This is a genomic window from Ruegeria sp. P8, from assembly GCF_056534665.1.
Window position 1 is genome coordinate 110,728 of record NZ_JBQERC010000001.1, and the last position, 222,108, is coordinate 332,835.

Below are 222,108 nucleotides of genomic sequence, written 5' to 3' on the forward strand. Positions count from 1 at the left end.
CGCCTTGAGGAACGCGCGTGGGAAGTCACGGTCCCAGCCCATCACCTCGCCTGTCGAGCGCATTTCCGGGCCAAGGATGGTGTCGACGCCGGGGAAACGGGCGAAGGGCATGACGGCCTCTTTCACCGAGAACCACGGCATATCCGGATCGGCCAGCGTCATCTGGTCCGCGATCTTGGTGTCCTTGCCTTCCTGATAGGGCGGGCGCATCGGGAAATCGGCCAACTTCTCGCCCGCCATGATGCGCGCCGCAATCGACGCAATCGCACTGTCGGTGGCCTTGGCAACAAACGGCACGGTGCGCGAGGCGCGCGGGTTCACTTCGATCAGATAGATCTCATCATCCTTGATCGCGAATTGCACATTCATCAGGCCAACAACATTCAGCGCCTTGGCCAGCTTGAACGCCTGTTCCTTGATCTGCCCGATGATCTCTTTCGACAGCGAATAGGGCGGCAGCGAACAGGCGGAATCGCCCGAGTGAACGCCCGCTTCTTCGATGTGCTGCATGATGCCCGCCACGTGAACGTCGGTGCCGTCACACAGCGCATCTACGTCCAGCTCGACCGCGCCCGCCAGATAGCTGTCCAGCAGTACGGGGCTGTCGCCCGAGACCACAACGGCCTCGTTGATATAGCGTCGCAGCTGATCCATATCGCGCACGATTTCCATCGCACGACCGCCCAGAACGTAAGAGGGGCGAATGACCAGCGGGAAACCGATCTCTTCGGCAATCTCCAGCGCCTTTTCATCGGTCGAGGCAATACCGTTTCTGGGCTGTTTCAGGCCCAGTTCATTGACCAGCGCCTGGAACCGTTCACGGTCTTCGGCCAGGTCAATTGCGTCCGGTGTGGTACCCAGAATCGGAATACCCTCGGCCTCAAGCGCGTTGGCCAGCTTCAACGGTGTTTGACCACCGAACTGAACGATCACGCCGTGCAGCGTGCCGTTTTCCTGTTCCTTCGTCAGGATTTCCATGACGTGTTCAAAGGTCAGCGGTTCAAAATACAAACGGTCCGAGGTGTCGTAGTCGGTCGAAACCGTCTCGGGATTGCAATTGACCATGATGGTCTCGTACCCGGCCTCGGTCAGCGCATAACAGGCGTGGCAGCAGCAATAATCGAACTCGATCCCCTGACCGATCCGGTTCGGGCCACCACCAAGAATAACGACCTTCTTGCGGTCGCTTGGGCGTGCCTCGCATTCGACATCTCCCATCATCGGGGCTTCGTAAGTCGAGTACATATAGGGTGTCTGCGCTTCGAACTCGGCGGCGCAGGTATCGATGCGTTTGAAGACCGCGGTGACGCCCAGATTGTGGCGGGCGCGGCGCACGTTATCTTCGCTGCGGCCTGACAGGTTGCCCAGACGCGCATCGGTAAAGCCCAGCATCTTGAGCTTGCGGATGCCTTCTTCGGTCACTGGCAGACCGTCCTTGCGCACGATGCGTTCGGCTTCGATGATCTCGCGAATGCGGGCCAGGAACCAGGGGTCAAACTTGGTGACGCCAAAGATTTCGTCGTCGCTCAGGCCATGACGCATGGCTTGGGCGATGGTGCGCAGGCGGTCAGGGGTCTGCTTGCTGATCGCTTTGATGACATGCGCTTTGTCGTCGCTGCTTTCGACCTCATCCCACAGGCCGATGCTCAGCCCCGGAATTTCGATCTCATCAAACCCGGTCAGGCCGGATTCCATCGAGGCCAGCGCCTTCTGCATGGATTCGTGGATGGTGCGGCCGATGGACATCGCCTCACCCACCGACTTCATTGCAGTGGTCAGATAGGGTTCAGAGCCGGGGAACTTCTCAAACGCGAATTTCGGGATCTTGGTGACGACATAGTCGATGGTAGGTTCGAACGACGCAGGCGTGACCTTGGTGATGTCGTTGTCCAACTCGTCCAGCGTGTAACCAACGGCCAGTTTCGCGGCAATTTTGGCAATCGGGAAACCCGTCGCTTTCGAGGCCAGCGCCGATGAACGCGACACGCGCGGGTTCATTTCGATCACAACCATGCGGCCATCATCGGGGTTGATCGCCCATTGCACGTTCGAGCCACCGGTTTCCACCCCGATCTCGCGCAGCACGGCGATCGAGCCGTTGCGCATGATCTGGTATTCCTTGTCGGTCAGCGTCAGGGCAGGGGCCACCGTGATCGAGTCACCCGTGTGCACGCCCATTGGATCGACGTTTTCGATGGAACAGACGATGATGGCGTTGTCGGCAGTGTCGCGCACCACTTCCATCTCGTATTCTTTCCAGCCCAGCAGGCTTTCATCGACGAGGATCTGGTTGACAGGCGAGGCATCCATGCCCGAGCGGCAGAAATGGATATAATCCTCGCGGTTATAGGCCACGCCGCCGCCTGTGCCGCCCAAGGTGAAGGCCGGGCGGATGATGGCGGGCAGGCCGATTTCCTCCAACTCGTCCAGAGCGATCTGCACACCTGCTTCCAGATCGGCAGAGCCGTCGGCCTTCTTGGGGGCGGTCACGATGGTGGCTTTGGGGTTTTCCAGCCCCAGCCGATCCATCGCCTCGCGGAACAATTTGCGATCCTCGGCCATCTCGATGGCGTCGCGTTTGGCACCGATCATCTCGACACCGAACTTGTCCAACACCCCCATCTCTTCCAGCGCGAGCGAGGTGTTCAGACCGGTTTGCCCGCCCATTGTGGGCAGCAGGGCGTCAGGGCGTTCCTTTTCGATGATCTTGGCGACGACCTCGGGCGTGATCGGCTCGATATAGGTGGCATCGGCAAGTCCGGGGTCAGTCATGATTGTCGCCGGGTTCGAGTTGACCAGAATAACCCGGTAACCTTCTTCGCGCAGGGCCTTGCAGGCCTGAGCGCCGGAATAGTCGAACTCGCAGGCCTGACCGATAACAATGGGACCCGCCCCGATGATCATGATCGACTTGATGTCGGTTCTCTTCGGCATGGCCTGGCCCCTTCGATTTTGCACGAGTCGCGGGCGCCGCCCAAGCGCCCAAATTGTCGTGCGTTATAGGGACCACGCAGAAAGGTTCAAGGGGTATCGGAAACAGAAGCGAAATTGCCGCTTTCCCCCCTTTCCCCTGCCAGAGTATTCTCTATACCGCCCTTCACGGCAAAAGAGGATGCAGTTGCGTATTCGTTTTGATCAGGGACCAGCCGGTCGCGGAACCCGGTTTCAGCGCCCGTCTCGGATTATCCGCGCGGATACGGCGGAGGACGTGCCCCAGGCTCTGGCGGCGCTGGATGAGGCGCGCGCGGGCGGGGCCTGGCTGGCTGGCTATGCCAGTTATGAACTGGGATATGTGCTTGAACCCCGGCTGATCAAACTTTTGCCGGAATCGCGTCAGCTGCCCTTGCTGTGCTTTGGAGTTTACGGCGCGCCGGATCGGGTTTCTTTACCGACGCCCGCAGGCGAGGTGCGCGCGTTTCAGCCGCGCTGGGACGAGGCGCGCTATGGCGAAGCCTTTCAAGTGGTGCATGATGCCATCGGTGCCGGTGACATCTATCAGGCGAACCTGACCTTTCCGATTGACCTGACCGTCTCGGGCAGCAGTGAAACCCTTTATGCGGCACTGGCAGCGGGGCAGCCCGTTGGGCATGGTGCGCTGGTGCAGCAGGTCGGGTTGCCGGATTTGCTCAGCCGCTCGCCAGAGTTGTTCTTCCGCACAGACGCGGATGGAAAGATCGAGACTCGACCGATGAAGGGCACCCAGCCGCGCAGCGAAGACCCGGACGAGGATATGCGGCGCCGGGCGTTTCTGACCACGGACGAAAAGAACCGGGCGGAAAACCTGATGATCGTCGATCTTCTGCGCAACGATATCAGCCGTGTCGCATTGCCCGGTTCCGTTCATGTCCCTGAACTGTTCAAGGTGGAAACCTATGCGACAGTGCATCAGATGGTTTCACTTGTCCGTGCCCAGTTGCTCAAATGCGCAGGGCTCAGCGATATACTGACGGCGTTGTTTCCCTGCGGCTCGATCACGGGCGCCCCCAAAATTCGCGCCAAGGAAATTCTGGCCGGGCTGGAACCCTGGCCGCGCGACATCTATTGTGGCACCATCGGCTGGGCCGCGCCTGATGGGCGGTCCGAGTTCAACGTGGCCATCCGTACGCTGATGCTGGAAGACGATCAGGCCACCCTGAACGTGGGCGGGGGCCTTGTCTGGGACAGCACCGCCCCGGCAGAATATGAGGAGGCGCTATGGAAAGCCCGCTTCGCCCGCCAGCTGAGCCTGATTTCCGCCTGATCGAAACGCTGGCGTTTCGGCCAGGTCAGGGCTTTCTCCGAAAAGACCGTCACCTTGCGCGCATGGCCCGAACCGCTGCGGCCTTTGGCCTTCCCTTCAACCCGGATTCAGCGACCGCCGCGCTGGATGGCGCGTTGGGCGACACCCCCTTGCGGTGCCGCCTTACACTGGACGCATCGGGTGCATTCGAATTGACCACCGGGGTTCTGGCCAGCAACCCTCCGGTCTGGCGCATCGCCCTGTCTGATCAGCGACTGGCTTCCAATGATCTTTGGCTGCGTCACAAGACAAGCCGCCGCGCCCTTTATGACAATACTCGCGCCGCGCTGACGGATGGCATAGACGAGGTGTTATTCCTGAATGAGCTTGATGAGCTGTGTGAGGGCACCATCAGCAACCTTTTCGTCGAAAAACAGGACGGTCGTATTCTGACACCTGCGCTCTCCAGCGGTCTGTTGCCTGGCATATTGCGCGAAGAATTACTGGATAAAGGAACGGTGTCTGAGGCCGTGCTGACCTTGAGCGACCTGAAAAATGCACAAACTGCCTACATGGGCAATTCATTGCGCGGGCTGATCCGGGTGGAGCTGATAGACACGTGACCAAAGACAGCGCGATGGTCGGACCGCCGGTTGCATTGCCGCGGTTAAGAGTTGAGTTCGGCCTGTTCTATGTTGTCCTGCCGCTGATCATCGCGGTTTTGTTTCCACCGAACTGGATGTTTCCGGCTCTGTTTGCCCTGACCGGGCTGGGGATCATGCTGCTGCATTGGACACCGGGCTTTCAATGGGCCGAGCTGCGCTATGATTGGGCCAACTGGTCGCTTCGCGAAGTTGTGCTGTTTACCGCTTTCATGTCCGTGTTTTGCGTTGGGCTGATTCAGGTGACACGCCCCGACGCCGCGTTTTTTCTGCTAGTACACCGCCCTGAGATGCTGGCGTTTATCTGGATCGGTTATCCTGTTTTGTCTGCACTGCCACAGGAACTTCTGTTCCGCCCACTGTTCTTCCGTCGCTATCACGCGATCCTGCCAGAAGGGCGCGCGGCTTATGTGCTGAATGCTGCCATCTTCTCGTTCGCGCATCTGATGTATTGGAGTTGGATTGTCGTCCTCATGACATTTGCGGGCGGGCTGCTGTTTGCATGGGCCTACAGGCAGCGCGGCTCGTTCTTCTATGCGGTGCTGCTGCACGCGATTGCGGGCAATATCATCTTTGCGGTCGGGCTGGGTGTCTATTTCTACTCAGGCAACGTGCAAAGGCCATTTTGACAGGGCGACCCGCCTTGACTTTCCGGGCCTGACAGGGTGTATCGGCGCGACGAATTCTGCGCCCGAAGGGATATGATCCATGCACGCCTATCGCAGCCACACCTGCGCCGCACTGACCGCCGCTAATGTCGGTGAAACCGTTCGCCTGTCCGGTTGGGTGCATCGGGTCCGAGATCATGGGGGCGTCCTGTTCATCGACCTGCGCGACCATTTCGGCGTAACCCAGATCCTGTGTGACGGCGACAGCGCCGCTTTTGCTGCGCTTGAAAAGGTGCGTTCCGAATGGTGCATCCGCATCGACGGAACCGTCAAGGCGCGTGCCGCCGAACTGGTGAACCCGAAACTGCCCACCGGTGAGATCGAGGTTTACGTGCGCGAACTGGAAGTTCTGGGGGCCGCCGAGGAACTGCCGCTAATGGTGTTCGGCGATCAGGAATACCCCGAGGAAACCCGCCTGCGCTATCGTTACCTCGACCTGCGACGCGAGGCGATGCAGCGCAACATGACCTTGCGCTCGGACGTGGTGGCCTCCATGCGCAAGCGTATGTGGGATCAGGGGTTCCGCGAGTACCAGACGCCGATCATCACCGCGTCCTCACCCGAAGGCGCGCGTGACTTCCTTGTGCCGTCGCGCCTGCATCCGGGTAAGTTCTACGCGTTGCCGCAAGCCCCGCAGCAGTTCAAGCAGCTGATTATGGTGTCGGGTTTCGACAAGTATTTCCAGATTGCGCCCTGCTTCCGCGACGAAGACCCGCGCGCCGACCGCTCACCCACCGATTTCTACCAGCTTGACCTCGAGATGTCCTTTGTCGAGCAGCAGGACGTGTTCGACACGATCCAGCCCGTTCTGACCGGTGTGTTCGAAGAGTTCGGTGGCGGTCGCAAGGTCGATCAGGACTGGCCGCAGATTTCCTACAAGGATTCGGCTCTGTGGTACGGCACGGACAAGCCCGACCTGCGGAACCCAATTAAGATGCAGGTGGTTTCCGACCACTTCCGCGGGTCTGGTTTTGCGATTTTTGCAAAGCTGCTCGAACAGGAAGGCACCGAAATTCGCGCTATCCCCGCGCCAACCGGTGGCAGCCGCAAGTTCTGTGACCGCATGAACGCCTTTGCCCAGAAAGAGGGTCTGCCCGGTATGGGCTACATCTTCTGGCGCGATCAGGGCGAAGGGATGGAAGCCGCAGGCCCGCTGGCCAAGAACATCGGCCCCGAGCGGACCGAGGCTATCCGTCAGCAATTGGGTCTGGGTGTCGGCGATGCGGCGTTTTTCCTGGGCGGCAAGCCGAAAGCCTTTGAAAAGGTTGCAGGCAAGGCGCGCGATGTGATCGGCGACGAGCTTGGGCTGACCGAGAAAGACCGCTTTGCCTTTGCCTGGATCGTTGATTTCCCGATCTACGAGCAAGACGAAGAAACCGGCGCGATCGACTTTGAGCACAACCCGTTCTCGATGCCGCAGGGCGGCATGGAAGCGCTACAGGGCAATCCGCTGGATGTGCGCGGGTATCAGTATGACCTCGCGTGCAATGGATATGAGCTGGTGTCGGGTGCGATCCGGAACCACAAGCCGGAAATCATGCTGAAGGCCTTTGAACTGGCAGGCTATGGCGAGGATGAAGTGAAATCCCGCTTTGGCGCTCTGTTCAACGCCTTCCACTACGGTGCGCCGCCGCACGGTGGCTGCGCCGCTGGGATCGACCGGATCGTGATGCTGTTGGCGGATGAGGCCAATATCCGCGAGGTCATGATGTTCCCTATGAACCAGCGGGCCGAAGATCTGATGATGGACGCACCTTCAGACCCGACCTCGGATCAGCTGATGGAACTGGGCTTGCGCCTCATCCCGCAGGACTGAACGAGAGCCGCCCGCATTCAGCGGGCGGTTTCATTTTGGTGCCGGTGCGTATTCGCCGGTCAGTCCAGTGGGTTGTTCAAATCGCCTCGGTTGACACGAATTGAGCGTGCAGTCTGCCGTGTTTGGCGATAGGCCCAGATGCACAGAAGCGTTGCAGTGATGAAATAAGCTGCAATCACGTCAAATCGCCTTTCTTTGTTCCAAACGGTTCTGCACCATGCCGGCGACCTGCGCTGCCTGCGCCGTGATCGGTGCGCCGTTCGCCCGTGACAGCGCCAGCTTTCGGGCGGCTTCTGCCAACGGTCTGTCATCGGCTTCCCGTGCGACCCCTTGCAGAAACTGGGCGGCGTAATCCCATGTGCGATGATCGTTGGGCCCGGTAAGGACATCGGCGATATGCGCCATGTCGTCCTGATAAGCCATCGGGTCGGGTCGGATGACTTCGTCGCGAACCGAGTGGAACCCGCTTGGGCGTCGATCTTCGGGCAGGCGCTCCAGAATGGACTTCTGAAAATAAGACAATGATTTTATCGGCTTGGACAGAAATCCATCCGCCCCGGCTGCATGCGCCAGACCTTCGGTAGCGTCATCGCCCGACAGGCCCATGATCACGCTGATCCGTGGTGAAGCTTCGGCCAGTTCGGCGATCAGGTCAGCTCCGGACCCGTCGGGCAGGCCCATATCGACCAGAATGACCGAGGGGCGATAGATCTGCAGGTGTCGCCGTGCCGATTTCAGGCAGTCAGCGCGTCGGATGCGTGCGCCGCTGTGCAGGCACATCAGGCGGATCGCGTCGCAGGCATATCGGCTGTCTTCAACAACCAGAATTGTCTGTCCCAGCAAGGGCCGCGTTGCGGTGGGCGTGGCGGCGGTGGTGGCAATGAGGCCCGAATCGTCCATGGCAGCTCTCCTATCCAGCAGATGCTTCACGCTAGGAACTTCTGGCTAACACGACGTTAACGCGCGATTTGGCGCACTTGTCCTTTTGCAGAGCAGCCCCCATAACCCACGCAACGCAGGACATCAGGAGTGAGACATGATTGGGCGTCTGAACCACGTTGCCATCGCCGTACCCGACCTTGAGACGGCATCCGAACAGTACCGCAATGCGCTGGGCGCTAAGGTTGGCGCGCCGCAGGACGAACCGGATCATGGCGTCACGGTTGTGTTCATCGAACTGCCCAACACCAAGATCGAACTTTTGTACCCGCTGGGCGACGACAGCCCTATCAACGGGTTTCTGGAAAAGAACCCGGCAGGCGGTATTCATCACGTATGCTATGAGGTCGAAGACATCATCGCCGCCCGTGATCATTTGAAAGCGACCGGTGCCCGTGTTCTGGGGTCGGGGGAGCCCAAGATCGGCGCGCATGGCAAGCCGGTGCTGTTCCTGCATCCCAAGGACTTCAACGGCTGCCTTGTCGAGCTGGAACAGGTATGATCCGCAAAATCCGGAGGGGCTGAAGTGACCATTACTGCTGCATTGGTGCTGTTTGCCGTCATCTGGTTCATGACGTTGCTAGTGGTTTTGCCCATTCGCATCAAAACTCAGGGTGACCTGAACGATATCGTTCCGGGCACCCATGCGGGTGCGCCGGAAGTCCATCATCTGAAGGCAAAGATGTGGATCACCACCGCCATTGCTGTGGTTTTGTGGGCTATCATTGCCGGCATCATCATTTCCGGTGTGATTTCAGTGCGGGACTTCGACTGGCTGAACCAACTGGAGCCGCGCTAATCTGTGTCAGACCTTTTGGCCTGACACAGCATGAAAAACATGGGTGAATGTCGCCGCGCCAAAGATCGGGATCACCAGATTCAACAGCGGTATCGACAGCGGAATGGCCATCAGGGTTCCAGCGACCCAGATCGTGGTCGAATGCCTGGCTCGCAATTGGCGTGCGCCATCCCGTCCGATCCGGCGCATTGCAGCCAGCGTGAAGTATTCCCGCCCCAACAGGAACCCGTTCATGGCCCAGAAGATGAAGGGCGCAAACGGGGTGAAGATCGCATAGAGGATCAGCGCCAGCAGGTTCGCGACAATCAGCACGCCAAGAAAGCTGAGGCCGTCCAACAGGGCTTCTGACACCGGGATGCGTCGTGCATTCGGCAAGGCTGGAAAGTGCTTGTCCTCGACCGCCTGTGCCACCTCGTCCAGAAAGATCGATGTGATGGCTGACGCCACCGGCACCATCAGGAAAACAGGCAGGATCAGGACGAGAACGATACCTGAATAGTTCAGAACGTCGTTCAGCCACGGAACAGCTCCGACAAATGGCAGCGAGATTTCACTGCCCGACAACCAGTTGATCAACCTGATCGCACCCGCACAGGCGAGACCCAGCAACAGGATGGTCAAACCTACACCGCGCAGCAGAACGGCGCGGAATTTGGGGTCTCCGATCTGGCCGAGCGCGCTGAAAAAGGCGTTCAGGATGATCATTCTGTGATCCATTCCGTCAAGGCTGCCACATCGGGCCGCGGGCGTTCGGGTGGGGCTGTTCCCTCGGTGGCGATATGTATCAGCCCGGCGACACGTTCGTTGTCGGCAAGCCCAAAGGCGTCAACGCAGAAGTCGTGGTCATGGGTTTGCCAACCCGTTAGCCAGTTTGCGCCCCAGCCTGCGGCCAGCGCGGCATTCAGCAGGGCCAGACAGACCGCGCCCGCAGAATAGGTTTGTTCGATCGCGGGTATTTTCTCGGACGGTTTTTGTACTTCGATCACGGCTACGGCCAGATGCCCCATGTCGAACTGGCTGCGCGCTTTTGAAATATCTTCCGGACTTTTGTTCAGCCGTTGCCCGCAGGCCTCGGTCAGGGTTGCCAACCGTGCCATGGCCCCCTGTTCCAGAACGATAAATCGCCAGGGTTCCAGTTTTCCGTGATCGGGGCTGCGTGCGGCTGCGGTCAGCAGGGGGCGCAATTCGTCCCGTGTCGGAGCCGGGGCAACCAGTGTCTTGGCGGGTCGGGATCGGCGCGACTGCAAAAACTCCAGAGCAGCGGGGTTTTTCATGGACATATGTTAACTTCCTTTACATCACGTCTCTGTATCTTGGTCGGCATGCCGAGGGTTTCAAGGGCGCGGCGACGGATCGCGTGGATCAATTTCATTCCACTGCCCATCATGCAAGACTATTGAGGGAAAGGGCCACAATGGTGAAATCCAAACTACGAGATCTGCCGGATCTCAGCGCGCAGGCGCACGCCGGGGCAACGTTTCATCTGAAAGTTACACCCAAGGCCGCGCGCGACCGGGTGGTCGTGAAAGACGGGGAGATCAGGGTATTTGTCACGGCACCGCCTGACAGCGGCAAAGCCAACCATGCGGTTCAGGTGATCCTTGCGAAATGTCTTGGCGTTGCCCCTTCGACACTGACACTCAAGCAGGGGCAAACCGCGCGCAACAAGGTGTTTGTCTATGTGCCCTAAGGCCCCGTTTCACGGATCTGGTAAACACCCTCGGGCAGGTCCAGCGCTGCGGCCAGATCGCGGACCTGTTCGGGCGACAAGGTGATCTTTTGCACCTGGTCGGTTCGCGGATCAAACTGTTCCAGCGTGACGCATTCGGCGAAATTGTTGATCACAACATCCTCTTGCAAAGGTTTTTCACCTTCGTCCACAAGCGTTATGACCGTTGAGTCGAATTCATGTTCAATCGAAAACATAAGGACAGAGTGCAAGCCGTCGACGCGCAATGCAAGACGTTCGTTTCAAAGCATTGTGTGGTCACTCTGAACAGCACGTACTATGTTGAAATCACGGTCAGACCGAGCCGAAGGATGTAACATGCGCAGACGCTTTGTTTTGGTGCTTCCCCTGCTTCTTGCGGCCTGTGCGGAAGGTGGATTGCGCGTGCAACCTGCTGCGGATTGGCTGGGTGAAGGGCCGGGTTCTGAGGATGTTGCCCAGACCTTTCGCGAAGTCAGTCAGAACATCGGGGCCGAGGCCCGTAGCCAGTGCTTGAAGCAATCAAGACCTCAGAGATGCGATTTCCGGATTCTCGTTGATCTGAACCCACGTGCGCCGGCCAATGCGTTTCAGACGTTGGACGACCAGCGGCAACCCACCATCATTTTTACCCTTGCGATGATCCGTTCCGCGCAAAACGCAGACGAACTGGCTTTTGTCATGGGGCATGAGGCGGCCCATCACGTGCTGGGGCACATCGCACGGCAAAGCGAAAATGCCAGCGCAAGCGCCACCGAGTTCGGAAAGGCCGAGAAGCTGCGCGGGGGCGACGCCGCCGATATAGAAGAGGCTCAGAAAGTGGGTGCGCAAGTTGGTGTTCAGGCTTATGTAAAGGCTTTTGAGCTTGAAGCTGACGAGATGGGCACGATCATTACGCATAATGCGGGCTACAACCCGCTGATCGGGGCAAAGTTCTTTGATCGGATTCCGGATCCCGGCGACAGGTTTCTTGGTACCCACCCGCCAAATGCGCAGCGCGTGCACATCGTGCTTGAAACCGCGACGCAACTGGGACTGACGCAATGACCGATCTTGTGCGCCTTGGCGTGATTTTGACGGATCGCGGGTCGAAATATGCGGTATCTGGCGCGCCTGTGGCGTCACGCGCGGACGTTGACGCGGTTTTGGACCAACTGAAGTCCGATAAATCCTATGCCAAGGCCACACATAACACCTGGGCCGCCTTTTTGCCGACCGGCGCGCTGAAGGCTGATGACGGGGAGAGCGGCGCTGGTATGGTAATCCTGCGGATGATCGAACGTGCAGGGCTGGACAATCACGTGATCATCGTCACCCGATGGTACGGAGGCAAAAAGCTGGGCGGGGACCGCTTTCGCCGCGTTCAGGATGCAACCCGGGCCTATCTGGATCACATCGGCATCCAATCTTGACCTGTGTCAAAGTCTGACGCCCCGGATGCGCTACGATTTCGCAAAGCGCGAAAGTGAAAGGATACAGTATGCCCACCCGAGAGTCCTTGCGGCTTCATGCCGGATTGGTGGACGATATGGCGAGAATGCTGGACATCGATCTTGAGGAAGCAGCCATTGGCGGCAAGCTATCTGTCGACCAGATTTCTGACGCAGTTCTGCGATGTACCGATTGTCCGAACCCGGATCATTGTCAGGATCTGCTTAAGAAAATGGCGACCGCTGGGCGGACACCTGAATATTGCCGTAACCAGGAGTTACTGCACAAATTGATGCCTTAACTGTCAGGTTCGCCATGCCACGTCTTGGTGAAATCATGGCCCATCTTCGTTTGGTGTTGCGGATGGGTGAGGTCACAGGAACCGACCTGGCCGCAGCCTATCGGGACGGTCACCTGAAACATGAGGATTGGGCCGAGATCGTGCAGCAATGCCGAGGCTGTGCCTGGGCCAGAACCTGCCCTGAGTGGCTGGAACGGCGCGAACAGATTGATCATGCCCCATGCACATGCCCGAACCGTGAGCGTTTCAAGGCCATCAAAGCTTTGCAAGCGGAGGACGCGTGATGCCTCGGGATATTCTCGGTGAGGTCGAAAAGCACTTTTGGTTGACGCGCTCTGTCTCGCGAAGCATGGGAATTTCACTGAGCGAAGCCATGGCCGAAGGGCGGCTTTCGCCCGAAGAATACGCCGAACTGGTCACCCGCTGTCGCGCATCGGGCTGTGATGCGCAATGCACCAGCTGGCTGGCTCAGCGGCAGCATCCAGCGGATACGGCCCCGGATTTCTGTGCAAATTCAGAGACACTGAACCGATTAAAAGGCTGATCAAAGGTCTTTATGCGTTCCATCGCATAGCGGCGCGTTTGCACTGTGTTTGCACCCGCAAAAGAAGACCTTTTTGCTGGTCTCGGCCGTGTATTTCACCGGTTCGAACCCACTGCCTTTATGTGAGCCATCGCAAAAGGGTTGGCGGTTCGATTTTCCACACGCGCACCAGAAATAGGTTTTCCCTTCGACAACCTCGACTGAAAAAGGGGTTTTCTGGGCAATAACGGGTGTGTCTGACATGTGGCTTCTCCGTCTTTGGCTGAAACGTCGCACAGTTTAGGACGATGCAGACAAAAAGGTAGCTGTAATGCCGCAAGGATCATCATTTGGGCTTCGAACTGGCATGGAATCGCTCTTCCTCACGAGGAAGTGACCGTTTCAGTTGCCAGATTGCCGTTCAGCCCGTACTCTGGAAACGGCCCGAAAAGCTGGGCAATATCAGAAAAGTAATAGAGGATTGACGGACATGAAACTGAAACTTGCAGCCGTTGGCGCATTTGCTCTGGTCCTGACCGCTTGTGCGCAGCAGGAAGAACCGACCCCTGTTTACGTACAACCCGACTACGACAAGTATGGCTCGGCCAGCTGCTCGGCAGGCTATGAACTGGCAACAACCGAAGCAGGTCAGACTGTCTGCAACCCGGTTTCTCAGTAAGCTTATCGCAGGCGGTCTGATTGCGGACCGCCTGCACCATTTTCAGGAATTATCGCCGCCATTCATGGCGGTTTTTTTCTACCTGCGCTGTACGGGGTAACTATTCACCCGAGGGCATTATGGGCAGGTTACTGGCGTCAAACGGGTTTCCCCCACAGATCGTATTCCCCCGCCTCGTCCACTTCGACCGTGACGATATCGCCGGGTTTGAGGCCTTCGAAGCCCTCGTCAATGAACAGGTTACCGTCGATCTCGGGCGCGTCCGATTTGGTGCGGCAGGTGGCGGCTTCGTCATCCACTTCGTCAACGATTACTTGAAGCGTTTGTCCGACTTTAGCTTGCAACTTGGCATCTGAAATGGCCTGAGCCTTTTCCATGAAGCGATCCCACCGCTCTTGCTTGATTTCGGCCGGGACATGATCAGGCAGGTCGTTTGAGCGCGCACCATCCACGTTTTCGTATTGAAAACAGCCGACACGATCCAGTTGCGCCTCGTCCATCCAGTCCAGCAGGGTTTGGAATTCGGCCTCGGTCTCACCCGGGTAACCGACGATAAAGGTCGAACGCAGGGTGATATCGGGACAGATTGCGCGCCAGGCCTGAATTTCGTCCAGAGTTTTGGCCGCTGCGGCGGGGCGGGCCATCCGTTTCAGAACATCCGGGTGGGCGTGCTGGAACGGGATATCCAGATAGGGCAGTATGTTGGACCCGGCGTCCGCCATCAGCGGGATCAACTCGCGCACATGCGGATAGGGATAGACATAGTGCAGCCGTACCCAGGCATCCATCTGACCCAGTTCTCGGGCCAGATCGGTGATGTGGCTGCGCACCTCGCGGTCTTTCCACGGGTTCACATCGTATTTCCGATCCAGCCCATAGGCCGAAGTATCCTGCGAGATCACCAACAGTTCACGCACGCCATTTTCGACCAGCTTTTCCGCCTCGCGCAGAACCGCATGGGCCGGACGGCTGGCCAGTTTTCCCCGCATATCGGGGATGATGCAGAACTTGCATTTGTGGTTACAGCCCTCGGAGATTTTCAGATAACTGTAGTGGCGGGGGGTCAGTCGAACGCTGCTGGCGGGCAGCAGATCGACGAACGGGTCAGGGTCAGGGGGAACGGCGGCGTGAACCGCATCCAGTACCTGTTCGTACTGATGCGGACCGGTGACCGCCATGATGCGGGGGTGGTGTTCGCGGATGTAATCCGGTTCGGCCCCCAGACAGCCGGTGACGATGACCTTGCCGTTTTCAACCAGTGCCTCTCCGATTGCGTCCAGCGATTCCGCCTTGGCGCTGTCGAGGAACCCGCAGGTGTTCACAATGACGGCATCGGCCCCGGCATAATCGGGCGAAATGCCGTATCCTTCAGCACGAAGCCGGGTCAGAATGCGTTCGCTGTCGACCAAAGCTTTTGGACAGCCCAGCGACACCATGCCGATCGTCGGCTGGTTTGAACGGGGTGTCTCGGTGATCCGGGCGGCCGGAGCCAGGTCAGGGCGGAGGTTTGGCGGGTTCGTCGTCATGGCGCGGCATATAGTGGGGAAAGCTTCCCCTTGCAAATGTGACGTGCGATTTGAATGATCGCGGTAAAGACAAGCCAAAAGGCGGAGAGCAGATCATGAAATGGCTGATACGCATCCTGTTTATTGTTGTGGCGGTGGTTGGGCTGGTCATTGGCGCGCTATTGCTGATGCCCGGCGACAAGCTTGGCGCGATTCTGGCCGAGCAGGTCAAAGCCCAGACAGGGCGCGAACTGACATTGAGCGGCGATGTGCGCCTGTCGTTCTGGCCGGTGCTGGGTATGGAAACCGGGCCGGTGCGTTTTGGGAACGCCAGCTGGGCCGGGCCAGAGCCGATGCTGAGCGCTGATAGCCTTGCCGTGGGCGTGGATGCTGCTGCGCTTTTGAATGGGGATCTGCGGATCAAACGCGTTTTCGCGGAAAACCCGGTGCTGCGGCTGGAGCGTTCGCAAGGGCGCGGAAACTGGGAGCTGAGCGCGCCTGTGACCACCGCGACTGCCACACCGTCTGCGGGGACGGTTCCGGCAGGCGCATCGTCGGCCGTAACTTTGGAAGAGTTGCAGCTAAATAATGCGCGACTGATCTATGTGGAAGACGGTGCCACGCAGATGGATTTTCCTGATGTCACCTTGTCGGCCAGTTGGCCTCAGGTCACTGCGCCGATGGTAATGGAAGCATCAATGCCTGTACCCGGAGGTGCTGTTCAGGTTGATTTGAAGATCCCGGACTTGCCAACTTTTGCCGCAGGGTCCGTAACCGCGCTTGAACTGGCCCTGACTGCACCGGGTGGTGAGATAGGCTTTGACGGCCACGTCAATCTGGCCGGAGAGATGGACGGGACCACAAAGATCACCACCCGAGATACGGAAAAGATGCTGGCGGCCTTCGGTCAGGCGGGTGTGGCTGTGCCGTGGGGATTGGGTAACGTTGCCGATATCTCTGCACAAATGACCTATACGCGGGACGGTCGGATTTCCCTGCGGAGCATGACAGCGCAGTTGGATGGCAACCAGTTCGTCGGAGAGGCGGATATCACCATTTCCGATCCCCCTCAGATCGTCGCACGGTTGGATGCGGGCGATCTTGACCTGTCAAAGATATCCGAAACCGGCGCCGGGTCGGGTGGCGCGTCTCAACCTGCGTCACCAGTTCAGGAAGGCTGGTCAAAAGACCCAATCGACGCATCCGCATTGGCTTTGGCGAATGGAAATATTCGCCTGACGGCCAACTCAATCGCGGTTCCCGGCATGACCTTTGGGAAAAGTGACCTGACGCTGACACTTGATCGCGCGCGGGCGGTTCTTGCCATGCATCCCGCGACGTTGTTTTCGGGTCAGTTGAATGGGCAGGTGGTTGCCAACAATCGCAATGGCCTGTCCGTGGGCGGCAAGGTGACGGCAAGTGAGATTGATCTGAAACAGGCGTTGTCGACACTGGCCGGGGTCGAACGCCTGTCGGGAAGCGCGGCAGGAACCGTTGAGTTTCTGGGTGTAGGTCAGTCTGAGGATCAGATTATGCATTCTCTCAGCGGTAAGGGAAATCTGGATGTCGGGACGGGGGTAATATCCGGTTTCGATCTGGATCGACTTATGGGGCAGGGGACCGGATCAGGCGGGACGACTGTGTTCAACAGCCTGTCGGCCAGCTTCGCCATCGATCAGGGTGTGTTGACGAATAACGATCTGCTTATGTCGCTCAAGAATTTTCGCGCCGATGGTCAGGGGATCGTGGGGCTGGGTGCGCGCAATATCGATTATCTGTTCACGCCCGTAGCTTTGCGGGCCAATTCGGGGCAGGGCATATCGGTGCCTGTGCGTATCGTTGGCCCGTGGAGCAACCCGTCAATCAAGCCGGATCTGACCAAGGTCATCGAAGCGGCGGCAGATGTGAAGGTCAAAGAGCTGGAAAACGACGCGAAACAGAAAGTTTTCGAGAAGGTTCGAAACGAGCTGGATACCACCATCACGGACAGCGATCAGATCGAAGATGCGCTCAAGAACAAGCTGGAAGAAGAGGCGAAGAAAGGGCTGCTCAAACTGTTTGGCGGAAACTGAGCAAGTATTGCGCTTGGGGCAATCAGATATGCCCCAAGCAGTTTTCTTCAGATGGTTTGATCGTAGTCTCCAACACCGGGTTCGGTTCGGATCACCGCATCAATATCGGCAAAGATCGCACGCATCTCAGCTTCGCTTTCGCTGCTTTCACACACGACCACCAGATTGGGTGTGTTGGATGAAGCCCGCACCAGCCCCCAACTGCCATTGTCCAGAATGACACGTGCGCCGTTCACCGTAACGACCTCCTTGATCGCACGACCAGCGAAAGTCTCATTAGCCTCGCTTTTGGCAACCAGCTTGTCGACCAGACGCTGCAGGATATCGTATTTTTCGGTATCTGCTGCATAAGGTGACATCGTGGGCGTCGACCAGGTCTTGGGCAGCGCCTTGCGCAGGTCGGACATGCTTTGATCGGGGTTGCGGTCCATCAGTTTGCAGATCTCGACCGCGACGCGCATTCCGCAGTCATAACCGCGCCCCACCGGTTCGGCTAAAAAGTAGTGACCTGACTTTTCGAACCCAGCCAGCGCACCGATTTCCTTGACGCGCCGTTTCATGTGGCTGTGGCCAGTTTTCCAGTAATCCGCCTTGACGCCAAGGGCCTGCAACTCGGGATCGCTGGCAAACAGGCCGGTGGATTTCACATCAGCGACAAAGGTCGATCCGGGGTGCAGCTTGGCCAGATCGCGGGCCATGATCACACCCACCTTGTCGGCAAAGATCTCTTCGCCTTCATCATCGACGACGCCACAGCGATCACCGTCACCATCAAACCCAAGTGCCAGATCGGCACCGCTGGATTTTACCGTTGCCGCCATGTCATGCAGCATTTCCATCGCTTCGGGGTTCGGGTTGTAGTTTGGGAAAGTGTAATCCAGCCGGTTATGGCTGGGGACGACCTCAACCCCCATACGTTCGAAGATCTCGGGCGCAAAGGCCGAAGCGGTGCCGTTTCCGGTTGCGCAGACAACCTTTAGCGGGCGGGACATTTTGAAATCGCCGACGAGGTCGTCAATATAGGCTTCTTTCACGCCCTCGACGAATTCCCAAGATCCACCCTCATGCGTCTGACCTTCGCCGTTCAGAACGATGTCGCGCAATTCAGACATCTCGTCGGGGCCGTGTGTCAAAGGACGGTCAAAGCCCATTTTTACACCGGTCCAGCCGTTTGGATTGTGGCTGGCCGTAACCATCGCCACGGCCGGTACATCCAGATGAAACTGTGCGAAATAGGCCATCGGGCTAAGCGCAGGGCCAATATCTTTCACGCGGATACCGGCCTGCATCAATCCCAGGATCAGGGCGTTTTTGATCGCCAATGAGTAATCACGGTAGTCATTGCCGACAGCGATCACGGGCTCGATCCCGCGCCTGCGCATTTGAGTACCCAGCCCAAGGCCCAGCGCCGTCATGCCCGGCAGGTTGATCTCTTCCGGATATTTCCAGCGGGCGTCATATTCGCGAAACCCGGTGGGTTTGATCATCGCGTCACGCAGAAAGCTCCAGGTATTTGGTGTTACCTCGGGAATTGGTTTGGTCATAACAAGTCTCAGTCGTTAAATCTGAATAGGATCAGCTTTGGCCAGCGCATCAAAGCGCATCAAAGTGTCAATGAGTTGGGGCATCTGATCCAACGGAATCATGTTGGGCCCGTCCGAAGGAGCATTGTCCGGATCCTGGTGTGTTTCAATGAACACCGCGCCAATACCCAGCGACACGGCGGCGCGCGCCATGACCGGAGCAAATTCGCGTTGCCCACCCGAGGAGCCACCTTTTCCACCCGGTTGCTGCACGGAATGGGTCGCATCCATCACCACCGGGTATCCGGTCTGGGCCATTTGCGGCAGGGACCGCATATCAGCCACCAGCGTGTTATAGCCGAACGAAGTGCCACGTTCGGTCAGCAGGATATTCGTGTTGCCTGTGCTTTCGATCTTGGACACGATATTGGGCATCTCCCACGGCGCAAGAAACTGACCCTTTTTCACATTAACCACTGCGCCCGTATTGCCCGCAGCCAGCAGCATATCCGTCTGGCGGCACAAAAACGCCGGGATTTGCAGGACATCTACCGCCTCGGCAGCTATGGCGCACTGCGCTTCGGTATGAACATCGGTCAGGACCGGTATGCCCATTGTCTTGCGGATACTGTCCAGAACCTGCAACCCCGCATCAATGCCCATGCCGCGCTTGCCGGACAGCGAGGTCCGGTTCGCCTTGTCATAAGATGCCTTGAAGACATATTGCGCGCCGGCTGCATCGCAGGCCTCTTTCATCTTGCCAGCAATCATCTGTGCGTGGTCTGCCGTTTCAAGCTGGCAAGGGCCTGCAATGATGGTCAGCGGAAGGTCGTTGCCGACTGTCAGGTCGGAGATTTTTACATGTTTCATGAGTCTTATGAGGATACCTGTTCACGAAGGACCGACGCGGTAAGCGAGATCATGAGGTAGATACCAGCAAACAACAGGAATGCCAAAATCGTATTTTCGAACTTGCGCGGATAGCTGGGTTCCTGACTTGGGATCGGGTTCACCGAGACGGTCAGGTAACGCACCTGCCGGTTAGCTTCGGATCGGGTCGATTCCATTTGCTGCATTGCCGTTTGCAGCATCATGTCCCGTGCCGCCAGATCCGCCTGAGCGATCTGGATGCGCACGCTCAACCGCGCCAGCGAATTTTCGCCATCGGAAGCATCCTGCATCTCGGCATTTAGTTGTTCCAGCACCTTTTCAAGCCGGGCAATGTCAGCCTTGACGCCGTCGACCTTGGCTTTGTTCGGACGCAGGTTGTCTTGCAGGGCGGCAAGTTCAAGCTCTTTGTCCTGCACCAATATCTCGATCTCGTTGATGCGGGCGCGCAGGCTGGCAATGACATTCTCGGGGTCCAGCACCGCCCCTTGAAGCTGAAGCTCGATCAATTCCTCCTGCGCCTGCCGCCGCGCCTCCTGCGCCGCTTCAAAGCTTTCCAATGCGTCGCGCATCTGGTCTTCGCGCTTCTTGCCGGACAGGGCATTCACCCGATCTTCGGCGTAAGAGATCAAACGCTCCGAGAACTCGGTCGAGGTCTGTGCGTCTGGTGCAACAACCTCCATCCGGATGACCCCTTCGGTTGGATCATACCCGATTGTGATCATGCGTTTGAACAGCTTGTATGCGTCTTCCAGCGTGGCGTCGGGTGATAGCCTTTGAATCGGATCAATCACTTCCTGCTTGAAGACATCAGAAAAACCGGCGTCCCGATCCAGCAGTAACAAAGCCTCTTTCGATTCCAGGAAAGATTGAACCGAGATTGAATCTTGCGTGGTGGCGAATTGCGTTCCAGCGAGCAGCCCGCCGATGGAACCCGGCCCGCCATCGGCTTGCAGGATCAGAAACTCGGAATCGCTGGCATACATCGGGGTGGCGATGCGATAGAAATAAAACCCCACAACAAAGGTCGGAAGGAACACAAAGGCGGCCAGACGCGCGAACAGGCCAAACAGTTTACGCCTGCGTCGGCGCGCGATGTCCTTCTGAATCTGACCGATTTCAAGGTTCCGCCGCTCAGCCGGGCTGAGCTCGGGTCCCGGAAGGTTTGGCGTGCTTGCGCCTATGGATTGCGGCAACTGAATGCTGATCTTGTCTTTGACCTTCGAACTGTCGCCCTGTCCCGAGGGCTTTGCCGCGGCAAGATCAAGAAGGTTCGTGCGCTGAAACGGATCAATGCCTTTCTTGCGCAGCAAGCGCACCGCATCATAGTCCGATGTTGCCGCCAGTCCGTGTTTCTGCGCGAGTTTACGCGCAATACGCAACTGGCGGCCTGTCAGGCCTTCGCGCTTGATGTCGTCAATTTGCGTGCCTGGCTGGGCCTCGGCCGCCGGTGCCTGACCTTGCGTCGCGCCCCGTATGCGCGAGATTGCATCCGCTCGCGCCTCGGCCGAATCGTCCACCTGTCGATTGCTGCGCCAGTTGTACTTTCTAACCTTGGGTTTCGTAGTCATATAGCTGCTTTGCCTCTTCCAAGGAGTCAAACATGTACAATTGCCCGTCCAGCAGAACGGCGGCCTGCTGCGCGAATTTTTCCAAAACAGTCGGGCTGTGCGACACGATCACCAATGTCGTGGTGCGCAACCTTTCCTTCAGGATCGCCCCTGCCTTCTCGTTGAATTCAACATCTGTAGACGCCGGCATCCCTTCATCGACAAGATACATGTCGAAATCCAGCGCCAGCATCAAAGAAAACGTGAATCGAGACCGCATCCCCGAAGAATAGGTGGACAGCGGCTGTTCGAAATATTCACCCAAACCGCAGAGCCATTTGCAATACGCCTCAACATAGTCCGGATCCATGCCGTAAATCTTGGCGATGTATCGCGCGTTCTCAAGCGCCGACAACTTGCCGGTTACACCCCCGGTGAAACCCATGGGGAACGAGACCCGGCATTCGCGGCGGATCACACCCTCGTCGGGTTTTTCCAGACCGGCCATCATGTTGATCAGCGTGGTTTTGCCAGTACCATTCGGGGCCAGAACGCCCAGCGACGTGCCCAGTTCGACACGGAACGAGACCCTGTCCAGGATCACCTTGCGGCGCGTCCCGGTCCAGAAGGACTTGCTGACATTGTCGAACTCTAGCATTCGGGGCCTGCTGCTCGTTTCCGTTGTGTCGCCGCGCTTTCAGGCGGTCAGAAAGGATGGTTTTTACCAATCCATGTTGGCTACATTATGTCGAATTATGAAACAAATGTTCAATGCGTTGCTGCCAAACCCGCAAACAACTGATCGGTTGTCGGCAATTCCGCTGCACTTCTGGTAATCTGCCGCACCTTTATTATGTGGTTTCACACCTGATCCTTGCAAAACAGCTTTGGGAGGTTTTGCAACAAGATGAAAGATTTAGATGGCGAAATCCGCGCGTGCCGCCTGTGCGCCGCGTCCTTTGCGCAAACCAAAACTGCCCATGAACCCCGCCCGGTGGTTTGGTTTCGGCGCGGGACACCCATCCTGATCGCAGGGCAGGCACCGGGTGCGCGCGTGCACGAGTCGGGGCAGCCCTTTACTGACCCGTCAGGCGATAGGCTGCGCCACTGGCTTGGGGTCGATGAACCTGTTTTTTATGATCGTGACCTTGTGTCGATTGTGCCCATGGCATTCTGTTTCCCCGGCTATGATGCCCGCGGCGCGGACCTTCCTCCGCCCGCGATATGCGGCAAAACCTGGCATGACAGGGTGATGCAGGAACTGGGGCAGGTGCCGTTGACGGTGTTGGTCGGTGGTCATGCGCATAAATATCATCTGGGCGCGCGAGGGTCGGTGACGGATACCGTTCGGAACTGGCAGGACCATGCGCCGCGGGTCTTTGCCTTGCCTCATCCGTCCTGGCGGAATACGGCATGGGTAAAGAAAAACCCGTGGTTCGAGGCAGAACTGCTGCCGGTTCTGCGCGCGCGGGTCCAAGAGGTGCTGAATGACTGAAACCACAGCGTTGGACACGGCGCATGCCGCGATGCTGGCAGATCCGCAGAACGATGCTGCCCGTCTGCGGTTTTTTGAACGGCTTGCAGATAGTGAGCTGTTTTTGATGCTGACCGAGGAAGCGATGGGCGAAAACATCTCGCCCGAGGTGTTCGATGTGGCCGACGGGCGCTTTGTGTTGGCGTTCGACCGCGAGGAACGATTGGCGCAGTTTGCCGGGAGGCCTGTGCCTTATGTTGCGCTGTCGGGGCGTGTGTTGTCGGGGATGCTGGCGGGGCAGGGTATCGGGCTGGGCCTGAACCTGGAAACTGCGCCATCATCCATGCTGGTGCCTGCCGAGGCCTTGGGCTGGCTGGCCGAAACGTTGCAGCATGGCCCGGAAGAGGTCGAGGAAAAGCTGGCCGAGTTCATGCCTCCCGCCGGTCTGCCGGACAGCCTGTTGACCGCCCTTGATGCAAAGCTGGCAACTGCTGGCGGGCTTGCCAGTGCAGCCTATCTGGTCGCCACGAAATCCGAGGCGGGTGCTCAGGGTCATTTGCTGGGGTTTGTCGGTGCAATCGAAGGGGCCGAGCCCGCCCTGGCCAAAGCAGCTTCGGAGGCGCTGACGTTTTCGGGGATCGAAGCAGGGGCGATAGATGTCGGGTTCTTTGCCACAGATGACGCCGCTGCCGCGCTGCTGGCGAAGACGGGGCTTCGCTTTGACCTGCCCGAACCGCAGGTTGCAGATCTGGTACGCGAGGTTCCGGGCAGCAATCCCGCGAAACCGCCAATTCTGAAGTAACGACCAAAAGGCAAACACGCGGCGCATATTGCGCCGCGTGGTACCAGGATCGGACGCTGCTATTCCGCAGCAGCTTCCAGTTTGTCCTGCGTACGTGTTTCGAAATCGCTGGCGTCGTGACGCTCGTGAAGCTGTGTGTGCGGCTCGCCAAAGGCGCGGTTGACCATACGGCCACGCTGAACCGCAGGTCGTGCGTCAATCGCTTTGGCCCAGCGCACCACGTTCTTGTAGGATTCCGCGTCAAGGAACTCTGCCGCGCTGTACAGTCGGCCCAGAACCAGTTGACCGTACCACGGCCAGATCGCCATGTCGGCAATGGTATATTCCTCGCCCGCGATATAGGTCTTGTTCGCCAGTTCCCTGTCCAGAACGTCCAGCTGGCGTTTTGCCTCCATCGCAAAGCGGTTGATCGGGTATTCCCACTTTTCGGGCGCGTAGGCGTAGAAATGGCCAAACCCGCCACCCAGATAAGGGGCGCTGCCCATTTGCCAGAATAGCCAGTTCATGACTTCGGTCCGTTCCGGCCCGGACGCGGGCAGAAACTCTCCAAACTTCTCAGCCAGATGAAACAGGATCGAGGCACTTTCAAACACCCGAACCGGCTTGTCGCCAGAGCGATCCCAAAGGGCCGGAATTTTCGAGTTTGGGTTGGCCTCGACAAACCCTGAACCGAACTGGTCGCCATCGCCGATGTTGATCAGCCAGGCGTTGTATTCAGCACCTTCGTGACCCAATGCCAGCAACTCTTCCAGCATTACCGTGACTTTGACACCGTTGGGCGTGGCAAGGGAATACAACTGCAAAGGGTGACGTCCAACCGGCAAGTCCTTGTCATGGGTTGCTCCGGCAATAGGTCGGTTAATGTTGGCGAACTGTCCGCCACTTTCACTGTCCCATGTCCAGACTGCTGGTGGGGTATACGAAGATTGGTCGCTCATTTCTTGCCTTTCATGCCTTTGTCCGGGCCGCGTTCGATGCAGTCTTACAGGTAGTGTTGCAATCCGCCGAGTCCAACCCAGCTTTTCCGGCATAATTTGTAATAATCCGCGACCAAACTCTCACGTTTGCTCGAGAGGGGTCACAGCGGCGCGAGGAGGGCTACGAACAGAATGGGAATCGCATATTGTTTTGCCAGACCTGCCATCACGGCGTCACCGATACCGCTGGAACGAAAAGGATAAACTACATGAAACGCTTTGCTTTGACCTTTGCTGCGGCCATGGCCCTGGCCGTTCCGGCATTTGCCGGGCCGCAATATATTGACGGCACAGGGTTTGCCGTCTCGGGGTATGATGTTGTCGCCTATCGCAACCTGGATCAGGTACCGGTAGGTCAGCCACAGCACGAAGGCGTGCGTGGCAATGCCAGCATTACTGCCGAATACAATGGTGCAACCTGGGCATTCTCGTCCGAGGAAAACCGCGACAAATTTCTGGAAAACCCGGCCTATTATGCGCCGCAATATGATGGGCACTGCGCCTATGGCGTGTCGCGCGGTGGCAAGGTTCCGGCAAACCCGAACTTGTGGCGGATCGTTGACGACAAGCTGTATCTCAACATCACGGATGTGGTCGTCGGGTTCTTCGAAGAAGACATTCCGGGCAACATCAACCTTGCTGAAGGCAACTGGCCGGGTATCGAGCCGTCTGACGCCTCGACCAGCGTGATCCCGAAATTTACCTCGGAAGGTCCGGTGAAAAACTGACCTGGCCGCAAATGCACAAAGCCCGGCTTAACCAGCCGGGCTTTTTCGTTCAGCCTGCAAGCCAGAATTGATCCCGTATCGCCTGATCCGCGTCAAACCGGATCCTGACGCTCTTGGCACCCGGAAACTTGCTTTCGCGGATAGTATCGGGAATGACAACTTCCCCGGCGCCCGTATCGCTGGATTGAAAGCTCAGGATTTCCGCTGTGGTGTGCCGCGCACTGGTCAGAACGGTCGTTGGCAAAGCCACACGATTTGCGCCCTGATTGACCGGTGTCGTGACAAAGTAAGTCAGGTGCCGCCCATAGCATCCGACCGCGTCGGGGACATGGTCAGCAACACCGCTGCCACATTTGGGTTGAATACCAGGCTGACTGTTCATATGCGACAGCACTTGCCCGGGATTCAGCATTGCCTCACAGGCGGCAATATCCTCTTGCGGAAGCTCGATGATACGTCTCTTCAACCGTGCCCGACGTGGTTGTGGCGGGCCAGCAGCAGCACCGCCCTTTGTCGCCAGCCCTTCTTTGCGCAGAAAATCATAGGCTGCCTTGGCGCGTGAAAACCCGGAACTGTCGCCTTCCTTGTGATCAGGATGCGTGTGAAAGGCGATGTGACGCCAGGCCTCTCGTATTTCACTGGAATTGGCAGACGGGTTCAGGCCCAGATCTGCCAGGGCATCCGTGCGTGCCCTAACCTTATCGACAGGTTCCATACTCAAAACACTCATTAAAAACTACACAGCCCTAGTGTTGCCGAGGGCATGGTTTTGTCAAATTTCATGGTTGATTGAGAGGGAAGCTGACAACAATCGCGATGCGAGGATTCCATTGTTCCGCAAAGGTGTGAATTCGCGGATACGACTGTGAAACAGGTCACGCATAAGAAAAGGAAAACGCCCGGGAAAATTCGTAACCCGGGCGAATCATTGGGTTTTTCAGTTGTCAGGCGACGTTTTGAAGATCGACTTGTGGCGTAATCCCAAGGGCAAAGCACACATCGCGCGTCAATTCCGGGCGGTTGAGGGTATAGAAATGCAGCTTGTCCACGCCACCTTCGATCAGGTCCGAGCACAACTCGGTGCAGATCGCAGTTGCCAGCAGATCCTCACGCCCGTCGCGCACGGCCTTTTCAAAGGCTTGTTCGACCCAATCGGGAATATGCGTGCCGCAACTTCTGGCGAACTTGCGCGCACCTGCCCAGTTTTCTATCGGCAGAATGCCCGGAACGATCGGTTTGTCGATACCCGCCTTTGCGCAGGCATCACGGAAACGGAAGAAGGTTTCGGCCTCGAAAAAGAATTGCGTCAGCGCTTCGTCAGCGCCCGCGTCAAGTTTGGCCTTCAGCCAATCCACGTCTGCTGACATGTCGGCGGCTTCAGGGTGCATGTCAGGATAAGCCCCGACACGGATGCTGAACATTTCGGTTTCAGCCAGCGCCTCAATCAACTCAATCGAACTGTTAAAGCCTTCGGGGTGCGGTACGAACCGATCATGCCCTTTTGGCGGGTCGCCCCGCAGGGCCACGATGTCCTGCACGCCCGCACGTGCGAATGTGTCGGCGATCTCCAGCGTTTCCTGCCGCGAAGCGTCAACACAGGTCAGATGCGCAGCGACGTTCAAACCAGAGGATTTATGCAGGGTTGCGACCGCGTCGCGCGTCAGTTCCCGAGTCGTACCGCCTGCACCGTAGGTGACGGAAACAAAACGGGGCTCCAGCGGTGCCAATGTCTGGACCGTATCCCAAAGGCGGAAAGAAGCCTCCAGAGTTTTGGGCGGAAAGAACTCGAATGAAATTTCGGGTTTGGACATGGCTGCCTCACTGGATCAACTGACTATCTTGTGCCATGACGGGCATTGTGAGACAAACTCATATTATTCAACAACAACATGAACGATACTTGAGATGCACATTGAATTCCGCCACCTGCGTACCATCAAGGCGATCCATGAATGCGGTGGGTTGGCGCGCGCTGCCGACCAGTTGAACATCACTCAATCCGCATTGAGTCATCAGATCAAAGGGTTGGAGGATCAGGCCGGGGTCGAGCTGTTTCTGCGACGTTCAAAGCCGATGAAGCTGTCAGCCGCCGGTTTGCGTCTGCTGCGGTTGGCCGAGCAGATCCTGCCGCAGGTCGAGGCGGCACAGAATGAGTTTTCATCGCTGCGGGACGGGCGTACCGGGCGGATGCATATCGCCATCGAATGCCACGCGTGTTTCGAATGGCTGTTTCCGGTTCTTGAATCCTTCAGGAAATCCTGGGGCGACGTGGATGTCGATATCCGACCCGGTCTGGCCTTCGACGCCCTGCCAGCCTTGCAGAAGGAAGAGGTTGATCTGGTGGTCTCATCCGATCCCGAAGACCTGCCGGGTGTCGAGTTTGTGGAGCTGTTTGACTACAACCCCGTCTTTGTCGCTGCATCAGCCCATCCACTGGCGGAAAAAGCCTATGTCGAGGCTGAGGATTTCCGAGGCCAGACCCTGATCACCTACCCGGTGGAACGCACACGTCTGGATGTGTTCAGCCAATTGTTGATCCCTGCACGGGTCGAACCCGCCTCGATCAGGCAGGTGGAACTGACAGCTGTCATCCTGCTTCTGGTGGCCTCAAACCGAGGCATCTCGGTTCTGCCGGATTGGGTCGTGCGCGAGGTCAAATACAACTCGGACTATGTGACCCGCCCCCTGACCAAAGAGGGGATCACGCGTCGCCTTTATGTAGCGGTCCGATCAGAAGATCTGGACAAGCCCTATGTGCAGGAACTGGTGAAACTGGCCCGCGAAGAGGCGCGCAAGCTGCAATCCCGGTAGAGGCGTTTTCTGCGGGTCTGTTATGCACATCATTCCTCTTGGCAAGGAAGCCTTGCGGCAGTATACGCGCGGTTTGACCGGACAGGAGCCTTTTTACAATGGTTGGCAGTGCAAATCTCAACATCATGATCAAGGCCGCGCGCAAGGCGGGGCGTTCTTTGGTCAAGGATTTCCGTGAAGTCGAGAATCTGCAGGTGTCGATGAAGGGCGCGGGCGATTTTGTGTCTAAGGCCAATATCGCGGCCGAAGCCATCCTGAAGGACGAGTTGCTGGGTGCGCGCCCGACCTATGGCTGGCTGGCTGAAGAGGGTGGCTCCATCGACGGAGAAGACCCGACCCGCCGCTGGATCGTAGATCCGCTGGACGGCACCACCAATTTTCTGCATGGCCTGCCGCACTGGGCGATTTCCATCGCGCTGGAGCACAAAGGCAAGATCGTAGCCGGCGTGATCTATGACGCCGCCAAGGATGAGATGTTCTTTGCCGAAAAAGGCGAGGGCGCGTGGATGAACGACACCCGAATTCGAGTGTCGGGGCGTCACCGCATGATAGAATCGATCTTTGCAACCGGCCTGCCCTTTGGGGGTCGTTCTGACCTGCCTGCAACCCTGCAGGATCTGGCGCGTCTGATGCCCGCTTGCGCCGGTGTGCGCCGTTGGGGTGCTGCGGCGCTTGACATGGCATATGTGGCTGCGGGCCGGTACGAAGGCTTCTGGGAACGCCGCCTGAACGCGTGGGATGTCGCCGCCGGTATCATCATCGTGAAAGAGGCTGGCGGCTTTGTGCAGGCCCTGAACCCCGAGGGTAACGCGCTGGAAGATGGTGAAGTGATCTGCTCGAATGAACCGATCTTTGATCAATTCGCCAAAGTGATCCGGGGCTGATCGCCCACAGGCGCTAACTTAAGCGATCCATAAATCAGTCTTGCTCTGTTTTGGAAGGCGTAAGACTGGTTTCAATCCCGAGTTAAAGGGCCGGAGCGGGCTTGTTTCCGTTCATGGTGATGTAGTTGACATTTGGGTGGCCGCACGGGAAGCCGGTGCCTGCCAACGCAGCCGGAAGGTCGCGGTCTCCCAGTCACTTTTGCGGCTTGCCAGCATCATAGGCCCTATGGCCATTCACTATCGTCCGCTTCGGCCTGCGCAGCGTCTGCCGAGATCACGGTTTGTATGACGTTGGTGTATTGAAGCGGCCCCGCGGGAGTGCAAGCTGGCTGGAAACAACATGCCAGATGCTTTTGGCGGATAAGATCAAGATCTGGTCACATGACCGTTCGGTTGCCTCATTGGTTGACGGAATAACGGTCATGGGACCCAGAAAGAATGGTCAGGCGTGGCGATTACATATCGTTGCGGGGCGACGGACATATTCCGGGCCATTGAGGTTACCGACGGGCATAGTGGCGAATGCCACAAGCACTTTCCGGTTCATACCGGGGATATTGCCGATGGTGCCCGCGCCAATGAGAGGCCGTCGCGGCTGGAGTATATTTTGGAGAGCGGTGCCGATTTCATTGTCCGCTCGGGATGGCCCGCGTATCAACAATCGTCACCAAATGGCGATGTGTTCAGCATGACATGTACAAGTTCGGCTAATACTGGCTTTGCCGCGAAAGCCAGAGACCGGCGAAGCGCGAGTGGATGGCCTCGCGGAAGGAGAACCTGCTTCCCATAGAGTACTTCCACACTTTGTCGTCACGCTGCCAGCCGATCCCGAGCACCACGTCTGGACATGACAGCCGTGCAATGGGGCCGCTGCTATCCTTCCAGGTGCTTGCTGATGCGCCAGGTCGATTCTCAGATCACCTCTCCAGTAAGTCCCGCAGACGAAAGTACCAGATCGCGGCAGTGCCGATATATGGGTGCAAGCGATGAAAGGGGAGCTGCTTCATCCGGTCCGCCGGCAACGGCAGAGGGATGGAAGAGTTCGCCAGATGGGCACCAATTGCCGCCCCCAATGCACTGCCAAGCGCCAGACCTCTGCCATTATACCCCAGTGCGGCCGTGACTCCGGCAGCCGGTTGATAGATATGAGGCAGGTGGTCCAAATTCATTGCAGCGCGTCCAGACCACATAAATTCCAACTCTTGATTTTCCAGAGAAGGGAAAAGCGCCTTCAAGTCAGCATGGATACGTTTGAAAGAGTTCGGCCCGCGTGGTTCTGCAAAATGTCCTCGCCCCCCCACCATGAGACGGTTCCCCGGGCCAATCCGAAAATAATTAGCGATACGCCGAGTGTCCGATACAACGCAGCCTTCGGGCAAGATTGATTGGCTAATGCTTTCGGGCAGAGGCTTTGTGGCCACCTGAGAACTGTTGGCGGGCACCATTGTCTGGCGCAATCCGGGCCACAGGTGGCTTGTATAGCCGTTGGTCGCCAGCACCACCTGATCTGCTTTGATCTGCCCTTGTTCGCCTACCGACAGTTTCCATCCCGCGCCATCTGATTGTATCCGGGAAACAGGGGTCTTGCCGTAAATCTTACACCCGGCATCCGCAGCCGCTTGTGCAAGCCCGGTGGCATAATTCAGCGGGTGCACACAGCCAGCCCTCCGGTCTTTCCAACCTGCAACAAACCTTCTTGAACCCGTCTGACGAGCGACCTGCGCAGCATCCAGCCATTCGACGGAGGCCCCCCGCTTTTCCCATTGCTGCATCCGGCTTTGCAAAGTGGGGATATGCGAGGTTTTTACAGTTGTCTGAATCCAGCCGTCCTGGCGGTGGTCACATTGGATGTTATGTCTATCGATAATATCAAACACATGTTGCGCAGCACCGCCGACAAATTCGGTGGTTACCTCGCCATACATGCGGTCCAGCTTGTCAGGATCGTACTTGAGGCCGGGAATGACCTGACCACCATTTCTCCCACTGGCACCAAATCCAGGTTGCTCAGCTTCAACGACGATGACGTTTGCACCCGCTTCAGCAAGAGAAAGAGCACAGGAGAGGCCAGTGTAACCTGCGCCTACGATCGCGACATCAGCCTTGCAGTTGTCGGCCAAAGCGGGGAATTTTGGGGTGCTATTTGCCGTGGCGGACCAGATAGAGTCTAGCATTGCGGTCAAACTCCGAAACTCAAAATACGGTCGTCAATTTGTATTCTCTACCAGGAAATAGAGCTTGCGGACGTGGGAGTGGATTGCCCAGGTGCCTTTCCAACCTTTGGGCAGGGCAAGAAAATCATTCGCGCCAAGGGTTACGGAATGGCCACCATCGGCATCAGTGATCGTCGCCGAACCGGACAGAATGTGACAGTATTCTGCCATGCCACTACGGTCTGCAGTGAACTCGCCCGGAGTGCATTCCCAGATACCGATCTTGGTATCGCCGGTTGGCGATGTGTAAACGTGCGCAGTAGCTTCCTGTTGCCCCGGTGTCAGGGTTGTCGGTTTGGGTCTGTAGTCGCCAACTTGGATCGCATCGAGATCTTTCAGGCCAACAAGATTGAACATTGTTGTTCTCCGTAAATGTCATTGGGGCAGCGGCTGGATTTAACCAGCATCATTTCACCCTTGTTCAGGGTGTGTGACCCGCCTTAGGAATTCCTGGGTGCGCGGATGTGTTGGATTTCGCAAAACTTCCTGCGCCTTACCCTGCTCAGCGATTTGACCCTTATCCAGGAACAGCACGCGGTCAGCGACTTCCCGGGCAAATTGAATCTCATGGGTCACCACAAACATGGTCATGTGCTCCTCAGCGAGGGCGCGCATAACCTGTAACACCTCGCCGACCATTTCCGGATCAAGTGCCGATGTTGGTTCGTCGAGCAAAATGGCTCTGGGTTGCATAGCCAAGGCCCGGGCAATAGCGACCCTTTGCTGTTGCCCTCCGGACAGCGAGGCAGGGTAGGCGTTGATTTTTTCGGCTAATCCGACCCGCTCCAGATATCCGATTGCGCGATCCCGTACCTCGGACTTGTCCTGTTTCAGAACATAAAGCGGCCCCTCCATGACATTCTCCAAAGCCGTTCGGTGGGGGAAAAGGTTGAAACGTTGGAACACCATAGCCACTTGCGCTCTAAGTTGGTGAATTGTCGGTGATGTGACATCGACACGCTTCCCATCGATCAGAATGTCACCTGCCTGGTAAGATTCCAGACCGTTTACGCACCGGAGCATCGTTGACTTACCAGAGCCCGAAGGCCCGATAAGGCAAACAACTTCGCCCACTTCGACATTGGCGTTGATACCTTGCAACACGTTCAGTGAGCCGAAGGATTTATGAACCTCCTTGAATTCGATCATTTTGCGTCGCCCATTTTGTTTTCCATTCGCCGGATCGCGATGTTCAGGGGGATGGTCAAGCTCAGGTAAAGCAGCGCAAACAAAGTGAAAATTGTCATGTTGTCGAAGGTTGAAGAAGCCAGTGTTTTTCCCCGCATGGTCAACTCGGCAACTGAAATAACAGAGACCTGTGAACTGTCTTTGAGTAGCATGATCGTATTGTTGCCATAGGGTGGCAGGACAATTCTAAACGCCTGCGGCAGTACCACTCGACGCATCATCATACCGTGCTTCATTCCGATGGCTTTTGCCGCCTCTACCTGGCCGCGGTCTACCGCCTCTATCCCCGCACGAAAGGTTTCGCCGATATAGCAGGAATAGGTCAGCGCCAACCCGATGATGCCAGCCTGAAACGCGGTAAGGTCGATGCCGATTTCGGGCATCACAAAATAGATATAGAACAAAACCACGAGGATCGGGATGCCGCGTATGAATTCTGTCAGATACCGAATACCTTGAGCAAGGACTGGGATTCCTGAAGTTCTGAGCAGAGCCCACAATAATCCCAACAAGGTTGATAAAAGCAGTGCAAGCACTGTGACGGCAATTGTAAGCTTCAATCCACTCCAAAGCAGAGGTAGATACTCGATCGAGCGTTCAAGAAAGGTTGACATTGGCGCTGTTCCTACGGTCGTAGCGCTGGCACATCACTTGGTGAGCTGCCAGCGCCCTCTTGCTGGTTAGGGAAGTTTCTCAAAGGCCGTATTTGTTGAAGATGGCCTTCAGCTCACCCGAATTCTGCAACTTTGCTAACGCCTCGTTCACCTGTTTCAGCAGCTCGGCATTTCCTTTGTCTACAGCCAACCCGACTCTGCCCGGTTTCATTGGTTCATAGCCTTCAACCAGACGAACACCCAGATTGGGATTTTGTGAAATCTGGTATCCGACAATGGGGCCGTCGCCGAAACCCGCTTTGATCCGACCAAGTTGAACGTCGCGCATGATATCTACGATCGAGTCATACAACTTGATCTCGCCGAATCCCCCAATCTCCGCCAGGGAATCCGCGTACACAGTTCCAACCTGCGCTCCAATCACCTCGCCCGCTAGATCGTCTCGCGTATAGTTTTCAGGGTTGTCCGCAGCGACGAACATGGCGTCCCCATAGCTGTAAGGGCTGTCTGAGAAGTCAACGACCTCTGCGCGTTTGTCGGTGATCAGCATGCCCGCAGAGATAAGATCAATCTTTCCTGTGGTCAGCGCGGGAATGAGTGCCGAAAACGCAGTAACTTCAAATTGCATCTCCATTCCGATTTCCGCACCAATCGCATTTGCAATGTCAACCATGGCTCCTGTCGGTTGTCCGGTTTGGATATCAACAAACGTAAACAGCACACCCGTGGTCGTTACCCCGGCATTAAGAGTTTCCGCGAAAGTGCCGTTCGCAACAGACAGCCAGGTCGCTGCAGCGAGTGTGGTAAGTACTTTCATGTTCATGAAACTTCTCCTTGTTGGTTCTTCACTGTTCTGAGGTCCTGCGGACCCGCCTGACAGGTCAACATTCCTCGAGTGTAGATGAGATTGAAAAATTTTCGACATTTTTTCATTAAAATGAAATATCATGCTTATGCGGGCTTCTTCCACGGTCAATGTGAAAAGTTGGGTGTATTTCATGGACATGAAGAGTGGTGGAAGGTATTCTTCGTATTCAAGCAACGAAGAGAGCGTGTCTTTATCATTATGCCAAACAACTCAAACCACTCAGCAACGGCTGCAACGGATGGAGTAAGCGAAGACGTGCGACTTGGTCGCGCGATACGCGATCGGCGTAAAGAACTGGGACTTACACTGACTTATATCTCTGACGAGGCAGGGATATCGGTGGGCCTTCTTAGCCAAATCGAAAGGGGGTTATCATCTCCGTCGGTTCGGGTCTTGCGCTCGATCAGTGGCGCGTTGCGGTTGTCGGTACTACAGCTGTTCAGTGTAGATGAAAACGAGGCGGCAGATGATGAGAGCTATATCGTTCGGGCCAATCACCGCAGGTCAATTGATCTCAGCAGTAAAGGGGTGCTCAAGTCCTTTTTGACAGCGCACGACGAAGGTGAATTACAGGTCATGGATCTAGATCTTGAGCCGGGAGGCGGATCAGGTGATGAACCGTATTCTCATGCCGGTGAGGAATGCGGGGTCGTGATTGAAGGATGTCTGGAAATATCGATTGATGGCAGGTCGCATATCCTGAACCAAGGGGATTCATTTCATTTTGAAAGTAGCCTCCCTCATCGGTATCGAAACCTTGGCGAGGGAAAATGCAGGGTTATCTGGGCAACGACTCCTCCAATCTGGTAGTGTTGAGGCAGGGGATTCAGCAATGAACCGCTCAACGTCAAACTTTTTTCGGAGCTTGAGCAACGCACCTGGCTGCTCGGAGCTAAATCTGACACCTCAGGTGCGAACAATTACCGTGCCGGTGAACGGCGAGCGTGCCTTGCAACCCTGAATTTGGAATCTAATTTCGCAGGGCCAAGCTTGAATGGCTGGTTTTAACCCGCGCGGCGGCGTTGAGAATGAAGCAGCCGCGGCGGTTCCCATGCTGCGAACACGCGCACCAAAACTGGCATGCTGACCCCGAGTTCTCTTGGCACCTTCGCCGCGTTCTGCACGAACGGCAACAACCGCTCACAGGATGCGTAGGCTACCCAATTTTGGTATTCGATCTGGTAAGATAGCGCCCATGGGCTGATCGCCCCTCAGTTCAGCTTTATCGACGCGGAACGCGCGGTATACGTGACTGCGACAGCTTGTACTTTGCCTCAGGGTGGGGCGGGTGCCCGTGCGTGCGGTTCCAGAATTGCACGCCACCGCGTCGCAGCCATAGCGGCACGCATAGGATCAGCCCTACTGCAAATCCGCCGGTATGGGCCCAGTAGGCGATACCGCCTTCGTCCGGGTTGCTGGTGACGCTGCCAAAGAACTGTATCGCTAACCATACGCCCAGCATGATGAAAGCGGGGATGGTAAAGACCCTGAAATAGACAACCAGGATCAGCAGAATATCCACACGCGCTTTGGGAAACAGCAGCAGGTATCCCCCCATGACACCCGCAATCGCGCCCGAGGCGCCGACGGTAGGCACCTGAGAGTCCGGCCCTGTAACCACATGGATCAGACCTGCGCCGATACCTGCGACCAGGTAGAACAGCAAAAAGGGCAGATGGCCCATTTCGTCTTCCAGATTGTCGCCGAATATCCACAAGAACAGCATGTTCCCGGCTAGATGCATCCATCCCCCATGCAGGAACATGGATGTCACAAGGGTTTCCAGACCAACCCCGTCACTGACCCGTGCCGGGATGATGGCATAGTCGAAAAACAGCCGGTTGATAAGTGGCGCATCATTCATGATCCCCACATAGCTGAGGAAGATCAGGAAGTTGGTCGCCAGTAAGGCGTAGACAACATAAGGCGTGCGCCCCGAGGGGTTATGGTCGCGGATCGGAAACATGAGGTGACGCTGGGCTTTTGCGCGCCCAGCGTCAAGGCAAGCTTACGCCGCACCTCCCAACAACGCAGCGTTTCCGCCAGCTGCGGTCGTATCGACACACACATGGCGCTCACCCAACACACGCGCGCGGTCGGGTCTGCCGGGAATCAGGGGCACAATGGGACCGTTCCGGCGGGCCAGGTGCTGTTCGATCTGCTGCGCGGTTTCAGCGTCGCCCCACCAAAGGACACCAGAGATACCGGTCAGGTTCTCTAACCGGTGAAGGTCAAGCATTCCGGTTGCCTGAATGGCGGTTCCACCCAGCGCCTGTACAGCTTCAGCCTGCGCGCGCGCCGCCGTTTCCCCCGGCCCCATGCACAGAAGAGGCGGGCGGGGATATTCGCTCAGCCGGTTCGATTCTCCGGTTGGGCCGGGCAGAGAACGGGTCCGGATTGGGGCAGGTTGGCCTTGAGGGGCAGGTAGGTGTGCCAAATGCTCCCAGGTTTCTGTCGTGATTTGCCGATCCGGTGCACAAAACCGGGCCATGTAATTCGGGCCGCCCGCCTTCGGGCCGGTGCCTGACAGCCCTTCACCGCCAAAAGGTTGGGAGCCAACGATGGCACCGATCTGATTGCGGTTTACATAGATGTTTCCGGCATGGATTGCTTCGGTGACATGCTGCACCCGGTCGTCGATCCGGGTTTGCAGGCCAAAGGTCAGCCCGTATCCGGTTGCGTTGATATCCGCGATGACCTTGTCGATTTCCTGCGCTTTGAACCGTGCCACGTGCAACACGGGGCCAAAAATCTCGCGCTCCAGCGCGGCAATGCCCGAGATTTCGATCAGCGTGGGGGCAACAAAGATGCCTTCTGGCGGCAGCGACAGCTCTTTCAGAACGCGCCCTTCGGCCCGTGCCGTGGCGACGTGATCAGCGATGACCTGCCGGGCTTGCGCGTCGATCACCGGGCCGCAATCGGTAGAGATCAGCCACGGATCACCGATGCGCAGGGCATCCATTGCCCCTTTGAGCATGGTCAGCACGTCATCTGCGATATCCTGTTGCAGGTACAGGCATCGCAGTGCGGAACACCGCTGACCCGCGGACTGAAAAGCGCTTTCAATGATCGATTGCACGGCCTGTTCGGGAAGTGCGGTGCTGTCAACGATCATGGCGTTCAGGCCGCCAGTTTCTGCGATCAACGGCGTGCCGGGGCGCATGGACCCAGCCATTGCCGACCGGATTCTGAGAGCGGTCGTTGTCGAGCCGGTGAAGGCCACGCCCGAGACGCGCGCATCCGATGTCAGCGCCGCGCCCACGGCCGGACCACCCGGCAGCAATTGCAGCGCGTCGCGCGGCACACCGGCCTCATGCAGCAATTGAACGGCGCGGTGTGCGATCAGGGGTGTTTGCGGCGCAGGCTTGGCCAAAACGGCGTTCCCGGTCGCCAAAGCTGCCGATATCTGCCCTGAGAAAATCGCCAGCGGGAAGTTCCAAGGGCTGATGCAGGTGAATACGCCAGCGGGCTCGGCATCAGGTATGTTGGCGGCGTAGTAGCGCAGGAAATCCACCGCCTCACGCAGTTCCGCCACGGCGTCAGGCAGCGATTTGCCAGCCTCGCGCGCCAGCAGGGCGAACAACTCGCCGTAATGCGATTCATAAAGATCGGCAGCAGAGTTCAGGATGCGGGCACGTTCGGCTGCCGGGGCCTGCCACGGCTTTGCCGAAGCCAGCGCCAGTTCAACATCCGCGTCACTTGCCGAGGCGACCGCACCTGGTTTGTCGGCAGGATTTGCCGGGTTGACTACCGGCTCATCCGCCCGGGGTTTTGCAGCGTCAGCCAGCAAGGGCTGTGCATACCAGTGATATGCACGGAACTGGTCCCGCGCTGCATCAACCTTGTCCAGCGTCGGAGTGTGGTGAAGATCGAATCCCATGGAATTGGGGCGATCCGGCTGGAACAGTTCGGGGCCGGTGGGCAAAGGGGGTGGGGGCGTTTGAACAGTAACAAACGGATCTGCGGCAACCACTTCCGGCGGGACGTTTTCGTCGACAATCTGGTTGACGAAGGATGAGTTTGCCCCGTTTTCCAGCAGACGCCGCACAAGGTAGGCCAGCAAGTCACGATGCGCACCAACCGGTGCGTAGATGCGACAGCGCGTTTTCTGCCTGTTCATCACAAGCTGATGCAATGTCTCGCCCATGCCATGCAGGCGCTGGAACTCAAAAGGCTGACCTTCGGCCATGTGCAGGATGGCGCTGACTGTATGGGCGTTGTGGGTGGCGAATTGCGGATAGATCCGGTTTGTCATGCCCAGCAATTTGCGCGCATTGGCGATATAGGACACGTCCGTGACCGCCTTGTGCGTGAAGACGGGAAAGCCATCCACGCCTTCGACCTGCGCGCGTTTGATCTCGGTGTCCCAATAGGCGCCTTTGACCAGACGCACCATCAGCTTGCGATCGTGGCGTTCAGCCATGTCATAGAGCGTGTCCAGAACCAGCGACGCGCGTGGCCCATAAGCCTGAACCACGATGCCGAACCCATCCCAGCCGGCCAGCGCCGGATCGGACATCACCGCCTCAATCACCTGCAGTGACAAAGACAGGCGATCCGCCTCTTCGGCGTCGACGTTTAGCCCCATACCAGCGGCCTTGGCCAAAAGGGCCAGCGCCCGCAGTCGGGGAACCAGTTCATCCATCACGCGCTTTTCCTGCGCCAATTCATAACGGGGATGCAGGGCTGACAACTTGACTGAAATTCCCGGGTTGGCGCGGATATCCTCATGGGTGCAGGCTTCGGCGATGGCCGAGATGGCGCGTGAATACGACAGGTGATATCGCGCGGCGTCCGCCTCGGTTCGCGCGGCCTCTCCCAGCATGTCGTAGGAGTAGGTATATCCCTTGTTTTCCATCCCGCGCGCACGCTCCATCGCGGCGTTGATGGATTCACCTAACACGAATTGCCGCCCCATTTCCTTCATCGCCCGCGACACGGCGGTACGGATCACGGGTTCACCCAATCGCTTGATGGCCCCGCGCAGGGCGCCAACAGGCGAGGCCTTGCCTTCGTCCAGAACCTTGCCCGTCAGCATCAGCGCCCAAGTTGAGGCGTTCACCAAGGATGAAGACGAGTGCCCAAGATGCTTGCCCCAGTCCGAAGGGGCAATTTTGTCTTCAATCAACGCGTCAATCGTGTCGGCATCCGGCACGCGCAACAGCGCTTCGGCCAGGCACATCAGGGCGACGCCTTCGTCGGTGGACAGGCCGTATTCGGCCAAAAACACCTCCATCAACCCCGGAGACGTGCTGGAGCGGATGTCGCGCACAAGCTGCGCGGCGGCGGCGCTGATGGCGGCGCGGTCTGTGGCGCTCAGGCTGGCCTGAGAGATCAGGGTTTCAAGGATCGCCGACTGGTCAGCATAGGTTGAGGTGTCGATTAATGTACGCAGGGTATGAGACATGAGTCCTCCGGTCTTTGTGCCAATATACCTGCGAAAACTCAGGACAATCGCCTGAGTTTACGATAATTGAAGGCGGAACACCTGAAATTTCGCCAGAGAGCAGCACAAATGAACTTTCCTGACCTGGACCGGTTTGACCGGTCGATTCTGAGAATTCTGGCCGAGGATGGGCGCATTTCGGTCGCCGATCTTGCGCGCGAAATTGGTCTGTCGAAATCACCGACACAGGCGCGCCTGAAACGGCTTGAAGCAAGCGGGGTGATCAAGGGATACCGGGCGATGCTGGATCCGATCAGACTGGGGCTGGACCACGTTGCCTTTGTCGAGGTGCGTCTGACCGATACCCGCGAAAAGGCACTGGCCGAGTTCAACGCGGCTGTCCGAAAAACTGCCGAGGTCGAGCAAGCCCATATGATCGCTTCGAATTTCGACTATTTGTTGAAGGTCCGCACAGCCACCATGTCAGAGTATCGTCGTGTTCTGGCCGAAAAGATTTCATCCTTGCCGCATGTCGCCAGCACCTCGACCTTTGTGGCGATGGAGGCGGTTAAGGAAACCGGCAGTTTGGGTGGGTTCGAGCATCAGGCTTGACGGATCGGGATTACGAGCCATCCTTGGTACATGATACACGCTTTCCTCGCCGCTCTTGCTGTTGTTGCCTTGTCCTGCGCGGCGCACGCCCAGTCCTGCCCTGATTCTCCGGATCATTCAGAAGGTGTGGATGCGCTAATCAATCAGGTTCAGAAGGCAGAATCGCAAAGTGATGCGCGCGCTATTTCCAACCAGATGTGGGAGCTTTGGACCGATGCGCCAGATGCGCGTGCACAAGGCTTGCTGGACCGAGGAATGGCGCGGCGGGAGGCCTGGGATTTACCGGGCGCGTTGGACGAGCTTGACCAGCTTGTCGAATACTGCCCGAACTACGCCGAAGGCTACAATCAGCGTGCGTTTGTGAACTATCTTCGACAAGACTTCGCTGCTGCCTTGCAGGATCTGAATGTCACGATCGAGTTGTCGCCGAACCATATAGGTGCGCTGAGCGGGCGCGCCTTGTCACTGTTGGGTCTGAAGCGCCTTGACGACGCGCGCGCGGCACTTGCCGAAGCGCTAGAACTTAACCCATGGCTGTCAGAGCGGGCATTGTTGGAACCCGGCGGTCTTTTGGAACCGCCCGGTCAAGATATCTGACGCCGGGTTTTCGAAAGAACCGCAATGGGAAACCGAACCTATTTGCAAGCAAACTGGTCGTGTTGGACCCACCCGAGTTGTTCACTGGCTATCCAATGGCATGACTTCTGGCTGATGGGCGCGTCTATCGAACGCTGAGCATCATTGGCGAATACACCAACGAGGGGCTGATGATCCGTGTCGATCGCAAGTTCAACTCAACCGATGCGCTGAATGCATTGGCTGACCTGTTCATCCTCCGCGGCCCGCCGGAATACATAAGATCCGACAATGGGCCGGGATTTGTCGCCCAGAAGCTGCGAGGGTGGATCACAGCTGTCGGGGCGAAGACGGCTTAGATCGAGCCGGGATCACCCTAGGAGAACGGCCATTGCATAAGCTTCAACGCCCGGTTCCGGGATGAGCTGCTCAACGGTGAAATCTTCTACAGCCTAAGGAAGGCGCAAATCCTGATTGAGCAATGTCGTGTCCACTATCACTCCGTCAGGCCGCACAGCGCGTTGGGCTACCGCCGGCCTGCGCCCGAAATAATCGTCCCAATAGACCAGAGGCCCACGGTGCAGTAACAAACAAACCGGACCACCCGATAGGGGCACGCCGCCGAAGGCGCTGAAGGCGGCTATGCTGACCCTTTTTGAATATCCTGCCGAACACAATGTGGGCCACTTGTACAAAGCCAAACCCGATTTGGCGGCGCATTACAAATCCTGTGATCCGACCAACTCTTTCAATCCGGGGGTCGGGAAGATGTCCAAGGCGTGAACCTACCGGTGACAATGTCAGATGGGACTTGGGCGCATGTGATAGGCATCCAGCAGAGCTTTGCCGTTTTCATAGAACGCAGTTTCGCCAACCAGTTCTGTTACACCGTAGCGATCCAACTCGGCTTTCACATCTGGCTCGACCAGCGTGAAAACCAGCCGTATCCCCTTGGTTCGTAGGAATCTGATTATATTGCGCAAAGTGAACCCGGCTGTGAAATCGACAACATCAATTGCCGAGGCGTCGATGCAGAACCATGTCAGTTTTCCGTCTGCGTTCTGAACGATTGTTGTGACTTCCTCGGTGAATATCTGCATGTTCGCGTAGTACATGCCGTGGGAAAACCGGTAGATTACCAGACCGGGCTCGAATTGGTTTGGTGCTTCCAATCCCTTTGAACGCCAGCCACCGGACTCGGTGCGCAATACTACCGAATTCTTTGGGTGGTATCCCCGGCGCGTGTGGTCGACCAAAGACAGGACCATGGCAAAAATGACGCCTTGCTCGACACCAACCAGAACAACCACGGTGGCGGTTGCCGTGGCAACCCAGAACTCGGACCGGGCCTGCCTGTAAATTGTTGCCATTCCGTGCAGGTCGATCAGCTTGAGACCGATCAGAAAAACGATGGCCGAAAGTGCTGCTGTGGGAAGATAGGCTAAAGGCTTGGTCAGAAACAGGATAACCAACAGGACTATTACCACTGTTGTCAGTTGCGCCACCTGGCTGCGCCCTCCGGCGCTGGCGACCATCTCGGTCTTTGTGGGGCTGCCATTGACCACGAATGTCCCCGTAAATGCGGCTCCGAAATTCGCAAGACCCAGTCCGATCAGGTCCGTGTTTTCGTTGAAAGTCTCATCATATCTCGAGGCGTATGCCCGCGATGTGGCGGCGCTTTGTGCCAGAATAACAACGAAGATGGACAAGGCCGTGGGGAGCAATTGTTTGAACAAGGTCCAGCTCCACTGCACGTCCGGGATCGAGAACGAGGGCAAACCGCCGGCAACCTCTCCCAACACCGAGATTCCGGAAGTGTTGAATGAAAAGGCCCAACTGCACAGGATCACCCCGACAATGGCAACCAACGGCCCCGGGATTTTGCGCGACAGTCTTGTGCATCCCAGGACAATGCCCAACACGGCTGATGTGACGATCACGGTTGGCCAGTTGACGTTGGATATGTTGAAGTAAACGTCCTTCAACCTTGCAAGTGTTCCGTGCCCAGCGGATTCGATGCCCAACAATCCGGGGATTTGGCCCGTTGCAACCTGAATGCCCACGCCGGTCAGAAAGCCGACCAATACCGTTCTGGACAGAAAATCAGCCAGAAACCCCAGCCCGATGACACGCGCGGCAATCAAAAGCATAGCAGCCATAAGCGCCAGCAAGGACGCCAGTGCCAGATACTCGGAAGTTCCAGACACCGCCAAGCCCGCCAGCCCCGAGGCGGTGATTGCCGCTGTTGCCGAATCGGCGCCGACAACAAGGTGTCGGGACGATCCGAACAGCGCAAACAAAGCCATGGGAATCAGGATCGTATACAGCCCGGACATGACCGGAGTGCCGGCGATTTTGGTGTAACCCATGACTTCAGGGATCGCGAGGCAGGCAAAACTCAGACCGGCCAGCATTTCCGCCGGAAGGCGCGCGCGGTCAACAGGCAGAATGCCCTGCAGGATTTGCAGACGCGCCGCTCTCTGATTTCTGTCATGTTTTTCCATGGGTTACCCTATACCCATTCAACCAGCGAACCGAATGTTCGAACCGTCGGGCTATCTTATAGGCAAATTACCACAGGTAAATTGTGTGGTCTGACGTGCCTCTTTTTCCAGTTTTTCAGTTATTTTCGCCGAACTACGGGAATCCCCCAATTTCGCAAACTGCCGATCAGGGGTAAACATGACCTACCGTACTTACCACACACAAACACGGTATTTACTTTCCCCGATGAGGGGCTGGTCACACCCCCTCGGCCGGCCCCTCTTAACTTTTAGGGGGTCGCGAAGGCCCAAGTCATTCGTTTTATGACTCGTGTCGAGTGAACTTACTTAGTTTTGGATCAATTTGGTCACGAGTGTCGGCAGTGTTTCCGACGCACTGTAAGCAACGGTGTGCGGTATGCTGGCCACCGGGGTTTTGCGGTACCCTTCCGTGAACAGCAGAAACGGTATCTTGGCGTTTACAGCTGTTTCTGCGTCGACCTCGCTGTCGCCCACATACAAGCGTGTGCCCGAGGTCCCAAGTGCATTGAAGCTTTCCAGCAGGTGGCCCGGATCCGGTTTGCGAATTGGCAATGTATCACCGCCGAAAACAACGTCGAAGAACCGGGATAGGTTGAGCGCCTCCAGCACGTGACGTGCGGGTGCTTCGGGTTTGTTGGTGCAGATACCAAGAACGCACCCCATCTGTTTCAGTGTTTCCAAGGCCTCCAGAACCCCGGGATAAGGCACTGTCGTTGCACTGACCGCCGCATTGTAGTGTTTCAGTGTCTGTTGCGTCAGTTCCGTGTGGCGGTCCATGGGCAAATCACAGTGTCGCATCAAACGCTCGACCAGTTTGGGAAGGCCATTGCCAACAAACCCTCTGATCACATCAATGGGCACAGGATCGTGACCCAGACCGTTCAGCGTTTTATTGGCCGCTGCTGCCAGGTCCCCGACGCTGTCGACCAACGTTCCATCCAGATCAAAAACAACTGCTGCGGTCACGTTTTGCTTGCCTTTCAATACCCGCCCCAAGTCTTAACCCGTCGTTTTCAGGGGCGCAATCGGCTCAATGACGCCTGATTTGAAACAGCGCTTGACATTCCTTACTAAAATAATCAGATTTAATGACAGGAACGGAAAGCCAACCCTCTCGGGTCAGCCAGATAAAACGAAACGCAACAGGTATGGCACCATGCCGACTCGCTCTGGAGATGCCCCGATGAACGTACAGAACCCGACCTCAACCCAAGGTTATGCTGTCTCGATGCTGCCTGCGCACAAGGCCGAGGATTTGACCAAAGGTGGCCACCTGGCCCATATCGAGTTGGGTGACCAATTGTATACCCTGCGCATCACCCGTGCAGGTAAACTGATCCTGACGAAATGAGCGCGCATTCATTGCGCGGCGGTGCCGCGGTCGGCCGTCTGGCGGATCTTGATCCAGTCGAAGCGGGTGCGGTGATGTATCTGCGGATGTGGAGCCAGGGTGAAAGCGGTCGCGCTGATATCGCGAGCGATTTTTGCATAGCGCTGGGATCAGATTACGGGCGTGCCGCCATGCTGACGCTGGATCGTCTGTGTTCGCTTTGCGCAACGCATTGTCGACGCCCGCTAATCAGGCACGGTCTGGGGTGTGCATGTCTGGGCGCGGATGAGAATTGTTTTGCCCAAATGGTTGCCGCCGCATCCGAAGGGGCACGCGAAGACGCGATGATGATGGCGTCACTGATCGTGCGCCCGGATTTTGCGCCTGCTCTGGCATCCCTGTCGGAGGAACTGGGCCTGACGCTCCGGCGTATGACGACGGGAAATGCGATTCCGACGACAGGCCACGATACCCGCACTGCCGTTTTGCATTGACTGTGCTTGCAGGACGGTCAAACCCCGGCAAAGCGCCGGGGTCAATCCTTCAGCAGCACCCGCATCCCGCATGGTGATGGTCGTGACCGCAAACCGGAGCAGGGGAGAAGTCACCGACCTCGGACAGCACGTCCCTTAGCACCCACAGGATCATGTCCACATCTTCGACCTCAATCGTCAGCGGTGGGCGGATTTTCAGGATGTTGTCCCTTGGTCCCTCACTGCCGATCAGAATTCGGTGATCGCGCATCCGATTTTTGACATAGCTGCAAATCTCGGTTCCTTCGGTTCCGTCGGGATTGATCAGCTCAACACCCAGAAACAGTCCCATGCCCCGTACATCGCCAACGCAACCAAAGTCGGCTTCGATCTGGCGCAGCCCCGCCATCAGGCGCTCACCCATCAGGCGGGCATTGTCCTGTAGGCCCTCGTCATCGACAATGTCCAATACCTCTTTACCGATCCGGCAAGACAGCGTCGATCCGCCAAAGGTCGAGAAGAATTCGATCCCGTTATTGAAGCTGTCGGCAATCGCCCGCGTTGTCACCAGCACACCCAGAGGGTGCCCGTTACCAATGGGTTTACCCATCACCACGATATCAGGAAGCGCGCCCTGATGTTCAAATCCAAAGTAATACTCACCCAGGCGACCCAGACCGGTCTGCACCTCATCTGCTATGCAGACACCCCCGGCGGCACGGATTTTTTCATAAACCGCTGGCAGGTAACCTTTGGGCGGAATGATTTGTCCACCGACAGACGGGAAAGTTTCGGCGATGAACCCGGCCAGACCCTGACCCCGGTCCTGCAAGGCAGCAATGGCCGGGTCCACAAGATCAGCAAATTTCTGCGCCCGATCCGCATCGCCACGCTTGAACGAACCGCGATAGTCGTCTGCAACTTCAACCAGTTCAACCCAGTCGGCTTTCCCGATGCCGCCCGGTTTGTTGAACTTGTAGGCCGATATCGCCACAGCCGCATTCGTATTGCCGTGATAGCCATGGTCTGGCGTCACGATCCCCTTGGCCCCGGTATGGGCACGGGCAAGCCGCAGGGCCAGTTCGTTGGCTTCAGTTCCGGAATTGACGAAGAAGCAGACCTCGAAGTGATCGGGCAATTTGGACAGGATCTTGTCAGCAAAAGCTGTCTGTGCCGGATGCAGGTAGCGGGTATTTGAGTTCATCCGCTTCAACTGATCCGCAGCCACTGCCTGAATACGGGGATGCGCATGACCCACATGAGGGACGTTGTTATAGGCGTCCAGATAGGGGCGGCCCCATTCGTCAAACAGGTGATGTTTCCACCCGCGTACCAGCATGACAGGGTCATCATAAGTCAGCGACAGGTTGCCACCAAAGTGATCGCGGCGGCCCTGCAGGATCGCCTGCTTGTCGGTGGGTTGGTAGAACACCTTGTCATCCGGCAGGTTCAGCAAGGCCGCCGGGTTCGGGCAAACCGCGTGCCATAGCTCCATCTCATCCGGGTCGCCGACACCGGGCCAATCCGCTTCCATGCCATTGGTTGTCAGCGCCAGCTGGAAATGCACATGCGGGGCCCATCCGCCATTCTGGCTGGCGTCGCCCAATCGGGCAAACGCTGCCCCTTGTGCCACCGGATCACCGGGTTTCAACCGGTCACAGCATTCCGGGTCCAGATGACCATAGAGTGTATAGAACGGATCGCCCTCGGGCGTTTCATGGTGCAGGATAATTACCCCTCCGTAATCGAGGTGCTGATCTCGATTCTCGACCACCTCGACCCGCCCGCTCATTGGCGCGTGCAGCACCGTCCCTGCGGGTGCAAACACATCCACCGCCAGATGCACTGTTCGCCGGTCCGAGGCTTTCCATGGCCCTTTGCGAAATCCTGGCTCGGCATAGATCAGGCGGGGTTCGTTGTAATAGCCCAGCCACAGCCCTTCGCCGTATTCTTCGCCAACACGTGCGGCCTCGGCCAATGGCATGTGGAAAGGGTTCTGGGGCCACACGCAATTCTCGACTGACAACGACCCCATCGGAGTATCGCTTAGGTCCTGACCGAACATCTGGGAAAACCGGCCGCGATGTCCTTGCAGATACGCATGGATGCGTTCTGCGCCGTCCACGACCGGCAGCCCGCACGCTGCCCGAAGACGCGCAGACATCAGCCCGCCATTGACGGATGCATTCTCAAGAAACCGCCACGCAGGTGCCTGAGAGATTGTCACATATGGGTCGTCCGGGTTTTCGACTGCCATCAGGGTCGAGTTGAGGACAGACACTGCCAATCGCATCCGCAGCAGCGGCCAGATCAGGTCGATCTCCTCGGCTTGCAGCCGGTTTGCGGCATGGTATCCCCGCACAAGGGCAGTCAATGCCCGCTCGGGTCTGGCATGATCTAGCACCACATAGGCCCCGGCGATCGCAAGATCACAGACGCGCGGTGCCGCACACATGTCACCCAGATCAATCAGGCCGGAAACCTGCCTCCGCTCACCCAATTCACCTTCAACAAGAATGTTATAGTCATTGGCATCGTTGTGAATGGCCTGTTTCGGCAGGCGCCCCAGCCTATCCGTGATCGCCGTGAATTCGTTGCAGATATCCCGAAGCAACACCCAACGCGCGGGATCGCTGATGGTGCCCAGCTTGTCACTGATCCAACCCGCTTGCGCCAAGTCCCATTTGAAATCCGGGCGGTGCAAAGCTTCATGCTGAAACCCCTCCAGAGCGCGATCCGTTGCGCCCAGAACACGACCCAATTTCAGGATCAGCTCTTCGGATTTCGGGTTCGCTTGTGCATAGCAAAGCCCGGGCAGGCGTTCCTGCAACCACACCAGCCGCGATTTCCCTTCGGAATCGGAAATTTCCGGCAACATTGCGCCGTTCAACGCCGGGAACACCTTTGGAAACGGCAACCCGGGAGCTTCCGAGGCGATATGCGCAAGTGCTTCGATCTGAAGATCTACCAGACCCGCATCGCACCCCGCGCGCATGACTTTCAGCACATAGTCCTGGCCATTTGTGGCTTGCGCCAGAAAGTTCAGATCATATTCGCCATCCAGCCGGGTCAACCGTGCGTCCAGTCCCCAGTTTTGGCGCAGCGCGTCCGCCCAGAAGTTCACCAAATCGCTCATGTCTTTCTCCGTCCCGCTCATCCGGGATCCTCTTCATCTGGCCGAAAATATCCTCGGGGGTGAATTGGCCCAAAGGGACAAAAGGGGGCAGACAGCCCCCCGACCCCTTAATCCAAGGCACGCAAACGTTTGAACAGCGATGACGTGTCCCATCGCCCGCCGCCCAGTTTCTGCACGTCCTTGTAGAACTGATCGACCAGAGCGGTCACCGGCAGAGACGCGCCGGTTTCATTGGCCGTATCCAGACAAATCCCCAGATCCTTGCGCATCCAGTCCACAGCAAAGCCATGTTCGAACTGATCATTCAGCATGGTTTCATACCGGTTTGACATCTGCCAGCTGCCAGCCGCACCCTGGCTGATCACCTCAACAACGGCCTTCCCGTCCAAGCCCGCTTTTTCGGCAAAGTGCAAGGCTTCGCTGAGACCCTGAACCAGACCGGCAATCGCGATCTGGTTGCACATCTTGGTCATCTGGCCCGCGCCGCTGGCTCCGAGTCGACGGCAGATTTTGGAATAGACATTCATCACCGGCTCAGCCGCATCATAAGCTGCCTGATCACCGCCACACATAATTGAGAGAACGCCGTTTTCAGCACCTGCCTGACCTCCCGAAACAGGGGCGTCTACAAAAGCGATACCCTGAGATTGGCCAGCAGCGTAAAGCTCGCGCGTGACCTTTGCTGAAACCGTCGTGTGGTCAACAAAAATGGCCCCGTTGGACATTCCCTGAAACGCGCCATCCTCACCGGTGCAAACCATGCGCAAGTCGTCGTCATTGCCGACGCAGGCCATGACAAACTCAGCATCCTTGACGGCGTCTTTCGGAGTGGCTGCCATCGCGCCGCCATGCTGCGCGACCCAGGCCTCGGCCTTGGTGGTCGTACGGTTGTAAACGGTGACGTCATGGCCTGCGGTTTGCAGATGTCCGGCCATGGGATAGCCCATGACACCAAGGCCAAGGAACGCGACTTTTGCCATTTTGTGATCCTCTCCGCTGTTCGGTCGGCTTCCGCGAAACAGGCCTGACCAAAATCTCTGGCGAAGACAAAGCAAAGCTGCGCCCAAAGGGCAACCCCAAGTCAGCCTTTCCCACCCAGATCCCGCAGGATTGGGCAATCGGGCCGGTCGTCCCCGGCGCAGGCGTCGATCAGGTGGCTTAGCGTATCGCGCATGGCGTTCAGGTCTGCGATCTTGGTTTCGATCTGAACAAGATGGTCGCGTGCAACTTGTTTCACGTCGGCACTGGCACGGGTTTCATCTTCGTAGAGCGCCAGCAAGGTCCGGCAATCCTCGATGGTGAACCCAAGAGCCCGGGCGCGGCCCAGAAAATTCAGCTTATGCACGTCCTGGTCGCGAAACCGGCGATAGCCATTGTCGTCGCGCATCGGTTTGATCAGGTTGATGTCCTCATAGTACCGGATCGTCTTGGCGGGCAGGCCGGTGCGGGCGGAAACATCTCCGATGTTCATGCGTGCACCTCTTTGGTGGCCGTACCTGATGTTTCCGGCACGCTGGCGCGAATACGGCGCAGGCGCAGCGCGTTTGAGACCACAAAAACGCTCGACAGTGCCATTGCGCCAGCTGCCAGTGCAGGGGACAGCAGATAGCCGCCAAACGGGTACAGCGCACCGGCAGCCACCGGTATCAGTAGGACATTGTATCCGAAGGCCCAGCCTAAATTCTGGCGAATATTCTTCATTGTCCGGCGGCTGATCTCGGTCGCATTCGCGACGCCCCGCAAATCACCGGACATGAGGACAACGTCGGCTGTTTCGATGGCCACATCCGTGCCGGTACCGATGGCGATGCCGATATCAGCCGCCGCAAGAGCGGGGGCATCGTTGATCCCGTCACCGACAAAGGCCAGCACTCCGAACCGGTCCCGCAAAGCCGTTATTGCATCTACCTTGCCATCAGGCAGTACCTCGGCAGTGACATGATCAATCCCCAGCCGGTCGGCCAGAGCCTGCGCCGTGCGCGCGTTGTCACCGGTGATCATGGCCACGGTTAGCCCCATTTGGTGCAACCGGTCCAGCGCCTCCACTGTGCCGGGCTTGATCGGGTCAGAAACGGACAAAGTGGCCGCCGCCTGCCCATCCAGAGCCACGAACAGAGGAGTTGCCCCTTGAGCGGCACGGGCTTCGGCCTCATCCGCCAGGGCTCCAAGGGAGATCCCACGCTGCTGCATCAGTCGGTGCGACCCGATCAACACGTCGCGGCCTTCGACCAACCCTTGCAGGCCAAGCCCGGTAAGCGAACGGACATCCGATGCCTCTGGCAGTGTCGCGGGCCCCGCGCGGGTGATGGCGGATGCGATCGGGTGTTCCGACCGCGCCTCAAGGGCTGCGGCCAGTCGCAGAACCTCCTCCCGGTCAAACCCCTTCGCCGTTGTCACGCTGTCCAGTTCGGGGCGTCCCAGCGTCAGGGTTCCGGTCTTGTCCAACGCGATGACGCGCGCCTGCTGAAGCTGTTGCAACGCATCACCCTTGCGGAACAACACCCCCAGTTCTGCCGCACGTCCGGTACCCACCATGATCGAAGTTGGGGTCGCCAGCCCCATGGCGCAGGGGCAGGCGATGATCAGAACTGAAACACCCGCGACAAGCGCCAGGGGAAGGGCCGGGCTGGGGCCGAAGATCAGCCAGAGCGCGACGGTGATCACTGCAACAGCGATGACCGCAGGAACAAAGCGATAAGTGATCCGATCCACCAGACCCTGAATAGGCAGCTTCGCGCCCTGCGCCTGCTGCACCATACGAATGATCTGTGCCAGAGCCGTGTCGCCGCCGACGCGGGTGGCGCTTACTCGTAAAGCGCCGGTGCCATTGACAGTACCACCGACAACAGGCGCGCCAACCGACTTGCCAACGGGTACAGGCTCGCCCGTGATCATGCTTTCATCGACGTAAGAGGTACCTTCGACCACTTCGGCATCCACCGGTACACGCTCGCCGGGGCGGATGTGCAGGATATCTCCGACAACAATTTCGGCGATTGGCCGGTCCTGTATCTGTCCATCCAGTTCGACCCGCGCGGTTTTTGGTTGCAAACCCACCAGTTTTCGGATCGCAGCACCTGTTTTGCCTTTGGCACGCGCCTCCATCAATCGGCCGAGAAGGATCAGAACCACGATCACCGCGGCCGCTTCGAAATAGACATTGGCGGTACCTTGCGGCAGCAGGCCGGGCGTGAATGTGGCCGTGACCGAATACAGATAAGCTGCGCCGGTCCCAAGCGCTACCAACGCGTTCATGTCCGGCGTGCCCTGCAACAGCGACGGGATTCCTTTGCGGTAAAACACACGGCCCGGTCCGATCAGCAAAGCCGAGGTCAGGGCAAACTGAATCAGATGGCTCGTCTGCGTTCCAATGGTCGCCTGTATCCAATGGTGGAAGACGGGGATCATGTGCCCGCCCATCTCAAGAATGAATACGGGCAGGGCTAGTGCCGCTGCCAGTATTGTGGAACGGACCAGCCGCTGAATTTCATCGTCTTCCCGGCTTTCTGGTTCCGCAACGCCTTGGATACGCGCGGGGTATCCAATTTCGGTAACAACCTGGGCCAGCGCCTCGGGTGTAGTTGCCGCTATAGCATAAGTTACCGTGGCCGTCCGAGTTGCCAGATTGACCTGTGCTTCGATCACACCAGCGGTGGATGCCAACGCGCGCTCGATCTTGCCAACGCAGGATGCGCAGTTCATGCCCTCGATACTCAGATCCGCTTCACTAGTTTCAGCCGGATAGCCAGCTGCATCCAGCGCCGCTGTCAGTGCCGAGACCGGCCCGTCAAATGCCACCTGCGCTGTTTTGGTCGCGAAATTGACCGAGGCCGCATCAACACCAGACACATCACGCAGTGCAGCCTCGACACGGCCCACACAGGATGCGCATCCCATGCCGGTGATTTTCAGTTCTGTCAGTGCTTCTTGCGCCATGCGACTCATCCCAAGTGGTTTTCTGCCCTCCAGATGGGGGTTCCAGTGACGGGAAGGTCAAGGGGGTCGCGGCGAAATTCTACGACCCGGGCCCGCGCATGTTACGCTCCATTAAGCGCTGATACAGGCTTGGGGACAGACGGTTGAGCCACCACGATAAGTGTGCAACGCGTCCGACCGGGATCATGGGCTGCGATTTGTCCAGTCCGCGCAGGATTGCCATGGCGGCACTCTCGGGGCTCATTTCATCCATTCCGTCCTTGGCCGATCCGGGACGCGCGGTTCCATCGGGTTGCTCCATTGCGTTGCCGGGGTTGGTGGCCACAAAAGACGGCGCTGCAATCTGAACCTGAACGCCATGTGGCTTTTCTTCGGATCGAAGCGATTTGAAAAAACCCTCAAGCGCGTGTTTTGAGGCTGCATAAGCCGTGCGATGGCAGAGCGGAGCGAAACCAGCCACCGACGAGATCGCCAGATGTGTTCCCTTTGACGCGCGGAGAGGCTGCAAAAATACGCGAGCCATCTCAATGGCTGCAAAATAGTTGATATCAAACAGTGCACGGTGACTGGCCGTGTCGGACTGGTCAAACCCCCGAATTTGCGTAACCCCGGCGTTGTAGATGACCAGATCAATGCTGTCGCTTGACGTGATCGCCCTTTGAGCTGCGTTGGCAAGCTGTTCGGGGTCAGTCAGATCACAGGCAATTGGCAGTTGGTTCGGTTCTGTTTGCAGAACGGACACATCAAGATCCAACAGCACCACCCGCCACCCACGGGCTTGCAGTGCACGGCTTAAAGCCTGTCCCAAACCGCCCGCACCGCCAGAGATGACCGCGGTTTTCATAACCCGGCCTGCCGTTGCCAGAGCGCAAAAACCTCGGCGCTGGATTTTTCAGGCGTATAGCCGAATTCAGATTTCAGGGCAGAATTATCCAGAACTGGCCGATATTGAAGGAACCTTACCTGTTCCGGCCCATAGCGAGATAAACCCAGTGGGCGAGCCAAGGCTAGGGCCGCTTTCAGCACCCAGGGGGGTAGGCGCAGAACCGGCTTTCCCATGGCGCGCGCCAAGTCGTTCACGCCCATCGTGCCGTCACCGGCGACGTTGTAAATCCCGGCTGGCCCGTCGGTTGCTGCGCGCTGAAGGATGCGTGCCAGGTCCCGGGTCCAGATAAAGACAAACGGGCTTTCGCTGCCGGACACCGCCAGCAACCGGGGCTTTCGAAACAGGGCGGTAATCTGGTTCTCGGTTCCAGCCCCCAGAACCGTACCCACACGCAGAACAACCTGCTCAAGATCGGGGGCGGTTCTGCGGGCTTCGGCCAAAATCTCTTCGACCTGACGCTTGTGATCTGAATAAGGAAACTCGGGGTTGCCGCGCAATGGATCGCCTTCGCGCAACGGCACAGGATTGTCTGCATGATAGCCATAAGCGGCACCGGAAGACGTAACAACCAGTCTGCGCACCCCGTTTGCGATGGCGGCATTCACCACATTTCGCGTGCCTTCGACATCGACAGCATAGGCTGTCGCGCGCCCCATCTTCGGCGGCGGCGTCACGACTGAAGCCAAATGCACAATCACATCCGGATTCACCTTGGCAATCACACGTGCAGGAGCGTCGGTTGTAACATCCATGGACAAATATGAGGCGTCTTCCGGCAGGTTAACCGGGCGTTTCAGATCGGTTGCAAAGACCTCGTGCCCAACAAATTCGGGCAACAGCGCTTGCCCGACCATCCCGGCAGCGCCGGTTATCAGGATGCGGGTCATCGCGCAGCCTCGGTTCGCGCCATGACCGACGCCAAAGCTAGGCCCGAGATAGCGTGCCATACTCCCCAGAATGCAGCGACCACGGCCATGCCGCCCAGACCGTTGAAGAATGCAAAGATCAGGACGAGCCCAAGTCCGGAGTTCTGAATTCCGGTCTCAATGGTGATGGCGCGGCGATCAAAGGGGGACAGCCGGGTCAGAGTGGCCACAACCCAACCGCCCCCCAGCGCCAGGGCGTTGTGAAGGATCACAAGCCCGGCAACAGCCCCGGCAAACCCAAGGAAAAACCCCCAGTTGGCAGCCAGAGCAAGTACGATAAACCCAGCAAAGATACCCATCGACAGAAGTTGCAGCGGTGCGCGTAAACGTGCCGTCAAGGCGGGGAGGCGTTGATTCAGCGTAATTCCCAGAACCAGCGGCAGGATCAGCATCAGACCGACCAGGATCGCGATCTGCATTGGGTCGATCTGGGTCTGTTGCAGGATTGCGCGGGTTGGTTGGTAAAGCCCGCCCCAAAGCGCAATATTGAAAGGTGTCATAAAGATCGCACAGATGGTGGCGAAGGCTGTCATCGACACCGAAAGCGCTGCATTTCCGCCCGCGCGGTGGGTAATGAAGTTCGAGATATTGCCCCCTGGGCAAGCCGCCACAAGGATCAGGCCAAGCGCAATTGATGGTTGCGGTGCTGCAATCCACACCATCACAAAGGTCAGTGCTGGCAGGACGACGAGTTGTGAAAACAATCCGACAATCACAGGTTTGGGTGCGCGCCTTAACCGGTCAAAATCCCGAGGCGTCAGGTCGATGGCAATCGAGAACATCACGATTGCCAGAATAGCATTCAACAGCGTCAGAGACGCCGGACTGAAATTCAGTGTGATCTGGTCAATATCAATCATGCGGCGGCCTTCTGCAGCCGGTCGATCCAGCCGGTGACAGCCTTTCTGTAGGTATTCTTGTCCACGTAATAGGCCATGCGGGGCAGGTCGATATAGTTCATACCTCCGGTGGCGCGCGTATAGTCTTTTTGCTTTTCTTCGTGCAGATCGGCTGCCACGGGGCAGCCGTGTCGAAGCCCCTTGATGTAGCGCGCCACCATCTCGGCCTGCTCGTGCCTGCCTTGCCAGCCCAGGCCCGTGGCCTCGACCATGCCCAGCACGAACAGATCGTCCCGTTCGGGATGTATCGTGTTCAGATACAGATGCGGGGCATCGCCGCGCCAGTTCAGCAGGTCCTTGTCGATAAACGGGTAGTGCAGTTTGTATCCGGTCGCGGCGAGGATCATGTCATAGTCGTCGCAGGAGCCGTCCTTGAAATGCACGGTGCGGCCCTCCAGCCGGTCGATATCCGGGCGGATGCTCAGATCGCCATGGCCTGCGTGATACAGAACCAGCGAATTCACCACAGGGTGACTTTCGTACAGCTTGTAATCCGGTTTGGGAAAGCCGTATCTCTGCGGGTCACCGACAAACCAGCCAAGGATCAGGCTGTCGACCTTACGCTTCAGCCACATCGGCAGACGGATCTTTCCGCCCATTGTGTCAGCGGGTTTGCCAAAGACGTATTTCGGAACGAAATAATACCCGCGCCGCATCGACAGATCGCAGCGTTTCGCGTGATGGATGGCGTCGACTGCGATGTCACAGCCGGAATTGCCTGCGCCCACGACCAGCACACGCTTGCCGTCGAATTGGCTTGGGTACCGGTATTGCGAGGCATGGATCAACTCGCCGTCAAATGTACCTGGAAAGCTGGGTACATTCGGTTCCGACAGGGTGCCGTTCGCAATGAGTACGCCGGCATATTCGGCCTGATGGTCGCCATCCTCATCCCGCCAGCTCACGCGCCAACCGTCACCCGGATTGCCCAGCGGAGTGATCTGTGTGACTTCCGCGTTGAATCTGAAACTATCACGCAACCCGAAACGATCCGCAAATGCGCGGAAATAGTCGCGCATCGCCCGGTGCGAGGGGTACTCGGCAACCGCGTCATCCATGGGGAAATCTGCAAATTCGGTCATGCGTTTGGACGAGATCAGGTGCGCTGACTCGTACATGGTTGATCTTCGGGCATCGATGTCCCACAGACCGCCCACATCCGAATGCAATTCAAACCCCTGAAATGCGATCCCTTGTTCTTTCAGCACCTTGGCCGCGGCCAAACCCATTGGCCCCGCCCCGATCAGGGCGAATGCGTCGCGCGTTTCTGTCATGAACCCTCCCAAAGTTCGTGAGGTTTAAATTGAACGATCGTCCAAAATAAGGCAAGATGAATTTCATGACGCTGAAAAACGTAGAAAAACCAAGACAAAGGGCACCGTCCAAGCGGTCTTTGGAAACCAAAGCGCGGATCATGAATGCGGCCGAATCCGTCTTTGCCGAACGCGGATTCGAAGGCGCGTCAATCCGCGATATCGCTGCGCTTGCAGGCGTTCAGGTTGGCCTTGTTCATCACCACGGCGGCAGCAAGGAGGAGCTGTTTTTTCGAGCGATCGAACGTCGTGCGGGCAAGCTGGCACAAATCAGAACCGATGCGCTGGCCAAAGCAAGAAAAGCAGGCCCGCTAACATTGCGCAGCATTCTGGACAGTTTTATCCGGCCTTATGTGGAACTGGCAGAAACAGGCGGTTCGGGATGGATGGCGTATGGGCGCCTTGTGGCGCATGTCTCGGTCGATCCCCGCTGGCGCGATATCGCGGCTGAGTGTTTCGACCCGACCGCCCGGCTTTTTATCGACGAAATCGCTGCGCTTTATCCGGATGTTGACCCTGCGCTGCTGGCCAGCGGCCAGGTCTATTCAGTTTCGGCAATGCTGGCGCATCTCAACAGTGGCTGGCGGGTCGGGGCCCTGTCGCAAGGCGGCGGAGTGTCGGAGGCGGAACGCCTGATCGATTTTTGTGCAGCCGGTATCGAAGCGATGGTTCAGGCCAGTCGCGGTTGAACGCGCGGCATTGCTATTGCTGCAAATGGTTGAACAGGATGGTGCTGAACACAGAAGGTGGTGACGTTCGGACGGCGCTGGGTGAGACAAAAAAACCGAACATCATGATCATAAGGATCAGGGCCGCTCCGGCAAGGCACGCCGCAGAAAGCTGAAAGACCGAACGAACCATTGGATTATTCCCTGTAAATACTCAACAAAGTTTGCGGTGTCTTGCGCATCACGAGAGCTTTGACAGTTCTTGTCTCAGCCTTTCATTTTCGGCCTGCAACTGGGCCAGTTGCTGGCCTAAACTGTTTAGATGCGGGCGCAGTTCGGCTTCGGTGAAACGCGGCGTGATGTGGCGTGGGCAGTTCCAGTCAAGCGCCTCAACTCGAATGATCGCGGCCCGCTCTGCGGGGGCTTCGGCCCCTTCCGGATACAAGCTGGCTGCCGCTGCTTGACCCTCCGTGAATTCGACACGCCCCAGGATCTTCAAACGGTGTTGGTTTGCATAATCCATCAGGATCATCGCGACCCGATCGTTGCCATCCAGATTTCCGCGCGAGATATACTGTTTGTTGCCCGAGAAATCGGCATATCCGATGGTTTGCGGCCCCAGTACTTTCAGAAACCCGACCGGCCCGCCGCGATACTGCACATAAGGCCAGCCTGTTTCAGACACCGAGGATTGATAAAACCCGTCACGTGCCTGAATGAACTGTTTTTCGGGCTCGCCGATCAGATGGCCCTGTTGCGGGCCACCTTCAATGAATTTGGCATAGGTTTTTGCCGATCCCATCCGCTCCTGATGGGCGCGGACGGTGGGTGTGAAGGTCAGTTCTGAAAACGCACGCGGCACAGTATGTCCTTTCAAAGACCCAGATCAGACAACTCGGGATGGTCATCGGGGCGTTCACCCAATGGCCAATGAAACAAGCGGTCGCTTTCGGCTATGGGGTGATCATTCAGCGAGGCATGCCGATGCGACATGCGTCCGTCTTCGGCAAATTCCCAATTCTCGTTGCCATATGACCGGAACCACTGACCGCTATCGTCGTGCCACTCGTAAGCGTAACGCACTGCGATGCGATTACCGGTAAAGGCCCAGAGTTCCTTGATCAGCCGATAGTCCAGTTCCTTGTGCCACTTACGGCTTAGGAAGGCGTGAATTTCGTCATGCCCTGACAGAAATTCCGCCCGGTTTCGCCACTGACTGTCATCTGTGTATGCGGGGGTGACGCGGTCGGGATCGCGGCTGTTCCAGGCATTCTCTGCCATGCGCACTTTTTGCGTGGCAGTTTCCAACGTGAACGGGGGAAGAGGGGGTCGAGACATGGTGCAGGGGGCTTTCAGGTTAGAGAAGCGGCAAGAATGGCCAGTGTCAGAAGAAATGGAACGTACTGAGGGGGGAATATGCTGGCGCGACGTTTCATCGGTCAAATCCTCTGGTGTACTGATCGGTTAACTTTCCAATAAGGTGTACCGATCTGTTAACTTTTGCAAGAGGAAAAGCAGAAAATATTTCGCGCGGTTCAGGGCGAGCCATGAATTCTAATGAAAACAATGATTTGAGTTAGGCCGGTTGTACTTCATGTTTCGGGGTAATATGTACAGAACGGTACACCATGGAGCCGAATCATGCGTCCAAACAAACGGGATGAACTTGTCAGCAAAGCCCTGAAGGTTTTTTATCGCGACGGGTTTCACGCGACCGGCATGGATAAGCTGGTGGCGGAAACGGGCGTTTCGAAAACGTCGATGTACAAACATTTCCGCACTAAAGAAGACCTGATTGTAGCCGCTCTGCGTCTGCGGGATGAGAATTTTCGCGAGTGGTTCTATCGGCGCATCGAAGAGATGGCAGAAACACCGGCCGAGCAACTCATCGTCAGTTTTGATGCCTTGAAAGAATGGTTCGAGGAAGATGGATTCCGGGGCTGCATGTTCATCAAGGCCGGGGCAGAATATCAGGAAACAGACCATCCGATCCATGTGCAGGCAGCCGAACATAAACAGCTGTTGCTGGAGCATTTCACGTCCGTCGCCGAACAGGCTGGTGCGCGTGATCCTCAGAAACTCGCGAGCCAGATCGTGTTGTTGCAGGAAGGGGCAATTGTGTCTGCGGTTTTGCTCAAGAATTGTGATCCTGCGGAAGACGCCAGAGATGCGGCACAGCATTTGCTGGCATTGGCGCTGAGTTAATTTCCTTTAAAACAAGCAGGTTCTTAAAGTTACCTAGCAAAGAAACGTTGCGTTGTTCGAAGTCGGAACGCCACGTCACGTGGATTGGCGGGAATCGGGCTGAACGCTAGGCTTTCGCGAAAGACAGATTGGAGAGCCTTTGATGTCACTTTTCACTTCGACCGCGGCATGGATCACTGACGAACACCGCATGTTTGCGGATATGGCTGGCCGATTCATGGATGATGAACTGTCACCGAATATCGAAGCCTGGGTTGAAAACGGGGCCGTTGATCGCGACTTCTGGCGCAAGGCTGGTGAAACCGGCCTGATGGCTGGTGCAATCCCCGAAGAATATGGCGGCGTCGGCGGCGGTATGGGCTTTGACGCCATCACCGCGTACGAACAGGGTGCACGGGGCGACGCTGGCTGGGGCTATGGTATTCAGTCGATCGTGACCCACTATCTTACCGCCTATGGCAGCGAAGATCAGAAACGGAAATGGCTGCCCAAACTGGCTTCGGGTGAGATGGTCGGCGCACTTGCCATGACGGAACCCAGCACCGGCTCGGATGTTCAGGCTGTGCGCACAACGGCCGAGAAGGACGGAAACTCCTACCGGCTGAATGGCTCGAAAATCTTCATCACGAATGGCCAGACGGCGGATCTGATCATCGTGGCCGCCAAGACTGACAAGTCCGAGGGCGCGCGGGGTGTGTCATTGATCGTGGTCGAAACCGAAGGGGCCGAGGGGTTTCGCAGGGGGCGCAACCTCAAGAAACTGGGGATGAAGGGCAACGACACGGCCGAGCTGTTTTTCGAAGATGTCAAAGTTCCGATGACGAACCTGCTGGGGGCTGAGGAAGGTCATGGGTTTTATCAGCTGATGAAGCAACTGCCATGGGAACGGCTGAATATCGCGATCATGGCGCTGGGTTCGATCGATTTTGCCATTGCCGAAACGGTAAAGTACGTGCAGGAGCGCAAAGCGTTCGGTCAGCGGGTAATGGATTTCCAGAACACACGTTTCAAGCTTGCAGAATGCAAGACCAAGGCCGAGGTGCTGCGCAGTTTCGTCAATGACTGTATCGGCAAGCTGGAGGCAGGCGAACTGGACGCGGCAACCGCCTCGATGGCCAAGTACTGGGGGTCAGAGGTGCAGAACGAAATCATGCACGAATGCCTGCAGCTGTTCGGCGGTTACGGTTTTATGATGGAGTATCCAATTGCCCGCCTCTACGCAGACGCGCGCGTGCAGATGATTTACGGCGGCACGAACGAGGTCATGAAAGAGGTGATTGCACGGTCGCTCGACGTCTGAAGGTATCCGGGCAGCCTCTTGCCGGATGTCATCATTCCTGACGGAATGTTCGCTTCTGTTGGACCTCGCAGGCCCGTGCTTGCGGGGTTTTTTCGTTGCTGACCCGACCGCAGTTGCCCACTTGCAAAGGACGTGCAGCGGTATGATGATCCGCCGAAAAGACTCAGAGGTCTGACGTGAACGATCCCGAACAAGCCCTGTGGCGGACTACATGTACCGAAGCAGTCATAGCTCTGCCGCTGGGTAGTGATACAACCGTTGATCTGGCTATCATAGGTGGCGGATATACCGGGTGTTCAGCTGCCTTGACGGCAGCCCGGTCCGGCGCTTCGGTCTGTTTGCTGGAAGCGCAGAAGATCGGGTTTGGCGGGTCGGGGCGCAATGTCGGTCTGGTCAATGCCGGGCTGTGGCTGCCACCGGATGACATCCGCGCGCATATCGGTGCAGAGGCTGGCGATCGCCTGATCGATCTGCTGGGCAAGGCACCGTCGGACGTATTTTCCCTGATCGAAGAACACGGCATCACATGCGAACCCATTCGCAACGGAACCCTGCATTGCGCGCATTCCGCCTCGGGGCTGAAGGACCTGCAAACGCGCCATGCCCAGCTAAGCGAGACTGGCGCGCCGGTAGCGCTGCTGTCGGTGGATCAGGCCCGTGACCGGACCGGTAGCGATGCTTTCCATGGGGCGTTGTTCGACCCTCGCGCAGGAACCATACAACCCTTGGCTTATGTCATGGGATTGGCGCGTGCCGCGTCTCAGGCCGGGGCGCAGATCCATGAACAAAGCCCGGTACAGACCCTTCGGCGCGAAGGTGGGCAATGGGTTTTGACGACACCGGGCGGGAACGTACGGGCGAGGTCCGTCATTCAGGCAACCAACGCCTATCACCTTGGCTTGCCAGACACTGCGCCCGCCTATGTTCCCGTTTATTACTTTCAATACGCAACAACCCCGCTTTCACATAATCTGCGCGCCAGCATCCTGCCGCAGGCAGAAGGGTGCTGGGATACCGGGCTGATCATGACGTCGTTCCGGCTGGATCAGGCGGGGCGGATGATCATTGGCGGCATGGGTGATCTGGGGAATGCAGGTCGCAGTGTGCATGTCAGCTGGGTCCGACGCAAACTGGCTGAGCTTTATCCTCAGCTTGCCGATCAGCCGTTTGAACAGGGTTGGCACGGTCGGATTGCCATGACCTCGGACCATATCCCGAAAATCACGCAGATGGGCCCCAATGCTCTGGCCGCGCACGGATATTCCGGCCGTGGTATCGGCCCTGGCACGGTGTTCGGTCGAATGATGGCCGAAAGTCTTCTTGCGGGTGAGCCTTCGCTTTTGCCCGTTCTTGCGGTGAATGAGCATCGCGAAAGCTGGACGCGCGTGCGCCGCGCCTTTTTTGAATCCGGCGCGGCACTGACGCATCTGATAAAAGCGCGGATCTGAAATTTAGACCGATCGGGTAATGCCACCATCAACCCGGATATTCTGTCCGGTGATGTAGCCACCGCCTTTGGATGCCAGCAGGGCCACGACCGAGGCGACCTCATCATAACTGCGCCCATAACGCCCCATGGGAATGCGCGCGCGGAATTCTTCTTTTTCGGGCAGGCTGTCAATGAAACCGGGCAGGATGTTGTTCATGCGGATGTTTTCAGCTGCGTATTTGTCCGAGAACAGTTTGGTGAAGGCGGCCAGCCCGGCGCGAAACACGCCCGAGGTCGGAAAGACCGGGTCAGGTTCGAACGCGGCGAAGGTCGAGATATTGATGATCGATCCACCGCCCTGCGCTTGCATGATCGGTGTCACAAGCCGCGTGGGGCGGACCGCATTCATAAAATAGACATCCATACCGGTGTGCCAATCCTCGTCCGTCAACTCAAGGATCGGGGCACGGGGGCCGTGACCAGCGGAATTGACCAGAACATCAATACGCCCCCAATGGGCCATGGCCGCATCAACAAGCTTTTGCAGATCCTCCGTGGACTGGTTCGAGCCGGTTACACCGACGCCTCCCAACTCATGCGCCAGCGCTTCGCCCTTGCCCGAGGATGACAGAATCCCGACCTTGAAACCGTCTGCGGCCAGCCGCCTCGCGGAATCCGCGCCCATGCCGCTGCCGCCTGCTGTGATAAGTGCTACTTTCTCCATCTGACGTCTCCGTTTTGATTTGGTTTCAGGATGGCGAATGATTTGCGGTTTGACCAATCAGTTTTGCTGAGTACTCGTAACCGTGTCCCGCAGCCGAACCTGGCTTTGGTTATGCGCAGCTGACGGCTGTCTCAGGTCTGAAGGGACGCTGCGATGGCTTCTATCCGGCCGCGTAACCAGCGGTGAGCGGGGTCATTGGCCGATCTTTGATGCCACACCATGTAGATGGACACAGGGGGACAGGCGAAGGGTAAAGGTGCGCAATCCAGCGCGGCCAACGGACCCTGTTTCATCAGTGCCGTATCTGTCGAGATCAGGTCGCTGCCCTGCACAAAGGCCGGGATCGCGTTGAAATGCGGCAGGGTTACAACCGCAGGATTGATCTGGCTTTGATCAACGCCGCGCATGACGGCGCGGGCGTTTCGGCCATCGGCAAATCGCACCTCGACATGGTCGCTGTGGCAATAGTCTTCCCAACTGTCCGGGGGCGTGCGTTGCGCTGCGTCGTAGAACACCATCAGCGGGCTTTCGATCAGTCTTTTCTGGAAAATATCCGGTCCGTCGGGCGGCAGCGGGGTTAGCATCAACTGGCATCGGTCGCTGCGCAACAATTCGGGGTCGGGCACACCCGATGGGATGAATTCCAACCGCAGGCGCGCGCCTTCGGCGCGTGTGTCACGCAGCAACCGTGGAAAGATCAGCTCTCGTGGCATGTCATTGGTGGCGATGCGGATGTTGATCTGTTCCGACAGCGGATCGAACGGTCGGCCGTCGGTCAGCGCGCGCATCCCGTCCAGTACCTTTTGCGCAGGCTCTTTCAGGGACAGGGCGCGTTCGGTTGGTGTCAGACCCTGACCTGAGCGAACAAACAGCGGGTCGCCCAGGACCTGCCGCAGTTTGGCCAGAGTATGACTGATCGCAGATTGCGTAACCCCCAGCCGATCTGCGGCTTTCGAGACCGAGTTTTCCTCGAGTATCGTCAAAAAAGTGCGTAGAACCTTGCCGTCGAGGTCAATGAAATCGAATTTGCTCATACCATTTATGATTAATCATGAATGGTTTTGCTGTCCATGGCGGGGTACGGGACGGGCATCAACAGGAGATATTCGATGGGGATCCGTTTATTCTCGGATAGAAACCGGCCCGTTCACATGGGCGGCTACCCGCTGGAGCGTTTGGCCCGGCAAGAAGACATGCCGGATCTGTCGCTTGTGCCCGCTTTGGCCGAGCTGAATTTCCACCGACCGGAACACCCTGACAGCATCGTCAATGCGATGGGTGAGTTTCAGGCGATGATGGACGCCATCCGCGACGGAATGGTGAACGCGGTTGCGTCCGAGATTCCATCTAACCCGCAGGAACGGGCCAACCACATAAAAGCGTTCGGTTACTTCAACGATGCGTCGATGATGGGGTGCGGTCCACTGCCATCTGACGCCCTTTTGCCCGAGGCTCGCCGCAATCCCGATATTGACCGGCTGGCCCACGCGTTGCGCACCCGTCAGACCAAAACGCTGGCATCCGGGATCGACGTCATCATGGCTGATCTGAAAGACAGTATGGAGGCCGCGCCCAAGCCGATCGACAGCCATCGGCACAGCATTGTCTTTCTTTACGAACACAACCGCGATCCCGACCCGTCCGAACCCGGCGCTGATTGGATAGTCGACGCGCAGGACCATCGCGCCTGTCTGCTGGCGACCGAGAATGCGGTGGTCATCGCCAATTACATCCGCCTTTTGGGCTTTGACGCACGGGCGCACAGCATGATGTCAACCGACGTTGATTTGGGCAAGCTGGCGGTCACCGCCGGGTTGGCTTCGGTCGAGGATGGAGAGGTTGTCGTGCCCTGGCTGGGCAAGCGCTTTGGTTTGGCCGCCGTGACGACTGACATGCCGATCGCCCATGACAAACCGCTCAAGCCTATGGCCGATCAGCCCTGGTTCCGGACGCAGGGGCCGGCATGGTGGTTGGGCACGGGCTTTGCCAAGAACGCCCTCAACCGTGACCCATATGCCAAACGGCGCTATGTGGACGGGGCGCATCCGTTTGAGAAACTCAAACGGGTCGAGACACCAACGACCTTTATTGACGAAGAGAATGTCGCTCGTGTGCCCAAGCGTGCAGATATGTTTGCTCGGGCGCAGTTCGGAGATATGGGCAAGTCGCTACAGGATGCGGCCAAAGGCGGGTATTACGTCCGCAAGGCAGCGCCGAGTTTTGCCCAACGCCGTGCTTTGGGTGCGTTTGTACTGTTGCAGGACGGTGAAAGCGCTGACGCGCCCAAGCCATCTGACGCACAACGCAACGCAGCAAACATCAAGGCTGCGACCTATTTTCTGGGGGTCGATGCGGTGGGTCTCAGCCGCTGCCCGGAATGGGCCTGGTATTCCCATGACGCGACGGGCGAAGAAATCGTGCCGCCCCATGATCAGGCCGTCAGCATGATCATCGATCAGGGTTATGAAACGATGGAGGGTGCCAGCGGCGACGACTGGATCAGCGTCGCCCAATCGATGCGCGCCTATCTGCGATTTTCGCTGCTGGGTGGCGTGATTGCACAGCAGATCCGCAATCTTGGCTACAAGGCCAAGGCGCATACGGTGATGGATGGCGAAGTTCTGCAACCTCCGCTTTTGTTGCTGTCCGGTCTGGGCGAAGTCAGCCGGATCGGCGAAGTGATCCTGAACCCCTATCTTGGGCCGCGACTGAAATCAGGCGTGGTGACCACGGATATGCCGATCGCGCATAACATGCCCATTGATTTCGGTCTGCAAAGCTTTTGCGAATCTTGCAACAAATGCGCGCGCGAATGCCCATCGGGCGCGATCACAGCTGGGCCAAAGCTGATGTTCAACGGCTATGAAATCTGGAAATCCGACAGCCAGAAATGCGCGACCTACCGCGTGACCACTCCGGGAGGCGCGATGTGCGGGCGGTGCATGAAGACCTGCCCCTGGAACCTTGAGGGTATCTTCAAGGAGCGCCCGTTCCGTTGGGCCGCGATGAACATCCCCTCGGCGGCGCCTGCATTGGCCAAGCTGGATGATGCGGTTGGCAATGGCGGTTTGAACGACACCAAGAAATGGTGGTGGGATATCGAGTTGCAGCCCGACGGGGCGTATCGGCCAACAACACACCCTTTGAACCGGCGCGATCTGCAAAAGGATCTGTACCTTAGATACGAAGATCAGACATTGGCGGTCTACCCGGCCTATCTGGCCCCGCACCCCTGGCCCTATCCGTTTGCAATGGATCGCGAGGCAGGAATTGCCGCCTATGAGGCCTTGGTGACAGCCGAAGAGTACAAGGCGCGTAAAGCTGCGGGGGATATGTCGATCATTCATCGTTATCAGGTCGCAGGTGACGCGCCGGTGATGCGGGTCGCGGTGACCAAGGTCGACAAGATGACCTCGGATGTCACCAAGTATGAGTTTTCCTCCCTTGACGGTGCGCCGCTTCCTGAATGGTCCGCAGGTGCGCATCTGGATGTGCTTGTCGCGCCAGAGTTCCTGCGCCAATACTCCATGTCTGGCGACCCGTCGGAACGGGGGTCTTATCAGATCGGTGTTCTGCGCGAGGATGAAGGGCGGGGTGGCTCGGCCTTGCTGCACCGAATTTTCAACGAAGGGCGCAAGGTTTTCATCTCGAAACCGATCAACCATTTCGAACTGAACGAAGGGGCGTCCAAAACCTTTTTGATGGGGGGTGGTATCGGTATAACCCCGATGATCGCATTTGCTCATCGCCTGCATTCATTGGGCATGGATTTCGAGTTGCACTACTCGGCCAGCACGCGGGGTGGGGCGGGGTATCTGGATGATCTGGCGGGGATGCCCTGGGCGAACCGCGTCCACTACCATTTCTCGGATGAAGGCTCGCGCGCTGATCTGGATGCGATCCTGTCGGGGTATCAGCAGGGATGGCACCTCTATACATGCGGGCCTGATCGGTACATGGAAGGGGTCATGCAGGCCGCGGAACATCAGGGTTTCCCCGAAGAGGCCCGACATCTTGAGTATTTCTCGGTCCCGGAAACCCCGGACTACGAAAACCACCCATTTATCCTGAAACTCGCGCGTTCAGGTAAAACGTTGCCTGTGCCCGCAGACAAGGATGCCGCTCAGGTTCTGAACGAGGCGGGTTTTCGCGTGGATGTGAAATGCGCCGATGGTATCTGTGGTGTGTGCAAATGCGGTGTCCTTTCGGGCGAGGTCGAGCATCGGGATTTCGTACTGTCCAAAAAGCAGCGCCAAGGGGCGATGATTCTGTGCCAAAGCCGCGCTGCGGAGCCGGATGGTGTGATCGAGCTCGATCTGTAAGCATGGTCAGAAAGCGACCTTTGGACGGTTAAATTTGGTCGCTCGGCCCATGGACGTCAGGTGGGTGGTGAATTAACGTCGCCCCGAACCCAGATATCCCTGACCAACAGGTGCGAGGTAGCATTATGGATTATCACAGCCCCGCCAGCTTTGCCGAGGCTTCGGCTCTGGCCGCAACTGCGACGGGCATCACGCGCTTTCTGGCGGGCGGCACCGACGTTTTGGTGCAGCTGCGCTCGGAGTTGGTGACGCCTGATACGCTGATCGACATCAAGAAAATCAACGGTGTACACGACATTACCCGCAATGCTGATGGAAGCTGGACGTTGGGAATTGCCGCAACCGGTGCCGAAATGAGCGAGCATCCCGAGTTGGGTCGTGACTGGCCCGGTGTGGTCGAGGCGATGGACCTGATCGGATCAACCCAGGTGCAGGGGCGCGCAACACCGACCGGTAACCTGTGTAACGGCTCACCTGCGGCTGATTCCGTGCCCGCCATGGTCGCAGCTGGTGTGACTGTTACCGTGACCGGCCCGGACGGCACTCGCGAAGTCGCGGTCGAGGATATTCCGACCGGCCCCGGTAAAACCTCGCTGGCCAAAGGCGAGCTGATCTCGGCGGTCAATATCCCGGCACGTGGCGAAAACGGCGGCGATGCCTATCTGCGGTTCATCCCCCGCACCGAAATGGACATCGCTGTGGTTGGCGTTGGTGTGAACCTGCGTCTTGACGGCGACACCATCACTGAGGCCCGTGTATCACTGGGCGCCGTGGCCCCGACCGTTCTGCTGGTCGAAGACTGTGCCAAGGCCATTATCGGGAGCGCGCTGGATGATGCGGCCCTGGGTGCGCTGGCCGCCGCCGCCTCTGCCGCTTGTAACCCGATTGACGACAAGCGCGGCACGATCGCGTTCCGTACCGAGGTCGCAGGCGTTCTGGCAAAGCGCGCTGCAAAAATTGCCTATGCCCGCGCGAAGGGAGAAAACGCATGAAAAAGCTCCACGTAACCACCACCGTGAATGGCGATGCGGTCGAATACCTGTGTGATCCGCGTGAAACTCTGCTGGATTGTCTGCGCGACAAGCTGAACCTGACAGGCGCGAAAGAGGGCTGTGGCACCGGCGATTGCGGCGCGTGCTCGGTCACCGTTGATGGCCGTCTGGTCTGTTCATGTCTGATGCTGGGTGTCGAGGCTGAAGGTAAGCAGATCGAAACCGTCGAAGGCATCGCCGACGGTGATATTCTGCACCCGCTGCAAAAGAAGATGATCGAATACGCCGCCCTGCAATGCGGCATCTGCACGCCGGGCATTCTGGTGGCGGCCAAGTCGTTGCTGGAGAAAAACCCGAACCCGACCGAGGAAGAGACGCGGTATTGGCTGGCAGGCAACCTCTGCCGCTGTACTGGGTATGACAAGATCATTCGCGCCGTGATGGATACGGCGGCTGAGATGCGGGAGGCGTCGTAATGGCTCTGGACGATCGTAAATCAGACTTCACTTTTGTCGGCACCCGCCCCAACCGTCCCGACGGTCTGGACAAGGTGACCGGCCGCGCCAAATTCGGAGCGGATACCTACGCCCCGGGAATGCTGCATGGCGCGATCCTGCGCTCACCTCATGCTCATGCGCGGATCGTGAAAATCGACACGTCGAAAGCCGAGGCGCACAAGGATGTCAAAGCTGTTGTGACGCGCGCCGACTTTGCTGACGTGCCGTTCAAGCCGGGTCTGGAAGGTGAATTCTACAACGTTCTGGAAAACGTTATGGCCGGTGAGAAAGCGCTATATGACGGGCACGCGGTTGCAGCGGTCGCTGCGACTTCGGCATTGGCGGCGCGTGACGCGCTCAAGCTGATCGAGGTCGAATACGAAGTTCTGCCCCACGTCACCGATGTGGATAAGGCGATGGCACCGGATGCGCCTGTGATCCGCGAAGGGGCAGCGGATTATTCCGTGCCGGAAGGAATGCACCCGAACGTTGTCCGCTATCATGAAAGTGGTCACGGCGATGTCGAGGCCGGATTTGCCGAAGCGGATCTGGTCATCGAAGACAGTTTCGTCACCGAAGCGACGCATCAGGGTTATATTGAACCACACGCCTGTCTGGCCATATTGGGTAATGACGGCAAGGGTGAGTTGTGGTGCACGACACAAGGGCATTGGATTGCGCAGAAAACCTGTGCCGCGCTTCTGGGAATTGAAACTTCGCAGTTGCGCGTCACTGCGTCCGAGATTGGCGGAGGGTTTGGCGGTAAGACAACCGTTTTCATCGAACCCGTCGCACTAGCGCTCAGCCGTAAGGCTAATCGCCCGGTCAAGCTTGTGATGACCCGGTCCGAGGTGTTCCGGGCCACTGGTCCGACTTCGTCTGCCTCGATGGACGTCAAGATCGGCATGAAGAAAGACGGCACGATCTCGGCGGCCCAGGGTGTTTTCCGCTTGCAGGGCGGGGCCTTTCCCGGTGCGCCGGGCGACATGACAGCCATGTGTGCCTTTGCGCCGTACAACCTGACCAACGTCAAGCAGATCGGCTATGACGTTATGTCCAACCGCCCAAAGCAGGCAGCGTACCGCGCGCCGGGTGCACCAATGGGCGCCTTTGCAGTCGAGTCCGTGATCGATGAGTTGTGCAACAAGCTGGGTCTCGACCCCGTTGAGGTGCGCCTGAAGAACGCCGCGCATGAGGGCACGAAAGCCAGCTATGGACCTACCTACGAGCGCATCGGTCTTGTCGAAACGCTGGAGGCAGCCAAGGCGCATCCTCATTATTCAGCTCCGCTGAAGCCGGGGCAGGGGCGCGGTATTTCCTGTGGCTTCTGGTTTAACCATGGTGGCGAGACCAGCGTTTCGCTTGCCTTGTCCGAGGATGGCTCGGCTCAGGTGATGGTCGGAACGCCTGATATCGGTGGCTCGCGCGCGTCGATGGCCCTGATGGCGGCCGAGGTTCTGGGCATCCCGTATGAAAACATCCGGGTGACCATCGCCGATACGGCCACGCTGGGCTACAATGACGTAAGCCATGGCTCTCGCGTGACCTACGCGTCAGGGCTGGCGACGATCAAAGCTGCGAGACACGCGGTTGAGAAACTGTGCGAACGGGCCGCGGCCAAATGGGGCATCCCGGTTGATGCGGTGAAATGGGAAAACGGCTGTGCGGTGCCCTCAGGCCCGAATGCAGGCGATTTCGATCCGATGCCGCTGGCCGATATCACCGCTGATATGGGCCGCACGGGTGGTCCGATCTCGGGCCATTTCGAGGCAACCCCCGAAGGTGCCGGCGTGTCTTTTGGCACCCATATCGTCGATGCCGAGGTTGACCCGGAAACCGGTAAGACCAATGTGACCCGCTACACGGTCATTCAGGACGCGGGCAAGGCGATCCACCCGACCTATGTCGAAGGCCAGTATCAGGGCGGTGCAGCGCAAGGTATCGGTTGGGCCCTGAACGAGGAATATATCTACGGCGAAGACGGTCGCTTGCAGAACTCGATCTTTCTCGACTACCGCATCCCGGTGGCCAGCGACCTGCCGATGATCGACACCGTGATCGTCGAGGTTCCGAATCCGGGCCACCCGTTTGGCGTTCGCGGTGTGGGTGAGACGGGTATCGTGCCGCCACTGGCCGCCATTGCCAACGCTGTGTCCAACGCGGCTGGCGTGCGGATGAAGCGGTTGCCGATGTCGCCGCCACGTATTCTGGCCGCTCTCAAGGACAATGGTTGAGGTTCACCTCTGGTCCGGCCTCCGGTCACTGACCGGGGGTCAGCAGGTGGTTGAGGTCGAGGCCAAAACCACTGGCGAGTTGCTGCGCGCGCTCGTGCGTGCACTTCCGCAGCTTCAGGCACCCATCGACGCTGGCGTGTCTATCGCTGTCGACGGGCGCGTGATCGCGACCGGACTGACCGAACCAATTCCAGAGGGTAGTGAAGTCTATCTGATGCAAAGGCTGAGGGGCGGTTAAGCGTCAGGCGACCAAGGCTCGCGCCCAACCATTCGGTCTGCCTCGGCCGTGATATCGTTCATATGCTGCTCAAGGCTTTGGCGCAGGGTTTCGATTTCGTCTTCACTTGCTTTGCGCGGAACTGTTTCTGTCCATTCCCGGCACAGAAACACCCCCTCGTTACCCCATGGGCGGGGCATTAGAAGATGATCCCATGTTCCCGCTTCGCGCCCATGTTTCGCCGAAAAGGTAATACCAAACACGCGTTTGCCTGATGTGCGCGCCCAAACCAGCGGAACCGTTGACAATACCCGCTCTGGCCCACGGGGTCCGTCCGCCGCTATGCCAATGGATATTCCCTGTTTCATCTTTCCAAGCACTTCGCGTGATAACGCTACGTGGCGCTGATGACTGGACATGGCAATCGTGTCCATTCCGAACAGCTTTTGCACGCGACCCACCATGCTGCCAGCCCGCGCAGACGATGTAATCGAACAGATGCGCCCCTTGTCGAGTGGGAAGAAATAGGGCGACTGCGCCAGCCGTTGATGCCAGAGAACAACGATGACCGGCTCACCCTGTTCGGCCAACTGGTCCAGCTTTTCATAGCCGATGCGCTGCCAGCGTGTGTTGCGGTGTACCAGCCGAATATAGTTTGCAATCCGACGCGCCACCCAATTTAGCACAGCTTCGCTGTTTGCAATCTTCTTTCGGAGGTTCACGCCGGGTTCCTTCTGCTAACCGGTCCTTGTCTTAGCGCACCACGCGGTTTGCGCAACTTGTTTGTCCGGGCATTTAGCGGCTCGGAATCTGAAAAAGCCTCTTGAGTCCGCCGCGCGGCTGGCATATCTGGGGCTCACTACAGGGGTATAGCTCAGTTGGTAGAGCGACGGTCTCCAAAACCGTAGGTCGCGGGTTCGAACCCTGCTGCCCCTGCCATTGAAATCGTCCGAATACTAAGTTGTGATATCCAAGGGTGAACGGGTTTCAGCCTTTGAGTTCGCTTTGCCTGTCTTCAGCCATTTCGCGCTTGGGTCATCATTACTGGTCGCAGTATTGGCTTCGGCAACACTGCTACAATGGCGCGAGGCCATCGTGCCATGTTATTATCTTTTGTTGGCACCTGTGTTTTCGTGCGGACCTACGGCATCCAGCTTTTCAGCCCACATATGCTAATATTCTTGAAACACCGCCGGCTTGTTTGAGTGGAGCGCCATCAATGCGCACGCGGCCCACATAGCGACATCGTAATCCGAGTCGCTCTTTTTCAGTAATTGCGCATTAAGTGCAGCGGCTTCTGATGTCGAAGGTTTATGCATTGCCATCGGACCCCTTGTGCCAACTGGTACTGTTACTCGCAATCGTCCTGCCCCGGACACTCACCAAAACCAACAGATTTCATTATGTGGGTAGAACAGTGAATGGGCTGGAAACAAGACGTTAACGTGTCATTAACTTTTTGCTGGGGCAGATGTCTACAAGAGTGTTCATGTGAACGGTCCAAAGGTGAACTAAGTCACAGACCAATCACTTGAATTCCGCTTTACTTACAATTGTTACGAGTTGGCGCTCACGTTCGGTACATGACGCTGTTTTGTTTTTCCCTCCTGTGGCTGGGGCGCGCTTGTGGTTGAGCGCGCCCTTCCCATGTCCGAATAACTAGGTTACCGCCGATGCCAGTTCTGAGGCGGTAATCGAGGTTTCCTTGGGTGGGCGATTGACTTATTGTCCGGCCACGACGCAATCAGCCGGATGAGGATACATGTCGCGTTTTGATGGATATTTCCTGCGGCAATTGCTGGTTTTATTCGGCTTCTTCACCCTTGTCCTGGTGGGTGTGTTCTGGATCACCCGTTCCGTCAGCCTGTTTGACAAGGTCATCAGCGGTGGCCAGTCCGCTATGGTGTTTCTTGAATTCACCGCGCTTACCCTGCCGACGCTGGTTCGTACTGTTATGCCGATGGCGGTATTTGCGGCTGCTGTCTATGCGACCAATAGATTGAGCCGCGAAAGCGAGATGACAGTGATGTTGGCAACCGGGTCAAGCCCGTGGCGACTGGCGCGTGCCGTGGTTTTGTTCGGTGTGATCACCGGTCTGATGATGGCCGCCATCAGCGTGTTCCTGCGCCCGGCCTCGGTCCAACAACTGGAATTCCGGCAAGCCGAAGTTGCAGGAGATGTGACAGCGCAGTTGTTGAATGAAGGTGAATTTCTGCACCCTGCCGAAGATGTTACGGTTTACATCGGTGGCATCGATCTGGACGGTACGTTGCACGAGGTGTTCGTATCGGATCGCCGCGACCCGGAAAACGCGGTCAGCTATTCCAGCGTGACAGCCTATCTGGTCAATAACGACGCAGGAATTCATCTGGTGATGGTCGATGGGGTGGCGCTGCGTTTGAACAAGGCGGGCAGGGTTCTGTCCTCGACCCTGTTTCAGGACGCATCATATGACATTTCGCAACTGACGAACGCAAGCCCGTTGGCAAACCGCAGCCTCGAAGCCATTCCAACCTCTGATCTGATCCTCAACCGGGATGCGATTTCTGAAACCGAGGGGTTCAGCCAGGGTAAATTGATCGAAGAACTGCATCAGCGATTTTCCTGGATAGCCATTTGCATCGCCGTATCGCTGGCGGGGTATTCAACCCTGATGTTAGGCAGCTTTTCACGGTTTGGATTGTGGCCTCAGATTTTGGGTGCCTTTACCATTCTTGTGCTGCTTGAGGGCGTACGCGGGTTCGTGTCCCCGGTTGTGATCGATGACCCGAAGCTTTGGGTGCTGCTTTACCTTCCTGCCGTTATGGGTGTATTGATCTCGTGCTGTTTTCTGCTTGTCGCAGGTCGCCCGCTATTACGGAAACGTGCGCGCGGGTCCGAGGTCATCCCAACACCCGCTTGATTTCAGGTTCGAAGTTCTTCCAGACAACAACGAATGTCGTCGAATTCTTCGCGATCACTGCGGGCGACCAGATACATTGGCAGCCGCAGGCTCACACTGTCCTCGACCGGTTCGAGTGCGCCCGAAGCCAGATGTTGCGAAGTAACGTAATCGGGGAAGTAGCCGCATCCGCCTCTTTGCAGGACATAACGTAGTGCCATCATGCAATTACCCAGAAACAAGGTCTGCCCCGAGGCGCGTCGCACAGCCGATCTGATGTGATCTTGGTAAATCTCTCCAAGTTCAAGGTTGACGAAGACCAAATCGTTTTCTGCTGTTGCTGCTTGCGGGGTTCTGACCAGGGTTAGAAGCTCCGGTTCCAGCTCGTGATAGGTGACGCGTCGGTCTGATGGCGTTTCATGCGTGATCGCCACGTCCAGCACATGGGTCGCAACAGCTTCAACCATGTTCAGATCGTGGTCGTAATTCAGTGTCAGCAGCAGTTTGTCAAAGCGCTGTTCAAACCGAACAGCCAGATCCACAAGCAAAGGGTCCCAGATGCTAAGTTGACTACCCAATCGAAGCGCTGGACGGTTCTGTGTCTGCAACGGTAAATCCCGCGACGCGAAGGCCCAAAGGGACAGAATTTGTTCTGCATATGGTTTGAATTGTCTGCCAAACTCGGTCAGCGCCGTGCCACCGGCTCCGCGGGTAAACAGTGGTCTGCCGGTTTCTTCTTCGATCAGATGAATGCGCGCGCTGACGGCCGTTTGAGTTACATTCAGCTTACGGGCAGCGGCATGAAAACCACCTGTCTCCGCCACACATAGAAAGGTTTCCAAAGCTTTGGTTCGCATACCGAGAGTATTTTTTGATCGTTGTGATAAAATCAATTCATTTTTTTGAAGTTGCGACTCGTAATATTGTCGGCTTCGGGAAACACGCCAAAGGATCAGCCATGTTGGACAAAAGCCACAAACCGACCTGGACCAGTTTTGAGAATGCCACCAAGGCCGACTGGGACGCCGTTATGGATTATGAAGAGGCGTATAATGCCGCCTTGCCGGATCGCATTCTGGACGCCATTCGGTCACTGGACGAGGAATGGACACCCTATCCGGTCAACCGGTATCAGCACAGCCTTCAGGCCGCGACCCGGGCTTACGAGGATGGCGCGGACGAGGAGTTGGTGGTCGCTGCCCTGATCCACGATACCGGCGATATTCTGTCACCCTACAACCATGGAGAGCTGTCAGCGGCGATGATGAAGCCCTATGTCAGCGAGAAAACCTATTGGATACTCAAGCACCATTGCGTGTTTCAGGGTTTCTACTACAACCACCACCTTGGAGGAGACCGCAACGCGCGCGACAAGTATCGCGACAGCCCCCATTGGGAGGACTGCCGCTATTTCTGCCATGAATACGATCAGAAGGCGTTTGACCCAGACTATCCGACGAAACCGCTGGAGTTTTTTGAACCCATGCTGCGCCGCATCCTGAGCAAGGGCGAAGGCCATATGGAACTGAACGAAACTGCCGAAGATTAACAGGCAGCCATCAGGCGATAGACAATCTGAGCTGTGGTGAAGTCCCAGGCGGCATTGCCGTCCGGGGCCAGCTCAACCACATCGAAGCCCACGCATCTGCGCCCCTTGAGCGCGTGCTCGACCAGCCGCAGTGCCTGATAATAGCCCAACCCGCCAGGCACCGGTGTTCCGGTGGCGGGCATCAGCGATGGATCCAGCCCGTCGACGTCGAAACTGACATAGACCAGCTCGGGGAAGTCTGCAGGCAGGTCGACCGAATGGATGTTACCTGTCACCAGTTCCTCGGCATCCACATGAAAGACGTGGTTTCTCAGTCGGCTTTGGGCCTCTTCAGTTGAAAAAGCGCGAACACCGAACTGGGCGAGCCGAACGCCTTCTTCGGCAAGCAGGTGCATCACTGAGGCGTGAGAGTGTTTTTCGCCCTGATAAGCGTTGCGCAGGTCGGCATGGGCGTCGATCTGGACGATGCCGATGGGTTGGTTTAGCGCACGGGCCACACCTATCACTGCGCCATAGCTGAGGGAATGCTCGCCGCCCAAAGTGACCGGCACCTTTCCGGCCCGAATTGCAGTCTCGGTGCGTTGCGCAAGGCGTTCCATTACCTCGGGCAACGGGCCGTCACAATTCAGCGGTTCTTCGGTGAAAATCCCTTCGACACAGGGCTCAGCGTGACCGGTGATGCGTTCCAGTTCATTACTGGCCTCGATAATTGCTTCGGGGCCTTTGGCCGTGCCGGACCCGTAAGAGACCGTGCGCTCCAAAGGCACCGGGATCACGCGAAAGCGGGCATCTTCGGTGCGTTCGGATGCGGTCAATTCGCTGTCGAGAAAAATGCTCATGAGAGTCTGTCCTTGAAGTCGTCATATCCGAACTGCCGGATGATCTTCAGCTCGTCTGTTTCGCTGTTCCACAGGGCGATTGTGGGCAGGGGGACGCCATTGAAGGTGTTTGTCTTGACCATCGAGTAATGTGCCTGATCGAGGAAGGCAAAACGCTGTCCGATCTCCAGCGGCTTGTCCCAAGTGTAGTCGCCAATAACGTCACCCGCCAGACAGGACGGGCCGCCAAGGCGATAGGTATGGCCTGTTTCGACCTCATCCATAAGGGCAGGGCGATAGGGGGCCTCGATCACGTCGGGCATGTGACATGTGGCCGAGATATCAGTGATCGCGAGGTTCATGCCGTTGGTCGGCAGGTCGAGGATTTCACCGATCAGAATACCTGCGTCCAGCGCCACAGCCTCACCGGGTTCAAGGTAAACATCAATGCCATAGGTTTCGCGAATGTCCTTGAGGAAGGCCACCAGCCCGTCGCGGTCATAATCATCGCGGGTGACGTGGTGGCCACCGCCGAAGTTCAGCCACTTGAGTTGATCAAGGTAGGGTTTGAGCTTCGGTTCGATGGCGGTCCACGTGCGTTGCAGCGGTTCGAACCCCTGTTCGCAAAGCGTATGCATGTGCAAGCCGTCAACGCCGCGCAACGTGTCGGCGGTCAGTTGGCTGACTGGTGTGCCAAGGCGCGAGCACGGGGCGCAGGGATCGTATTTCGGAACCTCGCCTTCGGAATGTTCCGGATTGATGCGCAGGCCAACCTGCACTTTGGCGGTTTGGGCTTTGGCGAGAAACCGGTCCTTTTGGGCAGCGGAGTTGAAGATGACGTGATCGGACAGCGACAGGATTTCGTCGATATCCGCGTCTTTGTACCCGGCGCAGAAGGTTGCGACCTCTCCGCCATATTCCTCGCGTCCCAACCGGGCTTCATAGATACCCGAGGCGCAGGTTCCCGCAAGGTGCCGGCGCACCAACGGGGCCAGCGAAAACATCGAAAACGCCTTGAGTGCGCTGAGAACATGCGCGCCGGAGCGGGTTCCGACATCAGCGAGGGTTTTCAGATTCCGTTCAACCGCCTTTTCGTCGACCACAAAGCAGGGGCTGGGTACACGGGAGAGGTCGAAATTGCGGAAGGCGCCGGCGTCACCGGCCTGTGTGGTCATCATGTCGGACATAACCGGCGTCTCCGTTTGGTGGAGAGGCCGGGGGCGCTGCCCCCGGACCCCCGGGATATTTAGGGCCAGATGAAGCTAAAGCGGATCAGAAGGTGACCGGACCGTCAAGTTCATGGACCTGCCATGGCAGGCCATGTTCGTTCAGCATGTCCATGAAGTCGTCCGGGTCGAGCTGTTCCATGTTCCATACGCCGGGATTAGACCAGTTGCCTTTCAGCACCTGCGCGGCGCCGATCATGGCGGGGACACCGGTGGTGTAGCTGACGGCCTGGCTGCCGACTTCCGCATAGCATTCCTGATGATCGCAGATGTTGTAGATGTAATAGGTTTTCTCGCCCGAGCCATCCTTGGCCTGACCTGTGGCGATGTCGCCGATGCAGGCCTTGCCCTTGGTTTCCGCGCCCAGATCACCGGGATCGGGCAAAAGGGTTTTCAGGAACTGGATCGGGATGATTTCCTTGCCGTCATGCATCACTGGGTCGATGCGGGTCATGCCCACGTTTTCCAAGACCTTGGCATGCATGATATAGGCGTCACCGAAGGTCATCCAGAAGCGGGCGCGCTCGATCTCGGGGAAGTGGGTCGAGAGCGATTCCAGTTCCTCGTGATACATCAGGTACATGTTTTTGGGGCCGATGGCGGGGAAATCGAATTCGACCTTGTGGGTCATGGCGGGGGAGTGTTTCCATTCGCCACCTTCCCAGTGGCGCACTTCGGCCAGCACTTCGCGCAGGTTGATTTCGGGGTTGAAGTTGGTGGCAAATTCCTGATCGTTCGAACCGCCGTTGGCATCAAGCACGTCGATCTGGCGGATGGTGTCCAGCTTGTGCTTTTTCAACCATTTGGCAAAGACCGATGTAACACCGGGATCGAAGCCCGAACCAAGGATGGCGGTCAGGCCGGCCGCCTTGAACCGCTCCTTATAAGCCCATTGCCAGTGGTATTCGAACTTGGCCTCATCCTCGGGCTCATAGTTTGCCGTATCCACATAATGAATACCGGCCTCAAGGCATGCGTCCATCAGCACCAGATCCTGATAGGGCAGGGCGAGGTTTACGAGGATTTCAGCACCGGTTTCCTTGATCAGCTTTACGGTGTCTTTGACCTTGTAGGCGTCCAGCTCGGCGGTCGCGATATCAACGCCCACACGGTCTTTCACCGATCTGGCGATGGCGTCGCATTTAGATTTCGTGCGGCTGGCCAGCGTGATTTCGGTGAAGATATCCGAATTCATCGCCATCTTGTGCACAGCAGCGTGGGATACGCCGCCCGCGCCGACAACCAGTGTTTTGCCACTCAAAGTTCCCATGGGGGTGATCTCCTCTCAGGGGTTATTCGTAATAGGTGTAACCGTTGATCGACTCGCGGTAAGCGCTCATCAGGGTTTTGCGGTCCTTGGCATTCAGGGTGCCGGTCGAAATCGCCTCATCCACCATTTTGCGGAAGGCGGCGACGCAATCCTGCGGGTCGAATTCGACATATGACAGAACCTGGCTGATCGTGTCGCCCTCTTGTTCGTGCAGCAGGTCAAAGCCACCGTCCCGACGCAGGTCGATGGTGACCACGTTGGTGTCACCAAAGAGATTGTGTAGATCGCCCAAAGTCTCCTGATAGGCACCGACGAAGAAGACACCCATGAAGTATTCGTCCTCTTCGGGCAGGGAATGCACCGGCAGGCTGGGGGAAAAACCGTCGGCCAGAACGAACCGGTCGATCTTGCCGTCGCTGTCGCAGGTGATGTCGGACAGCACGGCGCGACGGTCGGGGATCTGGTTCAGAGATTGCAGCGGCACGATCGGGTGCAGCTGGTCGATGGCCCAGACATCTGGCAGCGACTGGAACAGCGAGAAGTTGCAGTGATAGATGTCAGCAACCTTTTCAAGCTGGTCATTCAGGTCCGTTTCCAGATCCTCTGACGCGGCCAATGCCTTGAGCCGCGCCATCAGCGACAGGTATATCCGTTCGGCCCGGGCCATCTGACGTAGATCGACATAGCCGCGACGAAACAGGGCGCGTAGCTCGTTACGATAAAAGGTGGCGTCGTTCCAGCATTCCTGAAGACGGTCTTTGCTGAGATAGCCATGCACCGCAGCAAGGTCTGAAACCATGTGGTGATCGTCGGCTTCAACCTCGGGGCCATTGGGCGCATCGTAAAGCGTGCTTTCGAGCACGTTGAAGACCAGCATCGAGGACGTTGCCACCACCGCACGCCCACTTTCCGTGACCAGTGTCGGGTGGCCCACCTCTGCTTCGTCCATGGCGTAGGCCACGGTTTCGACGACATTGGCACAGTATTCTTCGACCGTGTAGTTGATCGAGTTTTCGGCGGCTTTCTTTTCGCCGGTGTAATCAACCCCCATGCCGCCGCCAAGATCCAGGTGGGTCAATGGCACACCTTCGCGCGTAAGCTCGGTGTAATAGCGACAGGCTTCGCCGACAGCGCGGCGCACATCGTTAACATCCTGAACCTGGCTGCCCAGATGCGAGTGCTGCAGCTTGAGGCAATGCAGCAAGCCTGCGTCTTTCAGCTTGTCTACGGTGGCGATAAGCTGATCGGTGTTCATCCCAAAGGCCGAGCGGTCTCCCGAGCTTTCTTCCCATTTGCCGCTGATCTGGTTGGTCAGCTTCACCCGAACACCGATCAGGGGCTCGATGCCCAGTTCGTTGTAAACTTCGATTACCGTGTCGGCCTCTTTCGGGCTTTCCAAAACGATGACCGTGTTGAACCCGATCTTGCGGCTTAGAATAGCCAGTTGGATGAATTCGGCATCTTTGACACCGTTACACACGATCAGCGCTTCGGGGGCCAGGCGATGCGCCAGCGCAATCACCAGTTCAGGTTTGGAGCCGGCCTCGAGCCCATAGTTGTATTTCTTTCCAAACTCGACGATCCGGTCAACAACCTGGGCCTGTTGGTTTACCTTGATCGGGAATACGCCGCGATAGCTGCCTGTGTAGCCCACGCGCGCAATCGCATCACGAAAGCTCTCGTTCAGATGGGCAATTTCGTGTTCCAGATATGACGCGACGCGCAGGACCATCGGAGCCTTGATTCCGCGGTCGTCCAGATCGCTGAGGATACCGGGCAGGCTAATCGCCGCTGCCTCGGGGGCCATGGGATTGCGCAGACCGATCTCGCCCTGTTCGGTCACCTCGATGAGGCCTTTGCCCCATTTCTCAACTCCGTAGATGGAATGCGGTGCGTCGGGCGTCTGTTTCAATCAAGTCGGTCCTTAACGTAGGGTGCCAGTTTCGCGCCCGCCAATACGGCAGCAGTTTGATTCTTCCAAGTGTAAACTATCTGATTGGGGATTCCGAATGTTACGCGGACGGGTGGATCGGGATCAGATGATTGTCCCATTGGCATTCGGCGCGGGTTCGAACAGCTGGGCGCGCGCCCGTCAATGTCCCGAAAGCGCCTGTTCCCGTGGTAAAGACCAACCCGCTCGCCCCGGCCCCAAGCCCGCAGACATCCTCAAGCGCGAAGGCGCCGGTGAGTGTGCCGCTGGTTGTGTCGAACTGGTGCAGCGCATTGCCGCGCGGACAGGTTATTGCGATCATATCGGCGTTGGCTGAAAACGCGACGCTGCCAGCGTATCCCTGCAACATGCTTTGTTCGTGATCCGGTGCCGCCAGCAGGCGTGGGGCTTCACCCTGACGTTGCAGGCCCAACAGGGGCGGGTGTTCGGACTTGCTGCCCTGCCATTGCATGGCAAAGCCAACCAGACCGTCGCGCCGCACCGCCAGATGGCGGATCGAGTTCTTGTGAAGCTCGTCAGGTAACGACACCTGCTCTTGGATCCTACCCGACAGGGTGAGATAGCTCAGGTTGGGTGCCATCGTCGGCAGGTTCAGCTTTGTGCGCCCGGTTTCGGGGTGGGTTTCGATCCCGCCATTGGCAATCACCAGCGTTTCCCCGTCGGGCATCAGGCGCATGTCATGCGGGCCTATTCCACCAGATGAAAACTCACCTAGGCGCGCAAAGCTTTCAGCGTCCCAGACACTGACGATACCAGTCCCGGCTTCGTAGTCGTTTTCGGTGGCAAGAAAGTACGCGCCATCCGCCGAGAATGTACCGTGGCCATAGAAGTGTCGGCTTTCAGGGGCCTTTAGCTGCGCAATCTGCGCGCCGGTTGCGCAATCGATGACGATGGCAAAGGTGCCCGGACGTCTGGCAAACGCGACCGCCAAGGCCTTGTGTGGATGGGCAGCGGCCGCATGTCCGCGTCCGGGTAGAGGCACGGAGAACACGATTTTCCCCAATGTGCTCAACCCGGCAAGTCGAAAGGACCCGTCGGGAAACAGCCCTGCGGCCAGAAAATCAGGTGAACCGGCCGAGGCCCACCCGCGGACCGGGGAAATCGCGGCTGCGGCAAGACCGGCAAGAAAATGGCGGCGTGACGTCATGGGTTAGTCTCCGTCCAGCGAGTTGAATCCTGCGCTGATCCCCAATGTCGGACCCAGCTCGGTCACGGCGATGGTGCGGATATCGTGGATCGACTGTTGAAGCGCCTCGATCCGGAACCGGGCCTGGGGATCTGAAACCCCGGCAAGCGAGGGATCGTCAATGGATTGAGCGTTCTGGATGGCACGTGCAAACGCAGCGTCCAGTTCCGACGCGATTTCGGGGTGATCAAAAGACATCCGTGCGGCTAAATCTCGCAAGGATATCAGCGACAGTTCTACATGGCGTAAAGACCGCCCGGACCGCCACGCTTCGGCCCGGTTCGGACGGGGGCGGTCAAATGTCCCCATGGGGCGACCCAGCCGAGTGTCAGCCGTGAACTCAAGACCGGTAGCCAAGGCCTTGAACAGCTCCTGCATTGCTTCGTCCTGCGTCCGGTAGCGTCTGTTCTCTTGGGGTTGGGTAAGGCTAGAGGCATAGCTGTGCCAGTCCTGCGCCATCGCGCGGGCATTGGCATCGATATCCGCCGTGATCGCCCTGATCAGCGCGCAGCGATATTCGGCATTGCCCTGTTCCGCGTAATTGGGATCGAACAACATCCGTTCGAGCGCGAAGAACCCGCGCCCTGCTATGGACGTTTCGGCATAGGCCTCCGGGCTTTGCACGGCGTCATCCTCGGTTGCGATATGCTGGGACAGGGCTTTGGTGGTGAACCCTTTCGTGTCCGGCCAGAACGCCATGGCGAAAGCGCGGTCATCGACCTCGGTCGGACCAAACCGCAGGTGGCTGGCGGATGTCCAGCTATCGAAAGCCGCATCGTAGGCCGCGCGCAGCGGCGGTGAGGTCGGATCGCACTCAACCAGTGATGCGTTGACTAGCGCGCCTGTCGTTTCCGGAAGGGTGTCGAACCGGGGCAGGATATGCGTTTCAGTCACATCCATCAGGATCGGCCCGCGATCCTGTGCCTGCGCGGCAAGTGGCATGATCAACGCTGCAACAAGGGTAAGAACTCGCATGGGTCAGAGGCTCTCCAGAAATTGGATCAGGGCGTCACGGTCGGCTTTGGGCATCGAGATAACGGTGTCGCGGGCAGCCTGCGCTTCACCGCCATGCCACAGGATTGCTTCAAGCAAGTCGCGCGCACGCCCGTCATGCAGAAACTCTGTGTGGCCCGAGACGCGTTCGGTCAGGCCAACGCCCCACAAAGGCGGCGTGCGCCATTCCCGGCCTGTCGCTCGGGCCTCGGGGCGATTGTCGGCCAGACCTTCGCCCAGGTCATGCAGCAATAGGTCGGTGTAGGGCCATATCAGCTGAAAACTGTGCTCTGGCCGGTCTTCCATCCGATGAGTGACATGTGACGGTGTGTGGCATGACGCGCAGCCGGTTGCATGAAACACCTCTTTCCCGCGGAGGACCCTGGGGTTGTCCATGTCGCGGCGGCCCGGCACACCCAGATTGCGGCTGTAGAAAGCGACCAGGTCCATACCCTGATGATCGATCTCGAAGCCGCGCTCATCATTGTCGCCGTGCGGGGCTTTGATGCAGTTCACCTGCACATTGGCGCAATCCCCGTGCGGAGCAGGGTAGAGTGGGTTCGATATGCCGATATCCCCGGCAAAAGCAGCAGCCGATTGTTCCATAACTGTTGGCATCCCCGCCTTGTGACCGAACCGGCCCATCATCGGGGCGTCAAACTCGACCGACCAGACGATATTCGGGCGACCTGATATGCCGTCCCCATCGAAATCGTTAGGGTCGGCCTTGGCAAGCAGGTCTTCGACCGGGATCGCTTCCAACAGGCCAAGCCCGATCATCTGCGGCGCGACCCGGGGGCTTAGCATCGCGTCGGGGTGCAGCGGGCCATAACCCAGATCGGCTGCCTGATAAGTCGGGCGGCGCAATGAGGTGGTTTCACCGTCAGAAAGCTCCACCGGGATTTCTTCGTACGAGATGTCCAGCCGGTATTCCGCTGGATGACCTGCCAGTGCGAAATCCTGCATCTGCCCACCATAGGTAGGCTCGGGCAGAGTGGCGATGTAATCTTCTATCGCTGCATAGCCATCTTCCGACGTGCCGGGGATCGAGACCCGCAGGAACATCGAAACCGCGTTGTCATCGGGCCCGTTTGGCGTGTGTCCGCGCCCATCCTTGATGTGGCAGCGCTGGCACGACCGCGCGTTATAGAGCGGCCCCAACCCGTCAGAGGCGAGCGTCGATGAGGGCGACGAAACCCAGACCTTCTTGAACAGCCCGTTTCCGACTTTGAAATTCAGTTCCTGTTCAAAGCTCAGGTTGTCTGACGATTGCGAGAACGCATCCGCGTCCGTACGGACCCGAACAGTCGCAGCCCCGGCGGGCAGTTCTTCAAACTGCTGCGGTGCGTTGAAATCCTGGGGCGCCGCCGTCACAACGGCAATTCGGGCGCGTTCATCGTCAGTGCGGGGGGTGACATTCAGATGCAGATCCTGCAGTTCGGCTGACAGGGAAGGGGTGGCCGCGAAGGCCACCGCCGACAGGGCGACAAGGCTACTCGCCTTCGTCCATTTTCGATGCGTTGAGTTGCGCATAATTGGCTTCGCCGATCCTTTCATAGAGGTCGAGCTGCGTTTCGAGAAAGTCGATATGGCCCTCTTCATCGGACATCAACTGCTCGAACAGCGACATCGAGACATAGTCGCCGGCATCCCGACAGTATTCGCGCGCTTCCTTGTACAGGGCCCGTGCATCGATCTCGGCCGCAAGGTCGCATTCCAGCGTTTCCTTTGGTGTTTGACCGATCCGAAGCGGGTCAAGCTTCTGAAGGTTGGGGTGGCCTTCCAGAAAGATGATCCGTTCGATCAGCTTGTCCGCGTGGCCCATCTCTTCGATGCTTTCCTCGCGGCTTTTCTTGGCCATGTGGCCAAGCCCCCAGTCTTCCTGCAACCGGTAATGCAGCCAGTATTGGCTGACAGCAGTCAGTTCATGCCGCAGAGATTTGTTGAGATATTCGATGACTTTTGGATCGCCCTTCATCTGCACTCTCCTGTGATACTGCCGCGCGCAGGGCGCGGAGTTGCATGGGTACTTCGAGATTATCGCTTGACCGCATCATGTCCAGAAACAGAGGCATGCATCCGCCGCAATCCGCTGATTTTCCAAGAGCACGGTAAACCTTGCCGGGGGTGATGATGGTTTGGGGATCGGCTGTCCGCATCCAGTCGATGGCGGCGCGGATGTCGTGGTCCGAGATGTTGGTGCAGTGGCAGACAATCATGAATGTTGGCTTGGGTTTGTGTGGTTCAAAGGGCTGGCGGGTCAGCGTGCTGAGTGTACCCGGGGCAAGCAAGCCCCCGGTACGCGTTCGTGTTTAGTGGAATACCGCGTCAGGGTTATCCAGACTGTCTGATCCTTCGAATTCGATCTGGTCCAGTTCCAGTGCGCTCACGATGCGCTCGATTGTCTTGGTCTGCTCGATCAGGCCGTTGACGCCGGCCATGATCAGGGTTTCACCGCCTTCGTTGCCGCGTTCCAGCATTTGGTCATAGGCAAACCCTGCTTCCGCGGTCGATTTGATTCTGCCAAGGGCTTGCATCGTGACGGCCAGTTTCGCCTTCATCTCGGCGTCCAGTGCCGGATCAGTTGCGATCACCAGATCGGCCAGCGATGCGCCTGACACAGGTGTGCCATCGATGCGGGTATAGCTGCCCAGATAGACGTTCAGAACGCCCAGTCCATCGTAGTAATGGCTGTTGTGGGTGTTGTCCGAAAAGCAATCATGTTCTTCTTCCGGGTCGTTCAGCATCAGGCCCAGACGCATCCGCTCACCCGCTTGTTCACCGTAGGACAGTGAACCCATACCGGTCAGGATCGCACTGACACCCCCAGTTTCGTTTTCCATCAGCGCCGCGCGCGCCGCGCCGCCTTGTTTCCACTGGTCCGCCATCCAGCTCAGGTCGCTGACCAGCAGGTCGGTTGCGGCGCTCAGATACTGGGCACGACGGTCGCAATTGCCACCGGTGCAGGCATCGCCGTTTGCATAATCGGTTGCCGGACGGTTGCCTGCACCTGCCCCGTGTCCATTCATGTCCTGACCCCACAGCAGGAACTCGATAGCGTGGTAGCCGGTCGCGACATTGGCTTCGATACCATCAGCTTCATGCAGGGTTTCGCTCAGCAGTTCCGGAGTAATCTCGCTGGCGTCAATGGTTTCGCCCGACAGTTCGAAGCTAGGGTTGGCGATGACATTCAGAACCGCAAATTCGTTCTCATCCGTCGCGCCACCATAGGCCGCGTCGACATAATCAATCAGACCTTCATCCAGTGGCCAACCGTTTACTTTGCCTTCCCAGTCATCAACGATTGCGTTGCCAAAACGATAAACTTCGGTCTGTTGATAAGGCACACGCGCTGCAACCCATGCTGCCCGTGCCGCATTCAGGGTCGCGTCCGAGGGTTCGGCAATCAGCACACCGACTGCGTCCCGCAAAACCTTTGCCGCAGTCAGGCTGTCGTCATACTTGGCTTCGGCAATATCGGCATAGGTTTCCAGAATATCCGCTTTTGTCGGCACATCACCGGCAAAAGCAAAAGTGGCTGTCGCAAATGTCAAAGCGCTGGCTGTTGCAAACAACTTGGTCATAGGGGTCGTTACTTTCTTGTCTGAACTGTCAAATCAGGCGGGTTTGTTCCCGCGGCGGCTTTCGTTGAAATAACTGAGTTAAAAAGTCAACATTGTCAATCTGAGTTTTTTTGTCGGATAATGAAACCGCTGACTCGGTTGCCACTATCCCCATATCTGGCGGGGGTTCGGTCCGGCGGATCACATTGTGCGGTACATGTTTCGGGCTAAAATCAGCCAAGTGATTCTTTGTAGGTGGTTTGTTGTTCATGAAGCGCGTGGTTCTGGCCTTGTTCCTGTTTCCTGCGGCACTTGCGGCGCAAGCAACGCAGGTTTCCACGCCTCATCACCATGGTTCAGCCCAGATCGACATCGTGTTTTCTGACACCGGGTTCGCCTTGGCGCTGAGGGTGCCAAGCATGGACATCGTCGGGTTTGAAACCCCGGTTGAAAACGATGACAGCCGCACACGTGTGGCCATAGCAATGTCAAAACTTTCCGACCCGCTGAACCTGTTCGTTACCCCGCCCGAAGCTGGGTGCTCTACGGTGGCCGCCCATGTGGTTCTGACATATGGCATCACACTGCAGAGTGGTGAGGCGAACGCAGTCACAGGCTCCACAACGGCGGAGAGTCACTCGGAGTTTCAGGCGGACTATGTCATTCAGTGTCACGATATGAGTGCGCTGAACATGATCGAGTTCGCCTATTTCGCGCAGTTCAGTGGGACCGACCAGCTGAACATCCAGTTGAAAACGGGCGGGGCACAGGACGCGGTCGACATCACACGCGCGGCACCATATCTCGATCTTCCGCCGGATCGATGAGCGCTGAAATCAGCTGAAATCAAAAGGAAAACCAAAAGTGGTGTTCCAGTTTGATGCTTTGGGGATATTGGTAGCGGAGGAGGGACTTGAACCCCCGACACGCGGATTATGATTCCGCTGCTCTAACCAACTGAGCTACTCCGCCGTGAGTGAGAGGCGATGTAAGCGAGGGGCCGGGAAGGGTCAAGAGGGAAATCGCCCTAACCGGGGAATTCTTTCACGGGCTCTGTCGCCGTGTCCTGGAAGGGCGTCTGACGGAATATCGTGGTATCCACCGATCTGCGGATAAACGCGGCGCATATCTCCGGTTCTGTGATCAGGATCATATGACCCAGACCGTCAAGCTCTTCATAGCTCAGACCATATTTGACCATCGGCGGTCCGTGAAGGGCAGGGGACAGAAGTGCGTCCTGACGACCATACAATATCCCACCGGGGACCGATAGCTCGGGATATCTGGCCACCAGCGCATCGCAGCTGGCATCCAAACCGATAACGTCCTGCGAGGCCGTGACAAAGGCCGAAGGGCGCAGCCCGAGCGCACCACCCGCCCGGTCCAGAAAGTCATTTGGAGGGGTTTCAGGATCAAATGCCACGCCCAGACTGTGCGGCGCTGTTTTTGAGGCCATGGGCACTGCAATCGTGTTGGCAATCAGACTGCGCAGCCATTTGGTCCGAATCTCGAGCGGTTTGAATATCACCGGTGTTTCAGGCAGCCTGTGCGTTAGTGGAGCCAACAGAGCGAGGCTGGATACCCGCTCGGGGTAATCCAAAGCCAGTGCCAGCGACACCGCACCGCCCAGAGAATGCCCCACCAGCACGGCCTGATTCACGCCTTTGGTTTCAAGAAACTCAGCTATCATCGCGGCCTGCTGCGGCAATTGTGCGAGTTCTGCAGTATCCCGGGTTGAATATCCGCAACCGGGGCGATCCAGCGCGATCACGTGGAAATCCTCGGCCAGTTGATCTGCCAACGCGTAGGTAAAATGCTGTAACTGCCCAGCCAGACCATGAATCAGGATAACCGTCTGCGCGTCCGGATTGCCCTTTTCCACATAGTGGATGCTGCCGCCCTGCACGGGCACGATCTGGCCCATCTGCGGCACGGTTTTTAGCCCCTGACGGGTTATACGCCGGGTCCACAGGGCCATGGCCAGAAGAAAGACGGCAAAGGCCGCAACCAGGCTAAGAAAAATTGTCATCTAGCTGTCTCCGGTCCTAATAGGGATGTATTGCTCCAATCCCGATTGTGACATGCGTTTCTGAAACTCGGCAACTGTTCCGGGCCAAAGCGTCGTGTTTTGCCCGTCCGCATCAATGTACCAGGATGTGCAGCCTCCGGTCTGCCAGACACTGTCCGCGTGGCGGTCCTGCATTTCCTGTGTAAAGGCCGCCTGTTTCGCCGCATCGGGGGTGATCACCGACAGTTCCTTGCGTTGCATCTCGCTCAGAACCCGGCCGATATGCCCGACCTGAGCTTCGATCATCAACACGACCGAATTATGCCCAAGCCCGGTATGAGGCCCCAGAAGGATGAAGAAGTTGGGAAAACCGGCTATCGCCGTGCCCAGATGAGCAGACATCCCGTTTGTCCAGGCCGACCGCAGCGTTAGCCCATCTGTGCCAGTAATATCCAACCTCTCTACGACATTGGTAACCTGAAACCCGGTGCCCCAGATCAGCGCGTCTGCCTCTGCCCTGGTGCCATCTGACGCGAGGATGCTGTTGCCATCGATACTGGCCACGCCGTGCGGAATGACGCTGACATTGTCGCGGGCCAGCGCCGGGTACCAGTCATTTGAACTGAGAATGCGTTTGCACCCAATTCGATAGTCCGGGGTCAGAATGCGCCGTTCTTCGGGGTCGGCAATCGCGCCTTCCAACGATTTTCGCCACATCTTCAGAGCAAAGTTCATCGCGCGTTCCTCGCCCCTGAACACGCGGTGACGAAACTCGAAGAACATGAAAATCAGTTTGCGCCGGATGCGCGGAAGCAGGGGAAGGTAGGCATATAGTTTGCGCACCCAAGGTGCGATCGGGCCGTCAGGGCGCGGCATGACGTAAGGCGCGCTGCGTTGAAAAACGGTGACGTGGCCCGCAACCTTGGCAATCTCGGGCACGAACTGAACGGCTGACGCCCCGGTGCCGACAACAGCCACATGCTTTCCGGTCAGATCGACGGTGTGATCCCATTCGGCCGAATGAAAACAGGGGCCGGGAAAACTGCCCGCGCCGGGAATGTCCGGAATGCTGGGATGATGCAGCGCGCCGATGGCCGAGACCAGAAACCGGGCCGACCAGAACTGGCCATCCATGGTTTCGACCTGCCAAAGCGTGCCATCCCATTTTGCCGATTTCAGCGCCTGCCCAAAGTGGCAAAGATCATACAACCCTTCCTGATGCGCGACATTTTGCAGATATTTCTGTATCTCTGCGCCACCGGCATAGGCGCGGCTCCACTGCGGATTAGGGTGGGTCGCCATGGAATACAGATGCGAAGGAACATCGCAGGCGACGCCAGGATAGGTGTTCTCGCGCCACGTGCCACCGATATCTTCGGCCTTTTCCAGAATGGCGATATCTTTGATGCCACGCTTGCGCGCCTCAAGCGCCATCGTCAGCCCCGAGAACCCGGCACCGATGATCAGCATCTCTGTCGTGTGGTGCATTGAAGCGCCCCTCCTGAAACAACTTTATGGATATCTGTTGCAGATGTCTGCACGTGATTGGCAGTGAAGTAGGTCACACAAGGTAAATTGACCGAACGACCTTACGTGAACAGACATGGCGAAAAACCGTCATCAGGGCGGTGTCGCTTCCTGCAAACACATATCGCAATCAGAGAGGTGAACGGCGCGTAATTCCGTCAGTCTGATTCAAAACAGGAGGATTGCCCCTTGTCGACCCGTACTCTTACACGCGCTGGTGGGCGTTCCGCGCGCCGCGCTCTTCGCACCGCGCCGAATTTTGACATGCTGCCGGGGCTGACACGCGGCATCCCGCATTGCGAAGTTATGGACGGACGTCAGGTTGAGCTTATCGACAAGGCCGCCATGGATATTCTGGAGAATGTCGGTGTCCAGTTTCGCGACCCGACCGCAGTGGAAGACTGGAAGAAAGCGGGCGCGAAGGTTGACGGAGAGCTGGTCTTTCTGGATCGCAACATGGTGCGCGAGCTGATCGCGACCGTTCCGACGCAATTCACCTATCACGCGCGCGATCCGCAAAAGAACCTCGCACTCGGCGGCAAGCACTCGATCTTCGTGCCGATGACCGGCGCGCCGTTTCTTCGTGATCTTGACGACGTGCGCCGGAACCCGACGCTGGACGATCTGGCGATGTTTCACAAACTGTCGCACATGATGCCCGCACTGCACAGTTCGGCCCATCATATCGTCGAACCTTACGATCACCCGATCAGCCAGCGGCACTTGCACATCACTTTTTCGTCGATGAAATACTCCGACAAGACCTTCATGGGTATGACCACCTCGCCCAGGAATGCCGAAGACGTGATGGACATGTGCGACATCCTGTTCGGCGAAGGTTTCATCGATGACCACCCGGTTACAACAGGCAACTGCAACGGCAACAGCCCATTGGTCTGGGATGAAACCATGCTGGGTGCAATGCGTGCCTTCTGCCGCCGGAACCAGCCGGTCTTGTGCTCGCCCTTCGTTCTGGGCGGTGCCAATACGCCCGCATCGGTACCCGCAACCGTGGCACAGCTGACCGCCGAGGCGCTTTCGGCGCTGGCCTATACGCAGGTGATCCGCAAGGGCTGTCCGGCGATCTGGGGGCACTACCTGTCAACCGTTTCGATGAAATCCGGTGCGCCGATGGCAGGGACGCCTGAAATTAGTCTGATGAATTTCATGATCGGTCAGATGGCGCGCTATTACGATGTGCCATGGCGCACTTCGAACACGTTGGGCGGGGCCAAGACGTTTGACGCGCAGGCTGGGTACGAATCCGCCACAACTCTGGGCGCTGTTCTGCATGCAGGGGCCCATTACATCTGGCATTCGGCAGGCTGGAACGAGGCGGGGATGCATTGTTCGGTTGCAAAGTTTGTGGTGGACGCGGAACAATGCGCGATGGCCTATCGGATGGCGGAAGGTCCTAAATGGCACGATTTCGATCAGGCGTTGGCGGCGGTTTCTGATGTGGGTCCCGGCGGACACTATCTGGGTCATCCGCACACGCAGGACAATTTCCAGACTGCGTTCTTCATGCCGGAACTGTTCGACAACAACTCGATCGAACAGTGGGTGGCGGAAGGTGAAGTTGAAATCACCGAACGCGCTCTGAAATACGCGAGGAAGCTTTTAGCCGAGTATCAGGAACCAAAGCTGGACGAGGCCAAGAACGACGCCCTTCTGGACTATGTCGCCCGCCGTGAGAGAGAAATTCCGGCAGCAGATGAGCTAAACCAGACATACTGATGCAAACTCCCCGTGCTGGCCTGCCCGAAACACCGGGCGGGTTCTTTTTCGTTCAAGACCAAGAGACCAAAATGAAGATCGCCGAATTGCACATCTACAGCCACGACCTGTCGGTCAAAAACGGACCCTACACCATGGCCAATGCACAGGTCTGGTCCTTGGATACCACGCTGGTGAAAGTTGTGGCGGACAACGGTCTGGTTGGCTGGGGGGAAACCTGCCCAGTTGGGCCAACATATGCCGAGGCGCACGCAGCAGGTGCCCGCGCAGCGCTTGCCGAAATGGCCCCTGGCTTGATCGGGGTCGAGGTGCTGCCCCTGTCCCTGCATCGCCGGATGGATAGGCTGCTGAACGGGCATGCCTATGCTAAGGCGGCCATCGATATCGCGGTGCATGACCTGCTGGGCAAGCATCTGGGCGTTCCGGTCTGTGACCTGCTGGGCGGTGCGACCACGAACAAGGTACCATCCTACTACGCCACTGGCGTCGGCGCGCCCGATGACATTGCCCGGCTGGCAGGCGAAAAGCTGGCAGAAGGCTACCCCCGTCTGCAGATCAAAGTTGGGGGTCGCCCGGTCGAGATCGACATCGAAACCATCCGAAAAGTCTGAGATGTGGTCAAAGGATCAGGCATGCGACTTGCCGTCGACGGCAACCGGGGCTGGACCACGCGCGACGCCCTGTGTGTTAGCCGCGAATGCCCCGAAATCCCGTTCATCATGGAACAGCCCTGCAACACCATCGAAGACTTGCAGAAGATCCGGCCTCAGGTCGCACACGGTATATACATGGATGAAAACAGCACCAGCTTGAACATCGTGATTTCGGCAGCGGGCACCGGTTTGGTCGATGGGTTCGGCATGAAGGTCACCCGCATCGGCGGTCTGCATCCGATGCGCGCTTTCCGCGACATCTGCGAGGCGCGCAACCTGCCACACACCTGCGATGACAGCTGGGGAGGAGACATCATCGCTGCCGCCAGTACTCATATCGGTGCCACCGTTCGGCCCGACCTGCTGGAAGGGGTCTGGCTGGCCGCGCCTTATATCGAGGGAAACTACGACCCTGAAAACGGCATCCGGATCAAAGGTGGGCATATTGAACTGCCAACCGGGCCGGGGTTGGGCGTGGTTCCTGATGAAGGCCAATTCGGTGCTCCGGTTGCATCGATCTAACAATGGATGACTTTATGAACCTGAATGGAAAATCGGCTCTGGTCACTGGCGCAGCCGGTGGCATCGGGGCGTCAATCGTTCAACGCCTGCGCAACGCGGGGGCGCGGGTCGCCGTCGCAGACCGGTCGGTCGGTGGCATCGAGGCTGAGGCACATCTGCCCGGCGATTTACTTGATCCCGCCTATTCTGATTGCTTACCTCAGGCTGCGGCTTCGGCGCTGGGTGGGCTCGATATCGTGATCAACAATGCAGGCGTCATCACGCGCGGGTCGGTCACGGAAACGTCTGATGCGGATTGGTCTCTGTCACTGGGGGTCAACGTTGAAGCGCCCTTTCGTATCTGCCGTGCCGCGATTCCAATCATGGCCGAAGCAGGGAGTGGGGCCATCGTCAACACCGCGTCCTGCTGGGGGTTGCGTCCGGGCCCTAACCACGCCGTGTATTGTATGACCAAAGCGGCCATTGCGTCCTTGACCCAGTGCATGGGCATGGACCACGCACATCAGGGCATTCGCATCAACGCAGTATGCCCGAACGAAGTGAATACTCCGATGCTGCGCTCGGGCTTTGAAAAGCGGGGTTTTGATCCCGATTCCGCGGTGGCTTCGCTGAGCCAAACCGTACCGCTGGGCCGGATCGCCGAACCGGAAGACATCGCCGACGTGATCATGTTCCTTGTCTCGGACGCATCGCGCTATGTTTGCGGTACGTTGGTCGAGGTCAACGGAGGGAAGCCCGTTTCATGAGGCGTTTCGATGGAAAAGTAGCGCTGGTCACCGGCGGGCGTAGCGGCATCGGTCAGGCCATCGCCCGACGTTTGCAAGACGAAGGTGCACAGGTCTTTACCGCCCAACGCGGCGAGGACAGAGAATTCCATGGAATCGCTGCTGATTTCACCGATCCCAACAGCCCCGAGCAGGTGGTCGGCAATGTGATCGCTGAAGCCAAGCGTCTGGATGTGTTGGTCAACAACGCCGGCATGATGCAGGAAGCCTCGGTCGAGGAAATGAGCCTTGAGGACTGGCAGCGTATCCTGACGGTCAACCTCACCGCACCGTTCCTGATGATCAAGGCCGCACTGCCCCACTTGCGCAAAACCAAAGGCACCATCGTCAACACCGGATCCATCGAAGGTTTGGGCAGCAATCCCGGCCACGCCGCTTACTGCGCGTCCAAAGCAGGGTTGCACGGCCTGACCCGCGCCGTTGCCGTGGATCATGGGGCCGAAGGCATCCGATGCAATGCCGTTGCGCCGGGATGGGTCGATACCGAGCTGAATGAGGATTTCATTGAATCCATGCCCGACCCGGCTGCATTCCGTCGCGACATTGCCAAAATCCACCCTGTCACCCGGACGGGACGTCCTGAAGAAGTTGCGGCGCTCGTCGCGTTTCTGGCATCAAAGGATGCAGCTTTTGTCACCGGGCAGGTCTATACGGTGGATGGAGGGCGCATGGCGAAGCTCAGCTTGCCTTGACCTCATTCCTTGCCTGACCGCCATTCTTTCCAGATCAGATAGCTGTTTACTCCAAACGAGGCGAACGGTTCGGGTGGCAATCGCGGCAGGTCCGGTTGCGCCAGAAAATGATCTGCAATCTCTGATCCACCTTGCAGTACCAGTTCTGCCACCCCTATTCCCTGCAAGGTGCCTCGAGCGATACCCAGACCGTTCTGACAACAGGCCGAGAACACATCATCCTGCAATTCGCCAAACGCCGCAGATCCGTTGCGGCTGAGGCAAAGCATCCCGGCCCAGCGATGTTCCATCTGCACATCCGGCAGATGCGGGAAGCGTTCCCTAAACTTTCGGTCATGCACCCAGCCTGCATTGCGCAGTCGCATTGGACTGGTCTCGATTGTTGGATGAAAGCTTGAGCAGGTGCGAATCAGGATGCGATCCCCATAGCTGCCGGAAATGCGCCGTACTGACGTCCCCATCGGGTTCGCTGGCGTCACCGACCAGCGCGACTTCCCGCCTAGTGTCTTGATCTGCGCCTCGTTCAGCGGGGCTGTGAGCGAGGCGTAAAGGCAAATGTGCATCAATTGCCGCTGGTAGAACCCAAAGCTCTCCAGGTGGCCGTTATTGGCCAGAATTATCCGCCCGGTGCTCACCTTGGCCTTGTTGGTGCTGACCACCCAGCCTGCGCCTTGTTGTTCCAAACCGGTGACGGGTGAATGCTCGAACACTTCGATCTGCCCGGCCAGACGGGCGGATAGCGCACGCACATATGCCGCAGGCTGGATCATCACTGTCCCCGGCGCATAAAGCCCCGAGGTATAGTGTGGGCTGCCTGTGATCTCTTGCATCTGCTGCTGATCATAAAGCGTATGCGGCTCGCCCAGTTTGGTCAGGTGCGCGGCAAAGGCGCGGTTTTGCGCGTCGCCCGCTTTGGTGGCGGCGGCATTGTATTTGCCGCAAGGGTCGAACATTTCCTGTGGCAGCCCGCAATCGGAGGCCACTTCGGTCGCAAAGGCAATGGCCTTGCGGTTCAGCGCAATGGTGGCGCGATCTGCCTCTGATCCCTTGCCCGCGTAGTTATCCGAGGCCAAATCATGGGGCAAGTCGATCATGAACCCCGAATTCCGGCCTGCCGAGCTCTCCGCGAAGCGATCGGCTTCCAGCAGAACGATTTTCAGCGAAGAATCCAATTGATGCAGCCGCCGTGCCGCGCTGAGCCCGGCAAACCCGCCGCCAACTATTGTGATATCCGCGGTAAGGTTCCGTTCCAGCACCGCCAGAGGTGTTTGGGGCGGCAGAATCGTATTCCATCCCGACGGGCCTGTCTGCCGGGGTAGCCTTTTGGCGTCGTGTCGGCTCAACCGACGGCCTCATCCGCGTCATCGGCCAGATCGATCCAGATGGTTTTCAACTGTGTGTACTGGTCATGAGCATGGATCGAGTTATCACGGCCACCAAATCCCGATTGCTTGTAGCCACCGAAAGGTGTCGTGATGTCACCTTCGCCGAAGCTGTTCACTGTCACGGTGCCTGCGCGGATCATCCGCGCACCACGAATGGCACGTTTGACATTGGCCGTAAAGATTGAGGCGCACAAGCCATAGTCGGTGTCGTTCGCTATCTGGATCGCTTCATCAAAGCCCGAGACTTCAATTACCGACAAGACAGGGCCAAAGATTTCCTCGCGCGCCAAAGTAGCGTCATTGCCGGGCACTTCGACCACGGTGGCCTCGACAAACCCGTTGTCCGCTTTGCCACCGATCACCACGTTCTCGGCCTGATCCAGATAGCCACAAACCTTGGTGTAGTGGTCTTCGCTCACCAGTGCGCCCATGCGGGTTTCGGGGTCGAGCGGGTCGCCGATGTTCCATTGTTTGGCGTGATGCGCGATGCGCTCCAGCAGCTCAGCCTTCACTTTCTTATGCACGATCAGGCGTGACGAGGCCGAGCAGTTCTCACCCATGTTCCAGAATGCGCCATTGACGATATGCGCCGCCACACGGTCGAGGTTTTCGGCATCCTCCATGACGATAGCAGGGTTCTTGCCCCCCATCTCCAACACCACCTCTTTGGCGTTGCTTTCTGCCGAATAGGTCAGAAAACGTTTGCCGGTCACGGTCGAGCCTGTGAAGGACACCATGTCGATATCCATGTGCCGCCCAATGGGTTCGCCCACCTCGGCCCCGCCACCGGGAACGATGTTCAAGACACCGCGCGGCAAGCCGGCCTCCATCGCCAATTCGGCAAGGCGCAGGGCCGTCAAAGTGGTTTCCATCGCCGGTTTTACAACAACAGAACAGCCTGCCGCCAGCGCTGGCCCGATCTTCCATGCCAACATCAGCAGCGGAAAATTCCACGGCAGCACCAGACCCACAACGCCGATTGGCTCGCGCACCACCATGGCGATGTGATCGTCGCTGGCGGGCGAAACCTGATCGTAAATCTTGTCAATCGCCTCGGCGTGCCACTTCAGGCAGTGGATCGTCTCGGGCACGTCAACAGTTTCGCAGTCAAAGATCGTCTTGCCGCTGTCGATGCTTTCCATCACGGCCAGTTCACGGGCGTTGCGGGTTACCAGTTTGCACAACCTGATCAATACATCCTTGCGATCAGACGGATGCAGTTTGCTCCATCGGCCATCGTCAAACGCCTCACGAGCTTTCGCGACCGCAAAATCCACATCTGCCCCATCGCAAGATGCAATATCGGCCAGATTTTCACCGGTTGCAGGGTTCACTGTCGCAAAGGTCCGGCCTGAGATCGCCGGACGGAATGCGCCGTCGATAAAGGCACCTGTCGGCAGGGTCAGGCCTGCGGCGATGGATTTGTATTCGTCCTGTGTCAGCAGATCCATATCTCTTACCCCTCTGCCACGATGTCGGCGATTGTCTTTTTCAGCACGCGCGTGACCTGTTCCAGCGCGCGCTTGTCATCCTTGTTCAGGCCCTTCAGCGGAGGCCGCATGATACCCGCGTCGATCCCGTTCATCGTGACGCCATGCTTGATGGTCTGGATGAACTTGCCACCCTGTTCCAGTGCCCGCATCAGCGGCATCATCGCAGACATGATCCGGCGTCCCTTGGTGAAATTCCCTTCGACCACGCAGGCATGATAAAGAGCCACATGTTCGGCAGGTAGGAAGTTCGACCCGCCACACACCCAGAACGGCGCGCCCCAGGCAAAGAACTCGAGTGCTTGGTCGTCCATTCCACAGCCCAGCTGGATATGCGGATAATCCCGCGCCAGCAGATGCACCCGGTTGATATCGCCCGAGCTTTCCTTGATGCCGCAGAAATTTCGGCTCCGACCCACGCGGTCAAGGAACTCTTCCCCCATCATTGTGCCGGTACGGTGCGGATAGTTGTAGAGCATCACCGGCAGGTCGGCGGCCTTGTCGATGGCCAGCGCGTTCAGCGCGTTTTCGCGATCCGTCGGCACCGAATAGGGCGGGCTGGCCAACAGGATGGCGTCCGCGCCGATGTCGCGCGCGCCCGCGGCCAACGCAATCGAGTCCGAAGTCAGCATCGCGCCCGTGCCAACCACCAAGGGCAATCGCCCTTTCAGGCGCTGATGCGTGAATTTGGCCAGTTCCAGCCGCTCCGCCACGGTCTGGGCATAATTCTCGCCCGTGGATCCGCCGGAAATCAGGCCGTGCACACCATTTTCGATCAGGTATTCGATCACGTCGGACAGGGCGTCCCAGTTCACGCTTCCATCGTCGTGATAGGGTGTGATCACAGGGGTATATATCCCTTCGAACTTGAAAATCGGGTTCATTCCGTCCTCATGCGGGTTTCGAAAGTGGCGGGATACCCATTGGGACATCCAGTGCGTCAGGCATCACAAACATCCCGATCTGATCCCGGGACAGGTTCCAGTGATCCTCGGCCAGTTTCGCCGCCTCAGCTTCATCGCGTGCCTCGATGGCTGCGATGATCGCGTCATGCTGTTGGCTGGCCAGCGACAGGTTTTCGGACATTTCAACTGTCTGCGGCCGATAAAACGTCATACCAATCCGTGCATGATCGATCAGCAGCCGGTTGAATGACGGAAGCAGGTAGACATTGCCGGACATCTCTCCGGTCACGTCATGAAAACGGTTGTTGGCAAGTGCGCAATCCTCGGCCGACCCTGAATGAAGGGCAGCTTTGAACGCGTGCTGAGCCGCTTTCAGGTCAGCGATTTGCGCGTTAGTCGCGTTCTCTGCCGCCAGACGCAGGATAGCCCCGTAGATCATCGGTGCGGCAAGGAAGAAATCGCGCAGCGTGGTGTAGGACATTTCCGAAACACGGGCACTGCGGTTTTTTCGCAGATCCAGATAGCCTTCGCCAGCCAGTTGACGAAACACTTCGCGCAGAGGCGTGCGCGACAGGCCGAATTCATCGGACAGATGCGCTTCATCCAGATCGTCACCTGGACGAAGGCGCAGAGTCAGGATGGACATCTTCAGGTGTTCTCTGAGCGCATTTTTGCGCGACTTGGCTTCGTCTTTCATCCTTTGGCCTCACTATGTCCTGTGGCAGCTGCGTTCGAATCGCGGAGGTCACAGTTTTGTATTTCTAAAAAATACAACTTGTATACAAAAAAATGTCGTGCAGCATGGATGTCTGCAAAATAGACTCACGTTCGGGCGTCGGCCCAGTTTGGAAATGGTCCTGCTCATGCCTCAGACGCAGCACTTCGCCTTCATCCTGGTCGAGGAGTTTTCGCACCTCGCTTTTTCCTGTGCGGTCGAGCCGCTGAGAATCGCCAACCTTGTAAGTGGCGAAGAGCTGTATCGCTGGTCATTTGTATCCGAACAGGGCGAGCAGGCCGTGTCTTCCAATGGGTCCGTCACCCTTGTGCATTCCGGACTTGAGGAACTGTCCAAGTGCGATCAGCTCTTTGTTTTGTCGGGCATTCACATGCGTGACCACGTGACCCGTTCCCTTCTGGCCACACTGCGGCGCGAACGAGCGCGTGGAACGCGGATCGGGGCATTGTGTTCCGGCGCGTGGCTGCTGGCCGAGGCCGGGTTCCTCAACGGTATGCAGGCGGCGATCCATTGGGAATACCACGACGCGTTCATGGAGGCGTTTCCGGATGTCAATCTGGTGCGCAGCGTCTTTGTCGCCGACGAAAAACACATTACAGCATCAGGTGGAACCGCGACCGCAGACCTGATGCTGCATCTGATCGAACGAGACCATGGCGAAGAGCTGGCCACCGATGTTGCGGATCAAATGGTCTATAACACTGTGCGTAATGCGACCGCTAAGCAGCGCGTTTCGCTGCAGTCGCGCAATGGAATGCGCAATGCCCATCTGGCAAAGGCGATAGATATTATGCAGGACAGCCTGGAAACCCCAGTTTCCCCATCCTTCATTGCAGACAAATTGGGTATTTCCACCCGTCAACTTGAACGGTTGTTTGGCAAATACCTAAACACTTCCCCTAAAAGGTACTTTATGGAAATGCGGCTGGAACGGGCCCGGAAGCTGCTTTTGCAAACCGAGGCGTCGATTACCGAAGTCGCCGTGGCCTGCGGCTTCGAAAATCCGGGTCATTTCTCTAGGGTATACAGATCCAGTTTCGGCATCACGCCGCACGCGCAACGCAACAAGATCAACTGAGAAATATGGGTTGCTGGTTCGCGCTTACCGGCGGGGGTGCCGCGATCTGTTGGCCTCGAACTGGCCTGATCTGGCACCCCCTGATCCTGCCGGGATACCCCCTCGTTAAAAACTGGACTAGTCAACAGACCGGCAGGATTACCCACCAATAAATCTCGATATAGGCACAAGTATATCAAGAACTTGTCATCCAGAGATTTGTTGTGCCCTGTTTCGTTAATCTACCGTTAATTTAAGGCTCAGATTGAGGCTTTGATTGTGGGTAATCTGCAATATCGACATGCGGTCGCCGCAATCTGTTCAACCTGATGGCGTTTCGTGACTTGGGTCAGGCCTCAGAGGTTTCTAAAAGGAATCTGTTTCACGGTTCAAAACAAGTAGTGAACATATCATTGAGGTTTGGTCGACCCACGCTCGGACAACGCGCCTGCTGATCATCTTTGAAGGCAAAAAAACGAACGAATCCAATCCAGGTCAGAATCAAGACAGCATTCGACGGGCAACTTGACGGGTTGTGAGGAAACCCAGGTCAAGATTGCGCGCCGTTGGAATATGGCTTTGAGGCCGTAGATTGTACGTATCTGGCATGCTGCGCTGACGACACTGATATCCTGTACGACCAGAAGCGATCGCGATCCGTCAGTCCAGATGATAGGACAGAAACCGTTCTGTCCCGCCGGTACTATACCCCCACTGTGCTTTGACACCGAAAACTTCTGAAACGGTTTCCAAAGACAGGGCATGTTCGGGCGGGCCAAGAGAGACCAGCCGCCCTTTTGACAAAACAGCCACCCGGTCACAGGCCATCGCCTGATTCAGATCGTGGAGTGCCATCACTGTCGTCACTTTTAGAATTCGAACACAGTTCAGGATCGACAGTTGGTGATGAATGTCCAGATGGTTGGTCGGTTCGTCCAAAAGCAAGAGTCCCGGTTGCTGAGCCAAAGCGCGTGCGATGTGCAGTCGCTGGCGCTCTCCTCCCGACAATGTCGCCCATTCTCTGTGTGCCATATCGGCCATTTCCACGGTTTGCAGGGCTTTGTCGACTTGCCAGGTGTCCTCGGCGCGCCACGGCCGTAAGGCCGACAGCCAGGGCGTGCGGCCCAGTTCGACCACGGATCGTGCAGTCACGCGTTCGGCCGTATCAGCCTGTTGTTCAACGATGGCAATCCGTTGGGCAATTTGTCTGCGCGACAAATGCGAAACGGGATGACCCGCTATGACGACTTTTCCTGAAACCGGACGTACCAACCCCGCCAGCAGGCGCATCAGCGTTGATTTCCCTGAACCGTTAGGTCCGACCAAAGCAAGTGTTTCGCCGGGCTCCACGACAAAGGATACGTCTGACAGCAAAGTCTTGCCGCGAACGGAATATGTCAGGTTTTTCGCCTCGATCTTCATCGGGCGCTCCTCTGGCCGCGCACCAGAATTACGGCAAAGGCAGGCGCACCGATCAGGGCGGTGACCACCCCAATCGGCAGAACCTGACCCGGGATGATGATGCGCGACACGATATCTGCGCCGATCAGGAAGACCGCTCCGATCAAGGCGGCGGTTGGGATAAGCCTGCGATGCCCCGGTCCCACAAGGAACCGGGCAGCATGAGGGATGACCAGCCCGACAAAGCCAATGGATCCGACGATAGAAACCATGACAGCTGTTGTAAGTGCGGTCGCAAAGATCAGGGTTGCCTGCACCCGACGTACCGATATGCCCAGCGAGGCCGCTGAATCAGAGCCGAAAATAAAGGCGTCCAGTGCTCTGGCGTGAAAGCGGCAAATGAGCCAACCGACAAGGGCCACCGGAATGGCCAGATACACATCCGGCCAGCGCACGCCGCTGAGGTTTCCCATCAGCCAGAACATGATCCCGCGCGCCTGATCGGCATTGGCGGATTTGGCGATGATGAAGGCCGTCAGCGCATTGAACAACTGAGACCCGGCAATTCCCGCCAGGACGATCTGTGCCGTCGCAGCCCGTCCGCCCCCTGCGCCAGCGGCTCGGGCCAGCAACGCGACAAAACCAAAAGCCAAAAGCGCGCCATTGAACGCGCCAAAAGACAGCGACAAGGCCCCCCCACCCAAACCAGCGATGGTTACAGCCACGGCACCCGTCGAGGCCCCGGCAGAAATGCCCAAAATGTAAGGGTCGGCCAACGGGTTGCGCAGCAAAGCCTGCAACACGACCCCTGCGACAGCCAGACCGGCACCGCAGGACGCAGCGACCAGAGCGCGAGGAATCCGGTAGCTCCAGATAATACCCTGATCAATTGGGTCTACAGGAAAGTCCGCTCCGGCCAGCTTGTTGGCCAGAACGGAGAGAACCAAATCGGGCGACAGAGAGGTTTCCCCGATCATCGCGCCCGCAAGAACCGCCGCAATCAACAATGGCACGGTAAGGCACGCAGCCTTGAAACCCTGCCGTAAAATTGCGGCGACCTTGTTCACAGGTTGTTTCCGATGGTATCCAGCTTCTCGGCCAGATCCTCCAGCGCCGGGATTGCGCGGATGGTGGCGTCCATGGCCTGCGCATCCATAATGACGATCCGGTCATTCTTGACCGCATCCATCTGGCTGGTCACCGGATCAGTGCGCAGGAACTCCAGCTTTTTCAGGTAGTCGTCCGCAGCAAAGCGACGGCGGTCCATCTTGGCGATAACAATCACCGTCGGATTGGCCTTGGCAATGGTTTCCCAGCCCACTGTTGGCCATTCTTCATCCGTCTCGACGACGTTGCGGATACCCAATTTACTCATCATGTATCCCGGTGCGCCTTTCTGTCCGGCCACAAACGGGTCGCTTTCCATTTCGGGAGAGGAAAACCAGAATACGGCTGACACATCGTCCAGCTTCACGGTTTGCGCCTTGGCGACGGCTGCGGCTTCGCGGGCCTTGTACTCGGCAACCAGCTCCGTGCCGCGTTCGGGCACATCAAAGGCTGCCGCCAGTTCTTCGATACCCTGATACAGCGTATCGGTTGAGAACGCTTGCAGGCGGGTGCCATCGCCGCCGACCGTATTGTCTTTGCCGACGCAATCTGCAGGCATTACGTACGTTGGAATGCCCAGTTCATGAAATTGCTCACGCGTGGCGACGATGCCCTCGGGTCCGACGTGCCATTCGTATTGCGCTGCGACCAGTCCCGGCCGCTTGGCAACCACGCTTTCAAAGCTGGGGTCATTATCTGCCAGACGCTCGACCTTGGCATTCACCTCGGCATATTCAGGCAGCACCTCGTTGAACCAGACCGAAGTTCCAAGAACCTGCTCGCCCAGACCCAGCGCATAAAGCACCTCGGTCGCGGCCTGGCCGACCGTGACTGACGACGTCACAGGCGCGTCAAACGTGACCGAGTGACCGCAGTTTTCGATGGTTAGGGGAAAGTTTCCTTCGGCGGCAGCGCTGGTAGCCAGCAAGGAAAGGCCAATCAGGCCAGTGCGTAGAAACATGACAATCGATCTCCATGTGTCAATGACCAGAGAACGGGTGAATGGGCATTTACCGAAGCAACAGACGCTTTTCTGCCTGCTGTAAGCGCAGAGTGGAATACAGCCCGCCCAGCGCGTTTCTTCGGCAACCTCCCCGGACAACCCCGCCCGGTGTGTTTCGGTTTCATACCGGCAGGTCTCCTGACTGACGGGTCTTTGTCTGTCCTGTCTTCCCAGACCCAAATGGCCCAGTGACGGAAATGGACAGCGCTCGCCGCCTACAGTTGCGGGGGCAGTTCCGGTTGGCACCAAAAGGCACCTCGGATTCCCTCTTAGCCACATCGGGACCGGTAAAACGCGGGTACCTTAACAGTTACCCTGCGGCAAGAAAAAACTCCGGGGTCTTTCCTATTTTCTCGCAAGAGCATGCACCTGCGCGTCTCAACATGGCGCTGATATCAGAAAAGCCGCTGAGAACGCGCCAAAATCCGGACCCAGATTCATAGTGTGTGATATTAGGGAAAATCATGGCTGGGGTGGTAGGATTCGAACCTACGATACACGGTACCAAAAACCGCTGCCTTACCACTTGGCTACACCCCAACGGTGAGCGGCTATCTACGATTGTTGATGGAAGGGTTCAAGAGCGTTTTGCAAAAAAAGCGAGCGCCGTAAAATTTTTTTGAAGGCCCCTCATTTGGTATCGATCAACACCGCTCCGGTACGGTTGCCTTCCTGTACCATCACATGGGCCGCAGCGCATTCTTCCAACGTAAAGACCTTGTGAGCAGGGCAGATCAATGCGCCATCAGTCAGTGCCTTGTGTAATGTCTTTATTGCGACGGCGCGCAAGTCCGCAGGCAGCAGGTAGATCAGGACCGCCTCGAGTGTCACGGCCTTGAACATCATAGGTCCAAAGGGAAAGACGGGCGTCATATTCCGGGCAGATCCATATGCGTTGATACGGCCGTTCTCGGCGATGACGGCAATGTTGGTGGCAAGGTTCCGTCCAAATTCGACATCGACGATTCGACCAATTGCACGTCCATCATTTGCGTCGAGGATCTGATCCGAAAGGTGTTCACCGGTGTAGTCGAGAACGACATCTGCACCAACTGCCTTGACCCGGTCAAAACTGCGGGCGCTGGCCGTTGCGATCACTTTGGCTCCGGCCCATTTGGCAAGTTGCACAGCCAGGTAACCGACAGTTCCCGCCCCGCCATGGATCAAAACGGTTTGCCCGCGCGGCGTGCCGCCCGAAAACACCGCATGGCATGCGGTTAGGCCGGGAATTCCAAGAATTGCCCCGGTTTCAAGTGACACCGTCTCGGGCAGTTCCACAGCCTGGGATTCGGGCAGGGTGATGTGGCTGGCAGCTGTACCGAATGCGCGCTGCCATTGCCCGTTCCAGATCCACACGCGCTGGCCAATCCGCGTCGCAGGTACACCATCGCCCACTGCTGTGATGACTCCAGCCCCGTCACTGTGCGGAACGATCAGTGGAAACGGAGGTTCTGTGACACCCGGTCGGGCCCCCGCGCGGGCCTTGATGTCCGAGGGGTTTACGCCGGAAAAGGACAGCTCGACCGTGACTTCACCCGGTCCAGGCGAATTCGGGGGAATACTCTGTATACGCAAGACATCGGCAGCGTCTCCGAAGGCTGAATAGGTGACTGCGCGCATAGGGTCCTCCGTTTAGGTCGAGTCAAGCGGCGATTGCGCTGGTAACTCAAACACCTTGTGGCGCTTTTTCAGGGCGATGCGCAACAGCGGATACCGGAAATTGTCTTTCGCCTATTCCCGAATTTCGGAAGAATCGACGCCCCAAAGGTTCGATTTCAGTGTCCAGCCACGGTATCCGCCGGCGGTGATCCTGCACCAGTCCAGCGAACAGGCTCCAAGGCGCGCCACCACTCCGGTCTCGAAATGGGCATTCACGGGCGAGGTCGGGTCGGGGCGGGCATAAACAGGCAGCATCTCGGATTCGATCAGCACCGTTCGGACGCCAGACAACAAGGCATAGTGAACCCAGCCACCCGCGCCGTCGCGGTCTTGGACCTTGCGCCAGTTGCCGTATTCGGCAGTGACCTGCAGCGGCATGCCACGCCTTTTGAATACCCAATCGATTCGGTGGGTTAGGGATGGTCCGCGCCGCACGTTCCCTTCGGCTGCCTTCATCGACACATATCGGGGCAGGGGCAGGTTGGTGACCGATCCGCGTTTGACTTCGGCATGTGCGGCGTAGGCACCGAACATGACCAGAAATGCGGAAACTACCGCCAAAGATCGGCGTTTTACCGGTCGAATACCACTCACTGACTGCCCGCTCTTATGCCTGTTGATCCGGTTTTGAAAAAAGGTCGACTCAATGCCATTGGGGTTCTTGTGCCCCGCCTTATCCTGCGCCACGATGCCATGGCGCGCGTCCGTTTGCAAAGCAGTGGGAGAGCCGAGGTGCCAAGAGAACGTTTAAGTGTTGTCGTTACGCGACGGTTGCCTGAGGCAGTAGAAACCCGGTTAAGCGAATTGTTTGACGTGCGCCTGCGCGACGACGACACCCCAATGACGCGTGAAGAATTAGTAGCAGCGGTGCAGGATGCCGATGTGCTGGTGCCTACGGTGACCGATACCATTGATGGCGGGCTATTGGGTCAGGCAGGTGAAAAGCTGCGGCTGATCGCCAATTACGGGGCCGGTGTCGATAATATCGATGTGGCGACGGCGCGGCAGCGCGGCATATTGGTGTCCAACACGCCCGGTGTGCTGACCGACGACACGGCAGATATGACCATGGCCCTGATTCTCGCTGTCACACGGCGCATTCCCGAAGGGTTGAGCGTCATGCAGCAAGGCGACTGGACCGGGTGGGCCCCCACCGCGTTTCTGGGTGGTCGCATTGGCGGGCGGCGTTTGGGTATTCTGGGCATGGGCCGGATCGGACAGGCCGTGGCCCGCCGCGCCAAGGCGTTTGGTATGCAGATCCATTATCACAACCGCCGCAGATTGCGCCCAGAGATTGAGCAAGAACTAGAGGCGACCTATTGGGAAAGCCTGGATCAGATGGTGGCGCGTATGGACGTGATATCAATCAACTGCCCATCGACGCCGTCGACCTTCCACCTGATGAACGCGCGCCGCCTAAAGCTGATGAAACCCTCGGCGGTGATCGTGAATACTTCGCGGGGTGAGGTTATTGACGAGAACGCTTTGACCCGGATGATCCGCGCGGGTGAAATTGCGGGCGCGGGGCTGGATGTCTACGAACAGGGAACCGGTGTGAACCCGCGCTTGCGGCAGTTGCCCAACGTGGTTCTGCTGCCGCATATGGGGTCGGCCACGCTGGAGGGCCGGGTTGAGATGGGTGAAAAGGTCATCATCAACATCAAAACCTTCGAAGATGGCCACCGCCCACCGGATCAGGTTGTGCCTGCGATGCTCTGACGCGTCGGAAAGGATCATGGATGGACGTGTTTGAAGGGGGATGCCGTTGTGGAAAACTGCGCGTCACGGCTTCGGGTTGTCCTCTTCGCGTCGGGATTTGCCATTGTCTGGACTGCCGCAAACACCATGGTGCGTTGTTTTATGCGGCGGCTATTTTTCCGGCGGATGCGGTTAAGATCACCGGAAATGTGAAAGGTTATTCTGACCGGTACTTTTGCCCTGATTGCGGATCTCCGGTATTTGCCCGAAGCGGTGCCGAAGTCGAAGTGCATCTGGGCTGTCTTGACGCGCCTGACCAATTCACACCGACATATGAATGCTGGACCAAACGGCGCGAAGCGTGGCTGCCGGAATTCGCCGGAATGGTCCGCTATGTTCAGGATCGTTGTGCCGAAGAAACCGAACCATAGGGGAAATGGCGAAACTTCGCTGTGATAACACGCTGCCATGCCTGATCGTTGCAGAGGGGGCAAAATCCTTACAGGATTGAAAATAAATATTGTATTGGAGAGTTAGAACAGATGAGACATGTTTCAGCACTGCTGCTTACTACCGCACTTACTATTTCGACACCGGGGTTCGCGCAGGAAACAGCCGACGCCGTCGCCCCTGAGGGCGCGACAGAGGGGCAGGTTCAGGCGATGACCGACGAGGTTATTGCGGCCCTCGAAGCCAAGCTTGAAGGAGTTCCGGTCACATCCGAAAACTGGATGGTAGCTGCAGCCAATCCGCTGGCGGTGGAGGCAGGGGCCAAAGTGCTGCGCGCGGGCGGGTCTGCCGCGGATGCGATGGTTGCCGTGCAGGTCGTGCTGGGGCTGGTTGAGCCGCAATCCTCTGGTCTGGGCGGGGGTGCGTTTCTGGTTTGGTACGATGCGGCCAGCGGGCAGATGACAACGCTGGACGGGCGCGAAACGGCACCCCTTGCCGCTACCCCGACGCTGTTTCAGAATGAAAACGGCGAGCCGCTGAAATTCTTCGATGCGGTGGTGGGCGGATTGTCGGTGGGTACACCGGGTACGCCTGCCCTGCTGGAAGAGGCGCACCGAAGATGGGGGCGCGCGTCTTGGCCCGGACTGTTTGCCGACGGTATCCGATTGGCGGATGAAGGGTTTCTTGTTTCCCCGCGTCTGGCCAGCCTTGTAGAAAACGATGCGGACCGCCTGTCGCGCTTTCCCGAAACAGCTGCATATTTCCTGCCTGATGGTCAGCCGTTACAGCAGGGACAGCGTTTGATGAACCCGGACTATGCCGAAACATTGCGCGTGCTGGCCAGCGATGGCGCTGCCGGTTTTTACGGAGGTGAGATCGCTGCGGATATCGTGCGAACTGTTCGCAATGCCCCAGGAAATCCCGGCGTTCTTGCAGGGGTGGATTTGGCGCTCTACCAGGTGATCGAACGTGAACCGGTCTGTGCCGAATACCGCGCCTACGAGGTTTGCGGCATGGGCCCGCCGTCGTCGGGTGCCCTGACCGTCGGGCAGATTCTGGGGATGCTGAACAGCTATGATCTTGCAGCAATGGGCGCTGAGAGCGTCGAGGCATGGCGCCTGATCGGCGATGCTTCGCGCCTCGCCTTTGCGGATCGTGGGCGGTACATGGCCGATAGCGATTTCATACCCATGCCCACCAAAGGGCTGGTTGAACCGGGTTATTTGACCCAGCGGGCAGCCTTGCTGGAAAGCGAAGTGGCCTTGTCCGAGGTCGCACCGGGCCAACCGGAATTTGACCATGCTTTGATTTGGGCGGACGACGTGTCGCTGGAACTGCCGTCAACCTCGCATATCTCGATCGTGGACAGCTATGGCAATGTGTTGTCGATGACGACGACGATCGAGAATGGTTTTGGGTCGCGCCTGATGACAAACGGGTTCCTGCTGAACAACGAGCTTACTGATTTCTCGTTCAAGACACACAGCGACGGCGTGCCGATTGCCAACCGGCTGGAGCCGGGCAAGCGTCCGCGCTCATCCATGAGCCCGACCATCGTGTTGCAGGATGGCGAGCCGGTTCTGGCTATCGGGTCTCCGGGCGGCAGCCGGATTATCGGCTATGTCGCCAAGTCCATCATCGCCTGGGCCGATTGGGGAATGGACGTGCAGCAGGCGGTTTCCCTGCCTCATTTGGTCAACCGGTTCGGAACATATGATGTCGAGGCTGCGACTTCGGCAGAAGGATTTACAGACGCGCTTGCTCAGCTGGGTTTTGAAGTCAACGCACGCGACCTGACTTCGGGGCTGCACGCCATCGAAATCGGTGACGGGCTGAGCGGTGGTGCCGACCCGCGCCGCGAGGGGATTGCGCTGGGCGAATAGACCCTCGGTATTAGTGGGGATTGCCTGCTTTCAACGGGCCTTTTAGTCATAGGCTGAAAGGCCCGAAATGTTTTGGGGCAGGGGAGGATGACAATGGTGCAGGCAACCGCATTGCCAAGGAATGAAGCTGGTATTGAAACCGTCATAAGCATTCTCAAGCAGCGCTTTGGCGACAGGTTGCAAACGGGTGCCGCTGTCCGTGAACAACATGGGCACACCACGACCTGGATCGAAAACCAAAGCCCCGATGCCGTGGTTTTCCCGCATTCGACGCAGGATGTTTCGGACATCGTCAAAACCTGCGCGGCGCACCGGGTGCCAGTGATCCCGTTCGGAACAGGAACATCACTGGAAGGGCATGTAAATGCGCCGGCGGGGGGCGTCTCGGTCGATCTGACACAAATGGATAGTGTGCTTGCAGTTCATGCCCAGGATCTGGATTGTGTCGTGCAGCCCGGTGTCACGCGCGAAGCGTTGAATACCCATCTGCGCGATCTGGGCCTGTTCTTTCCGATTGATCCCGGGGCGAATGCGTCGCTGGGTGGGATGGCTGCCACTCGTGCGTCGGGCACCAATGCGGTGCGCTATGGGACGATGAAGGACAACGTTCTCAGCCTTGAAGCCGTGATGCCAGACGGTCAGATCATCCGTACCGGGCACCGGGCCAAGAAATCTTCGGCCGGCTATGATCTGGCCCGTCTTCTGATCGGGGCGGAAGGCACGCTGGGAATCATCACCGAGCTGACATTGCGGTTGCAGGGTATCCCCGAAGCGATCAGTTCGGCCCGGTGTTCCTTTCCGACTGTCGATGCCGCGTGCCGTGCGGTGATGATGACGATTCAGTATGGCATCCCGGTTGCCCGGATCGAGTTGCTGGACGAGTTGTCGGTTCAGGCCGCCAACGCCTATTCCGGGCTGAGTCTGCCGGATACACCGTTGTTGTTGCTGGAATTTCACGGCTCGGAAAGTGGTGCCGTAGAGCAGGCTGAAACCTTTGGTCAGATCACCGAAGAATTTGGTGGCACAGACTTTGCGGCAACGTCGACCACTGAAGAACGGAACAAACTGTGGCAGGCGCGGCACGATATGTATTGGGCGTGTCTGCAACTGCGCCCCGGTGCGCGGGGTATTTCGACCGATGTCTGCGTACCGATCTCGCGTTTGGCCGAATGTGTGACCGAAACGCAGAAAAAAGCTGCCGGCCTCGGCTTGTTGGCGCCCATCGTGGGCCATGTGGGGGACGGCAATTTCCATACGCTGCTGCTGATCGACATGGAAAACGTGGAAGAAGTTACCAAGGCCGAGGCGTTTGTCGGCTGGCTGAACGACATGGCGATATCCATGGAAGGCACATGTACCGGTGAACATGGCATCGGGCAGGGAAAGCGACCGTACCTGACCAGGGAACTGGGCGCCGCCACGCAGTACATGGCTGCGATCAAGGCCGCGCTGGACCCAGACAACATCATGAATCCCGGCAAGATCTTGTCGGACGACACATAGCCGTATTCACCCACTGGTCCTTTTTGCGCCCTCAAAACGTCCATATGTTTTGGTTTCACAAGATCGATGACAGAGGATGGTCGACATGAGCGCAAAATATCTGGCGGGGTTTGTAGCCATCTGCGGGTTGGCCATTGCAGGGCTGGACTATGTTCAGCAAGCCAAAGCATCGGAAGGTGGTTTGGGCGTGAAAGATTATCTTGCCTCGGTATCCTCGCGTGCCGGTCTTTCTGACGGCTGGTTCACGGCAGAGGCGCAGCCTTCGCCATCACAGGAACTGGCGGTGAAAAATCCCTCGGAAGAACGTGGCAAATTGGTTTGCGTCTCGGTCGGAACAAGCAAACGTTGCCGTTCCGGTGGTTGAGGGCAGCGGTCCAGCGAATGAATTGCGACCCGCTTTCGATATTCGGGTCGTTTTTTTCATATCACTGGTCGGATGAATGTCGCGCTTTCCCCCTTAAGTGCGCCATATGGTGTCAACTGATTTCAAGGGGAGACGCCCGGTTATGAAAACCCAAGTCAAAGCATTGGTCGTAGGCGGCGGCGCCGTCGGGACCTCGATTGCCTATCACCTGGCCAAAGCAGGCTGGGACGATGTGATGTTGATCGAACGGGACGAACTGACGTCCGGGTCCACCTGGCACGCCGCGGGCCTGTTGCCGCTGTTCAACATGTCCTATGCGACGACCCATATCCACAAGTATTCGGTGGATTTCTACAAGACGCTTGAGGAAGAAACCGGCCTGAATGCAGGCTTCGCGGTTGTGGGCAACCTGCGCATGGCACAGACGCAAGAGCGTATGGACGAATACATGCTCTATGCCTCGACCGCCGAGACCTGTGATGTGAAATACGAGTGGCTGACCCCAGACCAGATCAAAGAACGCTGGCCGCTGATCGAGACATCGGATCTGAAGGGCGCGATCTATCACACCGAGGACGGTTATATTAACCCTGCCGACGTGACCCAAGCGATGGCCAAGGGGGCCCGTCAGCGTGGCGTCGAAATCGTGCGCAAGATGCAGGCTGACGCGTTCCGCTGGAACGGCACGCACTGGGAAGTGACCTGCACCAAGATGGTCGAAAAGGGCGGCAACCTGGTGCCTTCCGACGAGCAGGTCGTGATCACCGCCGAACATGTTGTGACCGCGTCGGGCAACCACGCGCAGCGCACTGCCAAGATGCTGGGCATCAAAATGCCTGCAATCCCGGTCGAACACACCTTTATCGTCATGGACAAAGACCCCGAGTTGGTCAAATGGCGCGAAGCAGGCAACCCAGAGCACCCCGTTGTCCGCGATGCCGACAACGAATCCTATGCACGTGAAGAACGCGGTGGCTGGATTCTTGGTATCTACGAACACGGCGCCCCTGCGCAGTTCGAATTCGGCGTTCCGGACAGCTTCCGCGCCGACCTGTTCCCGCTGGATCTGGACCGGATCGCCGAGCAGTACATGGCAATGGCCGAGCGCGTGCCGTCCTGTGCCGAATCCGGCCTGAAGGACGATTTCAACGGCCCGATCTGCTATACACCGGATGGCAACCCGCTGGTTGGTCCGGCCCCGGGTTTGCGCAACATGTGGCTGGCTGAGGGTTTCAGCTTTGGCATCACCGCTGCGGGTGGCACCGGCTATTATCTGGCACAGATGATGGTCGATGGCGAAGCCGAGATCGACATGGCATCGCTGGACCCTAAGCGTTACAGCAGCAACTGGATGACCACCGAGTTCGCGGCACGCAAGAATGAAGAATGCTACGAGCATGTCTACATCCTGCACCACCCGGATGAAGAGCGTGAAGCCTGCCGTCCGCTACGGACCGTTCCGGCCTATGATCGCCAGAAAGCCCGCGGTGCTCAATTCGGCTGGGTCAATGGCTGGGAACGCCCGAACTATTTCGGCCCGCTGGACGCGCCCGAGAATTTCGACAAGGAAGCACGCTCGTTCCGCCGTGGCGGCTGGTGGCAATATGCTGTCGAAGAAGCCAAGGCGATCCGCGAAGGTGTTGGTCTGATCGACGCGTCGGCCTTCACCAAGCATGTCGTCAAAGGCCCCGGTGCCACGCAGTTCCTGGATTGGTTCACCTGCAACAAGCTGCCCAAGGTCGGTCGTATCAACCTGACCTACGCGCTGACCTCGAATGGCACCACCCGCACCGAATACACCATCGTCCGCAATGGCGAGAACAACTACTACATCGTCTCTGCCGGTGCATGGACCGAGTACGACGCCGACTACCTGCGTAAAGCGGCCGAGGACAAGATGGCGGAGTTCGGTTACATCGAAATCCAGGACGTGACCACGCAATGGGGCGTCTTCGCCATCGCCGGACCCAAGTCGCGTGACGTTTTGAAAGAAGTCATCAAGGACGCCGATCCGGAAACCGCACTGTCCAACAAGCGCTTCCCGTGGTTGTCGGCCCGTCAGATCGAGTTGGGCATGTGCCCGGTCAACGCGATCCGCGTGGCCTATACCGGTGAGCTGGGCTGGGAACTGCACCATCCGATCGAGATGCAGAACTACCTGTTCGACCTGCTGGAAAAAGCCGGTGAAAAGCACGGCATGAAACTGGTTGGTGCCCGTGCCCAGAACTGGCTGCGTCAGGAGAAGTCCTATCGCGCCTTTGGCACCGAACTGGGCCGCGATGCGACCCCGCTGGAAGCCGACCTGCCGCGCTTTGTCGACCTGTCCAAGGACTTCCACGGCAAGGCCAAGCTGGAAGAGACCGGTGTGCGCGTCAAGTGCTGCACCTTGCTGATCGACGGTCCGGCCGATGCTGACCCGTGGGGCCGCGAGGCGCTGTATACGCCGGAAGGCGAGCGTGTAGGTCGACTGACCTCGGGCGGCTATTCTGTCGCGTTCGAGAAGTCGATCGGCATGGGCTATGTGAAGCCTGATCTGGCGGTCGAAGGCACCAAGCTGAAGGTCAAGATGCAGGACAAGTTGTGGGATGCTGTCGTGACATGCGACAGCCCCTATGATCCGAAAAACGAAACCATCCGCAAGGACGGCTGATCAATCTAAGGCCCCGGAATTTCCGGGGCCTTTTCTGTTGGTTACGCGGATAGTTCGTCGAAACATTCCAACGCCTTGGCAGCATACATCATGGCTGGTCCACCACCCATCTGAATAGCCATACCCAAAACGTCGGACACCTCTTCGCGCGTTGCGCCCGCTTTGACCAACGCATCGGTGTGCAGAGTAATGCAGGACTCGCAGCGGAGCGACACCGACATGCCCAACGCAATAAATTCCTTGGTTTTATAGTCGAGCGTTCCGCCTTCCTTCACTGCCTTCCCAAGCGCGCCGAATGCGCGCGAAGTGTCGGGAATGGCCCCGTTGAGGTTGCGCAAACTGGTGCGCGTCGCCGAGAGCTTTTCTTGCCAAGCCATATTGAGTGCCTTTTTCATATAAGATAACGGGAATATGTGCGGGCAGTGGTAATTTGACTTTGATCTCGATCAGTTGGCCGGGCGCTCGGAAACAAATGCAAGGTTATTTGCGGGCATGTCGATGGTTTTCAGCACGCGCAACCCTACGTCCTGAAACAGGCCAAGCATATCTTCGTCATTCTTGTATCCAATGTGTGGATCTTGCCCGATCAGAGCCTCGTGAAACTTTTTGTCCCCGTCGCTTGTCAATTGGCCCGAGCGTTTGAATGGGCCGTACAAAACGAACCTCCCGTTTTCAGTCAGGGACTGAGCGATTTCGGCGAAAATGGTTCTGGTGTCCTGCCAACTGATCAAATGTATCAGGTTGATCAAGACGATCAGGTCCTGCGAAGGAAAGCGGGTATGCCAGCCCGAATTCGTTGCGTCCAGATGTTCGGCGCTTGCCACGTTGGGTAAGGCGCTGGCATAGGCGTCGATGCTATTGCGGCGTTCAGGGTCAGGTTCGGTGGGATGCCACGTCAGATCGGGCAGCAAATCAGCAAACGCACAGACATGCTGACCGGTTCCGCTTGCAATCTCCAGTGCGTGCCCGCGGCGCGGTGCCCAGTCTTGTAGCACCGCACAAAGCGCATCGGAGTTCCGAGTTGCTGCCGGGGCAACAAGTTTACCATCCTCCCCCACGTTGGCGACACTCGCAGAGGGCGGTAGATAGCGTTTGATCATCTGTTCAACCTGTTTGGGGTCAGCGACTTGACACTGTCAGGATCCAGCACCGGCGTGTTTCCGACCACCAAATCACACAGCAACTGCGAAGCTGCCGGTGCTGTTTGGAAACCATACCCGCCTTGACCCGCAGACCAGATGAACGATGGATCAATCGGGTCAGGCCCAAGCACCAAGGTTCCATCTGGTGCGAAACTGCGCAATCCTGCCCAGTTTGTTTCGACGCGTGTTACTGGTTCGGTCATCAATTCTTCATAGCGCGCCAGACCTTCGGCCAGCACCATATCGTCGGCATAGGCGTCCTGAGGTGGTACCAGGTCGGCTTCGGCAGGCGAAACAAGCAGCTTGCCCGCGTCCGGCTTGGCGTACCATGTTTCACCCGTGCCCAGCATCATGGGCCATCCGGATACATCATGGCCCCCGGGGGCGGGCAGCCGCGCCATTGATCGGCGGCGAGGAGAGATGCCGATAGGCGGTATCCCGGCAAGCTTGGCGATCTCGTCCACCCATGCACCGGTCGCATTCACCAAATTGCGGGCTTCGAAGATTTGCCCGGCCTCGACCAGCCAATGCCGCTCCTTTCGAATACCGGTTACTTTGCTTTTCGTTGCAACGGTTCCCGCGTTCTGGCGAATGGCCCGCGCGAAATCCTGCAACAGGCGATCGGTATCGATGTCAAACGCAGCTTCACTGATAGCCGCGAAACCCACCTTGGCCGGGTTCAGGATCGGAACGCTCGAAACCGCCTGATCGATGGGAATTCTTTCCATGTTCAGATCCTTGCGGTCGGCTTCGAAAACCTCGCTTTGGTCAAACGAACCGATCAACATCAGTCCGCGCCGTGTCAGGTACCCACCGTTCTGTGTGTGCAGGAACGCGGCCCCAGCCGTGTTCAGCGCCACCACGGATGGCGGACCATAGCTTTGCTCAAACAGGGCTGCCGAGCGACCCGACGCGTGATACCCCAAGGCGTCTTCGGCCTCCAAAACCATCACGGTTCCATGTTCCGACAAGCGCGCGCCCGCACTCAACCCGGCAATTCCGCCCCCGATGACGAGGAAATCGATCATTATTTGTGTTCCTTCCGCAGCAGGTTCGCCACAAGTTTTCTGGGTTTCATTTAGCTCTCTGGGTCAAGCATTTGGCATTTCGAAGAATCTCCAAAATATATGCAGCCTTGAATTTGGGCTTCAACCCGTTCAAAGAAGTATCAAAACGAACAGGAGGGCAAGGTGACCGCAGCAGATCTTCATCCAATGGCCACTGGGCACATTCCCCGATATATCGTCGCAGCTGACGGAAGCGATTACCTTTTTTCGGCTATGGTCGTCTTCTTTGTCATTCTCGTGGTGCTGATCGGTGTTGGGTACCTGACGCTTCATTCGGTTCCGGAAAAAATGGCGCACGAGAACAACCATCCGCAATTTCAGTTGGTGGGCATTCTGGCACTGCTGGCCCTGTTTACACATAACGGGATTTTCTGGATTGCCGCCGTACTGGTCGCAGGGTTTCAGTTTCCGGATTTCGCCTCCCCGCTTAGAAACATCGCCGATGCCATTCGTTCTCTTGGAGGTGCAAGTGCTCCGGAACCGGTGCCCGAGGCACCTGTGCCAACCCCTGGCGTTTCAGAAGTCACCGACGTGCAGGAGCAAAACACATGATTGAGACCCTGCTTTGCGCCCTGATCACGGTGCTGCCCGATTATCTGTTCCGCCGGTTTGTTCAGGGCAAACGTATCGGTCACGAGATCACCCTTTTCACCATGTGGTACGAATTGCGCTGGGGCCTTACGACCTGTGCCATTCTGGCGCTGACGGTAATCACCACGCTGTTCTATTTTCACCCAGCCAGTAAAACCGCAGCGTCCTATTTTCGAACCGTGACGATCCTGCCGCAACTTGGCGGTCGCGTTTCGGAAATATTCGTCAAGAATAACGAGTTGGTAACCGCTGGTCAGCCGATTTTCAGGATCGAAGATTTCAGCCAGGCAGCGCAGGTTCAGGCGGCAAATGCACAGATTGCACAGGTTCAGGCCTCGCTGCGTGTGGCTGAAACTGATCTGGCCGAGGCTGATGCCGGTATTGCCGGTGCCAAGGCGGCTTTGGCGCAGTCCTTGGACGATCTTGAAAGAAATACGACCCTGCGCGACCAAGGTTCAAGCGCTGTCCGGCTGACCGAGATTGAGCGGTTGGAAAACCTTGTTGCCGAGCGTGAGGCGCAGGTTGTTGCGGCCGAATCCAGACGTGCGGCAGTTGAACAGCAGATCGAGGAGCTGATCCCCGCGCAACTGGCCAGTGCCATTGCACAGCTGGACGCCGCGCAGACCGAGTTGGACAAAACGCTGATTGTCGCCGGTGTTACCGGACGGGTCGAGCAGTTTAGCCTGCAAGTCGGTGATTACGTGAGCCCCTTGTTGCGTCCTGCTGGCATCCTCGTTCCATCGCATACCGGACATGACCGTTTTCAGGCGGCTTTCAACCAGCTGTCTGCTCAGGTGATCAAGCCAGGTATGATCGGTGAGTTGGGCTGCATGACCAAGCCTTTCACCGTTATCCCCACTGTGGTGGTCGAGGTGCAGGATGTCATACCGTCCGGCCAGATCCGTCCATCAGATGAATTGCGGGATGTACAGAACAATACTAATCCCGGATCAATTCTGGTCTTTATGGAGCCGCTGTATAAAGGTATGGCCGATGACATTCCTCCAGGCAGCAACTGTCTGGCCAATGTCTACACCGACAACCATGACCGTCTGGAACACGAGGATTTGGGCTTTTGGCAAGCTGCTTTCCTGCATGTGGTTGACACAATTGGCGTGGTCCATGCGGCAGGTTTGCGTTTGCGCCTGATCCTGATGCCGGTCAACACTCTGGTACTGACCGGGCATTGATCCGGCACCAGTAGAACAGTTCTTAAAGCGCCCGGCAGGTTCCTTGCCGGGCGCTTGCGTTCTTACAGTGCTGCTTTGAACAGCTGTGTCAGGTTTTCTTTGGTCAACTCAATCGGGTTCCCGCCGCATGAAGGGTCGATGATTGCGCCTTCGACGAGGGTTGGGATTGAGGTTTCGGTCACGCCGAGGTCTGCCAGCTTTCGCGGGATACCAAGGCTGTCGTTGAATTCCTGCACAAAGGCGCGGAAGCCATCGAACCCGCCTTTGATGCCCAGATAGGCGGCAGCGTTCTGGAACCGGTCGGCGATGGCGGGGGCGTTAAAGTCCAGCACGGCAGGCATACAGACCGCGTTTGTGGTGCCGTGATGAGTGTTAAAGTGCGCGCCAACCGGGTGGCTCATGGCGTGGATCGCACCCAGTCCCTTCTGGAACGCGGTCGCGCCCATGGCCGCCGCGCTCATCATCTGGGCGCGGGCCTCAATGTCGTTGCCATCTGCGTAGGCGCGCGGCAGATAGTCTTTCACCAAACGCATACCTTCCAGTGCGATGCCCTGGCTCATCGGGTGATAAAGCGGGCTCGAATAGGCTTCGACGCAATGCGCGAAGGCGTCCAGACCGGTGCCTGCGGTGATGAATTTGGGCATCCCAACCGTCAGTTCCGGATCGCAGATCACCACCGTCGGCAGGACCTTGGGGTGGAAGATGATCTTCTTGGCGTGGGTCTCGGAATTGGTGATGACACTGGCACGACCAACCTCGGACCCGGTCCCCGCAGTCGTTGGAACCGCAATGATCGGCGCGATTGCATCCGCGTCGGCGCGGGTCCACCAGTCGCCGATATCCTCAAAGTCCCATACCGGGCGCGTCTGGCCGCACATGAAGGCGACCATCTTGCCCAGATCCAGCCCCGAGCCGCCGCCAAAGGCAATCACACCATCGTGCCCACCGGCCTTGTATGCCGCAACGCCTGCGTCGAGGTTTTTCTCATTTGGGTTTGGGTCCACATCACTGAATAGACCGCGGCCCAGACCAGCCGCCTCCATGATATCCAGCGTCGCCGATGTGATCGGCAGATCGGCCAACCCTTTGTCCGTGACCAGCAGAGGTTTCTTCATCCCGGCTGCGGCACAGGCTGCGGGCAGTTCCTTGATGCGCCCGGCACCAAATTTGATTGCGGTCGGATAGGACCAGTTTCCAACAAGTGACATGTCAGGTTTCCTTTGTGATTTGAGACCTGCTCGGGTGAGGGGGTCAGCCCCGAGCAGGCCGTCGTCCTTAGCCCGTGACCTTCTTCAGGTGGTAGGATTTTGGACGGGTGAGATTGTGATAGCCGATGACCGAAAGACCACCGCCGCGTCCGGTATTCTTGCAACCGGTCCAGCACAGCCCAGGATCCAGATAGTCGGCCCGGTTCATAAAGACGGTGCCGGTCTCGATCTGGTCGCCCACACGCGCCGCTCGGTCCACATCGCGGGTCCAAAGGCTGGCAGTCAGGCCAAATTCGCTGTCATTCATCAGCGCGATGGCCTCGGCATCCGAGGACACTTTCATGATGCCCACCACCGGGCCAAAGCTTTCGTCCCGCATCACCCGCATATCATGGGTGACATTGGTCAGGATCTGTGGCGTGAGATATGCGCCGCCGTCATCCTCGGGGAAGGCTTCAATATGCGCGACCGCACCGGCCTCAACCGCTTCGGCAATCTGCGCGCGCACCTCGTCAGCGAAACGCACATTGGCCATCGGACCAATAGTTGTTTCGGCGTCCAGCGGATTGCCCAGTTTGTAGCCTTTCACGATCTCAACGGCCTTGGCGACAAAGTCATCATACAGGCTTTCGTGAACGTAAATCCGCTCGATCCCACAGCAACACTGGCCCGAATTGAACATCGCGCCGTCGATCAACGTATCGACCGCCGCGTCCAGATCGGCGTCGTCCATGACATAACCCGGATCCTTGCCGCCCAGTTCGGTGCCCACGCCCGTAAAGGTCCCCGCCGCCGCACGCTCCATGGCCTGACCGCCACCGACCGAACCGGTGAAGTTCACAAAATCGAACGCGTTACCCGCGATTAGGTCATTGGTCACGTCGTGGCTGAGGAACACGTTCTGGAACACGTCTTCGGGCACCCCCGCCGAATGGAACGCCTGCGCCATCCGCTCACCAACCAACAAAGTCTGGGTTGCGTGCTTCAGAACAACCGTGTTGCCCGCGATCAGCGCGGGCGCCACCGTGTTGATTGCCGTCATGTAAGGATAGTTCCAAGGTGCAACCACAAAGACCACCCCATGCGGAATACGTTTGATATAGCGTTTGAAGGTTTCATCCTCGCCCACGGCAATATCGGCCAGTGACGTCTCGGCGATCTTTGCCATATGGCTGGCACGTTCGTTGAAGCCACCAAACTCGCCGCCATAGCGCACCGGGCGGCCCATCATATGCGCGAGTTCCGGAACGATCTCATCATTCATCGCGCCGACAGCCGCGACGCCCGCCATCACCAGATCAATCCGCTCCTGCAACGGACGCGCTGCCCATCCGGCCTGCGCCGCCCGCGCACGGTCAGCAATTTCAAACGCAGCATCCCGAGACAGTACTTCTCGTTCGGCAAATACCGATCCATCGATCGGCGAGACACATTGCAACATCTGCCCCATAGTCACTCCATCTCTAAAGAGAGCAGGATCCCTGCTTCATCTGGCCATAAATATCCCGGGGTGCGCGAGGGGCCGGCCCCTCGCTTCCTCCATCTCAAGCCCGCTCAAACCCGCGGGCAATTTCCCAATCGGTTACCACGCGTTCGAATTCCTCGATTTCGACCTCAGCCGCGCGGGTATAGTGATCGACAACGTCATCGCCCATGGCCGCGCGCAGCATCTGTGATCCGTGCAAAGCGTTGCGTGCATCCTTCAAAGTACCCGGGATCTTTCCCGTCTCTCCCTGATAGACATCGCCTTTGGTCGGCGGCTGCAACTCCAGCCCTTCTTCGATCCCCGCGATCCCGGCCGCCAGCATCCCTGCAATCGCCAGATAAGGGTTCATGTCCGATCCCGGAATACGGCACTCGACCCGTATCGCCTTGGTGCCATCCCCGCACAGGCGGTACCCTGCCGTACGGTTGTCTACCGACCAGATGATCCGCGTCGGCGCAAAGGTGCCCTTCATGAACCGCTTGTAGCTGTTGATGTACGGCGCCATGAAATACGTGTAATCAGCGGCGTATTTCAGCAGGCCGGCCATATAGCTTTTCATCAGCGCCGACATGCCCAGTTCATCCCCGGCATCATAGAAGGCAGGTTTGCCATCCGCCCAAAGCGACTGATGCACGTGCGACGAGCTGCCAACCCTTTCATGATGCCATTTCGGCAGGAAGGTCGCCGCATGACCCTGCTGCCAGGCGATCTCTTTCACCGCGTTCTTGGCGATCGAGTGATACTCTGCCGTGTCCATCGCAGGCGCGTATTTGATATTCAGTTCTTCCTGTCCGGCCTCGGCTTCACCTTTGGTGTTCTCGACCGGAATACCCGCATCCCACAGGTGGTTCCGGATCGGACGCATCACATGCTCTTCCTTGGTGGTCTGCAGAATGTGATAATCTTCGTTATACCCCGAGATCGGCTCCAGATCGCGGAACCCTTCCTTGCGGATCGCATCAAAGCTTTTCGCGAACAGGAAGAATTCCAGCTCGGTGGCGCACATCGCCTCATACCCCATCGCCTTCAGGCGATTCACCTGCTTTTTCAGGATCGAGCGCGGCGCATGTGGCACTTCCTCATGGGTGTGGTGATCCAGCATATCGCACATCACCATCGCGGTGCCTTCCAGCCAGGGCACCGGGCGCAATGTGCTCAGGTCTGGCTTCATCACATAGTCGCCATAACCCCGCTCCCAGCTGGTCGAGGCATACCCATCCGGCGTCGCCATCTCGAGATCCGTGGCCAGCAGGTAATTACAGCAATGGGTCTCTTCCCACGCGCCAGCCACAAAATGACCTGCATGAAAACGCTTGCCCATCAACCGACCCTGCATGTCAACCATGCAAACCAATACAGTGTCGATCGCGCCATCTGCGACAAGCGATTTCAGGGTTTCGAAAGTCAGAGTTGCGGTCATGAAACAAACCTCATGCGTTGAGTAGGGGCGCTGAATGACAGCGCCCCTGTTTTGATATCAATCGAAAGTGTAAGGAGCGCCGGCCTGGTTGATGACCGAGTTGTACTCACGGAAGATGCCAACGATCTTCTGGTGAATTTCACCTTCCTGTGCGACCTCGTCCCAGAATTCGATAGCGGCATTTTCCACTTCTTTCCATTCTGCCGCCGGAACCTGTCGCAACTGCAGTTTGTCGCCATTCGCGCGCAAGGCCGCTTCGCCGCCCCAATACCACTGGTTACGATAGGTGTGGCCTGCTTCGACACCTGCCATCACAACCGATTTCAGGTGGTCAGGCAACTCGGCCCAGCGTTCCTGGTTTGCAAACCAGGACCCGATCCACGCGCCTGAGATGTTGTTGGTCAGGAAATAGTCGGTCACATTGGCCCAGCCAACAGTGTAATCTTCAGTGATGCCCGACCAGGCCATTCCGTCCAACTCACCGGTTTGCACGGCCACTTCCGCGTCTTCGTAAGGGATATTGACTGGTACAACACCAAACTTGGCCAGAAAACGCCCTGCCGTCGGGAAGGTATAGAGCTTCAGCCCATCCAGGTCGCCAAGGCTCTTGATTTCCTTTTTGGTGTTGAAGTTGCAGGGGTCCTGACCCGCTGCCGACAGCCACGTCACGCCAACCTTCTCATATTCCGAGCGCCAGATATCAGCCAGACCGTACTGGTTGAACAGCACCGGAACGTCCAGAATATGCTTGGTGGCGAAGGGGAAATAACCACCGAACTGACGCAGCGGAGTAGGCGAAGCCATGGAATCGTCGTCCGAATGCACACCGTCAATCGTGCCGCGTTGCAGGGCCTGGAACAGTTCACCTGTCGGAACGATCTGGTCCGCATAGAACAGTTCGATCTCAAGTTCGCCATTGGCATTGGCGTTGATGTAATCGATGGCTGGCTTGGTCACATGTTCGCCCAATGCGCCACCGGCATAGGTCTGGAACCGCCACTTGATGGCGGATTGCGCTTTGACGATCGCAGGAGAGGCCAATGTAGCGGCCCCCGCCAGACCGGCGGAACTTAGAAATCTGCGTCTTGTAGTCATTGTCTTTCTCCTCTGTTTAGTCTTGCTGAACTTCGCCCCTTGCCGGGGTCTTGTGACTTAATTTCCATAGACATAATTCGGCAGCCAAAGCGCGATTTCAGGAAAGATGATGATTATGGCCAAGGCGCAGACCATCACCAGAACAAAAGGAACGATCGAACTGTAGATATCGCGCAGCGAAATCTCCGGGGGGGCCATCGCGCGCATCAGGAACAGGTTATAGCCGAATGGCGGCGTCATGTATGCGATCTGCGTGGTGATCGTATAAAGCACGCCGTACCAGATAAGATCAAATCCAAGCGCACCCACCAGCGGAACGTAAAGCGGCGCGACGATAACCAGCATGGCAGTATCGTCCAGAAACGTACCCATCAGGATAAAGCTGAGCTGCATGAGAACCAGGATCATCCACGGGGAAAGACCCAGTTTTTCGGTAAACAGGCTTTCGATTGCCTTGACCGCACCCAACCCGTCGAAGACAGCGCCAAAAGCCAGAGCCGCCAGAATGATCCACATGAACATACACGAGATGCCCAGGGTGTGCCGAATTGAATTCTCGAAAACCGTGCGTGTCAGCCGTCCTTTTAGAAAGGCAGCCAGCATGGCCGTAGTGGCTCCGATGGCGGAGGATTCCACCAACGAAGTCCAGCCGTTAACAAAAGGGACCATCATCACCATGAAAATGCCCAAGGGTAACAATCCGGCTTGCAACAGCAGCAGCTTTTCTCGCAACGGAATGTCGCGGTCTTCCGCGGGCAGGACCGGGCCGAGCGACGGGTTGATGCGGCAACGGATGACAATGTAGATGATGAACATGGCAGCCATCATCAGCCCGGGTATCACTCCGGCAAGCCATAGCTGGCCAACGGGTTGCCGCGCGATCATGGCATAAAGAACCAGAACAACGGATGGTGGCACCAGAATCCCAAGGGATGATCCGGCCTGAATGACGCCGGTCACCATGCGCTTGTCATAGTTCCGGCGCAGCAATTCCGGCAAGGCGATCGTAGCGCCGATTGCCATACCTGCAACGGACAACCCGTTCATTGCCGAGATCAGAACCATCAGCCCGATGGTTCCGACAGCCAGACCACCGGACAAGCCGCCCATCCAGACATGGAACATCTTGTAAAGGTCATCTGCGATCCGACTTTCGGAAAGGATGTATCCCATGAAAATGAACATGGGCAGTGTCAGCAGCGGGTACCACTTCATGACTTTGATCGCAGCGGCAAAACCCAAGTCGTAGCCGCCCCTATCCCCCCATAGGAACAAGGCCGAAACCACAGCGACACAGCCGATTGCACCAAAGACGCGCTGGCCGGTCAGCATCATAAGCATCATTGATGCGAACATCAGCAAGGCAATCATCTCGTATGACATCAGATTACCTCACGCGGGATATCGTCGCCGCACAGGCGTAAGATATCCTTGAACAACTCGGAAACGGCCTGCAGCAACATCAGGAAGATGCCGATAACCATGATCAGCTTGACCGGCCACAGGTAGGGCCGCCAGATCGTCGCGCTGCGCTCTCCACCATATTGGAATGAATACATCAGGCTGTCCCATCCACCCCACAGCAAGATGAGCAGATAAATGATCAGGAATACGACTGTGAAGGCATCCGTCCAGGCCTTGCGGCGATGAGACCATTCACCATAAAGCAGGTCCATTCGCACGTTCGACCCCATCTGGATCGAATAAGGGCCACCAAGCATGTAGTAGGCCACCATGGCGAACTGAGCCATCTCGAGCGTCCAGAGGGACGGCACGAAAAAAGTTTTCGAGACCGAAGACCAGAACAGAATACCCATCATGACGAATATGCCGTACATGACGACGCGCCCGATCCAGCGGTTCGTTCGGTCAATGACCGCCACGTAGCCCCGCAAGAACTTCATCTCGTTACCTCAACTCTCATTGTTTCGCCTCTGTGTGCGAATACGCATTAATGACCGTTTGCAGGATCGGCGTCAGGATCCCGGCAATGCGGTCTACTCCCGTTGGAGTGTCGATGAGATCGTTTCGAACCTCGACCATGACATTCGGAAGCCCCCGACTGATCGCATGTTCCTGCAATGTATGCGTGACGCCATCCGTGGCAGAGTAAGGTTCGTTCAACGCGGCTTTCAGACCCGAGCCCTTGGCACAGCGCAGCATAAGTTGGGCCGCCCTGTCGTCTTCGTCATGAAGAATGCCTAGTTCGACTGATCGTGTTTTTCCGTTGTAGACGGGCGTGAAGCTGTGCATCGTGACAACGACAGGCGGCCGGTCCCGTGCGTCCAGAGTAGACGACAACAGTTGTTTGAACGGCTCATAAACCTCGCGGATCCTTTGGGCACGTTGAGCGTCCGTCAGGTTTTCGTTGCCGGGAATGGAAAATACTTCGCTTACCTGCGGCATTGCATCTGCACGTTCAGGTGAGCGGTTGCAGTCGTAAACAAGTCGGCTGATGCAGGAATGAACCAGCGGCGCGTCCAAGGCCTTCGTCAGTTCGACCGAAAGCGCCAATGCGCCGATATCCCAAGCGGCATGAGACAATGCGGCGTCCTCAGTCAGGCCCAATCCATTCAGTGACGCTGGGATGAATCGGCTAGCATGTTCGCATACCAAAACGCACTGTGCCCGGCCGTCGGCGTTCTGCAAGCGGGCTGCCGGAGCTTCGGTTGGTAGTAGCATTGATGTCTCGGAATCGTGGTGCATAGGTAGCATTTGTTACAGCAACCTCAGACCTGTCAAGAAAATTACTGTAGACAAAATTACAAACGAACATATCCTGTAGAAAATTTCAGAAACGAAGGTGCCGATGGCCACCGTTGCGAAACTTGTCAAACAGCGGATCCAGGAAGAGCTTGACGATCTGACACGGTCAGAACGGCAGCTGGCCTCGGTACTTTTGCAGGATTACCCGATGACCGGCTTGCAATCGATCACCAAGCTGGCCGCTGCGGCGCAGGTCTCGACCCCGACGGTCATACGTATGGCACGCAAGCTGGGTTTCGACGGTTTTCCCGCCCTGCAGGATGCCCTGCGAGAAGAGGTTGCGGCACAGATCAAAAAGCCGATCTCGAAACGGGATGCCTGGGTTGTGGATGACGAGGCGGAACATCCCACAACGCGGTTTGCGCAGGCCGTTTGGACAAATATGCGCCACACGCTGGAACGTCTGGACAAAGAGATGTTCGACACCGTTGCCCAGCTTCTGGCAAACACGGATCGCCATCTTTACGTCGTGGGCGGGCGTATCACACGTTCAAATGCGGACTATCTGTTCAATCACATGCAGATTATTCGACCCAATGTGACGATGCTGGGCAATTCGGCAAACGTTTGGCCGCAGTACCTGCTTGATATGGATGAAACCTCGGTTCTGGTGATTTTTGATATCCGCAGATACGAGGCCTATCTCGAGAAGCTGGCGCAGGTCGCGTCCAACCGCGGTGTGACGGTTATCCTGTTCACCGACCAGTGGGGATCACCGATAGGCAAGACCGCCAATTACACCTTTCACGCACTGGTCGAGGCGCCATCCAGCTGGGATTCAACAATAGCGCTACAGCTGATATCGGAGACCCTGATCGCTGAAGTGCAAGAGGCACGGTGGGAAGAAAGCAAGGAACGCATCGAGGAACTTGAGCGGTTTTTCTCCTCGACGCGGATATTCCGCAGTCACGATTGAAGGCCGTACATCCACCGGGAAATATCACGGTTTTGGTCGCGCGAATTTTCACACTTCCCGCTTGACGCGCCCCGGCGCATGACTTAACCAGCGCAAACCATTTGCGGGTATAGCTTAATGGTAAAGCCCCTGCCTTCCAAGCAGGCTATGTCGGTTCGATTCCGTCTACCCGCTCCAATCCCCACTGATTTCTGCGTCAAATGGCCCTTATGGCTGGCTGTTTTTGGCAGGAATGCTTGACCGGAACGACGGCTGAGGCCAAGAAAGCGTTCACTTTGTAGCGTTCAATTCACAAGGGCCGGACATGGCAAGACAGACCGCCAATAAACCAGCACAATCAGCGGCTCCTGGCGCTAGCGAAGAGCGGGCCCGCTCAAGGAAAATCGGGGTGCTGGGGTCGCTCTGGCCCTTTATGAAGCCTTACAGGTTATTGATGATCGGGGCGACACTGGCTCTGATCCTGACGGCCAGCATGACGTTGACCCTGCCATTGGCCGTGCGACGCGTGGTTGACAATTTCCGCATTCAGGACGGTGAATTGCTGGACTGGTACTTTTTGGCAGCGTTGGGCATTGCCGCTGTTCTGGCTGCGGGAACCGGTATCAGATATGCGTTGGTCACACGGTTGGGGGAACGTGTGGTTGCCGATATCCGCAAGGCTGTGTTCGATCGCGTGATCGGCATGAGCCCCGAATTCTACGAACGTATTATGACCGGTGAAGTGCTGAGCAGGATTACCACCGACACGACCCTCATCCAATCGGTTCTTGGCTCATCTGTTTCCATCGCGCTGCGCAATATGCTGATGTTTATCGGCGGGCTGGTTCTGATGCTGTTGACCTCGGCCAAGCTGACCGGGCTTGTCTTGCTGCTTATCCCCGTGGTGGTGGTGCCGATATTGATTCTGGGTCGGCGTCTGCGCGTGATCAGCCGCGAAAACCAGGATTGGATTGCGGCGTCATCCGGAAACGCGGGCGAGGCATTGGGGGCGGTACAGACGGTGCAGGCCTTTACCCACGAACAAGCCAGCCGCCAGCAATTCGATGAGATGACCGAGATGTCCTATACTGTTTCACTGCGTCGGATTCAGACCCGTGCAGTGCTGACGGTGATTGTGATCTTTCTGGTATTTTCAGGTATCGTCGGCGTTCTGTGGATGGGTGCAAATGACGTGCGCAACGGTGTGATGACCGAAGGCGTTTTGATTCAATTCGTGATCTACTCGATCATCATGGCGGGTTCTGTTGCGGCCCTGTCCGAGATTTGGAGCGAGCTTCAGCGCGCAGCCGGAGCCACCGAGCGTCTTGTCGAATTGCTGAATGCCGAAGATACGGTTTCGGACCCCGTTAACCCCGCTCCTTTGCCAAAGGACGTCCGAGGCGAAATCCGGTTCGAAGATGTCAGTTTTCGCTATCCCGCGCGCCCCGATACAATCGCGCTGGATCACTTGTCGCTTCAGGTAAACCCGGGCGAGACCGTTGCCTTTGTCGGGCCGTCAGGGGCGGGCAAGACGACGATCATTCAATTGATTCAACGGTTCTATGACCCAAATTCGGGCCGAGTGATGCTGGATGGCCATGATCTGCGGGAATTGGATCGCACAGATTTCCGGAAGTTTATGTCTTTGGTGCCTCAGGATCCGGTGATCTTTGCCGCCTCAGCCCGCGAAAACATTCGCTTCGGTCGTCTGGACGCAACGGATGCCGAAGTAGAAGCCGCAGCCCGTGCCGCCATCGCACATGATTTCATTGCCGCCTTGCCCGATGGGTATGACAGTTTTGTCGGCGAACGCGGTGTCATGCTGTCGGGTGGGCAAAAACAGCGTATCGCAATCGCCCGCGCCATTTTACGCGACGCACCCGTGCTGCTGCTGGACGAGGCGACCTCGGCTCTTGATGCGGAGAGTGAACGTGCGGTGCAGGGCGCCGTGGATCAGATGCGTGCCGGTCGCACGACCCTGATCGTCGCGCACAGATTGGCGACTGTAAAGAAAGCCGACCGTATTGTCGTGCTGGAAGAAGGCCGTATCGTGGCGCAGGGCAGCCATGATGATCTGGTGTCCCAAGATGGGCTATATGCGCGCCTTGCACGACTGCAGTTCACAGATGGCGTTGCGGCAGAATAGGAGTGACGCGCGGGCATTTGTGAATTCGCCGTAGCGTCATTCTACATTTTACCCCCTTTGAAGGCTAAGGCCTCGCTTGCGCGAGGGTTGTTTTGCTTCCATCTTGGTTGCGAACAACAAGCTCGTGCAAAAACACGGGAGAAAAACGGGAGGAACCACATGGCCTTTGTGGGATTGGAAGACAAGACGCGCATGGAACAGGAAATGTCGTGGGAGGATCGGGATCTGCCTGTCACCTTCCATCAGCTCCTGTCGCGCACGGCGGGGAAGTTCCCAAACCACAATGCCATCAGTTTTCAGCTTTTTTCTGGCCCCAATGACAAAGCCGAAACCCTGACCTGGTCTGAACTTCTGGGCAAGGTCAATCAGGCAGCAAACCTGTTCCGCTCGCTGGGTGTCGGTGAAAAAGACGTGGTGGCCTATGTGCTGCCAAACTGTAACGAAACACTGATTACCATGATGGGCGGTGCAGTTGCGGGGATTGTGAACCCGATCAATCCGCTGCTGGAGCCCGAGCAGATTGCGGCGATCCTGCGTGAGACAGGCGCCAAAGTGGTTGTTACATTGAAGTCTTTCCCGAAAACGGATGTTGCCCAGAAGGTGGAAGAGGCGGTGCGCCACGCGCCCAAGGTCAACACCATTCTGGAAATTGACCTGAACCGGTACCTGACACCTCCCAAATCGTGGCTGGTTCCCTTCCTGCGCCCCAAGATGGGCGAAAAGGAAAAACTGGCGCATGCGGATTACAAAAACTTCAACAAGGAACTTGCCAAGCAACCAACGACGCTGACATTCGAGGACAGCAAGGACGATCGCGTTGCTTGTTTCTTCCACACTGGTGGGACCACCGGGATGCCCAAGGTGGCGCAGCATAAATACTCGGGTCTGATCTACAACGGCTGGCTGGGCAACACGCTGTTGTTTGACGAGAATGACGTCATCATGTGCCCGCTGCCGATGTTCCACGTCTTTGCTGTGCATGTGATCGTGATGGCCGCCGTTTCGTCAGGTGCGCATGTAATTTTCCCGACACCCGCAGGTTATCGCGGTGACGGTGTGTTCGACAATTTCTGGAAGCTGATCGAGCGCTGGAAAGTGAGCTTTATCATCACTGTTCCAACCGCGATATCAGCCAAGATGCAACGCCCGGTGGACGCAGATATCTCAAGTGTGAAAACCGCCTTTTCGGGTTCAGCGCCGCTGCCGGTGGAGTTGTTCCGCCGCTTCGAAGAGGCGACGGGCGTCACCATCGTCGAAGGCTACGGCCTGACCGAGGCCACCTGTCTGGTCTCATGCAACCCCGTGGATGGCGAGAAAAAGATCGGTTCGATCGGTATTCCGTTCCCCTATACGGATGTCAAAATCCTGCTGGATGGACCGGATGGGCCGACAGAGTGCGGTACTGATCAGATTGGTGAGATCTGCATCTCGAACCCCGGTGTGTACGCAGGCAACACGTATACTGAGGCCGACAAGAACATTGGTCTTTATCACTTTGACAAATACCTGCGTACGGGCGATCTGGGGCGGTTTGACGAAGACGGCTACCTTTGGATCACCGGTCGCGCCAAGGACCTGATCATTCGCGGTGGTCACAATATCGATCCTGCTGAAATCGAAGAGGCGCTGCTGGGTCACAATGCAGTTGCCTTCGCGGGGGCGATCGGTCAGCCGGACGCGCATTCGGGCGAAGTGCCCTGTGCCTTTGTTGAATTGGTTGATGGGGCGTCGGTCACTGAAAATGAGCTGCTGGAATATTGCAAAGTTCACGTGCATGAGCGAGCCGCACAACCCAAGCATATAACCATTCTTGACGAGTTGCCGAAAACTGCGGTCGGCAAGGTGTTCAAGCCGGACCTGCGCAAACACGCCATCACCCGCATCTACAATGGTGCTCTTGACGCTGCGGGTCTTGCTGCGCGGGTTGTTCTGGTGATCGACGATAAAAAGCGTGGCCTTGTCGCGCAGCTTGACGCGAACGGATCTTCGGAAGACGATGTCGCGAAAGTCCTGGGCGCATTTACCCGGCCCTGGGAGTGGTCCAAATAAGCCGGAGGAACAATGGACTATGAACGCCTGATCGACGAAGAAACCTGGGCGTTCATACGCCGCACGGCCGAAAGCTATCCGGATGATGCGGTCGATTTGTCCATCGAGGACCAGCGTCGCGTCTATGACACGATGTGCGAGCAGTTTCGCCAACCGCGCCCTGCCGGTGTCGAAACCCAGGACCTGTACGCCGATGGCGTGCCGGTCCGCCATTATACCGCCGGACATCCGACCAGAACGGTCGTCTATTTTCATGGTGGTGGCTTTGTTGTTGGCGGGCTGGACAGCCATGATGATGTCTGTGCCGAGTTCTGTGCCCAAACGGGATACCGCGTCGTTTCAGTTGACTACAGGCTGTGCCCTGAACATGTGCATCCGGCGCAGTTCCAGGATTGCTGGACGGCTGTGAAATGGGCGGCGGCTGAGTATGGCGACCCGCTTGTTCTGGCCGGGGATAGTGCGGGAGGAAATCTGGCAGCAGCTATCGCCCACCATGCGCGCGGGCGGCTGGACAATATACTGGGGCAGGTGCTGATCTACCCCGGTTTTGGCGGAGACCAATCGCGCGGCGCATATCTTGAGCACGCCCATGCTCCTTTACTGACACTGGACGATATTAAATTCTACGAAACCGTCCGATACGCAGGTACCCCGCCTCAGGGCGATCCGACTTACGCGCCCTTACAGGACAATGATTTCTCGGAACTGCCGCCTACTGTTGTGATTACCGCTGATTGTGATCCGCTCCGTGATGACGGGAAGGTCTATTGCGAGCGGATCAGTGCAGCTGGTGGTCTGGCCCATTGGATCAACGAACCTGGCCTTGTCCATGGGTACCTGCGCGCGCGAACCTCGGTAAAGCGCGCAGCAGACAGTTTCGAACGGATCTCGATCGCAATCGAAGCGCTTGGGCAAGAAATCTGGCCCTACGACTGACGCCAGCCAGTTACTTCAGGAACGGCTTAGCCTTCATCGTCTCTGCGAGGGGCGCACCCAAACGGTTCAGAATGGTCGGGGCCAATTGGACCTGATCTATCACGGTTTCAGCGTCAGGCCCGTCGGCATCACCGAAGTAATACAGCGCGGTTTCCTGTTGCAGTGGGCTGCGCCCACCGTGGTGTCCGCGCTCGTCCTGACCGTGATCGGCGGTGACGATCACCTCATACCCTAGTTGGCGCCAGCGTGGGATGAAAGGGGCCAGCATCTCGTCTGCAACAAAACAGGCATGATCCATTTCCTCGCAGTCGTGATAGAAACGGTGACCCATGCTGTCCAGTGTGCAGGTGTGCAGGATGCCATAGTCCAACCCAAAGCGCAGACACAGATTGGTCAGGGTCGCAAATAGATCGACGTCGGACGGGGTCATCTGATTGTCTTTGCCGTAACCGGTCATGCTGTGAAAGCGACCGTGATTGATGGTCTGGCTCTCTGGCTCGTCATATTCGACGTCGCGGACATAGTCGAACGGGTGACGGTTGAAGAACTGCGACCAAAAACTGTGCGTTACTGCCCCTGTCACGCCGCCGGCCTCACGTACCTGGCTAAAGATATCCTTGTGGCTCAGGCGAAAAACGTTGCCGTTTCCGGTGCAGCCGTGTTCTTGCGGGGTTACGCCCGTATGGATCGATGCATAGCAACTGGCCGAAGTTGAAGGCAGCACCGCGCGGTGTTTCCACACCCGAGCTTCGCCGCTGTCGACCCAACCTTCGAGGTTACCGAACAGGCGGCGGAAATTCCGGTATGGTACTCCGTCCAGGATGATCAATAGTAGTTTACGGTCCATGGTTCGGCCTTTTGATCTGAGTATTTCATGCGGACGATACGCGAGTTGAAACCACGCGCCTGTCAAATCGCGTCCCAAATAATAAATTCCCGACGTCAGCCAAGATGCAAAACGCCGGGAATCCATTTCTTCAAAGTGATGTTACAGGCGCAGAGATCAGTTCCCCGCGCTTTCCATTTTGCGATGGGCAACGACCTCTTCCAGCCAACCCAGATGCATCTCGGGCACCGAGCTCAGCAGCAGGTCTGTATAGTCGTCGAATGGCGGGCTGAGCACCTGGCTCTTTGGGCCATAGCGCGCCACGCGTCCCTGATACATCACCGCAATGCTGTCGCTGATCGCCCGAACCGTCGCCAGATCGTGGGTGATAAACAGGTAGGCCACATCCTCGATCTTCTGCAAATCCAGCAGCAGCTTGAGGATACCGTCCGCCACAAGCGGGTCGAGTGCCGATGTCACCTCGTCGCAGATGATCATCTTGGGCTTGGCCGCCAAAGACCGCGCGATACACACGCGTTGCTTCTGGCCACCGGACAACTCGGCTGGGTAACGGTCGATGAACTTCTCGCCCAACTCGATCTCGTCCAGCAACTCGACAACCCGTTTGCGTTTTTCGGCACCGCGCATGTTGAAGTAGAACTCCAGCGGGCGCCCGATGATCGTGCCGACGGTCTGGCGCGGGTTCATTGCCACGTCAGCCATCTGATAGATCATCTGCAACTCGCGCAGGTCCTCGCGGGATCGTCCGGCAAGATCAGGCGAAAGTTTGCGTCCGGCAAACGTAATCTCGCCATCGCGCGGCGGCAACAGGCCGGTGATCACCCGGGCGAGTGTCGACTTACCAGAACCGGATTCGCCCACAACTGCCAGCGTCTGCCCCGGATGAAGCTCGACATTGACGTTGTGCAGCACGTCGAAATTCAACCCCTTGTAACGTGCGGTGATACCGTCAACGCTCAACAGTGGTTCCGCTGTGGGCTGTTTTTCTTCGTGCTCGATCGAACGGACCGAGACCAGAGCTTGCGTGTACTCTTCCTGCGGGTTGTTGATGATCTGATCGGTTGACCCGTATTCAACCGTATTTCCCATCCGCAGAACCATGATTTCGTCGCTGACCTGCGCCACGACCGCAAGGTCGTGCGTGATGTAAAGAGCAGCAACACCGGTATCGCGAATGGCTTCTTTGATCGCCATCAGCACGTCGATCTGCGTGGTCACGTCCAGCGCCGTGGTAGGTTCATCGAACACCACCAGATCGGGTTCGGGGCACAGCGCCAGCGCAGTCATGCATCGCTGCAACTGTCCGCCTGAAACCTGGTGCGGGTAGCGGTCACCGATATTATCCGGGTCGGGTAGGCCTAGTTTGGCGAACAGTTCCCGCGCGCGGCCTTCGGCCTCTCTTCGCGAAAACTTCTTGTGCTCGACCGCAGCTTCGACAACCTGATCCATGATCTTCTTGGCCGGGTTGAACGACGCGGCAGCGGATTGCGACACATACGCAACCTCACCCCCGCGCAGGTTGCGGATATCGCCATGTGACGATTTCAGGATATCGCGCCCATTTACCCAAACCTCGCCGCCGGTGATTTCAACACCACCCCGGCCATAGGCCATGGAAGCGAGGCCGATGGTGGACTTACCGGCACCGGATTCTCCGATCAGCCCCAGCACCTTGCCGCGTTCGAGGTCAAAACTGACCCCGTGCACGATTTCGATGTCATGGGGTTTTTCACCCGGTGGGTAAACGGTTGCACCGATCTTGAGGTCACGGACCTTGAGAAGGGTATCACTCATCCCCGGCCTCCTTTCAGCGATGTGGTTCTGTTCAGGACCCAGTCAGCAACAAGGTTGACCGAGATCGCGAGCGTCGCGATGGCCACAGCCGGGTACAAAGCTGCGCCGATGCCATACACGATGCCGTCCTTGTTTTCCTTCACGATGCCGCCCCAGTCGGCCAGCGGTGGCTGAACGCCCAGCCCCAGAAACGAAAGGGTCGAGATGAAGAGGACCATAAAGATGAACCGCAGCCCGAACTCGGCCACCAGCGGTGACAGGGCGTTCGGCAGGATTTCACGGAAGATGATCCAGGCACGGCCTTCGCCGCGCAATTTGGCGGCCTCGACATAATCCATCACGTTGATGTCGACAGCAACCGATCGCGACAGACGATACGGGCGTGTCGCGTCCAGAAGGCCCATCACCAGGATCAGGATCGGGACCGTCACCGGGACGATGGCCAGAATGACCAGCGCCAGGATCAGCGTCGGGATCGACATGACCAGATCAACCGCCCGGCTGAGAACCTGATCGGCCCAACCGCCCAGAACCGCCGCCAGCAAACCCAGCGACGTGCCGGTTACAAAGCTGAGGATCGTAGCCGCAGCCGCAATGAAGATGGTGGTGCGCCCGCCGTAGATCATGCGTGTGAGCAGATCCCGACCGATATTGTCTGTGCCCAACAGATGTTCTGCGCTTGATTGCTCCCACACATCGCCAACCACTTCGGCCATACCGTATGGTGCAATCAAAGGTGCGGCCAAGGCGACAAAGAAATAGAGACCTGTGAAAAACAGACCGATCATCGCCGAAATTGGAATATTCTTCATCATTTCGGATGCCTCAGTCTTGGGTTGGCCAGGATCGATACGATGTCGGCCACCATGTTCAGCCCGATATAGACGGCGGCAAAAACCACACCACACGCCAGCACGACCGGCACGTCACGCTTGGTCACCGAGTCCACCAGGTATTGTCCCATGCCGGGATAAACGAACACCACTTCGACCACGACAACACCCACAACCAGATAGGCCAGGTTCAGCATCACCACGTTTACAATGGGTGAGATCGCGTTCGGAAAGGCGTGTCGCGCAATGACCTGAAAGTTTGACAACCCCTTCAGTTCCGCCGTTTCGATATAGGCTGACTGCATCAGGTTGAGGATCGCCGCGCGGGTCATGCGCATCATCTGCGCCAAGACCACCAGCGTCAGCACGAAAGCGGGCAACGCGATCGCATTGAGTTTTTGCCCGAATGACATCGAGTCGTTGATCATCGCAAGCGAGGAAAACCAGCCCAGCTTTACCGAGACATAGTAGATCACCACGTAGCCGATCAGAAACTCTGGTATCGACACTGTCGTAAGCGTGATGGCAGAGATCAGCTTGTCCGGCCAGCGGTTGCGGTAGCGAACTGCCAGCAAGCCCAGGAAGATGGCAAGCGGAACCGAAACCACGGCTGCGGCGCATGCCAGAAACAACGTGTTGCCCAACCGTTTGCCAATGCTTTCCGCGATGTCCAGCTTGTTGGTCAGGGACTGACCCAAATCACCTTGAACGATACCGCCCAGCCATTCGAAATAGCGGGTCAGGGCAGGCCGGTTCAGGCCCATTTCTTCGCGCAGGTTTGCAAGGGCCTCGGGGGTTGCGGACTGCCCCAGGACGGCTTGCGCTGCGTCTCCGGGAAGGGCTTCGGTCAGGCCAAAAATCAGGGCCGAAGCGCCAAACAGCAATAGGAGTCCCAGCGCTAAGCGCTGGGAAACCAGTTTGATGATAGGATGCATGATCCGTGGCCTGCTTTACGCGAACCACAACTTGCGCGACACTTGGCCGTTCATCATCTCGCCGTTGGGATCTTCTTCCCAGCCTGCCAAAACATTGCTGGATGCATCGACGAAGTTGTTGAACATCGGGCAGATCAGGCCACCTTCATCGCGGACCATTTGGCCCATCTGACTGTAAATACCTTTTCGTTTCTCCGTGTCCAACTCGGCACGGGCCGCGAAAAGCATGTCATCAAAGGCTTGAACTTTGAAGCGTGTGTCGTTCCAGTCTGCGGTTGACAGGTATGCGGTTGCATACATCTGGTCCTGCACCGGACGGCCACCCCAATACGAGGCGCAGAAGGGTTGCACGTTCCAGACCTCGGACCAGTATCCGTCATTGGGCTCGCGCTTGATTTCCAGTGGGATGCCAGCCTGAGCGGCCGTCTGTTGGAACAGTGCCGCAGCGTCTACTGCGCCAGGGAAGGCCCCGTCTGCAACTCGAAGGATGATCGGCGATCCGTCGTGGCCCGAGTTTTTGTAGTGCTCGGCCGCTTTTTCAACGCTGAACTCGCGCTGGGCGATGGAGGCGTCGAACAACGGGTAGGCCGCGTTTACCGGCATGTCATTCCCGACCGATCCATAGCCGCGCAGAACCTTGTCCACCAGTTCTTGCCGGTTGATGGCATATTTCAAAGCCAAACGCAGTTCGTTGCTGTCGAATGGCGCGGTGTCGCAATGCATGATGAACACATAATGGCCACGACCCGGAGTTGAGTTCACGGTGATATTGGGTGCGCGACCCAGCAGGTCGGCAACTTTGGGCTCGATCCGGTTCGCAAGATGGACCTGACCACCTTGCAGCGCGGCTGTCCGGGCGGTTGCGTCGTTGATCACCACGTTTTCGACACTGTCGAAATGCGCGTCATCGTTCCAATAGTTCGCAAACTTGGTGAACACGTGGCGGATCCCAGGTTCATCGACCTCAAGCTGATAGGGGCCAGTACTGATACCCGCTGCGGGATTGTCGATGCCACCATCAGGCTGAATGACCAGGTGGTAATCCGACATCAGATAGGGCAGGTCTGCGTTCGCCTCGACCAGCGTCACTTGGAAAGTGTCGCCATCTGCCTTCATGGACTCGATGCCCTTCATGACGCCCAGAGCACCAGACTTGGAGTCCTCGTTCGAGTGACGCTGCATGGTTTTCAGCACGTCTTCGCTGGTCAAGGTCTTGCCGTTGTGGAATTCGACACCCTGACGCAACTTGAAAGTCCAAACCTTGGCATCTGCGCTGCCTTCGACGCTTTCCGCCAGACGAGGCTCGATCGAGCCATCGGGCGCGACCTCAACCAGCGTGTCGCCAAAGTGACGGCCGTTCATATATGGGACCGAGCTGGCATAGGTTGCCGGGTCCAGTGAGTTTGTGGATTCACCGCCAAACAGACCCAGCTTCAGGTCACCACCCTTTTTCGGGCCAGCAGCCCGAGCGGCGTCTGCGAACATTGTGCTGGCCATCGCAGCCGAAACACCCAGCGCCGCGGCTTTCCCCATGAATTCGCGGCGGGTCATTTTTCCGGCTGTGACCTGACCGGCCATATGCGTGATTTGTTCGTTCATCGAGTATTCTCCCTATCGAGTGGTTTTAACCCTTTTCGGGTTTTTGTTGACGCATGAGTCAACGTTGACTTATTTCGGCGGACCGGGCAAGGATATTTCTCCTTGATGCCGAAGGCCGAAGCGCAAGTAACTTTGTTTGGCGCGATGCCCTTTCCACAAGAATATTATGATACAGTTCTGTTTCAGGCCAGTTTCCGGGCCTTTACGGTCTGGGGTGGTGTGATATGCGTCAGTTCATCCACGTATTGCGACAACCAAGTCCATGACATTGGTGCCAGTTGGCCCGGTTGTCAGCAAGGCTTGGGCTTTGTCCAGAAACGACCCGCTGTCAGCATTTATAAGCGCGGTCATCCCGCTGTCGTTCCATGTTGCACCGGTAATGATTCCCCCTGCCGCATTGGTCGGTCCGTCTGTGCCGTCCGTTCCGCCGACAACAACTGTCAGGTTTGGCTGCCCGGCAATCTCCTGCGCCAGCGCAAGTGCCAGCGCTTGGTTTCGTCCACCGCGCCCAGGGTGATCCGGCAAGACCACAGTCGGTTCCCCACCGAAGACCATCACGCCTTTTTCCATTCCGCGCAGCAGTTGGCCAAGGTGTGCGGCGACCTTCAGATAGTCATCATGCAGCGCCTCTTCATTGGCCCAAACCTTTAGCCCAGCTGCTTCGGCGGCTTGCACAACCGCATTGCGGGCATGGGCGTTCGAGGCCACGATCCGCGTGGTGGCTCCAAATGTGTGGCTGGAAGGCAAAGCGCCGATACCCGATCCAATGACATTGAGGTCGTCGCCCGGTACGTCCGAGATGGCCAGAACGGTCGCGCGCGCGCCCGCAAAGTGCGACAGTAACCCCCCGCCTTTGATGCGGGACAGTTTGCGCCGCTCAGCGTTCATCGCACCGATGTCCATCCCCTCTGAAAGCAACTTGCGGTTCAATGCTTCGAGATCGCTCAGTGATTTTCCGGGCAAAAGGTCTTCGGCCAACGAGGATGCGCCACCCGACACCAGAAGCAGCACATGTGATCCGGGGTCCATCTGTTCCAGCGCCTTACGCAGAGCACGCCCGCCCGCAAGGCTGCGGTTGTCCGGAACCGGGTGCGAGGCTTCGATCACCTCGACAGTGTCCGGCAAGTCACGGCCGTGATCGTCCTTGGTCACAACAAGCGTGGGAACCGTGCCGAACCGCGCCAAGGCCGCCCGTGTCATGGCGGCGGCGGGCTTGCCTACGGCCAGAATACGATCCGGATTCGGGATGTCGTGCAGAGCAGCTTCGGTGGCGGTGTATCCATCAACGGCCTCAACCCCGGCGCGCCAAAGTTGAACGGCTTGCTTTTCAGTATCCATCAAGTCTCCACCCAGATTGTGACCGGTCCGTCGTTGACAAGTTCAACGGCCATGTCGGCCCCGAATTGTCCAGTTTCCACCGCTACACCTTGCGCAGCAAGGTAGTTTGCGAAGGTATTATACAGATGCGCGCCAAGTTCGGGCGGTGCTGCAGTTGAAAACCCCGGCCTGTTACCGCTTGTTGTATCTGCCGCCAATGTAAACTGGCTGATCACCAAGGCTGACCCTTTTACATCCAGAAGCGAGCGGTTCATCTTGCCCGCATCGTCCTTGAAAATCCTGAGTCTGGCGGTTTTCCGGGCCAGTTTTTCAGCCTGGGCTTCATCGTCCCCCTGCATGGCGCAGACAAGAATCAAAAGCCCCGGACCGGATGCGCCAATGACATTGCCATCGACCGATACTTTGGCTTGCGAAACTCTTTGCAGCAATGCGCGCACGCGGTTCCCCCCCCTTGGCGATTATCTTGCCTGAGCGATGGTTTAGCCGCGCCAGTCGACAAAGTCACCCAGCGCGGCACGATCTGTGCGAAAGTTATTTGCGGGATGCTTTCTGTCTGAATACCCAAAGGAAATCGCGCACAGGATCAGACGGTCTTTCGGGATCTGAAAATATCTGTGCAGGAACGGGCCATACGCAGCTAATGCGGCCTGAGGAATGGTTGCCACGCCCAACGCCTGCGCTGCCAGCGAGAAAGCCGTAACAAACCCTCCGCAATCCATTGCGCCATATGGTCCAAGTTCCGCCGGGCTTGAGACGATGGCGCAATGCGGTGCATCGAACAGAGCGAAATTGCGCATCAATTGTTGGGCCGATCCTGCCCGGTCCCCGCGTTCCACACCGACGGCTTCATAGAGCGCCCAACCGCACGCGCGGCGGCGGTCTTGATAGACGCCGGTGTATGACGCGGGAAACGGAAGATCGGGGGCCGGTACGCCTGTTTCAGCTTCGTTTTGCATCGCAGCACGAAACCTGTCGGTCTCTGCGCCGCTTGTGATTACCAATTGCCACGGCTGCGCGTTACACCAACTTGGGACCCGGGCCGCGCTGGCCACGATTTGTTCGATCTGCTCGTTTGGTACAGGGTCGGGCAGGAAGGCCCGGCAGGAATGGCGATTTTTCAGAAGGTTATTCAGTTCTGCAAATGACACGGGCGCCTCGTTTCTACGTCTCGACACTTAGGATGATCATGCCACGCCAGATGTACAAGAGACCGCTATTGCTGCCCGTTGGCTGCCAGATACCCGACAACCCCGGCTACGAGCAGGCCCAGAATAACGGCAATCGTGATCTTGATGGCTGACCAGGGGCGTTCCCCCTGAACCCGCCCGGTTCGGCCGTTCACCACAAATCGATAGGTTTGCCCGCGATATTTGTATGCCGCCAGCCAGATCGGTAGCAGAATATGCTTGAACGTGACGTCTCGTACCTCGGTGTCTACCGTGTGGATACGCTGCTTGTCGCCCCCAATATCGAAACGAACATCCCGTTCGATCACGCGCGCCATATGCGCGCGGGCCTCGCTGTAGCCATCTTTCAATTCGACCGTATACGCTTCGGCGCGAAACCCGGCGAGGTATTCTGGCTGGTAAGGTTCAAGTGCCGGCAGATCCCAAGGCTGCAACGCGTCAGTGTAAGCCTTGGGCAACGACTGCGAAGCCAGCACCAGGACATCGTCAAAAAAACGCGCAACACGACCCGATTTGGGCGACCAGCGCACCTTTGGTACTTGTTGCTGAACCCGTTTACCATCCCGCATCACAGTGTGGGTTTCATAATAGATCACGCCGCGCTCACCACGGTAGGCGGATTTGGTGTCGGCATCAAAGGTCCAGTACGGCACATAAATGCCCTGCATCTTGCGGCCCTTGCGGGCATAGTCCTTCAACCCGTTGGGCGCGAACCATAACCGCCCCAACCAATCGCTCATCGCCTTATGCGCCTCGCGCTCGTCGAAGGCAAAAGGCAGAACGCCCTTCGGCTTGATATGCCGGTTCACGCCGGTGTCGGTTACCACCGGCGTGGCACAGAACGGGCATTCCGCAGCGTGCGTGTTGGGGTCGAATTCAACCTGCGCTGCGCAGTTCGGGCAGGACAGAACGCGCGTCTGTTCAAGCTCGCTGTCAGGCAGACGGTCCGCAATGGCCGCGTCAAAATCCAGTTCGCGCAGGCTGGCACCTTGCCACGGACCCGATCCGATAGGTTCGGAATAACCACAATGATCACATGTTAGCGTACCATTGCTAGGACTGAACCGGTAATCCGCGCCGCATTGCTGGCAGGGGAAGCGGTGCTCTGCAAGGTCAGGGGCGTGTGTCATACGTTACCCAATAGTGTCAGGTCAGATGGAGGAGTCTCGCGCTTCGGTCAGGCCCCCGGCGGCGGTGGCGGCAGAATGGTGAACAGTTGCGCCAGTTCCTGCACGTCACCGGCCTTTTTCCAGCCGTCCTGGCCCGCGGTCCAGACATAAGTGTCGCGGGTCAGATCGCCCTCGCTGGCCATTCGGCCCATCCTGGCTTTGGAATATGGGCCGCTGGTCTGCCCATCCACGGCGATATGCCAAACATGCTCGACCGGTGGCGGCGGCGGGGCCGTATGAGTTGCCGGTCTTGGGGCAGCGGGGGCGGGCGATCCCCACGGGCCGTTTGGCTGGCCCGCTGCCATGTTTGACATCTGCTGTGCCATCGCCATGCCCATTCCCATGCCAAGACCTGCGCCCATGCCACCGCCTTGGCTGGGGTTGCTGGCCGCAGCCGTCATTGCCTCTGCTGCGGAATACTGTGTGAATTTGCCCAGATCTCCGGCCAATCCCATCGAGGTCCGCTTGTCCAATGCGGCCTCGACCGCCGGAGGAAGCGAAATATTCTCGATGTAGAATTCCGGCATCTCCAGCCCATAGCCTTCCAACACCGGGGAAACTTCAGCCGCTATCAATTTGCCCAGATCGGCCGTGTTCGCCGCCATGTCCAATACAGGAATACCTGACCCCGAAATAACGCGGCTGAACTCCTGCACGATGATGTTGCGCACCTGAAAGCTGATCTCGCTCATGGTGAATTCGCCGTCAGTTCCAACGATTTCCACAAGGAACCTAGCCGGGTCTTTGACCCGAACGGTATAGGTGCCATAGGCGCGAATGCGGGTCGGACCAAACTCGGGGTCGCGCAGCATGATTGGGTTCTTGGTCCCCCATTTCAGGTCGTTGAACCGGGTCGTATTGACGAAGTAGATCTCGGACTTGAACGGCGACTGAAAGCCATGATCCCAGTGCTGTAATGTGGTCAGGATCGGCATGTTGTTGGTCTCAAGCATATAGAGACCTGGCGTGAACACATCTGCCAATTGCCCTTCGTGCACAAATACAGCCGCCTGACCTTCGCGCACCGTCAGCTTGGCACCGTATTTGATTTCATGGCCTTCACGCTCGAACCGCCAGACCATGGTGTCGCGAGTGTCGTCAACCCAATGGATGACGTCAATGAATTCTCCGGTCAGAAAATCGAATATTCCCATTTGGGTTCTCCTGTCCTTGGGGTCAGAGCGGCTGCCCCATCAATTCCCGGGCAATGACATGCACGATGGGGCGGGCCTGATCGACTGTCACGCCGGGCTCAAGCCGCTTGTCATAAAGCATTGTCAGTAGTTTTTCGTCATGGCTCGTCAGCAGGGCAAACTCGTCATCATCATTGAAGATCGATGGGCGCGCTGCCGGGCTGTCGTTAGACAATCCCAGCCCCTGTGCGATTTCTTCGTGGATACAACTGCGACGGACCAGATCAGTCAACTCGGCCCGGATCAACGCAACGGCGCGTACATATTTATACGGAGACGCCGTTGTCGCCGAGGCAAAAACAAAACAATCGAAATTCGATCTCGGATTTGCGACCAGATCAAGCGAAGCCTGACTGATATTCGGGATCAGCTGTTTCAGTCGTGACACCACATAGGTGCTGTCGTCCTTGCCCGCGAAGAAGACGTGGAAATTTGCGTTTCGGGAGACCACGGAAATCGGATGATCCGTCAGCCTCGCCAGGCGCGAGGCAAAGGACTGAACCCGTTCCGCATCCTGTTCCCGTACAGCAGGCAGCACGGAAGGCCCAAACTCAGTCTGGATGCGCACCGGCCCCGACCAACGGCTGAGCTGCCCGTCTGTCTGGCGCGACCCGATGGAAACGTTTTGGGTCGGATATTCGCTGTAGAACGCAATCGCTTCGAAATTTCGCGCCAGATCCTGGGCGTCATAGGGCGTATCGGGCCCGCCCCCGTCTGTCCGCAATAACCCCCGCACCAAGAGGTCGCGTTCGACACGCTGGTAAAACCGCGCCAGATCCTGACTTGCGGCAGAGGGCGGTACATAGGCATTCGCCGCAACAGAAACAGGCGCCGGGCGCGCTTGCGGCGCAATCGAGGATGTCAGTGTTTCATCGCAATTGGCCAAAGCCAAAAACGCCGCCATCCCCAGCGCCTTTTTCAGATATGTAATATCCCGCACGCCCAGTTCAGCCTCAGCCGGGGACAGCGGTTCCGGCGTTGTCGCCGGTCCCGTCTCGTCGCGCCTTGGCGGATGCCAGAGTGTCGCGCAGTTCCGCCTCCATCTTCTGCAACTCGGCCTCAGCGGCAGCACGTTTGGCTTTTCCTTCATCCGCAATGGCCAGGCTTTCGTTGATGGTGCCGATCAGGTCTGCGTTGGCCTTTTTGACAGCTTCGATATCGAACACGCCGCGTTCCATTTCCTCGCGGATCATCTTGTTCGACTGGCGCAGATTGGCAGCATTCGAAGTCAAAAGCTCGTTGGTCAAATCGTTGGCGTCGCGCACCGCGGCGGCAGCTTCGGCGCTGCGCTGAATGGTGACGGCCTGTGCCAGTTGCGTTTCCCACAGCGGCACGGTGTTCACCAGCGTCGAGTTGATCTTTGTGACCAGCGACTTGTCGTTCTCCTGCACCAGCCGGATCGACGGCAGCGACTGCATCGTGACCTGACGCGTCAGTTTCAGATCGTGCACGCGGCGCTCCAGATCGTCACGCGCGGCGCGCATGTCACGCAGTTCCTGCGCTTTCATCACCTGTTCTTCTTCTGGCGCGGCCTGAACGGCGGCTTCCCTTTCGGGGATGTCATGGCTGTCCAACTCGGTCAGCTTTTCTTCACCCGCCGCGATATACAGCGCCAGTTCATCGTAAAAACCCAGAGTTTTCTCGTACAGCAGGTCCAGCGATTTGATGTCCTTGAGCAGTGTATGTTCATGTCCCAGAAGATCGTCGGTTATGCGGTCGATCTGCTCCTGAACTTCTTCAAACTGAGCGGTAAATTTCGCAAATGGTGCGGCTCTGCCCAGCAGCCTTTCCCACCAGCTGCGCTCGCGGCGCACGTCCAGCTCACTGACCGAAAATCCGCGGATCGTGGTCACGATATTGCGCAGGCTGTCTCCTGCCGGGCCAACATCCTTGTTGCGCACATCCGCAAGCATGGCCTGACTGATTTCCTGCAATTCGGCCTGAGCGGAAGACCCGAAAGCAACAATCGAGTTGGTGTTGCCCATGTCAATCTCGTCCATGCGCTTGCGGATCTCGGCACTCACGGGTTCATCGGCTTCTTCAAGCGAGATAACCTCGGCCTTTGGTTCGGGCAGGGCAACTGCGGTGACTTCCTGCACCAGTGTTTCGGCCTGAGCCGCCTTGTTCTTGATCTCATCGGACATGGGGATGTTCCTCGCTCAAATAATGGCCGGTCAGTCCAACCGGACGCCTTCGCGCTGCAATCTTTCGCGCAGCACGTCGATTTCGACCGTCAGATCACTGCGGTCATCCAATAGCATTTTCCGCGTACGCGCGGCGAAATTCTGTTCCAGATCATCCAGCAAGGCGACGTAGTCTGTCATCGCCTGCGCATCACGGGTCCGGGCGTAAACATCGGCAAACTTGACCGTCGCATCACGCGCGCCCTGTAGATAAACCGTCATGTATTTTCGCGCGCCCGCCAGATCGCGGGGGTCTTCCTCGACCGTTCGAAAAAGGTCACGTGCGGTGTCCTGAAACCGTTCCAAACGGGCTTCGATCCGGCGATCACCCGCGCGTTTGATGGCGTCCGTCATCTCGGAAAGACGGTTTTCCGCATCCTCAACGACCCGGGCAACGCGATCTTGCTGAAAGGTGTCAATTCCTTCCATGCCCTTGTCCTTCATCGGGTCAAACCCGAAGGAGGCCGAATGCAGCACCGTTGCTGCAGCGCCGAACAAGACGGGGGCTAGCAGGCTGACTTGCGATACCGCTTCCGCATTCAGAAACTCGGTCCGGTAGGACGCAAGAGCGGCGCCCAGACCTGTCAGAAGGCTGGCAAAGATTTTACGGGGAAACGCAGGCCGGCGGGCAGCCTTACGGGCGTTAAACGCGGCTTCGGCCCGCAGACCTTCCCGCAGTAAAAACGCAGCTGCCGTCAGCAGGCCAGCTGCGATCAGACCAATGGTCATGCCTATCGCGCCGTCGTTCAGCGACAGAAACACCAATGGGATGGCCGGTATGAACAGGACATTGGCACGCGCGCCCGCAGGTTCGACCCGCGCGCCATCGAATTGCCCACGGGGCTGAAGAGTATCGCCGGACGTATCATCCTGAGGGCTGTATTTGCCGCCAAATCGCTTTGCCATGCGTTACAAGCCCCCAAGCACGCCTGTGCACACGCCAAACAAAAGCACCAGCAATACGGCGTAGGCGAATTTTTGCACTCCGCTTCCGGACATCACGCTCCCCAAATAGCAGTAATCACAGAAAATTTAGGGGATACGCAGGCTTGGCGCTAGGGGGAAGGTTGCCGAACCTGCATCACTTGCGGGGATTCTTGCCGATGGGCGGGCGTTTTCTTTGTGGTCGCGTCGGGCGTTTGGGGGCCGCTTCGGGTTTGGCATCCGAATCCAGGCCAAGTTGATCGCGCATAACGCGGCGGCGGATTTCTTCGACTTCGCCTGGCTTCAGATTGCCCAATTGGAACGGTCCGTATGAAACCCGCAACAAACGGTTCACACTAAAACCGATATCTTCCATGGCCCGACGGATTTCTCGGTTCTTTCCTTCGCGCAGACCGATGGTCAGCCAGGCATTGGCCCCTTGCTGGCGATCCAGCGTGACGGTCATCGGCTGGAACCGCTCTCCCTCAATCACCAGACCTTTGCGCAGAGGTTCGAAATCTTCGTCTTTCGGGCGGCCGTTTACCCGCACACGGTATTTGCGCAACCAGCCGGTCGCGGGCAGTTCAAGCTTGCGCTTGATAGCACCGTCATTGGTCAGCAGCAGCAGACCTTCGGAATTCAGGTCAAGCCGGCCAACGCTCATCACCCGAGGCATGTCTTCGGGCAGCTTGTCGAAAATCGTATCGCGCCCTTTTTCGTCGCGGGTTGTCGTAACCAGCCCAGCGGGCTTGTGATACAGCCACAAGCGCGAGGGTTCCGGTTCCGAGACCGGTTTGCCGTCGACCACGATCTTGTCTTTCGCCGTCACGTTCAGGGCGGGGCTGTCGATGATCTTGCCATTCACGGCCACGCGGCCAGCTTCGATCATGCGCTCGGCCTCGCGCCGCGACGCGACGCCAGCGCGGGCCAGGACTTTGGCGATCCGGTCGCCGGGAGGAGGGGTCTTGTTCATGTCTGGGCCATACCCTATCCCGCGCGCTTGCGAAAGGCAGGTTTCTGATGCAGTCAGGGGCATGGTGTTCAAATCGCATATGGAACAGGCGCTGCGTGAGGCGCGCGCGGCAGCGGATCGCGGCGAAGTGCCCGTTGGCGCGGTCATTGTCGGGCCGGATGGCTCTGTTGTGGCGCAGGCAGGAAACCGGACGCGTGAGTTGAACGATCCTACTGCGCATGCAGAAATCTTGGCTTTGCGCGCGGCCTGTGCCAATGCCGGATCTGAAAGACTGCCCGGATATGATATCTATGTGACACTGGAACCCTGCGCCATGTGTGCAGCGGCACTGGCGGCCGCGCGCATCCGGCGCGTTTACTATGGGGCGTCCGATCCCAAATCCGGCGGCGTGGCCCATGGCGCGCGGGTTTTTTCCCACCCGCAAGCGCATCACAAGCCTGAGGTCTATGACGGCATAGCCGCCAAAGAATGTGAAATCCTGATGCTGGATTTTTTCGCGGAAAAACGAATAGAAAAATGACCGTGATCTGACAGGACGGCCACTGTCAGTTCCAGTCCAGGCGATACACTGTCTGCTGCCCGCCGAACCCTTTCAGTGCGACCGATTTTGGCGAGCTAAATCTCAGACCGCCCTCCGGGCTGACCAGCAATCTGGTCACGTCGGTGACATGAATTTCATTCGGGCCACTTACGTCTGTCACGCGCGCAGCCTTATTGACGACGGACCCGAAGAAATCCTCATCTTTCTGTATGACGTCGCCGGTATGAATTCCAATCCGCAGACCCAGAGGTGTTTCGGAATTTGCCAATGCGTTCTTTCTTTGCAGCTCGATTGCTGCCTGAATCGCATCCTGGACCGTCGGGAAGATCGACATCGTGCCATCCCCAAGGGATTTGACCAGCCGTCCCTGATGGACTTGGATAAGGTGTTCAGCCAGATCAAAATGGCCGGAAATAAGCTGGGCCCATTTTTTGTCACCCAAGTGCCGGGTGATATCTGACGACCCGACAATGTCAGTGAACATGACCGAAGCGGTTCCCTCGGTCTGATCCTGTGTGAACTCCTGTTTTGCGGCTTCGATCAGTGCATTCAACACCGAATGCTCGATGCCGATCTTTTCCATGTTCGAGGTCGGGTTAGACACATGCAGCTGCACCATTTTCCAGACGCCGTCTTCCAGATGCAGAACAAATGTAAAGCGGTGCCAGGCTGAATTGCCGTTCGAATGAAAGGTCAGCGTCGCTTCGCAAAATGCCCAGCCTACATCCCCACATTCAAACGCTTCCAGCGAATGTTCCTGCCAGTCATAGTCCGGGATTTCGTTGGTGTGATCGGCGAAGCCACGCCGAAACACCTGCCCGGACCATGCCTCTTCATCCGCCGAGCCCTGATACCGCAGGTGTTCCGAGGATGACAGCATATTGACCAGCGCAGCCCGATCCTTGTCATGAACGGCCTGATTCCATCGCCGTACAACTGCGATCAGTTCCGGTGAAGGGACAATGTCGCTGGTCATATCATCCCTACAGCTTTATCGCCTGCATAACTTGCGGTTCGATGACGTCTACACCCGGCAAAGCACCTGCCAGCGCCTGAGCGGATTGCTCAAGAATCGGGAAGGTCTTGTAGTGGCAGGGAATTACCGTCTTGAAGTTGAAGTATCTTTTGGCGGCGTAGGCGGCAGCTTTCATATCCATGGTGAAATGCCCGCCCGCTGACAGGATTCCAATATCGGGTTTGTAGTAATCCCCCATCCAGTCCATGTCGGCCATGATGTCGGTATCACCTGAAACATAAAGTATGCGCCCCTCGGCACTGATCATGAAGCCGACCTCGCTGCCGCCTGTGCGCAGGCCGTCCGGTGTCGAAAAGGTCGAGCTGTGAGAGGCCGGGACCATTGTTACCTTGACCCCGTTCAGGTTGACCGTGCCGCCCTTGTTGAAACCAATGGTCTCGATGCTTTCGGCTTCGGCCCAGTACCCCATCAGGTCATATTGTCCCACAACCGGAATCTTCAGGTGTTTGGCCAAAGGCAGAACGTCGACGACATGGTCAAAATGCGTATGGGTCAGAAGGATGTGGGTGGCGCCATCAACGGCGGCGTCATGCTGTTCCTCGGGCAAGACCGGGTTGCCGGTCAGCCAGGGGTCGATTAGCAGCACCTGTCCCTGGGTTTCGATACGGAAACTTCCATGGCCCAACCAGATAATGTTCATAATTATTTCCTCCCAATCATTCTGTTGGCGGCAGCCTAACATCGGATAAGTAAATTTCCATGGATTGGTTTCGTGAAATAGACGGGTACTGCGAGCGGCTGTCTCCAGCCTACTGGGCCGAGCCCGTTAACGCGGTCACAAACGCTGCTTTTCTGATTTGCGCATGGGTCATGTGGCGGCGCGTGCGCAATCAGAACATGCCGCTGGCCAAGGTTCTGGTGGCGCTTCTGGCGATCATCGGGTTTGGCAGTTACCTGTTTCACACGCATGCGCAGGTATGGGCGGCTTTGGCGGATGTCGCGCCCACACTGTCGTTCATTTTGGTCTATATCTTTGCGGTGAACAAAAACATCTGGAGGATGCCTTTGGGGCTGGCGTTCGGTGGAATGCTTCTTTTTCTTCCCTATGCGGCTGCTGCTGTCCCACTTTTCCAAAAGGTTCCGGGGCTTGGAGGGTCGGCGGTTTATGCGCCGGTCGCTTTGCTGATCCTGATCTATGCTGTTGCGTTGCGCGACCGTGACCAGATTCTGGCCAAAGGGCTGACAATCGGGGCGTTGATCCTGATCCTGTCGATTGCCTTCCGTGCCCTCGATATGCGTCTCTGTGTTCAATGGCCGGTGGGGACACATTTTATGTGGCATATCCTGAATGCCATTACACTGGGCTGGATGATCGAAGTGTATCGTGCGGCCCTCATCAGGGGCCGCTTCACCCAAACTCGTGGATCATGAGCATATGTCGGGGAGGCCTGTCGTGACCATCCTTCAGACTTATGATTCGGTCGGTGAAACGGCGCGGCCCTTTTCTCAGTCTTGAAAGGCTGCGGCCAGATGATCCGGCAGGTCGAATTCGCACAAAACCCGTGCGCGGCCCTCGGGCGACATCTTGCGGGCAGTCTTCTCAACGATGCTTTGGATTTTCTCGGCTGAGTGTTTCGCCGCAAAGGGCTGGAAATACCATTTCAGAAATACAAAGCAGATCACATCTTCCAGCGCCTGCACCTCTGCATCGCGTTTGATGCCTTGCTTGCGCAACATGCGACCCGCGGCTTCGGCCTGCTCGGCGTCATAGCCTTCTTGGGTCATCAAACTCATTACCACATCCGCGTGATGCACACCCTGCGCCTTGCGCCAGGCCAGATAACCCGCCCGGCCTTCAGGGAATTCATTGCGGGCAAGTTTCCACCGCTCCACATGTTGACCACGCGCCGCAATCTGCAAGGCGTCGGACGCGCCCGGAAACAGTCGGTCAAGCTCTGCGCTCATCCGCTCGCCGTAAAGCTGCGCTTCGGGGCGGCCATCATCGCGGTTGGGGTCATTTGCGTTGGCCGCATCGATGGCATCCAAGACCGCTTGTTTTTGCGTGTTCATCAGCTGCTCCACTGGCTTATTGGAGCCGCAAGTGCCTTATGCAGTTCCATTTTGGTATTTGCAGCAATGCTAACGACTCGGATTGGGCTGTGCACCCTCGAATATGCGCTTTGGCCGGGTCGGAGAGGGGAATTCCGACCCGGCCGGAACCTGCGCGTTACTTTGCAGGTTTAACCTTGTCCTGTGTGACCGGTTCCGTCACAGGCGACGGGAAGGTCAACGTGCGTGTCAGGTTGCTTGTGTCGATACCCAAGGCCATGGCCGGTGCGGCCAAAAAGGTGGCGGACAAGACTGCGGCAATCATCAGGGGTTTCATGGTTTTCTCCGGTTTGCGTTGTGTCGCACAAATAGAAATGAACAGTATAGTTCAGTTTTCAAGATCAATATTGAACTAATCAGTTTACTTTTTTGCATACCACTCATTCAGTTTTGAATGGCGGGTGTCATGTGGGGGATCAAAAACTCGCCACGGCCTGTGGCGCAGCGGTCTTGCGACTGCCGCGACAGACAGGTAAACGCCCCATAACGTAGATGAGGGAAGCCGATGTCGATTGACCAAAGCACCGCCGCCAAAGTGGCCAAACTGGCCCGGATCAAGGTCGAGGATGACGCGCTCCCGGCGCTGGCATCCGAGTTCAACACCATCCTCGGGTTCATCGAACAGCTGAACGAAGTGGATGTCGAAGGTGTCGAGCCGATGGTTTCGGTCACGCCGATGCGGCTGAAACGCCGTAAGGACGAGGTGACCGACGGCAGCCAGCAGGACAAGGTTCTGGCCAACGCCCCTGATGCCCGCGAAGGGTTCTTCGCAGTCCCTAAAGTGGTGGAGTAAGACATGAGCGATCTGAACAAACTGGGTCTGGCCGAGGCACGCGATGCCCTGCGTTCCGGTGACGTCACTTCTGTCGAGCTGACTGACGCCTGCCTGAAAGCCATTGACGAGGCAGATGCGCTGAACGCTTTTGTCCACAAGACGCCGGAAATTGCGATGGAACGCGCCAAGGCCGCGGATGAGCGTATCCAGCGTGGCGACGCACCGTCGATGTGTGGCCTGCCGATCGGTATCAAGGATCTGTTTTGCACCAAGGGTGTGCCGTCGCAGGCGGCGTCGAAAATCCTGGAAGGGTTCAAGCCGGAATACGAATCCACTGTTTCACAGCAACTGGCCGACGCAGGCGCGGTGATGCTGGGTAAACTGAACATGGACGAATTCGCCATGGGATCGTCCAACGAAACTTCGACCTATGGCAATGCGGTCAGCCCTTGGCGCCGTGGCAACGATGATGCGCATCTGACACCGGGTGGCTCCTCTGGCGGCTCTGCGTCTGCCGTGGCTGCTGATTTGTGCCTGGCGGCGACAGGTACCGACACCGGAGGCTCGATCCGCCAGCCTGCGGCCTTTGTTGGCATCACGGGCATCAAACCCACCTATGGTCGTTGCTCTCGTTGGGGCATCGTCGCCTTCGCGTCCTCGCTGGATCAGGCAGGACCAATGACCAAGAACGTACGTGATGCAGCAATCATGCTGGAAACCATGTGCGGGCATGACCCCAAGGATTCGACCAGTGCCGAACTGGCCGTCCCGAATTTCGAGGCCATGCTGACTGGTGACATCAAGGGCAAGAAGATCGGTATCCCGAAAGAGTACCGTATGGAGGGTATGCCCGCCGAGATCGAAAAACTCTGGGCCGATGGCGCAGCGATGCTGAAAGCCGCGGGGGCCGAGATTGTCGATATCTCGCTTCCGCACACCAAATACGCGCTGCCCGCCTATTACGTGATTGCCCCGGCCGAGGCATCTTCGAACCTCGCCCGTTATGACGGTGTTCGCTATGGCCGCCGCGCACAGCTGGCGCAGGGCGATGGCATCACTGAGATGTACGAAAAGACTCGCGCCGAAGGCTTTGGCCCCGAGGTGCAGCGCCGCGTGATGGTCGGCACATATGTGCTGTCCGCAGGTTTCTATGATGCCTATTACAACCGCGCGCGCCGGGTCCGGACCCTGATCAAGAAAGACTTCGAAGACGTGTTTGCCGCGGGCATCGATGCCATTCTGACACCGGCAACCCCTTCGGCGGCGTTCGGTCTGGGGGAAATGACCGAGGCGGACCCTGTTCAGATGTATTTGAACGACGTCTTTACGGTTACCGTGAACCTCGCGGGCTTGCCCGGTATCTCGGTCCCCGCAGGGCTGGATGCACAAGGTCTTCCCTTGGGGTTGCAGCTGATCGGGCGCCCGTGGGAAGAAGGTGACTTGCTCAACACCGCTTATGCGCTGGAAACCGCAGCCGGTTTTGTGGCCAAGCCCGGCAAATGGTGGTAAGCCTTCGGGCAAGTGAATTACTGAAGACGGAGCCAAACAATGCGTGTTTTGCTTTTGGTCCCGGCCCTGACACTGGCTGCGGCCTGCACCAATGTCGCGCCGTTGACCAGCACGGGTTTCAACACGCCTGAATATCAGGCGCAGCGCGAGGCTCAATTGGCGGGCCAGGGCGGGGCGGTCAATCCGCTGCTGGCTCCGGTCGATGTTTCCCAGCAACCACTGGGCACACCGGGATCATCGACCTTTGCAACAGGTGAGAATGCGGACATCGCCAACCAGACCGCCGCAGCGTTGGCCAGCACGTCCGGGCAATCCTCGGTCTCCGCGTCGCCGTCTTCCGGCTCCAACAGCAGCGCAATCTCTGACGAGCAGGACTTCGCAGCCGTGTCCGAGAGGCGCAGCATCCAATCCGATGCCGCCCGGATTGAGCAAAACCGCCAGACCTACGAAGTCGTCGCGCCAACCGCCGTGCCTGAGCGGACGGCGAGCGGCCAACCGAATATCGTACAATATGCGCTGAGCACCTCCAATCCGGTGGGCACGCAACTCTACAGCCGTTCCGGTTTCAACCTGCAAGCCAAGGCACAGAGGAACTGCGCGCAATTCCCGTCACCGGATCAGGCTCAGATCGAATTCCTGTCCAACGGCGGTCCGCAACGTGACCGCAAGGGTCTGGACCCGGATGGCGACGGCTATGCCTGTGGCTGGGACCCCAGCCCGTTCCGCAGTGCCGTTAACAACTGACACCTTAACGCCGATCTGGCATCCGTCTCCGAATTTCGGCAAGCGCCGGGGCGGGATGGTGCCATCCTTGATCGTGATCCACTATACGGCCATGGACGGTGCGCAGGCGGCTCTGGATCGCCTATGCGACCCGGCTTCCGAAGTTTCGGCTCATTACCTGATCGGCAATGACGGCACCCTTTGGCAAATGGTGCGTGAAGAAGATCGCGCCTGGCATGCCGGGGCAGGGGAATGGGACGGCAAGGACGACATCAACTCGCGCTCGGTTGGGATCGAACTGGATAACACCGGCAAACATCCGTTCTCGCAGCCGCAAATGGCGGTGCTGGAACAGTTGTTGCCCCTGATCATGACCCGCTGGTCCATTGCGTCGTCCGGGGTCATTGGACATTCCGATATGGCGCCTGGCCGTAAATGCGATCCTGGGCCGCGCTTCGACTGGAACAGGCTCGAAAAGCAAGCGCTGGCCAAACCGCGCGGCACAGGAGTTGATCCGATGTCACCCGATGCAGAAGCATTTCGCGCCTCTGCTCGGATGGCAGGTTTCACCGCCCCCGTGGACGATGCAAAACTGCTGGCCGCTGTCCGATTGCGATTTCGCCCCTGGGCGAAAGGTCCGCTGGACATGGCGGATATGAATGCGGTCACCCCGTCGGACACAACAACCTGATCCGCTCTTCATCTGGCCAAAAATATCCCGGGGTTGAATTGGCCGCAGGCCAAGAAGGGGCTGGCCCCTTCTCGGACCTGTCAGCTCTTGACGCCGCAGACCGCAAAGCCTACCCAGCCCAGGCGCGGAGGGCCGGATGGCCGCTGGGGCGTATGCCCGAGAGGAAAGTCCGGACTCCACAAGACAACGGTGCCGGGTAACGCCCGGGCGGGGCAACCCGACGGAAAGCGCCACAGAAATCAGACCGCCCAGGGCCTCGGCCCCGGGTAAGGGTGAAACGGTGGGGTAAGAGCCCACCGCGCCGCTGGCAACAGTGGCGGCACGGCAAGCCCCACCGGGAGCAATGCCAAATAGGGTCCCCGCGCGGGCCGGTCGGCGCAAGCCGATACCGCCGCTAAGCGCGTCTTGGCCGAGAGGGACCGGGTTGGCAGCTTGAGCCGTGCAGCAATGCACGGCCTAGAGGAATGGTCATCGAAGGGGGCAACCCCGGAACAAGATCCGGCTTACAGGCCCTCCGCGCGTATCTACTTATCCTCCGGGCGGCGTGTAGGTCCCCGCCAATCTTGCGGCTTTCTCAGTGACCGAAACGAACTCGTCCGCAGTCCAGGCTCGAACCGTTTCTATGTTCGTGACCGCACCCGATGCCGCGACCGCCATGCCGACCGCCACAGCATCTGTTCCGTCTGGCGCTTCGCTGATCACGACCACGTCATTGCTGCCGGTTGTCATGTAAAAGGACAGCAGTCGGCCGCCGACTTTCTCCAGCAGTGCTTTCACCGGGCCGGTGCGGTTCTCGGGCTTTTGCAACATGCCTTTGACGCCAGCTTGCGAGTAAGTTGCGTAGGTAATGAAAACAGGCATTGGTACCTCCGTTTTAACGAGAAATCACAGGGCCTTTCAGTCAGCCGACCCCGAGGGCCGTCTTACGTCAGATGCCAGAGAGCAACGGTGCCACGATGTGCCAAAGACCTGCGCCGATAAGCACCACACCTGACACCGGCACCAGCCACCGGGCTGTCGGCAGAAGTTTTTCCAGTGCCACGTAAGCGGCAATGCCAACAATCCAGTAGAGGTTCATGATTCCACCGACGAAAAGCAGCAGCATCAACGCCCAGCAACAGCCCAGGCAATACGTGCCGTGCAGAGCTCCGGTTCTGAGCGCGCCGAAGGGGCCGGGCCGGTTGTGACCGGCAAGAAACCTTGCAGGGCTTTGGCAATGACGAAGGCACGCAGTCTTCAAACTTGAAAACTGATAGAATCCGGCAGCCAGCAGAACACATCCCGCGAACAGGCCAGAGCGAATTGTCATCATCGGCCCGCTCGACAGCCCGATTTGTTCCAACCCCCACTGCAATGCCGTTGCAGTCAGGCTGAACGTACCCCAGGTCACCAGATAGCCCAGCAGGAAGCACAGGCTGAACCTTGCGGCGCGCTCTTTCTCAGGACCCATGCGCTTTGTCGCCGCAAACAAAAGCACGGCTGGCGCGGCACTTGGGGTCATCATGGCAATCATCATGATCCACCACATCAGGAAAATGAGCAGAGCATAGCCGAAGCTCCAGGCGGTTGCAGAACCCATCTGCATGGGCTCTCCAACCGGGCCTGCCATGCGAGTCATTTCGACCGCAGACATTTTCATCCCGACGCCGGCAACTGTGTACCAGGCGGCTGCAAGAATGATCAGAAGGACGCTGCCCAACACGATTGCATTGTCCTGCCTCAACAGCCGCTCAATCGCCCCGGCAGGGGCTGTCGCACTCTGTCTGGTCATGAAAGAGTCTCCGGCTACGCGCCCAGAACACCGTGACCCGAGAGGTTGAGATGTGCGAGATGGGCGTGCGTGGCATCAAAGGTAAGGCTGATCTCACCGCCCGTTGTTTTGGCCGACCCCGAGGCAGCCTCGGCGTGGCGGTACTCAAAGCCATTCGGCAGCTGGATTGATGCCCTGTGCGCAGCGCCCGATACGATATGAGGAATCGGGCTGACCTCAACGTCGAATACCCCCGGAACCTTGGCGTAGCCGCTGCGGTCATCGCGGTTCCAGTTCAATTCGATTGGGACAAAAAGCGTATCATATTTCGTCGGGGCCATCGCACTGTAGACGTACCACATGGTTGCCATTTCATCGGTGTCTTCGCCGGTCATGATGGCCTGCAATGCTGCGCGCTGTTCGGCTGTAGCACTTTCGTCAAAAATCAGTTGCATCTGACCATTGCCTTCGTGGATCGGTCCCGGCCAGTGATAAACACCTGCTGCCCGCAAACCGGCCAGATCAGTATCGCCATAATGCCCGCTTTCGATGTCGAAAACGACAACAGCCTCGCAATTTCCGTGTGATGGAAGAACGCTGAATTGGCAGGGACAGCCGAAATTGCAATTACAATTGGCCAGTTCTTCGCCCTGAATAACCCATTCTGTCATGATAGCCCCCCAAGAAAAGCTGCGTAAAACAACACTGCTCCGCGCGGGCATTACCTGTTCACACTGCCTTGGTCGTCGAGCCTGAAGTTGGCCTCTTGGACGTATCAGTTGCGGCAAACCTATCACGATATCGTGATATGTACAAACTTACTCACTGTCTTTTGGTCCTCATCGGCTTGGAAATTCAGTCCGGAATCCCGTGGGGGTTGAACGTGGTATTCGCCTTTGCAATCCTTTGATAGAACTGGGGCGTATTTTGAAAAACCGGGAGGATTGTCATGAGCTTTATGAAGACACTTGCGTCCGTTGCAGTTGGTTTCGCGGCTGCGAAGGGGATGGAGAAATACCAGAAAATGGGCGGAATGGCTGGCTTGCAGGACATGATGCAAGGCGCAGGCGGCGGCCTTGGTATGGATCAGCTCGGCAAGATGGCCGAACAGTTCGGCCTTCCCGGAGGTGCGACAGGCCTTCAGGACATGATGGGTAAGATGGGGTTGGGGGGCAGTTCCGCCGGTGCCGCCGGTCTTGGCGGGCTTTTGAATGCGATGCAGGGGGCGGCCAGAACGGGCAGTCAGCAGACCACCGACATGATGGAGACCGTGTTTGGCGAAACACCAGCCGGGGCTGCGATGGAAGCTCAGGCCAAGCTCATGTTGCGGGCAATGATCCAGGCGGCCAAGGCAGACGGCGAGCTGGACGAGCACGAGAAAGAAACGATCCTCGGAGAGTTGGGCGATGACATCAGTGACGAGGAACGCGCATTCGTGCAGGAACAACTGAACGCACCTGTCGACGTCATGGGTCTGGCAGCTGATTCTGGAGCACCTCTCAGAACGCAGATTTATGCGACGTCTCTGGCGGCAATACGGTTGGACAACGATCGCGAGGCCGCATATTTGCGGCAATTGTCCACTGCGCTGGGTCTTTCGGACAGTGAAAGAGACCAGATTCACAGCTATATGGGTGCGCCAACGTTACCGGGTTAAATCTGTGCCCGATTCCTGGGCTGGGATCGTCCGATTGGCCTTGACATGCACAGCGTAGCGCGTAAAAGCGCACGCTCATAGGAATTCAACCGAAAGGCCCCTGCCTTTCCGGACGCAGGAGATAACCATGGCGAAGCCGACGACAATCAAGATCCGTCTGAACTCGACCGCGGGCACGGGCCACTTCTACGTGACCAAAAAGAACGCACGCACCATGACCGAGAAAATGACCATTCGTAAATACGATCCGGTCGTTCGGAAGCATGTCGAGTACAAGGAAGGCAAGATCAAGTAATCTTTCCGTTCCATTTGGACTTTCCAAAAAGGCTCTGCTTGGCAGAGCCTTTTTTTGTGCTGATTTCCGGTGCTTGGTCGCCAATTACGTCAACATGCCCATCTGGGGCCGTTGCAGGAGCGCATCAGCCACCGATGCAATCGCATTGGCTGTGGCTTGCTTTTTGTGCCGACCTGCAAGTACGCTTGAGCAAACCGCCACAAAATGTTGACCGCCATGAAAAAAATCTTGTTATCCACAATAGCCGTTCTGACTTTGGCGGCTTGTGAAGACCCGTTCAACCGTGAAGGTGTCGGGTTTACCGGAATCGATGGCGAACCCCGCACGATTTCCGACGTTCCCGGAGCCGTCGCATTTCTGCCGCCTGAAACGAATGTCCCGGCTGAGCTGGCAGAACTTCAGACCGTTACTCTATTGGCTGATGAAGTGGACCCCTCCAAGGTGGCAGCCGTTGCTATCGATAATGGCGGGCGGACGCCGGACAATGCGGTCCAGCTACAGGGCAGCGATACGAACCTGTTCCTGAGCACCGTCAGTGTCAACGGAACCTTGTTTGGTGTCCTTCGCACGCCGACGAACAGCGTAAAGGTCGATAACTCGATCGGTGTTGGTTTTGCGCAAGAGGCCGAGCGTTTTACCGGGTGCCTGCCTGCTGGTGATGTGTTCCGCAAAGGCACGTCCGAGCGTAGTTCGGGCTTTGCGGTGCCGTTGAACTGCAGCTAAGTCTCATACCTTCTGATGTATCAAGCCCTCGCCGATCTGGTGGGGGCTTTTCTTATCTGGGTACGCGCGGACGCCGTAGCTTTGTCTGGAAGGACTTGTGCATCGGGCAAGCGCAATCATCAGTTGGTTCTAAACGAAAAAAGGCCGGTCTGATGACCGGCCTTTTCCCTTACATTGGTTTGCAATTACTCGCGGTTACCCAAGAATTGCAGCAGGAACATGAACAGGTTGATGAAGTCCAGGTACAGGTTCAACGCGCCCATGATAGCGGCCTTGCCCAGCCATTCCTGATCGCCACTATGGGCCATTTGCAGGTATGTGTTCTTGATATTCTGGGTGTCATAAGCAGTCAGGCCCGCGAAGATCAGAACGCCGATGGCCGAGATTGCAAAGGCAACCGCCGAAGATGCCAGAAAGATGTTCACAACCATCGCGACGATCAGGCCGATCAGGCCCATCATCAGGAAAGTGCCCATGGCGGACAAGTCTTTCTTGGTTGTGTAACCATACAGGGAAAGGCCTGCGAACGCGATTGCGGTGATCAGGAAGACCTGAATGACCGACTCACCGGTGAAAACAAGGAAGATCCAGCTGATCGAAACGCCCATCACCGCTGCAAAAACGTAGAACACCAGCTGTGCGGCGGCCGCCGACATACGGTTGATCCCGGCACTGAAGCCGAAGACAAACAGCAGGGGTGCAAACATGATGACCCAGCGCAGGGGCGATGCGTAAATGCTGTAGCCCAGCGATGTCAGATAGGTATCGGCATTCAACTGTGCCGCCGCGGCTGACGGATCGCTTGTGGTTGCCAGGCCCGCGATGGCCCAGGCTGCTGCGAATGTGATCAGCATGCCTACGGACATAGTGCCATAGACTTTGTTCATATGGGCGCGCAGGCCCTCATCAATCTCGGCAGCGCGCGCGCCGGCCGCCGTCCGGATCGTGTCGAATTGTGCCATCAAAGGGTCTCCCTTTACATAATTATGCAGCCCCCCGGCTGTGCGGGAAGCGTTCTAGGCAAATATCGGCAACTCAGGGCTGTGTTTCAAGTATTTACCGCGGAAAACCAACTAATTTACGCAACAAAAGTGGCGATCCGTAACAAGTGACCGCCACTCATGAACTAAAGATTTGTATTTGCATCATTTCTGCCAGAATTCCGGCGCGTCCCAGACGAAGCGTCTGGCTTCGGCATCGGCCTCTGATCTGGAGATTCCGATGTCCTGAAGGGCGCGATTATCAAGTCGCGCCAGCTGGTGGCGTTGACGCTTCAGGGAAACAGCATGCCTGATGATAGTGCTGAGTGATTGCTTTTTCTGCTTGCAGGGGCGATGAATGGCAATTTGGGTCATATTTATTGTCCTTTCGTCTCTTTTCGATGGTTTCGCTTGTCTTCATCAATTTCCTTGATTGATATGGGGGAGTATGACATATTTTGAAAACGAATATTTTTGATGAAACCCATAAGGAATTGTGAAGATGCGGAATCTGGACATCACAACCCTGCGCTCATTTGTTGCTGTGGCAGATCAGGGTGGGGTGACGCGCGCTGCAGGTTTCCTGCATCTGACGCAATCTGCGGTCTCGATGCAGTTGAAACGGCTGGAAGAGTTGCTTGGCCTTCAACTGTTGGACCGCAGTGGCAGAACGATTGCCCTGACCGCGTCCGGTGAACAATTGCTGGCTTATGCGCGCCGCATGATCGCATTGAATGATGAGGTCATCTCGAAACTGACCGATCAGGCCTTTGAAGGTGAGGTGGTATTGGGGGTTCCTCACGACATAGTTTACCCGGCCATCCCACGGGTCCTGCAACGGTTCAACGCGGATTTCCCGCGAGTCCGAGTTCAGTTGGTGTCGTCTTATTCATTGCAATTGAAAGAGATGTACAAACGCGGCGAATGTGACGTGATCCTGACCACGGAACCGTCGTCGGTGGACGGTGCGGAAACCATTGCAGAGCTGCCCTTGCGCTGGATAGGTGCGCCGGGCGGGTCGGCCTGGCGCAAGCGTCCGCTGCCTTTGGCACTTGGACGTCGCTGCTTGTTTCGACCACAGGTGATATCGGCGCTGGATGCGGCCGGTATCCCCTGGGAGCTGTCGGTGGAAACTGAAAACGACCGCACAATCGAGGCCACGGTCAGCGCTGATCTGGCAGTGTATGCAGCACTGGAAGGTACCGAAGCCGCACATCTCGAACAGATCGAAGGCGGGGGTGCGCTACCGGACCTGCCTGCGCACATGATCAACCTGTATGGTGGAGAGCCGGGTCGAGACGCGGTTGTCGAAGCATTGGCACAGTTAGTGCGTCAGAACTTTCGCCTCCTTGGGGGGACACAGCTGCGCGCCGTGGTGGGCTGATTGCGGTCAGGGGGTGATCACAATTTTGCCTGTCGATTTACGCTCTTTTAGCAACCGCATGCCCTGCGCGACCTCATCAAGTGGCAAGACGTGGCTGATGTGTGGATTGATGCGGCCCTCGGTGTGCCAGCGGAAAAGGGTGTCAAAACTTTCGCGTACGGCTTCTGGCCGGAATTTCAGATACCCGCCAATGTTAAAGCCGATCACGGTCAGGTTCTTGACCAGCAGATGATTGGCGGGGATTTGCGGAACTTCCCCGCCGGCAAACCCGATGGGCAGCAGACGGCCTTCGGGATTGGTGGCGCGGAAGGCCGCCTTGAACACATCGCCGCCGATTGCGTCATAAACGACATCCGCGCCGCCAAGCGATCTGACCCGAGCCCTTAGATCCTCTGAGGCATCAATCAGGTGATCGGCCCCTGCGGCGCGGGCAACGGCCAGCTTTTCGGGGCCGCGGGCCTGTGCGATGACGGTGGCACCCATGAGCTTGCCGATTTCAACCGCGGTCAACCCAACACCGCCTGCTGCGCCGGTGACCAGAAGCGTCTCACCGGGTTGCAGACGGGCGCGGTGGTCAAGGGCCATGTGACTGGTGCCATAGGCTATCTGGATCGCTGCCGCGTCTTCGAAACGGGTCGTGTCCGGCAGCGGGATAGCGCGATCGGCGTCGAAAACGCCATATTCTGCCAGACCGCCCTGACCGGAATAGACGGCGATCCGGTCGCCCGGCTTCAGGGTGGACACACCTGGACCGATGGTATCCACGACACCGGCGATTTCCATACCCAAAGTAAACGGCGCAGGCGGTGTATCCTGATACGTGCCTTTCTGCATCAGCAGATCAGCGAAATTCAACCCGCAGGCTTTGATCGCAACCCGCACCTGACCCTCACCCGGCTCGGGTTTCGGTACATCGCACAGCTGGGCAACTGCCCCGTCAGATCTAATACAATAGGCCTTCATTTGGTTCCTCACGTGCTTGGGGCATAGGCACGTGGGCTGTGCGAGATGTCAATTCCTTATGCGCGGCGTCCTGAAACGTCTGAAAATCTGTCGCATATCCAGCCGGGCCACGCGAACAGCGGGCAGGGCATTTGACGCATACAACCACAGCCCTTGTGAGGGGGGATCGACTCAACCAGCTTGAAAAAAAATTCAAAACCGGCAATATTGGCAAGCAGTGCTGGTAACGGGGGACGGCACAGTCCGGATTTGGGGGCGATTAAGGAAGCCCCTATTGGTATTGCGATCTCGGACGTCGCACGATCCCGTACAAATGTGTGTGTAGTAGAGGAGAATACCAATGACTCATCACGTCGATGTCCATGTGGGCAAGCGCGTTCGGCATCGCCGCTGGCTGATTGGGATGACCCAGCAACAATTGGCGCAGCAAGTTGGTATCAAGTTTCAGCAAATCCAGAAATATGAGACCGGAGCCAACCGAATCAGCGCGTCGCGCCTGTGGGACATTGCCGAGGCATTGGACGTTCCGGTCAGCTTCTTCTTCGAAGGTCTGGAAGAAGCCCAGAAAAGCAGCTCGGAAAAGAAATCTGTTCCAGCTGATCTGATGGGCGATAAAGAAGCCTTGGATCTTGTTCGCTCTTACTACGCAATTCCGGAAAACCAGCGCCGCCGCCTGTTTGAACTTGCACGTGTCCTCAGCGACGTCGCCTGATCAGACCGGCTTGACTTTGCCAGGTAATGCTCGCACCAGAGTGCCATGCATCCGGCGAGTTTAAGCGACATTGAAATTGCAGAAGAAATGGCCGAAGCGGCACGCGCGGCCATTCTTCCTTTTTTTCGTCAGACCAATCTGGAAACTGCGAACAAGCTGACCGAAGGGTTTGACCCCGTCACCGTGGCGGACCGGGCCGCCGAAAAAGCCATGCGAGAGGTTCTGTCCCGGTTGCGCCCCGAAGATGGCGTGTTGGGTGAAGAATACGGTGCGCACAAAGGCAGCAGCGGCCGAACCTGGGTCTTGGACCCCATCGACGGCACGCGCGGGTTTATCAGTGGTACACCAACCTGGGGCGTTCTGATCGCGCTCAGCACAGCAGATGGGCCGATCATGGGGGTGATTGATCAGCCCTACATTGGCGAACGCTTTGTCGGATCGACAGCTGGTGCGCAGCTTACAGGGCCGCTGGGGACCAGTAAGCTGCAAACACGGGGGACGAAATCTCTAGCGCAGGCGACGCTGTTCACCACTTTTCCTGAAGTCGGCACCCCGGATGACCGGGCCGGGTTTCAGGCCGTATCGGAACAGGTGCAACTGACCCGGTATGGAATGGACTGCTACGCTTATGCCTTGTTAGCCGCTGGGCAGGCGGATCTGGTGATCGAAGCAGGGCTGAACTCGTATGACATTCAGGCCCCTATTGCGGTTATTCAGGCGGCAGGCGGAATTGTGACCGACTGGCAAGGCGGCCCGGCGCATGAGGGCGGTCGGGCATTGGCCGCAGCCAACGCAGAGATTCATGCAGAGGCCCTTCAGATCCTGCGTCGGTTCTGAAACCGGTTGTCGCAGATCCCGATGGCGGGTACATAATACACAGTCGGTTCTTGAGCCCGTTTTCCGCCGACCTTCGCACTCCTTGCAAGAGACGGGCAGATGCAGGAGCGCGACATGACAGAAATCCTACTCAAAAACGCTGATCTGATCCTGACGATGGACGAGTCCCGGCAGGAACTCCCCGGGGCTGACATTTTGATCCGCGACGGCCAGATCGCGGGGATCGGGTACGGATTGCAGGCACAAGGCGAGGTTCACGATGTTTCGGGCTGTCTGGTGACACCCGGGCTGGTGAACACTCATCACCATCTTTACCAAACGTTGACCCGCGCGGTGCCGGGCGGGCAAGACGCATTGCTGTTCGGGTGGCTTCAGACACTCTATCCGATTTGGGCGAAGTTCGGTCCAGACGAGATGTTCACCTCGGCCCAGATCGGTTTGGCAGAGCTGGCGCTGTCAGGCTGTACGCTCAGTTCTGATCACCTGTACCTCTATCCCAATGGTTCGCGGCTGGAGGACACGATTGCTGCCGCATCCGAGTTGGGGATGCGATTTCACCCGACACGCGGCGCGATGAGCATTGGTGAAAGTGATGGCGGCCTGCCACCGGACAGTCTGGTTGAAGAAGAAGCAGCCATACTGGACGACATGATCCGTGTCGTGGATGCTTTTCACGATCCGTCAGAAGGATCGATGTGCCGCGTAGGTCTGGCCCCGTGTTCACCGTTTTCCGTCAGCCGGGACCTGATGCGAGATGCAGCCCTTCTGGCACGGGACAAAGGTGTGATGTTGCATACGCATCTGGCTGAAAACGATGAAGATATCGCCTATTCACAGGCTCAGTTCGGCTGTCGGCCCGGTCAATACGCCGAAGATCTGGGTTGGACTGGCCCGGATGTGTGGCACGCCCATTGTGTCAAGTTGGACGGGGCCGAGATTGATCTGTTTTCACGTACGAAAACGGGTGTCGCTCATTGCCCATGTTCGAACTGCCGTCTGGGATCAGGCATCGCGCCGGTGCGGACGATGCGCGATGCGGGGGTAAAGGTGGGTCTCGGCGCTGATGGTTCAGCCAGTAATGACAACGGCAATCTGATGCTTGAGGCTAGGCAGGCGCTGCTGTTGCAGCGGGTGGTCAATGGGGCAGATGCGATGTCGGCCCGTGAAGCGTTGGAGATTGCGACACGTGGCGGGGCCGATGTGCTGGGGCGCCCCGATTGCGGGCGGCTTATGCCGGGAAAACGTGCGGATGTCGCTGTTTGGGATATGCGCTGTATCGAAAGCGCAGGCAGTTGGGACCCGGCAGCTCTGCTTCTGGCAGGTCCGATGCAGGTAAAGCACCTGTTTGTCGAAGGCCGCCAGATCGTGCGGGACGGGCATATCACGACGATTGACCTGCCCCGCGTGATTGAGCGTCAAAACAGTCTTGCCAAGGAGTTGCAGGCCTAGGCGGCCTGCCGCCCACCGATCCAGACCTCGGCCACAGCCCGATCATCACCCATCATGATGGTAGGGAAGATTGCCTCCCAAACATCGTTTGCGCAAGCTTCGCGCTGGGCGATGGCCGGGGTCGAGGCGAGATCAATCACGACCAGATCCGCCTCCATTCCCGGGGCAATGTTGCCGATGCAATCATCCATCCGCAGGCTGCGCGCCGACCCGACCGTACCCAGCCACAGCAATTGCGCCGGATGCAGGGGTCGCCCGCGCAACTGACCGATTTCATAAGCGGCAGCCATGGTGCGAAGCATTGAAAAACTTGATCCGCCACCGGTATCTGTTGCCAAACCGATCCGGTGGCCATCATGGATCAAGCCGTTCATGTCGAACAGACCCGACCCGATAAAGGTGTTCGAGGTGGGGCAGTGGATCAGTGACGCATCAACCTCGCGCAGACGATCGCGTTCCCGGTCTTCCAGATGGATGACATGCCCATAAAGTCCGTTCTGCCCCAGCAGCCCGAACTTTTCGTAAGTGTCCAGATAGTCCCGGGCATCGGGGAACAGGGAGCGGACCCACTCGATTTCGTCTGTCTGCTCGCTCAGGTGTGTTTGCATCAGGCAATGGGGATGTTCCGCCCAAAGCGCGCCCATGGCCTCAAGCTGTTCAGGGGTGGACGTAGGTGAAAACCGGGGCGTGATGGCATAGGACAGGCGGTCGACACGGTGCCATTTCTCAAGCAGCGCGGCAGATTGGTCATAGGCGGTCTGGGCTGTGTCACGCAGACCTTCAGGCGCATTGCGATCCATGCAGGTCTTGCCCGCGACCACGCGCTGTCCCCGTTGTTGCGCGGCAGTGAAAAAGGCATCCACGCTTTCGGGGTGGATGGTGCAAAAACTACACATCGTCGTTGTGCCATGGGCGGCAGTCAGATCCAGATAACGGTTGGCGATTTCAGAGGCGTATTCAGGATCACCAAACTTCATCTCTTCCGGGAAGGTGTAGGTGTTCAGCCAGTCGATCAACCGCTTACCCCAACTGGCAATCATGGCCGTCTGTGGGTAGTGCACATGCGGGTCAACGAAACCTGCAATGATCAGGTGATTGCCATGGTCCTTGATGACGGCATCAGGGTGACGCCGCATCAGCGCATCGGACGCGCCGACATCGGCAACGCGTCCTTTGTCAATCACGACCGCTTCGTCCAGCCGGGTCGCTTCGGTTGGCTCTCCGTCAAAGGGTGAGCCTGTGAAACTCAGAACGCGCCCTTTCAAAAGCGTCTTTTGCGCCATTTGCCCTGTTCTCCACCTGTTAGGGACCGCGCTGTAGCATAGGCAGACGAAAGAAGTGGGTAAATCGGCGCATTGTCATTGTTTTCTGGTAGCTGCTTCTTCTATTTAGGGGCCAATCGCCGAAAGAAGGGGGCAGCGCATGACGACAGGCAGTGATCAAGCCGAACACGATCTGCCCCACGACGAAGACGCGTATGCACTGGATCGCCGGACAGTGGCGGCGATCCTATACGCCGTCGATGTGGATGATCGCGACAAGCTGATTGAGCTGATGGAGCCACTGCACGCGGCTGATATCGCTGACCTTCTGGAGCAGATCAATCCTTATGACCGGGCGCGGCTGATCCGGCTTTATGACAAGGAATTTGACGGCGACATCCTGTCAGAACTGGACGAAGCGGTCCGCGAGGAAATCATCGCCGTCCTGACCCCCGAGGTTCTGGCGGAAGCCGTGCGCGAGATGGAAAGCGACGACGTCGTTGACCTTCTGGAAGATCTTGAGGAACCGCAGCAGGAAGCCATTCTGGGCGCGCTCGAAGATTCCGAGCGGCTAGCGGCGCAACAGGCGCTTGCTTACCCCGAGAATTCGGCTGGTCGTTTGATGCAGCGCGAGGTCGTCATGGCGCCCGAGCATTGGACCGTCGGTCAGGCCATCGACTTCATGCGTGCCAATGACGATCTGCCCGAGCAGTTCTATCATGTTGTTCTGGTCGATCCGCGCCTAAAACCAACAGCGCAGGTGACATTGGGCAAGCTGATGGCGTCCCGTCGTGAGGTGCCGTTGCGCGATCTGGCGGAAGAGGAGTTTCACATCATCCCCGTTGATCAGGACGAGGAGGACGTGGCTTACGCCTTCAACCAGTATCATCTGATCTCGGCCCCTGTGGTGGATGCCGATGGGCGTCTGGTTGGTGTGATCACCATCGATGACGCGATGGTCGTTCTGGATGAAGAGCACGAAGAAGACATCCTGCGCCTTGCCGGTGTGAGCGACGAAAGCTCTCTGTCCGACAGTGTCGCGGCGACCAGTCGGCGACGGTTGCCGTGGCTGGCGGTAAACCTGTGCACAGCGATATGTGCTTCGTTGGTAATCTCGCAATTTGCGGCGGCAATTGACCAGCTTGTCGCGCTGGCCATCCTGATGCCGATTGTTGCATCCATGGGGGGCAATGCGGGTACTCAGTCGCTAACCGTTGCAGTGCGCGCACTGGCGACGCGCGACCTGACCAATTCAAACGTGATGCGCGTTATCAGGCGGGAACTGCTGGTGGGCATGTTGAACGGGCTCTGTTTTGCCATTGTACTGGGGACCGTGGGGATGCTGTGGTTCGGTTCACCTTGGCTGGGTGTCGTGATTGGGTCAGCCTTGGTCGTGAACATGATCATCGCGGGCTTTGCAGGTACGGTAGTACCGGTAGTGCTGGATCGTCTGGGAATTGACCCGGCTCTGGCGTCAGGAACCTTTGTGACAACCACAACCGATGTCATGGGATTCTTCATCTTTCTTGGGCTAGCCAGTGTGGTGCTATTGTGACCGATCTGACTGAAATCAAAGCAGCTGCACGCAAAGCGGCGTTTGCGCGCCGCAAGGTCGCGTTCGACACGCGTGTTCCCGGTGCAGCCGGACGTTTGTCCGAGGTTCTGGCGGGTTATCGCGGTGTGCCCTTGTCAGGCTACATGCCGATCCGGACCGAGATCGACCCGGTATCCGCCATGGCTGAAGCTTCGGCTTATGGGCCTGTTGGTGTTCCAGTGATCCAAGCCGCTGGAAAACCGCTGAAATTTTCGCGCTGGACGCCGGAAGGACCGCTGAAAGACGGCCCATTCGGTGCCAGAGTGCCCGAGGTCGATGATTATTTCGACCCCGAGATCCTGATCGTGCCGCTGGTGGCTTTTGATGCCAACGGCGGGCGTCTGGGATATGGCGGTGGATTTTATGATCGCACGCTGGAAGGATTGCGAGGCAAGCGCGCGACACTGGCAATCGGTTTCGCTTTTGACGCGCAAGAGGCGCAGGATCTGCCGCTGGAGCCAACCGATCAGCCGTTGGACATAGTTATCACGGAAAGCCGGGTGCTGACGTTCTAAGCCTCATTGCTGAAAGTGGCCGCGTAGATAGTCCCAGGCATCCACTTCCGTGCCGTCCTTCAGGATGCAGACACCAAAGACGCTTCCGTCTTCGTTCTTCCGAAGTTGGTAAACTCCATCATTCTCGACGCAAAAGGTTGCCGCGGGATTGGGCATGGATGTCTTTGTGCCTTGCGCCATAACGCCCGAAGCGACCACAAGGCCGAATGTCAATATTGCCAATAACTTCACAACATATCCTTTTGATATAAGCGCATGGCTAAGACTTTGCCACGCCTGCAAGCAATTTCAAGTTCGGGCTCAACTTAAATTTCACGGTTCCGCCTTGTTATTGCCCAGCACAGCCCCTACGACCCGGATCATGAGGATTTTGTTTCTTGGTGATGTCATGGGGCGCGCGGGGCGCGCGGCCGTTCAGCAACATTTGCCGCGCCTGCGCGACGAATGGCGGCTGGATTTCGTTGTGGTCAATGGCGAAAACGCGTCGAACGGCATGGGGTTGAGCGGCGATCACGCCAAGCTGCTGCTGGATGCCGGTGCAGATTGCCTGACATTGGGCGACCATGCGTTCGACCAGAAAGACATGCTGCAATATATCGAGAAAGAACAGCGCATCGTGCGCCCGGTGAACTATGCCAAGGGCGCGCCGGGGCGGGGGCACCGGCTGTTCAACGCACCCGGAGGGCGCAAGGTTCTGGTGGTGCAGGTGTTGGGGCAGGTCTTTATGAAACGGCCATTCGACGACCCGTTCTCGGCCATAGAGCCCATCCTGAAATCGCACCCCAGGGGCGGGCAGGCACAAGCCATCATTGTCGATATGCATTGTGAGGCGACGTCCGAGAAGATGGCCATGGGTCACTATTGCGACAAGCGCGCCAGCCTTGTGGTGGGCACACATACCCATGTACCGACAGCGGATTCGCAGATTCTGCCGGGCGGCACAGGCTATCTGACGGATGCGGGCATGTGCGGCGACTATGACTCGGTCATTGGTATGGACAAGCAGGAACCGATGCGCCGGTTCATAACCGGGATGCCCAAGACCCGGTTTACCCCTGCCAATGGCGAGGCCACGCTGAGCGGAGTGTTCGTCGAAACGGATGATCGCGACGGTCAGGCCAAATCTGTTCGCATGGTGCGCGTTGGTGGGCGTTTGGAACAAGCCGGGCCTGATTAACGAACGTCGGGCTTGCTCTGCCACGCGCAATGCGTGAAACTGCATGTCATCAGGCGCTTGGGCCAGGGTTCGGACAGAATACCACGAATGCATTTCCTTCCACTGACAGAGACGGGCAGCGCAATTCTGGCGCTGCTGATTGTTGCGAGCATGTTCGTCATGTTCCTGCGCGAGGTTTATCCGACCGAGGTTGTGGCCATCGGTGGTGTCTCACTGATGCTGGTCACAGGGATATTGCCCTATCAAAGCGCGCTGGCGGTCTTGTCCAATCCCGCGCCCTGGACGATTGCGGCGATGTTCATCATCATGGGGGCCTTGGTGCGGACCGGGGCCTTGGACGCCTTCACGTCGACCGCGCAAAGGCAGGCGCAGGTCAACCCGCGCATTGCCATCGGTTTGCTGATGGGGTTCGTCGTGCTGGCCTCGGCTTTTGTGTCGAACACGCCCGTTGTTGTGGTCATGATCCCGGTTTTTGTTCAGATCGCCCGCACGCTGAATGTACCCGCGTCAAAGCTGCTAATTCCACTCAGTTATGCCGCCATTCTTGGCGGGACACTGACACTGATCGGAACGTCCACCAACCTGCTGGTGGATGGTGTGGCCCGTGCGCAGGGGATGAAAGCCTTTTCGATATTCGAGGTCACGCCGCTGGGGATTGCACTAGTGATCTACGGCATGATCTATCTGCGTTTCATCGCCCCCAGATTGCTGCCCGAGCGGGACAGCATGGCCTCGCTGCTTAGCGATCGGTCCAGAATGAAGTTTTTCACCGAAGCGGTCATTCCGCCCGACAGCAACCTGATCGGGCGTGAAGTGACCGGCGTTCAGTTGTTCAAACGCCCCGGCGTGCGTCTGATCGACGTGGTCCGGGGCGATGAATCGCTGCGGCGCAATCTGAAGGGCGTTGAATTGCAGGTCGGTGACCGCGTAGTTCTGCGCACCGAGATGACCGAACTTCTGAGCCTACAGAGCAACAAAGAGCTGAAGCGTGTGGATCAGGTTTCTGCTGTCGAGACCAAGACGGTCGAGGTGCTGATCACACCCGGATGCCGTTTGGTGGGTCGGACCCTTGGAATGATGCGACTTCGGCGTCGGTATGGTGTCTATGTGCTGGCCGTTCACCGTCGCAATCAGAATATCGGTCGCCAGTTGGATGATCTGGTGGTTCGGGTAGGGGATACATTACTGCTGGAGGGCGCCCCGGCAGATATCCAGCGCCTTGCGGCGGACATGGACATGGTGGATGTCAGCCAACCTTCTGCACGCGCCTTCCGTCGCAGCCATGCGCCAATTGCAATTGGCGCGCTGGTCGGGATCGTCGTCCTTGCAGCGCTGGGTGTCGCGCCGATCCTGCTGTTATCGATTGTGGCCGTAGCCGTGGTTCTTCTGACCCGCTGCATCGACGCGGACGAGGCGTTCTCCTTTGTCGAAGGTCGCCTGTTGGCGCTGATCTTCGCGATGCTCGCCATCGGTGCGTCACTGGACAGCTCTGGTGCGGTTTCACTGATTGTCGAGGCCGTGGCACCGGGATTAAGCGCTCTGCCGCCCTTCCTGATCATCTGGGCGATCTACCTGCTGACCTCGGTGCTGACCGAACTGGTTTCCAACAATGCGGTTGCGGTTGTGGTCACGCCTATAGCCATCGGGCTAGCCCAGGCCGTCGGAATGGACCCACGCCCGTTGGTGGTTGCCGTTATGGTCGCGGCTTCGGCGTCCTTTGCAACACCGATCGGATACCAGACCAACATGATGGTCTACGGCCCTGGCGGCTACAGGTTCACCGATTTCATGAAGGTGGGTGTTCCGCTAAATCTGACAGTCGGATTGTTGGCATCCCTGCTTATTCCGTTGATCTGGCCTTTGTGATTTCGGCGCAGAATTGCCACTTTGTCGAAGCACATCTTGCAAAGACCCAAGGGCACACGATCTTTTGCGAAGAGGGTTTGCAAAAGGAATTGACCTATGCAGCAATTAAGTCGCGCAATATGGGTGGGTGCAGCAACTTGGGCAGCGTTAAGCGGTGTCGCCATTGCCGGTGCAGTTGAAGGGACCGCCACATACCGAGAGCGCATTGCACTGCCACCGGACGCAACTCTTTATGTCGAGCTTCAGGATATCTCGCTGGTCGATGCTCCCGCTGTCACGCTTGCCGCGCAACGGTATGCGCTGAGCGGGGTGCCCGCACAGTTCAAATTGACCTATGACGATGCACTGATCATGGATGCTCATCGCTATAGCGTTCGGGCATCTGTGATGCAGGGGCAAAACCTGCTGTTCACCACAGATACCGTTTACCCGGTTCTGACGAATGGGGCAGAAAATGCCGCTGATCTTCTGTTGGTTCAGGTCCAGGGGCAGGGGGCGGAAGCGCTGGACAACACCCAATGGGCCGCCTCGGGCCTGAATGGTGCGCCTGTCGAATCCGAGAAACGCCCCGAGCTTGTCTTTGGTCAGGATGGGGTTTTTTCAGGAAGCAGCGGCTGCAACCGGTTCAGCGGTCAGGCCGAGATTTCCGGTAATCGCATTGCGTTTCCAGACAACATGGCTGCAACACTCATGGCGTGCCCGCCCCCGCTGGACGCGGTTGAGCGGCAATTCCTGCAAGCCTTGCAGAACGTCACGACATTCGCGATGCAGGGCAACGCTCTGGCTCTGCTGGATGCGCAGGGACAGCCGGTGATCAAACTGATGCGCAAGTAACAGGGAAAGTGCGTCAGGCGACGGCCCTTGAACGCCCGGCATTGCGACCGGAAAAGATGCAGCCGCCCAGGAATGTGCCTTCCAGCGCGTTGTAGCCGTGATAGCCGCCACCGCCGAATCCGGCGACTTCGCCAGCAGCGAACAGGCCCGGTACGACATTGCCGTCTGATCCAATCATCTGACTGTCCAGATTGGTCTGCAACCCACCCAGAGATTTGCGTGTCAGAATATGCAGCTTGACGGCAATCAGCGGGCCGTTGGCCGGATCCAGAAACTTATGCGGTTTGGCTGTGCGGATCAGTTTATCTCCGCGGTAATTGCGCGCGGCAAGGATTGCCATCATCTGCGCATCTTTCGAAAAGGGGTTGTCGACCTGCGAATCCCGGGCTTCGATCTGGGCACGCAGATGAGCCTCGTCTATCGGAGTGTCGCCCAGATGGTTCATGCCATTGACCAGTTCGGTCAGCGTGTTGGCAACAACAAAATCCTCACCTTTTTCCTTGAACGCCTCAACCGGGGCAGTTGCGCTGGAACCTGACAGAATGCGTTGGCGGATAACTTCTTTCCAGCTGCCCGAAGTGAAGTCGGGGTTTTGTTCCGACCCGGACAGCGCAAATTCCTTTTTGATCACCTTCTGGGTCAGAACAAACCAGCTGTATTCATACCCGGTTTTCAGAATCTCACGCAGTGTCCCCAATGTGTCGAACCCGGGCAGGCACGGCGGAGCAAGGCGGTTACCCCTGGCGTCAAACCACATTGAGCTTGGGCCGGGCAGGATACGAATACCGTGGGCGGGCCAGATCGGGTCCCAGTTGCGCACGCCTTCGGTGTAGTGCCACATCCGATCACCGTTGATGACATGGCCGCCCGCCTTTTCGCTGATTGCGATCATGCGGCCATCGACGTGAAAGGGTACCCCTGCAACCATATCTTTGGGCGGCTCACCCAAACGGTCCCGTGGCCAGTTTTGACGCACCATGTCAAAATTGCCACCAATACCGCCGGACGTGACAATGATTGATGGGGCATAAACTTCGAACTCGCCAACCTCATCGCGGTTGGTTTTGCCACCGCGCTGGGAGGTGTCATCGGCCAGAATTTCTCCGGAAACACCTTTGGCGGTTCCGTTCTGCATGATGATATGGCTGACCTGGTGGCGGAACTTCATCTGGATCAATCCGGCGCTGACATGGTCGCGGACACGTCGGATAAAGTGTTCAAGAACGCCGGGGCCGGTGCCCCATGTGATGTGAAAGCGCGGGACCGAGTTGCCGTGCCCCGTCGCATAAGACCCGCCACGTTCGGCCCAGCCAACGACCGGAAACCAGCGCAGGCCCATTTCGTGCAGCCACTGACGCATCTCGCCAGCCGCAAACTCGATATAGGCTTCGGCCCATTTGCGGGGCCATGCGTCTTCGTCACGGTCAAACTGTGCGCTGCCCATCCAGTCGCGCAACGCCAGATCGTGGCTGTCGCGTATACCCATGCGGCGCTGTTCGGGGGTGTCGACCATGAACAGTCCACCAAGGCTCCAGAACGCCTGACCGCCCAGAAAGGTTTCGGGTTCCTGATCGAGTATGATTACCTTTTTGCCTCGGTCGCCCAGTTCGGCTGCGGCGGCCAATCCGGCCAGACCAGCACCGATTACGATCGCATCAGCAGTGTTGTTTGTCATAACGGTCCTTTCAGCGCCTGCGGAACCAGACAAGAAACGGCAGAACCACGGCGTACATCGTAATGCCATAAACCGCCGAGGGCAGGGCCAGCGGGCTGAACCCGCTTTCGGTATTCGTGATCAGCGCCGCCAGTGTAATGCCCAGCGTGGAGTTTTGAATACCGGTTTCGATCGAGATCGTCTTGCACTCATTCCAGGACAGGTTTGATATCCGCGCAAGCCCCAGCCCGATGAACAGCAGGGTGATATTCAAAGAAATCAAGCCTGCGCCCATGATGCCAAGATTGTCGACGAACAATTGCCAGTTCCCGGCCAGTGCCGCGGCAACGATCAGCACGAACAAAACGGTCGCGAGCGTTGACAATCCCGGCTCTACGCGGTTTGCAAACTCCGTTGCAAAGTAGCGAATTCCGACCCCGATTGCCACAGGCAGCGTTGTTATCAGAAACAATGCAACAGCCAGCCCGGTGATCGAAACCTCGGGTGCTTCGTCGCCCATGAAGTGCCTGATCGACCACGCGGCCAGTATTGGTACGGTCACCATCGACAAAAGGCTGATCACGGCGGTCAGGCTGACCGAAAGCGCGACATCGGCTTTGGCGAGCTTGGAGAGGATGTTGCTGGTTACGCCGCCCGGGCAAAAACTGAGCAGCATGAAACCAACCGCGATCTCGGGGGGCAATGCAAAGATTGTGACCGTCACAAAGGCTGCGACTGGCAAGAGAACAATCTGGCTTACCGCCCCGATGGCAAAGGCGCGTCGCCGGCTCAGGATACGACGGAAGTCTGCCACCTCCAGCCCGATGCCCAGAGACAACATGATAATGGCAAGCGACACCGGCAAGCCGACATTCAAAAGCAAATCCAAGGACAACCTCTCCCAAAGTTGCGTCAGATCAGCCTAAGCGAGGCGGAATGGCGCAGGCAACCGCGCCGTTGGGTCACTCGTATCGCTGGACGAAACGGCGCAGGATTTCGCCGGGTTGCGTAACCTCTGCCGAATGGCAATGGTCGATCAGTTTCTGCGCGTCTTCGGGCGGGAAGTAGCCATGGTTCTTGTAGATGTTGATGCGTTGTTCAAAGTCTTTGGCATCGGCTTCCGGGTGGAACTGAGTGGCATAGACGTTCTGGCCCCAGCGGATCATCTGAAACGGGCAGGGGTCGGACGCAACAAGGTGAACGCAGCCCTCGGGCAGGGTTTGAACCGCTTCTTTGTGACCAACAAAAGCATCAAAGGTGGCGTCCAATTCTGCGGTAAGCGGGTCTTGTTGTCCTTCGGGGGTCAGGCGGCACCTGGACGGCCCCACAGGCTCGCTGTACCGGGCTTTACTGACGTTGCCATCCAGATGTACGGCCAGAATACCAAGGCCATAGCAGCAGCCCATGAACGGGTGATCCTGTTCGATGATCTGCGGCATCAACCCCATGATCGCAGCCTCGATCCGGGCATCCAGCGGGGATTTGGTTGCGGGGTCATCACTGACGCATCCCGGTCCGCCGCCTACAATAACCCCCGCATAGTCGGCGACTTTCAGCCCTTCCGGCAGGTCTTCGCAATCCAAACGGATGCGGTGTGTGCGTTCGGGCGATAACCCGCTGCGGTTCAGGATCGAAGCATATTCTGCGTCGGAGGCATCCGTTTCCGGGCGCAGTTGCAGGATCAAAAAGCGTTTCATGAACAGCCTTTACCCGTCACAGCGGCCAAAAGACAAGGATGGCGGGGACGGAAACCGCGATGATCAGAGCCTCAAGCGGCAGGCCCATGCGCCAGTAGTCGCCAAAATGATAGCCGCCGGGGCCCAGAACCAGCGTGTTGTTCTTGTGACCGATAGGCGTCAGGAACGCAGCCGAAGCCGCAACTGCAACGGTCATCAGGAAAGGGTCGGGCGACACCCCGAGCGTTTGGGCCATCTGGATGCCCACCGGGGCCGCGACGATGGCGGTGGCGGTGTTGTTCAGGACATCCGACAAGGTCATCGTCACGACCATCAGTACGGTCAGGATCGCCCATGCAGGCAGACCGTCGGTCAGCTGGATCAGCGCATTGGCAATCAGCTCGGTGCCGCCGGATGTTTCCAAAGCGCTGCCCAGAGGGATCATCGAACCCAGCAGCACAACAACGGGCCATTCGATATGGTTATAGATCTCCGTGATTGGCATGACCTTGGTTAGCACATAGGCAATGACGACAAGACCCAATGCGACTGGAAGGTAAATCAACCCGACACTGGCCGCGAAAACGGCAGCGGCAAACAGACCGATGGCCAACCAGGCCTTGTCGTTTGCCGTCACGTTCAAACCGCGCTCGGCCAGAGGCAGACAACCCAGCCATTCTGTCACGTCGGCGCTGCGATCACGGGGGCAAAGCAGCAGCAGGATATCTCCCGGTTGAACCTCGGTCTTGCGAACCTGTTCGGTGATCTGACGACCCTGACGCGAGATGCCCATCAGGACGGTACTTTGGCGCCAGGCCAACCCGATACCCTGCGCAGTACGGCCGGTTATGCGCGCGCTTTCGGGAACGACCACTTCGATTACTTCCAGACCTTCGCCTTCAGCCGTCAGCAGCTCCTGCCGTCGCGTGTCCGAGAAATCCAGTTTCAGCGCAGAACGGAATTCGTCCAGTGCTTCGGGGCGTGCTTCCAGCACCAACGCGTCGCCATCGTTCAATGTGGCATGGGTTGACCGGCCATATCGCCGTTTCCCATCCCGGATCAGGCCGATGATAGCCACGTCGGATTTTTCGGCCGTTTCATAAAGTTCGCTGACCCGTTTGCCGATATGGGCAGACCCCGGCGGGATCGTCAGTTCGGCAATGTATTCGGCCAGCACCTCGGATGTTTCTTGTTGCACGCCGCGATTGGGGATCAACCGCCATCCGACCAGTGCGACAAATGCCAGACCGGCAATCGCTGCTATTCCACCAACAGGGGCGAAATCGAACATGTGAAACGGCTCGCCGAGCGTTTCCTGCCGGATCGAGGCGATGATGATATTCGGAGGGGTGCCGATCAGGGTGACCATGCCCCCCAGAATGGTAGCAAAGCTCAGCGGCATCAGGGACAGGCTCGGAGGGCGACCTGCTTTGCGCGCGGTCTGAATATCCACGGGCATCAGCAGGGCAAGCGCAGCGACATTGTTCATGAAAGCCGACAGAATGGCACTGATCCCGCCCATCAGGGCGATATGCGCGCCCAGTCCCCGTGACGCATCGACCAGAGTGCGGGTGATCAGAAAGACCGCTCCCGACCTGACCAAACCGGCAGAGACCACAAGCACCAGCGCGACGATAATGGTCGCCGGGTGGCCAAAGCCCGCGAAGGCGTCACCGACAGGCACAACACCCAGCACGACGCCAATCATAAGCGCGGCAAAGGCCACAAGGTCGTATCGAAACCGACCCCATAGCAGCATTCCGAAGACGGTGATGAAAAGGGCAAAAAGTATGATCTGATCTGTCGTCATGCCGTCACCATACAAGGCGGTGAGGTCGTCGCAAGCCGCTCTCTTGATCCTGCCCCCCGCAAACGTCTATATGAGCGCCGAACACGCAAACATGATGACGAGGACGCACTATGGCAGGCCACTCCAAATGGGCCAACATCCAGCACCGCAAGGGGCGTCAGGACGCCGCGCGGTCCAAACTATTTTCCAAACTGTCCAAAGAGATCACCGTGGCCGCCAAGATGGGCGATCCCGATCCAGACAAGAACCCGCGCCTGCGTCTGGCGGTGAAAGAAGCCAAGTCGAACTCGGTCCCCAAGGACGTGATCGACCGCGCGATCAAGAAATCGCAAGCGGGTGAAGGCGAGGACTACGAAGAAATTCGCTACGAGGGCTACGGGCCCAATGGTGTAGCGGTAATTGTCGAAACCATGACCGACAACCGAAACCGGACCGCTTCGACCGTTCGATCCACGTTCTCGAAGAACGGTGGCAATCTGGGCGAGACCGGCTCGGTTGGGTTCATGTTTGACCGCAAGGGTGAGGTCATTTACCCGGCAGATGCTGGCGATGCCGACACGATATTTGAGGCCGCCATTGAGGCCGGAGCCGAAGACGTCGAGAGTTCGGAAGACGGCCACATCATCTGGTGCGCGGATACTGATCTGAACGATGTCTCAAACGCTCTGGAAGGGGCGCTGGGCGAGTCTGAATCCACCAAGCTGGTCTGGAAACCGACCACAACGACGGAACTGGGCCTTGAGGACATGCAAAAGCTGATGAAACTGGTCGATGCACTGGAAGACGATGACGATGTGCAGCGTGTCACGACCAATTTCGAAGCCACCGACGAGGTCATGGCTCAGCTTTGAGCTGACCCATACCAGCTCATTGAAACCCGGTCGCAACGGCCGGGTTTTTTGTTCTTTGACGGTTTTATTGAATTATTGGCTGAAACATTCGATGCGCTTAGGCTGAAAGTGCGGGAAATCCAGAAAACATGAAGACACAGTACTAATGGCATCCGAAACTTCCGATCGAACCAAGCGCAATGTGCCCGTCCTAGCCGGGCAAAGTATCCTGTCTCAGGTCGCGTGGACGCTCGGCAGCCCGTCGGTTGTTTTACCGTTTCTAGCCGTTTCCTTCGAGTTGCCGATGTTTGTGGCGGGGGCGCTGGTGTCGGTGCGGATGGTCGGTTGCTTGATTGCGGATTTCTTTCTCGCACAACCCGTTGCGGCAAGAAGCAAGAAGAAACGTGCGATTGCGTTGACCGAAGCGGTCATTGGCGCCTGTCTGGTTCTGGCAATAGCTGCGGCCGCAACCGGGGCTGTCCCATTGATCGCGGCGGTTTTCCTGTCTGTATTTCTGGTGATCGGGCTTGTCAGCGAAGTGCAGACCCTGATGCTTACGGATCTGCTCGGGGACCACGTTCTGGCGCGTTCGCGCATGGTCATGCAATACCTGCAGCTTGGTGCCGGGGGGCTATGTGCCATTGGCCTTGCGTTGCTGGTGCATCAGATCACCAAGGATAATCCACCCTTTTCGCGCCATTCAGTCATGATTGGCGTTTCGGTTTTATTCTTCCTTCTGTCGGGTCTGTTCATGCTGGCGATGACGGAAACCGTGCGTGAGGGTGCACCGATGACGCCGCAGAAGTCCGAAAGGGGCATTTCGATTAAGGCGAATATCAAGGGTATTCTGGACATGTTCGAATACCAGTGGTTCCGGCGGTATATGATCATGCGTCTGCCCTTGGTTGCTGTGTCGCTGTCTGTTCCGTTCTTCGCGCTCATCGCAGCCGAAGCGCATCACAGCTCGACACAGGGATTGACCGCGATGATCGTTTCTTCCGCTTCGGGATACCTTGTATCGGGTCCTCTGTGGCAAATCATCAACATGAAATCCCATCGTGCGGTCATGGTGGTCGGGACATTGATGGTCGCCGCAACAGGCAGTGTCCTTTTGGTGTTCCACTATTTGGGCATCGACCATCAGGTTCACTTGCATGCAATTGCGCTGTTCATTGTCACCGTTGCGGTGACCGGGATCAGCAGTGCGCGTAAGCTCTATTTTCTGGATGTGGCACCCAAAGAGCAGCGGGTACGGGGATCGGCGGCGGTCAAGGCGTTCGCGCGTTTAACCGCGGTGTTGTTGTCTGCGGGCCTTGCCGCTGTCGCCCATATGCACGAGGTCGCAATGGCCGTCGCATTCATCGTCGTCGCCAGTCTGGTGTCCTGTATAAACTGCTACCGCATGATGCAACCAGAAGGGAAAAAGGCGGAACAGCCCTCGAATTGAGTTTTCGGCGAGCGTGGCGAAAGCCTCAGAAGAAAGATGAAATCTCTTCCAGGGGTTTCTTGAGTTTTGCCACAGCAGGCACAGTCGCGTCTTCTGACGGATGCCCCACTGCAATAATCATGGTTGGTTTTTCCGACGCGGGTCGGTCCAGCGCGTCGTTCAGAAACCGCATCGGATTCGGGGTGTGGGTCAGGGTGCTGAGGCCCGCGTGATGCAGCGCAGCAATCAGAAAGCCGGTGGCAATGTTTACACTCTCCGGGACGTAGTAGTTCTTGTACCGCGTTCCATCCTCGAACTGCCCCCAGCGCTGGGCAAAAACCACGATCAGCCAAGGGGCGATTGTCAGATGTTCTTTGACCGCGTTGGTGCCGATGGGCTCCAGTGCTTTGATCCATTCATCCCCGGCGCCACCTGCGTAGAACCGGCGTTCTTCTTCTTCGGCTTCTTCCCGGATGCGGTGTTTCAGGGCAGGGTCCGAGATGGCTGCAAAATGCCAGGGTTGGTGATTGGCGCCTGACGGGGCGGTACCCGCAGTGCGCAGACTGGTTTCGATTACCTCACGGGCAACGGGGCGGGGGCCGAAATCCCGGATAGTATGACGCTGACGCATCTTTTCATAAAATGCCTGCGCCGCGCCCAGCATGTCTGTATCGCTGATGTCGCATCGGTCTGGCAGGGGAATAGGGTCATAGCCAAGAGCGTCACGTGAGAACATCGGTTCCTCCGAAAATGTCGTGTCTGTTTAGCTGCTTTGAGGCGGAAGCAAAATCCGTTCTGACGCACGTTTGACAGCCTGGGTCAGAGGTTTGAGTGCGGGCGCAAGAACACGCCCAACCTGCCAGCTCAGCGCGACATCCAACGGCGCATCGGGCACGATGGGGCGCAACAGCCCATGTTTTAAAGCCACCTGCACCAGAGCTGCGGGGTTCATGCCCCACCCAAGCCCGGCAATCGCCGCGTCCACAAATCCGTGTGAAGAAGGCAGGAAATGAGACGGGGGTGAAAGGCGTTTGCCAGTGTGCTGAACAATCCATGCCCTTTGTAGCCCGTCCTTTTGGTTGAAAACCAGGCAGGGTGCCTTGCCAAGTTCTGCCTCGGTCACTTTGTCCCGAAACCAGGTGTTGATGAATTCCGGGCTGGCTGTTGGCAGATAGCGCAACACGCCCAATGGGATCGCGTCGCACCCGGTCACTGTCTGGCCACCAACGGTGACGGCGGCGCTTACCTCGCCCCGTCGCAGCCAGTCTGCGGAGTGATCCTGATCGTCGATCACCAGATCGAACAGCATGTCAGGCACCTGCGCCATCGCATCAACAAACCAGGTGGCCAGACTGTCTGCCGGTACGGCGATACGGACGCGCGCGGACCTTGGTTCCTGCTCCAGCGTCAGTTCTCGAACCAACTGTGCCTCAAGCAGCCCGACATCTTCCGCGTAACGGGCAATGCGCAGCCCGGCGGGCGTCCCGGTACAAGGGCTGCCCCGATGTATCAGGGTGGCTCCAATCCGATCCTCAAGCGCCCTGATCCGCTGGGATATCGCCGAGGGCGTCACCGCCAGCTCTGCCGCAGCCGCATCAAAGCTACCATGGCGCAGAATGGCAGACAAAGCGGACAGGTGAAGAGGATCCAGCAACATTAGCCAAACTTAACATGAGATAACATCTTTAATTTGATAGATCACACCGACGGCCTTAGTCAACGTCTTGCAATAGCAGGAGGTCCCATGCCCACGTCCATGATCGCCGGTTTCGCGCTGGGTTTCAGTCTGATCCTCGCTATCGGGGCACAGAACGCCTTTATTCTGCGACAGGGATTGCGGCGTGAACATGTGTTTCTTCTGTGCCTGACCTGCTCAATGTCCGACGCGGTTTTGATCGTTGCAGGCGTCACAGGGTTCGGGACTCTGGCCCATTCAGCCCCCTGGTTTGAACCTGTAATGCGATATGGCGGGGCCGCTTTCCTGACGTGGTATGGGCTGCGCAGCTTCGGGTCTGCCCTGCGGGGTGGCGCGGTGATGGAAACGGGCAGCGGCCCGCGAACCAGCCTCAGAACCGCGATGCTTGCCGTTCTCGCCTTCACCTGGCTGAACCCGCATGTCTATCTGGATACAGTGGTTCTGATCGGCTCAATCTCGGCACAGTATGATGACCGGGTCGGATTTGCCATCGGGGCGGTCACGTCCAGCTTTGTCTTCTTCTTTTCACTTGGATACGGCGCGGGTGTTCTGTCTCCGGTGTTTGCGCGCCCGCGCGCCTGGCAGGTGCTGGACGCAGTGATCGGGGTCGTAATGCTGGGTATCGCACTGAAACTTGTTATCATGTGAAGGGTTGTTCCCGGCAGGGTTTCGGTGTTCAACCTAAGCCATGACATCGCTTGCCGTTTCGTCGCGCCCGCTTGCCGGTATGTTCTGGATGTTTGCCGCCGGGCTGTCCTTTGTTGTGATGACCGCTTTGGTCAAATCTCTGGGCACGACGATGAATCCGATCCAGGCTGCATTCCTGCGTTATGCGCTGGGATTGGTGTTTCTGTTACCGGCCTTGCGGTCGATCATGGCGACCCGGCTGACACCCCGCCTGCTGACGTTGTTCGGTTTGCGCGGTGTCGTACACGCGATAGCTGTCATGCTTTGGTTTTTTGCCATGACACAAATCCCCTTGGCCGAAGTCACTGCCATGAACTACATGACGCCGGTTTATGTCACCTTGGGCGCGGCCCTGTTTCTGGGCGAGAAGCTGGCTTTTCGCAGGGTTGCCGCCATTCTGGTCGCCTTGGTGGGCGTACTGGTTATCCTGCGCCCCGGGTTTCGCGAGGTCTCGCAAGGTCACCTTGCCATGCTCGGAACGGCCCTGATGCTAAGCGGGTCCTATTTGCTGGCCAAGCTTCTTGTCCGCGACGTTCCGCCTTCGGTTGTCGTGGCGCATCTGTCCATCTGGGTAACTATCGCCTTGATCCCATTTGCGGTTGCCGTCTGGACCCGGCCCAGTATGCAAGAACTCGGGGTTCTGTTTCTGGTGGCCAGCTTTGCGACCGCAGGTCATTACTTCATGACATTGGCGTTGCAGGCCGCGCCTGTGGCCGTCACACAACCCGTTACATTCCTGCAGTTGATCTGGGCCACGCTTGTGGGTGCAGCGATCTTCCACGAAAGTGTCGACCTATGGGTTGTGGCTGGCGGAACCCTGATACTGGGCGCTGTAAGCTTCATCTCATGGCGCGAGTTCATGTTGAACCGTCGGGACTTGACGCCTCCCAGTATTGCGCCGAAGCTGTGAAGTGACATCTCCGCGCTTACATTGATTGACGAGTCAATAAAAACATCCTAGCTTGGTCGCATGACACCTGTATGGGGAAAGCGATGCCAAAAGTTGGAATGGAGCCGATCCGCAAGGACGCGATTGTTCGAGCGACGATTGCTGAACTGGGTGTCAAGAAATCCCTGGATGTAACTGTCAGCCAGATTGCCAAACGCGCGGGCATGTCCAGCGCATTGGCCCACCATTATTTTGGCGGAAAGGATCAGATATTTCTGGCCGCAATGCGTCAGATCCTCGCCGACTTCAGCGACGAAGCCAGGGCCCAGTTGAAAGCGGCCAAACCGGGCAACCGGGCAGAGGCGATTATCCACGCCTGTTTTGCCCCTTCGTGTTTCACACCTGACGTGACTGCCGCTTGGATGACGTTTTATGTGTTGGCGCAGACCAACAGTGACGCGCTGCGATTGTGGCAGATCTATCAGGCGCGCATCAGATCGAATCTGGTTCATGCCCTGCGTCCAAGGATGCAGGATCCGGTTGAGGCTGCCGAGAACATGATTGCCCTGATTGACGGGCTCTATATTCGCGCAGCGCTCAGCGCCCCGGAAGAACCGCAATTGGCCGTGAACCACGCTATGCGCGTGCTCGATACTCTGCTCGAGGCTGAAAAATGACAAAACCGAACATTCTGATCCTGATGGTGGATCAGCTGAACGGAACCCTCTTTCCCGACGGTCCCGCTGACTGGCTTCATGCTCCGAACCTGAAGAAACTGGCCGAAAGGTCGACCCGTTTTGCCAACGCTTATACAGCGTCGCCGCTTTGTGCGCCGGGGCGGGCCAGCTTCATGTCCGGTCAATTGCCCTCACGCACCGGCGTCTATGACAACGCGGCAGAGTTTCGCAGCGATATCCCAACTTACGCACATCACCTGCGTCGCGCGGGCTATTACACCTGTCTGTCAGGCAAAATGCACTTTGTCGGGCCGGACCAGATGCACGGGTTTGAGGATCGCCTGACAACTGATATCTACCCGGCCGATTTTGGCTGGACACCGGATTACCGAAAGCCGGGTGAGCGGATCGACTGGTGGTATCACAACATGGGATCGGTGACCGGCGCGGGTGTTGCCGAGATTTCCAACCAGATGGAGTATGATGACGAGGTCGCCTATAACGCCAAGGCCAAACTGTATGACCTTGCGCGCGGCAAGGATGACCGCCCATGGTGCGTGACGGTCAGCTTCACCCATCCGCATGATCCCTATGTCGCCCGGCGCAAATACTGGGACCTCTACGAGGATTGCGAGCATCTGCTGCCTGAAATCGCTGATATTGGCTATGAAAACCAGGATCCTCACGCCAAGCGAATCTTCGACGCCAATGACTGGCGTAGCTTCGACATCACCGAGGAAGACATTCGCAAGTCCCGCCGTGCCTATTTCGCCAACATCACATATCTCGATGACAAGATCGGTGAAATCCTCGAAGTGCTGGAAACGACACGGCAAGAGGCGATCATCCTGTTCGTCTCGGATCACGGTGACATGCTGGGTGAACGGGGCTTGTGGTTCAAGATGAACTTCTACGAAGGCTCGGCGCGCGTTCCTTTGATGATTTCATCCCCGGATTTGCTTGCGGGGCGGATCGATACACCGGTTTCTACCATTGATGTCACACCCACACTCGGGGCTCTGGCAGGTGTTGACATGGCCGAGATCGCCCCATGGACGGACGGTGAAAACCTGGTGCCGCTGGCGCAAGGCGGGGAACGAACCGCACCTGTGGCCATGGAATACGCGGCCGAGGCATCGTATGCGCCGCTGGTGTCGCTGCGCTATGGCAAGTGGAAATACAATCGATGCGCGCTGGACCCGGATCAATTGTTTGATCTCGAGGCAGACCCGCATGAACTGACCAATCTGGCAGACAGCCCCGAACATGCGGGCACGCTGCAAACCCTGCGCGCAAAGTCCGAGACCCGCTGGGATTTGGAGCGCTTCGACGCGGATGTCCGTGCCAGTCAGGCGCGACGCTGGGTCGTGTACGAGGCACTGCGGCAAGGCGGATATTACCCATGGGATTATCAGCCGCTGCAAAAGGCGTCCGAACGCTACATGCGCAATCATATGGATCTGAACATCGTCGAGGAAAACGCCCGGTTCCCACGCGGCGAGTAACCTCTTCATCTTTTTAAAAATACTCCCGCCGGAGGCGTCATACCCGGCGGGCGAGGAGTTGTGAATATGGAAGCAGATTTTGTCATCGTTGGCGCAGGGTCCGCAGGCTGCGCAATGGCATATCGTCTGAGCGAAGGTGGGGCCTCGGTCCTTGTGATCGAGCACGGTGGCACCGACATAGGGCCGTTTATCCAGATGCCTGCCGCGCTCAGCTATCCGATGAACATGTCGCGCTATGACTGGGGATATCAGTCCGAGCCCGAACCGCATCTGAACAACCGCCGTCTGGCCTGCCCGCGCGGCAAGGTGATCGGCGGGTCGTCGTCGATCAACGGCATGGTCTATGTGCGCGGTCACGCACGCGATTTCGACACCTGGGCCGAGATGGGGGCTGACGGTTGGTCTTATGCGGATGTGCTGCCCTATTACAAACGCATGGAGACATGGCATGACGGCGGCCATGGGGGCGATCCGGCCTGGCGCGGAACCAACGGGCCGTTACACGTATCGCGCGGTCCACGAGCAAACCCACTGTTTCAGGCCTTTGTCGATGCAGGCCAGCAAGCGGGATACGAGGTCACCGGCGACTATAACGGAGAAAAGCAGGAAGGCTTTGGCCCGATGGAGCAGACCGTCTGGAAAGGGCGGCGCTGGTCGGCGGCAAATGCCTATCTGAAGCCCGCGCTCAAACGCGACAATTGTGATATCGTGCGGGGTCTTGCGTCTCGAGTTGTTATGGAAAACGGTCGCGCCACTGGCGTAGAACTAATCCGTGGCGGCAAGAAAGAGATCATCAAGGCCCGGCGCGAGGTCGTTCTGGCCGCGTCCTCGATCAACTCGCCCAAACTGCTTATGCTGTCCGGTATCGGCCCGGGCGCACATCTGGCGGAACATGGGATCAACGTCGTTGCGGATCGTCCGGGGGTGGGTGCGAACCTTCAGGATCATCTGGAGCTGTATATTCAACAAGCTTCGCTACAGCCGATTACGCTCTACAAGCACTGGAACCTGTTCAGCAAGGGTCTGATCGGGGCGCAATGGCTGTTCACCAAAACAGGTTTGGGCGCATCGAACCAGTTTGAAAGCGCGGCATTCATCCGGTCGAAGCCAGGTGTGGAGTATCCCGACATTCAGTACCACTTCCTGCCGATCGCAGTTCGCTATGACGGGCAGGCGGCGGCAGAGGGGCACGGGTTCCAGGCGCATGTCGGCCCGATGCGGTCCCCGTCACGCGGGTCGGTCACATTGCGATCTGCGCAAGCCGCAGACGCGCCGGTGATCAAGTTCAACTACATGAGCCATGAAGAGGATTGGGAAGACTTCCGCACCTGTATCCGGCTGACCCGCGAAATCTTTGGACAAAACGCTTTCAAACCCTATGCGGGCAAGGAAATTCAGCCGGGTGCCGCTGTGCAAACCGATGAAGAGCTGAACGCCTTTATCGCGGAACATGCTGAAAGCGCCTATCACCCCTGTGGCACCTGCCGGATGGGGCGTGCGGATGACAAAGGTGCGGTGGTCGATCCCGAGGGTCGCGTCATCGGCGTGGACGGGCTGCGCGTCGCGGACAGTTCGATTTTCCCGCAGATCACCAACGGCAATCTCAACGCGCCCTCGATCATGGTGGGCGAGAAAGTATCGGATTCTCTGCTGGGCAAAGACCCGTTACCCAAGGCCAATGATCGCCCGTGGATCCACCCCGGCTGGGCAACCGCGCAGCGATAATGATACTTAACTGCTCCCGGTTGAATACGCTATTCAGCGCTTGCCGGGGGCATGTTAGGAAAAGGTTCAGCGTTCTTGTCCAGAAAAGGTTGAGCCACGTTTCAGCACAACTTGCCCTCGGCACGGCAGGATGGCGCGTGGAGCTTTTTTGAAATTCGCGGGATTATTGCGGGTAGTTGATCCCGGTCAAAGCGATAACCCGGTCACGCTTCTATCACTGGTTTGCAACGATAAATGAAGGAGCGAACAGAGATGTCTCACACCCCGCATGAACTGGCCGAAGAGTTTCCGGACAAAGTTGAACTGATGAGCCAGCTCAAGCAGTCGGATGCGCATTTCGCCCGGCTGGCCGATGAATATCATGAGGTCAACCGCGAAGTGCACCGCGCCGAAACCAATGTCGAACCCATGGAGGAGCTGGCCGAGGTTGACCTGCGCAAAAAACGCGCGGTCCTGAAGGATGAGATCTGGGCGATCCTGTCCAAGGCTTAAATTCATTGGCGGGGGCTATGCCCCCGTCGTGCCCAGAGACGTGACGCTGATAGGGCTTAGTCGCCAGACTAAGATCAGGTCACTTCATAGGGCAGGGTACCGCGAATATGGGTGTCGATGCTTAGACGGCGTTCCAGCGGCGGAACCGAACGCTGGTGACAGGTTTGCCGCTCGCAGATGCGGCAGGAAATTCCAATGGGCTCGTAAGCGCTGGCATTGTTGATGTCGAGGTTATCAGCATAAACAAGCGCCGGGGCATGGCGGACCTCGCACCCCAACGCAATGGCGTACCGTCTGACGGGCGCACCGAACGAGCCCCCCGATTTTGAGACATCCCGCGCCAGCGAGATATAGCGAACGCCATCTGGTGTTTCCGCCAGCTGTCGCAGGAAATGCCCGGGCGTTTCAAAGGCCCGATGCACGTTCCAAAGCGGGCAAGCGCCACCAAAACGTGCAAATTGCAGGCGTGTGGCCGAGTGCCGCTTGGTGATCGTCCCCGCCTGATCAACCCGGACGAAGAAGAACGGGATACCCTTGGCGCCGGGACGCTGAAGGGTCGACAGCCGATGTGCAACCTGCTCGACCGACGCCCCGAACCGGTTGCTGAGCAGCTCCAGATCGTGACGCTCTTCCTGAGCAGCAGTCAAAAACGCGGTATAAGGCATCAGAGAGGCACCAGCGAAATAGTTGGCAAGGCCAATTTTGGCGATGGCGCGGGCTTCGTCACTTTGGAACTTGGCGAAGTCCAGCGTTGCCTCCAGCAGCTGGTCCTGACTGATCAGCGCAACCTGCAACAGAAGCTGGAACACCTGCGTCTGCGGCGCTGCACGGGAGGACAGGCGCAGAAATTTGCTGTCGACATCATAAGCGCGCAAGGGGCCCATATCTGAAAAAACCACCTGAATTCCGCGTTCTGAAAGGCTGCTCAGGGCGGCTTGCCGGATACCGCCGGGGCCGTCGGCGCGGTTGGCAAACAGTTCCGCTGCCCTGTCCACGGCGTCGATGTAGTTGTCGCAATAATGGAAGAAATCACGCACTTCTTCCCACGGGCTGGCCTGAATACGTGCATCTTCACGCCCCAAAGCCTCGTCCAGCGATGCAAGGCGTTCATGTGTCTGCCGGTAGGTTTTGTGCAATTCGATAAACGCGCGCGCCAGGGCCGGGGCGTTGGAAGCTGTCAGGCGCAGATCGGCCAGAGGGGGCTGTATGTCGGCAAAAACAGGATCGGCCAGCGCCTCGCGCATGTCTGAAACAAGACGCTCGCTGTCGCCGGTGCTGAGTTCGGTAACATCCATTCCGAATTCCTGCGCCAGAGCCAGCACAACCGTGGTCGAGATCGGCCGGTTGTTGTTCTCCATCTGGTTCAGATAAGGCAGTGAAACGCCCAGTTTGGCGGCAAATTCGCGCTGCGTCAGGGTCAGGCGTGTACGCATTTCGCGCAGTTTCGCGCCCGCATAGAGCTTTTGGGTGGCCATAGGGTGCCTTTGCAAGTTTTCCAATTTCCGAGGTTAACTTTGCAAAGTCATTGGGGCAAGCGGTTACAGCCCCAATTGCCGTTCTCTTCGTACGACAGTTGAAATTGCGACGATCGCCAGAACGGCTGTTGCCAGCATCAGCCAAAGCAGCGGCATCGCGCCGGTTTCACCTGTCAGCAAGGCACCTGCCAGCGCGCTCAGCCCGGCGCCGCCGCCCAGCATGATGGCGCCACTCAGGCCCGAGGCGGTTGCAGCCAGTTGGGGGCGCACTGATAGCGCGCCCGAAGTTGCGTTGGGGATGACCATGCCATTACCGACGCCCACAAATGTCATGAACCCGAAGAAACTGAGTGCGGTTCCGCGGTCCGCTAGAAACAGCAATGCCGATACAGCTACGCCAAACGCATTGAACAGGCTTCCCCACAGAACCATGCGGTTCACGCCAAACCGCACTGAAAACCGCCCGCTCATGAAGTTGCCAACAAAATACCCAACTGCTGGTGCGCCAAAATAAATGCCAACCTGCGCCGCGCTCAACCCGAACAATTCTGTGCCAATGAAAGGTGCGCCGCCGAGATAGGCGAAAAACGAACCCGATGAGAAGGCGCAAGCCAGTGAGTATCCCCAGAACCGTGGCGAGGTCAAAAGTTCGGGGTATTCCTTGAACTGCTGGACAAGCGTTTTGCCGCTCTTTGCCGATGTTTCCCCAAAGTCCGAATAGGTCAGTGCCATAGTCAGCAAACCTACGGCAAAGGGCAGCCAGAAATTCGCTTTCCAGCCAAAACTCACTTCCAGCAAGCCGCCGATGGCAGGGCCAATCATCGGAACCACGGCCATGCCCATCGTTACATAACCGATCATTGAGGCAGCTTGGTCCTGATCGTAAATGTCCCGCACCGCAGCGCGGCTGAGAACCATGCCGACAACCACAACCGCCTGACACATCCTGAACGCCAGAAAAACCGTGGCATTGGGGGCGAAGATGCACCCAAGGGTCGCTATCAGGAACAGGCCAAGGCCCCACAATAAAACTGGTCTGCGACCTGCCTGATCCGCAATTGGACCTATGAGAATTTGCAGAATGGCATTGATCAGCAGATAAAGCGCAATCGACAGCTGCATGACCTTGTAATCGGTTTCGAAATACTCGGCCATGTTTGGCAGGCTGGGCAGAAACAGGTTCATGCTCAGGGCGGACAGGCCCGAGAGTAAAACAAGCGTCGCCAATGTGGGTGGTGTGCGGTGGACCGCGTCAGAGCTAAACTGCATGGTTCACATGTATAGCCGTGGATTTTCGGATTGCCAGCCATTCGCAGAATTGCTTGTAAAAATTCGCAGTTTTGCATTTATCCAAATTACTGTTGCTGAAATTTTGCAAATTTGCCGAAAATAGCTTTGGATGAGCGGCCCAAGCAGGTAGGGTCCCGGCAAATTTATAAGGGGATAGTCGTCATGAAAGACATTCTTTCCGAATTGGAAGACCGCCGCGACAACGCACGCCTGGGCGGTGGGCAGAAACGGATCGATGCCCAGCACGCGCGCGGCAAACTGACCGCACGAGAACGGATTGAACTGCTGCTGGACGAGGGCAGCTTTGAAGAGTTTGACATGTTCGTCAGTCACCGCTGCACCGATTTCGGAATGGAAAAACAAAAGCCTGCGGGTGACGGTGTCGTCACCGGCTGGGGTACGATCAACGGGCGCATGGTTTATGTGTTCAGCCAGGATTTCACCGTCTTTGGCGGATCGTTGTCGGAAACCCATGCTCAGAAGATTTGCAAGATTATGGACATGGCGGTCCAGAACGGTGCGCCGGTGATTGGCATCAACGATTCGGGCGGCGCGCGCATTCAGGAAGGTGTGGCTTCGCTGGCGGGGTATGCCGAAGTGTTCCAGCGCAACATCATGGCATCGGGCGTGGTGCCGCAGATCAGCGTTATCATGGGCCCCTGTGCGGGTGGCGCGGTGTACAGCCCGGCGATGACCGACTTTATCTTCATGGTCAAAGACACCTCTTACATGTTCGTGACCGGCCCTGATGTGGTGAAGACCGTAACCAACGAAGTGGTGACTGCCGAGGAACTGGGCGGGGCTTCGACCCATACCAAGAAATCCTCGGTCGCTGATGGCGCGTTCGAAAACGACGTCGAAGCTTTGGCCGAGGTGCGGCGCCTGGTGGATTTCCTGCCCCTCAACAACCGCGAAAAGCCGCCCGTGCGCCCGTTCTTTGACGAACCCGGCCGGATCGAGGCTTCGCTGGACACTCTTGTGCCAGAAAATCCGAACACGCCCTACGATATGAAGGAACTCATCGCCAAAGTGGCGGACGAGGGCGATTTCTATGAAATTCAGGAAGATTTTGCCAAGAACATCATTACCGGGTTCATCCGGCTGGAAGGTCAGACCGTAGGCGTCGTCGCAAACCAGCCGATGGTGCTGGCCGGGTGTCTGGATATCGACTCCTCGCGCAAGGCTGCGCGCTTTGTACGCTTCTGTGACTGCTTCGAAATCCCGATCCTGACACTGGTCGATGTTCCTGGCTTCCTGCCGGGAACAAGCCAGGAATATGGCGGCGTCATCAAACATGGAGCCAAGTTGCTGTTTGCCTATGGCGAGGCAACTGTGCCGAAGGTGACAGTGATTACCCGAAAGGCTTATGGCGGTGCTTACGACGTTATGGCCTCCAAGCATTTGCGCGGTGATTTCAACTATGCCTGGCCCACCGCCGAAATTGCGGTCATGGGGGCAAAAGGGGCGACCGAGATTATTCACCGCGCCGATCTGGGGGATGCGGACAAGATCGCATCTCACACCAAGGATTACGAAGACCGATTTGCAAATCCCTTCGTGGCAGCCGAGCGCGGCTTCATCGATGAGGTGATCATGCCGCATTCGACCCGCCGTCGTGTATCCCGGGCATTTGCCAGCTTGCGCGGCAAACAGCTGAAGAACCCGTGGAAGAAGCACGACAATATCCCGCTGTGATCCTTCTGGGGGCGAGGTGGCCCGCCCCGCTCAATCTTAGACTGCCACAGCGGCTCTGAGGCTAAAACGCCCTCAAATTGAGGCGGAATTGACAAAAACCGGCAAATAGTTGAATGATCCGACCCGTCAGACATAGAACCGCGCAGACTAATCGTACTGCGCGCGCGACCCCGGAAGGAGGAGCTCGCCGCTGGTGGGTCCGGGGTCGCGCCATTTGTCTGGGTGCACTCACCTTCAGCCATCCTGCTTTTGCGGATTCCGATTCGTTGCTGCCGGTGCCGTCGGGCCAGCCAGTGCAACTGAGCGATGTCCTGCTGGACAACAACCCTGGCGAGCTTTGGCTGCGCTTTCGCTTTATCGCGCCCAGAATAGGCGCGTCAGTAGGGCGGATTGGGTATGATGTGGCGTCGAAGGATATGGAGCACCTGTGCCAGATTCTGGCCATTCCATATGTCGCTCAGCATGAATTGCATCCGGCGCGGGTCGTGATCTCTTTGTCCGATCGCCCGGTAGAGTTTGGTGATGCCGCCCCTGATGCGACCCAGTTTTTTGAGGCCTACCGGCTGGAGCAGTCCCAGTGTATCTGGGAGGGGCTTTGACCATGACCGCAGGAATCCATGAGTACAAAGCGTCTCAGACCAACTGTGCGGCTTTGGAGGTGCGCATCATGACCCCATCCCTTTTCGGGCTCGAATTGCTTTTGTCTGCAAGTATGACACAAGAGGGCCTTTCATGCTGAAGCATCGTGGTTTCCCCGGTCGCCTTTCAGGCACTGACTTTCAGTTCACCATTCGTCGCGCCAACCCAAAGGGCGCTACACCGTTAACGCGGCGCGAGCGGTTTCGGGACCGTAAACCTGCGGACAGGCGCGCTGATAGTGCGTTCATGGAAGCCCTTTGGGCCCATTTCGGCGACCAGCCGTTCGAACGGGGCAATCTGGATGCTGGGCGTTTGAGCTGGCTGTTCGGGCGCGAAGTCATCCCGGCAGAAGACCCCTTTGATCCGGCCAGTTATGATGCCTTGCTCGTTATCGACGTAAACGCTGCGCGCGCATCCTTCCCGGACATCATCGACGGGATGGACTGATTGTGACATTCGCTGCCGCACATAATCCGATCACTGCCAGTTTCGGGAAAATCCTGCCCGAAACCGGGCAGGATTTATGTGTGGTCTCAGAAGTTCAACTGGGCTGCAAGCTGAACGCGGCTGCCGTCAAAGGTTCTGCCGGTGGGCGCGTCATTCCGCTCGCCATAGATGTATTCGGCGCTGAGCGTCAGACTGTCTGTCGCCTTGTAGAACGCGTTGACATGGATGGTTTCCAGTTCGGTGAAGGACAGCGTGCCGGTCGAGGTCGGCAGATCATAGTCTTCACGACCGTAAGCAATGCCGACATTCCATTTTGCACCGATGTCCTGCCTGAATTCCACGGTGTAGCCATCCACATCGTTGGCCTGCCCACCGACGATGGCATCGCCGAGACCGATCAGGTACGGGCCAAGCGCCTCACCTGTGACGTAGTTGACTTGGAACAACCCGCCTTGCCAGGGGCGAATGCCGCCGGAAAGCGTAAAGCCGGTTTGATCCACTTCGACATTGCCGGAATTGGCTTTACCGTACAAAACGGCACCACGGGCAATGTACGTACCGTCGTTATATTCCGCCGAGGCCGTCAGGACGGGATCATCGGAATTCGACCCGCTGACGTTCTCTTCGATCGAGACCGCAAACTGTGCATTGCTGCCAAGCTGTCCGGTGTATCTCAGCTGTGGGACACGAGCGAATGCGATACCCACGGGGCCGTTGAATTCGACAGTGGTCGGGTAGGTGTCCAATGGTTGGAAGTTGGTCCAGTACTGACCAATCAGGAACTGATCGCCGATGGTGATGTTGGCATGGCGAATGCGCAATTCAGCCGTGCCGCCGGAACCGAACAGGTCAAGCTCAAGCTGTCCGCCAATGTCACCGATCCCGCTTGGGGTGGTGGTACGCAATCCGATCCGAGATTGGCGAACGGTTGCCCCGAAGGTGCCGTCGGTTGCGGCCGAGGGTTCACCGATAACATTCACGAACGCCGTATCCCCCTGATCGTAGTCGAAGTCATAGAAGAAATCGGCCTTCACGTATCCGTAAACGTCCAAAACGGTGTTGCCGATGCGGAAATCTCCGTTGGCGGGGCCGCTTTTGTCGGCTTCCAGCGCCTCGACCCGGGCGCGCAAAGCGTCGAGTTCGGCCTGGGTCTGGGCGTCCTGGGCAACAGCAAACGAGCCGGTCACACTGAGCGCAGAGGCAGCGAGCAGGAGTGCCTTTTTTCTAGTCATAGTCATGTGGGTGTTCCTTTGAGTGCGAGTGTGCCCAAGGACCGTTTCACGCAGCAGAAATCTTTGGAAATCACGAGAAAGAGAATAGAACCATCTGATTTCTCAATAAAATGTGCCTTTTTCGACTTCTTGAATCACAGCGTCTTGAACCTGTCATCTAACGCGCTGTTGCGCCGTAATTCCTTCGCCGGTGGAGTGGCGGCGATTCGTGATGCTGCAACCGCAGAAAGCATCGGAAGCGACCCATTTTGTAACGAAACTGTGACGGTGAACGGGGCTTTCGTGCTGGTAATTCACTTGAATGCTGTCGGCACGATGTTGCGCGCCATGTTGTGGCTTGGGCAGAAACCAGCCGAGTTGTCCCCAGGAAACAATACTGTGATTGCCCAACGGATTGTGCCGTGCAAACTGAGTGGGCCGTGCGGCTCTACTTTGCCTGCGCCGCACATGCACCTACTATTCCGTACCCCTTCCTTGCGCGGGCAGGCTTGTGTTCCCCACATAGACCTGTCCGCGTTTTTCTTTTTGGCTCCAACGGCCAAAGAGAAGCGAAAACCTGCACAAAACCTGCCTGCAGCTGCATTGATATTGAATAACAGGCCCCATTTCGCGCATCTGATCCCAAACGAACCAAGAAACCTAAAAGGGCAGACACAATGCGATTCTCGAAACTCATCCTTGTTGCGGCGACCTGTGCGGGTCTGGCCGCGTGCGGTGACACCACGGGCGAACAGGCACTCCTCGGCGGTGGTGCCGGGGCTGTGGGGGCCGCGGTGCTCAATGCCGACCCGCTGTTTGGCGCGGCCGTCGGTGCAGCGGGCAACGTGCTGTACTGCAAGACGCAGAACAACTGTAACTAACGCATATCCTTCGGGGCGCCTGGCGCCTCAGCCATCATTGCGCATCACGCCGTCGTGGGGATCGTACCCTGCGGCGGCGTTTTGCGTTTCCGGAACACCAAGCCAAAGGACGTTTCATGTTCAATAAGATCCTGATCGCCAACCGGGGCGAGATCGCCTGCCGGGTCATCAAGACCGCCCGCAAGATGGGTGTCGGCACCGTTGCCATTTATTCGGACGCGGACAAGAACGCGCTGCATGTGTCGATGGCCGACGAAGCCGTGCATATCGGTCCGCCCCCGGCGAACCAGTCCTACATTGTGATCGACAAGGTCATGGATGCCATCCGTAAAAGCGGCGCGCAGGCGGTTCATCCCGGCTATGGCTTCCTGTCGGAGAACTCGAAGTTCGCCGAAGCGCTCGAGGCCGAAGGTGTTGCCTTTGTTGGGCCCCCTGTCGGTGCAATCGAAAGCATGGGCGACAAGATTACTTCGAAGAAGATCGCACAGGAGGCCGGAGTTTCGACCGTTCCGGGTTACATGGGGCTGATCGAGGACGCGGACGAGGCGGTCAGGATCTCGAACGACATCGGTTATCCGGTCATGATCAAAGCCAGCGCCGGTGGCGGTGGCAAGGGCATGCGCATCGCGTGGAGCGATGAAGAGGCGCGCGAAGGCTTTCAGTCGTCCAAGAACGAAGCCGCAAACTCGTTCGGAGATGACCGGATCTTCATCGAAAAATTCGTAACTCAGCCGCGCCATATCGAAATTCAGGTTCTGTGCGACAGTCACGGAAATGGCATCTACCTGGGTGAGCGTGAATGCTCGATCCAGCGCCGGAACCAGAAAGTGGTGGAAGAGGCACCGTCACCCTTCCTTGATCCCGAAACCCGCAAGGCGATGGGTGAACAGGCTGTCGCTCTGGCCAAGGCCGTGAACTACGCAAGTGCAGGTACGGTCGAGTTCATCGTGGACGGAAACAAGAACTTCTACTTCCTCGAAATGAATACGCGCCTGCAAGTGGAACATCCTGTTACGGAACTGATCACCGGCGTCGATCTGGTCGAGCAGATGATCCGTGTCGCAGCGGGTGAAAAGCTATCGATAACGCAGGATGACGTGACCCTGACCGGCTGGGCGATTGAAAACCGTCTGTATGCGGAAGACCCGTATCGCAACTTCCTGCCGTCGATCGGTCGTCTGACCCGGTATCGCCCACCGCAGGAAACCGCGGCCGGTCCGTTGCTGGTCAACGGCAAATGGCAGGGTGAAGCACCCGATGGTGAAACCGCCGTGCGCAACGATACCGGCGTCTACGAGGGCGGCGAGATCAGCATGTATTACGATCCGATGATCGCCAAGCTCTGCACTTGGGCGCCGACCCGCGAAAAAGCAATCGAGGCGATGCGCGTGGCGCTGGACAGTTTCGAAGTGGAAGGCATCGGTCACAACTTGCCGTTCCTGTCGGCAGTGATGGATCACCCAAAATTTGTCAGCGGTGACATGACAACGGCCTTTATCGCTGAAGAATATCCAGACGGGTTCGAGGGCGTCACGTTGCCCGAAGTGGATCTGCGCCGGATTGCTGCGTCCTGCGCGGCCATGCACCGCGTCGCCGAAATCCGGCGCACCCGCGTGTCGGGCCGGATGGACAATCACGAACGCAAAGTAGGCAAGCGCTGGGTTGTGACATTGCAGGGGCAGGATTTCGCCGTGCAGGTCAATGCCGACAAAGAGGGGTCAACGGTCAAGTTTGAGGACGGACCGTCCTTGCGTGTCGCCTCGGACTGGACACCGGGCGATCAACTGGCGGTTCTGGACGTGGATGGAAGCCCGCTGGTTCTGAAAATCGGCAAGGTCTCGGGCGGGTTCCGCGTTCGCAACCGCGGCGCGGACTTGAAAGTGCATGTGCGCCGCCCACGGCAGGCGGAACTGGCCAAACTGATGCCGGAAAAACTGCCGCCTGATACCTCGAAGTTGCTGCTCTGCCCAATGCCGGGCCTAGTCGTGAAGGTCGATGTCGAAGTGGGGCAGGAAGTGCAGGAAGGTCAGGCGCTTTGCACGATTGAGGCGATGAAGATGGAAAACATCCTGCGTGCCGAAAAGAGGGGCGTGGTGGCCAAAGTCAATGCAGGCCCCGGTGACAGCCTTGCTGTGGACGACGTGATCATCGAGTTCGAGTGACCATGTTGGCGCTTTCGATATACATTCCAACGTTCCCGGCGCATCGCGCCGGGGCCATTGGGTGTGGCGAAAGCGTTCAGCCCCCTTCGCGCCGGTCGCGGATCTCGCGTTCGCGCAGGGGGGTCTTGTCGATAGATCTGCCAATCTCACGCACGCTCCACGGGCTGGGTTTGCGCAATTTGACCACGCCGTCCTTGTCGACGAACACCATCTGGAAACCACGCGGTCGCAGCTTGGTCCGGATCGGGGACCGGGCAGACGGGTCCGTGTCTGTTAGCACGATGACATCGCGGTCGCGCATGGCTGCTTCTTCTGCGACAAGCATATCGATCTGCTGCTGGAACCGCGGATCGGCAGGCGTGTCAGCAAAAACCACGATGGGGCGTTTGACCCACAAGAACTCGCTGAGTTCACTTTCACCCACCGGGCGGACAAAACTGTCATCAGACGGCGCGGTTCCGTCTGCCGCCAGGGCAGCCAGAGGGATTAGTGCCGAGAAAACAAAGGCAAGCGTGCGTGTCATGTGGCCTCCTGTTCTTTCGAATATAGCCCCTGTGCCCGCGATTGCGACCGGCGATTTGTGCCGGGTAACCACATTTTCGCGCTTGTGCCTGAAAGAACAGGCCAAGTGCAGGACCTTGGCGCGGACGCTTTCAGCGACCGCCATCCGTATTGACGAGAGGAAATCGAAATGACCGACACAAAGGACTGGAAAGCGCTTGCCGAGAAAGAGCTGCGCGGACGTCCGTTGGGCGACCTGACCAAGGAAACGCTGGAAGGTATCGCGGTCAAACCGCTTTACACCCAGGAAGACACCGCCGATCTGCCGCATATGGGGTCTTTGCCGGGGTTTGGCCCGTTTACCCGCGGTGTCAAGGCCACTATGTATGCCGGGCGTCCATGGACGATCCGCCAGTATGCGGGCTTTTCGACCGCCGAGGAATCGAACGCGTTCTACCGACGCAATCTGGCAGCAGGCCAGCAGGGCGTTTCGGTTGCCTTCGATCTGGCGACACATCGCGGCTATGACAGTGATCACCCGCGCGTTGTGGGCGATGTCGGTAAGGCAGGTGTTGCCATCGACAGTGTCGAAGATATGAAAATACTGTTCGATGGCATCCCGCTCGACAAGGTCTCGGTCTCGATGACCATGAACGGCGCGGTTGTTCCGATCCTGGCCAGTTTCATTGTTGCGGGTGAAGAACAGGGTCACGACAAATCTGTCCTGTCCGGCACCATTCAGAACGACATTCTGAAAGAATTCATGGTGCGCAACACCTATATCTACCCGCCTGAACCGTCGATGAAGATCATCTCGGACATCATCGAATACACGTCGAATGAGATGCCCAAGTTCAACTCGATCTCGATCTCGGGCTATCACATGCAAGAGGCCGGGGCGAACCTTGTACAGGAACTGGCCTATACGCTGGCTGATGGGCGTGAATACGTCCGTGCCGCGACTGAGGCCGGGATGGACGTGGACAAGTTCGCTGGCCGTTTGTCGTTCTTCTTTGCCATCGGCATGAATTTCTTCATGGAGATCGCCAAACTGCGCGCCGCTCGCACGCTATGGCACCGGGTAATGACCGAGTTCGGGGCAAAGTCCGAACGGTCGAAAATGCTGCGCACCCATTGCCAGACTTCCGGCGTTTCGCTTCAGGAACAGGACCCTTACAACAATGTTATCCGCACCGCCTATGAAGCGATGAGCGCAGTTCTGGGTGGCACCCAATCGTTGCATACAAATGCTCTGGACGAGGCAATTGCGCTGCCCACCGATTTTTCGGCCCGCATCGCGCGGAACACACAGCTCGTGCTTCAGGAAGAAACCGGTGTAACTGATGTGGTCGATCCTCTTGCTGGTTCCTACTATGTCGAAAGCCTGACCAATGAACTGGTCGAAAAAGCCTGGGCCCTGATGGAAGAGGTCGAGGAGATGGGTGGCATGACCAAGGCGGTTGCCTCGGGTATGCCCAAGCTGCGGATCGAGGAAAGCGCAGCCCGCCGTCAGGCCATGATCGACCGGGGCGACGAAGTGATCGTCGGCGTCAACAAGTACCGCAAGGAACAGGAAGACCCGATCGACATTCTGGATGTCGACAACGTCGCCGTGCGCGAGGCGCAAGTGGCGCGGCTGGAACGCATTCGCGCAACCCGTGATGAAGCCGCGTGCCAAGCCGCGCTGGACGCCCTGACCAAGACCGCCCAGGAGGGCGGAAACCTGCTGGCCGCTGCGGTCGAAGCCGCCCGCGCCCGTGCATCCGTAGGAGAGATCAGCATGGCAATGGAGAAAGAATTCGGCCGCCATCGCGCCGAGGTGAAAACCCTGGCCGGTGTCTATGGCGCTGCTTATGAAGGCGACGAAGGCTTTGCCGCGATCCAGAAATCCATCGAGGACTTTGCCGAGGCCGAGGGCCGCCGCCCCCGTCTGCTGGTGGTCAAGATGGGGCAGGACGGGCATGATCGCGGTGCCAAGGTTATCGCCACGGCCTTTGCCGATATCGGGTTCGACGTGGACGTTGGCCCGCTGTTCCAGACACCTGCCGAGGCCGCGCAGGACGCGGTGGACAATGACGTACATGTGGTCGGCATTTCCTCACAGGCGGCGGGGCATAAAACACTGGCACCGCAGCTGGTGGAAGAGCTGAAGAAAGCAGGGGCCGACGATATCATCGTGATCTGTGGTGGGGTGATCCCGCAACAGGATTACCAGTTCCTGTATGACCATGGGGTCAAGGCTATCTTTGGTCCGGGCACCAACATTCCCGAGGCCGCTCAGGACATTCTGCGCCTGATCCGCGAAGCGCGGCCCTGACACAAGGCAAGTCTTTCAACGAAAGCTCTTGTGATCCTGCGCCAATGGCGAAAACATGCGGCCGGATCCCTTTGGGTCCGGTCGTTTTCGCAGGAGGGTGCACATGTTACTCGATCATCTGGCCGTCGCGGGCGAAACGCTTGAAGAAGCGTCTGCGCATATCGAACAGGCGCTTGGTGTTGCACTGCAACCCGGTGGGAAACACGAAAAATTCGGGACACATAACAGGCTGCTGGGGCTCAGAGACGGGCTCTATCTGGAAGCGATTGCCATCGATCCGCAGGCGCAGCCTCCGGGCAGGCCGCGATGGTTCGATCTGGACAATTTTCAGGGCGGCCCGCGTTTGACGAACTGGATATGCCGGGTCGAGGATATCGAGGCCACACTGTCGATCTTTCCCGATGGCACCGGAGAGCCCATCGACCTGACCCGCGGCGCGTTGCAATGGCGCATGGCGGTTCCGCCAACGGGGCGTTTGCCGTTCGACAATCTGTTTCCCGCCCTTATCGAATGGCAGGGCGACCTGCACCCGGCAAACATGTTGCAGGACAGCGCGTGCCGGTTGCGGCGTCTGGTTGTCTATCACCCCGATGCCCTGACACTGGCCCGTCGACTGGGTGAGCTGGATCTTGTTGTGTTCGATACCGGCCCCGCGGCTTTGCAGGCAGAAATTGAGACACCTCATGGGCTGCGGGTGCTGGAATGAACATTCGCCCGGCCACAGCGTCAGATGCTCCAGCCATTGCCCGGATCACCAATGCGATCATCCGGGACACTTTGGTCACTTTCACGACGGACGAACGCAGCGCCGCCCAGATTGCCGAAGATATCAAGGCACGCTCGCCCGGTTTTCTGGTTGCCGAGCACGACAGCCACGTTATAGGCTTTGCCACATATGGCCCTTTCCGCACCGGGCCCGGTTATGCGCAAACCTGCGAACATACGATCCAGCTGTCACCGGATGCGTGGGGCAAAGGGCTGGGACGTGCGTTGATGTCAGAGCTGGAGGAAGTCGCGCAAGCCCAAGGCGTTCATGTTCTGGTCGCGGGCATATCCTCGGCCAATCCGGGCGCTGAGGCGTTTCATGCCGCACTTGGCTATTCGAAAGTCGGGGTGATGCCCGAAGTCGGCTTTAAGTTCGGCCAGCGGCTGGACCTTGTGCTGATGCAGAAAATTCTTGGTGCTGAATGACCTGTTGCACCTGACAGTCCTGAATTGTGACGCTAGGGTGCGGTCATGTCGATCTGGACCCGCATATCCGATGCGCTGAGCGCGCTTGCCCAGGGCGAAAGCCTGACCGCAGTTTTTGAAAAACTACGCTCGCCACCGGAACGGTCCGTGGCCTTTACGATTGCGGTCATCGCACTGGGTGCCAAAATGGCCAAGGCAGACGGTCAGGTGACCCGTGATGAGGTCACCGCTTTTCGCGACGTGTTTCAGATCGCGCGCGAAGATGAGGAAGGTGCAGCCCGCGTCTTCAACATGGCCCGTACGGACGTGGCGGGATATCAGGACTACGCCCGCAAAATCGCACGCATGTTCTCGGAAGACAGTACAACCCTGTGTGACCTGATGGAGGGGCTTTTTCACATCGCGATGGCGGATGGTTTCTATCATCCGAACGAAAACGCATTTCTCGAAGATGTCAGCCAAATCTTCGGACAAACTGACGCGCAGTTCAAAGCACTGCGGGCGCGTTTTGTCCCGGATGCGCCAAACGATCCATACACGGTACTGGGCGTTCCACATGACATGCCGCTGCCCGATATTCGCAAGGTCTGGCGGCAACTGGTTCGGGAAACGCACCCCGACGCCATGATGGCCCGGGGTGTCCCCGAAGAGGCGATCCGGCTGGCCGAGAAAAAGATGATCGACATCAATCGCGCCTGGGATGAAATCAACGGCGCGCGGGCCTGATCAGATGCGGCTGGCGACCTATAATATCGAATGGTTCGCCAATCTGTTTGACCAGAAAGACAGGCTGATCGTCGATGACAGCTGGTCCGGCAGGCACGACGTCACCAAAGCGCAGCAGATCGAAGCGATTGCCAAGGTTCTGACTGCCATTGACGCTGATGCGATTGTAATCGTCGAGGCGCCCAACACGGGCAGACGCCAGAACACGGTTCGGGCCCTGCAAGCCTTTGCCGAAGCGTTCGACTTGCGCACGTCTGATGCGGTGATGGGCTATGCAAACGACACGCATCAGGAACTGGCATTGCTCTATGACAGAACGGTGCTGAGTGTTCGCCACGATCCCAAGGGAGATATTGCAGATACCACAGCCCCCCGGTTCGATGGTGTATTCAAAATCGACCTCGACATTGATGCGACCGAGGATGTCGTGCGGTTCTCCAAACCGCCGATGGAACTGGCGGTGACGACGCAAGCGGGGCACAACATCCGCCTGATCGGGGCACATCTGAAATCCAAGGCACCGCACGGTGCCGAATCGCGGGACGAGGCGATCCGGATTTCGATTGCCAATCGCCGCAAACAGCTGGCGCAAGCGATCTGGCTTGCACGGCGCGTCGAATGGCATGTTGCGCAAAAACAGCCCGTCATTTTGCTGGGCGATCTGAACGATGGCCCCGGGCTGGATGAGTTTGAGCACCTCTTTGGCCGCTCGTCGGTCGAGGTGTTGCTGCAAGCCGGATTGTTCGACCCGAACGCCGTCACAGCCTACAGGTTTCGGCCCGGGCCGGTGCCTGCTACTGCGCGCTTTGCCCGCCCGGAAGAAGGTAAATTTCTGGACGCATTACTGGATTACATAATGATTACCACGGACCTGCAAGCATATCGCCCGTCCTGGCGTATCTGGCACCCGTTTCAGGATGCCGCCTGTTGGGCTGAACCGGAATTGCGGCAGGCGCTTTTGACGGCCTCCGATCATTTTCCGGTCACGCTTGATATTGAACTGTGACCTTTCCAGCCTGCCACACGGGCCTTATATGTCAGGTATGAAACGCATCTTGCTGATCAGTACGATCTCAGTGTTCCTTGCCGCGCCTGCAATGGCACAGGAAGACAATGAAAAATCCCTGATGGAACAGGGGGCCGAACTGTTTTTCGAAGGTCTGCGCAAGGAAATGGAACCGGCATTGGAAAACTTGCTGGGTCTGGCAGAAGAGTTTGGCCCGGCGATGCAGTCATTCTTGCAGCAGATGGGCCCGGCGCTTGCTGAACTGGCGGCTGAGGTCAAGGACTGGAGCGTTTATGAACCACCCGAGATCCTGCCCAATGGCGATATCATTATCCGCAGAAAACCGACCCAAGAGCCATCTGAGCCTGAAAAGCGGGATATCGAGGTGCCCGAAGGACCTACAGATATCTGACCCGCTCAAGAGTCAGCCTTTGACAATCACGCGAGTCTGAGATTTCAGCGCTGCTGCCAAGGCGCTTAACCGGGCTTCTGCCACTTCGCTGAACAGGGGGGCTGCGGCCTCGGGCAGATACAGTTCCAGCTCTCGCTTTTTGGGGAAAAACTTGAGCTGCCCCATATTGGCATCGTTGTGCATCCACAGCATCGCGCCAAACCGCATGGCCTTGCCCAAAATCTCGGCCTGTTTCTGGCTTTTTTCATCCAGCAATTCGTAAAGCCGAGAGAACCGATTGCCTTCCCGTTTGTTGCGATAGCGGTGTTGCAGTGCCAATCCGATGAAGACACGCTCGGAATGCTTCAAACCACCCAGATTGGCGCGAGTGACGTTGTCGAAACACACCTCGGCCCGATAGTCGGGATGCGCGCGCCAGCTTACATCGTGCAGCAGGCAGGCCGCCTTGATCAGGCGCACTCTGCTGGGCGGTGCCGATCTGAACAGCGGGATGACAAAATCATAGAGATTGCTGCCAAATCCGGGCAGGCGCGCGTCCTTGGCTTCCGAGAACCGGCTGGCTTCGATCAGCGGGTCGCGATCGCGCACTTCCTGCGGCATCTGCTCATATAGCAACCCCTCGCGAATCCCATAGCTTGAGATGGCGATATCTTTGGGTTTGAACGTGCGGATCAGCCGCGCCAGAACGTCCATCGCATACGGGATAAGCGCCATGCGCGAGCTCGACACGCCCGCCTGAGCACGCAGCTTTTCACCATCGTGTTTTTCGATGTATTTGATCGTCTCGCGCACCTGTTTGGTGGTCATGCGGTATTCATGCAGAACGTTCAGCGGATAGCCCCGCCGCAGCATGTCCAGCCGCGCAAAGGCGCGCCAGCTGCCGCCGACCAGAAACAAACGGTCTCGCTGCTGGCCCATCTGATTGCGCAGATCCTCCATCGTTTCCTTGATATGCGCTTTTCGCGCGCGCCGCCCGCCGTTGATGTCGCGCAGTTTCAGCGGCCCAAGCGGCGAGGTTACGCGACGGCCGACCTGACCACCGCCGATTTCGGCCAATTCCATCGACGATCCGCCAATATCGCAGATCAGCCCATAAGCTCCGGGCCATCCCAACAGGACACCCTGCGCCGACAGGCGGGCTTCTTCGTCACCGTCAATGATAGACACCTGCAAACCGGTTTCAGCCTGCACCTGATCGCAAAACTCGGGCCCATCCGAGGCTTCGCGCACAGCAGCGGTGGCGACAACATGCAAACCGGGCAAATCCAGATCCATTGCCAGGTGCTGGAACCGTCGTAGTGCCGACAAGGCGCGTTCGCGGCCACGCGGGTTCAGTCGCCCGGTTTCGGACAGGCCCGCCCCCAGTTCGCACATGACCTTTTCATTGTAGAAATAGGCCGGTGATCGGGCCGCCCCGTCGAAAATGACCATCCGGACCGAGTTCGACCCGACATCGACAACCCCGACGCGCGACAGCGCCCGTGCGTCCGGTTTGTCAAACAGGGGCTTTCCGAACGTTCCCCAGTCCGGGATATCGGTTTTGACGGTCTGATCCATGTGTGTTCCAGATAGTTCTGCCTGAGGATGCGAAATTGACGTCAGCGGGTCAATCATTGGTCTCGACCTCATCCGGGGCCGTGTTCAGTACGCGAATGGCCAGCGTGCGTGTGATGTCGCGTTTTTCCGCCAGGGCCAATTGGTCCAGTTGGGATACTACGTCGGCTGCGCTTTCAAACCGCCGGTCCATATGCTTGACAAGATAGGCGATGACATCGGGGCCGGGGTTGAGCTGCCTGTCAACAAACAGCTTGGCAAGAACCGCGCCCAGCAATGCGTCGTCGGGCGGGTCCAGTGCGACGTGATGCGCACCTTCGACCCGGCTTTGCAGATCGGCCAGCGGCAACGCCCAGAATTTTGGCGCAAGACGGCCGGTCATCAGCAAGGGGTGCCCTTCGGCCAGTACTAGGTTATGAAGGTGGAACAGCGTTTTTTGCTGCTCGAGATCACCGGCAATCAAAGGCACGTCTTCGACCGCAATCGGCATACGCGCCAGGTCTGGCACATCGTCATATCTCAGATCGCTGGCCTGAAGGATACACCCGCCGGTTTCAGCGGCCCAGACATGGGCCAGATGGGTTTTGCCCGCACCGGCAGGCCCGCTCAGCACCAGTTTGTTGCCAGGCCAGGACGTGGCCGAGATCATTGCCACCGCCAGCGCATTTGCCGGTGACACAAAGAAATCCTCTCGCCCGAGCGCAGTTTTGGCGGGCAGATCAAAGCTGAGTTGTCGGGCCATTTACTCGGTTTCCTGATCCAGACCTTCAAGACCAGTGTACAATCTGCTGTCGAGGTATAGCGATGTGGCAAAGCGGGCCAGCACGCCCAATGCTGCGGCGACCGGGACAGCGATTAGCATGCCGACGAAGCCGAACAGCGCGCCAAAGACCGACAGGGCCAGCAGGAGCCAAACCGGGTGCAGCCCGACAGAGCTGCCGACCAGCTTGGGTGTCAGGAAATTGCCCTCGGTGACCTGCCCAACGGCAAAGATACCCGCGATCAGCCCGATATGAGCCCAGTCACCCCAGAACTGAAACAGCGCAAGCCCGATGGCCAGCGAGCCTCCGATAAGGGCACCCAGATAGGGAATGAACGTGACCAAGCCCGCGATAAAGCCCACAATCAGACCGAATTGCAGGCCAGCAAGCATCAGTGCAACCGCGTAATAGGTGCCAAGGATCAAGCAGACTGTTCCCATGCCGCGCACGAACGAGGCCAGAACCGCGTCGATCTCACCCGCCAGCCGCCTGATGATGGGGGCGTGGTCACGTGGCAGCAGTTCTCCGATGCGGGCGGTCATGCGATCCCAGTCCAACAGCAAGTAGACGGCCACAACCGGCACAATGACCAACAGAACAACGATGTTGATCGCGGAACCCAGCGAGGACAGCACCGTCTGCATAACGTCCCCGGTCTTGGATTTCAGCGTTTCGCCAAAGGACACCAGCATCGCGTGCGTGCTCGATTCCCGGTCAAGCAAGGACGGGAACTGTTTTTCTATGAAACTGCGCAACTGTTTGAACAGATCAGGCAGTACATCGACAAGATCCAACAACTGGGTGATCAGCGCAGGGACCACCATCAGAATTGCCAGTACAAACCCCAGAACACCGACGACCGTGATGACCGCCGTAGCGGCCATACGCGACAGGCCCAGCCGCTCCAGCCGGTCAGCGACCGGATCCAGAAAATAGGCAATGGCCCCACCGATGACAAAAGGCAACAAGACATCGCCAAGGGCCCACAGGATCAACGCGAAAACCGCAGCGGCGATGCTCCAGTATCTCAGCTGATCCTTAACCGGCAAAGCCATGGCGATCCCCTTGTTCAGGCCCTTGCAGGTGTTCTTGGCGCATCAAAGCCCATGATGCAAGCGGTTCATGGCGCTTGCGTTTACAGGGGTCAGCCGCGCAACGTCCCCAATTCCGGGGTGTCTTCGGTGGCGGTTTCGTCGGGCCAGTTGGTGCGCCAAATCTCGGCCGACCAGTGACCGCAATGAACCGCCGGACGGTCAAAGCCGGGCAGGGGCGGCAGCAAAGGCGCGACGACGACGTCGTGACGGGGCACCGCGAAATAGGGAAAAGAGTACCGTTCCCGCCCCGACCGGTTCACAACCCGATGGGGCGTGGATTTCAACCGCCCGCCCGACCACAGCTCCAGCATGTCACCGATATTCACCACGAAACCACTGGGCGGGCAATCGGGCGAGATCCAGCCACCGCTGCGGGTCTGCACCTCAAGCCCGCCCACCGGATCGGGGGCAATGATGGTCAAGGCGTCGGTATCCTTGTGCGGATGGATGCCATAGCCCGCCTCATCCTCGGCCTGTGGCGGGTAATGCAACAGGGTCATGTTGGTCATCGGGTCCCGGAATGCACCGCGCAGCGAGTCGGCTTTCAAATCCAACCCTGCTTCTAACGCGCCCAGCAACAGATCGGTGACGCGATCCAGTTGCCGCCAGTAACCCAGAATGACCTCTTTCGCGCGTGGTACATCGTCCGGCCAGAGGTTCGGCCCGTATAACGCGCAATCCTCACGCACCGGGTCGTCTGCTGCGACCTCGTGATGCAGTTTGTAGCCTTCGTATTTGTCCGCCTTGCCCGAGCCATCATTGGGTGTGAAGAACCCCATGGGTATATAGCCGCGATAGTTGGCGCGGGTGATGGCCTGATCCCATTTTTGCGCGTCATCGACGGCAAAAATCTCTCGGGTGATCTGGCGTACCTGATCCACGGTCTGCCGCGATACGCCTGTCCCGGTGATCGACAAGAAGCCGATCCCCTGACAGGCCGCAAGGATGTCTCGGACCGTCGCGTCATAGGCTGCGGTTCCCGGGGCAGTCAAAGGCGCAATATCAATCGTTGGGATACTGTCCATCAGTGAATCCTCACCCCCTGGCGTTGCAGTTCAGCTCGAACCGGTGCCAGATTCAGCTGGTCCAGCTCCTGATTGCTTTTCAGTGAGACCGCAGCGGCGATGCCCGCGCCCTGACCTAAGACCGCGCAACAAGCCATGTTTCGGGTTGCGGCATGTGCCACCCGGTCCGCGCCATGCGACCGTCCTGCAACCAGCAGGCCTTTGATGCCCTTGGGCAGCATCGAGCGATAAGGGATTTGCATGTACCGCCCCGTAGTTGGCAGGATCAGGATGCCATAGCCGTCGATGAACTCGGGATAGATGCCGATCGTATCCTCGAACCGGCCCTGATGGCGGGCATCGTTTTCGGTCATGTTGTAGACCGCGTCGATCTTGCGGGTGTCGCGGATGCCGATGGTCATCCCGAAATTCCGCAAACGCGCGTTTTCGCAACCGGGCATGAACCGGCGCAGCGCCTCGATGGCCAGCATGGTCTGGCGGCGGCCTTCAATCTCGCCGCGCGTCAGGCTGTCGGGATCGGTGCCGTCAACCTCGGCCAGATGGATGAGGTTCATGTATGTCAGCTCGCCCGTGTCATGCATCGCGCCCCAGGTTCCGGCGATGGTATTCAGGTGCGGCGGGATCAGCCCCTCATCAATCGCTTGCTGGAACGGTTTGTGCACGAAGGGTGAGAACATGTCGTCCTCTTTCCCCGAGGTCTCAATGTTCCACTCTCCGCCGCCGCCCCAGTCCTTGTAGGTCTGCGGGTCAGCTTTCACACCTTCCATAAAGGCCCGCTTGTCGACGCCCGCCAGGTGAAACATGACCGAGGCCGCCATCATGTCCTCGCGCGGAGTTTTGTGGGTCGGTGCACCCGCGCGATGGGCCACATCCGCGTCGCCGGTGGCATCGATGACGACCTTGGCCAAAATCGCTTCGCGCCCGGCTTTGGATTCTGTGATGACGCCGGTGATCCGGTCTCCATCCAGGATCGGCGCGACGAATTGTCGGTGCAGCATCGGGTGCACGCCCGCCTCTTCGACCAGCTTGTCGGCGACCAGTTTGAAGCCTTCGCTGTCCAACTCATAACTTAGCGACTGGCTTTCGGGAACGGCGGCGCCCATCTCCTTGGCGCGGGTTTCGAATTCCATCCCGATGCCGCCTGCCTCGACGGTTTGCTCGTGCCGGTACCAGGCAAATCCTTCGACGCCGACCGCCGTGATGTTGCCACCCATGCAGCCGAACCGATCAATCAAAGATACCTCGGCCCCCGCACGTGCCGCTGCAAGCGCTGCGGCCAACCCGGCGGGGCCGGAACCGACGACCAGAACATCGGTTTGATGAATGACGGGGATTTGGCGTGCGGGTTCCTGAATGGTCTGCATTGGCGCCTCATGGAATTTGCGTTTCCGCTACCATTGGGATTCCCGATTGGCGGGTCAATCAAAAAACCGACTGCCGCGAGGTCGGAAAAACACCAATGCGCGATTGCCCCCGGCGGGGCTTTGGCATAATCACCTGTCCAGTCGAATTCTTACCTTTGAAGGTCCGTCCATGCGCCTGAGCCGTTACTTTTTGCCCGTTCTCAAGGAAACCCCGTCCGAGGCTCAGATCGTCAGCCACCGGCTGATGCTGCGTGCAGGGATGATCAAGCAGGCCTCTGCCGGGATTTATTCCTGGTTGCCGCTGGGCTTCAAAGTGCTGCGCAAGCTGGAAAACATCGTCCACGAGGAACAGGCGCGGGCCGGTCACATCGCGATCCAGATGCCCATCATCCAGTCGGCGGATCTGTGGCGTGAATCCGGGCGCTATGACGATTACGGTCAGGAGATGCTGCGGATGAAGGACCGGCATGACCGGGACATGCTGTTCACGCCGACGGCCGAGGAATTGGTTACAGATATCTTCCGCGGCCACGTCAGCAGCTACAAGGATCTGCCGCTGACGCTCTACCAGATCCAGTGGAAGTTTCGCGATGAAATCCGCCCGCGTTTCGGCGTGATGCGGGGCCGTGAATTCTACATGAAGGACGGATACAATTTCGACCTGACCAAGGAAGATGCGCTGCACGCCTATAACCGCCATCTGGTCAGCTATCTGCGCACTTATGAACGGATGGGACTTCAGGCGATTCCGATGCGCGCCGATTCCGGCCCCATCGGTGGCGATGACACGCATGAGTTCCTGGTTCTGGCCGATACCGGTGAATCCGAAGTTTTCTATGACAGCGCTGTCACTGATCTGACCTTTGGCGATCGCGACATCGATTATGACAACCGCGAACAGTGTCAGGCCATTTTGGAAGAGTTCACTTCGAAATACGCGCGCACTGACGAAACCCATGATGAAGCGCTGTTCAACCAGATACCCGAAGAACGCCGCCGCGTGGCGCGCGGCATCGAGGTGGGCCAAATCTTCTACTTTGGCACCAAATACTCCGATCCCTTGGGTGCAACTGTCCAAGGCCCGGATGGCAAACCGGTTCCGGTTCACATGGGCAGCCATGGTATCGGTGTCAGCCGCCTTGTAGGAGCAATCATCGAGGCCAGCCATGACGACAAGGGCATCATCTGGCCCGAGGGCGTGACCCCATTCCATTGCGGTATCGTCAACCTCAAGCAGGGCGATGAAGAAGCCGATGCAGCCTGTGACAAGATCTACACGGCGCTGACGGCTTTGGGTCTGGAGCCGCTCTATGACGACCGCAACGAACGCGCGGGCGGCAAATTCGCCACGATGGACCTGATCGGTCTGCCCTGGCGCATCACGGTTGGCCCGCGCGGTCTGAAGAATGGTGTGGTTGAACTGACCTGCCGCCGCACTGGCGAAAGCGAGGAACTAAGCCCCGAAGCGGCCGTCACCAAAGTTGCTGAGATTTACCAGCAGATCGCCTGAGCGACCATCAGTTGCTGCATGAAGCGGGCGTTGAAACACGCCCCGTGATCCGGAAGGGGTGCCGGAGGCTCAGACCTGGCGGCCCTTCCCAAGCTATCTGAAGGCCGACGGCGTCAGTCGGTCGGTTCTCAGTTTTGATCCGACGTCGGGCGCTCGGCCAGGACGTCTCCGTTGGCTCCGTCACCTGTGGCCACAACAATCGGGCGGCCAAGGCGGCTGATCAGTTCGCGAAACTCGATATCCAGAAAGCGCAATCCGCAAATCCGCGCATCGGTTGCCCGATCCGTGATACACAAACGACCCTGCCGGAACACCAGACGATATCCTTTGTCTTTCAGGATGTCTGCCAGATTGCCCCAGCTTGCTGCGGTGACAAAGATCGGCCGGATGGCCGCGCGCAGCAAGGCTGCGGTTTCACAATCCAAATCTGTTGAAGCCTGACGGGTCGAAATTGCACCCGCGCCATTGGTTGAAATTCGTAAATTCATTGAGCGACCCCCGCTCTTTAAATGTGTTCCCCCATGGTTAGGGTGGCAAAGTTTCTGAAAATAATCAAAAAGAGTAATAAAATTTCGCACTTATTGTTGCCTTTACGATTCAGTGGCTCACGATGTGCGATGATTAACGTCATACCTGAAACAATCACCTTCTGTCTGTGATGCGCTTCACAACTCATGGTGTAGCGCCCGAATTAGAAGACACCTGTTTTGCACGTGTATTTTGGTCATGTCCTGCAACGATTCGGCTCATTCAGGCTGAGGAGCCAGTTCAGAGTGACAACCGGCTTGACCATTGGGCGAAATGCCGAAAGGGTCGCCGCAAACAAGAAAGCCCCGGAGCAGGCATGGCCAAGACACCCCCGCCCTTTGCCCCTTTTGAATGGAAAATCGCCTGGCGATATCTGCGCGCGCGCAGGGCCGAAGGCGGTGTCAGCGTGATGACATGGATATCACTGATCGGGATCACACTTGCCGTGTTTGCCCTGATCGCTACGCTGGCTGTTCGTTCAGGTTTTCGCTCTGAATTCGTCGGCACCATCCTGGGCGCCAATGCGCATGTGACGGTCTATTCCTCGGGCGAATTTGACGCGCAGGGCCGGGTGGATCGGACGATTGCCGACTACAAGGAACGCACCGAACGCATAGCGCAGGTGCCCGGAGTTGAGCGTGCCGCACCGCTGGTGAAGGGGCAGGTGCTGATCACCAATCGTGACAGCAGCAGCGGGGTCGAGGTGTTTGGCATCCGACCCGACGATCTGCTCGACCTGCCGGGTATCGCGCAGGCGGAACAGGCGGCGGGGGACCTGTCAGAGTTCCAGACAGGCGAGGATGTCATCGCCATTGGATCGGGTGTGGCCCGCAGCATCGGGGCCACTGTCGGGGATGTGGTCAAACTGACCTCGCCCAACGGGGTCAAAACCGCCTTTGGCACGTCGCCGCGCGTGAATGCCTATCGCGTTGTCTATGTGTTTTCGGCCGGTCGCTATGACATCGACCGCACCCGCGTCTACATGCCGTTTTCGCAGGCGCAGGGCTTTTTCAACCGTGAAGGTGTGGCGGATGAGATAGAAGTGATGGTGGACAAGCCCGAAGATCTTGGCCCGATCCTGATTCCCATTCTTGAGGCGTCGGGCGAGCGCAGCCAGATCTGGACATGGCAGGACGCATCCGGCGGCTTTCTGCGCGCGCTCGAGGTTGAGGATAATGTGATGTTCATCATCCTGTCGATCCTCGTTCTGATTGCTGCGATGAACATCGTTTCGGGCCTGATCATGCTGGTCAAGAACAAAGGGCGCGATATCGGTATCCTGCGCACGATTGGCCTGAGCGAAGGATCGGTTCTGCGTGTCTTTTTCATCTGCGGTGCGTTCACCGGCCTGATCGGCACTGCAATGGGGGTTATCCTGGGATGCCTCTTTGCAATCTACATTGATCCGATTTTCTCATTCGTAAACTACGTGATGGGCGGTGGCGTGTGGGATCCGTCGATCCGTGGCATCTACGCCCTGCCGGCCGAACTGCATCTGAGCGATGTGCTCAAGGCGACGGGCCTGTCGCTTGGCCTGTCTTTCATCGTCACCTATTTCCCCGCCCGCCGCGCGGCGCGGCTGAACCCGGTCGAGGCGCTGCGCTATGAATGATGTCACCTTGCGACTGAACGGTCTGACCAAGACCTACCTCAAAGGCACACCGGGCGAGGTGCAGGTTCTGCGCGGGGTCGACCTCGAACTGCGCGCGGGTGAGGCTGTGGCCATGGTTGCGCCGTCAGGGGCGGGTAAATCGACGCTTCTGCACATCGCCGGTCTGCTGGATAGGCCTGACAACGGAACCGTGGAAATCGGGGGGCAGAATGTGAACGGCAAGGGCGACCGAACCAGAACGGCGTTGCGTCGGCAGGATATCGGGTTCGTATATCAGTTCCATCACCTGCTGCCCGAGTTTACGGCGCTGGAAAACATCACATTGCCGCAACTGGCCAATGGCGCGTCCGAAAAAGCTGCTCAGGCACGGGCATTGGATCTGCTGGACCGTGTGGGCGTCGCCCCGCGCGCCAGCCACCGCCCTGCGGCGCTGTCGGGCGGTGAACAACAACGCGTGGCTTTTTGCCGGGCGCTTGCCAACGCGCCGCGTGTTTTGCTGGCTGACGAACCGACAGGCAATCTGGACCCTGAAACTTCGGATCAGGTGTTCGATGCGCTGATGACACTGGTGCGGGACGAGGGATTGTCGGCGTTGATCGCGACCCACAACCTCGAACTGGCGGCGCGCATGGACCGAATGGTCCGGCTTGAGGGCGGCGTGCTCAGGCCAGTTGAGTGATTGCAACACCGATGGCCATGACCGCGATACCACTCGCCCGCATCAGGGTGAGTGGCGCCACCTGTGCGCCGAACAGGCCGAAGTGATCGATTGCCGCGGCACTGATCAATTGCCCCAACAGGACAAAGAACACGGCGTTTCCCACACCGAAATGCGGGGCGACATGGGTGATCGACAACACATAGAATGCAATCAGGATGCCAGCGAACAACAGGTGTTTCGGGGCCTGCGCAACCTTGGACAAGGCTGCAAAACCGGGAAACAACAGCATGGTCAGCACCGAGGCGGCCAGGGCAATTGCAAACAGCACCACAGCTGCCGTTGTCGGTGATCCGATGACCTTGCCAAGGGCCGCGTTAAGAGCGGCCAGTATCGGAATTCCAAATCCGGCGGCCAGCATGATGGCTGCGTATTGTGTCATTGCCCGAACCCTCTGCACCTGTTTCGTTGATCTGGATCATTGCGCCCATATGCCTGTCGGGCAACCCTGCAAATGTCAATTGTGACAGGAGGATACGATGTTCAAGGCAACGATCGGTATGCTGGTTCTCGGGGTTTCGGCTGCTGCCGCACAGGCTGCTTGGGCGCAGGATGCCGTGACCGGAGAGGAACTCTATTTGCATTACTGCGCGACCTGTCACGGGATTGACGCAACCGGGCAGGGGCCGATGGCCAGCGTGCTGGTTGTTCAGCCGTCCGATCTGACCGCATTGTCCGGCGAAAGCGGGGTGTTCCCGACCGCCCGCGTTGTCGCCCGCATCGACGGCAGGGATCCGCTGGTCAGCCATGGCAGCCCGATGCCGGTCTATGGCCCTTATTTTGACGGGCAGGACACATCCATGAAAACACCGGAAGGTCAGCCGATCCTGACCAGCCAGCCGATCGTTGATCTGGTGGCGTATCTGGAAACCCTGCAGCGCGCCCGGAACTAACTGCAAATCCCTTCGATCCTGGCTTCGCTCCACGGGATCAGGACCGGGCGCTCGCGCCCCTGTTCCGGCAGGGGTGACAGATCAAAATGGGCACCCAGCATGTCGTGTAGTCTTTTGGTGCGCTTGGCCTGAGGGGCCAGCGCGCGACAGCACACATATTCTTCGACAATCGCGCCCTGCTGTTCGAACCCGTAGGTCAGAAAATCCGGAGAAGTTTCGAGGTCGAACAGATACGGATCCCTTCGGCCCCCATGTTCCGCCGCAGCGCGCAGGGGGTGGTAACCCGTGGTCCGGCGATTCTGCCATTGCCAGACATGCGTCAGCTCATGGGCCAAAAGCATCGCGGCCAGCAGGTTCATCTGATCCGGAAAGTCGGACATATAGTCCTCCAGATACCAGTCGCGGGTAAAATAGACTTTGTTGAACAGGGCCACGGCGGCAGGTTTGCCCGTCACCGGCCCGGGGTCCACCGGGGGCAGAATGCGCTCGCGGCAGGCCAGTCGCGGGCGTTCTTCGCGGAAATACGTCACGTTGGTAACCGGGGCACCTTCGACCAGACGGATGTGATCCAGATTCAGGGTTCCCCCCTGGATGGTCTCCGCAAAATCGCGCTCCTGCTCGGTCAACTCTCGACCGCAGGCGGCCAGCAACAAAAGAGAAGCAAAGAATAAACGCAGAACCATAAGTTGAATCTTATTCCGCTGCGGGTATTCCGCAAACCGTTTTCACAGACTCATGGCCAGAACCCGGCTGATTTCCGTTAATGATCGCCCGGACTGACCCATCCATGTATTAAAGGCGTTCTGAACCGCCTCCATCGCTTTCTTCGAGGTGGCAGGCTTGTCGATCACACCTTCGGCAATCAGGCGGGCGGTGACATCCTGGGACAGAATGAAACTGTCCCGCCCGGCAAACCGCATCGCGTATTGCGCCGAAGCGCCGCCCAGTCGGGCCCCGCGTTTGGCCAACATGGCCAGAAGATTGACGTAGTCATCAGATGGCCAGCCGCCCAGCACTTTACCCACGCCGCCTTCCTCGCGCAGCTCAAGCAGGAACGCAGCGTTATCCCGTACAGCCGCGATCTTGGTTCCATTCCTGACGATGCGCGTATCCTGCAACAGGGTGTCAAACTTCTCATCATCCATGAACGCGCATCGCCCCACGTCGAACCTGTCAAAGGCTGTTTCGAACCCGTCCCATTTGTTTTCGATGACTTTCCAGTTGAAACCGGCCTGAAAGATGCATTTCGTGATGACCGACAGCCAGCGGTCCTCAGGCATCGCTGCCAGTTCCGCGGGGGTTTTCGGTTTGCTCAGTTTTGCGTCCAGTGCTTCTGGACCGCCGTGGCGCGCGGCTGCGATTTCAAAGATTTCGTCAAACGTTCGCATCTGTCTAACCTTGATGTTGCCCGACATTGAATGTTTATCTTTTGTTCTTGTTTGGCAACGAAAAATCTGACCTCTCCCAGATTTGATGCAGTCCCCCGAATAATAGGATTCGCAGAAAAATGCGGATTTTTGAAAGAAGTTCTCGACAAAAGGTGGCAAAATGTTTTCTGATTGACTCGTCAGTCAACGTCCCGTCTTAGCGAAATGGAACAAGGCAAGCCGGGTTGGATGCGTAAAGGGAGCCGGGAGGGGGGAACAATCTGGCAGAAAGATCTTTTCCACAATTTGGAAACGGATCACTGTTCTTTTCCAGCCAAATTTGTGCATGCTGCGGCATGGCATTGTCATCAGACAGAAAGACCGGCGGGAAAATCCTTGCCGGGATGGGCAAAACAAATATGACAGGGAGTTAAGTCCATGAAAAAACTAAGTGTAAGCCTAATGGCTCTGAGCGTTGCAGGCGCGGCGCAGGCGGCGGATATGGGCGCCGTGGATGAACCGATCAAACTGGCGATCAACGAATGGACCGGCCAGCACGTCACCACGCATGTGGCGGGTGAGATGCTCAAGGCAGCCGGGTACAACGTCGAATATGTGACCGCTGGCATGATGAACCAGTTCCAGGCGCTGGCCGATGGCGACATCGACGCGACACTGGAAATCTGGTCTTCCAACGTTTCCGATGAATACGCCAAGAAAATCGGTGAAGGCACTGTGGTTGAAATCGGTGATCTGGGTCTGGATGCCAAGGAAGGCATCGCGTACCCGGCGCATGTGGCCGATCTGTGCCCGGGCCTGCCCGCATGGGAAGCGCTGAAAGATTGCGCTCAGGTCTTTGCGACGGCGGAAACTCTGCCCGGTGGTCGTCTTGTCGATTACCCGGCCGACTGGGGAACTCCGGGCGCGGATCGCATGACCGGTTTGGAATTGCCGTTCAAAGCCGTACCAGCAGGGTCCGAAGGGGCGCTGATCGCGGAATTGCGCGCCTCGACCGAACGCAAATCGCCGCTGCTGATCACTTTCTGGCAGCCGCATTGGGCGATGTCGGCCTATGACGTTCAATTCGTTGAACTGCCCGCCGGTGAAGAGGCGTGCTTTAGTGATCCGGCCTGGGGCCCGAACCCGAACGCTGTCAATGACTGCGACTTCTCGCCCTCGCGCATCTTCAAAGCTGGCTGGAGCGGTATGGAAGAGAAATGGCCAGCAGCCTTTGAAATCCTGACCAATTATCAGCTGGCGGTTGAAGACCAGCAGCCGATGATGGGCGCGATCGACGTTGACGGTGGAAAGGTCGAAGAAGTTGTCGCCGCATGGATGGCCGAAAACGAAGGCAAGTGGCGTCCGGTTGTTGACGCGGCAACCCAGTGAGCCCGCGTAAGTGACGGACACGACCATGCCAGCCATCGCCTGCCGGAATCTCTGGCAGGTGTTTGGCCCCGGCGCTGACAAAGCCCTGACCGACGCGCTGTCTCGGTCAGGGAATGACGCAGACAAGGCTGCCGCCGCCCTTCGGGAACAGGGGCTGATCCCTGCCGTTCAGGATGCCAATTTCGAAGTTCAGGAGGGCGAGCTTTTCGTCATCATGGGCCTGTCAGGCTCGGGCAAATCCACGCTGATCCGCTGCATTTCGCAGCTGCTGCCCGGCACGGGTGGTGAGATTCGGGTGGACGGCGAAAATGTCATCGGAGCCTCGAAGAAGGCCCTGACCGAGTTGCGCCGCAAAAAACTGGGCATGGTGTTCCAGCATTTCGGCCTGTTCCCGCATATGACCGTTTCCGAAAACGTGGCATATCCGCTGCGCGTGCAGGGTGTGGGCAAGAAGGAACGGCTGGCGCGCGCACAGGAGGTGATCTCACTGGTCGGTCTGGAAGGGCGCGAAGACAGCTTTCCGCGCCAGCTTTCAGGTGGCCAACGTCAGCGTGTGGGCATTGCCCGCAGCCTCGCCGTAAATCCCGATATCTGGTTTCTGGATGAACCGTTCTCGGCCCTCGACCCATTGATCCGCCGCCAGTTGCAGGATGAATTCCTGCGCATTCAGGCGACGCTGAAGAAATCCATCGTCTTTATCACCCATGACATTCAAGAGGCGCTGAAGCTGGCCGACCGCATTGCAATCATGCGCGACGGCAAGATTGTTCAGATCGGAACGCCCACAGATATCGTGTTGCGCCCGGTGGATGATTACGTGCGCGAATTCTCGAAGGATGTCGCCAAAGGTCAGCACGCCAAAGTCGCCTCGGTCATGCGGAGCGAGGCGGAATGTGGCCCGGATGATCCCGGCCTCACCACCTCGATGACGCTGGACGCAGCCCTTGCGCATTGCATGGAGCTGTATGAACCCGTGCCCGTACGGGATGAGGCAGGTAATGTCGTCGGCACGGTGCATCCGTCCGATCTGGCCGCAGCTCTTCAGGTGGACGAGACATGACCGCCATAACCGACCTTCCGGCACGGCGTGGTGCGCAGTTGACGGCAGGTGCGAAGGCCGCCCTGATAACGGTTGTCGTCGGTGCAGTTTGCCTTGCGCTCGAGGGTGTCGCCCCGTGGCTGGTCAAATGGCCCGCCGCGTGGGAATTGCCTGCAACCCAATGGGTTGGCGCGTTTCTGGACTGGTTTCTGAACCTGATCAAACCGGCAATGCGGCTGTTTTCGGACCTGATGACCCACCCAATGAACTGGGCGAATTTCGTGCTGGGCAAAACGCCATGGCCCATCCTGATCGGGATCGTGACCGCGTTGGGCTGGTATCTGGGCGGCTTGTCCATGGCCGCACTTGGCTTTCTGGGCCTCAGCTTTGTTTTGGCCTCGGGCTATTGGGCCGAAAGCATGAATACGCTGGCGCTTGTCGCCGTGTCTGTCCCTGTGGCGCTGGTCATTGGGGGCGGCATCGGCATCCTCGCCAACGAAGTGCCAAAGGTGAAATCCTTTGTGCAGGCCGTGCTGGACATCATGCAGACGGTGCCGACCTTTGCCTATCTGACACCGCTGCTGCTGCTGTTTGGATTTGGTCCTGTTGTTGGTCTGATTGCTTCGGCCATCTATGCCGCACCGCCCATGGCGCGCAATGTGATGCTGGGATTGGAACGGGTGGAGCCCGAGATCAAAGAGGCGGCCATCATGTCCGGCGGCACTCGGTTCCAGCAACTGTTCCAGGTCGAAATCCCTGCCGCCACCACTCAGATCATGGTCGGTGTGAACCAATGCCTGATGGCTGCTCTGTCGATGGTTATCATCGCCGCCGTCATCGGCGGGTTCAACGATATCGGCTGGGAGGTTCTGCTGACCATGCGCAAGGCGCAGTTCGGCGAGTCGCTGATGGCGGGTCTGGTTATCGTGGTCTTTGCGGTGGTGATCGACCGGATGAGCGGCACTTTGGCGACCGAGCGTAAACGCTATGACAGCCGTGTTGTCTGGGCGATGCTGGGTTTTGCTGTTGTCTTCACGGCGGCCTTCTGGGCGTGGTTGCCAAACCCTGCGGAGCTGACCCTGCTGGACCCGATGGCCGAAGCCGTGGACAGCGGCCTGACCGCATTCACGCAGGCCAATGGCCAGTGGCTGGACGCCCTCAAAAACAACTCGCTGTTCTATGTACTGCTGCCGCTGCGGATCGGGCTGGATCAGGCGGTGCTGCCCTTCACATGGGGTTTCCAGTGGACGTCGAGCATGAGCTTTGGCCTGTTTGCGGCCGGTGCCGGGATTGCGCTTTTGATGGCGTGGCGCGGACGGCTGACTGGTGGGCTGGTCGTTCTGATTCTGATTGGAATGCTGGAAACCGGTATCGCGAACCTGCCGTGGCCCTTTGTCCTGACTGGCGCTGCCGCGCTGGGCTGGGTTGCCGGGGGCTGGCGTCTGGCCGCGCTCTGCGTGGGGCTGCTCTGCACCATCCTCGTCTCGGGCCTGTGGGAAAGGGCGCTGCTGTCGCTTTATCTCAGCGGTGCAGCGGTGTTTACCTGCGCTTTGGCGGGTGGGCTGATCGGTCTTGCCAGCGCGGTATGGCAGCCTGTGTGGAACGTGGTTCGCCCGATCTGTGACATGTTGCAGACAATCCCCCTTTTCGTGTTCCTGATCCCGGTGCTGATGGTGTTCCAGATTGGCGAGTTCTCGGCCTTTCTGGCCATCTGTGCCTATGCGATTGTCCCGATGATCCGCTACACGCGGCACGGGCTGGTCAATACTCCGGATGAGATGATGGAGGCCGCAATCTCAAGCGGTGCGACCGAGTGGCAGATCATGCGCGATGTGAGGGCGCCTTATGCGGCGCCGACCATCCTGCTGGGGCTGAACCAGACCATCCTTTACGCCTTTGCCATGCTGGTCATCGCGGCACTGATCGGGACCACCGGTCTGGGCCAGTCGATATATCTGGCGCTGGGTCAGGCGGATGTAGGATTGGGCATATCTGCCGGGGCCGCGATGGCGATTCTGGCACTGATCGCCGACCGCATCGTGCAGGGCTTTGCCGAAGAACGCCGCGCGGCGCTTGGGCTGTAATACAGGGCAGGGGCGGTGTATTCGCCCCTGTGACCCAACTTGATTTCGGGCAAGGAAGTCGCTGCCCTCTCACTCTAGACCGACCCCAACACGTTGGAGAATATCATGACCGGTTGGGGCCTATTTCTTGCAGCACTCATCGTTTTCCTGCTCAGCCATGCAATTCCTGTACGGCCCACCGTGCGGGGATGGCTGATCGGCACGCTCGGGCGCCGGGGGTATTTCGCGGCCTATTCACTTCTGTCGCTGGCCGTGCTGGCCTGGCTGATTGTCGCCGCTGCAAACGCCCCCTATGTCGAGGTCATTCCGCCGTTCGCAGTCTTGCGCTGGGTGCCAATACTGATCATGCCTGTGGTGTGCTGGCTGGCTGTGGCCGGGCTTGCGATCCAGAACCCGTTTTCTTTTGGTGGGATGGGCAAAAGGCCTTTTGACCCCGAACACCCCGGTATTCTGCGCACCACTCGCCACCCGATCCTAGCCGCGCTGCTGTTGTGGTCCTTGGCGCATCTTCTGGCCAATGGAAGCCTGTCACATGTGACCCTGTTCGGCCTGTTTGCCGGATTTTCTGTTATGGGCATGGCCCTGATCGACAGGCGTAAATCGCGTGAGATTGGCTTTGAATGGGTCCGGTTGTCGCGAAATACGGCGCGGTTCTCACTGCGTTTACCGCGTCCATGGCCACGCCCTTGGATCTGGCTAACCGCACTGGCCGCTTATGCGGTTCTTCTTCACCTGCACGCACCTGTGATCGGTCTGTCGCCGCTGCCTTGACTGGGGGAGTGGTCGGGCAGCACCTTGCGTGCTATTTGAAACGTCACAATCGATTTACAAGAGGTCCAAGATGCATCTGGCCTATGTCACCACCACCGACCGCGGCGCGACGGATCGCCTGCTCAGCGCTGTTGCTGAACGTCTGCTGGCGTCTGGCGCGAAACTGGCCGGTGTCGTGCAAACGAACACGGAATGTACCGACAGCAGCAAGTGCGACATGGATGTCCGCGTGTTGCCGGATGGTGAAACCATCCGAATCTCACAATCACTGGGCACCCAGTCGCGCGGCTGCCGTCTGGACCCGGCAGCGCTGGAACAGGCGGTGGGGTATGTGACCGCCTCGCTTGCGAACGCACCGGACCTGCTGATCATCAACAAATTCGGCAAACATGAGTCCGATGGGCGCGGTTTTCGCCCCGTAATCGGCGAAGCACTGGCGCTGGATATTCCGGTGCTGGTCGGCGTGAACGGGCTGAACGCCGAAAAGTTCAACACCTTCGCCGAAGGTGCGGCCGAAGAGCTGCCTGCGGATTTGGACGACATCGTAGGCTGGTTCAACCGCATAGCGCAGATGCGCCCGGCTGCGGAATAGGTGCGCAATCGACTGGCGCGTTGATCTGAACGTCATGACATGCGGTGGCGAAGGCCACGCGGCACCTTTCGTTCACAATCCGGTCGCGTTAGCGCCGGTTTAAGATGTGTAAAACGGATCAGGTCTGTTGAATCTGAGAATGACGGCAGACCAACAGCAATAACACAGCTGACAGACAATAACACAATGCGGGACACGCGTCCTCACCATCTTCGGAATACGCTGGAAAGATGGTGGGCGACCCTGGAATCGAACCAGGCGTGCGTCTCCGCGAGGGAGTTACAGTCCCCTGCCACACCTTGCGGCCTGTCGCCCACTGTCAGGCGTTGCACCTGACGTGGAGGCGTGATTACTAGCGCACCAAAGGAGCGTCAACAGGAAAATTTCCCTTTGGCGCAGGAAACCGAATTCCCGGCCCGGAGGCCCGTAAAATGAAGAAACCCAAATGGGTCGTCGAAAAGGAACAGGCGCGCAAAGCAGCTGCTGCGGAAACAGTCTGGCTGTTTGGCCTGCACGCGGTTCGCGATGCGCTGATGAACCCTAAACGGCAAAAACTACGCCTGATGGTGACGCGGAATGCGTGTGACAAACTGGCGGAAGCTATTGAATTTGCGGGGATCGAGGCCGAGATGGTCGACCCGCGCAAGTTTTCTGCGCCCATCGATGCTGGATCCGTGCATCAGGGCGCAGCGCTGGAGGTCAAGCCGTTGGAATGGGGCAGTCTGGCAGATAACTGCATCGGTCGCGAAAACCCTCGCGTCATTCTGCTGGACCGGGTCACCGACCCGCACAATGTCGGGGCGATTCTGCGCTCGGCCGAAGTTCTGGGGGCCAGTGCTGTGATCGGCACACGCCACCATTCCGCGCCCGAGACCGGGGCACTGGCAAAAACCGCCAGCGGTGCGCTTGAGCGGCAGCCTTATCTGCGGGTGCGCAACCTTGCGGACGCGATTGTCGAGCTTCAGGGCATGGGCTTTCTGGTCCTTGGGCTGGACGGAGAAGCCGACATGACAATCGAAGGTGCGCTAAGCGATGGCCGTGACCGCCCTGTCGCGCTTGTGCTGGGCGCGGAGGGTCCGGGCCTGCGGCAGAAGACAAAGGAAACCGTGGATCAGTTGGTTAAAATTGACGCAGCCGGGGGATTTGGTTCGCTGAACGTCTCAAATGCTGCGGCAATCGCCTTATATGCATCGCGACCCTGAGCAAAGGAGAGCGTCATTCCCGGTCCTGCCAAAATCGCGACCTGCTGCTATTGCGGCACCCGGGCTGCCTTGATCCTGAAAGGCAAGGAACGGCACGAGCTGAGCTGCTCCAGCTGCGGAGCGCCGCTGCACAACCTGAAGATGCTGCCCGCGCGGAAAGTACACAAACCCGAACCGCTGCGCGTAGCTGTGTCTCATGCTGCCCCTCGGAAAGCAA

212 protein-coding genes, 5 tRNA genes, 1 other RNA gene, 5 pseudogenes and 1 riboswitch (2 of these 224 cut by a window edge) are annotated in these 222,108 nt (G+C 57.9%); of the genes and pseudogenes, 107 read left to right on the forward strand and 116 right to left on the reverse strand.

The annotated features are described in order from the left end of the window. Positions 1 to 2,934, reverse strand: partial view of a carbamoyl-phosphate synthase large subunit gene (carB, locus tag ACR0BZ_RS00555; RefSeq protein ID WP_480919167.1) — the 5' portion only. Its footprint begins 420 nt before the window's first position; 2,934 of the gene's 3,354 nt are visible here — the first part of the coding sequence; it begins with the start codon at positions 2,932 to 2,934; its stop codon lies off the left edge, out of view. A 178-nt stretch (positions 2,935 to 3,112) separates the two neighbouring features. On the opposite strand from carB, the gene ACR0BZ_RS00560 reads away from it, so the two are divergent. The 4 genes from ACR0BZ_RS00560 to aspS all read left to right on the forward strand — a co-directional run bounded on the left by ACR0BZ_RS00560 (position 3,113) and on the right by aspS (position 7,365). After that, positions 3,113 to 4,240: an aminodeoxychorismate synthase component I gene (locus ACR0BZ_RS00560; protein ID WP_480919168.1), complete on the forward strand. Its 1,128-nt coding sequence runs from the start codon at positions 3,113 to 3,115 to the stop codon at positions 4,238 to 4,240. Continuing rightward, entirely contained in the window at positions 4,195 to 4,842 is a 648-nt protein-coding gene (locus ACR0BZ_RS00565) for an aminotransferase class IV family protein (protein ID WP_480539302.1), read from the forward strand. Before ACR0BZ_RS00560 ends, ACR0BZ_RS00565 begins: the two co-directional genes overlap by 46 nt. After that, a complete protein-coding gene (locus tag ACR0BZ_RS00570) occupies positions 4,839 to 5,510 on the forward strand; it encodes a CPBP family intramembrane glutamic endopeptidase (protein WP_480565369.1) in 672 nt (223 codons plus the stop codon). The genes ACR0BZ_RS00565 and ACR0BZ_RS00570 overlap by 4 nt, the downstream gene beginning before the upstream one ends. Before the next feature lie 79 nt (positions 5,511 to 5,589). Further along, positions 5,590 to 7,365, forward strand: a complete 1,776-nt coding sequence (gene aspS, locus ACR0BZ_RS00575; RefSeq protein WP_267364254.1) for an aspartate--tRNA ligase — start codon at positions 5,590 to 5,592, stop codon at positions 7,363 to 7,365. A gap of 180 nt (positions 7,366 to 7,545) precedes the next feature. Here the strand turns inward: aspS and ACR0BZ_RS00580 are convergent, their stop codons facing one another. After that, positions 7,546 to 8,265, reverse strand: coding sequence for a response regulator (locus ACR0BZ_RS00580; RefSeq protein WP_480919169.1), 720 nt, complete (start codon positions 8,263 to 8,265; stop codon positions 7,546 to 7,548). Between the two features lie 136 nt (positions 8,266 to 8,401). On the opposite strand from ACR0BZ_RS00580, the gene mce reads away from it, so the two are divergent. Next, positions 8,402 to 8,806, forward strand: a complete 405-nt coding sequence (gene mce / locus ACR0BZ_RS00585) for a methylmalonyl-CoA epimerase (RefSeq protein ID WP_267364251.1) — start codon at positions 8,402 to 8,404, stop codon at positions 8,804 to 8,806. Positions 8,807 to 8,830: 24 nt separating this feature from the next. Next, positions 8,831 to 9,103: a DUF1467 family protein gene (locus ACR0BZ_RS00590; RefSeq protein ID WP_267364249.1), complete on the forward strand. Its 273-nt coding sequence runs from the start codon at positions 8,831 to 8,833 to the stop codon at positions 9,101 to 9,103. Between the two features lie 6 nt (positions 9,104 to 9,109). Here the strand turns inward: ACR0BZ_RS00590 and ACR0BZ_RS00595 are convergent, their stop codons facing one another. Then, positions 9,110 to 9,808: an EI24 domain-containing protein gene (locus tag ACR0BZ_RS00595; RefSeq protein ID WP_480919170.1), complete on the reverse strand. Its 699-nt coding sequence runs from the start codon at positions 9,806 to 9,808 to the stop codon at positions 9,110 to 9,112. Further along, entirely contained in the window at positions 9,805 to 10,383 is a 579-nt protein-coding gene (locus tag ACR0BZ_RS00600; protein ID WP_480919171.1) for a nitroreductase family protein, read from the reverse strand. Before ACR0BZ_RS00600 ends, ACR0BZ_RS00595 begins: the two co-directional genes overlap by 4 nt. Positions 10,384 to 10,517: 134 nt before the next feature. On the opposite strand from ACR0BZ_RS00600, the gene ACR0BZ_RS00605 reads away from it, so the two are divergent. Further along, a complete protein-coding gene (locus ACR0BZ_RS00605; RefSeq protein ID WP_480919172.1) occupies positions 10,518 to 10,793 on the forward strand; it encodes a DUF167 domain-containing protein in 276 nt (91 codons plus the stop codon). Here the strand turns inward: ACR0BZ_RS00605 and ACR0BZ_RS00610 are convergent. Further along, entirely contained in the window at positions 10,790 to 11,029 is a 240-nt protein-coding gene (locus ACR0BZ_RS00610; protein ID WP_267364243.1) for a hypothetical protein, read from the reverse strand. The genes ACR0BZ_RS00605 and ACR0BZ_RS00610 overlap by 4 nt on opposite strands. 121 nt (positions 11,030 to 11,150) lie before the next feature. On the opposite strand from ACR0BZ_RS00610, the gene ACR0BZ_RS00615 reads away from it, so the two are divergent. From ACR0BZ_RS00615 to ACR0BZ_RS00635, 5 genes are all read left to right on the forward strand, one after another. Beyond that, positions 11,151 to 11,858 carry a M48 family metallopeptidase gene (locus ACR0BZ_RS00615; RefSeq protein ID WP_480919173.1) on the forward strand — a complete coding sequence of 236 codons (708 nt, stop codon included), beginning with the start codon at positions 11,151 to 11,153 and terminating at the stop codon, positions 11,856 to 11,858. Next, on the forward strand, positions 11,855 to 12,223 hold the full coding sequence (locus tag ACR0BZ_RS00620; RefSeq protein WP_480919174.1) for a YigZ family protein: 369 nt from the start codon (positions 11,855 to 11,857) through the stop codon (positions 12,221 to 12,223). Before ACR0BZ_RS00615 ends, ACR0BZ_RS00620 begins: the two co-directional genes overlap by 4 nt. Positions 12,224 to 12,291: 68 nt before the next feature. Further along, the gene (locus ACR0BZ_RS00625) at positions 12,292 to 12,543 is read left to right on the forward strand and encodes a DUF6455 family protein (RefSeq protein ID WP_267366457.1); all 252 of its coding nucleotides are present in this window, start codon (positions 12,292 to 12,294) and stop codon (positions 12,541 to 12,543) included. 14 nt (positions 12,544 to 12,557) lie between these two features. Continuing rightward, a complete protein-coding gene (locus ACR0BZ_RS00630; RefSeq protein ID WP_267366459.1) occupies positions 12,558 to 12,827 on the forward strand; it encodes a DUF6455 family protein in 270 nt (89 codons plus the stop codon). Then, positions 12,827 to 13,087 carry a DUF6455 family protein gene (locus ACR0BZ_RS00635; RefSeq protein ID WP_480539282.1) on the forward strand — a complete coding sequence of 87 codons (261 nt, stop codon included), beginning with the start codon at positions 12,827 to 12,829 and terminating at the stop codon, positions 13,085 to 13,087. The genes ACR0BZ_RS00630 and ACR0BZ_RS00635 overlap by 1 nt, the downstream gene beginning before the upstream one ends. On the opposite strand, the gene ACR0BZ_RS00640 is transcribed toward ACR0BZ_RS00635, so the two are convergent. Then, the gene (locus tag ACR0BZ_RS00640; protein ID WP_480773753.1) at positions 13,088 to 13,330 is read right to left on the reverse strand and encodes a CDGSH iron-sulfur domain-containing protein; all 243 of its coding nucleotides are present in this window, start codon (positions 13,328 to 13,330) and stop codon (positions 13,088 to 13,090) included. A 226-nt stretch (positions 13,331 to 13,556) separates the two neighbouring features. On the opposite strand from ACR0BZ_RS00640, the gene ACR0BZ_RS00645 reads away from it, so the two are divergent. Further along, on the forward strand, positions 13,557 to 13,745 hold the full coding sequence (locus ACR0BZ_RS00645; RefSeq protein ID WP_209504738.1) for a hypothetical protein: 189 nt from the start codon (positions 13,557 to 13,559) through the stop codon (positions 13,743 to 13,745). 137 nt (positions 13,746 to 13,882) lie between these two features. Here ACR0BZ_RS00645 and rimO read toward each other — a convergent pair whose 3' ends face one another. Continuing rightward, a complete protein-coding gene (gene rimO, locus ACR0BZ_RS00650) occupies positions 13,883 to 15,271 on the reverse strand; it encodes a 30S ribosomal protein S12 methylthiotransferase RimO (protein ID WP_480546125.1) in 1,389 nt (462 codons plus the stop codon). Between the two features lie 95 nt (positions 15,272 to 15,366). Between rimO and ACR0BZ_RS00655 the strand changes: the two genes are divergently transcribed. Beyond that, positions 15,367 to 17,322 (forward strand): AsmA family protein, encoded by a 1,956-nt coding sequence (locus tag ACR0BZ_RS00655; protein ID WP_480919175.1) that lies wholly within the window; start codon positions 15,367 to 15,369, stop codon positions 17,320 to 17,322. Positions 17,323 to 17,369: 47 nt separating this feature from the next. Here the strand turns inward: ACR0BZ_RS00655 and ACR0BZ_RS00660 are convergent, their stop codons facing one another. Genes ACR0BZ_RS00660 through ACR0BZ_RS00675 form a run of 4 tightly spaced genes read right to left on the reverse strand, consistent with a single transcriptional unit; the run spans position 17,370 to position 21,941 of the window. Beyond that, positions 17,370 to 18,866, reverse strand: a complete 1,497-nt coding sequence (locus ACR0BZ_RS00660; RefSeq protein ID WP_480919176.1) for a phosphomannomutase/phosphoglucomutase — start codon at positions 18,864 to 18,866, stop codon at positions 17,370 to 17,372. Between the two features lie 15 nt (positions 18,867 to 18,881). After that, positions 18,882 to 19,715 (reverse strand): 3-deoxy-8-phosphooctulonate synthase, encoded by an 834-nt coding sequence (kdsA, locus tag ACR0BZ_RS00665; protein WP_267364357.1) that lies wholly within the window; start codon positions 19,713 to 19,715, stop codon positions 18,882 to 18,884. Between the two features lie 5 nt (positions 19,716 to 19,720). Next, on the reverse strand, positions 19,721 to 21,304 hold the full coding sequence (locus tag ACR0BZ_RS00670) for a capsule biosynthesis protein (RefSeq protein WP_267364356.1): 1,584 nt from the start codon (positions 21,302 to 21,304) through the stop codon (positions 19,721 to 19,723). Then, the gene (locus tag ACR0BZ_RS00675) at positions 21,282 to 21,941 is read right to left on the reverse strand and encodes an ABC transporter ATP-binding protein (RefSeq protein ID WP_209504732.1); all 660 of its coding nucleotides are present in this window, start codon (positions 21,939 to 21,941) and stop codon (positions 21,282 to 21,284) included. Before ACR0BZ_RS00675 ends, ACR0BZ_RS00670 begins: the two co-directional genes overlap by 23 nt. 249 nt (positions 21,942 to 22,190) lie before the next feature. On the opposite strand from ACR0BZ_RS00675, the gene ACR0BZ_RS00680 reads away from it, so the two are divergent. Together ACR0BZ_RS00680 and ACR0BZ_RS00685 are read left to right on the forward strand one after the other, a co-directional pair. Then, on the forward strand, positions 22,191 to 22,778 hold the full coding sequence (locus ACR0BZ_RS00680; protein WP_267364354.1) for a uracil-DNA glycosylase family protein: 588 nt from the start codon (positions 22,191 to 22,193) through the stop codon (positions 22,776 to 22,778). Next, positions 22,771 to 23,559 carry an SseB family protein gene (locus ACR0BZ_RS00685; protein ID WP_480919177.1) on the forward strand — a complete coding sequence of 263 codons (789 nt, stop codon included), beginning with the start codon at positions 22,771 to 22,773 and terminating at the stop codon, positions 23,557 to 23,559. Before ACR0BZ_RS00680 ends, ACR0BZ_RS00685 begins: the two co-directional genes overlap by 8 nt. Before the next feature lie 59 nt (positions 23,560 to 23,618). Here the strand turns inward: ACR0BZ_RS00685 and yghU are convergent, their stop codons facing one another. Next, positions 23,619 to 24,497, reverse strand: a complete 879-nt coding sequence (gene yghU, locus ACR0BZ_RS00690) for a glutathione-dependent disulfide-bond oxidoreductase (RefSeq protein ID WP_480482182.1) — start codon at positions 24,495 to 24,497, stop codon at positions 23,619 to 23,621. 248 nt (positions 24,498 to 24,745) lie between these two features. On the opposite strand from yghU, the gene ACR0BZ_RS00695 reads away from it, so the two are divergent. Next, positions 24,746 to 25,264: a YHS domain-containing (seleno)protein gene (locus ACR0BZ_RS00695; RefSeq protein ID WP_480475567.1), complete on the forward strand. Its 519-nt coding sequence runs from the start codon at positions 24,746 to 24,748 to the stop codon at positions 25,262 to 25,264. 49 nt (positions 25,265 to 25,313) lie between these two features. Here ACR0BZ_RS00695 and ACR0BZ_RS00700 read toward each other — a convergent pair whose 3' ends face one another. Together ACR0BZ_RS00700 and metF are read right to left on the reverse strand one after the other, a co-directional pair. Next, complete coding sequence (locus tag ACR0BZ_RS00700; RefSeq protein WP_480919178.1) at positions 25,314 to 25,979, reverse strand: DnaJ domain-containing protein; 666 nt, start codon at positions 25,977 to 25,979, stop codon at positions 25,314 to 25,316. A gap of 229 nt (positions 25,980 to 26,208) precedes the next feature. After that, positions 26,209 to 27,075, reverse strand: a complete 867-nt coding sequence (gene metF, locus ACR0BZ_RS00705; protein WP_480919179.1) for a methylenetetrahydrofolate reductase [NAD(P)H] — start codon at positions 27,073 to 27,075, stop codon at positions 26,209 to 26,211. 94 nt (positions 27,076 to 27,169) lie between these two features. Here metF and ACR0BZ_RS00710 point away from each other — a divergent pair, with 94 nt between their 5' ends. The 3 genes and pseudogenes from ACR0BZ_RS00710 to ACR0BZ_RS00720 form a co-directional block, all read left to right on the forward strand. After that, entirely contained in the window at positions 27,170 to 28,075 is a 906-nt protein-coding gene (locus ACR0BZ_RS00710; protein ID WP_480919180.1) for a LysR family transcriptional regulator, read from the forward strand. A 98-nt stretch (positions 28,076 to 28,173) separates the two neighbouring features. After that, positions 28,174 to 28,959 carry an inositol monophosphatase family protein gene (locus tag ACR0BZ_RS00715; protein ID WP_480919181.1) on the forward strand — a complete coding sequence of 262 codons (786 nt, stop codon included), beginning with the start codon at positions 28,174 to 28,176 and terminating at the stop codon, positions 28,957 to 28,959. A gap of 720 nt (positions 28,960 to 29,679) precedes the next feature. Then, a pseudogene (locus ACR0BZ_RS00720) lies at positions 29,680 to 29,786 on the forward strand (transposase zinc-binding domain-containing protein); the annotation flags it as partial. 90 nt (positions 29,787 to 29,876) lie between these two features. Here the strand turns inward: ACR0BZ_RS00720 and ACR0BZ_RS00725 are convergent. The 5 genes from ACR0BZ_RS00725 to ACR0BZ_RS00745 all read right to left on the reverse strand — a co-directional run bounded on the left by ACR0BZ_RS00725 (position 29,877) and on the right by ACR0BZ_RS00745 (position 33,923). After that, positions 29,877 to 31,133, reverse strand: coding sequence for an NAD(P)/FAD-dependent oxidoreductase (locus ACR0BZ_RS00725; RefSeq protein ID WP_480919182.1), 1,257 nt, complete (start codon positions 31,131 to 31,133; stop codon positions 29,877 to 29,879). 33 nt (positions 31,134 to 31,166) lie between these two features. Next, positions 31,167 to 31,529 (reverse strand): cupin domain-containing protein, encoded by a 363-nt coding sequence (locus tag ACR0BZ_RS00730; RefSeq protein WP_480919183.1) that lies wholly within the window; start codon positions 31,527 to 31,529, stop codon positions 31,167 to 31,169. Between the two features lie 54 nt (positions 31,530 to 31,583). Next, a complete protein-coding gene (locus ACR0BZ_RS00735) occupies positions 31,584 to 32,321 on the reverse strand; it encodes an amino acid ABC transporter ATP-binding protein (RefSeq protein ID WP_480919184.1) in 738 nt (245 codons plus the stop codon). Next, positions 32,318 to 32,974: an amino acid ABC transporter permease gene (locus tag ACR0BZ_RS00740; RefSeq protein WP_480919185.1), complete on the reverse strand. Its 657-nt coding sequence runs from the start codon at positions 32,972 to 32,974 to the stop codon at positions 32,318 to 32,320. Before ACR0BZ_RS00740 ends, ACR0BZ_RS00735 begins: the two co-directional genes overlap by 4 nt. A 79-nt stretch (positions 32,975 to 33,053) precedes the next feature. Continuing rightward, positions 33,054 to 33,923 carry an ABC transporter substrate-binding protein gene (locus ACR0BZ_RS00745; RefSeq protein WP_480919186.1) on the reverse strand — a complete coding sequence of 290 codons (870 nt, stop codon included), beginning with the start codon at positions 33,921 to 33,923 and terminating at the stop codon, positions 33,054 to 33,056. Between ACR0BZ_RS00745 and ACR0BZ_RS00750 the strand changes: the two genes are divergently transcribed. Beyond that, positions 33,912 to 34,652, forward strand: coding sequence for a cupin domain-containing protein (locus ACR0BZ_RS00750; protein ID WP_480919187.1), 741 nt, complete (start codon positions 33,912 to 33,914; stop codon positions 34,650 to 34,652). The genes ACR0BZ_RS00745 and ACR0BZ_RS00750 overlap by 12 nt on opposite strands. 412 nt (positions 34,653 to 35,064) lie before the next feature. Here the strand turns inward: ACR0BZ_RS00750 and ACR0BZ_RS00755 are convergent, their stop codons facing one another. Both ACR0BZ_RS00755 and putA read right to left on the reverse strand, forming a co-directional pair. Further along, entirely contained in the window at positions 35,065 to 35,808 is a 744-nt protein-coding gene (locus tag ACR0BZ_RS00755) for a rhomboid family intramembrane serine protease (protein WP_480919188.1), read from the reverse strand. A 42-nt stretch (positions 35,809 to 35,850) separates the two neighbouring features. Further along, positions 35,851 to 39,249 carry a bifunctional proline dehydrogenase/L-glutamate gamma-semialdehyde dehydrogenase PutA gene (gene putA, locus ACR0BZ_RS00760; protein WP_480919189.1) on the reverse strand — a complete coding sequence of 1,133 codons (3,399 nt, stop codon included), beginning with the start codon at positions 39,247 to 39,249 and terminating at the stop codon, positions 35,851 to 35,853. 108 nt (positions 39,250 to 39,357) lie between these two features. Between putA and ACR0BZ_RS00765 the strand changes: the two genes are divergently transcribed. The 4 genes and pseudogenes from ACR0BZ_RS00765 to ACR0BZ_RS00780 form a co-directional block, all read left to right on the forward strand. Further along, a complete protein-coding gene (locus ACR0BZ_RS00765) occupies positions 39,358 to 39,840 on the forward strand; it encodes an Lrp/AsnC family transcriptional regulator (RefSeq protein ID WP_480482166.1) in 483 nt (160 codons plus the stop codon). Positions 39,841 to 39,870: 30 nt separating this feature from the next. Then, on the forward strand, positions 39,871 to 40,437 hold the full coding sequence (locus tag ACR0BZ_RS00770; protein WP_480482164.1) for a tetratricopeptide repeat protein: 567 nt from the start codon (positions 39,871 to 39,873) through the stop codon (positions 40,435 to 40,437). A 113-nt stretch (positions 40,438 to 40,550) separates the two neighbouring features. Beyond that, positions 40,551 to 41,003 (forward strand): annotated as a pseudogene (locus ACR0BZ_RS00775) (integrase core domain-containing protein); the annotation flags it as partial. A gap of 22 nt (positions 41,004 to 41,025) precedes the next feature. Beyond that, positions 41,026 to 41,199 (forward strand): annotated as a pseudogene (locus ACR0BZ_RS00780) (D-lactate dehydrogenase); the annotation flags it as partial. 17 nt (positions 41,200 to 41,216) lie between these two features. Here ACR0BZ_RS00780 and ACR0BZ_RS00785 read toward each other — a convergent pair. Both ACR0BZ_RS00785 and gph read right to left on the reverse strand, forming a co-directional pair. Next, positions 41,217 to 42,920, reverse strand: a complete 1,704-nt coding sequence (locus tag ACR0BZ_RS00785; protein WP_480919190.1) for a SulP family inorganic anion transporter — start codon at positions 42,918 to 42,920, stop codon at positions 41,217 to 41,219. Between the two features lie 327 nt (positions 42,921 to 43,247). Then, complete coding sequence (gene gph, locus ACR0BZ_RS00790; RefSeq protein WP_480919191.1) at positions 43,248 to 43,907, reverse strand: phosphoglycolate phosphatase; 660 nt, start codon at positions 43,905 to 43,907, stop codon at positions 43,248 to 43,250. 217 nt (positions 43,908 to 44,124) lie between these two features. Here gph and hemP point away from each other — a divergent pair, with 217 nt between their 5' ends. Both hemP and ACR0BZ_RS00800 read left to right on the forward strand, forming a co-directional pair. Continuing rightward, complete coding sequence (gene hemP / locus ACR0BZ_RS00795) at positions 44,125 to 44,292, forward strand: hemin uptake protein HemP (protein WP_480557740.1); 168 nt, start codon at positions 44,125 to 44,127, stop codon at positions 44,290 to 44,292. Beyond that, positions 44,289 to 44,765 carry a hypothetical protein gene (locus tag ACR0BZ_RS00800; protein WP_480475589.1) on the forward strand — a complete coding sequence of 159 codons (477 nt, stop codon included), beginning with the start codon at positions 44,289 to 44,291 and terminating at the stop codon, positions 44,763 to 44,765. The genes hemP and ACR0BZ_RS00800 overlap by 4 nt, the downstream gene beginning before the upstream one ends. Before the next feature lie 49 nt (positions 44,766 to 44,814). Here the strand turns inward: ACR0BZ_RS00800 and ACR0BZ_RS00805 are convergent, their stop codons facing one another. The 8 genes from ACR0BZ_RS00805 to ACR0BZ_RS00840 form a co-directional block, all read right to left on the reverse strand. After that, the gene (locus tag ACR0BZ_RS00805) at positions 44,815 to 47,880 is read right to left on the reverse strand and encodes an aminotransferase class III-fold pyridoxal phosphate-dependent enzyme (RefSeq protein ID WP_480919453.1); all 3,066 of its coding nucleotides are present in this window, start codon (positions 47,878 to 47,880) and stop codon (positions 44,815 to 44,817) included. A 107-nt stretch (positions 47,881 to 47,987) separates the two neighbouring features. Next, positions 47,988 to 48,902: an NAD(P)-dependent oxidoreductase gene (locus tag ACR0BZ_RS00810; RefSeq protein WP_480919454.1), complete on the reverse strand. Its 915-nt coding sequence runs from the start codon at positions 48,900 to 48,902 to the stop codon at positions 47,988 to 47,990. 59 nt (positions 48,903 to 48,961) lie between these two features. Continuing rightward, positions 48,962 to 49,351 carry a Cu(I)-responsive transcriptional regulator gene (cueR, locus tag ACR0BZ_RS00815; protein ID WP_209504709.1) on the reverse strand — a complete coding sequence of 130 codons (390 nt, stop codon included), beginning with the start codon at positions 49,349 to 49,351 and terminating at the stop codon, positions 48,962 to 48,964. Continuing rightward, positions 49,348 to 51,816, reverse strand: coding sequence for a heavy metal translocating P-type ATPase (locus ACR0BZ_RS00820; protein WP_480919192.1), 2,469 nt, complete (start codon positions 51,814 to 51,816; stop codon positions 49,348 to 49,350). The genes cueR and ACR0BZ_RS00820 overlap by 4 nt, the downstream gene beginning before the upstream one ends. 79 nt (positions 51,817 to 51,895) lie before the next feature. Beyond that, entirely contained in the window at positions 51,896 to 52,660 is a 765-nt protein-coding gene (locus tag ACR0BZ_RS00825; RefSeq protein ID WP_480919193.1) for an SDR family NAD(P)-dependent oxidoreductase, read from the reverse strand. Then, complete coding sequence (locus ACR0BZ_RS00830; protein WP_480919194.1) at positions 52,657 to 53,649, reverse strand: SDR family oxidoreductase; 993 nt, start codon at positions 53,647 to 53,649, stop codon at positions 52,657 to 52,659. Before ACR0BZ_RS00830 ends, ACR0BZ_RS00825 begins: the two co-directional genes overlap by 4 nt. After that, positions 53,586 to 54,488 carry a bile acid:sodium symporter family protein gene (locus ACR0BZ_RS00835; protein WP_480919195.1) on the reverse strand — a complete coding sequence of 301 codons (903 nt, stop codon included), beginning with the start codon at positions 54,486 to 54,488 and terminating at the stop codon, positions 53,586 to 53,588. Before ACR0BZ_RS00835 ends, ACR0BZ_RS00830 begins: the two co-directional genes overlap by 64 nt. Further along, positions 54,485 to 55,801: a flavin-containing monooxygenase gene (locus tag ACR0BZ_RS00840; RefSeq protein ID WP_480919196.1), complete on the reverse strand. Its 1,317-nt coding sequence runs from the start codon at positions 55,799 to 55,801 to the stop codon at positions 54,485 to 54,487. The genes ACR0BZ_RS00835 and ACR0BZ_RS00840 overlap by 4 nt, the downstream gene beginning before the upstream one ends. Before the next feature lie 65 nt (positions 55,802 to 55,866). Between ACR0BZ_RS00840 and ACR0BZ_RS00845 the strand changes: the two genes are divergently transcribed. Next, positions 55,867 to 56,529, forward strand: coding sequence for a TetR/AcrR family transcriptional regulator (locus tag ACR0BZ_RS00845; RefSeq protein ID WP_480919197.1), 663 nt, complete (start codon positions 55,867 to 55,869; stop codon positions 56,527 to 56,529). A 220-nt stretch (positions 56,530 to 56,749) separates the two neighbouring features. Here the strand turns inward: ACR0BZ_RS00845 and ACR0BZ_RS00850 are convergent, their stop codons facing one another. Both ACR0BZ_RS00850 and ACR0BZ_RS00855 read right to left on the reverse strand, forming a co-directional pair. Continuing rightward, positions 56,750 to 57,370: a pyridoxamine 5'-phosphate oxidase family protein gene (locus ACR0BZ_RS00850; RefSeq protein WP_480587823.1), complete on the reverse strand. Its 621-nt coding sequence runs from the start codon at positions 57,368 to 57,370 to the stop codon at positions 56,750 to 56,752. Between the two features lie 11 nt (positions 57,371 to 57,381). Beyond that, entirely contained in the window at positions 57,382 to 57,846 is a 465-nt protein-coding gene (locus ACR0BZ_RS00855) for a nuclear transport factor 2 family protein (RefSeq protein ID WP_209504702.1), read from the reverse strand. A gap of 303 nt (positions 57,847 to 58,149) precedes the next feature. Here ACR0BZ_RS00855 and ACR0BZ_RS00860 point away from each other — a divergent pair, with 303 nt between their 5' ends. The 3 genes from ACR0BZ_RS00860 to ACR0BZ_RS00870 all read left to right on the forward strand — a co-directional run bounded on the left by ACR0BZ_RS00860 (position 58,150) and on the right by ACR0BZ_RS00870 (position 61,461). Continuing rightward, positions 58,150 to 58,713 (forward strand): TetR/AcrR family transcriptional regulator, encoded by a 564-nt coding sequence (locus ACR0BZ_RS00860; RefSeq protein ID WP_267366610.1) that lies wholly within the window; start codon positions 58,150 to 58,152, stop codon positions 58,711 to 58,713. 142 nt (positions 58,714 to 58,855) lie between these two features. Beyond that, on the forward strand, positions 58,856 to 60,013 hold the full coding sequence (locus tag ACR0BZ_RS00865; RefSeq protein ID WP_480506005.1) for an acyl-CoA dehydrogenase family protein: 1,158 nt from the start codon (positions 58,856 to 58,858) through the stop codon (positions 60,011 to 60,013). Positions 60,014 to 60,189: 176 nt separating this feature from the next. Then, complete coding sequence (locus ACR0BZ_RS00870) at positions 60,190 to 61,461, forward strand: NAD(P)/FAD-dependent oxidoreductase (protein ID WP_480919198.1); 1,272 nt, start codon at positions 60,190 to 60,192, stop codon at positions 61,459 to 61,461. A 3-nt stretch (positions 61,462 to 61,464) separates the two neighbouring features. Here ACR0BZ_RS00870 and ACR0BZ_RS00875 read toward each other — a convergent pair whose 3' ends face one another. Beyond that, positions 61,465 to 62,166, reverse strand: coding sequence for an SDR family oxidoreductase (locus tag ACR0BZ_RS00875; RefSeq protein WP_480919199.1), 702 nt, complete (start codon positions 62,164 to 62,166; stop codon positions 61,465 to 61,467). Positions 62,167 to 62,297: 131 nt separating this feature from the next. Beyond that, a complete protein-coding gene (locus ACR0BZ_RS00880; protein ID WP_480919200.1) occupies positions 62,298 to 63,200 on the reverse strand; it encodes a LysR family transcriptional regulator in 903 nt (300 codons plus the stop codon). Between the two features lie 75 nt (positions 63,201 to 63,275). On the opposite strand from ACR0BZ_RS00880, the gene ACR0BZ_RS00885 reads away from it, so the two are divergent. From ACR0BZ_RS00885 to ACR0BZ_RS00905, 5 genes are all read left to right on the forward strand, one after another. Next, positions 63,276 to 66,488 (forward strand): 2Fe-2S iron-sulfur cluster-binding protein, encoded by a 3,213-nt coding sequence (locus tag ACR0BZ_RS00885; RefSeq protein WP_480919201.1) that lies wholly within the window; start codon positions 63,276 to 63,278, stop codon positions 66,486 to 66,488. Positions 66,489 to 66,613: 125 nt separating this feature from the next. Next, positions 66,614 to 67,480, forward strand: coding sequence for an FAD binding domain-containing protein (locus tag ACR0BZ_RS00890; protein WP_480919202.1), 867 nt, complete (start codon positions 66,614 to 66,616; stop codon positions 67,478 to 67,480). Then, complete coding sequence (locus ACR0BZ_RS00895) at positions 67,477 to 67,956, forward strand: (2Fe-2S)-binding protein (RefSeq protein WP_209597982.1); 480 nt, start codon at positions 67,477 to 67,479, stop codon at positions 67,954 to 67,956. The genes ACR0BZ_RS00890 and ACR0BZ_RS00895 overlap by 4 nt, the downstream gene beginning before the upstream one ends. Next, positions 67,956 to 70,211 (forward strand): xanthine dehydrogenase family protein molybdopterin-binding subunit, encoded by a 2,256-nt coding sequence (locus tag ACR0BZ_RS00900; protein WP_480919203.1) that lies wholly within the window; start codon positions 67,956 to 67,958, stop codon positions 70,209 to 70,211. The genes ACR0BZ_RS00895 and ACR0BZ_RS00900 overlap by 1 nt, the downstream gene beginning before the upstream one ends. Next, entirely contained in the window at positions 70,204 to 70,449 is a 246-nt protein-coding gene (locus tag ACR0BZ_RS00905) for a MoaD/ThiS family protein (protein ID WP_480919204.1), read from the forward strand. Before ACR0BZ_RS00900 ends, ACR0BZ_RS00905 begins: the two co-directional genes overlap by 8 nt. Here the strand turns inward: ACR0BZ_RS00905 and ACR0BZ_RS00910 are convergent. Then, positions 70,446 to 71,150, reverse strand: a complete 705-nt coding sequence (locus ACR0BZ_RS00910; protein WP_480919205.1) for a lysophospholipid acyltransferase family protein — start codon at positions 71,148 to 71,150, stop codon at positions 70,446 to 70,448. The two genes, ACR0BZ_RS00905 and ACR0BZ_RS00910, sit on opposite strands and share 4 nt — an antisense overlap. Before the next feature lie 141 nt (positions 71,151 to 71,291). On the opposite strand from ACR0BZ_RS00910, the gene ACR0BZ_RS00915 reads away from it, so the two are divergent. Next, a tRNA-Trp gene (locus tag ACR0BZ_RS00915) sits at positions 71,292 to 71,367 on the forward strand. A gap of 823 nt (positions 71,368 to 72,190) precedes the next feature. Beyond that, positions 72,191 to 73,330, forward strand: coding sequence for an LPS export ABC transporter permease LptF (gene lptF / locus ACR0BZ_RS00920; RefSeq protein ID WP_480919206.1), 1,140 nt, complete (start codon positions 72,191 to 72,193; stop codon positions 73,328 to 73,330). A 2-nt stretch (positions 73,331 to 73,332) separates the two neighbouring features. On the opposite strand, the gene ACR0BZ_RS00925 is transcribed toward lptF, so the two are convergent. Next, positions 73,333 to 74,166, reverse strand: a complete 834-nt coding sequence (locus ACR0BZ_RS00925; RefSeq protein ID WP_480919207.1) for a LysR family transcriptional regulator — start codon at positions 74,164 to 74,166, stop codon at positions 73,333 to 73,335. A 101-nt stretch (positions 74,167 to 74,267) separates the two neighbouring features. Here ACR0BZ_RS00925 and ACR0BZ_RS00930 point away from each other — a divergent pair, with 101 nt between their 5' ends. Further along, positions 74,268 to 74,858: an HD domain-containing protein gene (locus tag ACR0BZ_RS00930; protein ID WP_480919208.1), complete on the forward strand. Its 591-nt coding sequence runs from the start codon at positions 74,268 to 74,270 to the stop codon at positions 74,856 to 74,858. Here ACR0BZ_RS00930 and speB read toward each other — a convergent pair. The 10 genes from speB to ACR0BZ_RS00980 all read right to left on the reverse strand — a co-directional run bounded on the left by speB (position 74,855) and on the right by ACR0BZ_RS00980 (position 85,886). Continuing rightward, positions 74,855 to 75,697, reverse strand: coding sequence for an agmatinase (gene speB, locus ACR0BZ_RS00935; RefSeq protein WP_480919209.1), 843 nt, complete (start codon positions 75,695 to 75,697; stop codon positions 74,855 to 74,857). The genes ACR0BZ_RS00930 and speB overlap by 4 nt on opposite strands. After that, positions 75,694 to 76,863 carry a carboxynorspermidine decarboxylase gene (gene nspC, locus ACR0BZ_RS00940; RefSeq protein WP_480919210.1) on the reverse strand — a complete coding sequence of 390 codons (1,170 nt, stop codon included), beginning with the start codon at positions 76,861 to 76,863 and terminating at the stop codon, positions 75,694 to 75,696. The genes speB and nspC overlap by 4 nt, the downstream gene beginning before the upstream one ends. Positions 76,864 to 76,948: 85 nt before the next feature. Then, positions 76,949 to 78,172 carry a saccharopine dehydrogenase family protein gene (locus ACR0BZ_RS00945; RefSeq protein ID WP_480919211.1) on the reverse strand — a complete coding sequence of 408 codons (1,224 nt, stop codon included), beginning with the start codon at positions 78,170 to 78,172 and terminating at the stop codon, positions 76,949 to 76,951. A 22-nt stretch (positions 78,173 to 78,194) separates the two neighbouring features. Continuing rightward, entirely contained in the window at positions 78,195 to 80,084 is a 1,890-nt protein-coding gene (gene speA / locus ACR0BZ_RS00950) for a biosynthetic arginine decarboxylase (protein WP_480919212.1), read from the reverse strand. Between the two features lie 100 nt (positions 80,085 to 80,184). Then, positions 80,185 to 81,270, reverse strand: a complete 1,086-nt coding sequence (locus ACR0BZ_RS00955) for a DUF1513 domain-containing protein (protein ID WP_480919213.1) — start codon at positions 81,268 to 81,270, stop codon at positions 80,185 to 80,187. 3 nt (positions 81,271 to 81,273) lie between these two features. Continuing rightward, a complete protein-coding gene (locus ACR0BZ_RS00960) occupies positions 81,274 to 82,284 on the reverse strand; it encodes an imelysin family protein (RefSeq protein WP_480919214.1) in 1,011 nt (336 codons plus the stop codon). A gap of 3 nt (positions 82,285 to 82,287) precedes the next feature. After that, on the reverse strand, positions 82,288 to 83,835 hold the full coding sequence (locus ACR0BZ_RS00965; RefSeq protein ID WP_480919215.1) for a di-heme oxidoreductase family protein: 1,548 nt from the start codon (positions 83,833 to 83,835) through the stop codon (positions 82,288 to 82,290). Then, entirely contained in the window at positions 83,795 to 84,280 is a 486-nt protein-coding gene (bfr, locus tag ACR0BZ_RS00970) for a bacterioferritin (protein ID WP_267365109.1), read from the reverse strand. Before bfr ends, ACR0BZ_RS00965 begins: the two co-directional genes overlap by 41 nt. Further along, positions 84,228 to 84,521, reverse strand: coding sequence for a (2Fe-2S)-binding protein (locus tag ACR0BZ_RS00975; RefSeq protein ID WP_480919216.1), 294 nt, complete (start codon positions 84,519 to 84,521; stop codon positions 84,228 to 84,230). The genes bfr and ACR0BZ_RS00975 overlap by 53 nt, the downstream gene beginning before the upstream one ends. A 93-nt stretch (positions 84,522 to 84,614) precedes the next feature. Beyond that, the gene (locus ACR0BZ_RS00980) at positions 84,615 to 85,886 is read right to left on the reverse strand and encodes an imelysin family protein (RefSeq protein WP_480919217.1); all 1,272 of its coding nucleotides are present in this window, start codon (positions 85,884 to 85,886) and stop codon (positions 84,615 to 84,617) included. Positions 85,887 to 86,134: 248 nt separating this feature from the next. On the opposite strand from ACR0BZ_RS00980, the gene ACR0BZ_RS00985 reads away from it, so the two are divergent. Further along, entirely contained in the window at positions 86,135 to 86,692 is a 558-nt protein-coding gene (locus tag ACR0BZ_RS00985; protein ID WP_480919218.1) for a ZrgA family zinc uptake protein, read from the forward strand. Positions 86,693 to 86,760: 68 nt separating this feature from the next. Here the strand turns inward: ACR0BZ_RS00985 and ACR0BZ_RS00990 are convergent. From ACR0BZ_RS00990 to ACR0BZ_RS01000, 3 genes are all read right to left on the reverse strand, one after another. After that, positions 86,761 to 86,837: transfer RNA gene (locus ACR0BZ_RS00990), tRNA-Met, on the reverse strand. A 55-nt stretch (positions 86,838 to 86,892) separates the two neighbouring features. Beyond that, positions 86,893 to 87,894 (reverse strand): alpha/beta fold hydrolase, encoded by a 1,002-nt coding sequence (locus tag ACR0BZ_RS00995; RefSeq protein ID WP_480919219.1) that lies wholly within the window; start codon positions 87,892 to 87,894, stop codon positions 86,893 to 86,895. Further along, complete coding sequence (locus ACR0BZ_RS01000) at positions 87,895 to 89,361, reverse strand: flavin-containing monooxygenase (protein ID WP_480919220.1); 1,467 nt, start codon at positions 89,359 to 89,361, stop codon at positions 87,895 to 87,897. It abuts the gene before it with no gap. A 228-nt stretch (positions 89,362 to 89,589) separates the two neighbouring features. Here ACR0BZ_RS01000 and ACR0BZ_RS01005 point away from each other — a divergent pair, with 228 nt between their 5' ends. From ACR0BZ_RS01005 to ACR0BZ_RS01020, 4 genes and pseudogenes are all read left to right on the forward strand, one after another. Continuing rightward, positions 89,590 to 91,137, forward strand: coding sequence for a trimethylamine methyltransferase family protein (locus ACR0BZ_RS01005; protein WP_480919221.1), 1,548 nt, complete (start codon positions 89,590 to 89,592; stop codon positions 91,135 to 91,137). Between the two features lie 71 nt (positions 91,138 to 91,208). Beyond that, positions 91,209 to 92,312 (forward strand): annotated as a pseudogene (locus tag ACR0BZ_RS01010) (mandelate racemase/muconate lactonizing enzyme family protein). A 14-nt stretch (positions 92,313 to 92,326) separates the two neighbouring features. Next, a complete protein-coding gene (locus ACR0BZ_RS01015) occupies positions 92,327 to 93,058 on the forward strand; it encodes an SDR family NAD(P)-dependent oxidoreductase (RefSeq protein WP_480919455.1) in 732 nt (243 codons plus the stop codon). Next, on the forward strand, positions 93,055 to 93,789 hold the full coding sequence (locus tag ACR0BZ_RS01020) for an SDR family NAD(P)-dependent oxidoreductase (protein WP_480919222.1): 735 nt from the start codon (positions 93,055 to 93,057) through the stop codon (positions 93,787 to 93,789). Before ACR0BZ_RS01015 ends, ACR0BZ_RS01020 begins: the two co-directional genes overlap by 4 nt. Positions 93,790 to 93,791: 2 nt before the next feature. Here the strand turns inward: ACR0BZ_RS01020 and ACR0BZ_RS01025 are convergent, their stop codons facing one another. From ACR0BZ_RS01025 to ACR0BZ_RS01040, 4 genes are read right to left on the reverse strand one after another with little or no spacing between them, the layout of a single operon-like run. Beyond that, complete coding sequence (locus ACR0BZ_RS01025; RefSeq protein ID WP_480919223.1) at positions 93,792 to 95,132, reverse strand: NAD(P)/FAD-dependent oxidoreductase; 1,341 nt, start codon at positions 95,130 to 95,132, stop codon at positions 93,792 to 93,794. Next, complete coding sequence (locus ACR0BZ_RS01030; RefSeq protein WP_480919224.1) at positions 95,129 to 96,625, reverse strand: aldehyde dehydrogenase; 1,497 nt, start codon at positions 96,623 to 96,625, stop codon at positions 95,129 to 95,131. The genes ACR0BZ_RS01025 and ACR0BZ_RS01030 overlap by 4 nt, the downstream gene beginning before the upstream one ends. A 5-nt stretch (positions 96,626 to 96,630) precedes the next feature. Further along, entirely contained in the window at positions 96,631 to 97,548 is a 918-nt protein-coding gene (locus ACR0BZ_RS01035; protein ID WP_480919225.1) for a dihydrodipicolinate synthase family protein, read from the reverse strand. 7 nt (positions 97,549 to 97,555) lie between these two features. Then, positions 97,556 to 98,266: a GntR family transcriptional regulator gene (locus ACR0BZ_RS01040; RefSeq protein ID WP_480919226.1), complete on the reverse strand. Its 711-nt coding sequence runs from the start codon at positions 98,264 to 98,266 to the stop codon at positions 97,556 to 97,558. Between the two features lie 166 nt (positions 98,267 to 98,432). On the opposite strand from ACR0BZ_RS01040, the gene ACR0BZ_RS01045 reads away from it, so the two are divergent. Continuing rightward, on the forward strand, positions 98,433 to 99,383 hold the full coding sequence (locus tag ACR0BZ_RS01045) for a GlxA family transcriptional regulator (RefSeq protein ID WP_480919227.1): 951 nt from the start codon (positions 98,433 to 98,435) through the stop codon (positions 99,381 to 99,383). A gap of 891 nt (positions 99,384 to 100,274) precedes the next feature. Here ACR0BZ_RS01045 and ACR0BZ_RS01050 read toward each other — a convergent pair. The 6 genes and pseudogenes from ACR0BZ_RS01050 to ACR0BZ_RS01075 form a co-directional block, all read right to left on the reverse strand. Continuing rightward, a pseudogene (locus tag ACR0BZ_RS01050) lies at positions 100,275 to 100,784 on the reverse strand (ABC transporter ATP-binding protein); the annotation flags it as partial. Then, positions 100,781 to 101,776, reverse strand: a complete 996-nt coding sequence (locus tag ACR0BZ_RS01055) for a FecCD family ABC transporter permease (RefSeq protein WP_480919228.1) — start codon at positions 101,774 to 101,776, stop codon at positions 100,781 to 100,783. The gene ACR0BZ_RS01055 and the pseudogene ACR0BZ_RS01050, both read right to left, overlap by 4 nt. A gap of 50 nt (positions 101,777 to 101,826) precedes the next feature. Then, complete coding sequence (locus ACR0BZ_RS01060) at positions 101,827 to 102,831, reverse strand: ABC transporter substrate-binding protein (RefSeq protein WP_480919229.1); 1,005 nt, start codon at positions 102,829 to 102,831, stop codon at positions 101,827 to 101,829. A 153-nt stretch (positions 102,832 to 102,984) separates the two neighbouring features. Further along, a riboswitch (cobalamin riboswitch) is annotated at positions 102,985 to 103,177 on the reverse strand. Positions 103,178 to 103,338: 161 nt separating this feature from the next. Beyond that, positions 103,339 to 103,413, reverse strand: a tRNA-Gln gene (locus tag ACR0BZ_RS01065). 90 nt (positions 103,414 to 103,503) lie between these two features. Beyond that, entirely contained in the window at positions 103,504 to 104,493 is a 990-nt protein-coding gene (locus ACR0BZ_RS01070; protein WP_480919230.1) for an NADPH:quinone reductase, read from the reverse strand. A gap of 111 nt (positions 104,494 to 104,604) precedes the next feature. Then, positions 104,605 to 105,066 carry an SH3 domain-containing protein gene (locus ACR0BZ_RS01075; RefSeq protein WP_480486491.1) on the reverse strand — a complete coding sequence of 154 codons (462 nt, stop codon included), beginning with the start codon at positions 105,064 to 105,066 and terminating at the stop codon, positions 104,605 to 104,607. Between the two features lie 198 nt (positions 105,067 to 105,264). Between ACR0BZ_RS01075 and ACR0BZ_RS01080 the strand changes: the two genes are divergently transcribed. The 6 genes from ACR0BZ_RS01080 to ACR0BZ_RS01105 all read left to right on the forward strand — a co-directional run bounded on the left by ACR0BZ_RS01080 (position 105,265) and on the right by ACR0BZ_RS01105 (position 113,080). Continuing rightward, entirely contained in the window at positions 105,265 to 106,251 is a 987-nt protein-coding gene (locus ACR0BZ_RS01080; RefSeq protein WP_480482079.1) for a 2-hydroxyacid dehydrogenase, read from the forward strand. Between the two features lie 20 nt (positions 106,252 to 106,271). Further along, positions 106,272 to 106,661 (forward strand): GFA family protein, encoded by a 390-nt coding sequence (locus ACR0BZ_RS01085; protein WP_480919231.1) that lies wholly within the window; start codon positions 106,272 to 106,274, stop codon positions 106,659 to 106,661. Between the two features lie 111 nt (positions 106,662 to 106,772). Further along, entirely contained in the window at positions 106,773 to 108,563 is a 1,791-nt protein-coding gene (gene ggt / locus ACR0BZ_RS01090; protein WP_480919232.1) for a gamma-glutamyltransferase, read from the forward strand. Positions 108,564 to 108,656: 93 nt separating this feature from the next. After that, entirely contained in the window at positions 108,657 to 110,066 is a 1,410-nt protein-coding gene (locus ACR0BZ_RS01095) for an FAD-binding oxidoreductase (protein ID WP_480919233.1), read from the forward strand. An 85-nt stretch (positions 110,067 to 110,151) separates the two neighbouring features. After that, the gene (locus tag ACR0BZ_RS01100) at positions 110,152 to 110,430 is read left to right on the forward strand and encodes a hypothetical protein (protein ID WP_480919234.1); all 279 of its coding nucleotides are present in this window, start codon (positions 110,152 to 110,154) and stop codon (positions 110,428 to 110,430) included. A 142-nt stretch (positions 110,431 to 110,572) separates the two neighbouring features. Further along, positions 110,573 to 113,080, forward strand: coding sequence for a GcvT family protein (locus ACR0BZ_RS01105; RefSeq protein ID WP_480919235.1), 2,508 nt, complete (start codon positions 110,573 to 110,575; stop codon positions 113,078 to 113,080). A 41-nt stretch (positions 113,081 to 113,121) separates the two neighbouring features. Here the strand turns inward: ACR0BZ_RS01105 and ACR0BZ_RS01110 are convergent, their stop codons facing one another. From ACR0BZ_RS01110 to ACR0BZ_RS01120, 3 genes are all read right to left on the reverse strand, one after another. Continuing rightward, positions 113,122 to 113,457 carry a carboxymuconolactone decarboxylase family protein gene (locus ACR0BZ_RS01110; RefSeq protein ID WP_480919456.1) on the reverse strand — a complete coding sequence of 112 codons (336 nt, stop codon included), beginning with the start codon at positions 113,455 to 113,457 and terminating at the stop codon, positions 113,122 to 113,124. A 69-nt stretch (positions 113,458 to 113,526) separates the two neighbouring features. Beyond that, on the reverse strand, positions 113,527 to 114,180 hold the full coding sequence (locus ACR0BZ_RS01115; protein ID WP_480919236.1) for a DUF938 domain-containing protein: 654 nt from the start codon (positions 114,178 to 114,180) through the stop codon (positions 113,527 to 113,529). After that, the gene (locus ACR0BZ_RS01120; RefSeq protein WP_480919237.1) at positions 114,177 to 115,250 is read right to left on the reverse strand and encodes an NAD(P)/FAD-dependent oxidoreductase; all 1,074 of its coding nucleotides are present in this window, start codon (positions 115,248 to 115,250) and stop codon (positions 114,177 to 114,179) included. The genes ACR0BZ_RS01115 and ACR0BZ_RS01120 overlap by 4 nt, the downstream gene beginning before the upstream one ends. Before the next feature lie 162 nt (positions 115,251 to 115,412). Between ACR0BZ_RS01120 and ACR0BZ_RS01125 the strand changes: the two genes are divergently transcribed. Beyond that, the gene (locus ACR0BZ_RS01125) at positions 115,413 to 115,841 is read left to right on the forward strand and encodes a hypothetical protein (RefSeq protein WP_480506167.1); all 429 of its coding nucleotides are present in this window, start codon (positions 115,413 to 115,415) and stop codon (positions 115,839 to 115,841) included. Further along, positions 115,838 to 117,070: an HlyD family secretion protein gene (locus ACR0BZ_RS01130; protein ID WP_480506169.1), complete on the forward strand. Its 1,233-nt coding sequence runs from the start codon at positions 115,838 to 115,840 to the stop codon at positions 117,068 to 117,070. Before ACR0BZ_RS01125 ends, ACR0BZ_RS01130 begins: the two co-directional genes overlap by 4 nt. A 62-nt stretch (positions 117,071 to 117,132) precedes the next feature. Here ACR0BZ_RS01130 and ACR0BZ_RS01135 read toward each other — a convergent pair whose 3' ends face one another. The 7 genes from ACR0BZ_RS01135 to ACR0BZ_RS01165 form a co-directional block, all read right to left on the reverse strand. After that, entirely contained in the window at positions 117,133 to 118,278 is a 1,146-nt protein-coding gene (locus ACR0BZ_RS01135) for an iron-containing alcohol dehydrogenase (RefSeq protein ID WP_480545790.1), read from the reverse strand. Positions 118,279 to 118,345: 67 nt separating this feature from the next. Continuing rightward, complete coding sequence (locus ACR0BZ_RS01140; RefSeq protein ID WP_480506173.1) at positions 118,346 to 119,728, reverse strand: aldehyde dehydrogenase family protein; 1,383 nt, start codon at positions 119,726 to 119,728, stop codon at positions 118,346 to 118,348. 94 nt (positions 119,729 to 119,822) lie between these two features. After that, the gene (locus ACR0BZ_RS01145; RefSeq protein ID WP_267364712.1) at positions 119,823 to 121,184 is read right to left on the reverse strand and encodes a glutamine synthetase family protein; all 1,362 of its coding nucleotides are present in this window, start codon (positions 121,182 to 121,184) and stop codon (positions 119,823 to 119,825) included. A 57-nt stretch (positions 121,185 to 121,241) separates the two neighbouring features. Further along, a complete protein-coding gene (locus ACR0BZ_RS01150) occupies positions 121,242 to 122,279 on the reverse strand; it encodes a TRAP transporter substrate-binding protein (protein ID WP_209504652.1) in 1,038 nt (345 codons plus the stop codon). A 57-nt stretch (positions 122,280 to 122,336) separates the two neighbouring features. Next, positions 122,337 to 123,662 carry a TRAP transporter large permease gene (locus tag ACR0BZ_RS01155; protein ID WP_267367377.1) on the reverse strand — a complete coding sequence of 442 codons (1,326 nt, stop codon included), beginning with the start codon at positions 123,660 to 123,662 and terminating at the stop codon, positions 122,337 to 122,339. Then, the gene (locus tag ACR0BZ_RS01160; protein WP_480475706.1) at positions 123,662 to 124,183 is read right to left on the reverse strand and encodes a TRAP transporter small permease subunit; all 522 of its coding nucleotides are present in this window, start codon (positions 124,181 to 124,183) and stop codon (positions 123,662 to 123,664) included. Before ACR0BZ_RS01160 ends, ACR0BZ_RS01155 begins: the two co-directional genes overlap by 1 nt. Before the next feature lie 16 nt (positions 124,184 to 124,199). Next, positions 124,200 to 124,961, reverse strand: coding sequence for an N-formylglutamate amidohydrolase (locus ACR0BZ_RS01165; RefSeq protein ID WP_480919238.1), 762 nt, complete (start codon positions 124,959 to 124,961; stop codon positions 124,200 to 124,202). A gap of 127 nt (positions 124,962 to 125,088) precedes the next feature. Between ACR0BZ_RS01165 and ACR0BZ_RS01170 the strand changes: the two genes are divergently transcribed. The 5 genes from ACR0BZ_RS01170 to ACR0BZ_RS01190 all read left to right on the forward strand — a co-directional run bounded on the left by ACR0BZ_RS01170 (position 125,089) and on the right by ACR0BZ_RS01190 (position 131,071). Continuing rightward, a complete protein-coding gene (locus ACR0BZ_RS01170) occupies positions 125,089 to 125,961 on the forward strand; it encodes a MurR/RpiR family transcriptional regulator (protein WP_267364875.1) in 873 nt (290 codons plus the stop codon). A 103-nt stretch (positions 125,962 to 126,064) separates the two neighbouring features. After that, positions 126,065 to 126,138 (forward strand) — tRNA-Gly (locus ACR0BZ_RS01175). 127 nt (positions 126,139 to 126,265) lie between these two features. Then, positions 126,266 to 128,086: an ABC transporter transmembrane domain-containing protein gene (locus ACR0BZ_RS01180; protein ID WP_267364874.1), complete on the forward strand. Its 1,821-nt coding sequence runs from the start codon at positions 126,266 to 126,268 to the stop codon at positions 128,084 to 128,086. Positions 128,087 to 128,245: 159 nt separating this feature from the next. Then, positions 128,246 to 130,135, forward strand: a complete 1,890-nt coding sequence (locus tag ACR0BZ_RS01185; protein ID WP_480545786.1) for an acyl-CoA synthetase — start codon at positions 128,246 to 128,248, stop codon at positions 130,133 to 130,135. 12 nt (positions 130,136 to 130,147) lie between these two features. Then, on the forward strand, positions 130,148 to 131,071 hold the full coding sequence (locus tag ACR0BZ_RS01190) for an alpha/beta hydrolase (protein ID WP_480919239.1): 924 nt from the start codon (positions 130,148 to 130,150) through the stop codon (positions 131,069 to 131,071). Positions 131,072 to 131,081: 10 nt separating this feature from the next. Here the strand turns inward: ACR0BZ_RS01190 and ACR0BZ_RS01195 are convergent, their stop codons facing one another. The 14 genes from ACR0BZ_RS01195 to ACR0BZ_RS01260 all read right to left on the reverse strand — a co-directional run bounded on the left by ACR0BZ_RS01195 (position 131,082) and on the right by ACR0BZ_RS01260 (position 146,046). After that, a complete protein-coding gene (locus tag ACR0BZ_RS01195; protein ID WP_267364868.1) occupies positions 131,082 to 131,918 on the reverse strand; it encodes an alkaline phosphatase family protein in 837 nt (278 codons plus the stop codon). A gap of 156 nt (positions 131,919 to 132,074) precedes the next feature. Next, positions 132,075 to 133,712 (reverse strand): ABC transporter ATP-binding protein, encoded by a 1,638-nt coding sequence (locus tag ACR0BZ_RS01200; RefSeq protein ID WP_480506186.1) that lies wholly within the window; start codon positions 133,710 to 133,712, stop codon positions 132,075 to 132,077. Further along, positions 133,709 to 134,524, reverse strand: a complete 816-nt coding sequence (locus ACR0BZ_RS01205; protein ID WP_480919457.1) for an ABC transporter permease — start codon at positions 134,522 to 134,524, stop codon at positions 133,709 to 133,711. Before ACR0BZ_RS01205 ends, ACR0BZ_RS01200 begins: the two co-directional genes overlap by 4 nt. Beyond that, positions 134,524 to 135,480, reverse strand: coding sequence for an ABC transporter permease (locus ACR0BZ_RS01210; protein ID WP_209504642.1), 957 nt, complete (start codon positions 135,478 to 135,480; stop codon positions 134,524 to 134,526). The genes ACR0BZ_RS01205 and ACR0BZ_RS01210 overlap by 1 nt, the downstream gene beginning before the upstream one ends. A 15-nt stretch (positions 135,481 to 135,495) precedes the next feature. Then, positions 135,496 to 137,079, reverse strand: a complete 1,584-nt coding sequence (locus tag ACR0BZ_RS01215; protein WP_267364865.1) for an ABC transporter substrate-binding protein — start codon at positions 137,077 to 137,079, stop codon at positions 135,496 to 135,498. Between the two features lie 234 nt (positions 137,080 to 137,313). Then, positions 137,314 to 138,417 carry a glycerate kinase type-2 family protein gene (locus ACR0BZ_RS01220; protein ID WP_480919240.1) on the reverse strand — a complete coding sequence of 368 codons (1,104 nt, stop codon included), beginning with the start codon at positions 138,415 to 138,417 and terminating at the stop codon, positions 137,314 to 137,316. After that, complete coding sequence (gene dtd, locus ACR0BZ_RS01225) at positions 138,417 to 138,854, reverse strand: D-aminoacyl-tRNA deacylase (protein WP_480919241.1); 438 nt, start codon at positions 138,852 to 138,854, stop codon at positions 138,417 to 138,419. The genes ACR0BZ_RS01220 and dtd overlap by 1 nt, the downstream gene beginning before the upstream one ends. A 42-nt stretch (positions 138,855 to 138,896) precedes the next feature. After that, positions 138,897 to 139,565 (reverse strand): nitroreductase, encoded by a 669-nt coding sequence (locus ACR0BZ_RS01230; RefSeq protein ID WP_480919242.1) that lies wholly within the window; start codon positions 139,563 to 139,565, stop codon positions 138,897 to 138,899. Positions 139,566 to 139,630: 65 nt separating this feature from the next. Further along, positions 139,631 to 140,734 (reverse strand): TFIIB-type zinc finger domain-containing protein, encoded by a 1,104-nt coding sequence (locus ACR0BZ_RS01235; RefSeq protein ID WP_480486414.1) that lies wholly within the window; start codon positions 140,732 to 140,734, stop codon positions 139,631 to 139,633. A gap of 47 nt (positions 140,735 to 140,781) precedes the next feature. Beyond that, a complete protein-coding gene (locus ACR0BZ_RS01240) occupies positions 140,782 to 141,927 on the reverse strand; it encodes an SPFH domain-containing protein (protein WP_480919243.1) in 1,146 nt (381 codons plus the stop codon). Positions 141,928 to 141,949: 22 nt separating this feature from the next. Further along, entirely contained in the window at positions 141,950 to 142,870 is a 921-nt protein-coding gene (locus ACR0BZ_RS01245; protein ID WP_480506381.1) for a DUF2927 domain-containing protein, read from the reverse strand. A 49-nt stretch (positions 142,871 to 142,919) separates the two neighbouring features. Beyond that, positions 142,920 to 144,110 carry a toxic anion resistance protein gene (locus ACR0BZ_RS01250; RefSeq protein WP_480582816.1) on the reverse strand — a complete coding sequence of 397 codons (1,191 nt, stop codon included), beginning with the start codon at positions 144,108 to 144,110 and terminating at the stop codon, positions 142,920 to 142,922. Between the two features lie 30 nt (positions 144,111 to 144,140). Then, positions 144,141 to 145,055: a 5-bromo-4-chloroindolyl phosphate hydrolysis family protein gene (locus ACR0BZ_RS01255; protein ID WP_480919244.1), complete on the reverse strand. Its 915-nt coding sequence runs from the start codon at positions 145,053 to 145,055 to the stop codon at positions 144,141 to 144,143. 175 nt (positions 145,056 to 145,230) lie between these two features. Further along, on the reverse strand, positions 145,231 to 146,046 hold the full coding sequence (locus ACR0BZ_RS01260; protein WP_480919245.1) for a pseudouridine synthase: 816 nt from the start codon (positions 146,044 to 146,046) through the stop codon (positions 145,231 to 145,233). Positions 146,047 to 146,107: 61 nt separating this feature from the next. On the opposite strand from ACR0BZ_RS01260, the gene ACR0BZ_RS01265 reads away from it, so the two are divergent. Beyond that, a complete protein-coding gene (locus ACR0BZ_RS01265; protein ID WP_480919246.1) occupies positions 146,108 to 146,566 on the forward strand; it encodes a nucleoside deaminase in 459 nt (152 codons plus the stop codon). Positions 146,567 to 146,591: 25 nt separating this feature from the next. On the opposite strand, the gene ACR0BZ_RS01270 is transcribed toward ACR0BZ_RS01265, so the two are convergent. Further along, entirely contained in the window at positions 146,592 to 147,563 is a 972-nt protein-coding gene (locus tag ACR0BZ_RS01270) for an adenylate/guanylate cyclase domain-containing protein (protein ID WP_480919247.1), read from the reverse strand. 7 nt (positions 147,564 to 147,570) lie between these two features. Continuing rightward, complete coding sequence (locus ACR0BZ_RS01275) at positions 147,571 to 148,263, reverse strand: metal-dependent hydrolase (protein WP_480919248.1); 693 nt, start codon at positions 148,261 to 148,263, stop codon at positions 147,571 to 147,573. 59 nt (positions 148,264 to 148,322) lie between these two features. On the opposite strand from ACR0BZ_RS01275, the gene ACR0BZ_RS01280 reads away from it, so the two are divergent. Beyond that, positions 148,323 to 148,994 (forward strand): ceramidase domain-containing protein, encoded by a 672-nt coding sequence (locus ACR0BZ_RS01280; protein WP_480919249.1) that lies wholly within the window; start codon positions 148,323 to 148,325, stop codon positions 148,992 to 148,994. A 75-nt stretch (positions 148,995 to 149,069) separates the two neighbouring features. Here the strand turns inward: ACR0BZ_RS01280 and ACR0BZ_RS01285 are convergent, their stop codons facing one another. Together ACR0BZ_RS01285 and ACR0BZ_RS01290 are read right to left on the reverse strand one after the other, a co-directional pair. Further along, positions 149,070 to 149,633, reverse strand: a complete 564-nt coding sequence (locus ACR0BZ_RS01285; protein ID WP_480493731.1) for a DUF4202 domain-containing protein — start codon at positions 149,631 to 149,633, stop codon at positions 149,070 to 149,072. Between the two features lie 157 nt (positions 149,634 to 149,790). Next, positions 149,791 to 149,949 (reverse strand): hypothetical protein, encoded by a 159-nt coding sequence (locus tag ACR0BZ_RS01290; RefSeq protein WP_209504628.1) that lies wholly within the window; start codon positions 149,947 to 149,949, stop codon positions 149,791 to 149,793. A gap of 228 nt (positions 149,950 to 150,177) precedes the next feature. Here ACR0BZ_RS01290 and gatC point away from each other — a divergent pair, with 228 nt between their 5' ends. From gatC to rnpB, 5 genes are all read left to right on the forward strand, one after another. Continuing rightward, complete coding sequence (gene gatC / locus ACR0BZ_RS01295) at positions 150,178 to 150,465, forward strand: Asp-tRNA(Asn)/Glu-tRNA(Gln) amidotransferase subunit GatC (protein WP_480919250.1); 288 nt, start codon at positions 150,178 to 150,180, stop codon at positions 150,463 to 150,465. 3 nt (positions 150,466 to 150,468) lie between these two features. Next, on the forward strand, positions 150,469 to 151,956 hold the full coding sequence (gene gatA, locus ACR0BZ_RS01300; protein WP_480919251.1) for an Asp-tRNA(Asn)/Glu-tRNA(Gln) amidotransferase subunit GatA: 1,488 nt from the start codon (positions 150,469 to 150,471) through the stop codon (positions 151,954 to 151,956). A gap of 39 nt (positions 151,957 to 151,995) precedes the next feature. Next, positions 151,996 to 152,700, forward strand: coding sequence for a hypothetical protein (locus ACR0BZ_RS01305; RefSeq protein ID WP_480919252.1), 705 nt, complete (start codon positions 151,996 to 151,998; stop codon positions 152,698 to 152,700). Then, the gene (locus tag ACR0BZ_RS01310; RefSeq protein ID WP_480831480.1) at positions 152,657 to 153,370 is read left to right on the forward strand and encodes an N-acetylmuramoyl-L-alanine amidase; all 714 of its coding nucleotides are present in this window, start codon (positions 152,657 to 152,659) and stop codon (positions 153,368 to 153,370) included. Before ACR0BZ_RS01305 ends, ACR0BZ_RS01310 begins: the two co-directional genes overlap by 44 nt. 124 nt (positions 153,371 to 153,494) lie before the next feature. Continuing rightward, positions 153,495 to 153,892, forward strand: an RNA gene (rnpB, locus tag ACR0BZ_RS01315) — RNase P RNA component class A. Positions 153,893 to 153,898: 6 nt separating this feature from the next. Here the strand turns inward: rnpB and ACR0BZ_RS01320 are convergent. From ACR0BZ_RS01320 to ACR0BZ_RS01330, 3 genes are all read right to left on the reverse strand, one after another. Continuing rightward, positions 153,899 to 154,231: a GYD domain-containing protein gene (locus ACR0BZ_RS01320; protein ID WP_209504623.1), complete on the reverse strand. Its 333-nt coding sequence runs from the start codon at positions 154,229 to 154,231 to the stop codon at positions 153,899 to 153,901. A gap of 67 nt (positions 154,232 to 154,298) precedes the next feature. Beyond that, positions 154,299 to 155,141 carry a DUF2182 domain-containing protein gene (locus ACR0BZ_RS01325; protein ID WP_480919253.1) on the reverse strand — a complete coding sequence of 281 codons (843 nt, stop codon included), beginning with the start codon at positions 155,139 to 155,141 and terminating at the stop codon, positions 154,299 to 154,301. 14 nt (positions 155,142 to 155,155) lie between these two features. Next, positions 155,156 to 155,791, reverse strand: coding sequence for a DUF1326 domain-containing protein (locus tag ACR0BZ_RS01330; RefSeq protein WP_480919254.1), 636 nt, complete (start codon positions 155,789 to 155,791; stop codon positions 155,156 to 155,158). A gap of 278 nt (positions 155,792 to 156,069) precedes the next feature. On the opposite strand from ACR0BZ_RS01330, the gene ACR0BZ_RS01335 reads away from it, so the two are divergent. The 3 genes from ACR0BZ_RS01335 (at position 156,070) to ACR0BZ_RS01345 (ending at position 157,795) form a co-directional block, all read left to right on the forward strand. Beyond that, positions 156,070 to 156,777, forward strand: coding sequence for a DUF533 domain-containing protein (locus tag ACR0BZ_RS01335; RefSeq protein ID WP_480482004.1), 708 nt, complete (start codon positions 156,070 to 156,072; stop codon positions 156,775 to 156,777). A gap of 127 nt (positions 156,778 to 156,904) precedes the next feature. Next, positions 156,905 to 157,072, forward strand: a complete 168-nt coding sequence (gene rpmG / locus ACR0BZ_RS01340) for a 50S ribosomal protein L33 (RefSeq protein ID WP_037309480.1) — start codon at positions 156,905 to 156,907, stop codon at positions 157,070 to 157,072. Positions 157,073 to 157,288: 216 nt separating this feature from the next. Next, positions 157,289 to 157,795 (forward strand): hypothetical protein, encoded by a 507-nt coding sequence (locus ACR0BZ_RS01345; protein ID WP_209504619.1) that lies wholly within the window; start codon positions 157,289 to 157,291, stop codon positions 157,793 to 157,795. 185 nt (positions 157,796 to 157,980) lie between these two features. Here the strand turns inward: ACR0BZ_RS01345 and ACR0BZ_RS01350 are convergent, their stop codons facing one another. Both ACR0BZ_RS01350 and ACR0BZ_RS01355 read right to left on the reverse strand, forming a co-directional pair. Beyond that, complete coding sequence (locus ACR0BZ_RS01350; protein ID WP_209504618.1) at positions 157,981 to 158,757, reverse strand: Bax inhibitor-1/YccA family protein; 777 nt, start codon at positions 158,755 to 158,757, stop codon at positions 157,981 to 157,983. Between the two features lie 183 nt (positions 158,758 to 158,940). Then, positions 158,941 to 159,150: a DUF1127 domain-containing protein gene (locus ACR0BZ_RS01355; RefSeq protein ID WP_480899136.1), complete on the reverse strand. Its 210-nt coding sequence runs from the start codon at positions 159,148 to 159,150 to the stop codon at positions 158,941 to 158,943. Positions 159,151 to 159,277: 127 nt separating this feature from the next. Between ACR0BZ_RS01355 and ACR0BZ_RS01360 the strand changes: the two genes are divergently transcribed. After that, positions 159,278 to 160,159, forward strand: coding sequence for a LysR family transcriptional regulator (locus ACR0BZ_RS01360; RefSeq protein WP_480516174.1), 882 nt, complete (start codon positions 159,278 to 159,280; stop codon positions 160,157 to 160,159). Positions 160,160 to 160,165: 6 nt separating this feature from the next. Here ACR0BZ_RS01360 and ACR0BZ_RS01365 read toward each other — a convergent pair whose 3' ends face one another. Beyond that, positions 160,166 to 161,122: an NADPH:quinone oxidoreductase family protein gene (locus tag ACR0BZ_RS01365; RefSeq protein WP_480919255.1), complete on the reverse strand. Its 957-nt coding sequence runs from the start codon at positions 161,120 to 161,122 to the stop codon at positions 160,166 to 160,168. 340 nt (positions 161,123 to 161,462) lie between these two features. Here ACR0BZ_RS01365 and ACR0BZ_RS01370 point away from each other — a divergent pair, with 340 nt between their 5' ends. From ACR0BZ_RS01370 to ACR0BZ_RS01380, 3 genes are all read left to right on the forward strand, one after another. Then, complete coding sequence (locus tag ACR0BZ_RS01370) at positions 161,463 to 161,834, forward strand: helix-turn-helix domain-containing protein (protein ID WP_209504614.1); 372 nt, start codon at positions 161,463 to 161,465, stop codon at positions 161,832 to 161,834. Between the two features lie 45 nt (positions 161,835 to 161,879). After that, positions 161,880 to 162,671: a histidinol-phosphatase gene (gene hisN / locus ACR0BZ_RS01375; RefSeq protein WP_267365356.1), complete on the forward strand. Its 792-nt coding sequence runs from the start codon at positions 161,880 to 161,882 to the stop codon at positions 162,669 to 162,671. A gap of 114 nt (positions 162,672 to 162,785) precedes the next feature. Continuing rightward, positions 162,786 to 164,120 (forward strand): 8-oxoguanine deaminase, encoded by a 1,335-nt coding sequence (locus ACR0BZ_RS01380; RefSeq protein WP_480919256.1) that lies wholly within the window; start codon positions 162,786 to 162,788, stop codon positions 164,118 to 164,120. Here ACR0BZ_RS01380 and guaD read toward each other — a convergent pair. After that, positions 164,117 to 165,403, reverse strand: a complete 1,287-nt coding sequence (gene guaD / locus ACR0BZ_RS01385; protein WP_480582865.1) for a guanine deaminase — start codon at positions 165,401 to 165,403, stop codon at positions 164,117 to 164,119. The two genes, ACR0BZ_RS01380 and guaD, sit on opposite strands and share 4 nt — an antisense overlap. Positions 165,404 to 165,542: 139 nt before the next feature. Between guaD and mgtE the strand changes: the two genes are divergently transcribed. Together mgtE and ACR0BZ_RS01395 are read left to right on the forward strand one after the other, a co-directional pair. Continuing rightward, positions 165,543 to 166,937, forward strand: coding sequence for a magnesium transporter (mgtE, locus tag ACR0BZ_RS01390; RefSeq protein WP_267365362.1), 1,395 nt, complete (start codon positions 165,543 to 165,545; stop codon positions 166,935 to 166,937). Beyond that, complete coding sequence (locus ACR0BZ_RS01395) at positions 166,934 to 167,491, forward strand: 5-formyltetrahydrofolate cyclo-ligase (protein WP_480481990.1); 558 nt, start codon at positions 166,934 to 166,936, stop codon at positions 167,489 to 167,491. Before mgtE ends, ACR0BZ_RS01395 begins: the two co-directional genes overlap by 4 nt. Positions 167,492 to 167,494: 3 nt before the next feature. Here the strand turns inward: ACR0BZ_RS01395 and ACR0BZ_RS01400 are convergent, their stop codons facing one another. After that, positions 167,495 to 167,722 carry a putative hemolysin gene (locus tag ACR0BZ_RS01400; RefSeq protein ID WP_267365364.1) on the reverse strand — a complete coding sequence of 76 codons (228 nt, stop codon included), beginning with the start codon at positions 167,720 to 167,722 and terminating at the stop codon, positions 167,495 to 167,497. A gap of 130 nt (positions 167,723 to 167,852) precedes the next feature. Here ACR0BZ_RS01400 and ACR0BZ_RS01405 point away from each other — a divergent pair, with 130 nt between their 5' ends. The 3 genes from ACR0BZ_RS01405 to ACR0BZ_RS01415 all read left to right on the forward strand — a co-directional run bounded on the left by ACR0BZ_RS01405 (position 167,853) and on the right by ACR0BZ_RS01415 (position 171,368). Beyond that, positions 167,853 to 168,668, forward strand: coding sequence for a TIGR00282 family metallophosphoesterase (locus tag ACR0BZ_RS01405; RefSeq protein ID WP_209504607.1), 816 nt, complete (start codon positions 167,853 to 167,855; stop codon positions 168,666 to 168,668). An 87-nt stretch (positions 168,669 to 168,755) separates the two neighbouring features. Further along, the gene (locus tag ACR0BZ_RS01410; RefSeq protein WP_480919257.1) at positions 168,756 to 170,534 is read left to right on the forward strand and encodes an SLC13 family permease; all 1,779 of its coding nucleotides are present in this window, start codon (positions 168,756 to 168,758) and stop codon (positions 170,532 to 170,534) included. Positions 170,535 to 170,630: 96 nt separating this feature from the next. Next, entirely contained in the window at positions 170,631 to 171,368 is a 738-nt protein-coding gene (locus ACR0BZ_RS01415; protein WP_480919258.1) for a YbaY family lipoprotein, read from the forward strand. Positions 171,369 to 171,381: 13 nt separating this feature from the next. On the opposite strand, the gene ACR0BZ_RS01420 is transcribed toward ACR0BZ_RS01415, so the two are convergent. The 4 genes from ACR0BZ_RS01420 to ACR0BZ_RS01435 form a co-directional block, all read right to left on the reverse strand. Continuing rightward, positions 171,382 to 173,043 (reverse strand): FAD-binding dehydrogenase, encoded by a 1,662-nt coding sequence (locus ACR0BZ_RS01420; protein ID WP_480869749.1) that lies wholly within the window; start codon positions 173,041 to 173,043, stop codon positions 171,382 to 171,384. A gap of 10 nt (positions 173,044 to 173,053) precedes the next feature. After that, entirely contained in the window at positions 173,054 to 173,911 is an 858-nt protein-coding gene (locus ACR0BZ_RS01425) for a bile acid:sodium symporter family protein (protein WP_480481982.1), read from the reverse strand. Between the two features lie 73 nt (positions 173,912 to 173,984). After that, on the reverse strand, positions 173,985 to 174,719 hold the full coding sequence (locus ACR0BZ_RS01430) for a glutamine amidotransferase (protein ID WP_480537390.1): 735 nt from the start codon (positions 174,717 to 174,719) through the stop codon (positions 173,985 to 173,987). A 16-nt stretch (positions 174,720 to 174,735) separates the two neighbouring features. Continuing rightward, a complete protein-coding gene (locus ACR0BZ_RS01435; protein WP_480919259.1) occupies positions 174,736 to 176,508 on the reverse strand; it encodes an SLC13 family permease in 1,773 nt (590 codons plus the stop codon). A 110-nt stretch (positions 176,509 to 176,618) separates the two neighbouring features. Here ACR0BZ_RS01435 and ACR0BZ_RS01440 point away from each other — a divergent pair, with 110 nt between their 5' ends. Continuing rightward, entirely contained in the window at positions 176,619 to 177,359 is a 741-nt protein-coding gene (locus ACR0BZ_RS01440; protein ID WP_209504600.1) for a YebC/PmpR family DNA-binding transcriptional regulator, read from the forward strand. Between the two features lie 145 nt (positions 177,360 to 177,504). After that, entirely contained in the window at positions 177,505 to 178,785 is a 1,281-nt protein-coding gene (locus ACR0BZ_RS01445; RefSeq protein WP_480919260.1) for an MFS transporter, read from the forward strand. A 25-nt stretch (positions 178,786 to 178,810) separates the two neighbouring features. Here ACR0BZ_RS01445 and ACR0BZ_RS01450 read toward each other — a convergent pair whose 3' ends face one another. Then, on the reverse strand, positions 178,811 to 179,500 hold the full coding sequence (locus ACR0BZ_RS01450) for a nitroreductase family protein (RefSeq protein ID WP_480919261.1): 690 nt from the start codon (positions 179,498 to 179,500) through the stop codon (positions 178,811 to 178,813). A 27-nt stretch (positions 179,501 to 179,527) separates the two neighbouring features. Next, positions 179,528 to 180,421: a LysR family transcriptional regulator ArgP gene (locus ACR0BZ_RS01455; RefSeq protein WP_480919262.1), complete on the reverse strand. Its 894-nt coding sequence runs from the start codon at positions 180,419 to 180,421 to the stop codon at positions 179,528 to 179,530. 87 nt (positions 180,422 to 180,508) lie between these two features. On the opposite strand from ACR0BZ_RS01455, the gene ACR0BZ_RS01460 reads away from it, so the two are divergent. The 6 genes from ACR0BZ_RS01460 to ACR0BZ_RS01485 all read left to right on the forward strand — a co-directional run bounded on the left by ACR0BZ_RS01460 (position 180,509) and on the right by ACR0BZ_RS01485 (position 186,435). Continuing rightward, on the forward strand, positions 180,509 to 181,108 hold the full coding sequence (locus tag ACR0BZ_RS01460) for a LysE/ArgO family amino acid transporter (protein ID WP_480919263.1): 600 nt from the start codon (positions 180,509 to 180,511) through the stop codon (positions 181,106 to 181,108). Positions 181,109 to 181,148: 40 nt separating this feature from the next. Further along, positions 181,149 to 182,057 carry a DMT family transporter gene (locus ACR0BZ_RS01465; RefSeq protein ID WP_209504595.1) on the forward strand — a complete coding sequence of 303 codons (909 nt, stop codon included), beginning with the start codon at positions 181,149 to 181,151 and terminating at the stop codon, positions 182,055 to 182,057. Positions 182,058 to 182,140: 83 nt separating this feature from the next. Continuing rightward, positions 182,141 to 182,713: a choline-binding transcriptional repressor BetI gene (gene betI / locus ACR0BZ_RS01470; RefSeq protein ID WP_209504594.1), complete on the forward strand. Its 573-nt coding sequence runs from the start codon at positions 182,141 to 182,143 to the stop codon at positions 182,711 to 182,713. Further along, positions 182,710 to 184,218, forward strand: coding sequence for a choline-sulfatase (betC, locus tag ACR0BZ_RS01475; protein WP_480913424.1), 1,509 nt, complete (start codon positions 182,710 to 182,712; stop codon positions 184,216 to 184,218). The genes betI and betC overlap by 4 nt, the downstream gene beginning before the upstream one ends. A 66-nt stretch (positions 184,219 to 184,284) precedes the next feature. Beyond that, complete coding sequence (gene betA, locus ACR0BZ_RS01480) at positions 184,285 to 185,943, forward strand: choline dehydrogenase (RefSeq protein WP_480919264.1); 1,659 nt, start codon at positions 184,285 to 184,287, stop codon at positions 185,941 to 185,943. A 252-nt stretch (positions 185,944 to 186,195) separates the two neighbouring features. Next, positions 186,196 to 186,435 carry an HP1242/YdcH family protein gene (locus ACR0BZ_RS01485; protein ID WP_480919458.1) on the forward strand — a complete coding sequence of 80 codons (240 nt, stop codon included), beginning with the start codon at positions 186,196 to 186,198 and terminating at the stop codon, positions 186,433 to 186,435. 74 nt (positions 186,436 to 186,509) lie between these two features. Here ACR0BZ_RS01485 and ACR0BZ_RS01490 read toward each other — a convergent pair whose 3' ends face one another. Both ACR0BZ_RS01490 and ACR0BZ_RS01495 read right to left on the reverse strand, forming a co-directional pair. Further along, positions 186,510 to 187,910 (reverse strand): helix-turn-helix domain-containing protein, encoded by a 1,401-nt coding sequence (locus ACR0BZ_RS01490; RefSeq protein WP_480919265.1) that lies wholly within the window; start codon positions 187,908 to 187,910, stop codon positions 186,510 to 186,512. A gap of 63 nt (positions 187,911 to 187,973) precedes the next feature. Continuing rightward, entirely contained in the window at positions 187,974 to 189,179 is a 1,206-nt protein-coding gene (locus ACR0BZ_RS01495; protein WP_480919266.1) for a multidrug effflux MFS transporter, read from the reverse strand. Between the two features lie 183 nt (positions 189,180 to 189,362). Between ACR0BZ_RS01495 and ACR0BZ_RS01500 the strand changes: the two genes are divergently transcribed. From ACR0BZ_RS01500 to ACR0BZ_RS01510, 3 genes are all read left to right on the forward strand, one after another. After that, complete coding sequence (locus ACR0BZ_RS01500) at positions 189,363 to 190,895, forward strand: acyl-CoA carboxylase subunit beta (RefSeq protein WP_480582916.1); 1,533 nt, start codon at positions 189,363 to 189,365, stop codon at positions 190,893 to 190,895. A gap of 113 nt (positions 190,896 to 191,008) precedes the next feature. Then, positions 191,009 to 191,494, forward strand: a complete 486-nt coding sequence (locus ACR0BZ_RS01505) for a DUF6497 family protein (RefSeq protein ID WP_480919267.1) — start codon at positions 191,009 to 191,011, stop codon at positions 191,492 to 191,494. Between the two features lie 133 nt (positions 191,495 to 191,627). Continuing rightward, positions 191,628 to 191,981 carry a hypothetical protein gene (locus ACR0BZ_RS01510; protein WP_209504586.1) on the forward strand — a complete coding sequence of 118 codons (354 nt, stop codon included), beginning with the start codon at positions 191,628 to 191,630 and terminating at the stop codon, positions 191,979 to 191,981. A gap of 86 nt (positions 191,982 to 192,067) precedes the next feature. Here ACR0BZ_RS01510 and ACR0BZ_RS01515 read toward each other — a convergent pair whose 3' ends face one another. Continuing rightward, a complete protein-coding gene (locus tag ACR0BZ_RS01515) occupies positions 192,068 to 193,219 on the reverse strand; it encodes a DcaP family trimeric outer membrane transporter (RefSeq protein WP_480919268.1) in 1,152 nt (383 codons plus the stop codon). Positions 193,220 to 193,869: 650 nt separating this feature from the next. Between ACR0BZ_RS01515 and ACR0BZ_RS01520 the strand changes: the two genes are divergently transcribed. After that, entirely contained in the window at positions 193,870 to 194,073 is a 204-nt protein-coding gene (locus ACR0BZ_RS01520; protein ID WP_209504584.1) for a hypothetical protein, read from the forward strand. A gap of 116 nt (positions 194,074 to 194,189) precedes the next feature. Next, entirely contained in the window at positions 194,190 to 196,235 is a 2,046-nt protein-coding gene (locus ACR0BZ_RS01525; protein ID WP_480919269.1) for an ATP-binding protein, read from the forward strand. A gap of 76 nt (positions 196,236 to 196,311) precedes the next feature. Here the strand turns inward: ACR0BZ_RS01525 and ACR0BZ_RS01530 are convergent, their stop codons facing one another. After that, positions 196,312 to 196,758: a DUF4174 domain-containing protein gene (locus tag ACR0BZ_RS01530; RefSeq protein ID WP_480475841.1), complete on the reverse strand. Its 447-nt coding sequence runs from the start codon at positions 196,756 to 196,758 to the stop codon at positions 196,312 to 196,314. Between the two features lie 168 nt (positions 196,759 to 196,926). Between ACR0BZ_RS01530 and scpA the strand changes: the two genes are divergently transcribed. The 6 genes from scpA (at position 196,927) to ACR0BZ_RS01560 (ending at position 202,388) form a co-directional block, all read left to right on the forward strand. Next, on the forward strand, positions 196,927 to 199,053 hold the full coding sequence (gene scpA, locus ACR0BZ_RS01535) for a methylmalonyl-CoA mutase (RefSeq protein WP_480919270.1): 2,127 nt from the start codon (positions 196,927 to 196,929) through the stop codon (positions 199,051 to 199,053). 103 nt (positions 199,054 to 199,156) lie between these two features. After that, entirely contained in the window at positions 199,157 to 199,759 is a 603-nt protein-coding gene (locus ACR0BZ_RS01540) for a VOC family protein (protein WP_480481949.1), read from the forward strand. After that, the gene (locus ACR0BZ_RS01545) at positions 199,756 to 200,244 is read left to right on the forward strand and encodes an N-acetyltransferase family protein (RefSeq protein WP_480481948.1); all 489 of its coding nucleotides are present in this window, start codon (positions 199,756 to 199,758) and stop codon (positions 200,242 to 200,244) included. The genes ACR0BZ_RS01540 and ACR0BZ_RS01545 overlap by 4 nt, the downstream gene beginning before the upstream one ends. 45 nt (positions 200,245 to 200,289) lie before the next feature. Next, positions 200,290 to 200,970 carry a molecular chaperone DjiA gene (locus tag ACR0BZ_RS01550; RefSeq protein ID WP_209597848.1) on the forward strand — a complete coding sequence of 227 codons (681 nt, stop codon included), beginning with the start codon at positions 200,290 to 200,292 and terminating at the stop codon, positions 200,968 to 200,970. A 4-nt stretch (positions 200,971 to 200,974) separates the two neighbouring features. Then, complete coding sequence (locus ACR0BZ_RS01555) at positions 200,975 to 201,976, forward strand: endonuclease/exonuclease/phosphatase family protein (protein ID WP_480545819.1); 1,002 nt, start codon at positions 200,975 to 200,977, stop codon at positions 201,974 to 201,976. A gap of 37 nt (positions 201,977 to 202,013) precedes the next feature. Further along, positions 202,014 to 202,388, forward strand: coding sequence for a hypothetical protein (locus tag ACR0BZ_RS01560; RefSeq protein ID WP_480481945.1), 375 nt, complete (start codon positions 202,014 to 202,016; stop codon positions 202,386 to 202,388). Between the two features lie 12 nt (positions 202,389 to 202,400). On the opposite strand, the gene ACR0BZ_RS01565 is transcribed toward ACR0BZ_RS01560, so the two are convergent. The 5 genes from ACR0BZ_RS01565 to ACR0BZ_RS01585 all read right to left on the reverse strand — a co-directional run bounded on the left by ACR0BZ_RS01565 (position 202,401) and on the right by ACR0BZ_RS01585 (position 208,186). Then, complete coding sequence (locus tag ACR0BZ_RS01565) at positions 202,401 to 203,945, reverse strand: Ppx/GppA family phosphatase (RefSeq protein WP_480919271.1); 1,545 nt, start codon at positions 203,943 to 203,945, stop codon at positions 202,401 to 202,403. A gap of 49 nt (positions 203,946 to 203,994) precedes the next feature. Next, a complete protein-coding gene (locus tag ACR0BZ_RS01570; protein WP_480919272.1) occupies positions 203,995 to 204,684 on the reverse strand; it encodes an HdaA/DnaA family protein in 690 nt (229 codons plus the stop codon). Continuing rightward, positions 204,685 to 205,758: an AI-2E family transporter gene (locus ACR0BZ_RS01575; RefSeq protein WP_480506227.1), complete on the reverse strand. Its 1,074-nt coding sequence runs from the start codon at positions 205,756 to 205,758 to the stop codon at positions 204,685 to 204,687. It lies immediately after the preceding gene. Positions 205,759 to 205,847: 89 nt separating this feature from the next. After that, entirely contained in the window at positions 205,848 to 206,822 is a 975-nt protein-coding gene (locus ACR0BZ_RS01580) for an isopenicillin N synthase family dioxygenase (protein WP_480919273.1), read from the reverse strand. Then, positions 206,822 to 208,186, reverse strand: a complete 1,365-nt coding sequence (locus tag ACR0BZ_RS01585; RefSeq protein WP_480919274.1) for an FAD-dependent oxidoreductase — start codon at positions 208,184 to 208,186, stop codon at positions 206,822 to 206,824. Before ACR0BZ_RS01585 ends, ACR0BZ_RS01580 begins: the two co-directional genes overlap by 1 nt. A gap of 169 nt (positions 208,187 to 208,355) precedes the next feature. Between ACR0BZ_RS01585 and proS the strand changes: the two genes are divergently transcribed. Then, complete coding sequence (gene proS / locus ACR0BZ_RS01590) at positions 208,356 to 209,696, forward strand: proline--tRNA ligase (RefSeq protein ID WP_480481934.1); 1,341 nt, start codon at positions 208,356 to 208,358, stop codon at positions 209,694 to 209,696. Positions 209,697 to 209,824: 128 nt separating this feature from the next. On the opposite strand, the gene ACR0BZ_RS01595 is transcribed toward proS, so the two are convergent. Beyond that, positions 209,825 to 210,184, reverse strand: a complete 360-nt coding sequence (locus ACR0BZ_RS01595) for a hypothetical protein (RefSeq protein ID WP_480919275.1) — start codon at positions 210,182 to 210,184, stop codon at positions 209,825 to 209,827. A gap of 356 nt (positions 210,185 to 210,540) precedes the next feature. Here ACR0BZ_RS01595 and ACR0BZ_RS01600 point away from each other — a divergent pair, with 356 nt between their 5' ends. Together ACR0BZ_RS01600 and ACR0BZ_RS01605 are read left to right on the forward strand one after the other, a co-directional pair. Next, positions 210,541 to 211,836: a lipoprotein-releasing ABC transporter permease subunit gene (locus tag ACR0BZ_RS01600; RefSeq protein WP_480919276.1), complete on the forward strand. Its 1,296-nt coding sequence runs from the start codon at positions 210,541 to 210,543 to the stop codon at positions 211,834 to 211,836. Then, positions 211,829 to 212,515: an ABC transporter ATP-binding protein gene (locus ACR0BZ_RS01605; RefSeq protein ID WP_480486346.1), complete on the forward strand. Its 687-nt coding sequence runs from the start codon at positions 211,829 to 211,831 to the stop codon at positions 212,513 to 212,515. Before ACR0BZ_RS01600 ends, ACR0BZ_RS01605 begins: the two co-directional genes overlap by 8 nt. On the opposite strand, the gene ACR0BZ_RS01610 is transcribed toward ACR0BZ_RS01605, so the two are convergent. After that, complete coding sequence (locus tag ACR0BZ_RS01610) at positions 212,499 to 212,936, reverse strand: DMT family transporter (protein WP_480486344.1); 438 nt, start codon at positions 212,934 to 212,936, stop codon at positions 212,499 to 212,501. The genes ACR0BZ_RS01605 and ACR0BZ_RS01610 overlap by 17 nt on opposite strands. A 97-nt stretch (positions 212,937 to 213,033) precedes the next feature. Here ACR0BZ_RS01610 and ACR0BZ_RS01615 point away from each other — a divergent pair, with 97 nt between their 5' ends. Further along, entirely contained in the window at positions 213,034 to 213,447 is a 414-nt protein-coding gene (locus ACR0BZ_RS01615; protein ID WP_480486343.1) for a c-type cytochrome, read from the forward strand. Here the strand turns inward: ACR0BZ_RS01615 and ACR0BZ_RS01620 are convergent. Beyond that, positions 213,444 to 214,130: a hypothetical protein gene (locus ACR0BZ_RS01620; RefSeq protein WP_480506231.1), complete on the reverse strand. Its 687-nt coding sequence runs from the start codon at positions 214,128 to 214,130 to the stop codon at positions 213,444 to 213,446. The genes ACR0BZ_RS01615 and ACR0BZ_RS01620 overlap by 4 nt on opposite strands. Before the next feature lie 42 nt (positions 214,131 to 214,172). After that, positions 214,173 to 214,835: a DNA-3-methyladenine glycosylase I gene (locus tag ACR0BZ_RS01625; protein WP_480506232.1), complete on the reverse strand. Its 663-nt coding sequence runs from the start codon at positions 214,833 to 214,835 to the stop codon at positions 214,173 to 214,175. Between the two features lie 417 nt (positions 214,836 to 215,252). Between ACR0BZ_RS01625 and ACR0BZ_RS01630 the strand changes: the two genes are divergently transcribed. The 5 genes from ACR0BZ_RS01630 (at position 215,253) to ACR0BZ_RS01650 (ending at position 220,689) form a co-directional block, all read left to right on the forward strand. Further along, the gene (locus ACR0BZ_RS01630; RefSeq protein WP_209504562.1) at positions 215,253 to 216,203 is read left to right on the forward strand and encodes an ABC transporter substrate-binding protein; all 951 of its coding nucleotides are present in this window, start codon (positions 215,253 to 215,255) and stop codon (positions 216,201 to 216,203) included. A 10-nt stretch (positions 216,204 to 216,213) separates the two neighbouring features. Then, positions 216,214 to 217,263, forward strand: a complete 1,050-nt coding sequence (locus ACR0BZ_RS01635; protein ID WP_480475875.1) for a quaternary amine ABC transporter ATP-binding protein — start codon at positions 216,214 to 216,216, stop codon at positions 217,261 to 217,263. Continuing rightward, a complete protein-coding gene (locus ACR0BZ_RS01640; protein ID WP_480919277.1) occupies positions 217,260 to 219,326 on the forward strand; it encodes an ABC transporter permease in 2,067 nt (688 codons plus the stop codon). The genes ACR0BZ_RS01635 and ACR0BZ_RS01640 overlap by 4 nt, the downstream gene beginning before the upstream one ends. A gap of 105 nt (positions 219,327 to 219,431) precedes the next feature. After that, positions 219,432 to 220,097 carry an NnrU family protein gene (locus ACR0BZ_RS01645; RefSeq protein WP_480919278.1) on the forward strand — a complete coding sequence of 222 codons (666 nt, stop codon included), beginning with the start codon at positions 219,432 to 219,434 and terminating at the stop codon, positions 220,095 to 220,097. Between the two features lie 70 nt (positions 220,098 to 220,167). Beyond that, complete coding sequence (locus tag ACR0BZ_RS01650; protein WP_480582967.1) at positions 220,168 to 220,689, forward strand: DUF2478 domain-containing protein; 522 nt, start codon at positions 220,168 to 220,170, stop codon at positions 220,687 to 220,689. A gap of 231 nt (positions 220,690 to 220,920) precedes the next feature. Here the strand turns inward: ACR0BZ_RS01650 and ACR0BZ_RS01655 are convergent. Next, positions 220,921 to 221,004: transfer RNA gene (locus ACR0BZ_RS01655), tRNA-Tyr, on the reverse strand. 116 nt (positions 221,005 to 221,120) lie between these two features. Here ACR0BZ_RS01655 and rlmB point away from each other — a divergent pair. Together rlmB and ACR0BZ_RS01665 are read left to right on the forward strand one after the other, a co-directional pair. After that, entirely contained in the window at positions 221,121 to 221,891 is a 771-nt protein-coding gene (gene rlmB / locus ACR0BZ_RS01660) for a 23S rRNA (guanosine(2251)-2'-O)-methyltransferase RlmB (RefSeq protein ID WP_480486329.1), read from the forward strand. Between the two features lie 15 nt (positions 221,892 to 221,906). Beyond that, positions 221,907 to 222,108, forward strand: the 5' portion of a protein-coding gene (locus ACR0BZ_RS01665) for a hypothetical protein (protein WP_267363344.1). Its footprint extends 80 nt past the window's final position; only the first 202 of its 282 coding nucleotides appear in the window; its start codon is at positions 221,907 to 221,909; its stop codon lies beyond the right edge, outside the window.

What these genes read in the sequence shown, in the direction of transcription:
- ACR0BZ_RS00730 (WP_480919183.1), bottom strand. Translation starts at nt 31,529, where the DNA reads ATGTTCAATCTTGTTGGCCTGAAAGATCTCGATGCGATCCAAGTTGGC.
- ACR0BZ_RS00930 (WP_480919208.1), top strand. Translation starts at nt 74,268, where the DNA reads ATGTTGGACAAAAGCCACAAACCGACCTGGACCAGTTTTGAGAATGCC.
- ACR0BZ_RS00805 (WP_480919453.1), bottom strand. Translation starts at nt 47,880, where the DNA reads ATGAGCGATTTGGTGAACTTCTGGGCGGACGCGCTGCGCCAAAACTGG.
- ACR0BZ_RS01070 (WP_480919230.1), bottom strand. Translation starts at nt 104,493, where the DNA reads ATGCGCGCAGTCACCTATTCAGCCTTCGGAGACGCTGCCGATGTCTTG.
- ACR0BZ_RS00620 (WP_480919174.1), top strand. Translation starts at nt 11,855, where the DNA reads ATGACCGATCTTGTGCGCCTTGGCGTGATTTTGACGGATCGCGGGTCG.
- ACR0BZ_RS01645 (WP_480919278.1), top strand. Translation starts at nt 219,432, where the DNA reads ATGACCGGTTGGGGCCTATTTCTTGCAGCACTCATCGTTTTCCTGCTC.
- ACR0BZ_RS01120 (WP_480919237.1), bottom strand. Translation starts at nt 115,250, where the DNA reads ATGATCGATTTCCTCGTCATCGGGGGCGGAATTGCCGGGTTGAGTGCG.
- ACR0BZ_RS01130 (WP_480506169.1), top strand. Translation starts at nt 115,838, where the DNA reads ATGATTGAGACCCTGCTTTGCGCCCTGATCACGGTGCTGCCCGATTAT.
- ACR0BZ_RS00660 (WP_480919176.1), bottom strand. Translation starts at nt 18,866, where the DNA reads ATGACCAAACCAATTCCCGAGGTAACACCAAATACCTGGAGCTTTCTG.
- ACR0BZ_RS01185 (WP_480545786.1), top strand. Translation starts at nt 128,246, where the DNA reads ATGGCCTTTGTGGGATTGGAAGACAAGACGCGCATGGAACAGGAAATG.
- ACR0BZ_RS01380 (WP_480919256.1), top strand. Translation starts at nt 162,786, where the DNA reads ATGACAGAAATCCTACTCAAAAACGCTGATCTGATCCTGACGATGGAC.
- ACR0BZ_RS01420 (WP_480869749.1), bottom strand. Translation starts at nt 173,043, where the DNA reads ATGACAAACAACACTGCTGATGCGATCGTAATCGGTGCTGGTCTGGCC.
- ACR0BZ_RS01030 (WP_480919224.1), bottom strand. Translation starts at nt 96,625, where the DNA reads ATGGATCTGCTGACACAGGACGAATACAAATCCATCGCCGCAGGCCTG.
- ACR0BZ_RS00825 (WP_480919193.1), bottom strand. Translation starts at nt 52,660, where the DNA reads ATGAAAACCGCGGTCATCTCTGGCGGTGCGGGCGGTTTGGGACAGGCT.
- betC (WP_480913424.1), top strand. Translation starts at nt 182,710, where the DNA reads ATGACAAAACCGAACATTCTGATCCTGATGGTGGATCAGCTGAACGGA.
- ACR0BZ_RS00600 (WP_480919171.1), bottom strand. Translation starts at nt 10,383, where the DNA reads ATGTCCATGAAAAACCCCGCTGCTCTGGAGTTTTTGCAGTCGCGCCGA.
- ACR0BZ_RS01150 (WP_209504652.1), bottom strand. Translation starts at nt 122,279, where the DNA reads ATGACTACAAGACGCAGATTTCTAAGTTCCGCCGGTCTGGCGGGGGCC.
- ACR0BZ_RS01285 (WP_480493731.1), bottom strand. Translation starts at nt 149,633, where the DNA reads ATGAACACGCAAAAACAAGCGGTCTTGGATGCCATCGATGCGGCCAAC.
- ACR0BZ_RS01605 (WP_480486346.1), top strand. Translation starts at nt 211,829, where the DNA reads ATGAATGATGTCACCTTGCGACTGAACGGTCTGACCAAGACCTACCTC.
- ACR0BZ_RS00565 (WP_480539302.1), top strand. Translation starts at nt 4,195, where the DNA reads ATGGAAAGCCCGCTTCGCCCGCCAGCTGAGCCTGATTTCCGCCTGATC.
- ACR0BZ_RS00755 (WP_480919188.1), bottom strand. Translation starts at nt 35,808, where the DNA reads ATGTTTCCGATCCGCGACCATAACCCCTCGGGGCGCACGCCTTATGTT.
- ACR0BZ_RS00735 (WP_480919184.1), bottom strand. Translation starts at nt 32,321, where the DNA reads ATGATCGAATTCAAGGAGGTTCATAAATCCTTCGGCTCACTGAACGTG.
- ACR0BZ_RS01245 (WP_480506381.1), bottom strand. Translation starts at nt 142,870, where the DNA reads ATGGCGGCGTTTTTGGCTTTGGCCAATTGCGATGAAACACTGACATCC.
- ACR0BZ_RS01215 (WP_267364865.1), bottom strand. Translation starts at nt 137,079, where the DNA reads ATGAACGAACAAATCACGCATATGGCCGGTCAGGTCACAGCCGGAAAA.
- ACR0BZ_RS00860 (WP_267366610.1), top strand. Translation starts at nt 58,150, where the DNA reads ATGCGTCCAAACAAACGGGATGAACTTGTCAGCAAAGCCCTGAAGGTT.
- ACR0BZ_RS00880 (WP_480919200.1), bottom strand. Translation starts at nt 63,200, where the DNA reads ATGAGCAAATTCGATTTCATTGACCTCGACGGCAAGGTTCTACGCACT.
- ACR0BZ_RS01620 (WP_480506231.1), bottom strand. Translation starts at nt 214,130, where the DNA reads ATGGTTCTGCGTTTATTCTTTGCTTCTCTTTTGTTGCTGGCCGCCTGC.
- ACR0BZ_RS01555 (WP_480545819.1), top strand. Translation starts at nt 200,975, where the DNA reads ATGCGGCTGGCGACCTATAATATCGAATGGTTCGCCAATCTGTTTGAC.
- ACR0BZ_RS00770 (WP_480482164.1), top strand. Translation starts at nt 39,871, where the DNA reads ATGATACACGCTTTCCTCGCCGCTCTTGCTGTTGTTGCCTTGTCCTGC.
- ACR0BZ_RS00605 (WP_480919172.1), top strand. Translation starts at nt 10,518, where the DNA reads ATGGTGAAATCCAAACTACGAGATCTGCCGGATCTCAGCGCGCAGGCG.
- ACR0BZ_RS01510 (WP_209504586.1), top strand. Translation starts at nt 191,628, where the DNA reads ATGCTGAAGCATCGTGGTTTCCCCGGTCGCCTTTCAGGCACTGACTTT.
- nspC (WP_480919210.1), bottom strand. Translation starts at nt 76,863, where the DNA reads ATGTCCGACATGATGACCACACAGGCCGGTGACGCCGGCGCCTTCCGC.
- ACR0BZ_RS00785 (WP_480919190.1), bottom strand. Translation starts at nt 42,920, where the DNA reads ATGGAAAAACATGACAGAAATCAGAGAGCGGCGCGTCTGCAAATCCTG.
- ACR0BZ_RS01505 (WP_480919267.1), top strand. Translation starts at nt 191,009, where the DNA reads ATGATCCGACCCGTCAGACATAGAACCGCGCAGACTAATCGTACTGCG.
- guaD (WP_480582865.1), bottom strand. Translation starts at nt 165,403, where the DNA reads ATGGCGCAAAAGACGCTTTTGAAAGGGCGCGTTCTGAGTTTCACAGGC.
- ACR0BZ_RS00560 (WP_480919168.1), top strand. Translation starts at nt 3,113, where the DNA reads ATGCAGTTGCGTATTCGTTTTGATCAGGGACCAGCCGGTCGCGGAACC.
- ACR0BZ_RS01365 (WP_480919255.1), bottom strand. Translation starts at nt 161,122, where the DNA reads ATGAAGGCCTATTGTATTAGATCTGACGGGGCAGTTGCCCAGCTGTGC.
- proS (WP_480481934.1), top strand. Translation starts at nt 208,356, where the DNA reads ATGCGCCTGAGCCGTTACTTTTTGCCCGTTCTCAAGGAAACCCCGTCC.
- ACR0BZ_RS01355 (WP_480899136.1), bottom strand. Translation starts at nt 159,150, where the DNA reads ATGACCCAAATTGCCATTCATCGCCCCTGCAAGCAGAAAAAGCAATCA.
- ACR0BZ_RS01565 (WP_480919271.1), bottom strand. Translation starts at nt 203,945, where the DNA reads ATGGATCAGACCGTCAAAACCGATATCCCGGACTGGGGAACGTTCGGA.
- ACR0BZ_RS00685 (WP_480919177.1), top strand. Translation starts at nt 22,771, where the DNA reads ATGACTGAAACCACAGCGTTGGACACGGCGCATGCCGCGATGCTGGCA.
- ACR0BZ_RS00820 (WP_480919192.1), bottom strand. Translation starts at nt 51,816, where the DNA reads ATGGCGCAAGAAGCACTGACAGAACTGAAAATCACCGGCATGGGATGC.
- ACR0BZ_RS00655 (WP_480919175.1), top strand. Translation starts at nt 15,367, where the DNA reads ATGAAATGGCTGATACGCATCCTGTTTATTGTTGTGGCGGTGGTTGGG.
- ACR0BZ_RS01640 (WP_480919277.1), top strand. Translation starts at nt 217,260, where the DNA reads ATGACCGCCATAACCGACCTTCCGGCACGGCGTGGTGCGCAGTTGACG.
- ACR0BZ_RS00985 (WP_480919218.1), top strand. Translation starts at nt 86,135, where the DNA reads ATGAAGCGCGTGGTTCTGGCCTTGTTCCTGTTTCCTGCGGCACTTGCG.
- ACR0BZ_RS01530 (WP_480475841.1), bottom strand. Translation starts at nt 196,758, where the DNA reads ATGACACGCACGCTTGCCTTTGTTTTCTCGGCACTAATCCCTCTGGCT.
- ACR0BZ_RS00890 (WP_480919202.1), top strand. Translation starts at nt 66,614, where the DNA reads ATGGATTATCACAGCCCCGCCAGCTTTGCCGAGGCTTCGGCTCTGGCC.
- ACR0BZ_RS00725 (WP_480919182.1), bottom strand. Translation starts at nt 31,133, where the DNA reads ATGCTAGACTCTATCTGGTCCGCCACGGCAAATAGCACCCCAAAATTC.
- ACR0BZ_RS01015 (WP_480919455.1), top strand. Translation starts at nt 92,327, where the DNA reads ATGAACCTGAATGGAAAATCGGCTCTGGTCACTGGCGCAGCCGGTGGC.
- ACR0BZ_RS01520 (WP_209504584.1), top strand. Translation starts at nt 193,870, where the DNA reads ATGCGATTCTCGAAACTCATCCTTGTTGCGGCGACCTGTGCGGGTCTG.
- ACR0BZ_RS01110 (WP_480919456.1), bottom strand. Translation starts at nt 113,457, where the DNA reads ATGGCTTGGCAAGAAAAGCTCTCGGCGACGCGCACCAGTTTGCGCAAC.
- ACR0BZ_RS00845 (WP_480919197.1), top strand. Translation starts at nt 55,867, where the DNA reads ATGACGCTGAAAAACGTAGAAAAACCAAGACAAAGGGCACCGTCCAAG.
- ACR0BZ_RS00925 (WP_480919207.1), bottom strand. Translation starts at nt 74,166, where the DNA reads ATGCGAACCAAAGCTTTGGAAACCTTTCTATGTGTGGCGGAGACAGGT.
- ACR0BZ_RS01280 (WP_480919249.1), top strand. Translation starts at nt 148,323, where the DNA reads ATGGATTGGTTTCGTGAAATAGACGGGTACTGCGAGCGGCTGTCTCCA.
- ACR0BZ_RS01445 (WP_480919260.1), top strand. Translation starts at nt 177,505, where the DNA reads ATGGCATCCGAAACTTCCGATCGAACCAAGCGCAATGTGCCCGTCCTA.
- ACR0BZ_RS01320 (WP_209504623.1), bottom strand. Translation starts at nt 154,231, where the DNA reads ATGCCTGTTTTCATTACCTACGCAACTTACTCGCAAGCTGGCGTCAAA.
- ACR0BZ_RS01500 (WP_480582916.1), top strand. Translation starts at nt 189,363, where the DNA reads ATGAAAGACATTCTTTCCGAATTGGAAGACCGCCGCGACAACGCACGC.
- ACR0BZ_RS01145 (WP_267364712.1), bottom strand. Translation starts at nt 121,184, where the DNA reads ATGACCGCAACTCTGACTTTCGAAACCCTGAAATCGCTTGTCGCAGAT.
- ACR0BZ_RS00875 (WP_480919199.1), bottom strand. Translation starts at nt 62,166, where the DNA reads ATGGAGAAAGTAGCACTTATCACAGCAGGCGGCAGCGGCATGGGCGCG.
- ACR0BZ_RS00945 (WP_480919211.1), bottom strand. Translation starts at nt 78,172, where the DNA reads ATGGGAACTTTGAGTGGCAAAACACTGGTTGTCGGCGCGGGCGGCGTA.
- ACR0BZ_RS01195 (WP_267364868.1), bottom strand. Translation starts at nt 131,918, where the DNA reads ATGGACCGTAAACTACTATTGATCATCCTGGACGGAGTACCATACCGG.
- ACR0BZ_RS00905 (WP_480919204.1), top strand. Translation starts at nt 70,204, where the DNA reads ATGGTTGAGGTTCACCTCTGGTCCGGCCTCCGGTCACTGACCGGGGGT.
- ACR0BZ_RS01370 (WP_209504614.1), top strand. Translation starts at nt 161,463, where the DNA reads ATGACTCATCACGTCGATGTCCATGTGGGCAAGCGCGTTCGGCATCGC.
- ACR0BZ_RS01515 (WP_480919268.1), bottom strand. Translation starts at nt 193,219, where the DNA reads ATGACTATGACTAGAAAAAAGGCACTCCTGCTCGCTGCCTCTGCGCTC.
- ACR0BZ_RS01335 (WP_480482004.1), top strand. Translation starts at nt 156,070, where the DNA reads ATGAGCTTTATGAAGACACTTGCGTCCGTTGCAGTTGGTTTCGCGGCT.
- ACR0BZ_RS00980 (WP_480919217.1), bottom strand. Translation starts at nt 85,886, where the DNA reads ATGACCAAGTTGTTTGCAACAGCCAGCGCTTTGACATTTGCGACAGCC.
- ACR0BZ_RS00865 (WP_480506005.1), top strand. Translation starts at nt 58,856, where the DNA reads ATGTCACTTTTCACTTCGACCGCGGCATGGATCACTGACGAACACCGC.
- ACR0BZ_RS00900 (WP_480919203.1), top strand. Translation starts at nt 67,956, where the DNA reads ATGGCTCTGGACGATCGTAAATCAGACTTCACTTTTGTCGGCACCCGC.
- ACR0BZ_RS01035 (WP_480919225.1), bottom strand. Translation starts at nt 97,548, where the DNA reads ATGAACCCGATTTTCAAGTTCGAAGGGATATATACCCCTGTGATCACA.
- ACR0BZ_RS00895 (WP_209597982.1), top strand. Translation starts at nt 67,477, where the DNA reads ATGAAAAAGCTCCACGTAACCACCACCGTGAATGGCGATGCGGTCGAA.
- ACR0BZ_RS01155 (WP_267367377.1), bottom strand. Translation starts at nt 123,662, where the DNA reads ATGTCATACGAGATGATTGCCTTGCTGATGTTCGCATCAATGATGCTT.
- ACR0BZ_RS00630 (WP_267366459.1), top strand. Translation starts at nt 12,558, where the DNA reads ATGCCACGTCTTGGTGAAATCATGGCCCATCTTCGTTTGGTGTTGCGG.
- ACR0BZ_RS01095 (WP_480919233.1), top strand. Translation starts at nt 108,657, where the DNA reads ATGGTGCAGGCAACCGCATTGCCAAGGAATGAAGCTGGTATTGAAACC.
- ACR0BZ_RS01350 (WP_209504618.1), bottom strand. Translation starts at nt 158,757, where the DNA reads ATGGCACAATTCGACACGATCCGGACGGCGGCCGGCGCGCGCGCTGCC.
- ACR0BZ_RS01550 (WP_209597848.1), top strand. Translation starts at nt 200,290, where the DNA reads ATGTCGATCTGGACCCGCATATCCGATGCGCTGAGCGCGCTTGCCCAG.
- ACR0BZ_RS01260 (WP_480919245.1), bottom strand. Translation starts at nt 146,046, where the DNA reads ATGAACAAGACCCCTCCTCCCGGCGACCGGATCGCCAAAGTCCTGGCC.
- ACR0BZ_RS01630 (WP_209504562.1), top strand. Translation starts at nt 215,253, where the DNA reads ATGAAAAAACTAAGTGTAAGCCTAATGGCTCTGAGCGTTGCAGGCGCG.
- cueR (WP_209504709.1), bottom strand. Translation starts at nt 49,351, where the DNA reads ATGAACATCGGAGATGTTTCCGCCCGCACCGGCCTGCCCGCCAAGACG.
- ACR0BZ_RS01115 (WP_480919236.1), bottom strand. Translation starts at nt 114,180, where the DNA reads ATGATCAAACGCTATCTACCGCCCTCTGCGAGTGTCGCCAACGTGGGG.
- betI (WP_209504594.1), top strand. Translation starts at nt 182,141, where the DNA reads ATGCCAAAAGTTGGAATGGAGCCGATCCGCAAGGACGCGATTGTTCGA.
- ACR0BZ_RS01000 (WP_480919220.1), bottom strand. Translation starts at nt 89,361, where the DNA reads ATGCACCACACGACAGAGATGCTGATCATCGGTGCCGGGTTCTCGGGG.
- ACR0BZ_RS00645 (WP_209504738.1), top strand. Translation starts at nt 13,557, where the DNA reads ATGAAACTGAAACTTGCAGCCGTTGGCGCATTTGCTCTGGTCCTGACC.
- ggt (WP_480919232.1), top strand. Translation starts at nt 106,773, where the DNA reads ATGAGACATGTTTCAGCACTGCTGCTTACTACCGCACTTACTATTTCG.
- gatC (WP_480919250.1), top strand. Translation starts at nt 150,178, where the DNA reads ATGTCGATTGACCAAAGCACCGCCGCCAAAGTGGCCAAACTGGCCCGG.
- ACR0BZ_RS01465 (WP_209504595.1), top strand. Translation starts at nt 181,149, where the DNA reads ATGACATCGCTTGCCGTTTCGTCGCGCCCGCTTGCCGGTATGTTCTGG.
- ACR0BZ_RS01200 (WP_480506186.1), bottom strand. Translation starts at nt 133,712, where the DNA reads ATGAGTGATACCCTTCTCAAGGTCCGTGACCTCAAGATCGGTGCAACC.
- ACR0BZ_RS00955 (WP_480919213.1), bottom strand. Translation starts at nt 81,270, where the DNA reads ATGACGTCACGCCGCCATTTTCTTGCCGGTCTTGCCGCAGCCGCGATT.
- rimO (WP_480546125.1), bottom strand. Translation starts at nt 15,271, where the DNA reads ATGACGACGAACCCGCCAAACCTCCGCCCTGACCTGGCTCCGGCCGCC.
- rlmB (WP_480486329.1), top strand. Translation starts at nt 221,121, where the DNA reads ATGAAGAAACCCAAATGGGTCGTCGAAAAGGAACAGGCGCGCAAAGCA.
- ACR0BZ_RS00595 (WP_480919170.1), bottom strand. Translation starts at nt 9,808, where the DNA reads ATGATCATCCTGAACGCCTTTTTCAGCGCGCTCGGCCAGATCGGAGAC.
- ACR0BZ_RS00700 (WP_480919178.1), bottom strand. Translation starts at nt 25,979, where the DNA reads ATGGAACCTGTCGATAAGGTTAGGGCACGCACGGATGCCCTGGCAGAT.
- ACR0BZ_RS01265 (WP_480919246.1), top strand. Translation starts at nt 146,108, where the DNA reads ATGGTGTTCAAATCGCATATGGAACAGGCGCTGCGTGAGGCGCGCGCG.
- ACR0BZ_RS01270 (WP_480919247.1), bottom strand. Translation starts at nt 147,563, where the DNA reads ATGACCAGCGACATTGTCCCTTCACCGGAACTGATCGCAGTTGTACGG.
- ACR0BZ_RS01570 (WP_480919272.1), bottom strand. Translation starts at nt 204,684, where the DNA reads ATGGCCCGACAACTCAGCTTTGATCTGCCCGCCAAAACTGCGCTCGGG.
- ACR0BZ_RS00615 (WP_480919173.1), top strand. Translation starts at nt 11,151, where the DNA reads ATGCGCAGACGCTTTGTTTTGGTGCTTCCCCTGCTTCTTGCGGCCTGT.
- speB (WP_480919209.1), bottom strand. Translation starts at nt 75,697, where the DNA reads ATGAGCATTTTTCTCGACAGCGAATTGACCGCATCCGAACGCACCGAA.
- ACR0BZ_RS00885 (WP_480919201.1), top strand. Translation starts at nt 63,276, where the DNA reads ATGGGGATCCGTTTATTCTCGGATAGAAACCGGCCCGTTCACATGGGC.
- ACR0BZ_RS01255 (WP_480919244.1), bottom strand. Translation starts at nt 145,055, where the DNA reads ATGGCAAAGCGATTTGGCGGCAAATACAGCCCTCAGGATGATACGTCC.
- ACR0BZ_RS01205 (WP_480919457.1), bottom strand. Translation starts at nt 134,524, where the DNA reads ATGAAGAATATTCCAATTTCGGCGATGATCGGTCTGTTTTTCACAGGT.
- ACR0BZ_RS01585 (WP_480919274.1), bottom strand. Translation starts at nt 208,186, where the DNA reads ATGCAGACCATTCAGGAACCCGCACGCCAAATCCCCGTCATTCATCAA.
- ACR0BZ_RS00640 (WP_480773753.1), bottom strand. Translation starts at nt 13,330, where the DNA reads ATGTCAGACACACCCGTTATTGCCCAGAAAACCCCTTTTTCAGTCGAG.
- ACR0BZ_RS01085 (WP_480919231.1), top strand. Translation starts at nt 106,272, where the DNA reads ATGGACGTGTTTGAAGGGGGATGCCGTTGTGGAAAACTGCGCGTCACG.
- ACR0BZ_RS01540 (WP_480481949.1), top strand. Translation starts at nt 199,157, where the DNA reads ATGTTACTCGATCATCTGGCCGTCGCGGGCGAAACGCTTGAAGAAGCG.
- ACR0BZ_RS00855 (WP_209504702.1), bottom strand. Translation starts at nt 57,846, where the DNA reads ATGTCTCGACCCCCTCTTCCCCCGTTCACGTTGGAAACTGCCACGCAA.
- ACR0BZ_RS01075 (WP_480486491.1), bottom strand. Translation starts at nt 105,066, where the DNA reads ATGTTCGGTGCCTACGCCGCACATGCCGAAGTCAAACGCGGATCGGTC.
- ACR0BZ_RS01220 (WP_480919240.1), bottom strand. Translation starts at nt 138,417, where the DNA reads ATGGATACTGAAAAGCAAGCCGTTCAACTTTGGCGCGCCGGGGTTGAG.
- ACR0BZ_RS01430 (WP_480537390.1), bottom strand. Translation starts at nt 174,719, where the DNA reads ATGAAACGCTTTTTGATCCTGCAACTGCGCCCGGAAACGGATGCCTCC.
- ACR0BZ_RS00715 (WP_480919181.1), top strand. Translation starts at nt 28,174, where the DNA reads ATGGTTGGCAGTGCAAATCTCAACATCATGATCAAGGCCGCGCGCAAG.
- kdsA (WP_267364357.1), bottom strand. Translation starts at nt 19,715, where the DNA reads ATGAAACATGTAAAAATCTCCGACCTGACAGTCGGCAACGACCTTCCG.
- ACR0BZ_RS00710 (WP_480919180.1), top strand. Translation starts at nt 27,170, where the DNA reads ATGCACATTGAATTCCGCCACCTGCGTACCATCAAGGCGATCCATGAA.
- betA (WP_480919264.1), top strand. Translation starts at nt 184,285, where the DNA reads ATGGAAGCAGATTTTGTCATCGTTGGCGCAGGGTCCGCAGGCTGCGCA.
- ACR0BZ_RS01460 (WP_480919263.1), top strand. Translation starts at nt 180,509, where the DNA reads ATGCCCACGTCCATGATCGCCGGTTTCGCGCTGGGTTTCAGTCTGATC.
- lptF (WP_480919206.1), top strand. Translation starts at nt 72,191, where the DNA reads ATGTCGCGTTTTGATGGATATTTCCTGCGGCAATTGCTGGTTTTATTC.
- ACR0BZ_RS01575 (WP_480506227.1), bottom strand. Translation starts at nt 205,758, where the DNA reads ATGGCTTTGCCGGTTAAGGATCAGCTGAGATACTGGAGCATCGCCGCT.
- gatA (WP_480919251.1), top strand. Translation starts at nt 150,469, where the DNA reads ATGAGCGATCTGAACAAACTGGGTCTGGCCGAGGCACGCGATGCCCTG.
- ACR0BZ_RS00995 (WP_480919219.1), bottom strand. Translation starts at nt 87,894, where the DNA reads ATGACAATTTTTCTTAGCCTGGTTGCGGCCTTTGCCGTCTTTCTTCTG.
- ACR0BZ_RS01610 (WP_480486344.1), bottom strand. Translation starts at nt 212,936, where the DNA reads ATGACACAATACGCAGCCATCATGCTGGCCGCCGGATTTGGAATTCCG.
- mce (WP_267364251.1), top strand. Translation starts at nt 8,402, where the DNA reads ATGATTGGGCGTCTGAACCACGTTGCCATCGCCGTACCCGACCTTGAG.
- ACR0BZ_RS01615 (WP_480486343.1), top strand. Translation starts at nt 213,034, where the DNA reads ATGTTCAAGGCAACGATCGGTATGCTGGTTCTCGGGGTTTCGGCTGCT.
- hisN (WP_267365356.1), top strand. Translation starts at nt 161,880, where the DNA reads ATGCATCCGGCGAGTTTAAGCGACATTGAAATTGCAGAAGAAATGGCC.
- ACR0BZ_RS01415 (WP_480919258.1), top strand. Translation starts at nt 170,631, where the DNA reads ATGCAGCAATTAAGTCGCGCAATATGGGTGGGTGCAGCAACTTGGGCA.
- ACR0BZ_RS01485 (WP_480919458.1), top strand. Translation starts at nt 186,196, where the DNA reads ATGTCTCACACCCCGCATGAACTGGCCGAAGAGTTTCCGGACAAAGTT.
- ACR0BZ_RS01410 (WP_480919257.1), top strand. Translation starts at nt 168,756, where the DNA reads ATGCATTTCCTTCCACTGACAGAGACGGGCAGCGCAATTCTGGCGCTG.
- ACR0BZ_RS00975 (WP_480919216.1), bottom strand. Translation starts at nt 84,521, where the DNA reads ATGATTGTCTGCCACTGCACCAACATCTCGGACCACGACATCCGCGCC.
- ACR0BZ_RS01650 (WP_480582967.1), top strand. Translation starts at nt 220,168, where the DNA reads ATGCATCTGGCCTATGTCACCACCACCGACCGCGGCGCGACGGATCGC.
- ACR0BZ_RS01440 (WP_209504600.1), top strand. Translation starts at nt 176,619, where the DNA reads ATGGCAGGCCACTCCAAATGGGCCAACATCCAGCACCGCAAGGGGCGT.
- ACR0BZ_RS01330 (WP_480919254.1), bottom strand. Translation starts at nt 155,791, where the DNA reads ATGACAGAATGGGTTATTCAGGGCGAAGAACTGGCCAATTGTAATTGC.
- ACR0BZ_RS00800 (WP_480475589.1), top strand. Translation starts at nt 44,289, where the DNA reads ATGAGCGCGCATTCATTGCGCGGCGGTGCCGCGGTCGGCCGTCTGGCG.
- metF (WP_480919179.1), bottom strand. Translation starts at nt 27,075, where the DNA reads ATGTCCAAACCCGAAATTTCATTCGAGTTCTTTCCGCCCAAAACTCTG.
- bfr (WP_267365109.1), bottom strand. Translation starts at nt 84,280, where the DNA reads ATGAAGGGCGATCCAAAAGTCATCGAATATCTCAACAAATCTCTGCGG.
- ACR0BZ_RS01560 (WP_480481945.1), top strand. Translation starts at nt 202,014, where the DNA reads ATGAAACGCATCTTGCTGATCAGTACGATCTCAGTGTTCCTTGCCGCG.
- ACR0BZ_RS01105 (WP_480919235.1), top strand. Translation starts at nt 110,573, where the DNA reads ATGAAAACCCAAGTCAAAGCATTGGTCGTAGGCGGCGGCGCCGTCGGG.
- scpA (WP_480919270.1), top strand. Translation starts at nt 196,927, where the DNA reads ATGACCGACACAAAGGACTGGAAAGCGCTTGCCGAGAAAGAGCTGCGC.
- ACR0BZ_RS00695 (WP_480475567.1), top strand. Translation starts at nt 24,746, where the DNA reads ATGAAACGCTTTGCTTTGACCTTTGCTGCGGCCATGGCCCTGGCCGTT.
- ACR0BZ_RS01345 (WP_209504619.1), top strand. Translation starts at nt 157,289, where the DNA reads ATGAAAAAAATCTTGTTATCCACAATAGCCGTTCTGACTTTGGCGGCT.
- ACR0BZ_RS00835 (WP_480919195.1), bottom strand. Translation starts at nt 54,488, where the DNA reads ATGATTGATATTGACCAGATCACACTGAATTTCAGTCCGGCGTCTCTG.
- ACR0BZ_RS01060 (WP_480919229.1), bottom strand. Translation starts at nt 102,831, where the DNA reads ATGTTTCTACGCACTGGCCTGATTGGCCTTTCCTTGCTGGCTACCAGC.
- ACR0BZ_RS01240 (WP_480919243.1), bottom strand. Translation starts at nt 141,927, where the DNA reads ATGGGAATATTCGATTTTCTGACCGGAGAATTCATTGACGTCATCCAT.
- rpmG (WP_037309480.1), top strand. Translation starts at nt 156,905, where the DNA reads ATGGCGAAGCCGACGACAATCAAGATCCGTCTGAACTCGACCGCGGGC.
- ACR0BZ_RS01290 (WP_209504628.1), bottom strand. Translation starts at nt 149,949, where the DNA reads ATGAAACCCCTGATGATTGCCGCAGTCTTGTCCGCCACCTTTTTGGCC.
- ACR0BZ_RS01190 (WP_480919239.1), top strand. Translation starts at nt 130,148, where the DNA reads ATGGACTATGAACGCCTGATCGACGAAGAAACCTGGGCGTTCATACGC.
- ACR0BZ_RS00580 (WP_480919169.1), bottom strand. Translation starts at nt 8,265, where the DNA reads ATGGACGATTCGGGCCTCATTGCCACCACCGCCGCCACGCCCACCGCA.
- ACR0BZ_RS00960 (WP_480919214.1), bottom strand. Translation starts at nt 82,284, where the DNA reads ATGCGAGTTCTTACCCTTGTTGCAGCGTTGATCATGCCACTTGCCGCG.
- ACR0BZ_RS00610 (WP_267364243.1), bottom strand. Translation starts at nt 11,029, where the DNA reads ATGTTTTCGATTGAACATGAATTCGACTCAACGGTCATAACGCTTGTG.
- ACR0BZ_RS01580 (WP_480919273.1), bottom strand. Translation starts at nt 206,822, where the DNA reads ATGGACAGTATCCCAACGATTGATATTGCGCCTTTGACTGCCCCGGGA.
- ACR0BZ_RS01325 (WP_480919253.1), bottom strand. Translation starts at nt 155,141, where the DNA reads ATGACCAGACAGAGTGCGACAGCCCCTGCCGGGGCGATTGAGCGGCTG.
- ACR0BZ_RS01210 (WP_209504642.1), bottom strand. Translation starts at nt 135,480, where the DNA reads ATGCATCCTATCATCAAACTGGTTTCCCAGCGCTTAGCGCTGGGACTC.
- ACR0BZ_RS00740 (WP_480919185.1), bottom strand. Translation starts at nt 32,974, where the DNA reads ATGTCAACCTTTCTTGAACGCTCGATCGAGTATCTACCTCTGCTTTGG.
- ACR0BZ_RS01455 (WP_480919262.1), bottom strand. Translation starts at nt 180,421, where the DNA reads ATGTTGCTGGATCCTCTTCACCTGTCCGCTTTGTCTGCCATTCTGCGC.
- ACR0BZ_RS01140 (WP_480506173.1), bottom strand. Translation starts at nt 119,728, where the DNA reads ATGGGGCAGATGTTGCAATGTGTCTCGCCGATCGATGGATCGGTATTT.
- ACR0BZ_RS01600 (WP_480919276.1), top strand. Translation starts at nt 210,541, where the DNA reads ATGGCCAAGACACCCCCGCCCTTTGCCCCTTTTGAATGGAAAATCGCC.
- ACR0BZ_RS01135 (WP_480545790.1), bottom strand. Translation starts at nt 118,278, where the DNA reads ATGTCACTTGTTGGAAACTGGTCCTATCCGACCGCAATCAAATTTGGT.
- putA (WP_480919189.1), bottom strand. Translation starts at nt 39,249, where the DNA reads ATGTCTCATACCCTGCGTACATTAATCGACACCTCAACCTATGCTGAC.
- mgtE (WP_267365362.1), top strand. Translation starts at nt 165,543, where the DNA reads ATGACGACAGGCAGTGATCAAGCCGAACACGATCTGCCCCACGACGAA.
- ACR0BZ_RS00625 (WP_267366457.1), top strand. Translation starts at nt 12,292, where the DNA reads ATGCCCACCCGAGAGTCCTTGCGGCTTCATGCCGGATTGGTGGACGAT.
- ACR0BZ_RS01525 (WP_480919269.1), top strand. Translation starts at nt 194,190, where the DNA reads ATGTTCAATAAGATCCTGATCGCCAACCGGGGCGAGATCGCCTGCCGG.
- ACR0BZ_RS01235 (WP_480486414.1), bottom strand. Translation starts at nt 140,734, where the DNA reads ATGACACACGCCCCTGACCTTGCAGAGCACCGCTTCCCCTGCCAGCAA.
- ACR0BZ_RS01160 (WP_480475706.1), bottom strand. Translation starts at nt 124,183, where the DNA reads ATGAAGTTCTTGCGGGGCTACGTGGCGGTCATTGACCGAACGAACCGC.
- yghU (WP_480482182.1), bottom strand. Translation starts at nt 24,497, where the DNA reads ATGAGCGACCAATCTTCGTATACCCCACCAGCAGTCTGGACATGGGAC.
- ACR0BZ_RS01040 (WP_480919226.1), bottom strand. Translation starts at nt 98,266, where the DNA reads ATGAAAGACGAAGCCAAGTCGCGCAAAAATGCGCTCAGAGAACACCTG.
- ACR0BZ_RS00670 (WP_267364356.1), bottom strand. Translation starts at nt 21,304, where the DNA reads ATGACTACGAAACCCAAGGTTAGAAAGTACAACTGGCGCAGCAATCGA.
- ACR0BZ_RS01450 (WP_480919261.1), bottom strand. Translation starts at nt 179,500, where the DNA reads ATGTTCTCACGTGACGCTCTTGGCTATGACCCTATTCCCCTGCCAGAC.
- ACR0BZ_RS00750 (WP_480919187.1), top strand. Translation starts at nt 33,912, where the DNA reads ATGAAATATCATGCTTATGCGGGCTTCTTCCACGGTCAATGTGAAAAG.
- ACR0BZ_RS00635 (WP_480539282.1), top strand. Translation starts at nt 12,827, where the DNA reads ATGCCTCGGGATATTCTCGGTGAGGTCGAAAAGCACTTTTGGTTGACG.
- ACR0BZ_RS01250 (WP_480582816.1), bottom strand. Translation starts at nt 144,110, where the DNA reads ATGTCCGATGAGATCAAGAACAAGGCGGCTCAGGCCGAAACACTGGTG.
- ACR0BZ_RS01170 (WP_267364875.1), top strand. Translation starts at nt 125,089, where the DNA reads ATGGCCACCGTTGCGAAACTTGTCAAACAGCGGATCCAGGAAGAGCTT.
- ACR0BZ_RS01405 (WP_209504607.1), top strand. Translation starts at nt 167,853, where the DNA reads ATGAGGATTTTGTTTCTTGGTGATGTCATGGGGCGCGCGGGGCGCGCG.
- ACR0BZ_RS01165 (WP_480919238.1), bottom strand. Translation starts at nt 124,961, where the DNA reads ATGCTACTACCAACCGAAGCTCCGGCAGCCCGCTTGCAGAACGCCGAC.
- ACR0BZ_RS01020 (WP_480919222.1), top strand. Translation starts at nt 93,055, where the DNA reads ATGAGGCGTTTCGATGGAAAAGTAGCGCTGGTCACCGGCGGGCGTAGC.
- ACR0BZ_RS01595 (WP_480919275.1), bottom strand. Translation starts at nt 210,184, where the DNA reads ATGAATTTACGAATTTCAACCAATGGCGCGGGTGCAATTTCGACCCGT.
- ACR0BZ_RS01495 (WP_480919266.1), bottom strand. Translation starts at nt 189,179, where the DNA reads ATGCAGTTTAGCTCTGACGCGGTCCACCGCACACCACCCACATTGGCG.
- ACR0BZ_RS00680 (WP_267364354.1), top strand. Translation starts at nt 22,191, where the DNA reads ATGAAAGATTTAGATGGCGAAATCCGCGCGTGCCGCCTGTGCGCCGCG.
- ACR0BZ_RS01180 (WP_267364874.1), top strand. Translation starts at nt 126,266, where the DNA reads ATGGCAAGACAGACCGCCAATAAACCAGCACAATCAGCGGCTCCTGGC.
- ACR0BZ_RS01490 (WP_480919265.1), bottom strand. Translation starts at nt 187,910, where the DNA reads ATGGCCACCCAAAAGCTCTATGCGGGCGCGAAACTGCGCGAAATGCGT.
- ACR0BZ_RS01360 (WP_480516174.1), top strand. Translation starts at nt 159,278, where the DNA reads ATGCGGAATCTGGACATCACAACCCTGCGCTCATTTGTTGCTGTGGCA.
- ACR0BZ_RS01305 (WP_480919252.1), top strand. Translation starts at nt 151,996, where the DNA reads ATGCGTGTTTTGCTTTTGGTCCCGGCCCTGACACTGGCTGCGGCCTGC.
- ACR0BZ_RS01275 (WP_480919248.1), bottom strand. Translation starts at nt 148,263, where the DNA reads ATGAACATTATCTGGTTGGGCCATGGAAGTTTCCGTATCGAAACCCAG.
- ACR0BZ_RS00675 (WP_209504732.1), bottom strand. Translation starts at nt 21,941, where the DNA reads ATGCTAGAGTTCGACAATGTCAGCAAGTCCTTCTGGACCGGGACGCGC.
- ACR0BZ_RS01545 (WP_480481948.1), top strand. Translation starts at nt 199,756, where the DNA reads ATGAACATTCGCCCGGCCACAGCGTCAGATGCTCCAGCCATTGCCCGG.
- ACR0BZ_RS00965 (WP_480919215.1), bottom strand. Translation starts at nt 83,835, where the DNA reads ATGCGCAACTCAACGCATCGAAAATGGACGAAGGCGAGTAGCCTTGTC.
- hemP (WP_480557740.1), top strand. Translation starts at nt 44,125, where the DNA reads ATGAACGTACAGAACCCGACCTCAACCCAAGGTTATGCTGTCTCGATG.
- ACR0BZ_RS01045 (WP_480919227.1), top strand. Translation starts at nt 98,433, where the DNA reads ATGCCTCAGACGCAGCACTTCGCCTTCATCCTGGTCGAGGAGTTTTCG.
- aspS (WP_267364254.1), top strand. Translation starts at nt 5,590, where the DNA reads ATGCACGCCTATCGCAGCCACACCTGCGCCGCACTGACCGCCGCTAAT.
- ACR0BZ_RS01435 (WP_480919259.1), bottom strand. Translation starts at nt 176,508, where the DNA reads ATGACGACAGATCAGATCATACTTTTTGCCCTTTTCATCACCGTCTTC.
- ACR0BZ_RS00745 (WP_480919186.1), bottom strand. Translation starts at nt 33,923, where the DNA reads ATGATATTTCATTTTAATGAAAAAATGTCGAAAATTTTTCAATCTCAT.
- ACR0BZ_RS00765 (WP_480482166.1), top strand. Translation starts at nt 39,358, where the DNA reads ATGAACTTTCCTGACCTGGACCGGTTTGACCGGTCGATTCTGAGAATT.
- ACR0BZ_RS01100 (WP_480919234.1), top strand. Translation starts at nt 110,152, where the DNA reads ATGAGCGCAAAATATCTGGCGGGGTTTGTAGCCATCTGCGGGTTGGCC.
- ACR0BZ_RS01625 (WP_480506232.1), bottom strand. Translation starts at nt 214,835, where the DNA reads ATGCGAACGTTTGACGAAATCTTTGAAATCGCAGCCGCGCGCCACGGC.
- ACR0BZ_RS00840 (WP_480919196.1), bottom strand. Translation starts at nt 55,801, where the DNA reads ATGACAGAAACGCGCGACGCATTCGCCCTGATCGGGGCGGGGCCAATG.
- ACR0BZ_RS00830 (WP_480919194.1), bottom strand. Translation starts at nt 53,649, where the DNA reads ATGGCACGCTATCTCGGGCCTAGCTTTGGCGTCGGTCATGGCGCGAAC.